Source organism: Sediminibacillus albus (assembly GCF_900101125.1).
Taxonomy (GTDB): Bacteria; Bacillota; Bacilli; order Bacillales; family Amphibacillaceae; genus Sediminibacillus; species Sediminibacillus albus.
The window spans coordinates 57,672-288,357 of sequence record NZ_FNFL01000002.1 but is presented as its reverse complement, the minus strand read 5'-3'; the positions used below and the strand labels follow the sequence as shown (position 1 = coordinate 288,357).

Here is a 230,686-nt window from a genome sequence, read left to right as displayed (position 1 = left end):
AATTTTTAATTTTGTCCGTCCTGCCCAGAGAATAGGAAAAGCTCTCTACACCAAAATGATTCATAAAAACATGGGCGCGGTCTTGAAGATAATCGCCCTTCTCAAACTTTTCCTTCATTAATGAATGAAATAAGGCGTAAGATTCGGCATACATCCCCTCTTGTTCAAAGCTGTAAAATGCGTGAACAGCCTTCTTGGCCTGATGGCCCGGAGAAAAAAATACAAACACTCCTATGATAACAATAATAAATACTGGCAGCGCTAAAATAATCACCGGGTTTATACCTCTCCGCACAAGAAACCCTTCTTCCCTAAACACCTATATATCCTATATTATTCGGAACCAATCCCAATTATTAATCAGATTTTAACTAGTATGTGTATTTTGCCTTTTCTATATTTGAGTAAGGAATGCCAGGGAAACATCTCATCATTTTGGAGGTTTTCTAGTAGTAAATCTATTAATAATTGCATAGTTAGGTTACAAACAGATTAAAGAAGGTTGGCATGAAACAATGGATAAAAACGGAAAAAACCGCTCCCGTCAATAGTTCGGGAGGTGAAACAAGCCAGCGCTTATTTAACAGCAATATTAAAATCATTTACAAATCTATTACATCCCTTCTCAACTGGAAAATCCGTGCTATACTGAACGCAGTTCTCCAAGAGAGACAAAAATTACTAAACGTTGAAACTTAGCTTTGTGATTTAATTATAGATATTTCTTTAGCAATAGCGGGGAATAAATTTTAAAATTATCAGGGAGTGGAAGAATTGAGAAAGTCTAATAAAACATTTTTATCTGTAGCGGCAACTGTGGTTATTGCATCTGCTTTTACAACGAGTGTAGAAGCTTCTTCTTATAAAGTACAAAGCGGAGATACTTTATGGAGCATTTCCCAAAAATATAATACTACTGTTCAAAACCTACAATCAGTTAATAATATATCAGGGAGCATCATTTATCCTAACCAGGTAATTGAAACAGGCAATGGCCAAAACAATGGTTCAAACGCTTCTTCATCCAATGCATCAACTTATAAAGTGAAGTCCGGAGACAGCTTGTGGAAAATCGGAAAAGATCACGGTGTATCTGTAAGCAATCTTAAAAGCTGGAATAATCTATCTTCAGATTTGATTATCACTGGACAAACCTTGAAGGTTAGCGGATCTTCAAATTCGACTAGTGCATCTTCAAGCGAAAAAGTAAGCTCAAACAACACAAAAGTTAAATCAGCCAGCGTTTCCAGCAATGGGTCAGCTATTGTCAATGAAGCGAAAAAACATATTGGTACTGCTTATGTATGGGGCGGAGCATCCCCAAGCGGATTTGACTGCAGCGGATTCATCCATTATGTAAGCAAGCAAGCCGGAAACAGCTTTGGCCGCACCTCTGCTGCCAATCTGTACAACCAGTCTGCAAAAATAAGCAGCCCACAGCCTGGTGACTTAGTATTCTTCCAAGGCACCTACAAGTCTGGTATTTCCCATGTCGGTTTTTATGCCGGAAATAACCAATTTGTCCACGCAAGCTCTAGCGGCGTGCAGATCACAAGCCTTAACAATTCTTACTGGAGCAGCCATTTCGCTGGATATGGCCGCATGTAATAACTATTTAAGCAAAACAGATCGGTTTTTCCGGTCTGTTTTTTTTATGCTGTTTTTCCATTAAGCTAGTCCTATTTTCTATTAATTATTATACATATACCCCCTTCTACAAAAAAATAAACACTTGCACCAAAAAAATAGGCAGACTGCCTAGCGGCGAGTCTACCTTTCTATCATTTCTAACCATGCTAAAAGTTTTTATGCAGCGTTTGCAAAATCTCCTCCATTGATTTTCCTATTCCAGCTTCCACAGCTGCAACATAAGCACCTTCTACGAGTGGAGCTTCTGCAATCTTTACTTGCTCATGTTCTGACATTTCCACTGCCATTTCTGCATTCATTTTGGCACTTCCTATATCGAAGAAAAGCAAAACGCCTTTACCACTATCCGCTTCCTCAATAGCCGTTATGATCTTATCAATATTTGTGCCAATTTCCCCTTCATCGGTTCCGCCTGCTAATGCGATTGGCACATCTTTATTTACTTGACGAATGATTTCTTTGATTCCTTCCACAATCTTTGGACTATGGGAAATCAAAACAACCCCAACATTTACCATATGATCACTTCCTTTCTTGTAACGTTTCTGCTAAGGCCGCAAATATATAATAAGACGAAACAGAACCAGGGTCTAAATGCCCGATAGACCTGTCCCCCAGATAGGCTGCCCTTCCTCTTTTAGCCGATATTTCTTTCGTAGCTTCCATTGCTGATTTGGCTTTGGTTTCTAGTTCATCTGGTTTAAATTCCTGTGCATTTTGTAAATACTCAGCCATCGGGACCCAAACATCAACCATTGTTTTTTCCCCTTGACCTGCTTTTCCTCTCTGTTTAATCCCTTCTGCTGCTGCTCCTACTGCTGTTGAAAAGGATGGATAATCAACCGGATCCTTTTCTTTCAGGCTCATGGAAAGTTTTAAAAAAGCTGTACCAAATAATGGTCCTGATGCACCGCCGACCTTGGACATTAAAGTCATGGCCGCATCTTTCAGTAAATCTGAGACATCGGCATAATCGTTCGCCTCCACCTTCTTCTCAACTTCCTGAAAACCACGTGCCATATTAATGCCATGGTCCCCGTCCCCAATTGCTTGATCAAGATCTGTTAGATAGTCCTTCTTCTCCTGGATTTTTTCATTTATCGTTTTCAGCCATGCCAATCCTTTGTTTACTGTGAGTTCCATCGTCCTATCCCCTTTCTTATATCTTGAAAGAAACAGCTTTTGACGGAGCGTCCAACAGCTCCTTAAGTTCATCATCCAATTTCAGGAGCGTTACCGAACAACCAGCCATTTCCAGTGATGTCATATATTCATCTACAAATGTTTTATAAACGTTAATGTTTTTTTCAGCTAACAGCTCCTGGACTTTAGCATTTAGTATGAACAGCTCCATCTCCGGGGTAGCTCCTAATCCATTTACCATGACGGCAGCTTCATCGCCATCGGAAAAATTCATATCTGCTAAAACTTTATTGATTAACTCTTCAGCAATCTCATCCGCAGAACCAATATCCTTTCTTTCTATTCCAGGCTCACCGTGAATACCTATGCCAATTTCCATTTCATTCTCAGCAAGCTGAAAGCCAGGTTTTCCTGCGGCAGGGACTGTACCGGAAGTTAAAGCCATTCCCATCGACCGGACGTTGGCAACGACTTTTTCTGCCACCTGTTTTACTTCTTCTAATGAAGCACCCTTCTCCGCTTTCGCTCCTGTAATTTTATGGACAAAAACAGTTCCAGCTATCCCGCGTCGTCCACTTGTAAATGAGCTGTCTTCTACAGCTACGTCATCGTTGACAATTACTTTTTCTACTTGAATTCCTTCTGCCTCTGCCAGTTCTGCTGCCATTTCAAAATTCAATACATCCCCAGTATAATTCTTGATAATAAGAAAAACACCGGCACCTCCATCGACCGCCTTGATTGCTTCCAATACTTGATCCGGTGTGGGAGAGGTAAATACTTCTCCAGCTACAGCGGCATCAAGCATTCCCTCACCGATATAGCCAGCGTGCGCGGGTTCATGTCCACTGCCTCCTCCGCTGACTAAGCCAACTTTATGGTGTATGGGAGCTTCTTTCCTGACGATTACTGTGGTTTCCGGCAAATGTTTTATACACTCTGGAAAAGCAGCTGCCATACCTTTGATCATGTCCTGTACTACTTGGTTTGGATCATTGATAATTTTTTTCACTGATAACCCACTCCTTTTTTATTGGACGGAAATTTTTTGATAAAAAGGGTTTCGCTGTCCATTGTCCTATACCCTTTCTACGAAAAAAAGAATACTCGTTTTTTATAAAAGAGAGAGACCATCTCGCTCTCCAAAATGGTGACAGCTGGTCTCTCGTTACTTTTTCATATGGATTTGTTTAAAAGCGGAAAGGCTGAGTCCACTTGCTTTATTTAAAAGTCCTGGTAGCTTTAACTGCTTTTTTCCAGCCTTCGTAAAGTGCATTGCTTTTTTCCGCCGGTAATTGGTGATGAAAAGTGTGTTCATTCTGCCACTGCTGGGCAATTTCCTGTTTGTCTTTCCAATACCCAACAGCTAATCCAGCTAGATATGCAGCTCCAAGTGCAGTCGTTTCTTGCACAACCGGACGTTCTACAGGCACACCTAGAATATCGCTTTGAAATTGCATTAAAAAGTTGTTTTTAACGGCTCCGCCATCGACACGCAATGTCGTTAATTCAATCCCGGAATCCTGGCTCATGACATCAGCGACATCCTTGGTTTGATAGGCAAGCGATTCCAAAGTTGCCCGGATAAAATGGTCTTTCGTAGTTCCGCGCGTCAACCCGAACACTGCCCCGCGTGCATCACTGTCCCAGTAGGGGGTGCCTAGACCGACAAACGCCGGAACGAAATAAACCCCGTCGGTTGAATCTACATTCTTTGCATAATTTTCACTTTGGGGCGCGGACTCAATGATTTTCAAACCATCGCGCAGCCATTGAATCGCCGATCCAGCGACAAAGATACTTCCTTCCAAGGCGTATTCTACCTTGCCATCTACTCCCCAAGCTAGCGTCGTTAGTAATCCATGTTCAGAAACTACTCCTTTTTCTCCTGTGTTCATCAGCATAAAACAGCCAGTTCCATATGTGTTTTTCGCCATGCCTTCTTCAAAACAAGCCTGCCCGAATAGCGCTGCCTGCTGGTCCCCGGCAATTCCGGCAATAGGGACTTCCTGACCGAAGAAATGATAGTCAACCGTTTGCGCGTACACTTCAGAGGATTGCCTAACCTCGGGAAGCATGCTTTTCGGAACGGTTAATATATCAAGCAATTCATCATCCCATTGAAGATCATAAATATTGAACATTAAGGTTCGAGACGCATTGGAATAATCGGTGATATGGGTTTTTCCGCCCGACAGCTTGTAAACGAGCCAGGAATCGATTGTTCCAAATAATAGATCCCCATTATCCGCTTTTTCCCTTGCTCCATCGACATTATCAAGTATCCACTTAACTTTGGTTCCTGAAAAATAAGGATCAATCAGCAAACCGGTCTTATCTCGGAATAAGTCATTGTAGCCTTGTTCTCTCAGCTCTCTGCAAATCCCCTCGGTCTGGCGTGATTGCCATACGATTGCTTTGTAAATTGGCTTTCCTGTATTTTTATCCCATACAACAGCTGTTTCACGCTGGTTGGTAATCCCAATACCGGCAATCTGATTTGGCTCTATATCGGCTTTTCTCAGCACTTCGGAAATACAAGCCAGTACAGATGTCCAGATTTCATTGGCGTCATGCTCGACAGATCCTGGATTGGGAAAAAATTGTTCAAACTCCTTTTGCGCAGTCTCTACGATTTCTCCCTGGTGGTTAAACAATATAGCTCTTGAACTCGTTGTCCCTTGATCCAATGATAAAATAAATGTTTCACTCATTAAAAATCCCCCTTTTAAACTATTTTTTCTTCTACCTTTTGGGCAGTGGACTTGCCTTTTTTAAGCTCAGCGTTAGCTGCACCAATAAGTATGATAGCCATCACTGCACTGAGCCCCCAGAATAATACCGAGAAGTCGTTTACAAAAATGGCGCGATAAAAGACAGCTCCATAAATTCCGCCAAGAACAGGTCCTACGATCGGTATCCATGCATACCCCCAATCAGAACCGCCTTTTCCTGGTATCGGCAGCAAAGCATGGGCGATACGCGGCCCCAGGTCTCTGGCTGGATTGATTGCGTAACCTGTAGTTCCGCCCAGTGACATTCCAATCGCAACAATTAAAGCACCGACGATTAATGGATTTAAACCTTCTGTAAATTGATTTGCACCAATGAACAAAAGCCCCATTACTAACACAAACGTTCCAATCACCTCACTGACCAAGTTGGAAAACGGACTCCGAATCGCCGGATCCGTCGAAAATACGGCTAATTTTGCCCCTGTATCTTTGGTAGCCTTCCAATGAGGAAGATAGTTTAGGAACACAATTATCCCGCCGATAAATGCGCCTAACAACTGAGCAGTTATATACATAGGAACCTTTTCCCATGGAAATTCGCCGACTGATGCAAATCCTAACGTTACTGCCGGGTTAATATGCGCACCAGAGACATTACCGACTGCGTAGACACCCATTGTTACGGCAAGTCCCCAGCCAAGTGTAATTACTACCCAGCCTGCGCCCTCCGCCTTTGTATTCTTTAGTACTACGCCGCCAACAACACCGCCGCCAAATATAATTAAAATCATTGTACCAATCAGTTCTGCCAAAAACTCCGACATTTCCCGCACCCCTTTTCGTTTATTAACTTAGCAAACGAGGCGATTTTTGAGCATAGAAAAACCCACACTCCAAATGGCGCACTTCCCCCTAAGGAAGTACCATTGTAGTGTGGGTCTCCGAATCTCCATCACATCGTTAACTTGTTATCTATTACATTAACTTATTCTGAAAACGCTGTCAACAAATTATAAAGATAAATTTATAAACCACTGTTCACTAAACCGAGAATCTAAGCAAGAACAGGCTTTAAGCTGTTCACTTATCATCGCCAGTTAGTTTCCAGTTAGTTTTTCTTCGACTTCCTCTGCTGGTGTTCTGCTTTTCGTTAACTCTGAATTGGCAGCAGCCATTAAAATGATAACCATTAAGGCACTCAACAGCCAAAAGCCGCTGGAGTAATTTCCTTGAAAGATTGCCTGGTAAAATAATGCCCCGTATATCCCGCCTATCACAGGCCCTGCTAACGGTACCCAGGAATACCCCCAGTCTGACCCGCCTTTTCCTGGTATCGGCAACAAAGCATGGGCGATACGGGGACCTAGGTCACGGGCTGGATTGATCGCATATCCTGTTGCACCGCCCAAAGACATACCGATTGCTATGATTAACAAGCCGACAATCATTGGATTTAATCCATCTGTAAACTGATTGGCACCGATGAACAGCAGCCCCATTACAAGGACAAAGGTACCAATTATCTCGCTGACAAGGTTGGAAAACGGACTTCTAATTGCCGGGTCTGTGGAAAAGACTCCTAGTTTTGCTCCAGGGTCATCTGTTGCACGCCAATGCGGCAAATAGTTTAAAAAGACAATAATCGCACCAATAAATGCACCAGTTACTTGAGCCGTAATATAGATGGGGACTTTGGCCCACGGAAATTCCCCGACGGCAGCAAAGCCTAGAGTGACTGCCGGATTGATGTGGGCTCCAGAAACATTGCCGACCGCGTAAACACCCATAGCAACCCCCAGTCCCCAGCCAATTGTAATCACTACCCAGCCAGCCCCCTCTGACTTGGTATCCTTGAGAACAACCCCGCCGACTACGCCGTTACCTAAAATGATCAAAACCATTGTCCCAATTACTTCAGCCAAGAACTCAGACACTTTACGCACCCCTTCCGACTTTTTAACCCTTATTAACATAAATCGAAAACTTCAAACCTGAAGCTTAAAATAGAGGGTTGGGGACTGACAGAGATGACAAGGGCTTAGTTCTTAATATCCCACAGTTCTGCCCGGGAAGTAGTAACCGCTTTTGCTCCTCCTTGATAAGCACTTTCGACGTCTTCATTGGTCCGGATCAACCCGCCGGCGATCACCGGGATGCTTGTACGTTCGAATATTTCCCCGATCACCTTTGGAATCAATCCTGGCAATACCTCAATATAATCAGGCTTTACCTTGTTAATTATTTTTATATTGTTCTCCAGTGCATGCGAATCGAGGGCAAACAACCGTTGAACCGCCAAAATCCGATGCTTTTTAGCTAAAGAAATGACATTCCCCCGTGTGGAGATAATTCCGTCCGGCTTTAGATTCCTAATTAAAAATTCAACTCCCGCATCATCTGTTTTTAACCCCTGGATCAAATCCGCATGAACAAAAACTTTCTTATTTTCCCGCTTGGCATACTTCATTAAGGAAACAAGCTGCGACAATCTAGTTTCCAGGAAAATAACATATTCATAATCACTTGCTAGCAGTTTTTCAAACTCTTTCATATCTCGTATGGCCGGCAGGATCCCTTGTAATTCCATTTTTTATCACCTTACTCCCGATTATTCACTAATAGTAATTCATTCTATCATATTGCTTGCCGGACAGTTAATATACAGACTTTTTCAAATGATAGCGACAGGCAGTATTCCTGATGCCGCCTGGTCAGCGACCCTGCTTTTATACCAAAAGCCCTCGCCGAGGGTTTGATTACAAACAAGACCACTCCTTTACCAGACACACAGGTTCTTTTATTATGGTTGTGTTAGCTAGGTGGTGAACGAAACGTCTAATAAGCCCTGCAGCATTGTGCACGAAATGTCGGACGGAAATAGTCAACGCTTGCTACTATATGGTTAGAGGAGGTCGCTTAATGGATTTGCTTAAAAATATGAATCAGGCGATAAAGTATATGGAAGAAAATCTTACTCATGAGATTGATTATAAGAAAGCAGCGAGACTTGCCTACTGCTCTGAATATCATTTTAAAAGGATGTTCTCCTTTCTTGCCGGGATTCCACTATCAGAATATATCCGCCGCCGGCGATTAACTCTAGCAGCGTTCGAACTTAAAGATAGTGAAACCAAGGTGATTGACACAGCGATAAAGTACGGCTATAGTTCTCCAGATTCATTTGCACGCGCATTTCAGAACTTGCACGGCCTCACACCGTCTGAAGCCAGAAACAATGGACATTCTCTAAAAGCATATCCACCAATGGCCTTCCAGTTATCCATCACAGGAGGAGAAGAAATGAATTATCGAATTGAAGAAAAACAGGCATTTCGTTTAGCAGGTATTAAGAAAAGAGTTCCGATAGTATTCAATGGGGTGAATCCAGCAATTGCCTCTATGTGGAAAACATTAAATAATGAGACGATACAAAAGTTCAAGGAACTTTCTAATGTCGAGCCTTTAGGATTGCTGCAAGCATCCACGAATTTTTCGGAAGGCCGTATGGAGGAAAAAGGGGAGCTTGATCATTATATAGGCGTGGCAACTACCAGAGAGTGCCCAGATAACATGGCACAACTTGAAGTTTCACCTATGACGTGGGCAGTATTTGAATCAGTTGGACCATTCCCTGATACGCTTCAGAATATCTGGGGACGCATCTATTCTGAATGGTTTCCGGCCTCAAACTATCAACAAGTGGAAGGTCCAGAAATTCTGTGGAATGAAACGAACGATGTAAACTCCCCTGCTTTCAAAAGTGAAATATGGATACCAATCTCGAAAAATCCGGCGAATGCGTGAGGGGGTAGTTTTCAATGAGCTGTTTCGGCAGCTCTTTTTTTCTTAACGCAGCAATGTTTTCCCCTCGTCTTTTCTGGGAAAAACAAGTTGAAAACTAGCGGAAAGTGTGAATTCCATGAAGCGGTTATTGATAACTATACTTCCCATCCTGTACGCCATATTGATCTGGGTTCAATCAAGCTATTCCCATGAGACGATCTCTCAATTCATCAAGGATCTGCTGTCCTATGTTTAGTTTTGTTTGGGAAGCCTTTCATTTTATCGAATTTGCCATTCTCTATCTTTTATTGGCAGCAGCTTTAATTGCTAATAAACGGTATCACTCGCTTACAGATTTGGCAGCAATGATAGCGACAATATTGTATGCATTCATTGATGAAATCCACCAATTTTACGTGCCGGGGAGATCGTTTTCACAGCTTGATTTGGTGAAGGATATGGCTGGTATCATAGTCGCCTGGACAGTACTGGGGAAATTTTATCTGGAGAAACAAGAGGAAAAAGATTAATCCAACATAAAAAAGCTGTCCAGTACAGCATCAATCTGATGCAGCGGACAGCTACCAATTAATCGTTGCTACTTCTTTTCAATAAACGAATGATCCCTAAAATAATGAGAGCAACGAGCGCATAGCCAATAAAAAAAACCAGAAACCCCCACAGTCCGATAGCAGCATCGGCAAATTCCATATTTCCGCGATTGGTTATCGCTTGTTGTAGTTCAATGGCAAAGACCAATACGACCATCACTGTGAATGTATAAATAAATGAAAAAATCGTGATACTCCATTTCATTTTCTCCAACAATTTAAAGAAAAAATAAACAATGAAAAAAGTAACCATCCCAAGAATACCGATAACCCAGAAATGCAGCTGTTTATCTGTCATGTTTAAACCGACTATTTCCAGCAGCACATCATGGATGTGATTAACGATTTCCGCCAGCAAAAGGATGACATCCTTCATGTAAATCCCCCACTACCCCTGTTTGTGGCGCGACTCTTCCAGGGCATGTTCAACCCCGGCAATTATGTCGGCAGCATCTTCTATTCCTACTGAAATTCGAATTAATCCTTCGGTGATTCCAAGCTTCTTCCTGGCCTGTTCCGGTACTGCACGGTGGGAAGTCCCTGCCGGGTAGGAAACCGATGTTTCAACGCCTGCCAGCGTCGGGACGATTTTTATCCAGTCCAACGATTGGAAGAATTTTTCAATACTGCATAGACCAGAAATATCAATCGAAACGATAGCGCCGTTCCCCTGTGGTGAAACATGCTCAGGGTAGTACACCTTTTGAATAGCTTTATTTTCTTTTAGGGCATCTGCCAGCTGTTGGGCGTTTTTAACATGCCGTTCCATTCGTACGCTTAGTGTCTTGAGTCCGCGGCAAGTCAGCCAGGCCTCAAAAGGACTTAAGTTACAGCCTAAATTCCCTATCTTTTGATTTGCTATGTCAATTAAGTCAGCTCGCCCGGCTAGTACTCCGGCTGTAACGTCGCTATGCCCGCCGATATATTTGGTTGCACTATGGACGACCAAGTCGGCTCCAGATTCATAGGGCCTGCACAGATATGGTGTTGCGAACGTGTTATCAATCATCAGTACAAGCTGATGCTGTTTGGCAATTTCCGCTAATGAAGCAATATCTTCGGTACGGAGTAATGGATTGGCGACAGATTCAGAATAAATCAGCTTTGTATTAGACTTAATATGATCGGCAACTTGCTCGCTGCCGACAAAATCAACAAATGAAACTTCAATGCCTAAATCCGCCAATTCACCAGCCAATAGTTGATATGTTCCGCCATAAATATCAGTTGCAGCAACAATATGGTCACCCTGTTTGGCGACAGCAAGGATGCCAGCTAAAATAGCAGACGTACCAGAGGAAGCAGCAACTCCCTTTGGCGCTCCTTCCAGCTGTGCTACAGCTTCACCCAATTCATCCGTATTCGGGTTGCCAACCCTCGTATATAAATAATCATTTTTCCCTTGATAAAAGTTTTCCATATCCTCCAAATCTCTGAACTTAAATGCCGAAGTTTGATAGATTGGCGTTGATTTACTATTAATTGTTTTGTCGTTTATTTTTGATAGATGTACAGATTTTGTGTCAAAACGCTTGCCCATTTGAATTCGCTCCTTTGCCAACTATTACATAATATTATCTACTTTAACCCAGAGATGAACAAAAGTGCAAGCACTCGCCTAGCAGAGGTAGCCGAATCGGCGTACGATCGGAAAGCAGCTGATAGTTGATCTACTTTCATAGATTTTCGCTCAACTTCCGAGCAAAGTTGCTCTGCTTTTACCGGTAATTGATCCACTTTTACCCAGCCGCTCTGCTTCCCAGTTAACTTTCCTAATAAGAAGAGGAGAGGCTAACAAAACCTCTCCCAGGAAAAACTAAACTGGTTGATAACCAAGGCGGTCCTGTCTTCCAGGATGGTTTTCCGGCAGCCTTGCTCCGTTACCGAATAAGTTGTCTCTCAAGGAGTCCCCTCGATACTCTTTCCGTACCAATCCTCTTTCCTGAAGAATTGGTACGACTAAATCAATAAAATCTTTGAAAGTGCCAGGGGTGATAGCATAAGCAATGTTGAAGCCATCGATCCCCGCCTCTTCTACCCATTGTTCCATGGTGTCAGCAACCTGCTCGGGAGATCCGGCTGTATATGCGCCCAACCCTCCTATCCCGATAAATTCCTTAATTTCTTTAACGGTCCATTGCTTGTCAGGATCTATTTTAGTGAAGTTTTCAACGGCTGATTGGATAGCATCATTTTCCACATAACGAAGGCTATCTTCCGGTCCGTATTCCGATAAATCTATTCCTGTCCAGCCTCCGAACAAGGCAAGTGCTCCTTCATGGCTGATATGCTGTTTGTAATCCTCCAATTTCTGATAAGCTTCCTGCTCTGTCCTGCCGACAATCGGCGTAAACATCGTAAGTATCTTCACATCTTCCGGCTTTCTGCCAGCCTGTTCTGCTTCTTCCCGTAGTTTAAGGACTGATTGCTTGGCAGCGTGGATGGTTGGCGCTCCAATGAATACACATTCTGCATTTTTAGCAGCAAAGGCACGACCTTTTTGGGAAGCGCCCGCCTGGTAAATGACAGGTGTCCGTTGTGGTGATGGTTCGCTTAGATGGGCGCCAGGCACTTTAAAATACTTGCCTGCGTGATTTATGTCATGCACTTTTGCAGGATCCGAATAAATGCCTCTTTCTTTATCAAGGAGCACTGCATCCTCTTCCCAACTTTCCTCCCATAATTTAAAACAGACATCAAGGTATTCTGCTGCTATATCATATCGTTCATCATGCCCGACCTGGTCTTCCAATCCCATGTTGACTGCGGCACTTTTTAAATAGGAAGTGACAATATTCCAGCCAACACGTCCCTTTGTTAAGTGATCGAGCGTAGACATCCTCCGGGCAAATGTATAAGGATGTTCATGGCTTACAGAAGCGGTCACGCCAAACCCAAGATGACTGGTTACGGCGGACATTAGCGGCACAACTAATAAAGGGTCGTTGACAGGCGATTGTGCCCCTTGACGGACCGCAGCATCTCTTGAGCCTTGATAGACATCATAAGTGCCTAATACGTCCGCCAGAAAAACGGCGTCAAAGTTTCCTCTTTCTAATAATTGGGCTAGTTCTATCCAGTAGTCACTGTCCTTGTACTTATGTGATTGATCTTCCGGGTGGGTCCATAACCCCGGTGACTGGTGTCCGGCACAATTCATATCAAACGCATTTAGGTAAATACGCTTATCAGCCATGAAATAATCGCCTCCTGCTTTCATTAGAATTATCTTACAATACAGCTTGTTTCTGTTTATTTACAGTTTGAACAAAATAATCAACCTGCTTTTCCAGGCGTTCTAAAATATCTAAATCAATGATTGGCTGCTGATAATCTTGCTTATCAATTTGGCCGTCAAGCAGATAAACACCTTTCAGGTTCTGTCCTTTTAAGGTAGCTAACAGAGGTTTTAAGCTGTATTCAAGCGCTAGCAGATGGGAAGGGCTGCCACCTGTCATCAGGGGCAGCACAGGTGTATCCTCTAATACATCCTGCGGCAGAATATCAAGCAGAGCTTTTAGAACACCGGAATAAGCGGCTTTATAGACAGGGGAGCCTACGATAACTCCTTTGGCAGCTTGTATTTGTTCTGTTATTCCAGTGATTACCGGACTATTATATTGACCGTCGAATAAAACGTCTTTTGCTACATCTCTTACCGATATATGCGATACGGAAAATCCTTTCGCATGCAATTGTCTTCCCAGAAATTTCAAAACCAGGTCAGACCTTGATTGCTCAGCCGGACTGCCCGATATTATTACAATTTCGCTCATGCTGCTCATCCTTTCCGATTAAAAATTCACTTGGAAAACCGACTGCCAAAGATCATTTGTTCATTTTCGCCATAAGAAAGCCCCCTTTTCTGCAGGATGAGAAAAGAGGGCTGAAATATCTGATTCCGCTCTTATCTCCCAAGAATAACTCTTGCTGGATTTAGCACCTTTCTGAACGAAGTCAGAGGTTGCTGAAGCTTCATAGGGCCAGTTCCCTCAGCTTCTCTGGATAAGATTTTTAATTTGAAACCTATCATAATACCAACAAATGAGAAAGTCAACCGTTTTTTAAATTATCTGAAATCATTTTATGGAGCATCGCCAATATTAATCCGGCTGGCAGGTTTAGTAAAGGAATATTTGAGAAACATATAGATATACTTAACGCAGGAGGCATCGGTGATGCATGAATTCAATGAGGTATTCATTCAGATTCTGATTTTGCTGGCAATATCGGTGACTGTCATTGGTATTGCCAAAAGAATTGATCAGCCCTATACGATTGCACTTGTTCTCGTTGGTCTGGTGCTGGGAATATTTGATATCCACATCCCATTAATTGATGAAGCGGAAGCATTCATTACCCAATCAGAGGTATTTCAAGCGATCATTATCTCCTTGTTTCTGCCGATTTTACTTGGGGATGCCACCTTGAAGCTCCCTTTTCACCATTTATACCATCATAAAAAAGCTGTTCTTGGTATGGCATTAGGGGGGACTTTTATATCCTTTATGGTGATCGGATTCTCTACCTATTACTTCATTGGCCTGCCAATAGAAGTAGCTTTCACATTTGCCGCTCTGATGAGTGCAACCGATCCAATAAGCGTAATTTCTATTTTCAAGTCCCTTGGAGTTTCCCAAAAATTGTCGACTATGATGGAGGGGGAATCTCTCTTTAATGATGGGATTGCTGTCGTCTTGTTTAAAATTTCGTCGATTTATTTGCTCACATACATGGAGATGGGCTGGGTAGGATTAGGCAGCGGTTTACTATTATTTTTAAAATTTAGTATCGGCGGTGTACTTCTCGGTGCAATATTAGGATTTATCTTCTCACAGATTATCCGGTTTTTCGATGACTATCCGTTTGAAATCAGCCTGTCGGCGTTATTGTTTTTCGGCAGTTACTTTATAGCAGAACATATCGGAGTTTCCGGGGTTATTGCCGTAGTAGCCGGAGGGTTTATGTTTGGAGACTATGGCGGAAAAGTAGGGATGTCAGCGGAAACTAAAAGAAATATTAATACATTTTGGGACGTTATTACCCTGATTGCCAACTCGATTATCTTTTTATTGATTGGCCTGGAAATCCGTAATATTGACTTTAATAATCAATGGCACATCATTTTATTTGCAGTCGGCCTAGTTCTGGTTGGAAGAATTATTGCTTTATATGTCAGCACCCTGCCAGTTAAATACTTAAACCGCAAGGAAAGAATATTGTTGAATTGGGGCGGATTAAAGGGAAGCTTATCGATTGCACTGGCATTAAGCCTGCCGCTTGAGTTTGAAGGCAGGGACACGGTTTTGCTTCTAACGTTTTCAGTCGTATTGTTCTCTCTGATTGTACAAGGACTATCAATCAAACCACTAATAAAAAAACTGGGGTTATCTGGTTAAAAAAACAAGCAGCAGGGAATTTCCTGCTGCTTGTCTTTGTTTGGTTATCATTCCCTTGTATTAGCATCAATAACTTTACTGATAAAAATGGCAAATAAATCATCAAATGCATAGTCGTCCAATTGGCTGCGGTAAATATGAATAGCTGCCGTATCATATCCTTTTTCGTTTTTTAATAAATCAAGGTGGGAGGTCCTTTGATGCGCTGCCTCAGATTTAAGCGGCAGTTTGATGTATTTCTGCAGATCCTCTGTAGAAAATAATTCTCTTGGAAAGTCTAAATCGATCCGCAGCCGCTTTTCACCTGCATGTATTCTGCCAAAACGTTTCGAGCGCCGTCTCCAATTCAGCTTGGTGAATTGTTCTATGCTATACGTATGTTTTTCCCGGTTAATTAGTTTCACTTCACATTTACCACTGTCCTCCAACATGGTAATCAACTCGTTCATCTTTTTATACATACAACCATTCCTTTCAACAAAAAGAAATTGCTTGTTTTTTAGATATTCCCCATCATGCTTCCTTTTAGCCATTGAGTTAAATTTCATTTCCCTTGAAATGAAGGAATAAAACAACGAGTAGCAAAAGCATTTCTACTAACAGAGCTTCGGTAAAAAGAGGGAATGTGCTGACTGTGGTCTGTGATAACCATCGAATTTATATTGCTTATAGCCACGGTTTTCCGCAAAGTTAAGATAAAGAAAGCCTGTCAGCTTTTTTAAAGCTTCCAGGCTTTCTTTATCTTATGATTTTGTTTTTTTAATCATATCGTGGACCTTTTGAATCTCTTCATCAGAAACTACCAGATAATAGATGTCCTTGCCGTTTTCATTAGTAATGAAAGTACCTTCACCTTGCATTTGATAGCTGACAAAATTTTTCCGTGTGTCCCGGTAGTTCATCATCAAGTTCTTCATATCACTAAAATCCATGTTTGTTTCCATATTATTGCCAAGTACGTCGATCATATTATCAACTTTATTCACAGAAGCAACACTCGCTCCTTTATCAACAATTGCCTGAATAACCTGGCGCTGTCTTGCTGTCCGGGCAAAATCGCCGTCGAAGTGGCGCATCCGCACATAACCCATGGTTTTCGGCCCGTCTAATTGGATTTCGCCTTTTTCATAGTGATAACCCTTCTTGTAGTAGCCTTCATCAATCCAGTCTGTCTGGTTGTCAACAGTAATACCGCCGACAGCATCCACCATCTCAGATAACCCTTCCATATTCATTTTCACATAATAATCAAGCTCGATATCAAGCAGATTTTCTACCGTGTTAATCGACATATCCGTTCCGCCGAATGCATAGGCATGATTGATTTTGTCGGCAAACCCTTTGCCTATTATTTCCGTTCTTGTATCCCTAGGGATACTAACCAACTGCATACTGTCATCAGCAGGATCAAGCGACAAAACCATTAAGGCATCGGAACGGCCGCTGTCGCCAGCACGTTCATCTACGCCTAGAAGCAGAACATTCAATGGTTCATTGTCTTTGACCTTTTTCTTTCCTACTGCCGTGTCGATCGACTGGACAGGCTGATGGATTTTATCTTCTACGGTCCGTTTCGCATTATTATATAAAGAAAAAGCGTAAACACCAATGCCTAATACCAGCACTAATACTACTGCCAACAATATTTTTAACCAACGTTTAGACTTCCCTCGTTTATTTCCCCTTCTGCTCTCTGTCAAAAAATACACCCCATATAAAATATTTTCTACTATTATTTTATTTTGCTTTTATTGAACTATTATACTATAAGCTTGTAAATTTTTGTCTATCATGGGCGAAAAAATTGTTGAAATTTTTTTCCATCCAAGCTGCTCCCTATCACTAGCAGCTTATAATAAGAAAACGAAAAAGCCGGCCTGCTGTAGCTGACAGCTGACCGACTTCCATTGCCCATTTTTTTGCAGCAGGTTTTGTTTTTTTCCAGTGCTCCATCCTGCTGACTATTGTATTTGAGATTTATCCCCATAACAGTCACTATCTTTCAGAACCTTGATTGCCTCTTCATAATCTTCCTCTTCCACCTGAAAATGAAGTAAATGTGTCAGCGTTTCCGATCCTTCATCCTTCGTCTGGCTATTGTTTACTAGCGGAGCTATCGGGGCAAAGCCACCACCGCTTCCTGTTCCAGTGTTCGCAGGAAAAAACGGTACAAGTACTTTCGTATCCGTTCCCTCCGGAACTTCCTCGACAGAGACATCACTCACCTTTAAGGTTTGCAGACGTGCATGAACCGCCTCTGCATCGTTCTCGCTTTTAAAATACGCATCAATCGTTTTAGCCATGACTGATACCTCCCGTCCATGTGATACCGTTATCATACCCGATGAAACGGTAAATAAAACGTTGCATCGACTCTAGCTTTCATGTTGCAACTTGATTTTTACAAACGTTCGGTCATCAAAGGATTTGTTCCCCTTGACCAGTCCCTTGGAAGATTTATAGCTGCGGAAACATAACGGGTCTTGTTCTAATAAGGCCGCTAGCGCTTCCTCTGATTTTTCCAGCGTTGGTTTTAAAAAAGGATAACCGTCAGAGGCAAGAACTATATACTCTGTATCTTCAGGCACTTCAGTCACTATTGTTTGCTGAATATCCACCGGAAATCCGTTGATGACATCATAACCATATTGATTGTCCGTATCGTTTTGCAAATAATACTGCTGTTTAATTAGCGGCTGAATAAACTCCCACCCTGTATCACGCTTTAACAAATCTTCGATTGACTTTCCTTTTTTCAACTCTGCCTCCAAATATAGAGATCTGGCTTCAGCTGTGATACTATCCAGATGTTTCTCATGCTTATATAAACTATCATTTATCATCATTTGGCAATCACCGATTTGCCAGATTTCCTGGTAAAAATTACTGTACACAACCAAGCTTGCAGAGGGAGCCATCCATCGATGTTCTTCCATTTCTTTAACGATTCCCTCTCGCTGATAGGCGGCCTGCATTCGTTTGTTGATGAATGTTAACATTTCGCTTAATGTACAGGCTGGTTCCAATTCCTCTATCGCTCGCTTAATTAGTTCAGCAGCTAACCTTCCTGGAGTAGTACCGTTTATTTTTCTCCCGCTAACATTAGTAGCACCATCGATGACCGCAACAAAATGATCGGTATATACATAAATATCTTCACAATCATTGCTATTGTCACGCTTTCCTTGCAAAAATTTTTCGACTACTATAAAATTCAAATTTCACCCCTCCATTTTTGCTGGGATTTTGCCATTCCATTCCGGAACTCAGCCTTGTCGCATCATCCCGGTCAGCTTAGTATTTTTTTATTATTTCCATGTTTGTCTTTTTACTATATAATTGATTAATTATCTTGGAAAGGGAAAGGAAGTTTTTTGTGAGAATAAAAATGAACCTGATAACGCAAATATTTATTGCGTTTCTACTAGCAATCATCCTGGGGATTATTTTTAATGAGTCTATCAGTGTGATAGCTCCGCTCGGAGATTTGTTTCTGCGTTTAATTAAATTCATCATAGCCCCGCTTATTCTCTCTACTCTGGTTGTAGGCGTGTCCAGCACGGGTGATCCGAAGCAGCTCGGCAGGATTGGCTTGAAGACGATTTCTTATTATTTATTAACTACCGCCGTTGCTATCATTATTGGCTTAGGTGTAGCATTTCTGCTTTCACCTGGAAAAGGTGTCGATGTCTCGGTTTCTGACGATACAGCGGAAGTAGCTGATCAACAGCAACAAAGCGTGGTCGATACGTTTTTGAACATCATTCCGGAAAACCCATTTGATGCTTTAGCAAGCGGCAATATTTTGCAAATTATCTTTTTTGCCTTATTCATCGGGCTTGCCATCACTTTTGTCGGAGAAAAAGCTCAGCCGGTTTACCGTTTTTTCGATGCTTTTGCTGAAGTAATGTATAAAATCACCGCCATTATTATGTATGTGGCGCCAATAGGTATTCTTGGCTTGGTGGCACCAGTAATCGGGGAGTATGGATTGTCCGTGCTGCTGCCTTTATTGAAAGTTATTTTAGCTGCAGTCATCGCCTGTATATTACATGCTGTCCTCGTCTATTCCTCTGCAGTGAAGATTTACGGGAAAATAAGTCCTTTATCCTTTTTTAAAGGAATATCTCCTGCAGCTCTAGTAGCATTCAGTACGGCAAGCAGCGCAGGGACATTACCAGTAACATTGAAAAATACACAGGAGAATCTTTGTGTACCTAACAAAATCAGCAGCTTCGTCCTTCCTTTGGGGGCAACCATTAACATGGATGGAACTGCCATTTATCAAGGGACCGCTGTTGTGTTTATTGCCCAGTTTTATGGATTGGACTTATCCTTCATCCAGTTACTTACGGTCGTCGTAACTACTGTACTTGCATCGATTGGCACTGCTGGCGTTCCTGGAGCTGGTTTGATTATGCTGACCATGGTGTTAAGCTCTGTGAATATGCCAGTGGAAGGAATTGCCTTAATCGCAGGTGTCGACCGGATTCTTGATATGTTCCGGACTACACTCAACGTAGTAGGAGATGCTTCAGCGACAGTGGTCGTGGCCGGTTCAGAAAAAGAGCTGCGGGTAGATGAACCCCTGAAAGATAGTTAATTAAAAACTTCCTAATGAAATTATATTACGCTCTTCGGCTTTGTCGTTAAATAGCAAACCAATTGAACGAAAAAACCCTTTGCTGTCTGTAAGGATGCAAAGGGTTTTTTGTAAACAATTATATTTTAAACTGACCGATGAGTCTGTTTAATTTTTCTGCCAATGATGCCAGTTGTTCGGAACTGGCGGATACTTCTTCCATCGCGCTGCTTGTCTGCTGCGAAGAAGCAGACGTTTGTTCCACACCTGCAGCTGATTCTTCTGATATGGATGCAATTTCTTCTATGGAAGCATTCATCTCCTGGCTGCTTGCTGCAATGGTTGCCAAATTATTAGAAACTGTCTGCACGTTGTTGGCCATGCTAGTCACAGAAGTATTGATTCCTTTAAAGGTTTCCCCAGTTGTTTTTATTTGGGCAGTGCCTTGCTCAACTTCTTTATAGCCAGACTGTAAAGATTCTGTTACGTTACCTGATTCTGTTTGGATACTGTTAACAATTCCAGTTATATCAGTTACGGAAACAGATACTTGTTCTGCAAGTTTCCTCACTTCATCAGCTACAACTGCAAAGCCTTTCCCATGTTCTCCAGCTCTAGCTGCTTCGATAGCTGCATTCAAAGCGAGCAAGTTGGTTTGTTCTGCAATGTCTTTAATTACCGAGACAAGCTTGGTAATCTCCTGGGATTGCGTATCCAAACCTTGAACCTTTTCCACTGCTTCTTTTACGATGCTATCTATCACAGCCATCTGCTTAATTGAGGAATCCATTAAACGGCTGCCTTCTTCTGTCATTTGAAGCACATCACCTGAAGCCCTTTTAATATCTTCCCCATTGGCATTGGCTTCTTGTACTTTTCCGGAAAAGTCCGACATGACAGATGCTAATTCAGTAGCACTATTCGCCTGTGATTCCGTACCTGAAGCTAGTTCATGCATGGTAGCCGCCACTTGTTGGGACCCTGCTTTTACTTCTGCCGCTGACTGAGTTAATTCTTCACTCTGGCCATTTACTGACTCAGAGATTTCTGAGATTTGCTGAATCATATTACTTAAGCTGTCCCTCATAGTGTTAACAGCTTGGGATAGTTGGCCGATTTCATCCGAACCTTTATAGTCCAGAGGTTCGACAGCTAAATCGCCTTCAGCAATTCTATTGCTGACTTCGGTCACCCTCTTAAGGTTTTTGGATACTAAACGGCTGATCAGCAGGAAGAAGCTGCCGCCTAGAATTACGGAAAGACCAATGGATAACAGCAGAACAATACTTACTGTTTGAGCACTATTCCCCGCATTGTCTACTGCTTTTCCCTGATCCTCAATGGCTATCGCACGCAAGCTTTCCAACAGTTCAACCGTAGTGGTTTGTAATTCGCTGGATTGGTTTTGCAGGTTGACGAGCAGCGACTCTTCCCCATCAGCAACTGCCGGGACCATCACTTCCAGAAACAAGTCATTGATTCTTTGATCATTTTCGATAATTTTATTGAATAATTCCTTTTGTTCACCTGTCACCATAGAACTTTTCAATTCGTTTTCCAAGGCGTTGAATTGATCCTGGCTTTCTTTAAACTTTTCAATATACTGTTCATCTGTGCTGTTTAAGTAACTTGCACTTTCCATTCCTTTTTCACGCAGCAATGACCCCATTTCGGTCACCTTCACTGCCCGCTCCCCCACATTCTCTACGGTGTCGATATTATTGGTGATATTGTTGATAAGGAAGCTGGTAACTCCTGTCGAAGCACCAAACAAAACAAATACCATAATCATCGTAAGCCCGAACTTCCAACCAATGCTTACATTTTTAAAATTTCCTTTTTTAAGCATTCCCATCCCCCTCTAAGCTGTGATTGATTTATATTTTTTAAATAATCTTAAAACTTAGCTTGAGTTGTCCCTAATGTTTTTAGGCAATAAAAAAGGCTATCCTAAAAATAGAATAGCCAAATCAGATTTATCCCCTAAATCAGTCAATTGGTAACCAGGCCATCGTAGCCCCTAGTCGTTAATGACTAGGAAGCCGTAGATCCTAGGCTTTGCGTCCTAACTTTTCAGTAAGTTTGCCTTTATTATCTATGTGAATGAGTCATATTATGTAGTTCTTAAGTAATAATATAGGATAAAAATTCATAATTCAACACAATTTCCAAAATTTGAACACATTTCGAAAATGTTTAAACATTTGAATTAGTTAGAATATTTACTCACTCATTTGATAGATCGTAATTTGGCAATATCAACACTTCTACACGGCGGTTTTTTGCCCTGTTGCCGGCACTGTCATTCGGGACAATCGGTTTATGCTCCCCAAACCCTTTTGCACTGAATAATTGAGCCTTAAGATCGTCATTATTCAACAATAAACGCATAAAGTTCACTGCCCGCATGACGCTCAATTCCCAGTTTGAAGTGAACTCGCTGCTGCTTGTAATTGGCTGATTGTCTGTATGTCCGCTAACCACGATTTGATGGGGCGGATTCGTATACAGGAAGTTGGAAACTTCTTCTACAATTTCAATACCCTCTCCTCTTACCTCTGCACTGCCGGAAGCAAAAGAAACATCATTTAGGATGGAAATCAATAAACCTTCTTCCGTTAATTTAGTGTCAAGGACATCATTTAAACTGTTTTCTTCAATATACCCATTGATTTTTTGCTGAATAGTAGCTAATTCTTTCAGTTCTTCTCTTTTCTTATCTTCTTCTTCCTCTTTATCTTCTTCTTTTTTTTCTTCCTTCTCTTCCTCTTCCGTGAATTCAGCCTCAGGAGTTATCGAAGTGTTATTTTCCATAATCCCTTTCCCGCCGGAAAACTCTCCATTAAGAACATTGGCAAGTTCTTCGTATTTTGCTTCATCTACCTTACTAATAGCAAATAATACAATGAACAAGGCGAGGAGAAGCGTTAATAAATCGGCATAGGGAATCAGCCAGGATTCATCTATGTGTTCTTCCTTATGTTTTTTTCTTCTCACTGTTCTTCTCCTTCCTCAAAGGCGGCGAACTCAGTCGGAGACAAATAGGAACTTAATTTGCCTTTGATCACCTGAGAGGAATCTCCAGTTGTCAGTGATAAGATCCCTTCGATCATCACCCGTTTAATATGGATTTCTTTTTTTGACTTTTCTTTTAGCTTGTTTGCAAAGGGATGCCATAACACATAGCCTGTGAAGATCCCAAACAGTGTAGCCACAAAGGCAGCGGCAATGGCATGACCCAATGCTTCGGTGTCTTCCATATTACCAAGCGCTGCTATTAGCCCGACAACCGCCCCCAAGACCCCCAATGTTGGTGCATATGTACCTGCCTGAGTAAAGATTGAGGCACCCTTGAGATGGCGTTCCTCCATGGCATCTATTTTCTCAAGCAACACATCACGGATAAATTCAGGTGTTTGGCCATCCACTGCTAATTCCAATCCAGAAGCTAAAAAGGCATCATCTATTTCATCAAGGTGGTTTTCTAATGATAAAATGCCTTCCCTTCTAGTTAAATCAGCCCAATTCGTGAACATAGGAATAATCTCTTTAACATCCTCGGTTTTTTGTTCTGTGAAAATGATTTTAAATAATGCTGGTACTTTCTTCAATGTTTCAAATGGAAAGGCAATGCATACTGCTGCAATGGTCCCCAAAAATATAATCAGCATGGCGGCCGGATTCAATAAGGCAAGCGGACTTACCCCTTTCAATACCATTCCGACTCCGATAGCAATAATTGCGAAAATAATTCCTGCAAATGACGTTTTATCCATATTTTCTCCCCCATATCACTTCTTGTTAATCGTGCAGTGTTGCTTTAAGATGCAAACGTTAAATAGTCTAAAAAGGCCATTCTAATAGATTAGAACAGCCATTATCATATCAAAATAAAAAATATGAATTATTGGCAGCCAGGCGATCATAGTATATAGCCCTTAGACCCTATGCTTTGCGTCCTACTCTTTCGAATAGTTTGCCTTTGTCTAATTATCGAATTCCAGGCATAGAGCACCCGATGAATCTCCAGCAAAAGCAAGACGATTCGACGAATTTCTCCATTCTTTATTATTATCGGATGATTTTAAGCTTTTTAAAGTGGGATAATAGAAGAAATAGGAACGGAAATATGGAAAAATGTCTTATGGAGTATGTGAACAACAAAAAAAACAATGCATGAGTTATCGTGAAATCGCCGGGGAGGCCATTTTTTCGGTACTCATGCATTGTTCGCTGATTCTTATGTTGACAAGCTCATTATGACACGGTTATTCCGTGCTGTCATACATCTAAAGATGGATATTTACTAATCTTTTCGTCTGAGAATGAAAAATACCGTATAAATCACCTTTAGAAGGTGCACCATAACAGGCATCGGCGTATCCATTTTTTACACAATCATCTTAGAAAAGAATATAATAAGAATGAACCTGGAATTCAGTAGTATATTTTTATGAAGCCTGTCTTTTAGCGTAGCAATAGAAAATTTTTTAACTTAACAGTGAATAATCTATGTAAGGGAGATGGATGATGTGAAGCATCATAGGCATTCCTCTTTAACCGGCAGAAAGTTCATGAACCTTTCAGAAAAGGATATGAGTTTTGACGAGGTCTTTCAAAGAATTATCCGTTTTATCGAAAAGGACCCAGCAGCCAATTACCGTTTAATGGTAGGGACCGACTCTCAAGTTCACAAACTTCATACCGTCTTTGTTACGGGAATTGTTATTCAAAGACAGGGTAAAGGTGCCTGGGCCTGCGTTATTCCAACTGTATTTCCACGCAAATACATGAACCTGCATGAAAAAATCTCCATGGAAACCTCTCTCACCGAACAAGTAGCTTTTTTATTTGATGATAAAAAGAAAAATCAATTGATTGATATGATCCTTCCCCATATTTATCAAGGCAGTTCTTTAACGCTGGAAGGCCATATTGATGTTGGCTTGGAAAAACGATCGCTTTCACGATTCCTGGCTGGCGAAATGATGGCAAGGATTGAATCATCTGGACTGGAACCCGTCGTCAAACCAGAATCATTTGTAGCCTCAGGCTATGCTAACAGATACACCAAGACTCCTAGTAAGTTCCTTTCTTAGCCCTAGCTCACCGGCCACTATAGGGAGCGGCCAATTCATACATACTACCAATCTATCTTTCTTCCCTTTTCGCTTCCTATCTGCCTCCTTTTATGACATGCTATTTTATAAGGGATATTTTCGAGAGAACTATTTAATGGAGAATAAAGCTGGCAAATCGGCACAGCAGTTGCCTGTTGTGATGGTTTCTCCATGGCCGGGAAAGCAGCAGCGATGCGACTAAAAGATACTGGACAGGTTAAACCTCGCCAAGCTGCCGACTAACCTGCAACAAGGTTTATAATACGAAAAGTAGTTTTAAACATAGCAAAATTACATTTAGTGAATGAATCGTTACGGTTGTTCAATGTGGAGGGTTTATTTATCAATGAAAATTTTAATTCTGGTCAACCATCCGAATTTTGAAGAGTCCATCGTTAATAAGCGATGGCTGGAAGAATTGGAGAAGTATCCTCGATTCACTGTTAGACATTTAGATGATGTCTATCCGGATGGTGAGATTGATATTGAACAGGAACAACGATTATGCGAGCAGCATGACCGGATTGTATTTCAATTTCCATTCTATTGGTTCAGTTCTCCAGCCCTATTAAAAAAATGGCAGGATGATGTACTGACAAGGGGCTGGGCACATGGATCTTCTGGAAATCGCTTAGTTGGCAAAGAACTGCTGATTGCCACTACGGTCGGAAGCCCCGACTATAAATATCAAGCCAGTCACATCCACGAGTTCTCTATGAATGAATTTTTAAAGCCATTTCAAGCGACAAGTAAGTTTGTCGGCATGACCTATTTACCTGCCTTCATCTTTTTTGGCACTTTTAAAGCCGGTGAAGAAGAAGTTGAACAAAGCGCCAGAGACTATGTGAACCATATTATCTCAGACTTTGAGTGACGCGTTTTTTTGCTTTTGGCTGGAAAAACTGTGATTTTCCTGTAGCAAGCCCTTGCCTCTTCTGGTGCTGACGACCTATATCTCTGCTTCATAACATGATCTTAAAGAACCCTTTTTATCTGCTTAACATTGTTTTGTTATATATCGGGTATAGTAAAGAAAATATTCAAAATAATGGGGAGAGACTATGTTCGAGAAAATTTTAAACGCCTTGGTAGATAATTATGAAGATAATGAATTTGATGAATTGGACGAAGCAGCTGAGGAAGATGAAGAGTTACTAGCATTCGATGAAGAAGACAACCTCGAACGAGATCAGTTTATTGAAGATCCAGGCATCGTCGGTATCATTAACGAAAATTCTAATTTATATGACAACCCGTAATGCGGCAGATAAACACTCCAGCAATGATTAAATGACCGGACCCTTTTTAGGAGTCTGGTTTTTTATTGCCCAGGAAACCCTCCCAATCCAGCATTAAGTAAATATTGATAGAGGTAAATCAGCCTGACGGTCTGAATTTTCTAAAAATAATAAATATTACCTAGGAGAATATACCTCTTAAACCTTTCCAATCTGAGGGAAACAGGACTTATTCGGTATAGACAACTATATCTATTCTAGATTACCATTTAAGAAAGGGAACCATCCAATCCCTGGAAAGGAGGAAATGCTAGATTCATAAAATAAAATAAATGATGTCTAAAGGAGGAAGTATGAAAAAGCACCTCTTACCGTTATTATCTGTCGTTTTATGTTCATCTCTTATTGTGCCAGCAAGTGTTATCGCAAATTCTCCATCCTCACAGAAGCCAACACCTACCATAGAAAACAAAAAAGTAAAAAAATCGTATCAGCATCCGCATTCCGTATTTTCCTGGGACTCCCCCGGAAAAATACCGCCCGTACTCCACCCCGGATCAGCTAAAGGAGCCGGCATGGTGGAAGAACCGCTAAAAAATATTGACCAAACCATTAATCGCTTTATCGAAGAAGAGGCGATGCCTGGCGCAGTTAGCTTGGTTGCCCGCCGCGGCCATATCGTACAGCACGAAGCTTACGGGTATGCCGCCCGTTATACAAATGGCAATAAATCAGAAATGGATAACCCTGTCCCAATGAACGAGGATACTATTTTTGATCTCGCCTCTATCAGCAAAATTTTCACTACTACAGCTGCTATGATCCTTTATGAGCAGGGCTTGTTTGACCTCGATGACCCTGTTGCCCATTACATCCCAGAATTCGCACAAAACGGAAAAGAAAACGTAACGATCCGCCAGCTAATGACGCATACATCCGGTTTCACCGCCTGGGTTCCGCTTTATACTCAAGGGAGCAGTCGGGAAGACCGTCTGGAATATGTTTACAGCTATGGATTAAGTACAAGCCCCGGAGAACAATATACGTACAGCGATTTAAATATGATTACTCTTGGCGGATTGGTAGAAGTGTTGTCCGGCCAGCGGCTTGATCAGTTTGTCCAAGAAAAAATCACGGAACCATTAAAAATGACCGATACCATGTACAACCCGCCAGCTTCTCTGAAAGACAGAATTGCTGCTACCGAGTTTCAAGCAGTACCGGACAGAGGCTTGGTATGGGGGGAAGTCCATGATGAAAACGCCTGGTCATTGGATGGTGTGGCTGGACATGCTGGTGTATTTTCTACTGCGGAAGACTTGGCTGTTTTCGCTCATATGATACTAAATGACGGCACCTATGGCGGAAAGAGAATTTTACAGCCTGACACCGTTCAACTGCTGACAGAAAATCAACTTCCCCAATTCCCTGATGACAGCCATGGCCTCGGATGGGAATTAGGACAAGGCTGGTATATGGATGCTCTTACTGACGGAACAACTCTTGGCCATACAGGATATACCGGTACATCCTTAGTCATAAATAGAAATAACAATACGATTGCTATCTTACTTACAAACCGTGTCCACCCTAGTCGGAACACTGTATCCACCAACCCTGTCAGACGGCAGTTTGTCAGACAGGTCGCTGATGCCATTCCTGTATCAGTTCCGGATAAAGACAGCGCTTGGTTTTCCGGGTATGGCAACCAGTTACACCGGACATTGGAAATAGCAATCAAGGACAGCCAAAAGCAAGCCTTATTATCCTTCAACACCTGGTATAAAATCGAACAAGATTATGATCACGGCTATGTGGAGACTTCCAGCAACGGCCAGGATTGGACGCAAGTCACCTCTCCTGTCAACGGAAGCAGCAAGAGCTGGGAGCGCCAGGAGTTCCAGCTGCCAGAAAACACAAAGTATGTCAGATTCCGTTATACGACCGATGGAAGTGTAAATGGAAGAGGCTGGTATCTTCATAATATTAATATAACTTCCAGTAATAAAGAACCTGTGGCATATGATTTATCAACCGGTGATTGGAGCGAACGAAGCTATTAACTAAGAAGGAGTATCACATATGAAAAAATTCAAGCAGCATATTTCCATAATTATATTAGCTTTAGTCCTATTTGCCTCACAGTTAGTCAGCGGAACAGCTGTTTCAGTTGATGCCGCTAGTCCAGAAGAACCAAAGAGTTTGGTCCTTTATCAAAACCTGCCGGAAGTCGAGCCGGAAATCAATAATAATGAAGTGGAATTGCAAGTGCTCCGTGTCTATGAAGACGGGCACTATGAAAAAATCACCGAGGAACTGGAATGGAAATCCACCAATAAAAACGTGGCTACCGTTAATCAGAAAGGTACCGCAACATTCACCGAAAAACCTGGACGAACCTTTATTGAGGTAACAGACGGGACTTATTCAGACCGTATAGCCCTCGACTTCAAGCCTGATAAACCGAAAGCTGCAAAAGGAAAGTCAAACTTTATACCTGCCATCGTAAAATCACAGGGCGAAAAGTATGAGTTAATCGATACTGCCATAGAAATGATGACGACAAAAGAGAAAATAGGACAAATGCTTATGCCAGATTTCCGTAACTGGGAAGGAGAAAATGTGACAGAAATGCTCCCGGAAATCGAGAACCTAGTGAAAGAGTACCATCTCGGTGGAGTGATTTTATTCCGGGAAAATGTTGTCACCACGGAACAAACAGCTAAACTCGTTTCCGATTATCAAGCGGCCTCTGACAAATACGGAATGTTATTAACGATTGATCAAGAAGGCGGAATCGTCACCCGGTTACAGTCCGGAACCGATATGCCCGGAAATATGGCTTTAGGTGCGACAAGGTCAACAGAGACAGCATTTAATGTGGGGCAGGCAATCGGCGAGGAATTGTCCGCTCTCGGCATCAATATGAATCTGGCGCCGGTAATGGATGTTAACAACAATCCTGATAACCCTGTCATCGGCGTTCGATCGTTTGGCAGTTCTCCGGACCTGGTTGCCGATTTAGGCATTGCTTATACGAAAGGCCTGCAAACAACCGGTGTAGCCGCCACAGCCAAACACTTCCCCGGTCATGGAGACACAGCTGTCGATTCCCATCTTGGCCTTCCGGAAGTACCGCATGATAAAGAACGGCTTAAAGAAGTCGAGCTTTACCCATTTCAACAAGCGATGGAAACTGGCCTCGATGCTATCATGACAGCACATGTCACTTTTCCAAAAATCGATGATACGAAGGTGATATCCCAGAAGGACGGAACCGAAATTGCCCTTCCTGCTACCTTGTCTAAAAAAGTGTTAACAGACTTAATGCGTGAAGAAATGGGGTATGAGGGTGTAATCATTACTGATGCTTTGAATATGAAAGCAATTGCTGACCATTTCGGACCGGTTGATGCTGCTATCCGCGCAGTGAAAGCTGGTACTGATATTGTGCTAATGCCGGTTGGATTGGAAGAAGTAGCAGAAGGGTTGCTGGCAGCAGTCGAATCCGGTGAAATTAACGAAGCAGCCGTCGAGGAATCTGTCAAACGAATCCTCACCCTAAAAGCCAAGCGCGGCATTTTCAAAGAAAGCACCCCTCAGCCATTGGATGAAAAAATAAGCAAAGCCAAAGAGATTGTAGGATCTGAAGAACATAAACAAGTAGAAAAGGATGCTGCTGAACAATCGATCACACTAGTCAAAAATGAGGCTGCACTGCCATTCGCTATCGACAATAATCAAAAGTTAGTCGTCATTGGCAGTACGTATATTGATCGTTTGTTCGAATCGATACAAGCATATCACGGCAATACAGAAATGATCCGTGCTTCTGGCCCGTTAACTGACAGCCAATTAGAAACCTTAGCTGATGCTGACTCAGTGGTCGTTGGGACCTATACGTATAACGTAGCTGGACGATCCCCAGACAGTTCGCAAATGCGTCTTGTCAATCAACTGATAACACACTTAGAGGCTCCAGTAATCGGAATAGGCATCCGCAATCCATATGACCTAATGGCTTATCCGGAAATTGATGCTTATTTGGCCCAATATGGATTTAACCCATCGAGCTTCACGGCTACCGCAGCTACCTTGTTTGGAGAAAACATCCCAACAGGAAAGCTGCCGATCGCAATCCCGGGAGAGGGCAGCCAGGAACTTTACGAGTTCGGACATGGACTAAGTTATTAAAAAGCATGACTCCGGGATAGAAGACAAACTATCCCGGCATATATTGCTTTCTCTAAAAAAAAACAAGGAGTGGTATGATGAAGAAAAGCATCGTATTCTTTTTATCCATTATTTTTATATTATCAACGCTCACGGTTGTTTTTGCAGACAACAACTCTAATAACGGCAATGCATACGGCAAGCAAAAAGGAAAAGGAAACCCCCATAAGTTCCAGCTGGGGGTAGAAGTACTGTTAAATGAGCAAAAGGATTTAATCGAAGGACAAAAGGTAGGATTAATTACCAATCCTACAGGAGTCGACCAGGAGTTAAACAGTATCGTAGATACGCTGCATAATGATCCGGATGTAGAACTAACCTCCCTGTATGGACCAGAACACGGAGTCCGAGGCAGCGCCCAAGCTGGTGAATACGTTGAGTACTATATTGACGAACAAACCGGCTTACCTGTATATAGTTTGTATGGACAAACAAGAAAGCCAACCCCGGAAATGCTGGAAAACATTGATGTCCTCTTGTTCGATATTCAAGATGTTGGTACACGTTTCTATACGTACATTTATACAATGGCCTATGCAATGGAAGCAGCTGCCGAAAATGACATACCTTTCATTGTTTTAGACCGTCCAAATCCAATCAGCGGAGAAAAGGTAGAAGGCCCTGTCCTTGATCCTGATTACGCATCCTTTGTAGGAAAATACCCAATCCCATTACGACATGGTATGACTGTCGGCGAATTAGCTGAATTTTTTAATGAAGAATATCAAATTGGTGCAGATTTAACAGTAGTGGAAATGAATGGCTGGAAGCGTGACATGTATTATGATGAGACACCACTTGAATTTGTACTCCCTTCACCTAATATGCCTACACTCGATACTGCTTTAGTTTATCCAGGAGCAGCCTTAATTGAGGGCACCAATATTTCGGAAGGCAGAGGTACAACAAAGCCATTTCAGTTAATTGGCGCACCCTTTATTAATAGTACCGAACTGGCGGCAGAGCTGAACAGCCTGAATCTGCCAGGCGTTGTCTTCCGGGCAGCATCGTTCACACCAAGCTTCTCCAAGCATAGCGGCAGCCTGGCAAACGGGGTGGAAATCCATGTAACCGACAAAGATGATTTTGTTCCAGTCGAGACTGGTCTCCATCTAGTCAAAACGATTCATGATATGTACCCTGATGATTTCCAGTTCCGTGCAGAAAACAGTGCCGGTGTCTCCTTTTTCGATAATCTAATCGGAAATGGCTGGATACGCGAGGCTATTGAAGAGGGACAATCCGTTGATGACATTCAAGCGCAATGGCAAGATGGATTGGAGGAATTCAAACAGCTTCGAGAACAATATTTATTATATAAATAAAAAGCAAAAGCACCAGACCATCGTTTCGTGATGATCTGGTGCTTTTATATTATAGATTACCTATCTTCTACTACTATATAAGTAGCTTTAATAGGTCCATGAACGCCAACAACTAGATTCATTTCAATATCGGCGCTGTTGCTTGGCCCAGTAATGAAGTTTACACACGAAGCAACCTTGTCTCCGCTTTCTATCTGTTGATGGATTTCTCTCGTTGCCTGGGACATCCTCGGTACCATCGTGCTTTTAGGAACAATAGCAATGTATGTTGCCGGCAGCAAACTGACAGAACGCCCTTTCCCTTTATCGCTAAACAGGACGACTGTACCAGATTCCGCCAGTGTCAAATCGCTAAAGGTGATACCCACATCTGCCTGTTCTGCCAAACGAATGCTTTCTTCCCCTTTATCCACGTCCCACTTGTGAATATTCATTCCCCTGCTTTCCTTCCAGGAAGCGAATGGTTCCAGAAGGCCAAAACTATCAAAACGGGGATCATCCCATCTTACCACGGACTTACCATTAGAGGCCTCAATTACCTGCAATAATGTATTGCTTAAATTATCTTGATTAGTCCGAACAAAATTCGTATGAATCGATTGGCATTGTCTTTCCAATACATCGACAAGCTGGTCTTCTGTATAGCCGGCAAGAACTTTCCATTGTACCTGGTGGCCCCATCTTGGCCGTTCAACCTCGGATTTCCTGCGCTCGCGTCCCAGATTATTCGCTATATTGTTTAAAAAAACTTCCCGGTTTTTAATATCACCTCTCGTCATGCTTGTAATCACCCCTTTCCCGGTTTTTATACCAATCTCTGAATCTTTCTTTCTTCGGCACCGGAAAATCTCGGACATCGGTCCACGGTTTCATTGGTCCCGGTCCCTTAGGGATCATTCCGTCCTTTACAAACGAAGTGACTAAAAATGGTGCCATTTTCGTAGCGATATTAAACAGATTCGATGATCCAGCAATTTTATTGAATCCTTGCATGGATATTCTTTCAGCCAAACCTGCCTTTTTTTCTTCTTCTACGATATTCCTCCGGTGCTCAATCAAGTGTTCATGCAGAGGAATTTTGACAGGACAGACCTCTGTACACGCTCCACACAAAGAAGAAGCATACGGTAGTTCTTTATAATCATCATAACCACCCAACAAGGGGGTAAGCACCGCTCCAATCGGACCTGGGTATATTGAACCGTAAGCGTGGCCGCCAACATGGCGATAGACAGGGCAAACATTAATACAGGCAGCACATCGAATACAGTGCAGGGCTTCCTGGAACTCTGTCCCTAATATTTTCGACCTGCCATTATCGACAATGACTAGATGGAATTCTTCAGGGCCATCTGCTTCTTCTAACTCCCTAGGTCCTGTCAAGGCTGTCACATAACTGGTTAACTTCTGTCCCACTGCAGCTCTTGTCAAAAGGCTGACCATGACATCAAGCTCTTCCCATGTCGGAACAATCCGTTCCATACCCATCACAGTAATTTGCGTTTTCGGGAGCGTGGAAACCATGCGGGCGTTTCCTTCATTGGTTACCAATGCAAACGTACCGGATTCAGCAACAGCAAAATTACAGCCAGTAATTCCTACATCGGCAGCAAGAAATTCTTTTCTCAGCTGTTCACGGGCAAACAATGTTAACTCCTCTGGCTTTTCTGTGTTCGTGTATCCTAACCTTTCTGTGAAAACATCCCGAATTTGTTCTTTATTTTTGTGCAGGGCAGGAGCCACAATATGAGACGGGGGATCATGGTCGTCAATTTGGAGAATGTATTCACCCAAATCTGTTTCTACTACTTCACAGCCCTGTTCCTCCAAAATATCATTGAGGGCGATTTCCTCTGTGACCATCGATTTAGACTTTGCTATTTTCTTAGCATTCTTCCTGGCAATTACTTCGCTGACATAATTATTGGCATCCTCGGCCGTTTCAGCAAAATAAACATGGCCACCCCTTTCAGCTACTTTTTCACTTAATTGCTGTAGATAAAAATCCAGATTTTCCATGGTATGCTGCCTAATTTCCTGTCCGAGGCTGCGCCACTCTTCCCAGTCTCCCAATTCTTCCGCCGCATTGGAACGGTTGGTTTGCAGCCTTCCCTGCGCAGACCGGACCGCCCCTCGCATGAAATCATCCCCAAGTCCCTTTTCCACCCGGTTTTTAAATTCTTTTTCTCCAATATGCATTGGCATTAACGTTCACCCCTGCTGTTCAAAATTTCTGCAATATGCATTACTTTGATTGGCTTCTTTTTACGATTAATTCGTCCACCGATATTCATCAGGCAGCCACCGTCCGCACCAATTAACACTTCGGCATTGGTTTTCTCTACATGCTCCACCTTTTCATCGACCATTTGTTCAGAAATCGTCGGCATTTTCACAGAAAAAGTCCCTCCAAATCCACAACAATCATGGCTGTTGGGAAGTTCTGTCATTTCCAGTCCTTTAACATTGCTTAATAGTTTTAGTGGGGCTTCTCTTACTCCAAGTAGTCGTGTCATGTGGCAGGAGGAATGGTATGTTGCTTTGGCATGATATTCGGATCCTGTATCCTCAATTTTTAAGACCTCGGTTAAAAATTGAGTGAGTTCATATGTTTTTTCTTTTAAGGCCTTCGCCTTTTCCTCCCATTCCGAATCATTGTCGAACAACGAGGCATACTCATGGAACATATAGGCGCATGAACCAGATGGACTGACCACATAATCGGCATGAGCAAAGGTGTTGATCATATTTTTTGCAGCTGCTTTAGTTTTCTCGTGGTAGCCACTATTATAAGCGGGCTGTCCGCAGCATGTCTGCGTTTCCGGAAAATCAACTTCGCAGCCAAAGCGCTCTAGCAATTCCACCGTCGCTTTACCGGCATTTACATAGAAAACATCCCCAAGACATGTAATAAACAACGATACTCTCATTTTCTCTCCTCCCGCCTTTCAAATGTTAACGCATTCATAAATGTCGTTAAGTGGTGATGCAGCCTTGCTGCAATGCTATCTTTAACTCTGGCAACACATATTCGCCAATAAGATGGCGTTATAGATCAAAATAATGGAAGCAAAGAACAGAAAGCCGCCAAGCTCATGATGATTCGGCGGCTAATTTTTCCCATTGCAGGAGGCTACACTTTTATCAGTTTTAACGATTTATCGGCTAGTTGTTGAACGCTAGACGGATCCACTTTACTATCGGTAATAATATGGTCGATATCTTCAAGGCCGTTCAGCCGGGAAAAAGCACGAACGCCGAATTTACTGTGATCTATCATAATAAACACCGTATCAGCATTATCCATCATTTTTTTCTTAATACGGGCCTGTTGTTCATCAGACTCACTAATTCCTTTTTCAAGATGAAGTCCTTTACAAGATATAAACGCTTTATTGACATGGTAAGTATCCAACGATGCCTCAGCTAATGGCCCAACATACGACAGGGACTTCGACATTAATGTACCACCTGTGGAAATTACTGTAACTTCTTTTCTGCCGCTAAGCTCCATAGCCACTTTAATGGAATTAGTTAGCACAGTAATAGCGATATCAGGCAAAGCTTTTGCCATGTACCAGGCCGTTGTACTGGCGTCCAGCATAATTTTATCCCCTACGACCACATGCTTTACCGCTTCACGAGCGATTTCCTTCTTTTCTCTCACGTTGGTTATTTCCCTTTCAGAAAAAGAAAGATCCAATGATTCGTCACTAGGTAAACTTACTGCTCCACCATGGCTTCTGGATAGTTTTTCCTCTGTTTCTAACCTTTCTAAGTCTTTACGAATGGTTTCTTCTGTAACAGAAAATATTCGGCTAAGCTCTGATACGCGAATACTCTTCCGTTCATTCACAAGCTCTACTATTTTTTGTTGTCTTTCAGCAACAAGCACTTGTTTCCCTACTTTCATTTTCCTTCATTTAAGTCGGTTTGTTGTACTCCTCATTTTAGTTAGGAACGAAACGTTTAGCAACATAAAGTGCAGTTAACTCGTTGGAATTGCCAACGAGTTAACAACCTTCTTTATCTCGTAAAGGCGGCTGCTACTCCTCCATCAACAGTCACCATACAGCCTGTCGTTTTGGCAGCTTTGGATGATGCCAGAAAAGCAATCGATTCTGCTATGTCCTGCGGTAAAATATTAACATTCAGGATAGTCCTTTTACGGTAATGTTCTTCTAAATCATCAGCCTCAATTCCATAAGAGGACGCCCGTTCCTCTTTCCATTCAGAGTCCCAGATTTTTGAACCGCGGATAACTGCGTCTGGAAGCACCGAATTGACACGAATCCCGTACTCTCCTCCATCTGCTGCAACCGTACGGGCAAGATGCACTTCCGCCGCCTTCGCTGTACTGTACGCTGCAGCATTTTTCCCTGCATAAATGGAATTCTTTGAGCCTACAAATACCATGCTGCCTCCGATTGCCTGGTCTTTCATCAGCTTGAATGCCTCTCTGGCAACGAGGAAGTAACCGGTAACCAATACGTTGATGTTAAGGTTCCACTTATCCATCGTTGTCTCTTCAAAAGGGCTTGAACTGGCCAATCCCGCATTATTAACGACAATATCCAAACCACCATATGTCAGGACAGCATCTCTAATTGCAGCCTCCACTTCTTCTTCTTTTGTTACATCCATTTTGACGGCTGCTGCACGATGGCCGCCGAATTTCCCGTTAATTTGATCTGCCAGCTCCTTGGCCCCTTCTAAATTAATGTCAGCTATGACTACATGGGCCCCTTCAGAGACGAGGCGGTAGCAAGTAGCACTTCCAATTCCGCCGGCTCCGCCAGTCACAAATGCAACTTGCCGGGAGAACTCCGCCTCTGGCGGTGCAAGGCTCAGTTTGTAAAGCTCGAGCGGCCAATATTCAATGGCGAACGACTCTTCTTCATTCAAAGACACAAAGCTTCCTAGAACCGTCGCCCCCTTCATGACCGCCACGGCCCGGTGATAAAGAGATCGACTGACACTTGCTGCCGTCCAGCTTTTCCCTGTGGTAATCATCCCAAGACCTGGAATAAGCACTACACGAGGAGCTGTTTCCACCATTGTATCCCCCTCTGACTTATTCCGGTTAAAGTATGCTGTGTAATTCTCCTGGAAAGACGCAATTCCTGCTTTTATATTTTCTATTAAGCGATCAACGTCTTTGCTGCTCGGATCCCATTCTACGAATAGCGGAGCACGCTTGGTATGCACCAAATGGTCTGGGCAGGCAGCACCGACTTGAGATAAGTCTTTTGCATTGCTGCTATTGACGAATTCCAAGATCTCTTCGCTGTCATCGTAAGTAACTAGCATTTTTTTATTATTGCTTACTTGGCCGCGGACTACGGGCAGAATCTTCGCAGCAATTTCTTTTCTTTCTTCGGCTGATATGGACTCGAATTGTGCGCCGCCGAACAGCGTTTGGTCTTTTGCTTTTGCTTCAATGTAATCCTCCGCCTCCTGGATAACAGAGATCGTCTTGTTATAGCTTTCTTTTGATGTTTCTCCCCAAGTAACCAAGCCGTGTTTTTCCATGATAACCAGTTCTGCATCGGGGTTGTTTTGTACTCCTTCAGCAATCATTTTAGATAGCTTGAATCCAGGACGGATATAAGGCACCCACACAAAACGGCTGCCATAAATTTCTTCGGCAATTTCTTTGCCATTATCAGCGCATGCAATACTGATTATCGCATCTGGATGGGTGTGGTCGACATGTTTGAATGGCAGAAATGCATGTAACAGCGTTTCGATGGAAGAACGAGGGTGTTTTGCATCAATCATGCAATGGGCCAAGTAATTTACCATGTCTTCATCTGTCATATCATCTTTTTCCATTAACGGGCGTATATCTTCCAAATTTAGACCAGTGAAATTTTTTGCGCCCATAGTTGCAAGGTCAGAACCACTTCCTTTTACCCACATCACTTCTATTTCATTGCCCCGGAAGTCTGTTTCTTTCGATTTAGTGGATGTGTTTCCGCCGCCCCAATTTGCAACAGACCGGTCAGAACCTAGCAAATTCGAACGATATACGAGTTCTTCTAAACCGCTTTCTATGTTTGCTTTACTATCATCCCATAGATTTTGTACCAAGTCGTTTCCTCCTCTATTCTGCTTGTTTCTTTTTCTGCATTTAGCATATCATGTTTTTGTTTATTTTTGAATACCTTGTTTTTGTTTTGTTTTTATTGTTTTTTTGGAAAAACACAATCATCTACTACGCATCTTTTTTTGAAAAAAGACCAGCATGAACAACTGCCGGTCCAAATCTTCTACACTATCTTTTCGACAATACTTCTTTTTCATATGCGTTTACTTCTTCCAGCCAGGTTTCTTGTACTGGTACACCCATTTTCTCGCAATAGTAATCCCAGATGGCGCCGAACGGATAGGTTTTAAACTCTTCCATAAGGGCCAGCCGCTCTGTGAAATTGCCTTCTTCCTGCAATTGTTTTAGATGCTGATTCGGTTGAAGCATCGCATATAACAAACTCTTAATCATATTTCGGGTTCCAATTGTCCATGCAGCAACACGGTTTATGCTTGCATCAAAAAAGTCGAGCCCGATTCTCACCTTATCAAGCGCCCCGTTCCGGACGATTTCCATTCCTATTTCTTTTAATTCGTCATCAAGGATAACGACATGGTCACTATCCCAGCGGACCGGTCTGGAAACGTGCAATGCCAGTTGATCACTGTAGAGGAGCATGGCTGATATTTTATTGGAAACAACTTCCGTCGGATGATAATGTCCTGTATCCAACAAGCATAGCTTGTTATTTTTAAGCGCATAGCCCAAATAAAATTCATGAGAACCGACTACATATGCCTCCGAGCCAATTCCAAACAGCTTGCTTTCCACGGCATCGATGTTGTACTTTTCATCTATTTCCACTTTAAAAATTTCATCCAGGGAGTCCTTTAACCGTTGTCTGGGAGTCAGCCGATCGCTGGGGATATCCTTATACCCATCAGGAATCCAAATGTTTGTTAGAGCAGGCGTGCCTAATTCTTTGCCAAAATAGGCTGCGATTTTACGGCTGGCAATACAGTGTCTGATCCAATAGTCTCTAACCTCTTTATTTGGATGGGACAAGGTTAAGCCATCGTCTGCTTTAGGGTGGGCAAACAACGTCGGATTGAAGTCCAAGCCAAGCCCGTTTTCTTTGGCCCAATTCACCCAGTTTTCGAAATGCTTAGGCTCCAGCTGGTCCCGCTCTACCACTTCGCCGTTGGTTTCCGCATAGATCATGTGCAGGTTTACCCGGTGTTTACCAGGGATAAGTGAAAGTGCCTTTTCCAAGTCGCTCCGCAGTTGTTCCGGTGTCTTCGCTTTACCAGGATAGTTTCCTGTTACATCGATTCCTCCGGATAATTCCTGCTGATTTACTTCAAACCCGCTAACATCATCCCCCTGCCAGCAATGGATCGATATCGGAACATTTTGCAGCTGCTCCAATGCTCCCTCTACATTTACTCCCCATTTCTCATAGACTTCTTTTGCATTTTCATAACGCTCTGTTACGCTCATTTCACATTCTCCTCCTCTCTATTGGCTGTGAATCTTGTCAGTTCAAACGACTGGCTTATAATGTTTCTCGCCTGTTTGATATCTTTCATTTCTCCTAGGGAGATCAATTGAGAAACAAGATTGCCAATCGCCGTTGCCTCTACCGGTCCCGCCAATACTTCTTTTTTCGTTTTATCGGCTATCAGCTGGTTTAACATTTTATTTTGGCAGCCTCCGCCAATGATATTGATTTTTTTAAATTCTTTTTCATATATTTCTTCAATTTGGTCTATAGCTTGCTGATAACTGACACCTAAACTATCAAATACACATTTGGCTACCTCGCCAGGTGTACTGGGTACCTCTTGATTTGTCTCCTGGCATAAGGATTGAATTTCTTCTACCATGTTTTCCGGCTTTAAAAAACGATCATCATCCACATTTATTTTTGATTGAAAGTTGGAAGCTTTGTTGGCCAACTCCACTAGTTCCGGAAAACTGTATTGATCGTTGTAGTTCCTCTTTACTTCCTGGATCATCCACAACCCCATAATGTTTTTTAAGAAGCGGAATTGGTAGTCAAAACCACCCTCATTCGTGAAATTATAGTCTAAAGCCTTCGTGATACAGACTGGGAACGGATTCTCCACTCCGATTAGCGACCAGGTTCCAGAACTTATATAAATTGTATCATCGACTTCAGGTACGGAAACGACAGCTGAGCCAGTGTCATGTGTGGCAGGAAGGATTACTTTCATATCTAATCCAAGTTCATCGACTAACGTTTGCCTCAAGCTCCCCAGTTGTGAGCCGGGTGGATTTATTTCTAAAAACATGTCTTTATTTATACCCAGCAGATCCAATAAGTCTTTATCCCATTTCTTTGTGAAAGCATTTACTAATTGAGTAGAAGTAGCATTTGTATATTCATTCGTTTTCTTTCCTGTCAATAGATAATTGAAGTAATCCGGCAGCATAAGAAATGATTTTGCCTTATCCAGAATTTCCGGATTGCTCTGTTTAAGCGAATATAGTTGATAAATTGTATTGAATTTCTGGAACTGAATGCCTGTTTCCAAATACAGGCGCTCTTTACTAATGAGGTTAAAAACTTCTTCCATCATTCCATCTGTCCTTGAGTCCCGATAAGCAACAGCGTCTGTCAGAAGTCGGTTTTTCTCATCCAATAAGACGAAATCAACTGCCCATGTATCAATCCCAATACTTTGTGGATGGAGGCCTCTCTCCTTGCACAAACGGATTCCTGTCTTGATTTCATTGAATAGACCATCAACATCCCAACAAAAGTGATGGCCCTTTCTAGTCAAATTATTATCAAACCGGTGTATCTCTTCCAGTTCCAGCCTGTTTTCCTTCAGACTGCCCGCAATCAATCTTCCGCTTGAAGCACCAATATCAACCGCTAAACTGCATTTGCTCATCACTACACCTCCTGATGAAAGCGTTTTACTAACTTTATAATATAAGTAAAATGCCAGTAGATAAATAACGTGGTTTACCTTTTTATTGTCCTTATTTGCGAAAGTGGCATTCAGAAAACCGTTAAAGAAACACATCGATTGACGAGCCTTTTGGCGACGTTAGAGACGGTTACACTTATGTAGATAGTTAAAAATTTTTATCCTTCTCACTGCAAAAAAAGAACAGCCGATGCATAATGATGGCTGTTCTCAGGGAATTAATGATTGCTTCGTAAGGTTCTCCCTATATTTCTTCGGTGTCACCCCATATTTATTTTTGAAAATACGGTAAAAGTAACTGATATTATCATAACCGACTTGTTCCACTATTGCGGCAATCGGTATCGAGGTACTCCCCAATAATCCTTTTGCTTCCCGCAGCCTCTTATCCTGTAACAGATCCTTGAATGTTCGCCCGGTTATTTTTTTTATGTTTTTACTTAACCGATAGTGCGGCTGATTTAATGTTTCCGCTAAATCATATAAGCTGGCATCCTTGAAATGGTCTTCGATATATCTCAAAGCTTCCATGATCGATTGATGTTCTATCAAACTTTCATTTTGTTTGGCAATTTTATCTGAGTGTTTCATTAATTCAATAACCAACAAGCCCATATATAACTTGACCGTCGATTCCGATAGCAAGGAAGGGGTCATTATTTCCTGAATGATTTTGTGGACTAATTCCTGAATGGAATTTACTTCAGCGACGGCAAAATACAAGAATTGACCGTTCTGCGTATGGTTGAACAAGCTGCTAACTAAAAAATCGCCAATATTATTGTCTAAATTGTCCGCTGTTAAATAAGAAAAAATATAATCAAAAAACTGGGGCTGGATAATAAAATTGATCACAATATCTTCCCGCCGGCAGGCTTTTATCTCATGGTCAATATATTGATTTAAAAGCAGTAATTCTCCCTGCTTTAAAGTGATATCCTCGTTTCCTGCCTTTTGTTCTAGCTTTCCGTTATATACGTAATTAATTTCTATGTAATCGTGTTTATGCCTGGGGAAATCGATAAACCTTGTATGCTTTCTGATCATAATCATTTTTTCTTTACTGAGAAACTTATCGCTTTCGATGATAAATTCAGCCTGGTCTGTGTACAATTCTTTCTCCACTTGATTGTTTCTTTGCAAGATCGCCTTCTCTTCATCGGTTTCCTTTAACAATTGTTCCATCAGAGCTTCCATATTATCCCCTCCTATATAAGGAGTTTTTTTCCAACCTTGTACTAATATTACTATCAATAAAAGAGGAATAAAACGTTCTTTTTGAAACGGCTATTCCTCTTATTGGTAAATTTATTTTTGGACATTCTTTCTTAAACTTTTCAGCTCTTTCATTACGTTGTTTTGCCCCCTGCCAAAATAGTCATGCAGCTTTTCATATTCCTTATAAAGTTTTTCGTAAATCTTTACATTTTCCGGATTAGGGGTGATTTTGTCTTCCTTTACTCTAGCCATTTTCCTGGTAGCTTCTACAATGTTGTCAAAACCGCCATTCTCTTTTCCGGCTGCTACAGCACCAAACATCGCTGCCCCTACCGCTGGGGTATGCTTAGAATCGGCCAACGTAATGGTTCGGTTTGCCACATCTGCGTAAATTTGCATCAATAACTTATTCTTTTGCGGTAAACCTCCGCATGCGTACAACTCCTCAACAGCGACACCATTATTGTGGAATGCCTCGATAATTTTTCTTGTTCCAAACGCTGTCGCTTCCAAAAGGGCCCGGTAAATCTCTTCCGGTTTTGTTTGCAGCGTTGCGCCTATCAACAATCCGCTTAATTCCGTATCTACTAATACAGACCTGTTGCCATTCCACCAATCAAGGGCAAGCAATCCTGTCTCACCTGGTTTGTATTTACCAGCTTCTTGTTCCAACCATTGATGAACGTCCATTCCTTCTTTTTCTGCAGTTTTCTCAACATAAGCAGGAACGCCTTCTTTTACATACCAGGCAAAGATATCTCCGACCGCTGACTGGCCTGCCTCATACCCGTAATAACCTGGAATGATTCCATCTTCCACAACTCCGCACATACCTTCGATGTCTTTTTCTTCGGTACCTAAGAGCATGTGGCAGATGGATGTGCCCATTGCCATAACCATTTTCCCCGGTGATACTACTCCCATGCCTGGCACAGATGCGTGGGCGTCCACATTGCCAACAGCTATGGAAGTGCCTGCTGTTAAGCCAGTAAGAGCAGCCATTTCTTCCGACAATACACCAGCTTTGGAGCCAAGCGGTTTGACCTCTCCTTTCAACTTGGTTTCTGTCAGATTCTCTAAACGAGGATCAAGCGCACGAAAAAATTCTTTGTCCGGATAACCTTCCTGTTTATGCCAGATCGCTTTATAGCCAGCTGTGCAGCTGTTACGAACAAATGTTTTAGTCATTTTTGAGACTACCCAATCTGCGGCTTCTACAAATCTATCTGTCTTTTCATAGATTTCCGGTGCTTCATTAAGTATTTGCCATGCTTTTGCAATCATCCATTCAGAGGATATTTTCCCTCCATACCTTGATAAAAATGCTTCATTTCTTTGTAATGCTATTTCGTTTAGTTGATTGGCTTCCTTTTGGGCGGCATGATGTTTCCATAATTTCACCCAGCTGTGTGGATTGTTTTCCAATTCTGGATGAAAGGAGAGGGGCTCTCCATCTTCATCTATGGGAAGCATCGTGCAAGCTGTAAAATCTATTCCCAATCCAATAATATCCTGGGGGGAAACTCCAGAGGTTTCGATGACCGCCGGAACAGACCTTTTTAAAACCTCCATATAATCATTGGGATGCTGAAGCGCCCATTCATAGCCAAGCTTTATTCCTGAATCAGGCAGCTTGTTATCAATCACACCATGGGGATATGGAGTTACATGTTCTTCTAACTCGCTCCCGTCAGATAAAGCAACAAGTACCGCGCGTCCCGATTCCGTTCCATAATCTACTCCAATTGCATACTTCTCTGTCATCACAATCAGCCTCCTTTACCTCTTCTGGCCATAATAAGCATGGACTCCATGTTTCCTTAAAAAATGTTTATTCAGCAGTGTTTCATCCATTGATTCCAATACACTATTTAACTGAAGGGAATGGAAAGCCATTTTGGAAACCTCTTCAAGGACGACGGCATTGTGCACAGCCTCTTGTGGGTCTTTCCCCCAATTGAACGGGGCATGGCTGTTAACGAGAACGCTCGGTATTTGCCGGTAGTCAATATCCTCAAACGTTTCTATAATTAGCTTTCCAGTTTCCCGCTCATAGTTACCGTTTATTTCTGCCGCTGTCATTGCTCTCGTACAAGGGATGGAACCATAAAAATAATCAGCATGCGTGGTTCCTAACGGGGGGATGGGTTTTCCGGCTTGTGCCCAAATAGTCGCCCAGGAAGAGTGGGTGTGGACAATCCCTCCCACTTCAGGAAAATGCTTGTATAATTCAATATGGGTAGGCATATCTGACGAGGGTTTTAAATCTCCTTCCACCACATTTCCATCCAAATCAAGTACCACGAGCTTTTCACTGGTCAATTCTTTGTAGGACACACCACTTGGTTTGATCACAACCAATCCACTGTCTCTATCAATCCCGCTTGCATTTCCCCAAGTAAAAGTTACCAGCTTAAAGTCTTCTAAGGCTGTATTTGCCTGCAGCACCTTTTCTTTTAATTTTTCCAGCAAACGAAACAACACCCTTCAACTATATTCATGAAAGATTATTGGCTAGAGCATCTCTGTTATCTGCTCAATAATTCCTGCTCTCGTTCTCTAAAATATGTTGCAGACTGGTTTACTAAAAAGTCCAACTTTTTCTTATCCGGCTTTGCATTCATCGCCGGATAAGGGTCTCCTCCGGGGCCGAGCGGCTCAGGAGTAACATACTTGCCTGCCTGGTTAAACCCGATTAAATATAAAGACATAATAATAGTATCAATATCGATGAAACCTTTTCCCAGTGCACCACGATTGCTATCAGCCAGGTGCAGGTTTACCAATTGGTCCCCTGCTTCTAAAATTGCTTCCCCTATGTGGGCCTCTTCCGATTGCATGTGGTATATATCACCATTTATATGCCTGATCCCTTTATGATTAACTGCCTCAATGTACGTTTTGGCCTCTCTGACGGTATGTACAAAACTTACTTCAGCTGCCCGGACTGGTTCAATGGCTGCTTTTATTCCTTTTTCGAGAAACAATTCGCCTAAACTGGCTAACGTTTCAACACTTCTTTCAAACTCGGTATCATCATAAGCATTTGGGCGCCCGACTGCTCCAGGGACAACTAACAAGTAATCGCCATTGACTGCTCTGGCAAAGTCTATTTCTCTCTTTATATAATCAATAGCTGCTTGTCTTTTTCCTGGAATGTTGCTAGAAAGATCGTTTTCAGCCGAAAACATGCCGCAAACACCTGAAACTTCTATTTCATACTTGTGGAGGATTTCAAGAGTCTTATCTGTTTGGTATCCTAAATCATCACCGTAATGATTTCCATGTAATTCAATATAGTTAATACCCGCATGTTTCAGCCTTTTTATTGACTCTTCAAGGGACTCCAAGCCAAACCCCCAGTTACTCCACGATAAATTAAGTCTGTTTTCCAGTCTTTCAGGGTGCTCATCTTTCATTTTTTGAAAGGCTTTTTTTATTCTTTCGTTTTTCAGCTCGTAGTTTTGTTTTTTCAAAATAATGCCTCCTTTACTACATTCGGTTAGATTCGATGTCCAGAAAGGAAAGAAAAAAGAGCACGGCCAAACTAACCCAGTGGCCGGCCCTTTTCCCATTAGAAGCATAATTAAAAATCAAAGTCAGCCGCGTTTTCTTTTGTGAAGTCTGCAGGAGGTCCCATGATTACCGTTTTTCCATCTTCTTTCACTGTGATTTCTCCAACACCTTCAATTTCCTGTCCATCTTCTGGCATTTCGCCTTCTGCCAACATTTTTCCTAAAGCAACGGTTAGATAACCCAATTTACCTGGATCCCAAAGCACTGCTGTATCAAGTGATCCATCCTCAAGGAATGGAGCAGAGTCTGTAGGAAGTGCAGATCCAACTACAGATACTTCATCTTGCAAGCCTTCTTCCTGAACTGCTTGTGCTGCACCAAGAGGAGCTGGTGTAGAAACAGCCAATACCCCTTTTAGATCAGGATAGGATTTCAGCAAGTCCAATGTTTTTTGATAAGCAACTTGCTGCTTTTCCTCTGTAGGAATTTTTTCTGAAACAATTTCTATCCCAGGATAATTTTCATCAAATTCTTTCTGAGCTGCTTCAATCCATAGATTTAAGTTGGCAGCAGAAAGTCCACCCGTCAAAATTGCGATCTCGCCTTCTTCTGTTCCCATCGCTTCTACTAGTTTTTTAGCCATGTGACGGCCAAACTCTTCATCATCTACTTGTTTTACAGAAAGGTCCACCAATTCTTTATCAGCTGGTGTATCCCAGTCCATCACATGGATACCTTGTTCTTTTGCTTTCTTAAGTACCGGTTCTACAGATGCAGGATCATTGGGTGCTACTGCTATGACATCGACATTCTTAGAGATAAGATCTTCGATAACTTTTACTTGTGCAGATGCGTCAGCTTGCGTCGGGCCAGTATAGTTAACATTAACTTCCAAATCCTCACCAGCTTCGATAGCGCCTGATTCAGATGCGTTGAAGTAAGGGATACCTACTAGCTTCGGCACAACAGCTATATCCAAGCCATCTTCTCCGCCAGCTTGCACAGATTCACCTTCTGATTCTCCTCCCGCTTCAGCATCTCCTCCACTATCTGAGCTGCCGCTGTTTTCAGCAACGCAGCCTGCCAGGATACCAACCAGCAACAGAGCAGCAAATAAAATCATTGTCAACTTCTTCATTATTCATTTCCCCCTTAGATAATAATAAATTTATATTACCTAGAACCATCTAGGATAATAACACACCCGGTAATCGCTTACATTTTGTTCACATAAACCGCTGCCGGTTTATGCTGCTTTTCCTGCGTTCTTTGTTTCAGCGATTTTCTTAAACTTGTCTGAAAAGAAATTCATAGCCAGTACTAAGATCAAAATCGCACCAATCACGACATCAACCAGCGACGAATGGAAACCTAATAGATTTAACCCATTTCGTATAAATTGAAAGATCATCACAGCATAGACTGTACCAATGACTTTTCCGTATCCTCCGTGGATATTCGTTCCGCCTAATACGGCAGCAGCAACAGATTGCAGTAAATAGGAGGAACCTAAATCTACTTTGACGGAATTGTACCTGGAAGTCATGATGATAGCGGAAATCGCAGCCAACAAGGAAGCGTATAAATAAACCTTCATGAGTACCCTGCTGTTTTTCACTCCGGAGAACAGTGTTGCAGTTTCATTGCTCCCATACATATAGACGCTTCTTCCCCAGCTTGTTTTGCTAAGTAAAATGGCGGTTATAATTGCAAATACGGCAAATATGACGATGGACAATGGAACAAGACCTAAATAATATCCATTGCCTATCAAGCTATAACCCTCGCTAAACCCGGAGATAGAGCTTCCTTTGGTTATTGCCAAAATAATACCTTCAAACAAGACCATGGTACCTAAAGTAACCAATATCGGAGAAACTCCTATTTTGGATACCACAAACCCGTTAAATGCTCCACATGCGAGAGCAAAAAGGATTGCTACAATGATAGCTGGCAATATCCCATATCCATTAGTCAGCATTAATGCGGCCCCTACGCCCGAGAGTGCAGCAATATATGTTATCGAGAGATCGATGCCGCCTGTTACGATTACTACCATCATTGCCAGGGCAATCAGCCCGAATTCTGGCAATTGGAACATCATGCTATTAATGTTGTTTGAAGACAGGAATCCAGGTGCTATCACTGCCAGTAATAAAAATGTCGCAAGAGCTATCAATCCCAAAACGCTTTCTTTTGAAAGTTTCATCCTTGGACCTCCTATGCCTCGACTTCTATTTTTGCTAGTTTATCTTGAGATCTCTTGTAGCTTAAGTGATCATAAGAAACAGCTATCACAATAATTGCACCCGTCACAACGTTTTGCCAGTAGGTGTCAATCCGGGCTAAAATCATGCCGTTTTGCATAATTGCCAGTAACAGCACTCCTAACAGAGTTCCATGGATGGATCCTCTGCCGCCATGAATATTCGCTCCGCCTAATACAACCGCTGCTATTACTGTCAATTCCAATCCCAGCATGCCGTTAGGATCAACTGCTTTTGTATAAGCTGTTTGGGCAATCGCTGCAATTCCTGCCAGGAAACCCATATAAGCAAAAACGAACAATTTTACTTTTTTGTAGTCGATCCCTACCCTAACAGAAGATTGCGTATTTCCTCCTATAGCTAAAACGGACCGGCCAATCAAAGTGTGTTTCAAGATAAACCACGTTCCAATTGCTACCACTGCCAGTAGGTAAATTAATATTGGCAGGCCTAATAACTCGTAGTTGGCAAATGCCATAAAAGACTGAGGGAAGTTTGTACTATTAACATAGTTACCGTTGGTAATGTACAGGACCAGACCTGCAATGATATTTAATGTTCCAAGTGTGACAACGATTGCCGGTATTTCGATGATAGATACGAGTAATCCATTGATAAGGCCCATGACCAGTCCGATTACTGGCGCTATCAGGAACAAAAGCAAAACAGAGATCCAGCTGTCCGGCAGAAATGTGAACAAATAGCCTATCGAAACTGCAACTGCTGTGGTCAAGGCTGCTACAGATACATCGATATCACTCGTAATAATGATTAATGTCATCCCGATTGCCAATATCCCAATCACTACATTCCCTTCAATGATATCCAGGAAATTTCCTATCGTTAAAAACACTGGGCTTACAAAGGATAAAACGGCTCCTATTAATAGGATTATCGCCAAGATACTTATTTCCTTCTGTTTTAGCAATGCTTTCATCGTTCTATACCCCCTGGCTTATCCGGCTTGTATCGTCTAATGCCTCTGACGGATTTTTCTTGCTTCCCGAATTCAAAGCATAATTCATGATCTTTTCCTGGGTTGCTTCTTGAATCCCCAATTCACCTGAGATCCTTCCATGTCGCATCACCAGCACCCTGTCGCTAACGGCCAGAATTTCCGGAAGCTCAGAGGAAATCATGATTACGCCAATTCCATCGTTGGCAAGCCTTCTAAGTAATTTATGGATTTCTGTTTTTGCTCCAATGTCGATTCCGTTTGTCGGCTCATCAATGATGAGAATCTTCGGTTGGGCGGAAAGCCACTTTCCAATAACAACCTTTTGCTGGTTACCGCCGGAAAGCTTGGAAGCTGGCAAGTTCGGTAAGGCGGGACGGACATCCAATGACTTAATGTATTGCTCAGCCAGTTGGACTTCCGATTTCCTGTCGAGCAACTTCAGCTTATTTCTCATTCGATTGAGGATGGGAAGCGAAATATTGTTAATAATCGATTGTTCTAACACCAATCCCTGTGTTTGCCGGGCTTCAGGTATATAAGCTACACCTTTCTTAACCGCATCGGCAGATGAGCGTATCCGGATTTCTTTTCCATAAATCTTCAGAGAACCGCTATCCGGTTTGTTTACTCCGAATATCGCTTGCGCCAATTCCGTTCGTCCGGAACCTACCAGCCCTGTGATCCCTAAAACTTCGCCTTTTTTCAGTGAGAAGGAAATGTCTTTAAAGTTGCCTTGTTTATAAAAGTCCTTTACCTGAAAGATTACTTCTCCTGTTTCTACTTGCTTCTCATTTTTCTCATAAGAAACTTCTCTCCCCACCATTAGATTGATCAGCTTAGCCTCGTCAATCTCTTCTGCTTGATAGGAACCTACATATTTTCCATCTCTTAAAACGGTAAATCGATCGGAAACCCTGAACAGTTCCTTCAGCTTATGGCTGATAAAGATAATTGAAATTCCTCTGCTGCTAAGTTTATCGACAACCTTGTATAACTTTTCTACTTCACTGGATGATAAAGCGGAAGTTGGTTCATCCATGACAATCAGCTTCGCTTCAAATGCCAGCGCTCTGGCAATCTCCACAAGCTGCTGCTGGGCAATACTTAATCGTTCAACGGTAGTATTCGGATCAATATCTACTTCCAACTCTTCAAGTGCTTTATCGGCAGTTTTTTTAATCGATTTCCAGTTTATTTTTTTCCAAGGTTTTTTATTGCTGTCCTGTCCAATATAAATATTTTCTGCTACCGATAGATTTGGAAAAAGGCTTAAATCCTGATAAATAATAGAAACGCCTTTTAATGTAGCGTCAATCGGCTTGTTAATCTTTGCTTCTTCCCCTTCGAAATAAAATTTTGCTCCTGGGTCAGGCTTATGAATACCAGCTAATATTTTGATTAAAGTCGATTTCCCAGCACCATTTTCCCCTATTAATGCATGGACTTCACCTTTTTTCACTTCCAGCTGCACGTTATCGAGAGCTTTTACTCCTGGAAACGTCTTACTGACATCCTTCATTTGTAAAATATATTCACTCAATGTTACTACCTCCTTTTAGAACGTTTTCTCTTCTAGCCCGTAATAGGTCAGGCCTCGCTCCTTACAAAAAGCCTCAACTTCTTCAAGGGTAGGGATTCCTGTTTGAGCACCTAGCTTAGTAACCTTCAGGGCCCCCACAATCGAAGCGAATTTAGCAGCAGTAATAAGATCGTATCCGTCAGAAATCGCACAAGCCAGAGCACCAGCAAACGAATCGCCTGCACCCACTGTATCCAGGGGAGTTACTGGAATAGAAGGAAGGTACTCCCATTCTCCGCTTTGGTAGACAATGCAACCTTTATCAGCCATTTTTATAATTGAATTTTTTACACCCATTTTGTCAAAGGCCCTTCCAGCTTCGATGGCAGTTTCCTTATCAATAACATCGATTCCTATCATATGCTTTGTTTCTTGCCTATTTGGCGTAATTACATCAGCATAATCCAAGGCTTTTACAGTTATTCCTTCAGCAGGTGCAGGATCCAGAACCACATACATCCCTTTTTTCTTAGCGAGTTCCATTGCTCTGATTACTGTTTCCTGCGGGACTTCCATTTGCACTAACAATACTTCACTTTGGTTAATCTCCGAGAATGCGCTTTCAATATCTTCAGGAAGTAAATCTTCATTCGCACTTTTCAGCACCAGCATGGTATTTTCTGCTGTCTGGTCAATCGTTATAATTGCTGTTCCAGTTGCAAGGAATTGTGACCGCTTTATAAAATCGGTATTTACTCTTGCCTTATTTAAGGTATCTACTAACTTGTCGCCGTGAAAATCATTGCCTACTGCACCTATCATGTTCACTTGTTTTCCTAATTTAGCAACGGCAGTAGCCTGATTTGCCCCTTTTCCACCCGAAAAATATTCTATCTTTTTTCCGAAGATCGTTTCCCCTCTTGATGGATACTGGTCTGTTAGGGCTACTATATCTATGTTGATGCTTCCGACAACAGTAATGCTCATCTGATATCATCTCTTTCTATGTTAGATTAGGAATTTGCCAGATTCTTTTCCTCCAGACCTTGCAAAAAATGTCGCAGGTTTGATGTTGCATGCTCCAGGGACTCCTCTTTTCTAAACAAACAGGATGTACCGCACACTAGCATCTCTGCTCCTCTTTCTAATACTTGGGGGATAACTTCATAACTTATATTTCCATCTACTTGAATATCGATATTTCTGCCGCTATCTTCGATGAGGTTTTTCAATAGTGTAATTTTTTTCAATGTCATCGGGATGAATTTTTGCCCGGCGAATCCAGGATTCACTGTCATTAGCACGATGTAATCAACGGTATCCCACACATATTCCAAGCAGTTCAACGGGGTAGCTGGATTTAAGGCCACTCCCGCCCTCAGGCCCCGATTTTTTATTTTTTGGAGCGTACGCTGTAAATGAGTAGCAGCTTCCGCGTGCACAGAAATCATATCGCAGCCAGCATCGGCAAATAAATCTATGTATCTTTCAGGTTCTTCTATCATTAAGTGGGCATCGAATAATTTGTTAGTGTGCGCCCGTAAGCTTTTAATCATATCCGGACCCATGGTGAAATTAGGAACAAATTTTCCATCCATGATATCAAAGTGAAAAAAATCTACATTTGCTTCATCAAGTCTTTTAACTGTATTTTGGAGTGTGCCCATATCCGCACACATCAACGAAGGCCCAATAGCCGTCATTGTTTTCCCTCCTAAGTCGCCACCGAAATGGTTTTTATTGAATTTTTAAATAATTGAAATCGCATTCATTTTTGTTTAAAAATTTTTTTAACCAGTTTTCGTTAGATAAGTAAACTGTTTTTGATTAAGATTGCATTTATTATAACAAGGGCGTTTTTGTTTTTCAACAGTTTTTTGTGGCTTTGTTTATTTTTGTGTTTGTTTTACAACAATTTTATTTGTAATTTGTTGGAATTACCACCTTTTTGCCATGACAGATAAATCTTCTAATCTTCTTGATTTAAAGCAAAAAAAAATGCGGAGAAAGCCTACTCGCTTTTCTCCGCTACTATTCCATTGATACCTAAATTATTTAGCTCCCTTATCGTATTGATCGATACTTTGTTATCCGTGATTAAATAGTCAGCCTGCGACACGTCACATAAACGAAACAATGACTTTTCGCCGAATTTACTATGGTCTGCCAACAAAAACAACTTCTCCGAGATGGAAATCAACTGTTTCTTTACAAGGGCCTGGTCTTCGTGAATTTCACTAACGCCTCTTTTAAAGTCCACTCCTAAGCATGAAAAAAAGAATTTGTCTACATGATAATCCTGAATGACTCTCTCAGCAAAGTTCCCTACCAGAGACATCGAACTTTCCGCAAGGTAGCCGCCAATTAGAATTACTCTTATATCACTTTCTTGGGCTAATTCCAGTGAAACACCGATCGAATTAGTAATAACTGTTAAGTTTTTTCCTTTAATATACTGAGTCATAATTAAAGTAGTTGTACTGGCATCCATGGCAATTATATCCCCGTCTTTCACATAAGAAGCCGCTGTCATTGCGATCATTTCTTTTTCTTTCATATTTTTGGCCTTTCGCTTCGGAATCGGTATTTCTGATTTTTGATCTTCTTTTCTTACCGCTCCACCATGAATTCGGTTTATCAATCCTTGCGCTTCTAATTTTTCAAAGTCTCGCCTGATCGTTTCTTCACTAACACTAAATTGTTTACTTAAGTCAGCCACTCTTACTGAGCCGCTTTTATCCACCATTTCGGTAATTTTTTGTTGTCTTTCATTAAAAAAAGCCATTTTGTCTTTCATTTCATCTGTATATTCCAACATTTTTATCCAACCTTTTTCTGTTTTTTTATCGTTATTCCCAACTAAATTATACCTTTAACAGACATAAAATCAACACAAATACGTCTGATTATGTGGTTTTTAATGTGCGTTTTCCCCTCCGGCCCTTCTCATAAGTACCTAAGTGAACTGCTTGGGACTAATTGGACCTGATCAAATCCGTCGGTGTACAGCCAGTTCTTTTCTTGAAAATTTGGCTGAAATATTGAGGATTATTGCCAAAACCAAGCCTTTCCGCCAGCTCAAATACCTTCACATCGCCTTCCTGCTCGATAATCTCGATAGCTTTGTCTATTCGTCTATTCATTACATACGCAGAAAATTTTTTTCCTACCTCTTTTTTAAAGGTTTTTCCTAAATAATCTGTATTCATATACAACGCTTTCTTCGCCATCCACTGTAGCGACAAATCTGGGTTCTCCAAATTATCATGAATGACATCGATCATCCTGGCAACGACGGCAGAATATCTTAGTTGCTGTGTGGCAGCCTCTAAAGAATTCCCTTTAACGAGGGCTTTCTCAAGAATAGCATGAAAGGAGGAAAGTGTCTCCAATCCTTCCAGTTTGCTTATTTCCCTCGTATGTTCCTCGCCGATTGATGGAGAAGTTACTTTTATTATCGATATATATAATTGAATCAAATAAGATTTAGCAATGGTCGGCTTTAGCTTCATTGCTTTTATTTTTTCGATTGTTTTAGATAACTCCTGCCGTGCTTCTCCTTGGCGACCTGCTTTTAATTGAAAAATTATGCGCTCCATATCATTTTCATATAATTCACTGTCGTTCCCGGCGTCCATAGCAGATTTGCTTTCGAAAATAATGCTTCCCTTGCCTTTGTAAAAGCGTTCTTCCAGGCTTTTTGCCACACGTTGGTAGTAGCTATGTATCTTCATCGCCTCAACACTGCCGCTGATAACAACAGTGAGCATTGATTGATAGCGGTCACCAAAACTATCCTGAACTTTTTTAATAAAAGATAGCAGCTCCTCCTGTCCATCAAAATCTTCACTTAACAATAAAAGCAAATCCTCCCCTAAAATTGTCCAAGCCATAACTGCCTTCTGCCCAAAGTGATTAACCGCCATTTTTTTTGCTAATGGCAGAATGGATAAATCACTGTTTTCAAGATGAAAGAGAATTAACCTGGCAGAAATTTGGTCAGCCGGGAGCCCAATCTGTTTTTCATAAAAGTCATTGCGCTGGTCTTCTTGAAGCGTGCTATTGGTTAACACTTCCTTGAACAGCATTTCCTTTGTTCCTTCTACTGTTATATTTGCCCTGTTTTCAATATTTTTCAAATAAATGCTTTCTTTCTGCTGATCGTTTAGTTCGTTAACTAGCTCGTTTAACGCTTCAGAAATAGCCGCTTCATCGCATGGTTTTAACAAATAATGCTTAACGCCAAAACGCATCGCTTTTTGAGCGTACTCAAACTCATTATATCCGGACAAAAGAATCCATTTAATCGCAGGGTAATCGTGACTGCTTTTTTCAATTAGCTCCATGCCGTCTAGCCCCGGCATAGTTATATCACTGACAACGATGTCTGGTCGGTTTCTCCGGATAAAATCAAGTCCTTCGATTCCATTCCTCGCAGTTCCTGCTAAGATGGTACCCTGTTTTTCCCAGTCTACAATGGAAGATATTCCTTCTAAAATCATACGCTCATCATCTACCAGCAGCACTTTGTACATGCTCATTTCCCCCTCTGCTAGGAATAGTGACTTCTACAGTCGTCCCTTTGTTCTTTTCACTTGCTACGTGAACGCCATAAACATCACCGAATAAAATTTTTAACCGCTCATCTATATTTTTTAAACCAATCCCTGTTCCTTTTGACTGATACTTACCGCTGGCAAGCCTTTCAAGGTATGGTTTATCCATCCCGGGGCCATCATCTTTTACAGAGATAATAATTTTATCTTTTTCTGTTCTGGCTTCCAAAACAATCGTACACGTACCTACCATTTGCTGAAGACCGTAGCGGATAGCATTTTCTACTAAGGGCTGCAGGCTGAACCTGGGCACCTGGCAATTAAGAAGGTTAGCTGGGATCTTCTCCCGAAATGCCAGCCGTTCTTCGAATCTGCAGGACTGAATGGTAATATAATGCCTAATGATTTTCAGCTCTTCCTCAAGACTGATAAGTGAATGGTTCGTATCCAATGAGGAACGGAGAATGAATCCCAATGATACAGCCATCCGGGAGGTTTCTTTGTTGCTGCCCATTTTTGCAGCCCAGTTAATCGACTCCAGTGTATTGTATAAAAAGTGAGGATTGATTTGTGCCTGTAATGTTTTATATTCGGAATCTTTGATCACCAATTGTTTTTTATAGTTTTCTTCGATAAGGAAATTGATTTGCTTCATCATTTTGTTGAAGTTATCGTGCATATTCCCTGCTTCATCCCTGGATAGCTGCACATCATTTTGTTCGTAGTAATGACTAATTTCTCCTGTCTGTACGCGTTTCATCTTTCTGTTGAGACTTTCAATCGGTCCGGTAATACCGCCAATGAATTGCATCCCTAAAAACACAAGCAAAAGAAATAATAACACGTAAGTTATCAACACTGCCTTTCTTACAGAAGAGACTGCCTGAAATAAATTACCATATGGGGAAATGATCATATATGTCCAGTTGCTATAGCTTGCAGGGGTATATGTAGCGAAATAACTATCTCCTTCGTACTCCAGCAGGCTGTATCCGTCTCGTCCGCCAATATGACCAACCATATACTGGTCTGCTTTTGAAGCATCCTGGGGATAGATAATCTCATTATTGGCATTAAAAACAAGTAGTTTTGCCTCTTTTCCAGCTAATTTACTTGAAAATGAGGATATTATTGCATCCATATTAAACCTGACAGCAATCATCCCCAGCCGCTCAAAGGTAAGATTCAAATAAGACCTAACCTCTCGGGCGGCGATGAAGGAGTCGTCTGTTTCACTCGGGAAAAACCACTCAATTCCGCCTTGTTTCAAATTTGTTCTGTCCTTAATCTCCTGCAGCCGCTCTTCTTCTATGGTGACAATCCTGTTGCCGGCTGCATAGTCTCGGTCCTCCACATCATACATCTGTAAGGAATCGACATATTTATTCAAAGCGCCTATTTCCAATAACCTTCTTCTCAGTTCCGTGCCAATGAAAAAAGACTGGTACTCGCTTTCGCTATTTTTCATATTAAATAAATAGGACTGAATATATTGATCTGTCGCTACTTGATAAGAGAGCCTTTCCATCTTCTCCAGTTCATTCTCAATGGATGTTGAAGAGACTTTTAACGATTGGGCAGATTGCCTGTGAATCTCATCATTATAGACGTGAAAAGCGTATTGCAAAATAAATAGGCCGCCAATGCTGAATAGTAATAGAATAAGAGAAATCAATAAAAACATTTTATATTTGATCCGCAAATTTAAATAAATCGCTTTGACTTTTTTCACATAAGACCCCTCCCAGGGTAACTTCTCACTTCCTTGGATTCGTTTTAGCAGATGCAGCAGTAAATAAACCTTACCATATACCCTATTAAATAGTAGTCTTTTAGTACCTTTTTATTCCAATAAGATTGACAGCTATATAATATCACTATACTATGGAAGCGATTACATAACAACGTTGTCTTTCCTTCAAATTCTTTTCTCTTCCATACATCTCCCCCTTTTAGCAATTCTTACGTATCACTAGAATTAGCACAGCCCATATCCATATGTGAGTAAGCAGTAGGTTAAATCCACACTGCTTTTTCAATAAAAAAGTTAGAGGAGGGTGATTCTATTGAAAATAACCATAGCTGCTAAAAAAGCATCTTATTTATTTTTAGCAATTTTTTTGGTTTTTTCAAGTTTGACAACCACGACTTTCGCCGAGAGCAGTCTTCAGTCACAAACCAGAGATAGTATTCAACTCGAATATTTGGACAGGGGGTTAGTTGTAGTCCCCGCCGAGGAGGGCATTTTTCTTAGCTGGAGACTATTGGCTACTGAAGTAACAGGCTATTCCGGGAAAGGTCTGACTGGGATGGATTTCAACGTTTACCGTGATGGTGAAAAAATCGCTACAGTGACAGAAAGCACCAATTACTTAGATCGATCCGGAGCCAAGGGGGCCAAATACCAGGTAAGGGCGGTCAAAAATGGACAGGAAGTAGAGCAAAGTGCTTCGGTAGGCTCCTGGGATTATTCTTTTCTTGATTTGCCGCTTCAAAAGCCTAAAGATGGCGTAACACCAGCTGGAGAAGCTTACTCTTATACCGCGAATGATATGAGTGTCGGCGACGTTGATGGCGACGGACAGTACGAGTATATTGTCCAATGGGAGCCGACAAATTCTAAAGACGTCTCACAAGTTGGCTATACTGGCAATACGTATATCGATACCTACAAGCTGGACGGCACTTTACTGTACCGGATTGATTTAGGCATTAATATTCGGGCCGGGGCCCATTATACACAATTTCAAGTTTATGACTTCGACGGCAATGGGAAAGCCGAATTGATGTTTAAAACGGCACCAGGAACGAAAGTGATCAAGTATGACGAAGCAGGCAATATGGTTTCTGAAGAATACATTACCTTGCCGCAGGAAGATATCGAAGCAGGCTACAGCAATCAAGATGACTACCGGATGAGCAGTGAGGATTACTATAATCACTTAGTAGAAATGTTCATGGGTTGGCATCAGCATGAAGAAGTAGTTAATGGCGACTGGCCATCAACTTTGGAAGAGTGCTTTGATATCGATCCGCAATTCGATTATCCATTGGCTAGAGAAGATGCCGAAAGTCTGGTTGATTACTCGCCCCTAGCAGAAGCTCTCGTAATCAATTAAGGAATTTCGAAGGTTTCATTTTAGAAGGCCCAGAATATTTGACGGTTTTTAACGGAAAAACGGGCGAAGAAATGGATACGGTCGATTACGATCCTGCCCGTTATGATGACGGATTAATGTGGGGCGATTATGCAATGGCACGAATTGAGCCCGGTAACAGGGTTGACCGGTTTCTGTCCGGCGTCGCTTATCTTGATGGCAAAAAACCTTACGCGGTCTTTGCACGCGGTTATTATACACGGGCTGTGATCGCGACATACAGCTGGGATGGAAAAAATATCCGCCAGCAATGGAAAGCAGATAGCGGCTGGACTCCGATGGACAATCCCTTCGATGCCGGCCCTCATGGTACACCAGGAGAGAATCAGGAGTATGCCTCCCTGACAACCCAGGGAGCCCATTCCTTGGCTGCCGCGGATGTGGATGGTGATGGAAAACACGAAATCGTTTACGGTTCTTCAACGCTTGACCACGATGGTTCTCTGCTCTACAGTTCCTCTGATGTCATGCCGCCTGAGAGTGCAGCTCCAGGGGACATAGCAGGTTTGGGACATGGAGATGCTCTGCATGTTACCGATATAGACCCAAACAGACCTGGGAAGGAAATATTTATGGTCCATGAAGGTGGCCCATGGGCACCGTATGGATATGCTCTTCGTGATGCTGCTACTGGAGAAGTCATTTTCGGAGAATATACTGGCAGAGATACTGGACGGGGCATGGTTGGTGATGTCGATCCTGAGTCTGAAGGATTAGAAACATGGGCAGCCGGACTGTACACTGCAGATGGAGAGCGAATAAGCGACGCGCAGCCAGGCACCAATATGAATATTAAATGGGCAGCAAATATGACGACACAAATCATCGATGGCTCTGGCAACGATACTCCAGAGATTCATGATTGGCAGCAAGGGCGTATCCTTACTGCGGAAGGAACCAGAACGAACAATGGAACGAAAGGAAATCCAAGTCTTGTTGCAGATATATTCGGGGACTGGAGAGAGGAGCTTCTGCTCCGCACTGCCGACAGTTCTTCAATTAGAATTTACATGAGTACAGAGGTTACTGACCACAAGCTTTATACCTTAATGCACGATGCTCAATACCGGACAGGTATCGCCTGGCAGAATACTGCCTACAATCAGCCAGCTTATACCAGCTTCTATCTAGGATCCGATATCGACTGGTCTACTGTTCCACAGCCTGATATTTCTATGCCAGGCCAGCTGTCTGTTTTACAGAATAAAACCGAAGCGTTTGTAACAAATGGCGAACTGACAAATCCATTAGCCAAACAGCTGGCAAATACATTGAACAAGGCAATCAACCACGCCGAAAAAGGCTCTGAGAAAAATACAGTGAAATTTTTGGAGAAATTCCAAACCCAATTAACGAAAGAGAATATGCAGGAATACATTTCCTCGCAGGCCAAGCGGGAGTTATTGTATCAAGTAGATTTACTGCTTCATTAAAAGGGAAATCATAAAGCCTCCGACCGCAATTTAACGTCAAAAAGCTGTCCGCCGCCACTTCTGGTTGGCTGGCAGACAGCTTTTTTGTTTACTTGGAAACAACTAGCGCTTGCTCCTGTGCTTTTAAGCAAAGTTCTGCTGCCTTGAAGACATGCTTTTGGGTCATCGCCTGTTCAGTTCTGTTAATACAATCGGAAATAAGCGCTCCAAAAAATGGATAGCCGATTTTCCCTGCCAACTCGAAGTGCTGCTCTCCCTCATGGTTGACCAAATAGAGGTGGTCCCCCGTTTCTTCTCTGGCAATATCAACATATTTGCGAATTTCGATTGTGCCCTCTGTCCCGACAATGAATGTGCGTCCATCTCCCCAAGTACTCAATCCATCTGGCGTGAACCAATCAACCCGGAAAAACTGGGTCGCCCCATTATCTCCAACAAGGGTCGCATCTCCATAATCATCCAGTTCCGGATAATCCGGGTGATTGTAATTGGCTATTTTGCTTTGTAAAACTTCTGCATCCTCACAGCCTGCGTAAAATAAAAACTGTTCGATTTGGTGGCTGCCGATGTCACATAATATTCCGCCATATTGCTCTTTATTGAAAAACCAATCAGGACGGCTCTGTGCATTTAAACGATGAGGCCCGAAGCCTGTTACCTGGATGACTCGGCCAATAGCCCCTTCCTTAATAAGATCGCCTGCAAAAACAGCACTTTCTACATGAAGCCTTTCACTGAAATAAACCATATATCTTTGGCCGGTACGTGCAGCCACATGCTTTGTTTCCTCTAATTGAGCCATGGTGGTGAACGGCGTTTTGTCAGTAAAATAGTCTTTACCAGCTTTCATTACCTTCATTCCCAGGGCACTCCGCTCTGATGGGATTGCAGCCGCAGCTACTAATTGGATTGTTTCGTCACCCAATACTTGTTCGAGTGAATTCGCCTTCTGAACTTGCGGAAATTGGTTTGCAAATTGCTCGACTTTGGTTGAATCGGGATCATATACCCATTTTAGCTCTGCGCCAGCTTCAATTAAACCGGCAACCATCCCGTAAATATGGCCATGATCAAGCCCGATAGCTGCAAACAAGAATCCTCCAGGACCAACTACAGGCAGATGATTTCCCTTCGGCATATGCTTCCTTCCATCCTTGCTCATGAAACATCCGCTCCTTTGTTCGTATTTTGACAATAACTTGAATACTTTTGAATATTCTAATAACATTAAACACATGTATTAAAAACGGCAATTTAATTCCTTCTTACTAGCAACTGTTTTCCAAAAATAAATTAGGCAGAGGTGCATGGACTATGGAAGAAAAAGTTTCGATTGTATTGATTGGCATCAACGGATATGGAAGCATTTATCTACAAGAATTGCTAAACAATAATGAAACCGCAGCCATAAAAGGTGTGGTCGAAATCCATCCAGAAAAGTCGGAATATTATCAGCAGTTGGCAGATTGGAATATCCCTGTTTATGGTGGACTAGACGAGTTTTACGAAGAGAACGATGCTGCCTTGGCGATCATCTCCACACCTATCCATTTACATAAACAACAAGCCATCTCTGCCATGCAGCATGGCAGCCATGTATTATGCGAAAAGCCTGCTAGCGGCAATCCTGAAGATATTGAGAAAATGATCAAAGTGCGGAATGAAACTGGCAAATTTCTTGCTATCGGCTTTAACTGGTCCTTTACAACAAGTGTTCAGGAGCTGAAGCAAGATATCATCCACGGTTTATTTGGGAAACCGAAACGGTTTAAAACTCTCGTCTCATGGCCTCGCGATCAAGACTATTATGCTAGGTCGAGCTGGGCCGGCAAAAAATACAGCCCGAACGGAGATATGATTTTCGACAGTGTTGCCAACAATGCCACTGCCCACTTTTTACATCATCTCTTTTATTTATTAGGGCCCGAGACAGACAAAAGTGCCGAGCTGCGTGAAGTAACTGCTGAATTATATCGTGCAAATGATATAGAAACATTTGACACGTGTGCCGTTCGTACAGTTACCAAAACAGGAACAGAAGTGTTGTACTACGCTTCCCATGCAGGAAAACAGAAAATCCAGCCAAGGTTCACATTAGAGTTCGACAATGCGGTAATATCGTACCAATCAGGCAGCAGTACAGGCGAAGCAGTCATCGCCCGTTTTAACGATGGGAAGACAAAAAAGTATGGTGCCTTGCAGCACGATTCGCTGGCTAAACTTGAAATCTGCATAGAAGCAGCAGCCCATCATAGGCAGGATATTTTGTGCGGAATCGAAGCCGCCTCCACCCATGTTTACTGTATAAACGCCATGCACCAGTCTGTTACTGATATCCCTTCTTTTCCGCAGGAGCTTGTTCACTATCAAGATGACCCAAAATTGTGCTGGGTGGAAAATCTAAGCGAAACCTTAGTTGACTGTTATGAAAAAAGCGTATTGCCTAATGAGGTAAACATCGGGTGGAGCCAACCGGGAAAAACCATTAAACTCCACGATAAGGACTAGGCCGAGGTGGAAGCGTTAATCATTAAGCACTCAAGTGAAAAAGACAAGCTTTGTTTTAAGTCTGTTCTTTCGCTTGAGTGCTTTTCATTCATCCATGGACCGGATAAGCCATGGTAGAAAGAAGCGCTAATGCTTCCTGGGTGGAATCAAGGCGGCTGTATTGAACAATCACTGGCAGGTCACTTGTAACTTCCAACGCGTAAGGTACTCCTGCCGGGATATTTTTACCGCTGCTTTCCAAACTGCTCGTTCGGATATGATTCGTCCGTTTAGCATCAACCTTTACGTTAATATTCTCGATTGGCTCCCGATCTTCAAAGTAAGCTGTTAATTTCAAATTGGCATTACTATCGTTACAGTTCAATATACATATGGATTCATGGCTTGTTAACTGCCCGGAGCTTTCCGGTGGAATATACCCATCTGGAATAAACCATTGTACATGCCCCTTTCCACTCATTTCAGACACCTCTTTCTTCTCATAGTCTCCCTTCCGATGGTATGCTTTAGAAGCGGAGGATTTTTACATCGACTGCCTTGATACACAGGCTTGATTCCAGCAGCTCGCCGGATAATAAATCTGTATAAGAAACACCCTGCTCGAGATCAAGCTCAATCTCATGATCGTTGTGGTTCACAATAATCAAATGCTTGTAGTCATCCGAATCCCTTCGTAAAATCTCCACATGCTGGGGAGCGTGTAACGGTGCTTTAAGATGTTTTCCGCTTGCCAATTCACCCAACAACCTCTCTAATAATACCGATTCCGGCTGTGTCCCTATATACACTGCCTTTCCTTTTCCATAGGTGTGTCTTGTAATAGCAGGCTTTCCCATATACCAGCCATCTTCATAATAGGCAGCTACTTCTGCCCCTTCCGGCATTATGATATCTGTCCATGTGAAGGCTTCTGCTTTCTGGCCATTGTATACAATGGTCTTTGATTCCTCCTCTGCATATGGTACAAACTCCTCCACGCGGAGACCCAGCAGTCTTCGGAGCGGGGCCGGGTAGCCTCCCAAGTGAATCCGATCGTTTTCATCGGCAATGCCGCTAAAAAAGGAAACCACCAAAGTCCCACCGTTAGCTGTGAATTGCTCCAAATTTTCTGCATCCCCTGGTTTAATCATGTACAGCATTGGGGCTGCCACCAATTCGTAACCGGACAAATCGTCCTGCGCCCGCACAAAGTCCACCGCAAGATTTTGATCATAAAAAACTTTATAGTACTGTTTTATTTGTTCCATGTACGCTAATTTATTATGGGGTTTTCCTTCTAATTCAACAGCCCACCAATTTTCCCAATCAAACACGATTGCCACTTTTGCAGTCGTTCTTGCCCCGACAAGAGAATTCAATTTCTTCAGCTCCTGCCCCAGCTGCTTTACTTCCTGATATACACGGCTTTCCTCACTATTCGAGTGGGGAATCATTGCACTATGGAATTTTTCCGCCCCCGCTTTCGCCTGTCTCCACTGAAAAAACATGATCCCATCTGCTCCGTGTCCGATAGCCGAATAGCTCCATAACCGCATAATACCTGGCTCTTTTGTAAGGTTGATATCCCGCCAGTTCACATGGGAAGCAGCCTGTTCCATCAATAAAAACGGCTGTCCCTGTTTCAAGCTTCTCATCAAATCGTGATGAAGGGCAGAGGAGTAAGGTATCCCTTCCCGAGGGTCAGGGTACGCATCCCAGGTGACGACATCCAGTTCTTCGGCCCATTCAAAATAATCAAGCGGCTTAAACTGATACATGAAATTAGTAAACACAGGGACATCAGGCGTCACTTCCCTTAGTATCTCTTTTTCTATTTTATAAAGCTGGAAGATTGCATGATTCATAAACCGTTTATAATCTAGCATTTGTCCTGGGTTATAAAATGTTGCTAAACGCACAGGCAGTTCAATTTCCTCCCAATCGTTGTATCGCTGGCTCCAAAAATTGGTTCCCCATCGTTCGTTTAATTCGTCCATCGACTGGTATCTATTTTCCAGCCATTCCCTAAACGCTGCTGTGGAATAACGGCTGTAACACTCAGAGACATGGCAGCCATATTCGTTGTTGATGTGCCACATTTTCAGCGCAGGATGGCCGCAGTAGCGCTCAGCCAGCTTACGGACGAGTTTTTTTACTGCTTTTTTATATGTCGGGCTATTCGGAGAGTAATGCTGTCTCGATCCAAAGTTATAGGGCTGGCCATTTTGATCGACGGCTGCGACGTCTGGATAGTTTGCGGACAGCCAAGCCGGGGTTGAGGCAGTAGCCGTGGCAAGACATACACCAACCCCATGCTCATGTAAAATGTCAAGGACCTTATCAAGCCAAGCGAAGTTAAAGACTCCTTCCTCCTTTTCCAGGACGGCCCAGCTAAATATAGCTACAGAGACAAGATTGACACCAGCTTTTTGCATTTTTTGAGCATCATCGATCCAGACCTCTTCTGACCATTGCTCTGGATTATAGTCCCCTCCGTAAGCAATAAACGGTACTGCTTCGGAAACTTGCTTCATAACAACCTCTCCTTTGCCAAAATTCAAATCCTGTCAACGGACGATAATTTACAGCCTTCCTTGTTCTGTCAGCCGCGCAGAAGGGATTCGGCTCCATCGATAAATATTTCTGTACCGGAAATGTGCTCGGACGCTTCAGACGCCAAAAAGTGTACAAGATCAGCTATCTGGCCGGGCTTTCCTGACCGTTTTTCCAACGGCTTATCCCCTTCTGGAAACGTGACAGGAATGCTGACTTTTTCCAAATCTGGAGCTCTTTTAATCGATTGGCCAAAATCAGTATTAATGCCTCCTGGACAAATGGCGTTTACGCGGATATTATATTTAGCAAGTTCTAAGGCTGCCATTTTAGCGAACGCTGCCTGTGCTGCTTTTGAACTGGAGTAGGCGGAAAACCCTGATTGCGAAAAAACCCTGTTTCCGCTGACCGAACTGGTGATAATAATGCTGCCGCCTTGTTTCTTTAAGTATGGAATGGCATATTTTACCGTCAAAAAAGTGCCTGTCAAATTGACGTTCATAACCTTTTCCCAGTTTTCCTCATCCATTGTTTCAATCGGAGCTAACACCCCAACAATCCCTGCATTAGCAAAGACAATATCTATCCGCCCCCACCCATTTGCAGCTTCTTCCACCGCCTGACGCACTTGTTTTGGCTGAGATATATCACAAACAAAACTCCACGCAATGCCATTATTTTTTTCAATTTCCATTTTAGCTTCAGTTAACTTTTCCTGATTGGTATCCAGCAGACAAACCCTCGCTCCCTCTGAGGCAAGCCGGAGAGCCGCAGCCCTCCCCATGCCTGAAGCACCGCCGGTAATAATTGCTGATTTTCCCTCTAACACAAACGTATCTCCCTTCATCTCCGGCTGTACCGGTGACTGGCGCCCAATTCTAAAATTTGATCAGGCTGTCTACCTTCACAGCATTGCCTGTTTTTAATGATTGATTCCCGGCTATTCCCGTTAAAATCGACATCGCTCCGTCGATATGCGAAGCTGCCCGGTTAAATTCATCATCTACCGGCGCACCAAATAAATCATTAAGCAGAGCAGGATCTCCTCCGCCATGCCCCCCGGCACCGCCTTCGACTTCTACGTGGTACGAATCAGCAAACATCGGAGAGACTATAATCGACATTTCTTCCAGCTGTCCTTCCTCGCTTTTTTTGCCGCCAGAGTTAACATACGACTTTTCAACAATTCGGACGTCTATTCTTCCTTTCGTTCCGTTGAATGAAACGACAAAACCCTCCCATGGCAAATAGGCATTTAGCGAATAGGTGAGAATGGATTTATTTTTGTATGTCACTAATACACCAAGCGTATCCTCAATACTGATGCCATCCCCAAACACACTTTGGTCCCGTTGGTAGCCATCTTCTTTTTCCGCATCAAGGTACATCGCCTGCAGATGGGGGTTGTCTTCTAGGTGTATAGCAAAAGGATCATTCTTGGCTTTTTCACTACCATAGGCACGTTGGTAGAATTCCGTCTCGCCTCTTGCCTCGGCATTTTCTCTTCCGTAGAAATGCAGCCCACCGGAAGCATAGACGGTATCTGGTGTGGTGCCTAGCCAAAAATTGACCAAGTCAAAATGATGGGTCGATTTATGCACAAGCAGCCCGCCACTGTTTCGTTTGTCCCTATGCCACCTGCGAAAATAGTCAGCACCATGCTGGGTATCAAGTGCCCATTCAAAATGAACCGAATTTACTTTTCCAATCCTATTATTTTTTATCAGTTCCCGGATTTTCGTATTATGGGGCGCATACCGATAGTTAAATGCAACCCGGACTTCTCTGCCTGTACGATGGATGGTATCGATGATTTGCTGGCATTTTTCTTCATCAATCGTCATTGGTTTTTCGGTAATGACATCACAGCCAAGCTCCAGGGACCTGATGATATACGTATGATGCGATCGATCTATTGAAGTAACAATGACAATATCGGGTTTCTCTGAAGCAATCATTTCTTCAAACCTGCTGGATAAGTATGTGGGAATTGCCGAGTGTTGGTATTTCTCCTCCAATAATGTATTAGCATAATTCATTCTTGTCTGATTAATATCACAGAAGGCAACCAGCTCACATGTCCCCCGGTAATCCCTGGCAATTGCTCCATAAAAAAATTCCGCTCTTCCGCCTGTCCCAATTAACACATATTTTTTCATATCCATAACTCCTGTTTAAAGATTTTTTTCATCTGCCAAAAGCTAAACAAGCAAAATCTCCCGCCTGGCTGAACTAAAGGGAGTGGGCAAAGTGTGCATTACTGTTTCGCCAGCAACATCTGCTGCTTTAGCTTCATCCTTTCAAATGCACGGTTAGCAGGCATCATAACGACAAGCGCCAGGATGCTGAAGCTGAAAAACAGTGCCAGCCCTTGGAAAGTCCACAAGATGTAACCAATCCCTAGTGTGCTGACCACCATGAGTATTGTCTGTACTGGATTTAGAAGCATCATGAAGAAAGACGTCTTTATGACTTGGAATGACGTCATCTGGTAATGGACAAAGATTGGAAAGGCATACAATCCAGTTAACAGAAAGATAGCAGTTACAACTAGATAAGGTACAGTTAGATATAAGAAAAAATCATCCGCTGCCGATATCAAGAACACAAAATCGAGATAAAGAATATAACCTGCGGCAGCAAGTAAATAACCTAGTTTGTTACTATTGAAAAACTCTTTCTTATAAGTGGTCCAGAAAGTACGGAATACAGCGATGTCCGTTTCACCCTTCAGCCACTTATGAATAATGGTCAACATCGCCGATGTCGCTGGAAAGATTCCAAAAACAACGAAACCCGGCAATAAAAAAAGCAGCCAAAGTATATTTAAAAAAGCCATTTTTGTAATCCAATCTAAGGCTTTGCTTACTGCTGTCATCATCCTGCCTCCTGCCTTTTAAAGAAATTTTGCAATAAAAACATTTGCCTGCCCCGCTTGCTACCGCTCTGAGAATGATAGTACGTCCTGGAAATGTCATCCTTTCAAACCGCTTGTGCTGATTCCTTCCACCACATAACGCTGAAAAATAAAGAAAATCACAAAAACAGGGACAAGGGTAACAATCGACATAGCGAACATCGCCCCCCAGTTGGAAACTGTTTCATTGCTCAAAAACATATTCAAGGCCATTGACACTGTGTATTTTTCCGGGCTGTTTAAGTAAAGCACAGGTCCCAGCAAGTTATCCCAAGTCCAATAGAACGTAAATATCGCAGTAGTCGCAAGCGCCGGAACAATTAGCGGAAGAATGACTTTGTAAAAGATTTGAAAGGTATTGGCGCCATCTATCGTAGCAGCTTCATCCAGCTCCCGCGGTATCGTCCGGATAAACTGGACGAGCAGGAAAATAAAAAATGGGTGTCCGAAAAACGCTGGTACTACCAATGGTTTCAAAGAGTTTAACCAACCGAGATGGGAAAAAATAATGTACTGCGGAATCATTACAACTTCGTAAGGAAGCATTAAGGTAACTAGCATGATAGCAAACCAAAAGCCTCTGCCGAAAAAATTCAATCTAGCAAAACCAAAAGCAATCAAGGAACAGGAAATCAAGTGGCCGGCCAGCATCCATACAACAAATATAACCGTATTTTTAATAAATATCCCAAAATTGTAGCCTCCAAATCCTTCCCAGCCCTGAGCATAGTTCAAAGTTGTAAACGGATTGGGAATCAGGGAACCGGCTGTCACAAAGATGTCCTCGCTCTCCTTAAACGAACTCACCAAAAGCCAAATAACTGGATAGAGCAGAAGGACTGCAAAGCCTCCGACTACTATGTGGTAAATGAAATACCGTGGTTTAGCTGATGACATTGTTTACCTCCCCTCCGATTCATAATGGACCCAGTATTTTGATGTTAAGAAGATTATACCTGTAAAGAATGCAACGATTAACAGCATAACCCATGCCATCGCCGATGCGTATCCCATATTAAAGTACTCAAAACCTTGCTTAAATAAATAGAGGGAATACAAAAGCGTTCCATCCAGGGGACCGCCAGTACCTTTGGAAATGATAAAAGCAGGAACAAACGTCATGAAAGCTGCTATCGTTTGCATAATAATGTTGAAAAGCAGAACAGGACTTAACATTGGCAGTGTAATATTAACGAATTTTTGAAAGTAGTTCCCTCCGTCAACACTTGCAGCCTCATAGTAACTTTGCGGAATCGATTTTAATCCGGCAAGAAATATCAGCATCGATGAGCCAAACTGCCATACCGATAAGAAAATGAGCATCCATAATGCTGCTCCCGGATCGCCAAACCATCTGATTCCATCCAAACCCAACGCTTGTAAAGCAAGGTTGACGATACCTTCATCTCCGAATATATTGCGCCACATGATGGCCACCGCTACACTTCCGCCAATTAAGGAAGGTAAGTAGTACATCGTCCGGTAAAGGCCGACGGCTCTCGATCCTGCGTTCAAGAGCATAGCAACCAGCAAAGCAAAGGATAAGCGTAAAGGGACTCCTCCTAATACATAAATAAATGTCACTTTCAATGATTGAAAATAACGCGGATCATCCGAAAACATTTTTTTGTAATTTTCAATCCCGATCCATTGCGGAGCAGTAAACAAATCATATTTTGTAAATGAAAAATAGAGGGAGGCTACCATCGGAATGATCGTAAACGACAAAAATCCAATAATAAACGGACCGATAAAAAAGTAGCCCCACATATTTTTTTGCAGTCGCGAATTCATTTACTTAATCCCCTTCCTAAAAGTCTGGCAATAAAGGGCGATAGCTGACCTTGAAAGACCAGCTACCGCTTTGTTCCTATGATTTTATTGGGCTAGCATGCTTTCTGCCTGGTTTCTGAAGTTTGAGGCAGCATCTTCAGGAGTGACCTGGCCATAACTGATTTGTTCAGCCAGGGTATCAAGCAATTCAATAACTTCTCCTGCTCCTGCCGGGTCAGGTGCTCCCATTGGTGAACTGTTCTGCTCCGCCCACTCAATGTATTCGAATACTTGCTGCTGAGCTTCCGAAATTTCAGACTTTAAAGCATCTTTAACTTCTGATGAGCCTGGAACGCCGCGGTCGCCTAGGATTAATTTGTTGGCTTCAACGTTGTTCACAAAGAAATCGAGAAATTCAGCTGCAGCTTGTTTATGCTCAGAATTTTTGGCAATTGAGAAAAACATGCTCGGTTTCAAATACAATCCGTCTGACGCATTCGGTCCCGGCATAGGAGATATTTCCAATGGTGCGTCTGCCACCTGCTGTAAACCAACGAATTGATTGGACCATTGCCAAATCCCGACAGCCTCCCCTTTTACTACTGGATCATCCTCAATACCTGTAACCTGGGATATCACATCCGGCGTTGGTGTTGCTCCTTTTTCAACTTGTTCAGCCATCATGGAGAAGAAATCGATAAACAACTGGTCATCCTCGTACCCAAGCCCGCTGCCATCCTCAGCGTATAAACGTTTTCCCTGTGTTCGAAGATAATAGTTAAAGAATACATCCGCCTTCATGGCAGTATCAAAATAGATTCCTTTTTCCGCCGCCTGATCAGCGAGGGATTTGTAATCATCCCATGTCCAAGCTTCCAATGCAGAACTATCAGCGCCAATTTCCTCGAGCAGTGCTGGGTTGTAGTGGAACCCTACTGCGTTTACCCCTAAGTTCATCCCATATATACCGTCCTCAATTTTGCCTCCGTCAACATAATCCTCCGTCATGTTGCTGACATCGATTTGTTCACCGAGAAATGGTTCCAAGTCGGCTAATTGATTACTTTGTGCATATTGCGCTAAGTATGAAACATCCATTTGGATTATATCCGGTAACTCGTTAGCGGCTGCTTGCGGCGATAACTTTTGCCAATAGTCATCCCAGTTGGCATATTCAGCTTCAATCTTCACGTTGGGGTTTTGTTCTTCATACATTTCAATAACTTTAGTAGTATAATCATTCCGAGGCTGGTCCCCCCACCATGCCATTCGCAGTGTGATTTCGCCATCACCTGAACTCTCTCCTGTCTCTCCGGAAGTCTCCTCGCTGTTACTGCACGCTGCAAGCCATAAAACCATTAGCATCCCCAAAAGCATAAGCACCGATTTCTTCATTACTTAACGTCCCCCTCATCCGCCTTATAGCGTAGTTTGTAAGCGATTTCATAATAAGCATAACAAATGTCATACTATTTAGAATATATAAAAAACAGGTGTGATTGTTCAAATATAAGAGGAGAAACATTACACTGGTGAACCCGGCTTGTCCTATCTGACGCCGTCAGAGAACAACAGACAGTCCGTTTCGCGAAGATTCCAATGCGGCACAAGTAGCTTTTTGGGTTTTCGCTGCATCAGCATATCCAGCCAATATTCCTGCTCTGTTCCCAGTTTGCACGGCCTGTAAAAATGTCTTACTTTGTTCTAAATAACCACTGTCATCGTAGTAGTGCGTTTTCTCCTCGCCAGCCGTTATGATTTTCAGTTGTTTGGGTGACCATTTAATGATCCCCTGGTCTGTATAAAATACCAATTCGATGTTCCCGACTCCCTCGGGGAGGATACATGTATTCGTTAAGTTGGCGACAATCCCATTTTCCATTTTCATGCTTACTGTGCCGATGTCAGCAACTGTCACACCTTCATATTTTTCCTTGATGATCTGCTCCCCGTAAACAGCGTGGACCTCTCTTATTTCACCAAGCAAGTAACGGAGTAAATCGACAAGGTGGGTCGTCTGCTCGATAAACTGTCCGCCCGATTGGGTTTGATCCCTCCACCAGTGAACTTGAGGCATGCTTCCTCCCCAATTGCCTGTCACTAAACCTACTTTATGGTCTTTAAGTAATTTTTTTAGCTGGTAAACAGATTGCATGTAACGAAATTGATAGCCTACCGAGGTTATTAACGATTTCTCCTCAATCATAGCCGCTAATTGTCGCGGAAGTTCATAATCGTTACCAAGCGGTTTCTCAACAAAAAAAGGAATATCCCATTGAATTAATTCCTTTTCTATATCTCCATGAGCCATCGGAGGGACACAAATATAAACAGCATCCAGCTTTACTGCTTCCAGCATTTTTTTGACATTTCCGAACGCTGCTGCTCCTTTGCAGCCAGCGGCCATATTTTCTGCTTTCGCAGATGAACTGCCGCAAATAGAGGCTATTTGGACTCCCTCTATCTGTTTGAGCAGCCCAGCATGCATCCGGCTGAATCCTCCTGTTCCAATCAACCCTATCTTCATCTCAACATCCCTTTCTATACTTTTTCTCTTGCTTTTTGACCAAAGCACGTTCATTCCAGCTCCAAGGAATACCGTGGCAATATATGAAAAAATTGTTGGACCATAACATAAATTCAGGGGCAAAAACCGAACAACCACAGAACTTGAATTTTTAAATTTGCCGTCTACAAGCATTCGACTGATTACGTAATGGATAAACTGCGCTGTAACAGTAGGTGGTTTTTATCGTATAAGCGCTAATACACCGCGATTTTAAGTAAATTATAAGCATTTGTGTACTGCTGAAAAAAGTACAATGACTTTCAGCGGAGGAAATCCACGGAGACTCCTGCGGGAGGAAAGGCCTCGGTGAGACCCCGCAGAGCGCAAGCTCGAGGAGGCTCACCAGCCGCCCGCGGAAAGCGTAGTGTATTTCCGCAGCGGTCGTCATGCAAGGTAGTAAGAACAGCCCAGCGCAGACAGAAAATGGCTCCTTTATTTTCAAGGAGGCTGAGGCCGTGCCCGCCAGTAGTCGGCGCAAGTTTAAGCAGCGGGTTATATGAAACAATAGAAAAGAAAAATCGAACGAGTTCGAATGTTAGAGATTTCGAATCATCGTTCGATTTTTGCTTTGGCCACTATATAAGTTTGTCCCAACCTCTTTGGCTAATAGTCGATCAACGCTGCTTCAGGAAATCCATAGCTGTACTGATTTCTTTGAAATAATCGGCTGCCTTGTCATACTGATCGGTAACAACGCTAACGAACAGGATATCAATCATATGAAGCTGAGCAAGTCGTGAGGAGGTGGCTCCGCTGCGAAACGGAGCAGGCACTTCCCTGGAAGCTGATATATATAAGTTAATATCTGATTTTTCTGCTACCGGGGAGGAACCATAACGGGTTAAGCTAATTGTCACTGCCCCTTTCTGCCTGGCAAGCTCCATTATTTTCGCTGTTTCCGACGTTTCACCGGAAAAAGAAATGCCAAATACCACATCATGCTTGTTTACGTTGGCAATATACATTGCAGCATTATGAATATCAGTAAAAGCTGATGTAGCTTTGTTCATTCTGTGAAACTTCTGCTGGGCGTCCTGGGCAATGATGCCGGAAGCACCAACTCCAAACAAGTGGATTTTCTCCGCATTCTTTAAGGCTGTTACGGCTTTTTCCAGCGTTTCGTAATTAACAAACTCCGTCGTTTCCTTGATAGCTTGCAAACTATTATTCGTTACTTTATCTACAATAGACTCGGGAGTTTCCCCAGGTTGAATATCCCTGTATTGAATATCAGGAGATTTTTGCAAATCCCCTGTAATTCGCAGCTTCAGTTCCTGAAAACCTTTTAAGCCTAACGATTTGCATAAACGGATAACCGCTGCGCTGCTGGTAGAGCTAAGTTCTCCCAATTCCGCCGCTGTACAATGAATTGCTTCATGGGGTTGTTCTAAAATAAAGTTCGCTATTTTCCTTTCAGAGGGCGGAAGTCTGTGACTGACTTCATTTAACATAGCAAGCCCGCCGGAAAGAGAGGTTTTCATTGTATGTTTTTCTCTCAACATTCTCATCCTTTTTAATAAACCTGAAAATTGACTTACCCTTTAATTGCCCCTTCTGTCATGCCTTTAGCAATCCGTCTTTGGAAGATTGCATACAGGATAATTACCGGAATAATAGCGATTGTGAGACTTGCAAACAAAGTCCCCCACGCATTCGTGTATTCTGCTTCATTACTGATGTAGTCGATTGCTAAAGCGAGTGTATAGTTTTCCTCGCTCTGTAAAAAGATCAACGCCATGAAATATTCATTCCAAAACTGGATGGCATTCATGATGGTCACTGTGATGATTCCAGTCATAGATAATGGAGTAATGATCTTCCATAATACACCATAAGGGGACAGCCCGTCGATTGCTGCAGATTCTTCTAATGCCCGCGGGATGGTTCCCATAAAGCTGGATAACACGAAAATGCTGAATGGCAGCTGGCTGACTGCGTAGACAATCGCCAAACCGAATATATTATCAAGCAAATTAAGCTGCATTAACAGAAAGAACAACGGAATCCAGCCTAATACCGTCGGAATCATCATAGCAGATACATATAAAGTAAACAAAAACCTGTTTCCGCGAAAAAACATTCTTTCTAAAGCATAAGATGTTGGAACAGCCAGTACCAGTGTCAGAACAGCACCTAACACGGTAACTATTAAACTATTAAACACACTTGTATCAATATTATATTCAGTCCATGCCTGGGAAAAGTTTTGGAAATTAAATATGCGTGGAAGTCCCCAGGGATTAGCGTATATTTCAGCATTTGATTTAAACGAGCCTATGAACATCCAAAAAATCGGATATAATACGGCAAGCGTCCATAGGATAAGTGGAATTCTAATGCCTATTCTAGATAAAAAGCTGCCTTTTCGTTTCACTGGACTCTCTCCTTTACTTGTAATTAACGAACAGGTTCCCTTTGCCTGTATGCACCCTTAATACTCGACTTTTTCTCTTCTCATAAAGAATTGCATAATCAGGACGGTAATCAAGGAAAGAATTAAAATCATGACCCCAATAGTGGCACCATACCCAAAGTTATATTGCTGAAAAGCCTGCTGGTAGAGGTAGGAACCCATTACATGGGTCGAGTTATTAGGGCCGCCCCCGGTCATTACTTGCACGATGATGAAAGACCCGTTTAAGGTAGTGATGACTATGTAGAGGATCGATATTTTTATTTGCGGCCATATCAGCGGCAGTGTCACCTTCCAAAATTGCTGCCATTCATTGGCTCCATCTATTTCTGCTGCTTCATAGTAGCTTTTGGATACATTGGATATCCCGCCCATAAGCATCAGCATAAACAAACCAATTCCAGCCCACACCGAGGGCAATACTAAACTTGGAAGGGCCCAATTTTCGTTCCCAAGCCAAGGCCTCGTCCAGCTATCTAAGCCAAGGAATTCCAAGCCTGAGTTAATCAGCCCTAAGCTCGGATTGTAAATAAACATCCACAGAATCCCGATAACCACCACAGACATGATGTTCGGAAAGAAGAACACAATCCGGTAAAACGGTGCTTCTTTAATACGAAGCTGGGTTAAAGCAACCGCGAAAAAGGTCGCTAAAATCATGATGCCAATAACTTTGGCTACAACAAGAAAATAATCATGATAAATCGTTTTTGGGATAATCTCGTCATTGAACAATTTCGTATAATTGCTCAGCCCGATGAATTCCGCAGCTGATGAGGAGCCAGACCAGGAAAATAGGGAATAATATAACCCATTAAATAATGGATATAACGTAAAAACAGAAAATATCGCCAAAGTCGGAACAAGGCAAAAAGCCAGAAATAAATACTTCTGTTTTTTGGACTGTACCATGTAACCACCCTTTCTTTCGTAATTCTTTATTTTTTTGGACGCACAATCATTGCCCTCAATCCAGATAATAGTAGTGCACGCTATTCGGCGGGAAATTGTCCCCATGATTGGCACTCGCTCGTTATATAACGAATACCTTAATTTTTGCAAATCATTCTTTTAGAGACCGACACACTTTATAAATGAAATTGGAATGCAAAGACGTCAACTTTGCCTTTACATTCCAACCATTAAATGCAACTCTATAAATTATTCACCGCGGTATTCTGCAGCCGCAGCTTCTGCTTCTTCCACAAATTCTTCTGCTGTTATATTGCCAAGCATCAATGAGGTCAATGAGTTGCCGATCGGCGTTTCCAAATCAGAGCTCATTGGATGCGGCTTGTTGTAGATTTGTACTTGTTCTGGATCGTTTATCATTTTGTTTGCCTCGTTTAAATACGGCGGGACATTTTCATTACTAGATAAATCAACCTCTGTAATGTTCATCATTGCTCCTGTATGTTCAGAGAATAATGTCGCATACTCTCTATTAAAAACAAATTCAACAAATGCTTTGGCTGCTTCCGGATTTTCTGCTTGTTCAGCTATAGCCAACGGACGCAAATCCGGAACAATTGCAAATGGGTCGCCTGCATCCTGCATAGGAGATGGAATAAATCCAAATTCAAAACCTTCCGGTACATCATTTGCCATTTCATTCGGCAGCCAGAAACCGACCGGAATAAAGGCATTCTCATGAAGCAGGAAGTTCATTTGAGACTGGGTATGATTCAACGCTCCAAAGCCTGGATCAATATGCCCTGCCTTCTGCATTTCTTCTACCTTTTTCATTACTTCAAGTACAGGCTCGCTTGTCCATGCGCCTTCTTCCCCATCAATTACGCTTGCCAGAAGCTCTTCGCCTCCTGCAGCTGAAAATGCCGGGTATAGAACACCTCTCAAGAAGTAATACGGGTGCTGACCAGTAGTAACAAATGGTGCAATATCTGCTTGTTCGCTAATTTGATCCATAGAACTCATGAAGCTTTCAAAATTCTCCGGTACTTCAAAGCCTTCTTCTTCAAACCAAGCTCTGTCGTACCAGGTGCCCCATGTATCGAATACAAGCGGCAGGCTGTAAATGTCCCCATCATATGTGGCTGGTTCCACAATGAAATTGTCCAACAGCGGAGAACCATCGACCTCTACATCCTTAACCCAGTCTGTCAGATTCATCAGCTGGCCGTCTTCTACCATCTGAGTTTCACTGGAACCAGCACCGTCGATATAAACAACATCAGGCGGATCATCTGATACCCAGCGCGATCTCATTTCTTCATTTATGTTAGGACCAGCATGTTCCGTAACAGTTACGTCAGGATACTCTTCTTTGAAATCACCGATAACTTCTTTCCACCAGGAATCTCCGTAGCCACCTACAAAGTACTGAATTTCAAGCTCACCGGATATCTCCCCTTCTCCACTGCTTTCATCACTGCCTGATGAACCTTCTTCACTTGTACCTTCTGACGGTTCTTCTTCAGCATCATCACCGCTGCTGGCTCCTGGTGCACAACCTGCCAGCATCAATCCTAATATCAGAATAGCTGCCGACAAAAACCAAATAGGACCTTTCATCAACTTTTCCAAACTAATTGCCCCCTTTGTATCATTAATTTATGTGAAACGCATGAACAGAGCTTGCTTCCGCTCATGCTGTTCCAAACCATCACTTATATTGCTTTTGGGCGTAGTCGATTGCTTTTCTGACATACCCCTTGCTCTCTTGAATCGCTGCCTTAGCTTCAGCTAATGACACGCCAGCTTCAATCATGACAATGGCCGGCTTGACTTCTTTATTCGCAGCCTCAAGCATTTGGTCCGCCTGCTCATAGGAAACATTGGTTATTTCCATAATAATCCGCCTGGCCCGATCCATTAACTTATAATTGCTGGCATGGACATCCACCATGAGATTTTCCTGAACTTTGCCGAGCTTAATCATTGCAGTCGTGCTAATCATGTTCAGGATCATTTTATGGGCCGTCCCTGCTTTCAGTCTGGTCGATCCTGTCAGGACCTCTGGACCGACAACAGCCTCGATTTGACAGTCAGCATATTGACTAATGACTGCATGTTCATTACAGGATAAAGCTACTGTAAATGCCCCGATTTGGCGGGCATATTTCAAAGCTCCAATCGGATATGGCGTCCGTCCACTGGCAGTGATGCCTATGACGACATCGTTTTCCGTAATATTTCGGCTTCGTAAATCTTCTGCACCCTGCTGCTCGTCATCTTCGGAGTTTTCCACCGCCCGGCTGACCGCTTTATCTCCCCCAGCCATCACCGTCTGGACCATATCCGGAGGGGTCATGAACGTTGGCGGGCATTCAGAAGCGTCAATGAATCCTAAACGCCCGCTAGTTCCTGCACCACAGTAAAAAAGGCGCCCGCCTTTCACAAATGCCTCATAAACATGTTCAATGGCTATTTCAATATCAGCGAGGGCTGCTTCAACGGCAAGCGCCACCTTTTTATCTTCATTATTGATCGTTCGTAAAATTTCCCCCGTAGACATTTCATCAAGGTTCATGCTGTTAATGTTTCGTTGTTCTGTCATTAAACTTGATAGCTCCATATGCTCAACACCTTACTTTCGAAATGGATGGATTAACTCTTCTGCAGTAATTGCAGCCCCGAATACTGGACTGCCGTAAGCTTCCTGATAGATTCCTAGTTTTCTTTGCTGCAAGCCTTCCCTAAAGCTGCTTGTCAACAGCTTAGAATATTTAAATATCGATCCTGTAGTGCAGATTGGTGTTTGTTGATTGAAATCTTGATTTTTCAGAAATAAGCTTTCCACATGGTTGGTTAGTTCGGCTGCTGCTTGACGAATTATTTCAAGGGAAATCTCATCTCCTTGTTCCGAGGCAGCAATCACCAGTTCTGCGAATGTGGCAATATCCTTCTTTTCCTGCTTGTTCCCATATATGTAACTGACCAGTTCTTCTACCTTTTGCAGCTGGAGTTTTTCTAAGATCAATCTGGTAAGCATCGTATCCTTGTCTCTTCCATCATATGCTCTTGTCACTTTATTTAATGCTTGTAAACCGATTTGATAACCGCTGCCTTCATCCCCCAAAATGTGACCCCAGCCGCCGCTTTTAAATATAGCTCCCGTCCTGGACATCCCTAAAGCATTCGAGCCTGTGCCTGAAATGACTAGAACCCCTTCTGTTTCACTTGGCTGCATGGCTCCCCGCAGCGCTATATAGGAATCAGAACAAACCCTGAATTTGCAAGATTCGGAAAATTGAAGAGAGGGAATAATATCTTTTAATACCTTTTCCGCCCGCTGTTCATCTTCTTTTCGCCCGACTCCGGCCAACCCGCAGCAAACAGCTTCTATCTCTCGAGGATTAACAGAAAACGCTTTCATCCCTTGCAACAAAAGTTGTTGTAATCTGTTTTTGACTTCGTCATATCCGATGATATGCGGATTTGTTCCTTGTCCTGTTACGGATTGGGTATTGCTGGCAGCTTTAAGAGAATTATTGCTTACCGGCTTAAACAAACAAGTTGTTTTTGTGCCTCCTCCATCTATTCCAACTACGTAAGGCATACGATTCCTCCATGCTTAAGTTACCTTCATTATAGTGACGCTGAATTATTTTGTCAATATTTTTTAAATAAAGTGTTATGTTATTTCAGTATTGTAATCTTATAGTCCCAAAGATAGTAATGAAACCGTGAAATAAGAAAGAGATTGGGACAAAAGTATAGAAGGCCAAAGCAAAAATCGAACGTGATTCGAATACCATTCGAACTCGTTCGATAATGCTTCATTTAAACAGCGGAGTAACAACTCTATTGGTAGGAGGGAATTGCACAGGCAGCATACTTCGCTTTCCGTGGGCACGCTTCTTCCCGTGGCTTCAGACTCGTGCTTTTCCCCCTGGAGTTCATGTATTCTGACAGCGCTGACGGGCTGTTCTTACTACCTTGAGTGATAACCGCTACGGAAATACACTGCGCTTTCCGCGGGCGGCTGGTGAGCCTCCTCGAGCTAGCGCTCTACGGGGTCTCACCGAGGCCTTTCCTCCCGTAGGAGTCCCCGTGGATTTCCTCCACTTAAAGTCTGCGACTGTTTTCAGCACAATCCTTATGATTCACTCGAGACGCGGTGTATTAGCGCTTATACGGTAAACGCTATTAAGGAATCACCCACTATTCCATTGCCATTTATATCCCATTTCGTCAACAACCGAATACTTGAAAAGGACCTTTTAAGACTTGATATGCTGTTATCGTTCGGCTTTTAAAAGTAGATTTATGGTATGCCCCAGGTCCTTCCGAATGCCAATTAACCATCTAGCCTTTCAATAACCATAGCTGCTGCCGGCCCGCCCCCTGCACACAGTGAGGCACAGCCATACCTGTCGCCGCGATATTCCATTTCCGTCAGCAGAGAAACTAAGAGACGTGCGCCTGTACAGCCAACAGGATGGCCAAGCGATATTCCAGATCCATTTGCGTTCACCCGCTCTAAATCAAGCTGAAGTTCTCGATTGACTGCCAAAAATTGGGCAGCAAATGCCTCATTGATTTCCCAATAATCAATAGCTTCCTTATCTAACTGTGCAAAATGCAAAGCTTTTTCCACGGCTGGAACAACCCCAATCCCCATCCGCTTAGGACTGACCGCAGCAGAAGCAGAAGCGACAATGCGGGCCAGTGGTTGTAAGCCAAGCTCCTCTGCTTTTGTTTTACTCATCAGAATGATGGCCGCAGCTCCGTCATTCAAGCTCGATGCGTTCCCGGCGGTAACTGTTCCCCCGTCCTTAAATGCCGGTTTTAAAGTGGATAAGACTTCCAGGTTCGTGTCCGAATTCGGATGTTCATCAGTCGAGAGCTTGGTAATGCCTTTTTTCGCTTTTACTTCGAGTGGGACGATTTCTTCGTTAAACTTTCCCTCATTTATGGCATGGCAGGCCCGCTGGTGGCTTTGCAGCGCAAATTCATCCTGCTCCTTCCGGCTAATCTGGTACTCCTCAGCAAGAGTCTCAGCTGTAATACCCATATGATAGCCATTAAACGCATCGATCAGTGCGTCATGAAACAAAGAATCGAGGATCTTTCCGCCTCCGAGTTTATGCCCTGACCGGACTCCTGGCAGGAGGTGGGGAACGTTAGTCATGCTTTCATACCCAGCCGCCGCACCAGCAGTTATTTTACCCAGTTTAATATTTTGCGCTATTATTTCGACTGCCCTTAAAGAGGAAGGACACTGCTGATTTATCGTCATAGCCACGGTTTCCTCCGAACAGCCAGAAGCCAGCGCTATTTGTCTGGCTGTATTCCCTTTACAGCCAGCCTGATAGACCTGTCCGCCGGCAACCTCGTCGATTAACAAAGGATCTATACCTGCGTCCTGGATAGCAGCCCGAAGAGCGGCTGTCCCCAAATCAACAGCACTATGCTTCCTTAGACTCCCTAAAAAATCACCAATCGGCGTCCGCTTTGCGCCAACAATCACTACTTCTTCCATTTTTCCCACCCCTTTTTGGTTAATGCCGTTTTAATCCCTTTATATCCATATTATAAGTAATCGCTTACACTTTGGCCAATCCTAATATCTTCCTGTTTTTTCAAGAAGGGAACAGGAACGACGAATATTCTAGAATGCGTTCAAGAAAGTGACCATTTTCAAGAGTGCTCCTCCTTTTTAAATACATCGTGATAATGGTTCCTCCAAGCCACTGTTCATAACACTGGTAAGGAGAAGACACTTCGGTATGAAAGGCATTGTCCCTATTACGAGGGACTTGAAGATCCTCCTTGCGACATAAAGCGATACTAAACAAATATATTTAACTTTGTTTAACAATTAGCATATAAATAAAATAAAAAGCCAGCACTGCCAAAGGCACAAGTAAATATACTTCAAAAAAAGGAATCACACATAAGATAAATACAAATGATATTAAAGAACAAATCCATGGCTTACTTTTTAATTTAAATAATTTAATACCAGAAAGCATTGTGAGAGCATATACAATTAATCCAAGTGACGTAGGAATAAAAAGTAAATCATTAAATGTTGTTGATAACGCAACCGTGATAATTATCCCGCTAATAGCAAATCCTACTGAAAAAATTACCATCCTTCTTGGCACACCAGAGGGATGTATTTTAGATAGTAACCGCGGAAAGGCTTTGTCTCTGCTCAAAGAATATCCCAACTGAGTAAGACTTGCGATAAAAGCGTTTGATGTCCCTATGCAAATTAAATAAGCTAATATTGCAGTAATAACCTTTGCTCCTATGCCAAGTGTATCTTGTATTATAATAGCCACAGGAGAAAAATCGCTTTCAGCATTTCCATAAGTTCCTGTACCAATTGTAACGAAACTAAGGAATAAAAATAAGATTCCAATGATAACTGCACTAATCATTGAACTTTTAACTATATTTTTGTGTGGCTCTGTAAAGCTAGATGAAAGATTACATATTGCCTCCCATCCAAAAAAAGCCCAAAATATGACGGTTATTGCAGACCCTATTGAATACCATCCTTCAGAAAAGAAAGGTTGAAAATTAAGTAATGAAACATTCGGAAGAGCTACAATTATAGTGATAATAAGCAAAATTAATAAACTTGTGCTAATAATCAAGGCGGCTTTTCCACTTACTTCCATCCCAAAATAATTAAAGCTTCCAGCTACTAATAGTAAAATGACTGCAGCCAAAACCTCACCAAATAATCCAAAATCAAAAGCTCTACTCAAATAAAATGCCCCTGTTAGTGCAACAATAGTTTGGCCAACCGCAGCAGTAACAAAATAAAACCAACCAACAATATTTCCTAAGTGATATCCAAATGACTTTCTAACAAAAGTTGCTGTACCACCTGCATCAGGAAAATCTCTTGCTAGACTCGCAAAACTATATGCTAATGGGAAACTAAATAATATTACAATAGCCCACGATACAATCGAAGCAGGGCCAGCCATTGAAGCGGTAATTCCTGAAACAAACAATACTCCAGAACCTAGTATTGCTGCGATATACAGGCTTATACCTTGAGATATTGTTATCGTTCTATTAGTCATTTTTACACCTTACTCCCACTTCTAATGAGGTTCCGTAGATTCCCAGATTTGGCGTGAAATTAGTTCTTTTTCGAGCGAAGTACTCCCATAAATGAACTTTGTCATTTTTTAATTTGGACTCATTTTGTATGCTTCTATATTGTGAGTTTACTGTCCATTTAGAGGTTTTTATATACATTTCATTTGATGATCCTACATATGAAATAATCGCCCATTTTTTGTTATGATTCCAATAGCTCCAGTATGAAGCATTCACACCATCAAATCCTTCCTTCATTTATAATTTATAACCCAGTTTATGTAAATATTTTTCATACTACAAGTTAATTAGGATATAAAAGCAAGATAACAACATTATTGTTAATTTAGATATGTTAAATTTATCTATAATTAGATTGGATAAAGGAGACATTATATGAAATCAAAACAGGTAATCATTGAGTGTCCTAACGATTTTTCTTTTTCAGTAAATCTAGAATATTTAAGAAACCAAGAAGATGCACTATATATTACTGATAAAAATAGTATAAAAAAGATATTAGTAATAGAGGGAGATAAGTTATTTATCAGAATATGGGAAGTAAAAAAAGGACAATTGTCCTTAGAAATTAAAGCTATAGATTTAGAAAACATTAATTTACACGTGGAAAAAGTTACAAATTATGTTAGGGACTGGTTTGATTTAGATACAAATGTAACACATTTTTATCATATGGCTAGAAAAGATAAGTTTTTAAAAGATTCTATAACAAAATTCTATGGCTTAAGAATTATAGGAATCCCTGACCTGTTCGAAACTTTTGTCTGGGCAGTATTGGGACAGCAAATTAATTTGGTGTTTGCTTCCAAATTGAAAGATAGATTTATTAAAAAGTATGGAGAGAGAACTGTTTATAACGGGGAAGAATACTGGAATTTTCCGTCACCAAAAGAGATAGCTTCTGAGGATGTAGACGAATTATTCAAAATAGGCATGTCCAGAAGAAAGTGTGAATATATTAAAGAAGTTGCTATGGCTGTTGTAAACAGAAAAATAACAAAAAACATGTTAAAAAGTTTTAGTGATATTGAGTCTGCTGTGAACAAACTGATTGAAATTAAAGGTATTGGTCCCTGGACTGCTCATTACGTTTTGTTAAGATGTGTTAGGTATTCTGATGCTTTTCCAATAAACGATGTGGGGTTGCACAATGCAATTAAATTAGCAGGTAATTTAGAAGAAAAACCACCAATAGATAAAATAAGGAAAATTGCAGCCCCTTGGAAGGGATATGAAGCATACGCAACCTTTTATCTTTGGAGGTTGATATATTAGTGTTTCTAAATAATAAAAAACAACTCAATGCCATAAGGATTGAGTTGTTAAATGTTAAATGAAATTATCGTGAAAATTTTTCAGACATTTAGTTGCATTTGTCTTTGGTAATACTAATTCAATCTTGTCCTGAAAAAATGATAAAGATTGAATATTCATATCATAATGCGATATATAGCTGTGAAGTTCTTTGTTTTGGTTTAAATCATTACCAATGATAGTGACTTTTTGTCTTTTTTCATCCATATCATAAGAAGTAACACAAACAATTTTACCAGGTGTTATACTGTGATCTCCATATTGACTTATGGTGGTCTCTGTTTTCCCTTTTAATGTTTTAATCTTTATTTTTATATTATTTTTTTCAGCCCATCTTATGGCTTCAGGGTGAATAACTTTTCCACCGTTATCTGCTATTTCTAAAGCCAAATGATAATTAAGATGTTTTAAAGTTTTAGCAGAGTTTAAAACTTTCGGATCTGTCGTCATAATCCCAGGAACATCCGTATATATATCTAGTTGATTTGCATGGAGAAAGCTAGATAATGCTGCAGCAGTAACGTCGCTCCCTCCCCTACTAAGAAGCGTTACATTACCTAGCTCTGTATTACCCTGAAAACCCGTTATTATTGGTATAAATCCTTCATTTATTGAACTTCGAATTCTTTCTCCATCAATATTTAAGATTGTTGAATCCAAGTAATTATTTGAAGTAATTATACCTGCTTCCCCACCTGTCAGAGCAATTGATTTGAAACCATTTTTATTTAAGTGAGAACTTAGAATTACACTAGATATGATTTCCCCGCAGGAAGAAATCAATGCAATTTCTCGAGACGAGACTTCACTATATTTTATGTGTCTTAGCAGGGTATCTGTAGAGTAAGGATCTCCTAATCTTCCTACTGCAGAAACCACAATAATGATATCGTTTCCGTTTTCTCGTTCTTTAGCTATCACTTCTATTATCTTTTTCTTATCAAACCTTGTACGTAATGAAGTTCCGCCAAACTTTAGCACTTTTAAATTTTTCATCTAGTGCTCCTATAAAGCACTGGTAAGAAAAATTGAGTCTCATTACCAATCTCTTGACAGGTGTGAACCTTCAATATATTTTCCCATGATAAATCAGAAGAACTTGCTCCTAAATTACGTATTAATTTTTTTGAGAAATTTGGCATTATGGGATAAACAAAAAATGCTAGAGATGTTAATAGGTAGCTAAAATCGGATAAATAATGCTTATATAAATCATAGTCTATTTTACTTGAAGGCAAAATTTTCTCTTTCCAAAAATTCATAAGTGAATCAATATAATCATTTAACTCGAATGCAGCTTTTCTTAAACTAAATTGATTTAAATCATAGTATTTCTCTAAGTTATTTTTAGTTCTGGCTACTATACAAGAAGCTTGATACTGTATTCGTTTATTTTTGGGTACTAAACCATTAAATTCGTTATTTATGGTGTCTATGAAATTATTGATTACCACTTCCCAGTCTTCCACCATTTTATTATTTATCTCATAGAATTTATTAAGAGAAAAATTTGTTTGCATATGCTCGGGATTTGTTAAAGATAAATAAAACCTTAAATTATCTGATGGTATATCCCTCAATATGTCTTCTCCCCACAAGGCATGGTTTTGACTAGTTGAAAATTTTTTTTCCTCAAGTAGATAAAAATAATTAGTAATTATATGTTCAGGTAGTATAGAGTCTTCGTCAAGTGCAAATGCACTCGCAAGATGCAAAAAGGAATTAAAGAAGCTGTTGTCAAAGCCAAGAAACTGAACTAAAGTGTGATCATCTTGTTGTTTATAGTACGAATCGTTGTAGATATTGGCCGATTCTATACTTTCTAAAATACCAGGATACATTTCGAACCACACATTAATAACTTGCCCCTGAAACTCTGGTACTGGAACTGGAATTCCCCAATTTGCAGGATAGGTAACCGGATAATCAGGGATATTTTTTGATGTAATGTATTTACAATATTCAATCAGCTGCTCCCTCCAAGTTTCTCTTGAAGTGAAGAATTCTAGTAGCTCTTTTTTGTAATCATTTATTGGAAAAAAGAGACCTGTATATTGAGTAGTATCAGGTGCCGAGTTACATATCGTGCATTTAGGGTTGATCAACTCAGTAGGATCATTTATTTGGCCACAAGCTTCACACAAATTCCCTGATGCTTTACTTTTACAATATGGACATAACCCTTTAACAAAAGATTCAAATAAATACATTTCACATAGATCGCAAAACAATATATCTTTAGTCTTTTTTCTTAGTTTTCCGTTATTATATAGTTTTAAGAAAAATGATTGTACGTATTTAATGTGCTTATCATTACCTAGTGGGGTTTTATACAAATCAATTTCAATATCAGCTGAACTTAAGGTGTTTTTAATAATTTTGTTATTTACCTCTACTAAATCTACTGGATCTACTTGCTTATTGTTAGCAGTGGTTGGTACATAACTTTGGTGGTCATCTCCATAAGTAATATAAGAAATATCATGTCCTTGCATTTTCTTAAACCTTGAATAAATGTCAGCAGCCAGGTAAGGTCCAGCTAAATGGCCGATATGAAGATCACCATTAGGTGTAGGCGGTGTGGCGGTAACATATATTTTATCCATGAAATTTCCTCCTTTTACTGCTTCCAGTGTTTGTTTTCAAGTGAGTATTGTTCAACTCCAACGGCGCCCCACCAAATGGCTAAGAATTTAAGGTCTTTACTTCCGCTATTATAAAGAGAATGAACTGAAAATGGTTCAAAATAAACTACGTCTTCTGAATATACTTTTTCCTTTTCATTATCCACATTTATTACACCTTCGCCTTCTAAAATAATAAAGGTCTCTTCCTCATCGTGACAGTGTGGTTCTGTTGACTCGCCTGGAGGCACAATAATAATTCCTGAACCGAAAGGTGAATTTAGGGTAGTTTCCCAGGGATAAATTCGCCTTAACAAGGACCCATATTCATTTTTATAACTTTTAGGATTGTATTTTTGTAAATTGATACCCGTTTTTTTAGTTCGCTTTAATGCTCTGTCTAGATACCTGCTTACGATCTCCTTAGGGTAATGCTGAGATAAGGCTGTTTTTACGCCTTCAAAGTACGATAGTGAAGGTTCTGATAATTCCTCGATAACCAATGGCTCCATAATATAAGCAGTGACTTTTTTATCGGCTATATAGATTTCTTTTTGTTTTAATTGATATCCGTAATCATTTTTCTTAATTATTTCAATTTGCTCTTCATTTATGTCAAATGCGATACCTAATACTTCTCCCCCGGCTTTTTCTATTACTGTCGAAGTCCCGCCATTAAAATCAGCGTGAAAGCCAGTAAAAGTATAAATATGATCTTTCAAGCTGGCTTTAGAATAACTATTCCAAGTAACTAAATCATTTTTGGCAGTTTTTAAATTGCATGTTAATCCAAAAGAAAATAAAATTGGCATATTATATCTCTCCTATCATAATTTATAAAATTTTCCGTTTTCTATTTTGTAAACGCCCCATGCGAAATCTAATACATCTCCATTTGGCGAAAACGAAATTGTTTCGAGATTATCAATTTTTATTCCGTTTTTCAGATGATCAATAAACTTTTTATATCCATATTTTTTTAGTACAGATATATTTGTAAGAAGCAACTTAGTGGCTAAATAACTTGTTATTGAATAGGCACCAGGATCCATTAATGCTATTTCTCTATATTTTTTAGCGAATTCAATATAGTCCACCCCAAATAGTCCTCGTTTTGTAGAAATGGTATATAACTGAATTCCCTTATCTTTTGAGACGAGAAAAGGAAAATCTGCTACAAACACATCATCCCCAAATATAACTTTCCCGCGGAAATTCAGTTTACTAAGTTTCTTTGTGAGTAAAAATGCTCCTTCATAAGTACCAGCATATAATATCGTTTGATTGGACTTTAGAGATAATGAAACATCGCTACTTAAGACTTCTTTTTCTATAAAGAGTCCTTTTTCATTTGATGTTTTCTCTAACAAACTGGACAGTTGTTTTCCATAATTATTTTCCTGAAATATTATTTTAAGAGACTTGCTTTTTGATAATGATGCAGCTAATTTAATCATCTCTTCTGCCATATCATCGTCTTTTCCACAAAATCTTAATAGATTGTCATACCCCTGTTTTGTAAGTTCAGGGTGTGTTGTCCCCGTTGCAAAAAAAGGTATACCTATATCCGAATAGATTGTAGCTGCTGCAAGTGATTGATTAGCGCTTAAATGACCTATTACCGCTTCTGCACCCCTATTAATTAACTGATTAGCTGCTTTTTTACTTGATTCATACGAAAATGAACTTTCTTTCCACAATAATTCAATATCATAATCTCTTTCTTTATTTTTCAAATATTCTTCCACAGCAAGATATAACCCTGAGTATAATTCTCTTGTATGTCCTCCATAATTAGCGCTGAATCCAATTCTGAAAACTTCTTTGTCGGTTTTCCTTTTTGATATTCGGTCAGATATAGACATTGGATTGATAGGTTCTACTACTAATTTATTCATACGCTTCACGAGCTTTCTTATACGGTGTTTGATCTCTGCGAATATGGTCAGGATTAAGCCCATTGTTTACAGAAATGTAATAACTCATTAACTGCAACGGAATCATGTACACTAAAGGCACTAATATTTCATGGCAGTATGGCAATTGGAACATATAATCTGAATTTTTAATATTGCTTTTTTCAGTCGTAACTAGCAGTGTTTTACAACCTATATTTTTTGTTGCCTTAAAAAGTTCATCTAGTCTCGCATCTAAATTATTATTGCTGTTAACCACGATAATTCCAGTGTGGTCATCACACATAACCAACGGACCATGAAATACTTGTTCTACGTCCATGAAAGTTGTTGGAGTATAATGAACTTCTCCAAACTTTAAAGCCGTTTCAGCTGCGGTACTTAGCGTGCTTTCACTACCACCTACAAGATAAAAGTTACTTTCCATTTTCTTTGCTATCTTTCTAATTTCATTTCTTTGTTTTAAAATACTGCCAACAAGTGAAGGTAACTCTATTGATGCTGAATGAATCATATCACTCGTTTCAATAAATCCCATTTTTCTTGCTAGTTTACCCATTATCGTTAACATCAAGAAAGAACTAAGCGAATAAGTAATAGTATGTGCCAGAGATTTATCTTCTTTGTAACCATAGGTTAGAACAAAATCAGATATTCCAGCACACTTACTAACAGTATCGCCTGTGATCAATATAGTATTACAGCTTTTATCATTAGCTAATTTCAAGCAGTCAAAAGTAGCTTTAGTGTCCCCTGAATGTGAAAATGCAATTATTGTGTCGTTACTATTTAAATCATAATTTGGAGACATTAACTCACGAGCCGGTATAGCATTAAACTTATTATCTCGTTTAAATATCATTTGACTAAAGCTAAAACTAGACAGAGCTGCATTGTAAGATGTACCACAACCAACAAGAAAGACCCTGCTGCTATTTTTTAAAACTGTTAAAATCTCACCATGATTTTTAAACTTAGATGATAAGAAAAGCCTCTTTAAATATTCTGGTTGTAACATGATTTCATCGTACATATGATATGGATGTTGTAATCTATCTTCCATCGTTAATCCCCTTTCATCACAAATTAATTACATAAAGTTATATAACGTGTCTGTATGAAAAAAACTCTTTTTACATTTTTTGAATCTATCATGTCTATAATATTGAAGCTCTTTTAACCGTATATCTTTGGAAATTTCCTCGGACACATACTTCCCAATTGCGGGTGCAATTTTATATCCTCCCCCACTAAAACCAACAACTAAATATAATCCTTCCATTTCTGGTGAACCAACAACAGGGTGTAAATCTGGTGTATAACTGTCAAAACCAATACGACCACCAAGAATATTTGCCCCTTCTAAGGCAGGGAATCTTTTAGCAGCTCTTTGAATAGCCTCTTTTGCTTCTTCTACATGAATTGATTTATTTAGGCTGTACTTATTGGAACCGCATACAAACGATTTTAATCCTATCAAAATCCTTCCATCATTAAATGGTCTCATATAGGTATCAGAAGTATCATCGATATACGAATGAGATAAAATTTTATTGTTGGATTTCGGCTTGACAAAAACAACTCCTAGTCGTTTGGTGTACAATGGGATATCTAAATTTAATTTTTTTAAGAGCTTTTTGCTCCAAAAGTTAGATGCAAGAATCACTTTATTTGCATAAATATCAGAAAACTTTGTTTTTACACCTACCACTTTATTATTTTTTAGAATTAATTCTTCAACTTCTGTTCCTTCCATCAAATCCAGGCCGTGATTTAAAGCACGATTAAGAAACGTAAGGCTAGATTGTGTTGGGTCCCCATAACCACCTAGTGGTTCATGGCAAACTGCCCCCACTTCTTTACCCGCAAAAAATTCTGTTTCTATTTTTCTATAATTCTGTGGTGAGAATAGTTCAATTGGTAATTTGAAATCTTTCATAGACTGTACATTTTTTTTAAGACTATCCAGATGTTCTTTACCGACAACTAAAGAAAAACCTATAGAGTCATAACCGAATTCCATCCCTTTGTTTAACATAAGATCTCTATAAATTTTTAGGCTTTCAGAAGCCAGATACTGGTTTGCTCTGTTTGTATGATGTACTCTTAGTAATCCCCCTGAAATACTTGTAGCGCCAATAGGTGGTTTGCCTTTGTCACATAATAATACATTTACATTCGAGTTTTCCGTGAGAAAATAAGCAATACTTGAACCGATTACTCCTCCACCAACAATTATTGCATCATATTTCATTTTATCTGCCTAAAGTTTGCTTTAATGCTTTTTCAAATATGGAAAGGCTTCTATCTACATCACTTTTTTTGGTGGTAAGAGGAGGTATCCATCTAATTACTTGGTTATAAGGTCCACAAGTTAAGAGGATTAATCCTTTTGAAAGACAATTTTCTCTGACTTTTTCAGCTATAAAAGTACCCGGCAGCCCGTCTTCTTCCACAAACTCACATCCAATCATGAGCCCCTTACCTCGAACATCTATAATGTCAGGATATTCATTTTTCATCTTCTGTAATCCGTTCAATAAATACTCACCTATTTCCTCGGAGTTACTAACTAAATTATCTTCTTCTAAAATTTTGATCGTTTCAATTGCCGCAGCAATAGATAAAGGATTAGGCGCATAGGTCCCACCATGAGAACCAGTAATCCACTTATCCATCATCTTTTTGTTTGCTACTATTCCACTAAGAGGTAACCCTGAAGCAATCCCTTTTGCGATCACTAAAATATCAGGTTTAATCTCAAAATGTTCAAATGCAAAGTACTTTCCTGTTCTTCCAAAACCAGTCTGAATCTCATCAAAAATTAAAAGTATATTGTGTTTGTCACATATATCTCTAACCCCTTGAATGAATGCTTTAGGAGGTGCTATATAGCCCCCTTCTCCAAGAATTGGTTCCATAATCATTGCAGCAGTTTCGTCAGGTGAAGTTTGAGTGTTTAGTATATGATCTAATTCATCTAAACACTGTTTAACCCTTTGTTCACTGTTTTCATCCGAATGTTGTTTAAAATACGGATGGGGACTAACAAATACACCTGACATTAACGGTTGATAGCCAGAACGGTATACAGACTTAGCAGTAGTTAATGATAACGCACCTATTGATCTACCGTGGTAACCTCCTTGAAAACAAATAATATTAGGTTTACCAGTTGCATGCCTGACTAATTTGATTGCACTTTCAACCGCTTCACTCCCACTGTTGGAAAAAAACACACAATTTAATTCATCTGGCAGTATTTTTATAATAGAATTAGCTAGTTCGTCTATCATAGAGTTATATAATATTGTTGTTTGACCGTGTAATAGTTTTTCTGATTGTTCTTTAATCGCATTAACTACTCTAGGGTGACAATGTCCTGTATTGGTAACACCTATGCCGGAAGTGAAATCGATGAATTTTTTTCCTTGTCGATCATATAAGAATATATCTTCACCGTAATCTACATCCACATTTGTAAAGAGTGGCCACACTTTCGAAACGCTATCTGAATAACTTTTTACACTCATAACACACCACCTTTTTCAACTAATTTACTTTTCTCCATAGAATCAAGTATTCTTTGAGCTTTTGTAGCCATCATAGTAAATGAAGCAGCATCACCTATTCCATGCGTTCTCTCTGTCAGGCCATTTAAATAGATATTTGCTTTTACATTAGCTTTTGTTTCCACTCTGTAATCTTGAGAGATCGATATACTGTTATCATTATTGAAGTTAATATATTCTTTCATAGGTTCAAGAACTTCTGGGTATGTCTCTTCATAGAAACCTGTGCATAAGATGATATAATCTGTATCTATAGAGCCTTCTTCCCCACTATAGATATCTTTGAAATTAACTGAATAATAATCAGGTTCTGTCGATACAGAGTTAATCTCTTTACAACGATATAACTTTATTTGCTCTTCTCCTCTGATTTTATCTTCATAAACCTTCCAATATAATGCTTCACTAACATCGTTATCCACGGCAGAGTAGTTTGTATGCTTTATCTGTTCGAATAAACTATTTCGCTTCTTTTGGCTTAAAGAATAAAAATAATTTGTAAAATCAGGAAAGAAAACCTCATTTGTGAAATGCCCTAACTCATACAGACGAAATCCTGTGTGTCTTATAACTGAGTTAATCTTAGAATTTGGAAACTTGTTAGCTAAATAAAGCATTATTTCTACAGAGTTTTGCCCCGAACCTACGACTGTAAAGGTAGGGTTATCATGTTTATCCATTTTTTTAACAGCGCTATTGAATTTACTTGCATGAATTACTTTATCACCAGTTTTATCCTTAAAAATAGCTGGAATAAATGGTTTTCTCCCTGAATTAAGGACGATGTTTTTCGTTTGATATACCATTTCTTTGTTATTAAGTTTATCTTTAGTATGAACCTTAAGTCCGTCAACTTGATTATTTACAAGTAAAGGCTCTATTAATTTAACCTCTTCATTATAATGTGCCTTTTCTTCTACTTGTTTAGCGACCCATTGTACATAATCAGACCATTCAGTTCGACTTGGAATGCCTAATAAACCAAACGAGAATACTCTTCCTTTCTCAAATAAATAATTAGAAAATGTGTACTTGCTACGAGGGTTTCGTGGTGTTGCAAAATCTCTTAAAAAATGATGTTGAATGTCTGTGCCCGGTAATAACATTTCCGGCATCCAAGCCGAGCTTTTATTTTGTTCTAAAAATAACCTTTTATAACTTTCTTCATCACCAGTCTCTTCGAAGTCTCTTATTGCCGTTTCTAATGCAATTCCTGCAGGTCCAAATCCCACACCTATAAGATCATAATATTTTTCGTACATTGTTATCCTCCTTATCGGTCATATGATAGCGCTTTCTATAACAGGATGGGCTAACTCCAACTTCTTTTTTAAAAACTTTAGAGAAATAGGATAAATTTGTGTAGCCTATCGCCATACATACATCGGTTACTAGATGTCCACTTTCTAACATTTGTTTAGCTTTGGAAATTCTTAGCTTAATGAGGTAGTCTTTAAAACCAATCCCCATTATTCCTCTAAAAAATCGTGAAAAATATGCAGTATTTAGAAATAAATGGTTAGATACATTTTTTAAACAGAGGTCTGAATTTTGCAGGTTTTTTTCGATATAAATTAAAGCTTCAATTATCTTTTCATTATTGAGGTGGGTTAATTCGTTAAAATCAATCTGAACATTAATTATGTTAAATACTAACTCGAAAACTTCTTCTTTTGGTACTTTATTAATACTTATTAATGGAATATGGCGCTTCTCAAACTCCTTTATGACTGACTTATCATAATTAGCAATATGGCTTCCTTCTAAGATGATTAGCATCTTATATCTCTCTAAGTTCTTGTTTTCTAGCACATGAAAATTATCAATTAGCACAACTTTGAGTTTTTTCAGCAGAAATTTTTCCTTATCACCAAAGGTATTTTTGGCATCATATAGTATTGTGTGTTTTACCCCCAAGTTTCCTCCTCCTTTAATCTATACACCCCCAATAATATATTAGATTTCTGATAGACATGTTGGAGAAACTACCCATGCTTTAATGGTAGAACAGCAAAAGGACTATTGCTTTGGTTTTATTTACCAAATTTTTGTTTTATTCTACATTTTGGAAATATTTGTAGAAATAAACCAGAATTTTAATTACTATAGGTTAATAATTAGGGAGGGGATATACATGGAGCCTTATAAGTATAGAATTAAAATTGCGGGGAATTTTGAAGAAAAGAAGTTGAAGTACTTATTAGAAAAAATGTCTATTACTGTGAATTCCAGCAAAACTATTCGACTAAAAGAGGAGAGCTTATTCCTTGGATGGATTGAATTGGAATCAGATCATAAGTTATTAGAAAATAGTATATTTCAACATGGTTTGAAGGAGTTCAAAGAAAAATTTTCAGTAGATATTGAAACGAAAAAAGTAAACAAAAAAAATATGGCTATATTTGTTTCTAACCAAGGGCATTGCTTAAAAGAAGTCCTAACTAGGTGGGAAAAAGGAGAGTTAGATTGTAACATTCCACTTGTTATCAGCGATCATGATACTTACAGAAAATATGTAGAGTCCTATGGAATAGAATTTTATAACCTGAAATTAACCAAACGTGATAAAAAGACGGAACAAAAAGCACTTCATATTTTAGACAGTGAAAATATAGATTTCATATCTTTAGCAAGGTATATGCAAGTTCTTCCATCAGAGTTTGTTAGTATTTATAGTAATAATATTATTAATATACATCACAGTTTATTGCCGGCATTTGTTGGAGCCAATACTTACCAGAGAGCATTTGATAGAGGTGTGAAAGTTATCGGTTCTACAGCTCACTATGTCACTGAAGAATTAGATGAAGGACCAATTTTGATACAAAAAGCTATCAATATAGACGAAGGTTTAGGGTTAAAAGATTATAAAAACTTCATTCGAATGACAGAAACTGAAACTTTAATAGATGCAATAAGGTATCATATAAATGATAAAGTATTGGTTTATAATAATAAGGCTGTACTATTAAAATAAGAAATCGATTAGTTGAGGGACGTTTAATTTCATACAAAACCGTCAGATTAAAATTATACAAAGCTGCCGTCTTATTCGGCAGTTTTATTTTTCATTCAAAAACTTGGCCCATCAACGGAAAACACCCTGGGATGATGAAGCAACCGGTCCAGTATGGGTGTCGCAATATTCTCCCGCTTCCTATTAATTCCCCCCACTGGCTGAATGTCTTGTTCGACTTTAAAATGATAGAACCCCTTCGGCTGATAGATTATCCGAAAAAACAAATAATGGCATCCATGGATTTTTTACAAATCCATGGATGCCATTTAACTGTAGAAGTACTATAGACCTCATTCTTCTTTGGAGTTTCATGCTAAAAGAGATTCTTGACTTTTATTGTCTTTGTCATCTGTTTTTTCATGTCTTAGGCTAATAGCAAGCAATATAGACATAATTATTGTAAGAAAGAATGGTGCTATCCAAGTATATTCAATTGAAAACATAATAACTGACAAGATTATTCCTAATATTGGCAGTGATAAAGCATTTGCTCTAGACACTAGTGTAGCAACTTCTTCTGTAGAATAGTTTCGAGCTAATAAATATCTAATCATAATTCTTAAACTACCAAAGCCAAAACCAAGTAATAGGATTGCAACGGAATTGAAGATGATAGAATACCCACTAATCCACCAAATTACAAAGCCAGCTATTATGGAACTAAATGCCATCATCACTCTAATCCGTAATGTAGTTACTTTTAATAGTGAAAAAACAATTCCTATTAAAGCCATACCGATACTAATAGAAGCATCCAATATGCCGACATTTATCATTTCTCCCCTATTTACCGTTACGTACACAGGTAACATAAAATTAACACTTCCTAATATTGGCCAAATTAAAGCTAACGAGAAGAACAAATATAAATTTGTTTTTTTTGAAGTGCGCACTTCTTCTCTGGATATACTTGTTTCAACCTTAGGCACTTTTTGGAAAAAGGAAAATAGAGAAATCGCAAAAAATGTGACAGCCATTAAATAGAAAAATGCTTCGTAAGAAAAATTGTCAATTATTATTGGGGCTGCTATTGGACCAGACATAAGGGCAACCTGGTTTATAGTCATCGATATTGAACTATATTTAGAAACATCTTGTTTATTGTAACTTTTTGATAGGCCGGCAAACCAGGTTTCCCATGTAGTTTCCATAACAAAAAAGAAGATCCAAATTAAGAAATTTATTACCACTAACATAGTATTAGAGGTGTACAATGCACTTAATAATGCACTACTAACAACTACACCAATTAATGCTAATGATGTTAAGAATGGTCCATGATATTTATTAAATAGTTTGCTGAATAGTACTGGGACAAACATAGCAGGGATAAACGAAATTAACACAGCTATTGCTAAGGAAAAGAAATTATCATTATCACTAGTTGCTAAATTCCAATTTATCGCTAAAATTATTGCTCCACAAAAAAATCTATAAACCCCTGAAAGTAAAATATACTTAAACATAGTCTTTTACAACTTCTTTAACACTAAATATTTGGTTCGACAGAAACTCAGATATAAGCAAAGGTTTTATCGTTTTACATTCAAATATCCTATCCCAATATAGTTCAATTACTCCTTCTCTATCCTTCCAACAGGTTGCTTCCTCTGAATAATCACCTATTTGCGCGTGGACCCAAAGTGACTCGACTTCCTTTGGAAGTTTCTCAGGAAGCTTTATATCACTTATGAGACCGGGATCTGATTTTAAAAAAGCCAGAGCTGCAGTTCCATATGGCTCCAACAGGGTTGGTATAAATTCAAAAGGATTAATATTTAAATAAGCTGCCGCATGTATTTTATATGGATTAATATTAAATACTCGTTCCACCAGATCCATTATTCCATCTCCACCTGGTCTAGCTCCAACTTCAATAACCCAAAATTTATTATCCTTAATTTTTATCTCTACATGAGCCAACCCCATTGAAATATTTAAAGATTTACAAGCATTTCGCGCAATCTCTTTTAACCTTTCATTACCTGACCTGTGGCTAGGAACTAAGTGTCCTATTTCTGCAAATCTCGGTTCTGGTGTAAGATACTTTTCCGTTACAGCAATAACTTTATAGTTACCTTTATAACATGCTACTTCAAGGGAAATCTCATCTTCACTTTTTATATATTTTTCTATAATAAATTTACTGCCATCTATTCCAAAATCATCACCATGTTTTCGTATAACGTCTTTGGACTTTCTATAATTTTCAACAGCCTCTTGTTTGTTTGAAACGAGATATACTCCTCCACTTCCTCCAAAATCATAAGGTTTAATTATGGCTGGATATCCAATCTCTTCAACAGACATGAGCAATTCTGCTTCATCTTCAATTAATCTGAAGTCTGGTGTTGGGACATTATGTTCTAAAAAATTACATTTCATTTTTGCCTTATCTCTACAAGAATCGATTACATCTTCTGGCATATAATTAAGTCCTAACTTATTGTTTAGGATATGAGCTACCTTTAAAGTCCAATCATTTAAAGGTATTATTGCCTCTGGATACCATCCATTTAATTTCTGGTTATTTATAGCATTCAGTAAACTCGCTTCGTCTTTAGGATCAGCTTCTAGATTGTAGTCAAAATATCTATTTTTGTTAAATTTAGCATTTTTAGAGGCTGTCCATATCGGGTTGTTACTTAATTGTCTTACTCCAGAAATAGCTCTTTCTCTCAAGTATTGATCTGCGCCTAAAAGCAGAATATATTTTTTAGATACCATAATTTATTGTCTCCTTTGAAAAAATGTTTATCTAAACTGTTTCCTGTAATTGTTTGGGGTTACTTGATAATATTTTTTAAAAACAGTACTGAAGTATGAATTATTCGGAAACCCTACTTCACTGGATATGAGCTGTATTGGATAGTTTGTATCTTTTAGTTTTTTTGCTGCAGTAGTTAATCGCTTTTTTTGTAGATAAGCTAAAGGGCTTTCTCCTTTTACCTTGTTAAAAGTTCTTTGTAAATGAAATGGACTAGAATGAAAAATTTCTGATAAGGAATTTAATGTTATATCATCTTGGAAATTTTTATCCATCCATTCACATATAATTTCAACCCATTCTTCATTTGGCAATAACAGATTATCTGGTTTACACCTTTTACATGGTCTAAAACCTAGTTCAAGAGCCGATTGTGCTTCTTTAAAAATATACACGTTATTTTTATTAGGTACTCTTGACTTACAAGAAGGTCTACAAAAAATTTTCGTTGTTTTAACACCATAATAAAATTCATTATCGAAATCGCTATCATTATTTGAGATTGCCTTCCAATACTTAGAGGGAATACTTGGGATTGGGTAGTTATCCATCAATATTAAACCTCCTTTTTGTTATTATAAGGTAATATTAGTATTATTTTCATATTTTGCTAATGAGAGAGCAAGATTTTAAAACAATGATTTAAAACATTTGTAGGTTTTTCAAAAAGTAAGCTATCTTAAAACAACAAGATTTTATTTTGGTTAAGCTTGTGCTTTCTCCCTAATACAATAAGCTATTTATGCTCAGTCAACATGGCTAGAGTTAATCTATCAATATTAGAAACTCCTCAGGTGGAGTGGCAAGAAACTGGCCTTTATCAGGTTGATGGAGGTATTATTCCACTAATGATATTTGTAGCCACGCTTTCGTATTCATGGATGAGTTATATTTGTTTTTGGGAAAAACAGGACAGGGATCATCTACTTCTTTTCCATTTGAAGAAGTTCTTAGCATGCTCATTTTAGGTGAATATTACCTAGTATTTAATGGTTATATTTACCATTCCCCTGGGCGATTACCTAAATTTTAGTATCTTGAATTAAAATATTTACCAACCGAACTACTTGATGTAGAGGGATTAGCCAACCAAATCCCTAGTAAAATGTCAAACAAAAATGACTACACTGCCCTGCCCAATCATATTCCTACCTTAACCAAGCAATAATAATAGGAGGAAGCGTTTACAATAGATGAAGGAGACAAATTCATTTCTTCCTCTCTTCATTCACGGTATACTATATTTCGAGTGTCGAAAGAAAGGAAGATCAGCATGCCCGAACAAACAATTACCAACGCCAAAGCAAGCGATAAGATATGGACACGTGATTTCACTCTTATTTGTATGGCCAACTTTTTTATTTTTTTAGGATTCCAAATGACTTTGCCGACGATTCCGCTATTTGTCCAGGAGTTAGGCGGCAGTGACAAATTGATTGGTGTCATCACTGGTATTTTTACATTTTCAGCTCTTGTATTCCGGCCATATGCCGGCCATGCATTGGAATCAAAAGGCAGGCAGTTTGTCTACATGCTCGGATTAGCTATATTTGTGTTATCTGTGGGCTCTTATGCATTTATTTTTAGTATTGTCTTTTTATTTATTATGCGGATGGTTCAGGGGATAGGCTGGGGTTTTTCCACCACCGCTACCGGAACAATTGCCACCGATTTAATTCCGCCGAAGCGGCGTGGCGAAGGGATGGGGTATTTCGGGCTTTCAGGAAACTTGGCGCTTGCCTTCGGACCAGCCCTTGGATTAACGCTGGCCGGCTATATATCATTCACCCAGTTGTTTTTGATTTGCTCAGCACTTGGCTTAGTCGCACTCGTTTTATCTTCTCAAATAAAATATAAAAAAGTGGAGCAATCCAGCAATAAATCGGTAACTGTGAAATTTGATATCTTTGAAAAAAGTGCTATCCAGCCTTCGCTGTTATTGTTTTTTATCACTGTAACGTTTGGAGGGATTGCTTCATTTCTACCGTTATACACTGCAAAGGCAGGCATCAGCGGCATTGAAGTGTACTTCTTGATTTATGCTGTATTTTTAATGGTTTCCAGAACATTCGCCGGCAGACTTTATGACGCTAAAGGCCATGTCGTTGTCTTTTTGCCGGGAACCCTGATGATACTTGCTGCTATGTTATTGTTAGTCTGGCTTCCGAATTCCCTAGTATTATTCATAGCTGCTGGATTGTACGGTCTCGGGTTCGGCAGTGTCCAGCCAGCATTGCAGGCATGGTCGGTCGATAAAGCTCCGGCCAACAGAAAAGGGATGGCGAATGCCACCTTCTTCTCATTCTTCGATCTTGGCGTCGGAATTGGGGCGATGACGTTCGGACAAATCGCCTTTTTGTTTGGCTACAGGTTTATTTATCTTACGGCTGCCGCTTCTGTTTTCCTCTCTATGCTATTGTATGTGATTCTGTTAATTAACAGCAGCCGAAAAACAGCATAACCACAGAAAAAACTCCTGATGAACAATCGCTCAGCGACTGTATCAGGAGCTTTTTCAAATTTATGTGTCCACAAAATTATTTACTGTCGTTAATTTGTTTAATTGCTTTTAAATCGCATTTTGGTTTTCTGTGGTAAGTTAACAGTCCGTTTATTTCCTGTTCTACGTCTGTTAATTGGGTATAACAGAACCCTTGTACAGCCGGGGAATCGAACAGTGCTTTTGTCATTCTGGAATATCCATCAATTAAGTCCTCTCCTGAATTGACAGCCGAATATCCCCATCCGTTCGGCTGGTCGCTTTCTTTTACATCATAAGCAATCCCGCCATATTCGGTAATCAATATCGGTTCACCCTGGTGGTTGAAGCCGCTAGCGTAAATTGGCCGGTTGGCAGGTGTTGTCGAAACGGCGCTTTCCACAGTCTGATACGCCTCAGCCATTTCCTCAGCTGAACGGTAGTTATGAATGCCGCAAATATCGGAAATGGTATGCTCCCAGCCCTCGTTTGATAAAACCGGTCGGGTTGTATCTAATGATTTCGTTAAATAGTACATAGCCAAGGAATGGTTCTGCTGCTGTTTTTCTCTGGCTACCCTGGAAATGCCCCAGCTCTCATTAAGCGGCACCCACACCACCAGGCTCGGATGGCTGTAATCACGCTTGACTGCCTGCGCCCACTCTGCAGAAATCCGTTCTACTGCATCTTCACTGTATTCTGAGCAATTGGCCATTTCGCCCCAAACAAGAAATCCTAACCGGTCGGCCCAGTATAGATAACGGGGGTCTTCCACCTTTTGGTGTTTCCTGGCACCGTTAAACCCCATTTCTTTTGCGAGTACAATGTCCTGCTTTAAGGAATCATCCGATTCAGCAGTTAACAGTCCTCCCGGAAAGTATCCTTGGTCAAGCACTAATTTTTGAAAATACGGCTTGTTGTTCAGCATGAATTTGCCATCTTCCACCGACACCTTCCGCATGCCAAAATAACTGGAAACCTTGTCAACGACTTCTCCGTCGCTTACCAATTGTAATTCTACGTCAAATAAATTGGGGTGTTCCGGCGTCCAATACCAGCCAGGGCCATGAATATTGCTCCGGTCTGTGAAACGCCCGCGTATATCAAAGCTGCGCTTCAAGTAATATTGATAAAGTCCAATCTGCTCTGAAATAATCTTCCTGCCTTGGAAGAAAACATTTACTAAAAGCTCCGTGTTGATAAGCTCTCCAGTAAATTCAGCCTCCAGCTTTATGTTTCCCTGGTCAATATCCGGCGTCCAACGCAATCGGTCGATCGAGGTAGCAGCTACTGGCTCCAACCATACGGTCTGCCAGATTCCGGTTGTTCTCGTGTAAAAAATAGAAGCGGACTGTTCATGCCAATACTGTTTCCCGCGGGGGATGGTGACATCTTCAGAAGGATCAACCACCCTGACGGTCAGCTGATTGTCACCCTCAGAAAGCAGGTGGGTAATATTCATGGAGAACGGCACATTGCCACCTTGATGAAAAGCTGCCTGCTCTCCATTCACATAAACCCATGCCTGGTAATCAACCGCTCCGAAATGAAGAATAATTTGCTGTCCTTTCCACTCCTCAGGAATGGAAAAAGTCCTGTGGTACCAGACAACATCATGAAAAGAAGGATCTCCGATGCCGCTGTTCGATGCTTGATAAGCAAACGGTACATTAATTGTTTTAGCCTTCGGAAAAGATTGGTACCACTTTTCCTTTAGTCCTGCTTGTTCATCATCGAAAGAAAAGTTCCATTCTCCGTTTAAATTTAACCATTTATCTCTTTGAAATTGAGGTCTGGGATATTCTGTTTGTAAGTTCGCCATAAGACTACCTCCGATGAATTATTTAATACCTGTTTGGGTTATTCCTTTAATTAATTGCTTCTGGCCGATCAAAAAGACAATCAGGATCGGTACCGTCGCAATGGTGGTTAATGCCATCAATTTTCCATAAGAGGAAACAAAGCTTCCTTGCTGCATAATGGCAATTCCTGTCGTGATTGTTCTCATATCAGGCGTATTAGTTGCGACCAATGGCCATAAAAAATCGTTATAAATCTGCATAAACGAGAAGATGGCCAGTGTCCATAATATCGGCCGTGCCGATGGAACAACGACTTTGGCAAAAATCTGCCACTTATTCGCCCCATCCAAATGCGCTGCCTCTTCCAATTCCTTAGGAAACGACTTAAAAAATTGATAGAGCAAAAATACACCGAATGCATTCGCCGTATAAGGAAAAATCAACACAGCATACGTGTTCAAAAGCCCCATATTACTGAACTGCATGTACATAGGCAGAAAAGTAATCACAAATGGGATCATTAACGTGCTGATAAATAAGGGGAACAAGTATTTTTTAAAAGGAACATCCAACCTGGCCAGACCGTATGCGGCCATAGCATCAATCGTAACAATGATTGCTGTACCAGCAATCCCTGCGAATAACGAGTTGAACATCCACCTGAATATAGGAACGTCCACCTCTTCTCCAAGCAAGGTGTACGTATAATTTTCAATGGTAAATTCTTCCGGAATCCAATTCAGCCCACCGGCAATAGCCTCAAAATCATTTTTAAATGAGGTGGAAATCATCCAGGCGAGTGGAATCAGAAACAAAAGCGCTATTATAGAAGCAAGAATGATCAGCCCTGTCTTTTTACCTGTCTGTTTCATCTGGCTTTTCTCCCTTCCTGGTTCCGGTTGGAAATTTTAAACTGAACAATCGAAACACCAATCATAATTAACGACATAAGCAAAGCCATTGCTGAAGCCATCCCTAATTCACGCTGTTCGAAAGCAAGATCAACAATTCCCATTAACAATACCTCTGTTGAATCGCCTGGTCCGCCGCGTGTCATTAAGTAAGGCTGTCCATAGACGTTAAAAGAAGCGATGGTCGAAGTAATCACCACAAACAACATAATCGGTCGAATCGACGGCAGCGTAATATGAATAAACTTCTGCCAGGCAGACGCTCCATCGATCGAGCTCGCTTCATAGAGATCCTCCGGCACTTCGTTTAACGCATTAATGAAAATAATCATGTTAAAACCAAGTGTCCACCATACCGTAGCACCGACAAGAGATATCCAGGCAAATGGCTGTCTCGTCAGCCACGGTACCGGATCAAATCCCAAACTCATCAAAAAATTATTCAACAGCCCTGAATTAGTATCCAATATCCAAAGAAAAATAATGGAAATTACCGATACAGAAATAGCGTAGGGAATAAAATAGATGGTCCGGAACAATCCTCTAATTCTGCCGGGCAGACTGTTTAACAACAGAGCCAGTGCCAGACCGATAATTACCAGCAGCGGCACGGAAAAAACAACGAACTTTATTGTATTCCACAGCCCTTCAAAGAACAGGGCATTCATCGCTGAATCCGGGTTGAAAATCCTGGTATAGTTCGCGAACCCAATAAAAGGATGCTCCTTGGACAATAAATTGTAATCGTTTAAACTAATATAAATTCCATAAACAAGAGGGAAAAATAAAAATGCCAAAAACATGGCGAGATAAGGTAAAACAAACAAAAAAGACGTTAACTTGGAGCGTCTATCCCTTTTTGCTTTGCTCATCGGCAGTCTTGCTTCTTCCATTGCTTCTTCACCTCATTTCAAAAACTATCTTACCGTTCTAGATTTAGTACAGAACAATTAGCCTTTTGCATGTAATTAATAGACTTATAGACTCCCGGCTCATAGAAACCTGTGTAACGAACCTTTTCTATGGTTCACCTAAAGCATCTACAGCTTTAAAGAAAATAAGCAGGCGCAGCAGCCGCCTGCTTATTTTCACTCTGCTGCTTACTCTTCTAAGGCTTGGGAAGCCTTTTGCTGTGCTTCTTCTAACGCTTCTTTTACATCCTTTTGTCCTAGAAGTGCTTCATTGACTGCTTCCATTAGCGGACTAGTTGCCTGTCCCCAGTTTTCTACATCAGGGGCAAATGTGACATAATCAAATTGTTTGGCCACTTGTGGCGATTGGTCATTGACTTCCTGGAACTCTTCACTTTCATAAACAGCTTTTGATGCCGGAGCCTGGCCAGATTCTGCCCAAGCTAACGCATTATCGCCGACATAGCTTAAGAAATTGGTAATTGCATCAAGCTTTTCTTCATTACCGCTTTTCGGAATAACAAAATTATGGGAGTTCGCATAAACTCCTTCTTGTTCTGTTCCAAGCTGCGGGACAGGGGCAACTCCATAGTTGATACCTGATTCTTCCCATTGTTCAAGCATCCATGGACCGTTCATGTGCATTCCGCTTTTCCCTTGCAAGAACAAAGTCACTTCTCCATCCTGTTGAACATCTTTAGGAGACACTTCATATTCTTCAATTAATGACTTTTCGAATTCCAATGCTTCTACAACCGCGTCTGATGTAAATTGAACTTCGCCATCTTTATAAAGCTCGCCGCCATTTTGGTTGACGATGGTCGGAAAAATGAACTCTTGCGGCCACAAGGTCGGCACTACATATCCATATTGATTGTTATCTTTATCAGTAAGCGCTTGAGCATATTCAATAAATTCTTCCCGGTTAGCCGGCGGCTGTTCCGGATTCAATCCTGCTTCCTTAAACATGTCTTTGTTCCAATAGAAAAGCAGTGGATGAATATCAAGCGGCACACCATAAATCTCACCATCTACTGAGGCTCCCTCGATACCATTGGGATGGTATTCATCTTCGGTTATTTCCTCACCCATAAGATCGTTCAAGCTCCTAAGCACATCTTTTTCGGCATAGGTAAAAATTTGATCACCGTGCATCACAAGTAAATCTGGCATGTTTGATTCACCATTGATAGCTAAGTCGACATTTTTGTAATACTCTGTCTGTGGCACAATCTGAAAGTTAACCGTGTATTCGTCCTGTGAATCATTATAGCCATCCACTATTTCTTTCATGTAGGGACCATCAGGGCCGGAAAATGGGGCCCACAGGGTGATTTCAGAGCTGTCACCAGACCCTTCCTTTTCCCCTGAATCACCACCTTCATTGTCTACCACCCCGCTATTTCCGTTACATGCTGCCAAAACGAAAGTTAATAAGCATGTGAAAAAGATTCCCAACCATGTTTTTGTACGTTTCATAATCCCACTCCCTTTTCAAAATATAAGCGCTTTCATAAACGTGTTAAAAAATAAACCCATCTTTGTTAGTTAGTCTCGGGTGCTGTTTGTGATTGCTCACTAGGTTTGCCGCCTTCCATTACCGGCCAGCCATTTTCCCAGCGAATTGGATCAATCAGTAACGGCCTTCGTGAAGCGCCTGACCATAGCAATGGATCGTTTTTTTCAATAGCATGGTAGACCATCCAGTCCTGCCCGGCTTCATCGGTTATTATGGCATTGTGGCCAGGTCCGGCAAACCTACCGTTTGCATCTGCTGATAAGATGGTTGTTCCGCCGTTGTCCAACAGCTTTTTACCTTCCTGGTCAACATAAGGGCCCTTAAAACTGTCTGCACGTCCAACCGCGACATGGTACGTACTGTCCGCCCCTTCACAACACGAACCTTTCGAACCGAAGAAGTAATAGCTCGACTCATGTTTAACGATATAAGGTGCCTCATATGCATCACCCGCTATCGGAAACGGCTCACCAATTCGGGACAAGCCATCCTCGGATAACTCGACACCATAGATACCATGAAAGCTTCCCCAGACAAGGTAGGGGGTCCCGTCTTCAACACGAAAGAACGGATCAATGGAATTAGCAACACCGACTTCTTCACTAGTGAACAATTTGCCTTGATCCTCAAAAGGCCCGCCAGGAAAATCAGAAACAGCTACACCAATTCCCGGATTGCTGTCTCCCCAAATGGATAAAGAATAATAAAGATAATACCGGTCGTTATAGTACTGGATATCGGGAGCCCAGATGCTTCCTGCGCCTTTCCAATCTGGTTTTTCGCTAAATGCTTCTCCAATAAATTCCCAATCCGCCATATTCTTTGACCGCACAATCGGAACAAGCTTTGTTTCAGAGTCATCTCCCCAGGCATCTTCGGTCCCATAGGCATAATAATAGCCATCATCTGCCTTAATGATCGAAGGATCAGCCAACACAGGCTCATACACGGGGTTTTGATATTGACTGGTCTCCTCTGATGGTCCATCAGCTGAACAGCCAATCACTACTGGGCAGATACACCCAATCCATAAAATGCACTTCAGCCAAGAGCTGATTTTGTCCCTCCTCCTTTCCGAAGAATCCATGAAATCCTTTAACGATTTTATTATAATATAATTATATGTTTTATTTCAACTATTATTGTAATGAAATATATTTTATTATAGCCTCCCGCAAGTTGTTATTTGAAAAGGACTTATTTCCACAGCATTTTGCAGAAAAAAAACACCCAGGCGTTTGAGCGCCAGCAGGTGTTTATCTTCTTTATCGTTTATTTTTTCTCTTCTACTTGCAGTTTCATCACAATTCCTTGTTCATAATTTCCAAATTTACTGCCGAACAGGTTAAGTCCGCCCATATTGACTGCGTCCTCTTTTACTCCAATTTTAAATGAAATAAATGGCTTCTCTGCTATTTTTAATGTGTCTATCGTGCATTGGCCATTCACCAATGTTCCATCTAAGAAACAGCCTTCCTCGGTAATGCGCCAATTTTTCAGCAAGCCATATTGGGTATGGTTGGTCATCCACCATTCCGGAGTCAAAAAGCCTCTTTCACCTCCGAAGTCGCCAGGTGAGGTCCAAGTGGTGATTTCATATCCATTAATCCAGACAGTAATATCAGACGGCCAATCGAGCTTGTATAATGGGGCCTCAGAGCATATCTCCGCACTGAATTCTAATTGGGTCGCCTTGTCGCCATAAGGCAGCCTGTTTGGAAACCGGTACTCGACAAAACCAGCTTTGAAAAACAACAGCTGTGCTTCTGTCCGGCCTGTTTCATAAAAGGACCGAGGATCATCCTGCATTCCAATGTAATCTTCCACTCCCACCAAGCCGCAGCTCGGTTCCACATAGCAGTCCGTGTACTCGCCGACAGGCATATCATAAACAACCGCATGCTCTGCTTTTTTTGTTTCCTGAGGCCCAATATCGATAACAATCTGGTCGTAATTCTTAGTATTGATTTTTTGTGTACCTCTGCCAGGCAGCAATTCAGTGATAATTAAATTGACATCCTCCAGCTTTTTCACATTAACAGCTGTCGTTGAAAATGGAAGCCCTAACCGTTCCGATAGTTCATTCACATTGTGCGGGCGCTCGCTCAACAGACGTAATATTGCCATTCTATGTTTATTTGATATCGCCTTACATACTTCAATTGCGTCTTCGAAAGTCAACTCCAGCGTTCTCATGTTATTTCCCCACTTTTATTCTAACAATAGTTGTAATAATAAAAGTATAAGCTATATCGCTTTCCTTTTAAAGCTTAAAATACTAAACATGTAAAAAAGTAGCAGATCCCATCTAGCACATCATTAAGAAGTGAGTAATCCCCCACGATTTCATGCTCGAGGGGTTATCTTCACATTAACTCTCCTGTTTAGTTTGCAGCTCCTCAATCGTATCTTTTATTTGGCCGGCGATTTGTTCTAAGACTTTATGGATGGTGATGCTACCTTGCTTTGTTTCCAAATTGATAGCTGCCAGCCCATTCTGGGCAATTATTTCACAGGAAATAATTGCTGAAATAGGAGCTTTGACATCATCCTTGCCATCAGAGGTTAACATATTGTAAAAACTAACGTTTTGGTTAGTCACGAATAACAGCTTCGTAGGTTTATCGTTAGGCGATGCAACGGCCAGTAGGGACTCGCCCTCTTCTAAATTATTGTCCGTAAATGTTTTAATATATCTTTTCATAATAGCCTTTCTGCCAAAACCTGCATTTTCTATCGTTTCCTTAATGCTATCAAACACTTCCAACACCTGCCTTTCCCCCCTAATTATACCGCAACTTACCAGAGACAACAAAAAGAGGTTAAATCCGCTTGCAAAAACCGGACATTAACAGCATAGGAAGTTTTAAAAGACCCTCTTCAAGCATTCGATTGATGACGTAATGGATAGAAATGGCGATATAACAGTAGGTAATTTCTTAATAGTATCGGATAAGCGCTAGGACTGAGCTACGGAAATCCACTACGCTTTCCGCGGGCGGCTGGTGAGCCTTCTCGAGCTTGCGCTCTGGGGTCTCACCGAGGTCTTCCCTCCCGCAGGAGTCTCCGTGGATTTCCTTCTCTGATAGTCTGCAAACTGTTTTCAACCAATGTTCTTGATGACATTCGCTCTTCCTTCCGCAATGGAAATGTTTTATGAAAGGGGGGTCCGATGGGCCGACTATTGTAAGGCAACAGAAAAGGGTTACTCCCCACAGTTTATTTTCCATCATATCCAAGCGATCTCAAAGAATTGCTGCACCCGTGGTTCTAATAATTTTATCAATTCCAGCGAACATGGTATGGTAGAAAGAAACGTCATTTATTCTTCCAATAAGCAGGCGTTTTGAATGAACTAACATGTTACATACTAACTATAAATATAAAGAGCAAAGTGAGGTCTTTAGAAACATGAACGTCGACAAACCAAAATCCATCCTTGTTATCTTTGGTGCTACTGGTGATTTAGCCAACAGAAAATTATTTCCGTCCATTTACAGATTGTACAAAAACGGCAAACTTTCCGAAGACTTTGCTGTCGTCGGTGTCGCCAGACGACCGCTCACTAACGAAGATTTTCGGAGCAATGTAGAGCATTCGGTTACTTCTTCACGGCCGGAAAATGAACAAATAAACGCTGATTTCTTTTCTCATTTTTATTATCAGCCATTTGATGTTACTGATTTAGCTTCTTATCAGAAATTAAAAAGCCTGCTTCATTCTCTTGATGAAAAACACCATACCGGTGAGAACCGTATTTTTTATCTGGCGATGGCACCCAACTTCTTTGGAACGATTGCTGAAAACCTGAAGAATGAAGGACTGACAGACACAAACGGCTGGTCCCGCCTGGTAATAGAAAAACCCTTCGGCCATGACTATCCATCGGCGAAAAAGTTGAATGAGCAAATTCGCCAGGCTTTTAACGAGGATCAAATTTATCGAATCGACCATTACCTTGGAAAAGAAATGGTGCAGAATATCGAAGTAATCCGATTTGCCAATGCCATGTTCGAGCCGTTATGGAACAATCAGTACATTGCCAATATCCAGATAACCTCCAGTGAGACATTAGGTGTCGGGGAGCGGGGGCGTTATTACGATAAATCCGGTGCATTGCGTGACATGGTGCAGAACCATATGCTGCAAATGCTCGCGTTACTTGCAATGGAGCCGCCGATCAAGCTTACACCGGATGAAATCCGCAGCGAAAAAGTAAAGGTGCTTCGCGCCCTTAGAGACATGACAGCGGAAAATGTCGATCATTACTTTGTCCGCGGCCAATACGGCCATGGAATATCGAATGGCGAAAAAGTAGACGGCTACCGTGATGAAACAGCAATAGAATCGGATTCAAATACGGAAACATTTGTGGCCGGCAAGCTAATGATTGACAACTTCCGCTGGGCCGGCGTTCCTTTCTACATACGTACCGGGAAACGGATGGAAATTAAAGCAACCGAAATCGTGATCCAATTTAAAGACTTGCCGATGAACCTATACTTTAATAAAGGAAAAGACATCCAGCCCAACTTGCTGGTCATCCATATCCATCCGGATGAAGGAGTCACCCTTCACCTCAACGCAGAAAAACGTGGAGTAGGAACTACCTCGACACCAGTGAAGCTTAATTACTATAGCCATAATGAGGATAAGATCAACACACCAGAGGCCTACGAGGTACTGCTGTATGACTGTATGCTTGGCGACTCGACAAACTTTACCCATTGGGATGAAGTAGCACTTTCCTGGAAATTTGTCGATGTTATCTCCCAAGCATGGCAAAACAAGAAGGCAAACTTTCCAAATTATGAATCTGGGTCCATGGGTCCTAAAGAATCCAATCAATTGCTGGATAAAGACGGCTTCCATTGGTGGTCAATATAAAAAACGCAACCCCAGCTTGCCAATTTTAATACAAGCTGGGGTTTTTGTAACCATATAACAACTCTCCGCCTTCATGGGAGGCCACTGAAAAAGTCCTTTTTAATCTAAAGGTGCTGCCAACGTTTGTTGTTGATTCCACGAACCGCTTGGCGGTGGTTGCTGGCCGCAGGCGTCACCCCCGGTCGCTCATCGTGGAATCAACAGAGGCCCATCTAAAAAGAGTGATGTTACATAGATACGGATATGTGAGTCATCTCATCTTCAGGTCTCGAAGGCATGCGTATTCAAGGTGGGATGGCGATTTTCCCGGAAAATGTGAAACGAATCGTTAAACGAATGAAGGAAGAGAGGGCACAAACCTCTTGAAATTAGACGAAAAGCAGTCTGTATGGAAATTAAATTCCACACAGACTGCTTTTTTAAAATTCTACCTATCATAGAGATTCGGTTTTCAGCGGTCTCCCTTCATGGCAGGGAGTTTTTTGTGTTTATGTTCTGAACGGCTCAGTCCACTGCTTGCAGCTAACCGGTCGTTTACGCTTTTCTTACTTCATCCATTCGGTGTGGTAGGTGCCTTCTTTGTCTAAGCGCTGGTAGGTGTGGGCGCCAAAGTAGTCACGTTGTGCCTGCAACAGGTTGGCTGGCAGCTTTTCGGTGCGATAGCTGTCATAATAAGCTAATGCACTAGAGAAGGCTGGTACCGGAATTCCTCTTTTGATAGCTACAGATAATACTTCTCTCAAGGCAGACTGATAATTTTCGACAATGTCTTTGAAATATGGATCAAGCAGCAGGTTCGTTAATCCTGGCTCGCGGTCATACGCTTCTTTGATCTTTTGCAGGAATTGCGCACGGATAATACAGCCGCCACGGAAAATCATGGCAATATCCCCGTAACGCAGGTTCCAATCGAATTCCTCGGAGGCTGCCCGCATTTGGGCAAATCCTTGGGCATAAGAACAAATCTTACTCATGTATAATGCTTTGCGCACTGCTTCAATTAGTTCTTTTTTATCTCCTTCGAAGGTTTCCTTCGCTTGCGCCGGTCCATTCAACACCTTGCTCGCTTTTACCCGTTCTTCCTTCATAGCTGAAATGAAGCGGGAAAAGACGCTTTCCGTGATAATTGGCAGCGGAACGCCCAGATCCAGGGAGCTTTGGCTTGTCCATTTCCCAGTACCTTTTTGGCCGGCTGTATCAAGAATGACGTCAACAAGCGGTTTGCCCGTTTCCTCGTCCGTCTTAGTGAAAATGTCAGCAGTAATTTCGATAAGATAGCTGTCTAGCTCACCTTTATTCCAATCAGCAAATACTTCGTGCAGTTCTCCCGCATCGAGCCCAAGTACATTTTTTAAAATAAAATAGGCTTCGGAAATTAACTGCATGTCGCCATACTCAATACCATTATGGACCATTTTCACATAGTGGCCGGCTCCATTGGGACCGATGTACGTCGTACAAGGCTCACCATCAACCCTGGCAGCAATCGACTCCAGGATTGGCTGTACCTTTTCGAATGCTTCTTTCTGTCCCCCCGGCATGATCGACGGACCTTTCAACGCGCCTTCTTCACCGCCGGATACACCAGTGCCAATAAAATGCAGCCCGGATTCTGCCAGTTCTTTGTTACGGCGCATGGTATCTTTAAAGAAGGTATTGCCGCCGTCAATTAAAATATCCCCTTCATCTAAATGAGGCTTTAATGACTCGATGGTCGCATCAGTAGCAGCACCTGCTTTTACCATTAACATAATTTTTCTCGGTTTTTCTAATGATGCTACAAATTCCTCAATTGTTTTTGAACCGACAAAGTTTTTTCCTTGCGCCTCGTTTTGCAGAAAATCCTCCGTTTTCTCATAAGAGCGATTAAATACGGAAACCGAGTTGCCACGGCTCTCTATGTTCAACGCAAGGTTCTTGCCCATTACAGCTAAACCTATTACTCCAATTTGTTGCTTTGCCATAAATATTCTTTCCTTTCTTCTGAAGGTTTATTTAGTCTCGCTAGTCAGCTATCCTAAATTCGCTTATGTAGAAAGCATGCTATTTCACTACTTAATACTTCTACTATACGTAATTCAAAAAAAGCATGCAAACAATCTCTTTCACGCCATCATTCGAGTAAGTACGATTTAGGGAATACAGATTAGATTTTAGTATACCATGGTTCCGTAGTTGCAGTGAATTGCAAAGAATTTTGTCGAAGATAGTGCTATCCTGAAAATTCCCAAATGCAAGGCAGTCCATTCCACCTACACAACCATCGATAGTCCCTTTACCACTAATGAGAAAATTGTTTCTTATTCCCCAGTTTACAAGGTTTAAAACAGGGAACTTCCAAAGTGCAAGTTAATTTCCAATAATTTTCAGGAGGGGAACGATGTTTAAAAACCGCATGAAAAAATTATTGTCGGCTGTCGCTCTGTCAACGCTTGCGTTCGGAACACTTACCAGTACCTCTACATACACCGTGAGCGCAGAAACGGGAAAAGACCCAGAAGTGGAAAATATCATTTTCTTGATTGGCGATGGAATGGGGCCTGCCTACCAGACTGCCTATCGTTATTTCAAGGATGATTTGGAAACAGAACAGATGGAAGACACCATTTTTGATCCCTACTTAGTGGGTATGCAGACGACCTATTCCGCTGATGCTTATTTTGATGGCGGAGAAGAGGATGAACAGGAAAACATCCCGGATTCCGCTGCTACGGCCACAGCAATGTCCTCCGGTGTCAAAACATATAATGGCGCTATTGCTGTTGACAGGAAAAAAGAAGACACCAAAACGGTACTGGAGACTGCCAAACAACAGGGGAAAGCAACAGGGCTTGTTGCTACTTCACAAATCAACCATGCCACACCTGCGGCATTTGGCACCCACGATGAATCGCGAAACAATTATGACCAAATTGCTGATGATTATTTTGATAATCTCGTAGACGGGGAACACGTCGTGGATGTACTGCTGGGCGGAGGAATAGATTTCTTTATCCGAGATGACCGCAATTTGGCCAAAGAATTCCAAAAGGATGGCTACAGCTATATCGAAACCCGCAAAAAACTGCTTCATGATAAAAATGAGCAAGTATTAGGCTTATTCGCCCCTATCGGGTTAGACAAAGCGATCGACCGTACTGAGGGCCAGCCGTCTCTGGCGGAAATGACCATGTCCGCCCTGGAACGCCTGAAAAAGGATGAGGATGGCTTTTTCCTTATGGTGGAAGGAAGCCAAATTGACTGGGCCGGCCACGACAATGATATTGTGGCGGCTATGAGTGAAATGGAGGATTTTGAACAGGCATTCGCCAAAGCAATCGAATTTGCCGAACAAGACGGTGAAACACTGGTAGTAGCTACTGCCGACCATTCAACAGGTGGTCTGTCCGTTGGACGGGACGGAGAGTATCAATGGAACCCTGAGATAATTCGTGCAGCTGAAAAGACCCCGGATTATATGGCGGCTCAAATTGCAGAAGGCGCAGATATTACAGCAATATTAGAGGAAAACATCGGGTTCCAATTGACAGAAGCAGAAATCGATACGGTGAAAAATGCCTATAAAGAAGCTGACAAACAGGATGAAGAAGCTTTAGTCTTAGCCATTGATGATGCTATTGAAAAAATCTTTGACATTCGTTCCGGTACTGGGTGGACTACAGAAGGGCATACTGGTGTGGATGTTCCTGTATATGCGTATGGACCGGGTGCCGATCATTTTACCGGTCACATCGATAACACAGATAATGCAGCAAATATTTTCCGCCTGTTAGGTGCCTCCTCTGATGAAGAGGCTGGCGATGAACTAGCAGAGACTGCAACAAATTATCCAAACGGAATCCTGGCGGGCGTAATGCTGGCGTTAGTCGGCGGACTACTTGTTTTCAAACGTAAAACCTCAACTAAAAAACAAGGCCAAACGCCCTAAATTGATCTTTATTCACGGAGGTTAGTTATGTGAGGGGAAAAATAGGTGTATTTTTACTTGCCGTCGGCTTTTTTCTTGCTGGATGGAACAGTTATAGCTGGTGGAAGCAAACAAATGTAGTCATTTCTAGCAAGGGAATGACCCAATCGATGGCTGCTAATTGGAGTGATATCGATGAAAAAGAAGCAGCCATCCAGCCAACGAAAAAAAGTTACTCTTTCACACATTCAGAATATCCAAAAGACCAGTTACAGGCTGGACAGAAAATCGGTTATCTGGACATCCCTAAATTGGAAAGCGTTTATCCGGCTTTCTGGGGAACGGATAAGCAAACGTTAAAACAAGGAGTCGGTATGTATAACTCTGCTGCTACTACACTGCCAACCGAAGCCGGCCACACCGCATTGGCCGGCCACCGTGATACGGTCTTCGCTGGTGTTGATAAACTGCAGCCAGGTGACAAGATTTATCTCAGGTTTGAAAACCACAAGTATGAATACGAAATCAAAAAAACTTCGGTTACCAACGCAGACGACCGAACTGTCTTAACTAAAAAAGAAAGTCCTACTTTAACATTGACGACTTGTTATCCGTTTGACTTTATTGGTTCAGCTCCTGAACGTTATATTGTACAGGCGAAACTAACCGGCACTAAAGCTGTTGAAAAGATACGGTTCTAGATACTGTCGATTTTCCCTGTGAAATCTAGGTGAAATAGAGAAAGGACTTAGTAAGAGAAATGGAGTGCTTCAAGGGATGGATGTTATGAGGAGATATTTTAGTTTAGTACCTGTTTCCTACACTTAAAAGGATTGCAGCGAATCGCTGCAATCCTTTTTTAAAATGCTATAGTTTAAACTGTCGTACTAACCCATTTAGTTCTTCGGCTAATTTGGAGAGTTCTTCTGAACTGTCGGCTACTTCTTCCATTGAACTGCTAGTTTGCTGGGAAGAAGCAGACGTTTGTTCCACTCCTGCTGCTGCCTCTTCGGAAATGGAAGCAATCTCTTCAATAGATGCGTTCATTTCCTGACTGTTTGCTGCAATCGAAGCCAGATTCTCTGAAACTGTCTGTACATTAAATGCCATTTCAGATACAGAATTATTTATATTTTTAAAGGTTTCGCCAGTCGTTTTAATTTGGTGTGTTCCTTGTTCAACCTCTTTATATCCGCCTTGCAGCGATTCTGCCACGATACCAGATTCTGTTTGGATACTGCCGACGATGCCAGTAATATCCGTAACCGACACACCCACTTGTTCCGCCAGTTTTCTTACTTCATCTGCGACGACAGCAAAGCCTTTGCCATGCTCCCCTGCCCGGGCTGCCTCAATAGCTGCGTTCAATGCCAGCAAATTCGTTTGCTCAGCAATATCTTTTATCACAGACACCAGCTTGGAAATTTCCTGTGACTGGGTATCCAATCCTTGGACTTTTTTCACTGCGTCTTGAACAATCGCATCAATTTTTGTCATTTGTTCAATTGATGAATCCATTAATCGGCTTCCATCCTCTGTCATGCCTAACACATGATCAGACGATTGCTGGATAAGTTCCCCATTTTCATTGGCTGTTTGGACTTTTTCTGAGAAGGTTCCCATCACTGCTGCTAATTCAGAGGCACTGTTTGCCTGCGATTCTGAACCAGAAGCCATCTCTTGCATGGTGGTCGCTATTTGCTGCGAACCAGCCTTTACTTCATTGGCCGATTGCGTCAATTCTTCACTTTGACCGCTGACAGTTTCGGAAATTCCGGAAATCTTCTGGACCATTTCTTTCAGGCTTTTGCCCATTGTATTCACGGATGATGCCAAACGACCGATTTCGTCGCTTCCTTTATAATGAACTGGTTCGACGGCTAAATTGCCTTCGGCTATCTGGTCGCTGACATGGATTACCTTGTTTAAATTGCGGGAAACCAACCGGCTGATTAGGAAGACAAGCACTCCACCGATAAGAATTGATGCAATGATAGCTATCAATAAGGTATTTCTTGCCAAGTCTGAACTCTTGTCAGCGGTATCAATGGCTTTCTGCCTATCTGCTATAACTGTTTCTCTTAAGCCATCCAGCAATTGCACTGTTTCTGCCCGTAATTGGCCGGCTTCCTTTTGCAGATTATATAGCAAGGAGTCCTCGCCAGCTTCAACCGCAGGTACAATTACTTCCAGAAATAAATCATTCATATGCTTGTCATTTTCCGATATCTGGGCAAACAAATCTTTCTGTACCTGTGTATCCATCCGCTCTTTTAAATCGGCTTCCAACGCATTAAACTCCTCTTGGCGAGCTTGATACTCCTCAACATACGTTTGGTCCGGATCATTTATGTAGCTTGCTATCCGTACCGACTTGGAACGAGTGATAGAGCCCATTTCAGTAACATTAATTGCACGTTCCCCTCGTCTGTCGACTGCGTCAATATCGTTTCCTATATTGTGGATAAGGCTGGTTACGATTCCAGCTGAAGTGCCAAATAACACAAAAACGAGAATTAACGTAAGCCCAAACTTCCAACCAATACTAATATTGCTGAATTTAAATTTATTTAACATTTTTTACTCTCCCTGACAGCCCTTTGTTGTAACGGTACGGAACTCTCTAAGCTGTTATTTTTTTGTGATTCATAATGGGTGCATGTATCCTGTTGTGGTTGCTGGTTTACAAATAAAACCATCGCTGTCGTAATGCATACAAAACTGCATTCGTCCGGTCGGAAACGTCCAGCTTTCGAAAAATAGAGCTTACATGGTTTTTGACTGTTTTTTCTGTTATAAACAAAAATTGTGCGATTTTATCATTGCTGAACCCTTTAGTCAGTAATTCCAAAACATTCCATTCTCTTTCCGTTAGAACACCTACAGGTTTTTCCGTAATTTTGTTGGAAAGTTTCTGATAGTCCCTCAACAAAATCTTAGATAACTTCGGATGGACATAGGAGTTATTCTCCAGTACCGAGTTAACGCCTGTAATAAGCTCTTCCGGCTGCATTCCGTTATAGAAATAGCCATCAAACCCTTTTTGGAACCAATCATTCAATCGCTTGATATCCGGGTTTGCAGTCCATACGATTACTTTTTTTCCATAATCCTTGTGAAGCTCGATCAAGGCGCTGACTTCTTTTTCAGCTGTATCAATATCCACTATTAAAAGGTTTGCTAATGTTTTTCGTTCTAACAATTCTCTGCAGTCTTTATACCGATAAGCTCGTACTGAAGAGTCTTTATATTCTCTCTCCAGGACATTTGTTATCCCATCTCTTAGTAAGCAACGATCCTTTATTACGATAATTTCCAATACAACTCACACCATTCTTTCTTCGTATTTCCCCATAATCTTTCTCTTACCTGCTTTTTTATAAATTCAAAGGATTTCCACCCTGTCCATATACTTATTGATTAACCTTTTCCCTATTTCATCCCTCCTGCTTTTGGCTCTTGTTCCTTGTGGTCAACCAAAAAAAGGCCACTCCTCAATGGAATAGCCAAAATACGGTCCCCAAAATCAGACCATCCTTTGGCAGCCAGGCGATCATAACCGAACTGAGAAAAAATACCCAGCAACAATCTTAGACCCTAGGCTTTGCGTCCTAGCTTTTCAGCTAGTTTGCCTTTATCAAGAGTTATTTTATGTAAATATGTAGTTCTTTTGTAAGTATAAGTTGAAAGCTTTTATTTTTCAACATAATTTGACAAAAAAAGCAAATATTTTAGACAATTGTCAAGTGAAACGCTTACAATAAAAAAATGAGTTGCATTTTGCAACTCATTTTTAAATATAACAATGGCTAACGCCCAAAGCTCATATACTCATATCTCCCACGAATAATTTGATAGAGGCCAAACAGGATAAACCCAACGGACACTATTCCGAGCATCCACTGGCCAAATGGCTGTTTAGCCAGCTCTGCCAACGCACCATCGAGTCCTTTTGCCTTGTCCGGATTAGTTGTCAAAGCTGTGCGGACAAAGAAAAAACCAACAAGTCCGAATATAATACCCCGTGAAATCATTCCGATTCTGCCTGCATTTCTGGCTGTCTTTTTTTCGTGGGCCTTCATTTCACTCTTTTTAAATTTTTTCATAAACGACCCTTTTATTCCGGAGAACAATTCGTACCCTCCAAAGATAAAAATGCCTGTTCCCAGCCCGGCTAAAACCCATGGTCCGAATGGCTGGGACAATAATTTTGCAGACATCGCCTGCTCTGATCCACTATTACTGCTGCCAGCATGAACAGCAATTTGAATGGCTTTCATCGAAATCGCCCCATAAATAACCGCACTGACAAAAAATCCTACTCTGATGACAATCCCTCTAAAGCCATTTCCATAATTGCCCGGGTCCTTAACAGCCCTGATCAGCTGCCAGACAATATAACCCAATAATCCTATCCCGATAATCCATATTAGTATTTCTCCAAGCGGCATATTCGCCAAAGACTGGAACATACCGCTGGTGCTTGCCGTTTTCCCTCCAACTCCTATGGCCGCCATAAAAGACAGAATCCCAATAAGAGCGAAAACAACTCCCTGCGCCATATAACCGAGACGGCCATACCAGCGGATCCAAGGTTTTATTTCCTGGTCAGCCCGCAATGTTGTTTGCTGTTTTGCTTTATATTTAGAGGTTGGAATATCCATTTCCGGTTTCCCTTCTTTCCACTTAGTTGCTCGTCTATTGTATTCATTCCCGCGGAAAGAAAAGCGAAACCCTGTCTTTGTACGCTTTTGCTTTAAAAGAAGTCTGACAAGAATGGCTGACGGTCCGGAATGACAGCTTCCAGCAGCTCAACCTCCCGCCTTTCACCAGTAATCAGGCCGGCATTATGCAATGCCAGCGGCCGCTTGTATCCCAGCAGCATAGATGTAAGCTGCTGTATAGAACAGAAAACTCCCGGCTGCTCTGGATTCAGGGGCTTTCTTACAAAGCCATTATCAGTTAATTGAAAAACGCCGCTGTTTTCTGGCAAAAAAGCATCCTCTACTTGTAAAAGAAGCTTGTTTTCGGTTTCCATAAATGGATATTCATTTAAAAAGCGTGGAAGATCGACGATCCTGGCCATAAAGTATGGTTTAATCTCCTGAAGGAATCTGGGTTCCTCTATGAACAACGGTAATTGATCATCTTCCGGCACAGCCATCTCCACCTTCTCAGCCATGGAATCGTGATTTGCAATAAACTGCATCAGTACCTTCCAACCATTCAAAGAATTGTACGCTAGCTCTTCCACAGTGAAAATATTGTTTTTTACATGGTAAATGACGTAGCCATCTGCCTGCTGAAGATGGTCATAAGCAATGGCTGTTTGCACTTTTCCTGTCAAAACTCGTTGCTGCCACCATTTTTCGTCGCGCACCAGCATCCCATTATATTGTTTAGCAAAACGGCTATATATGGAGTGGAGCAGCTGGACATCATTTTGTACTCTTTTTACATATCCCTGCCCTCCCCAATCAATGGACAATTTCTCTATTGGGATGGAATAATGCCGGTTAGCAAAACATAATTCCCACCCATATTTCCGGTAAAATGGAAAAGAAAATGGATGGAGAAACGAAAGGGTCTGGCCATGTTGCTTCATGTCGGAAAGAGCCTGTGACAGCAATTTTTTTACCAGTCCCTGCCGGCGGTACTCCGGCCAAGTCGCTACAGCTCCAATACCGCCCATTTCAAATGGTTTGCCACCAATGTAGCAAGCAAGAGGATGGATGTGCAGCTTGGCAGCCAATTGTTCCCCTTCCATCCACCCAAAAATTTTATGGCGCTTTGTTTCTTCAGTTCGGGCCGCTAACTCATCTGCTCCCATTTCAACTTGAAAAGCAAACTGCGAAAGAGCAAATACCTCTTCAAAATCCTCTTCCTTCAAGATTTTTATTTCTCCCATAAGGAAAACCTCCTCCTCTCCTCTTGAGCAAAAGAGCTTACAATAATACGGAATCCAGATAATCGATGAATACTTTTTCAATCCTCGCCTTATCCAGCCGTTCTGGTTCAAGCAGAGCATGCAAAGCCATACCGTCGACAAGAGCATATAATTTCTCACACTCGATATCGATATCGAGCGACGGTTGGAGAAGCCGCTGGTCAGCCAAACAACCTATTATCCGCTGCACCGCGGTATATATCCCATCATTTTCTTCCATGAAAAATTCCTTTTTATTCCTGGCATAAGCGACGAATGCAAACCACACCTCCATTTCTGCTCTTGTTTCCTTATTTGCCGGAACGATTTCCATTAAGATACGCAATACTTTATCTTTCGGCGGAAGCTCCTGATCAGCAATATGCACGATTCTGTCAGCAGCTCTTTCTTTGACAAGCCGCATGGCATATAAAATCAATTGCTCCTGCGTAGAAAAATAATAACGCAAAGCCCCTAAAGAGAGACCTGCTTCCTTTGCAATATTTCTGACAGTCGCCCCTTCCATTCCCTTTTTTAAAATTACTTGCCAGGTTGCTTTTGCTATTGTTTGTCTTCGCTGTTGATGATTAACTTTTTTTGGCATACCTTAACCTTAGCAAGAAGACGGTCAAGAAGCAATTTATTAATACAATTGTATTAAATAAATATCCATGCTATGCTGGTTTTAGTTATAAGAAACTGTTTTGCATCGGAGCAAAAGCAGTAATTAGGATACTTACGAAGGAGCGGTTGAATGAATTTTATTGCCTGGATGATTGTCGCTTGTGAGATTGCTTTTTGGGTAGTAATTTTGGGGGGATTAATCACTAGATACGTATTTAAGAAAGAGAAGGCTGGTTTAATTTTACTGGCCCTCACACCAGTAATCGATGTTATATTGATGTTTTTGGCAAGCTATGATTTGTATAACGGAGCCACAGCCACTACAGCCCATGGCATTGCAGCAGTTTATATCGGCATTTCCATCGCTTTTGGCAAAAACATGATCGAGTGGGCAGATCACCGCTTCCAATATTATATAATGAGGCAAGGCCCGAAGCCGATGAAAAAATACGGGTATGCCTATGCCAAACACTATGCCAAAGGATGGATCAGGCATGTAGTAGCTTATGTTATCGGTGCAGGCATTCTAGCAATTAGCATTTATATCATAAATGATTACCAACGTACTGAATCGTTTATTCAACTCATAAAATTGTGGGCAGTAGTAGTCGGTATCGATGCGTTAATTACCATCAGTTACTTTATTTGGCCAAAACCAGTCAAGCAACAAAACTAAATTAGGCGGCATATTCTCCTAATAAAATGGTACAAGGCTGGACAACACAAAAAAAACCTTTTGGCAGGTGCTTGACTACTAAGCATTTGCCAAAAGGTTTTCTATAGAATCGAGCAGCCGTTTTTTTCATGGGCTTACCCTGTTTGTTTCTGTGACTCTTTTGCGCTTTTTTCCTGTTTTTCAAGCAATACGAGCATTTCCGCAAAAACACTCCCTCTCTGGTGCACTATATCTTCCTGCAGCCTGGTTTTTAACACCATCTTAGTCGGATGGTCTAACTTGGTGATCAGCGCTTTCCACATATCAATAAATGTCATACCTGGTTCCATATGAATCTCATAAGCAAAACAGGTTTTCAACACATGGTAGTAAAGTTCCTTTAAAGCTACATCACTATTCATTTATCCGCCCGCCTTTGTGCTAAGATAATAGTTAGTATGGGCGGAAGTGCCGATATTTAAACGAAACATCAACGAAAAACACTAATTTTTCAGCGTTGTTTCCGTTTTCACTAGGAAAATCATCTGCTCCCTGATAATTGATTTCAACTTATATTGAGAGGAGAATTTCATGTATCTCACTCCTAAGCTCGGCAAAAAAATAGTCGCCGAAGTGAAAAACTTGATTGATGAGCATCTGATCATCGTCAATCCAGAAGGAACAATCATTGCCAGTACAGATAAAAGCAGAATAGGCGATTACCACCAGGGGGCGGAAATTGCCTGCAAAGAGAAAAAGGAAATAATCCTGTCTGCCGAGGATGAGTCCGCCTTACAAGGAGTAAAAGCCGGAATCAACCTGCCGATTTTGCTTAACGATCAGCCGTTAGGCGCCATCGGCATTACCGGAAACCCTGCCGAAGTCACGCGATTTGGTTCTCTGGTTAAAAAAATGACCGAATTGCTCATTCAGGAAAATGTTTATCTCCAACAAATGGAATGGGAAACCCGCACGTTAGAGGCTTATGTATTTGACTGGCTTCAACAAGACCAGGCGCCAGTAAGTTTTTTGCAAAATGGCACACTTCTGGGGATCAACATGAATCGAAGGAAAAGCTGTACGATTATCCATATAGAAGCGGAAGAGCAGCAGCACTTCCATGATTTATTCCACTATATCCGCACATGGTGGAACAATAAAGCAACAGCATTGGTGGCAAGGTGGGGAAACGACCGTTGTCTGTTGATTCAGGACGTAGAGGAGCAGGCAAATACGACGAAATTGGATGCCTACTTGCTAAATACATTCCAGACACATATCCTTCAACGATTTGGGATAGCAACGTCCATTGGGGCAGGACCGGATGTGCCAGCCGGTGAATTAAAGGTTTCTTTCCAGAAAGCAGAAAAAGCACTTACGATTGCCCGAAAAACGCAGACAATTGTTTTTTATGAAGACCTCCTATTGGAAATGTGCCTGCAGGAGATAACACCCCAGACAAAGCGAGAGTTTGTCGAAAAAAGCATAGGATCCTTACTGTCGGAACCAGATTTACTCACTACCTTGAAGTCCTATCTTTCCAACAATTTAAACTTGGTAAAAACAGCAGATGAATTAAGTGTGCACATCAATACGGTGCATTACCGATTAAAAAGGGTGAAGGAGATCACAGGTATTGATTCTAAAGAACTCTCTTCACTGGTATCTTATTATCTCGCTTTCGAATTTTTAGATGATAATACAATTTAACCCATTTATTTTCTTTTGTTTTTATGTAATCACACATATATTTTTCGGAATTTTCCCATTACAATAAAAGTAATATCTATTCCGAAGAAGGAGAAGTGTCCATGCTTACAAAAGAGATAAAGCAACAATTAACAGCTATTGTAGGTCCGGAAAATTTTGCAGACTCAAAGGCAAGCCAGCTAGTCTATTCCTTTGATGCTACTCCGCAGTTCCAGGCGATGCCGGATGCCATCGTTTCCCCCCGTAATAAAGTGGAAGTAGCCGAGGTAGTCAAATGCTGCAGCCAACATCGCATCCCACTTGTACCTAGAGGCTCGGGCACTAACTTAAGTGCCGGCACCACACCGCAGCAGGGTGGTATTGTCCTCTTGTTTAAGCACTTGGACCAAATAGTGGAGATTGACGAAGAGAATTTAACAATTACTACCCAGCCAGGCGTCAATACGCTCGAACTTATTGAAGCGGTTGAAGCTAAAGGGCTGTTCTATCCGCCAGATCCCAGTTCGATGAAGATCTCGCAAATCGGCGGGAACATCAATGAAAATTCTGGCGGGTTAAGAGGATTGAAATATGGCGTGACAAGAGACTATGTCATGGGCTTGGAAATAGTCCTTCCAAACGGAGAAATAATCCGAACAGGAGGAAAACTTGCTAAAGATGTAGCTGGCTATGATTTAACAAGGCTATTCGTCGGCTCGGAAGGAACACTTGGCATTATCACGGAAGCGACCTTGAAATTGATTCCGATGCCGGAAACTAAAAAGACCGTGCTGGCATTATATGAGGATATCGATGCTGCAGCCCGGACAGTTTCAAAGATTATCGCCAGCCGGATTATCCCGACCACCCTGGAATTCCTGGACCAGCCGACCATAAAGGTAGTAGAGGAATTTTCCAATATTGGGCTCCCCACCCACGTGAAAGCGATGCTGTTAATTGAACAGGATGGCAGCACACAAACGGTTGAAAAAGACATCGAAGACATTTCGGAAATATGCAGAGAAAATGAAGCTATTGAAATTAGCGTGGCTAAAACGGAGGCAGATGCGGAAGCGCTGCGGACAGCACGGAGATCAGCACTTTCAGCACTTGCCCGGTTAAAGCCGACCACGATACTGGAGGATGCAACCGTCCCGCGATCAGAAATAGCCAAAATGGTTAAAGCGATTAATCAGATTGCACGGAAATATGATGTGGAAATTTGTACTTTCGGCCATGCAGGCGACGGCAACCTGCACCCAACCTGTCTCACGGACGCTAGAAATAAACCGGAAATGGAGCGGGTGGAGCAAGCATTTGAAGAAATATTCCAGACAGCAGTAGATCTTGGGGGGACGATTACAGGAGAACATGGCGTCGGTGCCATGAAAGCTCCCTATTTACATTTAAAGCTGGGCGAAGCAGGCATTTCCGCCATGCAAGGCGTTAAACAAGCATTCGATCCATACAATATTATGAATCCTGGCAAGATGTTTGCAAAGTCAAGCCGTAAACGGGTGGTGGTGAGCCCATGAAAACAGCAGAAAAGCAACGAATTCAACAGCAATTTCAAGAAAAAATGGACTATGACGAGCTGTTAAACTGCATGCGGTGCGGCTTTTGTCTGCCTAGCTGCCCAACTTATATCGAATCCGGTAAGGATGAAGCCCATTCACCAAGAGGGCGGATTGCTTTGATGAAAGCAGTTGTCGACGGAGATATCGAGCCTGATGAAGAGGTCAAGCGGTCGCTCGATATGTGTCTGGGTTGCAGGGCCTGTGAACCAGTTTGTCCGTCAGGAGTCAATTACGGCCACTTACTTGAGCAAGCCCGCGATATTATTTACCAAAACCAGCAGCCTTCCCTGCCGGTAAAAGCACTCAGAAAAGCAGCATTTAAAGGGCTGTTCCCCCATCATAACCGGATGATCGCGCTGACAGGGATGCTAGGCTTTTATCAACGTTCAGGTCTTCAAACAATTGCACGGAAATCGGGAGTAATGAAAATGCTGCCGGAATCGATGCAGCTAATGGAAACCGTGCTGCCGTCCGTTCCGACTTCTAAATTGATGAAAAACAGGCCAAGGCATTTACAGCCCGCTGCCACAACGAAAAAAAAGGTGGCTTTTTTCTCTGGCTGTCTGATGGATACAGTCTTTTTGCCGACCAATGATGCCACCGCTAAGCTGCTGCAATACGCCGGCTGCGAAATTGTCATCCCTGAGACCCAGGCCTGCTGTGGTGCATTGCACGGACACAGCGGGGAAAAGCAGCAAGCAAAAGCCTTGGCAAAAAGAAATATCGAAGCATTTGAAGATACAGAGGTCGATTATATTATTACCAATGCCGGCGGCTGTGGCGCCTTCCTGGTTGACTATGGCCATCTATTAAAAGACGAGGAAGGCTGGCAAACCCGCGCTGAGAAATTTGCTTCCAAAATCAAGGATATATCCAGTGTGCTCATAGAACTAGAGTTTCATAAACAAAATCTCGTTTTAGAGAATGAAGTGATCACTTATCAGGATTCCTGCCATTTAAAAAATGTTCAAAAGACTTTCATGGAACCAAGGCAGCTGCTAGAATCAATCGAAGGAGCCGCCTATGTTGAAATGAAAGATGCCGGACGTTGCTGTGGGTCGGCGGGCATTTATAATCTCGTTGAATCAGAAATGTCGATGCAGATTCTCGACTACAAAATGAAACAGACGAAAGCCGCCAATGCCAAAACTGTCGTAACAGCCAATCCTGGCTGCTTGCTGCAAATGAAGCTTGGCATTGAAAAAGAGGGGCTGACAAAGCAGATAAGAGCCGTCCATATAGTCGATTTGTTATTGGAAGCATACGAAAATAGCAATAAGCAGTAACCTGGAGACCATCGCCGCGGCGATGGTTTTTTGTTCCTCTTAGCATGTTGATTTTTTCGCCGCTAAAAAAATGATACGATATCAAAAAAGGATGGTAATGTCACTGCTTTCCTAGTTTATACTTGAAAGGAGAACGGTTTTATGAGAATTGCCTTTTTATCCGATATTCATGGCAATGCCATTGCTCTTGAGGCAGTAATCGAAGATATCAACCGAAAAAATGTCGATAATATCATTGTCCTTGGCGACATTGCTTATCGCGGCCCAGAACCAAAACGTTCGATTGAGTTGGTCCGCGGCCTGGGAACTGATGTGGTCAAAGGCAATGCGGATGAGTGGGTCGTCCGCGGGATCGATAAGGGAGAAGTACCTGATCATGCTCACGAGTTAATGAACGAGGAACGCGATTGGACTGCAGCCCAATTAACACAAGAAGACATAAATTATTTGGCCAATCTTCCATCCGTCAAGCAATTCGAAGTGGAAGGAGTCACCTTTCACGCTTTCCACGCAACACCCGACAGCTTGTTTGAAGTTGTGCCGCCAAGCGCAGAGGACGATACGCTTGCATTAAAGTTAATGAAAGCAACGGCTGCTGATGTTTACTTGTATGGGCATATCCATCAATCCTATATTCGTACAATCAATGGTAAAACAGTCATCAATCTCGGAAGTGTCGGATTACCTTTTGACGGAGTAACGAAAGCTTCTTATGCTATTGTAGAGGCCGACAATGGAGCGGTTAGCATGTCGATTGAAAAAGTAGCCTATGACCGGGAAAAGACAATTGCTAAGTATCATGAAGTTGATTACCCGAACACCGACATGATGGAAAAAATCATCCGCACAGCCAGCAGCGTGCAGCCGCCTTCATAACACGGCTGTTTTACGAGTAGATTTCTCCACGAGGTAAGGACAAAGGTATAGCGGCTAAAGCAAAAATCGAACGATGATTCGAAAACCTTAGGATTCGAACTCGTTCGATTTTTTTCTCCTCTTTTAGATAACCTGCAGACCCAGGGACAGCTCTATTTTTTCCTTCTTACATTAAGCTGCAGGAAGCATACTTCAGCTTTCCGCGGCATGGCTTCAGCCTCCTTGAAAGTAAAGGAGCCATTTTCTGCGTGCGATGAATCGCTGCCGAAGCCTTCCCTCCCGCAGGAGTCTCCGTGAATTTCCTCCTCTGAAAGTCTGCGTCTACATGAAATCGCGATATATTAGCGCGCTTATCCGATACTATCACTTTTTTTGCTATGTATATCATCAATATTCCTCAAGCGGTTGGTCAAAACTTATACATTTCACGATCCTCTGTTTCAAATTCATCTACTTCCGTATTATTCGTAATGTACCATTGTTCATCCAATTCATCATAGGTTAATTCATAATCCCAAATATAACTGGTTAAAAATACCCCTGTAAAAAGTCCTGTCAAGATGGTTATCCCTTTAACTTGTATCGTTTTCTCGTTTTTGAGATAATAATAGACAAATCAACGCTTTTTAAATGATATACAAGTTCCCTGAAAAGCCATGTTGAATAAGGAGGAATCATGTGTGTCGAATGGGTATCAGGATTCAAAATTAAAAATCTTTTCACTGAGCTCCAATCGTCCATTGGCAGAGGAAATTGCGGCCAATATGGGAGTGGATTTAGGAAAAAGCACGGTTACCACCTTTAGTGACGGTGAAGTTCGCATCAGTATCGAGGAAAGTGTCAGAGGATATGATGTATTCGTTATCCAATCAACCAGCGAGCCCGTCAATCAACATATCTTAGAATTGTTAATCATGATTGATACGTTAAAACGGGCATCAGCAAAAACCATCAATATCGTTATCCCTTATTACGGTTATGCTCGACAGGATCGGAAAGCACGGGCTAGAGAACCAATTACTGCTAAACTTGTTGCGGACTTGCTGCAGGAATCCGGAGCATCGAGAATTATCTCATTAGACTTGCATGCCCCTCAAATTCAGGGCTTTTTTAATATACCAGTCGATCAATTAGCCGGCATTCCGATTTTGTCCAGATACCTTGAAGAAAAAAACCTGCAAGACGTCGTTGTCGTATCCCCAGACCACGGAAGTGTGTCACGGGCCCGACAATTGGCTGATCATCTAAAAGCGCCAATAGCCATCATAGACAAGCGCGGACCGCGGGAAACGGAAGTAGGTGAATCAAATATTGTAGGAAACATCGACGGCAAAACGGCAATATTGATTGATGACATCGTCGACACCGGGACAAGAATGACAAGCGGCACAAAAGCATTGATAGAAAAAGGCGCCAAGGAAGTTTATGCTTGTTGCACGCACCCTGTATTATCAGGAATCGCTATGGAAAAAATCGAAAACTCGCAGCTCAAGGAATTGATTGTAACGAACAGTATACCTATTGCCGATGAAAAAAAGCTGGACAGAATTACCCAGCTATCGGTTGCCCCCCTGTTAAGCGATGCAATCACACGCGTTTACGAAGAACGATCGGTCAGTCCGCTTTTTGATTGACTATCATAATAAATCTAGTGGTTGGGACATAACATACATCCACTTGCAATATGAAGTTTTAAAAGGCTATCTGCAAGCATTCGATTGATGCCGCAATGGGTATAAATGGCGGTGTAACAGTAGGTAATTAATTCCTTAATAGCATCGGATAAACGCTAGTACTGCGCTGCGGAAATACACTACGGCTTCGGCAGTTAGAAGGAAAAATAGAGTTGTCACTCTGTCCGAGGCTTATTTTAAACATGAGAAAAGCAAAAATCGAACGAGTTCGAATGTTAGAGATTTCGAATCATCGTTCGATTTTTGTTTTGGCACTATCCTTTTGTCCCAATCTCTTTTGTTATGCCTAGAGGCTTTTAATTTGATTCCTCCCCTCCACATTTGCCAGCCAACAAACAACGATGGCCCGCTCATTTACTCTTTCGTTCCTAAATGATTTTTAGCTCTCCTTATTCCTAACCCAATAAGGCCACCGATTAGACCAGCTACACTCATCGTGACAATATGTCCCCAATCCATGTGTTCATTTTTCCATAAACTCATTGCAAACATTGCTGCTATTACCCCGCCAACCCAAGACACCCAAAATTTCAATAACCTCTTAGCCAAACGATAGTCACCCCTGAAAATCAATTCTGCTTTCTTGTCCTGTTCAGCAATCAGTAGAGACAAAGCTTTTCTTCTGTATTCTTTCTATTTCTTTTTTTAGTATTACTGTGTAGGATAATAATGTCCTGCTATCCCTGTATATCTCTTTACCCAATTATCTCTGTCAGTTTCATATTTAATATATCTATCCACTCCACCTTCAAATTCCAGCTCAAGTTGATTTCAATAATAAAGGCACTAAATCCTTCCTGAGTATAAGCACCTTTACGAAATTACTAACCAACCGTTAGCAGAAAAGATTCCTGACAGGAATCCTGGGCTAGCCAGCCAATATGGCAGGTATGACAATGGATAATCCCAAACTAAGCAATAATGAAACACGCCAATCTTTCTTTGTAGTCATCTTAAAAAGTATATTCAGAATGGAACTAATCCCTATACATACGAAAAATATGAATAATATCATGATAAGTGAGTACAAATTTATCCTCCTCGCCACCGTTTTCCAGCGTCTAAATAACTATTTTTTATCGACTGTAATGCTACTGTAAGTTTCTATATCTAAGACTTATTTTATCAAAAGAAACATAACCTTACGGAAGAAAATAATAACAGCCCAAATCACTACATTTGAGCTGTTGTTATTTTTTATAAGATTTTTTGTAGGGCTTCGTCAATTCGTTCTGGTGTGAATGGCTTGACGATAAAATCCTTTGCGCCTGACTGGATTGCTTCCAATACCATTGCCTGCTGCCCCATAGCGGAGCACATGACGACTTTGGCACTACTATCCAGCTTTTTAATTTCCTTCAACGCTTCCACACCATTCATCTCCGGCATGGTAATATCCATTGTCACTAAATCTGGCTGAAGCTCTTTAAATTTTTCTACCGCCTCTTGCCCATTTGCGGCCTCACCAACGACTTCCATACCCAATTTTGTCAATATATCTTTCAGCTGCAATCTCATAAAAGCTGCATCATCTGTCACTAGCACTCTTGTCATATATCATCTACCTCCCTTTCTTAATCCTCGATTACTTCTTTAACCTCTTCCATTTCGTCCTGATCCAGAATTTTCTTAAAGTCCAACAATATAAGCAAGCCGGCTTCTAATTTTGCTACGCCTTTTATGTATTCCTGGTCAATTCCACTAACCATTTGCGGTGCCGGATCAATGATGGAAGGGTCAATATCGACCACATCTTTTGCTTCATCGACAATTAAGCCGGCAGTGACATTTTCAATGTCAATGATCAACACTCTCGTTTCTATGGTGTGGGCCTGGTTGCCAATATTCAAGCGTTCTTTTAAATCGATGATCGGAATTACCTCGCCTCGCAAGTTAATAATCCCTTTGATAAAATCGGAAGTGTTTGGGACCTCGGTTACATCCTGCAGACGTTCGATAGAGCGGACTTGTTGAATATCTACGCCATATTGCTGTTCTTTTAATTGAAAAATAATTGTTTTTGCTGTGTTTTCCATACGGAATCCCCCTATAATTTTGATCCTTATCATCTAATCAAGTGCCGCTAACTAAATAGCAGTTATTTATTCATAGATTTACAACTATTATATCGACTGATTTGTTCTACCTATTAATCTTCAAGTGAAAATTTGTTCAAACAAAAACGGCTATTCCAAAACAAGGAACAGCCGTTTTTCAGCCGAAAAACCTATACCTGATCTCATGCCCAGAATTATCTAAATGGATCTTGAGAAGAAATTCCCTTTATAACTAGCTACTATTGTTTCTTTTATATCTAGTAATATTAGACTATTCTCCTTACTATTTCAACAATAATCAACAATTCTTTAAGTATTCCTTAAGTTTTTAGCAGGAAATTCATCTCATACCTCTTAAGGATGAGCTGCGCTTCCCTGGAAAACATTCCTGGTTGGGCTTTCTGCTTCTCGTAAATACAAACAGGATTTGTTTTTTAACAGATTGAAGCCATTGATATACAATAAAGGACGTTATAAAAACAAACGGGACAAATAGAATTCCGTACAGAAAATGCTCCTTCCAGGTAAGAATATTGTAATGTTCCATTAATAAATGAGAAACGCTAATGATAAAAGGGTGAATGACAAATATTCCAATTGTCGATCTTCCAATTTTGTTGATCCATGTTCCTCTCCCTGTTTGGTTATATTTTAGTACGGCGAGAAAAAGCAGCAAGCTGAGAGGAATCGTTGACAGGAAGTATTCTTCATATCTTCCCTGCAGCTGTACCATTGTCCATGTTCGTTCAGCAAGCTGAAGCATGAATAGAGCAAAAACCGCCACTATATATACATGAATGCTGATTCGCCTGGCAAGCGCTTCTGCCTTGTCTGAGTGACGGGCGATAAAACTTCCCAGAGCAACATAAAACAAGCCAAAAAAGAAGGGATCTCTAGTTTCAAAATACATGTTATACAGCTGGGAATACCCCTGCCCAGTCAAGCCAGCCAAATGTAAGCCAAGACTGATAACTAATAGCAAGCCAATCAAGCTTTTCCTCTGGAACAAATAACTAATTGCCACCGCCCAAATTAATGCCGGCAAAAACCACAGGTGGTATTGAGTATTGCTTACCCCATAAATGAATAATTCCCTGGTAAACAGGCTTTGTAAATATGCGGTTATCTCCGGATTGCCGGTAATAGAACTACTTTCTGATTGATAGAGGATTTTCCCAAAATCATAGACAGCATAAAAAACAAACCAGCTGAGATATAATAAAAGAAGCTTTTTATTATAGGAAATAAAATATTGGAATGGCTTATGATGTGTTTTTATTTTCATACTGAATAAAAAACCGGAAGCAATAAAGAAAAACGGAACACTAAACCGCGCAAATACCTTTAATGCAGAATTTAGCTGCTCCCCGTCCAGCCATACGAGCTGGGTGCTCTCAAATGCTTGTGAGTGAATGAATACGATTGCGAACATGGCAAAAAACTTCCCAAAATCAATAGCATCATATTTTTTCATCAAAACCCGCACCCCCGGTCTCCATATAAGTAAAGGATTAGTTGGTTATTACCCTTATTTTTATATAATTAGCCAGATTTTTATAAAAAAATACCAGTACTGCCCTGATAAGGCGGTACTGGCTTACTAGTAATCCTGACTAAAGGAGGTTAAATTATTTGGAACGCCGTCTGGCGATTGTTTATCGTCAGCTTCCCCGTCGGCCCGTTCCCGTCAATCCAGCTGATAATATCCCGGGCCAATTTCATTGCAATAATCCGATCCTGGGCAGTTGGCTCCGGTCCCATACATAAAGCTTCATCAATCGGGTGGGTTTTCCAATTCATCGGAATGTCTGCCAAAAGGCTGTCCGGAATGCTCTCTGCTTCCATCCTTCCATCAAAAATCAAAAACGAATGTGTTAGCCCACTGGAAAATTCTTGCCGTAAAGCTGTTTTTAAGTGGTCGATATCCTGACTCGGGGCATCATGGTGGAGGGGATGCCCTTTGACAGCTAAAGCAAGCTCGTCAAGCATATGTTCAGGCGCTGCTCCTTCCAGCTGAACACCAACGAGACGAGGGTTGGGATATTTCAGGGAATCAATTGTATCCCTTATTTTCAGTATACTTTCAATCATATAATTGATCGCCGTATCATATCCTAAAGACTGATCTGTTCCTTCAATACTATTATAAATAGAAACAGGCACCATCAGAAATTTTGTCCCGCTGCCTTTTGTTTCCTGCGCTTGAATCCATTGTAATGCCTGCTCAGGGCCGACGACAATGACGGCATCAAACTCCGTTAATGATTGATAGGCATCGATTTCGGATTGCAGCAGGGAAAGCTGCAGCATATTTTTGAAATGAAACGGTGTACTAGCGAAGTTTTCTTTTTTAAAATTTACAAAAGAGGGACCGCTGTCATTTTGGTCCATCCTGACTCCTGTTACCGTATGGTTTTCCAAAAGTTCTGCCACGACCTTATGTAATAGCTGGTTGACTCCAGCAGGCGCTAATTCAAAATTGATGATTGCTATCTTCACGTTGTACCGCCTCACTTCCAAATAGTTTCATACAAAATATTATACCGTTTTTTTAAACAAATAAAAGAAATGAATAGCAAGGGGATATAAACGGAAAACACAGAGGAACTTTTTCAGGAAAGAATAAATGACGGAGAAGGTGGGATTCGAACCCACGCGGCAGTTGCCCGCCCTAATGCATTTCGAGTGCATCCCCTTCAGCCGGACTTGGGTACTTCTCCATGTTTGTGATTGGAATTCGATATACACCCATGGATGACTAGTCGAATCCATTGGCAACTATGAATATATAGAAAATAATAATAGATTTTGCCCCTTTGTTCAAGTCAGCTGCAATTCAGAGGGAGTAACTGGTTACATTTGGGATTTTCGTGCATTCAAGTGGATTTTAAACTTATGCCCAGATATTTTCCATCAAATCACCGCTATTTGATTGAGACACTCTTTTTTCACTATCTTTGCACAAAAATAGAATTTTTTAAAAATTTATCATTTTCTAAATGTTTGGGATAATGGAAAGGCACAGCGAAAACATAGGGGGTAAGCTAAAAGGATGAAAAAAACATTACTAGGACTTATTACATTGTTAATGATTTCACTGCTAGCCGCTTGCGGGAGCAATGAATCATCGGGAGAATCAGGCAGCGATTCAGCTGAAGGAGAAACATACACAGTTGCAACAGACGCCAACTTCCAGCCATTTGAATATAAAAACCCGGAAACAGGAGAGATGGAAGGCTTCGATATTGATTTAGTAAAAGCAGTCGCAAAGGAAGCCGGCTTTAATGTAGATTTTAAGACGATGGAATTTGACGGTCTGCTTGCATCCATGCAATCCGGAAAATTCCCAATCGGTGTCGCTGGTATCTCCATCACCGAAGACCGTAAAGAAACGATCTCCTTCTCTGATTCCTATTATGACTCGGGCTTGATACTGGCCGTGCCCGAGGAGTCGGATATCCAATCGATTGATGATGTGGATGGTTTGAAAGTAGGAGCTCGCCAAGGATCCACCAGTGAAGAGTACTTAAAAAATAATACGGATGCCGAAGTAGTCGCCTATCCAGAAATTGTGACAGCGTATATGAACCTTGAAAAGGACCGGCTGGATGCCGTGCTTTATGATTTACCGAATGTAAAGTATTACATTAAAGAAAATGCAGAAGGAAAGCTGAAAACGGTAGGCGACGTACTAGAAGGTCAGCCGTACGGCATTGCTTTCCCTAAAGATTCCGAGCTTGTCGATCCAGTAAATGAGGCATTGGAAACCATAAAGGAAAACGGTACCTATGACGAAATTTATAAAAAATGGTTTGGTACAGAGCCTCCGCAATAATCCGTAGAGGACGAAATAATGCTAAGCGTAACAAGTACCCATTCTTGTTGCGCTATTTTTTAGACAGAAGCTGAGGAAGATCTTTTGTTTATTGTTTACTTACTACTCACATATAAGCAGGCCGTAAAGCTTGCGCTAATCGAGGAGAGATTCAACAATGATAGATGCAATTTTGGAGTCACCTTATATTGATTCTTTGCCTACACTTTTCGAAGGATTAAAAATGACCCTTTTAATTACGATTTCCGGCCTCTTTTTAGGTTTTATTCTAGGCGGGATAGTCGGTTTAGGCAGATTGTCAAACAGCAAAATTTTACGCGGATTGTCTACCGTTTATGTAGAAATCGTTCGTGGTACCCCTATTCTGGCCCAGGTATTATTTATTTACTACGGACTGACAGAGGACTTAATCGGCATCAGCATTAATGCGCTGACCGCTGCAATTGTGGCCATTACTATTAACGCGGCAGCCTACATAGCAGAGATAGTCCGCGGTGCCGTTTATTCAATTGAAAAAGGGCAGCAGGAAGCCGGCCGTTCTCTTGGCCTTACCGAGAGACAAACAATGCGGTATATTATCTGGCCGCAAGCGTTTAAACGGATGATTCCTCCACTCGGCAACCAATTTGTCATCAGTCTGAAGGATACGTCACTGTTTTCCGTTATCGCTGTCGCCGAGGTGCTCTACATGGGAAAACAGTATTATAATGTTACCTTTGAGATTTTTGAAACGTTAGTGATGGTATGTGTGCTTTATTTAGTAATAACGATTCCCACGTCAGTATATTTACGCCATTTAGAAAGGAAGCTGGATGTATAAATGATCGAAATTAAAGATTTACATAAATCGTTCGGTGACTTGGAAGTCTTGTCAGGCATCAATGCAAAAATAAATCAAAAAGAAGTCGTCTGTGTGATAGGTCCTTCGGGTTCCGGAAAAAGCACCTTGCTCCGCTGCCTCAACTTGCTGGAAGACGTCACATCCGGTCAAGTGCTCATCGACGGTGTCGACTTGACGGACCCAGCCACGAACATTAATGAATTGCGGACAAACGTTGGAATGGTATTTCAACATTTCAATCTGTTTCCTCATAAAACGGTGTTGGAAAATATCACCTTAGCACCACAAAAGGTCAAAGGCTTATCCTTTAATGAAGCAAAAGAGTCTGCCCTGCCGCTCCTGGATAAGGTTGGACTCGCTGATAAAGCAAATGCCTATCCGGAAAGCTTATCCGGCGGGCAAAAACAACGGGTCGCGATAGCCCGCGCCCTGGCAATGAACCCGAATATCATGTTATTTGACGAACCTACCTCCGCTTTGGACCCAGAATTAGTTGGTGAAGTACTGCAGGTAATGAAAGACTTAGCCAAGGAAGGAATGACTATGGTCGTAGTTACCCATGAAATGGGGTTCGCCCGTGAGGTTGGTGACCGGGTCATCTTTATGGATGAAGGTATCATCCAGGAAGAAGGGAATCCAGAACAGATTTTCCAGGACCCGCAAAATTCAAGAACCCAGTCATTCTTAAGCAAAATCTTATAGCCACCAAGCCAAATAACCGTTTCTTGCTGAATTGCAGGGGGCGGTTATTTAAACCTTAATCATCAGCCGTTTTTTTCGCAACCCACTGCCCGGCCAAAATTGCTGTCGGTTGGTTTTTCTTCTGTCTTTTCGTTTGCTCTGTTAAATACCAAGCAAGTATGTTGAATTCAAGAAAAGATTTCCATATACTAACTCTACATTCTTATTGCTGATGAAGGAGGAACGAACGCATGAGCTCAACTAAAATCCAACCCGATATAGAAAAATTAAGAAAAGCACAGTATGACATTGACCCGCTATTTATTAATCGATGGTCCCCAAGATCATTCAAGGCAGATAAGGAAGTCCCGGAAGACGTTCTGTTAAGTATCTTTGAAGCCGCACGCTGGGCTCCCTCTGCTCTAAATATCCAGCCATGGAAATTCATCCTGGCGAGAACAAAAAAAGACCGGGAAAAATTCAATTCTTTTATCATGGAAGGGAATCGCATCTGGTGTGAAAAAGCACCTGTGTTAGCGTTGATCATTTCCAAAAAGACTAATGATAAAATCGGGGATAACGCTACACATGCCTTCGATACCGGGGCGGCCTGGGGCTACCTTTCTTTACAAGCTTCCCAAAAAGGACTAATCACCCATCCTATGGGTGGATTTGATCGAGAAAAGGCACGGGAAGTTTTAAATATTCCAGAGGACTACGCCATCCATGCAGTAGTAGCGATCGGCTATCAAGGCGAAAAAGAAGCATTGCCTGAAAAACTGCAAGAAAGAGAGCAGCCATCAGATCGTCGTCCGCTGCAAGAGTCCATCCATGAAGGAACCTTTCAACCCTAAACCGGCTATAAATCACAGCTGACATAAAGCCAAAATGTTTGGACAAAAGGATAGTGGCCAAAGCAAAAATCGAACGATAATTCGAAATCCTAAGCATTCGAACTCGTTCGATTTTTGCATTTCTTATGTTTCATATAACCTGCGAACAGCTCGGAGAGCGGAGTATCAGCCGCCCGCCGAAAGTGCAGTGTATTTCCGAAGCACAGTACTCGTGCTATCTCTGCGGCGATGGCAGATTAACGAACTGATGTTTCAACAAGTTTTTTTCTGCCATGTCCAAAAATGCTGCTTCCACTCCGTTTCTGATCAACTGGACTATCTCCGTAATTGTAAAATCAAGCTTCTCAGCCAGCATCATATATTCTTTGGTTAAATCTGTGTTCGAAACTGTTAAATTATCTGTATTGACCGTGACTGTCAGGCCTTGCTCAAAGTATTCCCGGATCGGGTATTCCTGCCAGCTGTCAGCCGCTTTTGTTTGAATATTACTGATCGGGCACATTTCCAGCGGGATTTTATTTGTACAGATTTCCTGCAATAGCACTGGATCTTGTTTAAGACTGATTCCATGACCGATTCTCCCTGCACCCAGTCTACTAACTGCTTCTCTTATATTTTCGGGACCGGCTGCTTCCCCGGCATGTATAGTAATCGGGAGCCCTTTTTTTTCGGCCAGAGCAAATACTTTTCTAAACAAAAAAGCAGGAAAGCCCGCTTCATCTCCAGCTAAATCAACCGCTGCTACCCCTTTTCCGAGAAACATAGCTGCTGCCTCTACCACTTTTAAATTCACAGAGGCAGGTTGGTGCCTGAGACAGCACACAATCGCCTGTGCCTTTATCCCAAATGCCTTTTCCCCTTTCTGTAATCCGTTAATTACCGCCTGGATAACTTGTTCCAGACCTAAACCACGCTGCCGATGGAGCTGGGGACCAAAGCGCACTTCTATATACCGGCAATTATGTTCGCTGGCTTGTTCTATTGTTTCAAAGGCAACCCGCTCCAGCGCTGCTTCTGTCTGGAGCAAGGAGGCGCCTAGTTGAAACTTACTCAGGTAATCGTTTAAACCCTTGCAGTTATCGGTGACTTGCAAATAAGGAAGCAGTCCGGAGCTGGTTATCGCAGGTAAATCCATGCCTTGCTGATTAGCAAGATCCAGCACTGTTTCCGGTTTTATGCTTCCATCAAGGTGGACATGAAGATCTACCTTAGGCAGCTGTTGGATGAGGCTGTACAAATCGCTGTTCACTTTCCATTCCCCATTTCTAAGTGAAAATATTGTTTTAATCATATAACAATGACAGCCGCCTAGCTACCACCATGTAAGCTATGTTTACAATACATTGATGGTTTAAGCTCTATTAAAAGCAAGCATCCTCGGAATTTAAGCAACTGCTGCAAACTTCACTCAGCTATTTTTTTAGTTAACTCTATTAACCAAAATGCTGATTCCCGATTAACCCGCCCTGCTCCTTCTGTAAAATTTCCAGCATTTGTTCAAAAACAGAGCCCTTCCGATCTGCTATATCTTCTGCCAATCCGAGTTGGAGCAGTCTGCTCGTTTCCGGGTCAAGCACCTGCGCTAATTTTGTCCATAATTCCAGATAATCCATAGAAGGGTTGATAGGGATTTCGTACATAGAGCATGTCTTGGCTACCTCTGTGTAAAGCTCCTCCAACACCGATTCATGATTCATTCCTCATCCTCCTCCACGATTAGGCTTTTCTTATTAACTATTACGTTGATAAGATGCAAAATAGAATCGCATCCTACCATTTTTTCAGAGGCTTCTTCTCTTAAATCGGGATGCCTTGATAGAAGGATAAATACACGTATATGTTAGCGAAGAAGTTAACGGTTATCCGGGAAGAATGATTCCATAGAACTATCAATTTCCATTATTAACAGGAAAATGCCTCTTTTCTTTCCAGCGAAGATATGATAAATTGCTTAATGTGTTTTAGTTATAATCCAGCAGTATACTCGACTTTTTTCAGAAAATTTAAAGATTTACCACAACGAGAAAGGGGAAGACAAATGGCCGAAACAAAGAGAAAAGGCTTATTCCAGCGTTTTTTAGATCGAGTGGAGTACGCCGGAAATAAATTACCACACCCGATAACCTTGTTTGCTTTATTGGCATTATTAGTAGTTATACTTTCAGGTATCCTTTCAGCAACAGGTCTGAGCGTGGAACACCCTGGACAAGATGGGGAAACGGTAGAAATAACCAATTTAATGAGCGGAGAAGGAATTCAATACATACTTGAAAGCATGGTAGACAACTTCATTGGTTTTGCTCCACTGGGAGTTGTACTGGCAACAATGCTTGGGATTGGTATTGCAGAAAGGACAGGCTTGATCAGTGCCTGCCTGCGAGGATTTGTGCTGGCAATTCCAAAAAGCCTTGTAACAGCAGGTTTAGTGTTTGCTGGTATTATGTCCAGTGTGGCATCTGATGCCGGATATGTTGTCCTGCCGCCGCTCGGCGCCGTAATTTTTGCTGCTTTGGGCAGACATCCGCTGGCAGGCTTAGCAGCTGCTTTTGCAGGTGTTTCTGCAGGATTCAGCGCCAACTTATTCCTGTCAGCAACAGATGCCATGCTTGGGGAATTGACCATTGACGCTGCTGCAATCATAGATCCTGCATATGCAGAAGGCATGAATATTGCCATGAACTATTACTTTATCATTGCATCCGTATTCTTTCTTACCTTTGTCGGTGCCTGGGTAACCGAAAAAATTGTCGAACCTCGTTTAGGTGCATACAAAGGGGAAGCGAAAGAGGATCTTAACGGACTTGAGCCTTTAGAGAAAAAAGGACTGATCTGGTCCGGCATTGCTTTCCTGATCGGAGCTATTCTGTTTGCCCTGTTAATCGTGCCTTCCAACGGCGCGTTGCGCGGAGATGAGGGAGAAATTATCCGGTCTCCATTTATGAGTTCGCTAGTGCCAATCATTACAATTTTATTCTTTATTCCCGGCGTCGTATTCGGCATCGTCACGAAAAATATTAAAAACGATAAAGATGTAGCAAATCAACTATCTGATACGATGGCTTCCATGGGAATGTTTATTGTGCTGGCTTTCACTGCTGGACAATTTGTAGCCTATTTCTCTGAAACAAATATGGGTCTGGTAATCGGCGTTTTAGGCGCCCAATTCCTCGACTCTATTAACCTTTCAGGCATACCGCTGCTTATTTTGTTCATTCTTGTTTCCAGTTTTATTAATCTATTTATCGGAAGTGCCTCAGCTAAATGGGCAATGATGGCACCTGTCTTCATTCCAATTATGATGCAGCTCGGTTATTCACCGGAATTGACGCAGATGGCCTACCGGGTAGCTGACTCATCGACCAATATTATTACACCATTAATGACTTATTTCGCAATCATCATCGCGTTCGCCCAGAAATACGACAAAAAGATGGGAATCGGTACATTGATCTCCGTTATGTTCCCATACTCCATGTTCTTCCTGGTATCATGGACTATATTCTTAATCGTCTGGATGCTGTTCGGAATCGACCTTGGACCAGGATCACCAATTCACTACTAAACGATTAAAAAACTCTCTTATCTTTTCGGTAAGAGAGTTTTTTTGCACTTTCCGAAATTCCTGCCACCGGGTTTTTTAGCTGGCAATGAACGTAGTGCACTATTTTTCAGCTAACTAGCAAATCAGGAGAAAACTGGCTGGGCAAACAACAACCTATCAGCCAGTTTAAATTGGCAGCGGCATAAAAGCTGTTTATTATTTTTTTCCATTTATAATTGACAGACAAGTATAAGGTTGATAATATTATGCCTAACAAATTTTCGAAAAATTTAATAAACGAAGTTGTCTCTTATCAAGAGCAGGTGGAGGGAAACGGCCCGATGAAGCCCGGCAACCGACTGTAATACCATTGTGAGATGGGGCGTGTTAATACGCCGCGGTTTAATCCGCTTTAAAGCACGGTGCTAATTCCTGCAGTAGCGATACTGTAAGATAAGAGGAAGGGCGATTACTTAGTGATTTAAACCTCTTTCTCTTTAGAAAGGGGTTTTTTTATTGGATAAAATCTATACCACACGAAGGGGAGAAGGATATGTTTCTTATGTATGGGTTATCTGCCATCGCTTTTGCTATAGTTGGCTGCATTGTCTGTTCTGTTCTTTATCCTAAGAACCGGGAGGCATCTAAATGAACACATTGCCTGCTTGGACAATCACACTAATTGTTGTTTTGCTGATCGTTTACTTTGTTTTTGTTGCCTATATCGGAAAAAGAGGAGCCCGTTATAGCAAGACGATGGCCGGCTTCGCAACAGCCCGGGGAAAGGTGAGTCCCTGGCTTGTCGGTGCAAGTTTTGCGGCAACCTTTGCTAGTGCCAATCTTTATTTAGGACTACCGGGGCTCGCCTATCAGTATGGCATCTCAGTGCTTTGGTACACACTTGGGAGCTTTGGAACGGCTTGGCTAGGTTTGTTGCTTTTTGCCAAGACATTTTGGAAATACCAAAAGAACAATGGAGGTGTTTCCACCCTGCCGGAATGGCTGGGAAAACGCTATAACAGTAACACTTTACAAATCATGGTTTCGGTTCTACTGCTGTTTAATATTTATTACATTGTCGGCCAAAATGTTGGGCTGGCTACAATTTTTGAAGCAGTCATCGGTATTCCTTATATTTGGGGAGTTGTTCTCGGTGTCTTGATTACGATTGTCTATATTGGATTGGGAGGCGCATACGCCCAAATTATTACAGATGCCTTCCAAGGTGTACTAATGTCGATCACTTCTGTGCTGATCCTTGTTTCATTGTTTTGGACGATCGGCGGCGGTATTAATGTATTTAACCGTGTATTTCAACAGCTGGAGGCAATCCATCCTCCGCTGGTATCGACATTTTCACAGGATGGACCATATGACAGCGTTCCGACGGTATTAGCTATTCAGTTTTTGATGATTAGTTTTGTGTTAATGCCCCATCTGCTGAATAAGATTTTGGCGATTGAAACAGAAAAGGAGCTGCGGCCGTTCGTAATTTCCAGTGGTGTCCATCTTTTCTTTATATCCTACCTGCCTGTTTTTGGCGGGTTTGCCGCCCGAATTCTCGTTCCAGGGCTACCTGAAGCAGATCAGGCACTGCCGGCATATTTAATCGAAGCCTTTCCGCCTGTTATAGTAGCTTTCATGATTGTTGGAGTCATATCCGCTGTTTTATCAAGTACAGATAGTCTTTATCTTTCTATCACGTCAAGTATCGGCAATGATATCTACCTGCCTCTGGCTCGAAGAACGCAAGCACATCTTCCGCACATCAATCATGACCAACGCTCGGTAGCTATTGCCAAAGCTTCCTTGTTATGTGTCGGTCTGGCATCGTTATACCTGTCGATAAATCGTCCGGAATCGCTGGCAATGTTAATCCAATTTAGTTTTTCCGCCATTATCAGCGGGGTCTTCGGGCCTGTGCTGCTTGGGTACTTCTGGAATAAAGGAAACCAAACTGGAGCAATTGCTTCGGTACTAACTGGTTCCCTTTCGTTTTTGGCATTCACCCAGTTTCATCTCCTGCCGAACTTATACATTGCTTTGTTTGTCAGTTCGACCCTCGGTTTAGCCGCAATGTATATAGCGAGCATCATTGCTGCCGCTATCGGTCCTAAAATACATTTGGCCAGTAAACACAGTGCCTAGCCTTAACAGTCATTAATAACCAAGACAAAGACTTTTCAAAGGGAGGAACCGCCATTGCCAAAACAAATCATTTTAAATGCTTTTGAGATGAATAGTTCGATGCACAACTCTCATGGACTTTGGAAACACCCAAAAAGTGAAAGGCACCGGAACTACAAGGATTTAGATTATTGGGTAAACCTAGCAAAGCTATTGGAAAAAGGAAAATTCGACGCAGTTTTTTTCGCCGATGTATTGGGAATTTATGATGTTTATCAAAACAGCAAAACTCCCTCGATTCGCGATGGACTCCAAGTGCCAGTCAATGACCCTGCCCTGGTTGTCTCTGCGATGGCCAACGCTACAAACCACCTATCGTTTGCCATTACTGTCAGTACTACTTACGAACCGCCGTTTGGTAATGCCAGACGCTTCTCTACGTTGGATCACTTAACCAAAGGCAGAGTCGCCTGGAACATTGTTACCTCTTATCTTCCAAACGCGGCCAGAAATTTTGGACTTGAGAATATGATTAAACATGATGAGCGGTACGAAATTGCGGATGAATACTTGGACGTATCCTATAAACTGTGGGAGGGCAGCTGGAAGGACGGCGCTGTGGTTGAGGATAAACAAAGCGGCACGTTAGTCGATCCCGCCAAAGTAAATGAAATTAACCATTCAGGAAAATACTTCAAGGTCGAGGGTCCGCATTTAAGCGAACCTTCCCTGCAGAGGACACCTGTATTATATCAGGCAGGCACATCAGAACGCGGCCGTGCTTTTGCCGCCAGGCATGCAGAGTGCATTTTTGTCGGCGGCCCGACCCCAGAGAGGATCCGTTACTACATCAATGATATTAAGGAACGCGCGGAAAAACATGGACGTAATCCTGATCAGATGAAGTTTTTCTCCTTTCTGAATGTTATTGTAGGAGAAACCACTGCAGAGGCAGAACAGAAATACGCGGAATATGCTGAACATTGGAGTGCTTCTGCAGCTAAAGCCCAATATGGTGCGAGCGGGTATGATATTGCAGAGTATGAACAAATCGATCGGTCACTGCCATTTGAATATAGCAAAAAAACTGAAGGTGGACATTACAAAGCCGCTACATTGACGAAGGATGCACCGAAGAAGCTGACCGTCGGCGAAGTACTTGACCGTTTTGAAACATTGGACCGCGATAGCATTATTGTCGGAAATCCAGAAGAAGTAGTCGATGCAATTCAGTTTCAGTTTGAACAATCGGGAGTAGATGGGTTTAATTTGAACCATTTCGTAACACCGGGAGACTTAGAAGCTTTTATCGACTTAGTGGTACCGCTTCTCCAAAGACGCGGCCTATATAAAAAAACATACAAGCCAGGTACATTAAGGGAAAAATTATTCTCCCAAAAGTCTCTTTTGCCGGAAGACCACCCCGGCAGTAAATACAGATGTTGAGAGAAGACAGACCGCTGCCGTCTGTCTTCATTTTTATGGTGCAAACGGAAAGTACAAAAAGGCAATTATAAACAGGAGGAAATATCCAAAAAATAAATAGGCAATAGAAAACAGCACATCAAGTGCGATAAATGTCCATTTTACGCCTGCAGTTTTAGTTAAAGCCAATCTGATCCACCGATAATTAATCGCTATCAATAAATAAACCCCTAGTAATACAGTTCCGGGAAGTACCCACTCCCCTACTGCTTCACTGCTTTCTGTGCTTTGACCAGTAAAAAAACCCGACTGCAGCTTCACTATCTGACTGCCAATGATAAAACCTACTCCCAACACGGCACTGATACCGCCCAACAGCCGCTTTTCCCGTTTAGTAGCTCTAAACAGCAACCCCCAGCTAATCAAGACAAATAAAACGAAAATGATATAATCCAAGCTAATCCCCCTCCTTGCCATTTCGTTTGATGCTGAATCTTCTGGTGTTTTTGGCCGAACTGTTTGTCGACGAATACACCCGTTTCCCTCTGAGTCCTGGAGAGGGTTGGTGCTGCTATGCTTCACGTTTGCCAACTGGGTTTCTTCGGTTATAGCAAATAATTCATATGCCTCGTTCTCACACAGTATGACCTAAAATGGATTCGTTGCCCAGAGCGAGGCCGACTTAATAAAGATACGCGGATGCAGCTTTAACTGTGCCACCATATATTCGGCCAGGTCTTCCGGCTGCATATATTTTTCCTTGTCGACTTCATCTACTTTATCTTTAAACACTAATTCAGTAGCAACAGTACTAGGTGTCAAGGCTGCCACACGGATGTTATGCTTACGGACCTCCTGTGCAAGCGATTCAGTGAGCCCGAGTAAACCGAATTTGGAAGCACTGTATGCGCTTGATCCAGGAGTCCCTCTCAGGCCTGAGGTTGAGGATATATTGATGATGTCCCCCTGGTTTTTCTTTATCAAATGCGGCAACACCGTGCGCGTTACATAATAAACGCCCATCAGGTTGACATCAATGACCTGCTTAAATTCTTCCGGATCAAAATCCAGGAAAGATTCATATTTACCGATTCCGGCATTGTTAATTAAAATATCTGCCGGTCCGATTTTTTGTTTTAATACATGTACGGCCTCTTCCACTTGGGCTAGTATAGATACGTCAGCCGTAACATAAGCAGCTTTCCCCCCTGCTTCGGCAATTTCGTCAGCAACAGCCTTCACATCGGCCAGTGTGCGTGCCAACAGACCAACAGCTGCTCCTTCCCTTGCCAATGCAATCGCAGTTGCCCGTCCAATGCCTTTTCCGGCCCCAGTGATGTAGGCAACTTTTCCTTCCAATGATTGTGCCATATAATCGATTCTCCTTTCATTATTAACTGCCATTCAAGTCAGCCTACTGTTATTCTAACAGGTCGACTGCATTGAATCTCCCCATAAACATTAGCTTGAATTTTTCTAGCAGAGAAGGATTTTCAATCAATGGCTGGAATAAAGTAAATTAGGAACATAAATAGGAGGGATATTTATGGTAAAGAAGGTATTGATCCTTGCAGGGGATGCTGTCGAGTCATTGGAAATTTATTATCCATATTTCCGTTGTTTGGAGGAAGGCTTTGATACGACTATCGCAGCGGCAAGTCCTAAAAAGCTGCATACGGTTGTCCACGACTTTGTTGGCTGGGAAACCTACACAGAAAAAGCCGGTTATTTAATCGAAGCAAACGTCGCCTTTGAAGAAGTCAAACCAGAGGCCTATGATGGACTGATTATTCCTGGCGGCAGAGCACCGGAGCATATCCGTTTAAACGAAAATGTGCCCAAAATTGTCAGCCATTTTTTTGAAGCGAACAAACCGATAGCTGCTGTCTGCCATGCCAGTCTTGTTTTGACAACCGTCAAGGAACATATCAAAAATCGGAAGATGACTGCCTACATTGCCTGCAAACCAGAGGTCGAAGCAGCCGGTTCGACTTATATCGATGAACCGCTGCATACCGATGGCAACTTAATTTCCGGCCATGCCTGGCCCGACCTGCCCGGATTAATGAAAGAATTCGTTAAGCAAATGAACAACTGATTTCGTTAGCTGTCACCCTTCAAGCGAACGTTGGTTTCTTTATAAAGCGATGTAGCAAACAATTTTCCTCAAGACGTTTCTCATGATTCTTAGTTAAATATGACTATCCTCTCTGCTTAATACACTAAAAATTAGTAGGATAACCCCATTGAGAATCAAGTTTTACAATGATTTAATATAATTAACTGACTATTTTAAATATTTTTTTATTATGTTCTTTTGAATTCACCATCCAAAAGAACATTTTTTTTAAACAGTTAGTTAATTAATTTAATAAAGGAGGAACTACTCTTGCAATCTCACTCGTTCATCAGACACCTTGGTTTTATCATCTTTCTCTTATTGTTTATCAGTATTTTTAAGTTGCCTGGATCTGTTTCTGCGGAAGAAGAAATTTCCAATTGGAATGGAACACCAGAATTATTCCAGGAAAATAGACTCCCAGGAAGTGTCACAACAATCCCGCATAATAATGAAAAGGCTTCCATAAAAGGGGCCATAGAAAAATCACGCTTTTATAAGTCACTTAATGGTAACTGGAAATTTCGTTGGTCTGAGAATCCAAATGAACGGCCAAAAGACTTCTATAAGCCGAATTTCCAGGATAGTGATTGGGATACAATTCCTGTCCCGGGAAATTGGCAGCTCCAAGGCTATGGAGATATTATTTATCTTAATCAGGAGCATCCCTGGCAAGGGTATGGAACGATCTCCCCCCCAGAGGTTCCCATCGAGCACAATGAAGTCGGCTCTTACAGGCACACTTTCCAAATACCCGGCAATTGGAAAAAAGGAGAGATTTTTCTTTCTTTTCAAGGCGTGAAATCGGCTTTTAATGTTTGGGTAAATGGCAAGAAGGTCGGATATAGCGAAGATAGTTTCACCCCGGCTGAATTCAATATTTCTGATTATGTTAAAAACGGTAAAAACACTCTTGCCGTTGAAGTATTCCGCTGGTCGGACGGTGCCTGGCTTGAGAATCAGGATATGGTAGATTTAAGCGGTATTTTTCGGGATGTTTACTTATATGCCACTCCAAAAGTCCATATTGAAGATTATAAACTGGAAACCGATCTAGATGCTGATTATGAAGACGCGGTTTTAGACATTGATGGCCAGCTAATGAACCAAGAAACCATTAATCCGAACAAGTACGCTATCGAAGCAAAATTATTTGATCAGGACAACAAGCAACTTGACCTTCAAGAGACCTTAATTATGGTCGATTCAGATGGAACCTTTCAATCGGAAATAACAGTGGAAAATCCATTGAAGTGGTCAGCTGAACAGCCAAATTTGTACACACTCGTATTGAATGTTAAGGATGCCAAGGACAAAACAGTGGAGACAATCAGCTCCAAAGTTGGCTTTAGAGAAATAGAAATTGAAGACAAGCAAGTGAAAATTAACGGTCAGCCGATTATGATAAAGGGTGTCAACCGCCATGAAGTTGACCCGGACACTGGCTATGTGATGTCAGAAGAACGGCTGCGCGAGGACATAGAAATTATGAAACAAAACAACATAAATGCTGTCCGTACCGGCCACTACCCTTTTCATCCGCGTTTTTATGAATTGGCCGATGAATACGGCATCTATATATTAGATGAAGCGAATAATGAGTCACATAACATGCGTCCATTCCCTGGTAACAATCCCGCATGGACTCCTGCTGTTAAGGATCGGATTCAGTCAATGGTAGAGAGAGATAAAAACCACCCTTCCGTCATTTTTTGGTCGATGGGAAACGAGGTGGGCTCTGGTGACGTATTCAGGGAGACTTCTCAGTGGATTAAAGACTATGACCCTACAAGACCGCTTCATTTTCAGCAGGATAACAGCCTGGCAGACTTTGATAGCTTTATGTATCCGAGTTTGTCAAAACTAGAAAGTTATGGCGAAAGAAACGAACGGCCACTGATAATGTGTGAATATGAGCACGCCATGGGCAACAGTCTTGGCAATATTAAAGAATATTGGGAGATTATAGACAAATATGACAACCTGCAGGGTGGCTTTATATGGGATTTTGTTGATCAATCCGTCCGATTACCAGTTGACGGGGGTGTCGATGGATTACCCATCAAAGATGATTATCAAGGAGAAACTTACTTTTCATATGGCGGGGATTGGGGAGACTACGCAAACGATGGAATCTTTCTGATGAATGGCCTCCTCAACCCGGACCGAACCGCGCAGCCTGAAATGTTTGCCTTAAAAGCTGTTTATCAGAATGTCGATGTCCACGCAGTCGACTTGGCAAAAAACAAGATCAGCATCCAAAACGAGAACCTCTTCACCAACCTAAAGACGTTTGCAGGCAAATGGCAATTAAAAGAGGACGACAAGGTGATTCAGGAAGGCACGATAAACCAAGACATAGCAGGCAATTCCAGCAAAGAAGTCACGCTGCCATTGGAACAGCCAGAAAACACAAAAGAAGGCGCAGAATACTGGTTGAATATCAGTTATACCCTTGCTGAAGATACTGCTTGGGCAGAAAAAGGGTATGAGGTTGCCAATGCCCAACTAAAGATTCCTTACGAGACACCTCCTTCTCCTGAATTTGCTGCAGAGAATATGCCTGAACTTGATGTCGAAGACGGGGAAGCACGGATTGAAGTCACTGGTGATCTATTCAGCCTGACTTTTAACAAAGCAGAAGGAACCATTACTTCTTTTAAGCAAAATGGACAGGAATTGGTTAAATCGGGGCCAAAGCCAAACTTCTGGCGTGCTCGTAATGACAACGATTTGATGAATGGGATGTTGGCCCGGAATGAATCATGGCAGCATGCCGGTGAAAACATGGACGTGACCGATGTCCAAGTAAGAGCGATAAGTGACAGTGTGGTCCATGTGCAAGTGACTGCATCCTTACCCACAACAGGCGAGTCATTTTATCGGGTGGGATACTTTATCTACGGAAGCGGCGAAGTCGTGGTCAGAAGTACAGTCAAACCTAGTACCGCAATGTCTGAAATACCGGCGGTGGGGATGGAATTAACGCTGCCAGGTCAATATGATAACATTCGCTATTACGGTCGGGGGCCCTTCGAAAATTATTGGGATCGAAAAGATGGAGCAAATGTTGGGGTTTATCAAAGTACAGTTGAAGAACAATTTTTCAACTACCCGCGCCCGCAGGAAACTGGTAATAAGACGGACGTTCGCTGGCTAACTCTAACTGGTGATGATGGGAATGGATTATTGGTCGGCGGGCTGCCGCAATTCGAGTTTTCTGCGCTACATTATACAGAAAATGACCTAGAACAAGCAGGACACCCGTTTGAGTTAAATAAACTCGAAGATATAGTATTAACCATTAACCATAAACAGATGGGAGTATGGAATAGCTGGGGTGGCACTGCCCTGCCGGAATATATGCTTTATACAGACCAATCCTATTCCTATACCTATATGCTGCGCCCTATTACCGACGGTGAGTCAGCGATGGAGTTGAGCAAACGGCAAATTGATCTCAACTTGCTGAAGGATATTAAGGTCGACGGTGAATCTCTTGAAGGCTTCCATACAGATGTCACGAAATACACTTATACTTTTTCGAATGCGCTCGATAATTCTATTCCATCAGTAGAAGTAATACCAGCAAGAGCAGATGTAGAAATTGAAGTTGAACAAACAGAAGAACTGCCTGGATCAACTATTATTCACGCTAGAACCGCGGATGGATTCTTAGAAGAAACCTACACGATTGATTTTAATCCGGTTTCTGATTTATATATCAGTGATATCCAATGGGAATCCGCAACTACTGGCTGGGGAACGATTCAAAAAGACCAATCAGTAGCCGGACCGCCAATTACACTCCTTGATGAAGATGGACCTGTTCTCTATGATAAAGGGATTGGAGTTCATGCCAATTCGGAGATTGTTTACGACTTATCCAAGTGGGAGTTTGATCGGTTTGAAACTTATGCAGGTGTTGAACAGCACGCTGACCGGGATGGTAACCGATTCATTTTTGAAGTTTGGCTGGATGGTGAACTGGCTTATCAAACAGAACCCATGCGTAAAAGTACTCCTCAGGAATTTATCAGTGTAGATATCAAAGATAGTCAACAGCTGAAACTCGTAATGCGAACCATCGAAGGAGGAAGTAACGGCCATGGCCATGGAGCTTGGGCTAATGCCAAATTAGTGACACAAGAGGAGGATGCTTTGGAAAGTGCCTCACTCACAGTTGATCCTCCATCTGTTTCACCAGGTGGACTTGCCCATTTGAATGTAACCGCAACTACAGCCAGCGGTAAAGCCATAAACTTGGATAACAGTCAAGTTGAATTCCACAGCAGCGAACCGAGCATTGTAACATTTGATACGCAATATGAAGATTTGCTTATGTATGTGGAAAGTAATACAGGGGAAATAGATGCTTTTAATCTATGGGCAACAGTGACTATCGAAGGTAAACACGTAGAAACAAATAAAGTAGAGGTTACCATCCAAAAGCAATAAAAAACGAAAGGAAAAAAGGAAATCCGCCAATCATGCATGATTGGCGGATTTTTTCATGCATTTCCATCAGGAAAGGTGCCGATTAAGATACCTTTTCCTCTGCTATCTTTCGTTTTACTGTTTTAACGGACCGTGCTGGAACCATGTTAAATAATATATTCAATACAATGGCAGTCATACTGCCGGCGACAATCCCGCTATCAGTTAGAATCCGAATGCTTTCCGGCAGATTTGCAAAGATTTCCGGGACCGCTGTAACGCCGAGTCCCATGCCAACCGCACAGGCAACGGTCAGTAGATTTCCCTGATTTTCGAAATCTACCTGGCTGAGCATTTTAATACCATAAGCAATAACCATACCAAACATCGCCAAAGACGCACCGCCAAGAACAGCTGTCGGAATCAAGGTCGTAATCGCTGCTATTTTCGGCAGGAATCCCAATACTACCAGGATGGAACCTGCAGCAAAAATCGCTTGCTTTGTTTTTACACCAGTCAGTTGTACCAAGCCGACATTCTGTGAATAGGCGGTGTAAGGAAACGCATTAAAGATTCCCCCTATTACGATTGCAATTCCTTCTGCACGATAACCTTTTTCCAAATCTTCGCCGCTGACTTTGCGGTCGGTTATATCGCCAAGTGCCAGATAAACACCGGTCGATTCAATTAGACTAACGATCGCGACCAAAATCATTGTCAAAATAGCAGACAGTTCAAAAGTGGGTGTGCCGAAGTAAAGCGGATGAATCGAATGAAACCAGGAAGCTTCCCCCACTTCAGAAAAATCAACCATACCCAAAAACGCTGCTGCAACTGTACCGGCGACTAATCCAATCAAAATCGATATCGTCCGTAAAAATCCCTTGGCAAACTTGTTGAGTAATAAAATAAAGAGTAAAACTCCAAATGCTAGTAAAAGATTCGCTGGTTTGCCAAAGTCCGCACTGCCTTCACCGCCTGCCATATCATTGAACGCCACCGGAATCAGAGTCAAGCCAATAATCATCACCACTGACCCAGTAACAACTGGCGGGAAGAAGCGTACCAGCTTACTGAAATATTTAGATATTGATACAACAAACAACCCGGAGACTATAATTGCTCCATAAATCGCCGAAATCCCGTGCTGGCTTCCAATAGCAATCATCGGTCCAACAGCAGTGAATGTACAGCCTAGCATAACAGGCAAGCCGATGCCGAAAAATTTGTTTTTCCAGACTTGCAGCAGCGTGGCCATCCCACAAGCCAGCAAGTCGATAGAAATCAAGTAGGTTAACTGCTCGAACGTTAAATTCAATGCTCCCCCTACAATTAAAGGGACAACAACCGCTCCGGCATACATCGCCAATACATGCTGGAATCCAATCGATAGTGTTTGAAGCTTTGCTTTGTTCATGTATTTTCTCCTCCTATCGTTTTCTATTGATGAATCGTTTCTTTAGCATCTGCGAACTGGACTTGCTTGTCTGCCAGTGACTTGATACGGGCAAGCGACTCTAAACGGTAGCCTTGCTTCCGAATTTCACCGGCTCCCGGCTGGAACGATTTTTCAATTAAAATGCCAATTCCTGATACGGTCCCCCCAGCCTGTCTGACCAACTGAGCCAGCCCGATGGCCGCTTGTCCATTTGCAAGAAAATCATCAATGATTAGTACGTTGTCCCCAGCGTCCATATACTTATTTGATACGGTGATTTCACTGCTTTCCTGCTTCGTAAAAGAGTAAACCTCAGCCGTGTATAAATCACTGGTCAATGTCAGTGACTTTCGTTTCCGGGCAAAAATCACCGGAACCTCGAGTTCCAAACCGGTCATGATCGCCGGTGCGATTCCTGATGATTCGATGGTCAGCACTTTCGTAATATGTTCTCCCTTAAAAAGCTTAGCAAATTCCTTGCCGATTTCTTTCATGAGAAAGGGGTCCATTTGATGATTGATAAACGAATCTACCTTCAGTATGTTTTCGTTGAGGACAATTCCTTCAGACTCGATTTTTTCCTTTAATAGTTTCATGTCTGCCCGTACTCCTTCCAGTATGAATATTTTCGTGTAAATAAAAAAACAGCAGCCTACTAGAGTAAGCTGCTGTTTTGAGCATCTTCAAAGCACGCCTATCAAAATAGATAGACATAGCGATTCCGCCCATATAAATGCTTACCCGTAGTCAGATAATTTACGGTTATCCGGTAGAGACTCGCAGGCCATATTCCTGCTATTATACGAGTGATATTTTTTTGATACTTTGAATTATAACGAATATTGTCGAATATGCAAATGTTTTTTTAAACTTGCCGCTTTCTATTTCACTAAACACCCCTGGTTTTCCTTGATTCATATTCTTGGAACATATGCTATAGGAAGGACTGCTTCTCTTTTATGCGATTCGCCTTTTTCTCAAGCGGTAAACAAACAAGGAAGCACCTGCGCCAAGCAGCAATATACCCGTCAATATCAAGGTAAACATATTGGTTGCTGTATCTGCTAGCTTCCCCCCCGTTATCTTATCCTGATCTCCGTCCTGGTCTTTGTTTTGTCCTGGTTGTTTGTTGGTTGGGTCGTTACCACCATTAAGATCCCCCGGCTGTTTGCCAGGCTGCTCTGGCTTGGTCGGTTTCTCTTCTCCGTCCAGGTCTCCTCCGCCACCTGAAGGAGGAGCAGGCTTCTCACCGCCAGGCTGATTCGGTTCGCCAGGCGGATCTTCCTCATCTTTCGGGGGTTCAGACTGATTCGGATCCTGGTCTTCCCCTTTCACAAATGTCCAGATATCTGACCTTGTTTCACCGGTGTACTGATCAGAAACAGTAGCATACCAGGAATAGATTTTCCCTTCTTCCAAGCCTGTCCAGACTATTTCGGCTGTTTCTCCGCTAGGTACGTCTTCCACTCTTCCTATTTCGTCATCCGTATAAACATTTACAGCAAAGTAATCAGTAGCTACCCTTTTTTCTTTTGCTGCCAAGTCTAAGTCTAACGTGAACTCATCCTTGCCTGGATAGGCATCCGTGTCATAGTAGTTATAATCATCTAAATACGGAGAATACGTATTGACGATTATTTTGTTATTATCTGAATCAAAATGCAGCAGGCGCATATAGCCTTGTCCGCCTTCAGGGCCTGCTTGATAATCTGCCAGCATTTGATAGACGGTGCGGTCGCTAGTCCCATCTCCGTCATCATCAAGCTCATCGACGAGCAGCTGTGCCTCGTGATAATGACCGGACAAGACGGCGATGACATTTTCATTCGGCACGACTACCTCATTATAGAGCTTTTCTCCCAGTGGATGGCGGGTTCCCGTTGCCTGCAGGTATTCATGAAAATTTAGGATCGCCTGCCGATCGGGATAAGCAGCCAGCACTTCATTCATCCAGGCAATTCCTTCCTCCTCCACTCCCCAGCCGAGGTAAACCATAATATAATCATTGCCATTGGCAGAAATTAAATCATAATGACCACGGTTATTTAAATAGGACCCGCCATAATACGGTTTTTCCTGGAAACGATCGGCCCCAAAGTACTTATAGTAATTCGTGTAATCATTGGTTTTCTGGGATACATCGTGGTTGCCGGCCAGCACACCATAAGGGACACCGGCGTCATCCAGGGTTTTCATGTAATTATCGGCATGGTCCCACTGATACGCTTTGTCCGATTCGTCCACAAGGTCGCCAGTATGCATGACATATTGGATATTCATCGCATCACGATTGTCGACGATCCATTGTGTCTGCCGATCATAAATATATGGATAGCTTTCCGAATAATATTGCGTATCAGACATCCAGACAAATGTATAATCATACTCTTCGGAACTGCTTGGTATTTCGTCCTGGACAATGACATTAACCTTGCTATTTTGAACATAATCACCTACCGGCACAGTACCCTTTAATTCAAAATCTTCTTGTCCTGCAATATGGGCATCAATGCTTTCCCATTTCGCTTCTGTATGGTTCCAGGCATACATGGTAACCTTTCTGCCTGCAAAAGAGTTTCCATTCCAGACAAGCTCAACCAGGTCGCTCTCATCCACCCCTTCATCAACTGTTACGTCAAAACGATGGTAAGGAAATTGCCCCGTCGAATCGGTGATCATGTATTTTCCATCTTTTTCAGAGGCAAGATCAATATCCTGTTTGCCGAAGCCTGTTTCGCCAGCGGGAGCAGGGCTTGCCGGCGGTTCCACATCCGCTGCATTGCTAAAGGAAGCGACATGGTCTAGGTTATCCGGCGTATATTGGTGCGCCTGATAAAAGCCTACGTCCATCGTGTCTCCCGTTGGGTCGTTCACTTCTACGCGTAAAACCGGATCGCCGCTGAGCGGCTGGGCCAGCTCTGACTGCGGGCTTTGATTGACTGGATTGTCCGGATGTTCGTCGACGACGGAAAACTCCACCAATTCTTCTGATTGATTACCAACGGTATCGACAGCTTCTATTCGTAATTCATGGCTGCCAGCCGTAAGTAATCCAGAAGAAGCAGCGTAAGGTACCTCGATTTTTTCCCCATCTAACCAGACCGTATGGGCCTCGGTACCGGCGATTTCATCTGAAACGGTAACGTCAATGTCGAATGCTCCTTTGTATTGCTTGCCTTCCTCTACGTTTGTCTGAATCACCGGGGCAGTATTATCGACGTAAACATCTGTTTCCAGCTCTTCATCACTATCCGACGCGCGTATGGTATGCAGCCCATCGAGTGTAGAGTCCGTCTGCCATACATATGCTTTTGATTGCGCAAGCCCGTCCTCAATCGTAAAGGTGAAGTCTTCGAATACGCGCACGGTGCCATCGTCACCCATATCAAATACCTCACTAGCATCACCATGGGATGGATCAGTTAAAATGGTGCCATCAGATAAGACTAGCCGGACATTGCGAAGATTGTAGTCATCCCGGTTTTCACCTGGATCGCCCTCCCATGGCGTCGCTTTATTGCCGGCACGAATGGTGATTGTGTTTTCGCCAACCTGTAATTGGTCAGCTGACACAGGTACCGTAATTGTCTGCCACTGGGCAATCCAGTCATCAAAAATATGGATAATTTCATCCCCAATGGTGACGCCGTTCTGAAAATACGTGTTCACCCCGCTAACCTCGAAAGCGAAGTAAGCGGTATGTTCTACCGCCCGTGGAGCCTCACCGGAAACCTCGGTGTCGTCAATCAACAGCTTCACCGCTTCAGGTCCCTCGTCTCTGGACGTTGCTTTAATAATTTTTTCACCACTAAGAATATCGCCCTCCTGCACATTCAACCGTAGACTCGAATCATCCAGCTCATTAGTTACTTGAACACGGTACGTTTCGCTAGTTACCTGATTGGTTCCATCGGAAGCCGTGAAATAATATTCAACATAGTCTTTGGCAATGATCTCCGGTGAATAAATCCGGTGGTGATACAGCATGTCGTCATAATCTTCTTGAAGCAGAGCTGATTGATAATCCTCCTGTCCATTGGCGCGATAATACACCTGGACGGTCTTCACCTCGATATTATCTTGGATGTCAGCGGTAAGGTTAATATCTTCTGTCTGGTTCACTTCTGCTGCTTCTGTCAGATTCTCAATGGTTGGTGGAATGTTATCTTCCGGAACGCTCACCTGGCTATCCGGAACCTGATACGCTTCTACTGAACCTGGTGTCGCGGCAATGCTCCCAGCACTCACCTTCTCCATTAAACTCGAACTGTCTGTTGGGTATTTATAGACAATTCCTTTGTCCGGCTGGGTATCATCGATTCCTTCCTGGTCATTGTAGTAAGCAATTGCTAATTCCTGTCCGGCATTGGTGGCTGCAATCAACCCCCTCATACTGCCATTAGCCATTCCTGCACTATAAATACGGACAATATCCTCATTTTCCACAAGATTGGTTCCATAGTTCTCATTGAAATCCGCTACGGTTTGCTCCCCGTTTTCCCCATTAATAATCCAAAAAACAAGCGTTTCCTGGGACGGGATGACAACATTATCCGGTACAGACGGCCAAATAATATCACTCTCCGGATCTGTTCCATAGCGGTATTGGAGTTTATAATCCTGGAAATTAATTGCTTGATTCGTATTATTATAGATTTCGATAAACTCGTACCCATCGGCAGAGCCTGTATTAGTAGAATCAGGAACAACCTCCGTTACTAGCAGAGAAGGGATTTTTTCCGGATCAACTTCCTGCTTGTCGACCTCAATGATTGCTTCCTCGGTACGGACGGTATGAACTCCGTCACTTGCTTCCACATAATAGCTGATATTGCTACTGACATAGACGCCGGGAATTTCGGCGGAATAGCTTGCTGGATTAGCTGCATCGGCAGTCATTGCCAACGTGGTATATGCACTGGCATCCTCTGCTTTCACAAAAACCGTTGCCGTCGGAACAGCCTTGTCATCGGTTATCGCCGCTTCAATCGTAATTGACGAAAAAGCTTTGGCTTGCGAAACTGGCGTATGGTCAATGACCGGTGCGGTAACGTCATCTTCTGGTTCCGGTAAATGGACAGGCTCTACCGGTACTTGTACCGCTTCAATTATGCCAGGAGTAGGATTCGCCATGGTAAGATACTTTTCCATGGTTGTCCCTTCTTTCGGGTACTGGTATTGGATGACAGCTCCCGTGTTATCGTTATCCTCGCCAAGATAGTCTGCATCAATTAATTGCTGTCCCTGGTTATCCGTTAATACCAGTGCGCGATTGCCACTATTGGCAAAGCCGGGAAAATTGGGATCAGTCACTTCGATTATTTGTTCCTCTGACAGCTGCACCCCAAAGTTTTCATTGAACGCATCCAATTGTTTATTCCCCTTGTTGTACCAAAACACGAGGGTTTCCTGCGGATTAATCACGGTGTTTTCCGGAACTTGAAACGGAACCTCGTTGCCGGAATCGGTGTAATAGTAGATAAATCGGTAGTTTGCCATCGATAGTGGCTGATCTGTATTATTGTACAGCTCAAAATATTCGTAATAGTCCGTGCCACCGCCCTGTGAATTAGGAGACAACTCCGTAATCAGCAAGTGTGGATAAGCATCAAAATCTTCTATTTCTGTTGACTGACTGGCTGCTAATACCCGCTTTTCCTTTTCCGGTTTTATTACAGCTGCCTCCAATGGTGTTTCTGCTGGATAGGTAATTCGATAATGGGCGGTAGCTGCTGTCATGTAATAAGTGATTTGTTCGCCTTTCAATTGTTGTGCAGGTATTTCTGCCAAAAAACTACCGTTTTTTGTCGGCTGCATCTCTATCACTTGATAGTCTTCCTGATCAGTTGTTTGATAGTAAAGCTCGGCAGAAACACTTTCCCCATCGGTCTCAATAGCAGCTTCTACCTGGACAGACTTCCCTGCTACTATTTCTTCAAGATGTTCATGGTTGATTGTGGGAGCTGTTGTGGGTGGGAGAGCTACTGGTTGCTCAGGGATCTGCACGTCTTCCAATTGAACTGGAGTTGTTCGGCTATCTGATCCATATCTTTCCATCTCCGTTCCGCTGGAAGGGTGTTGATAATGAATGGCTTGTCCTTGCAGTCGATCTTCCGCTGTATAAGCAGCCGAAACGATTTTCTCTCCATTTGGATTTTCGATACTGATTATATTGCCATCCGTAAATGCCGGACCAGTATATTCAACAACTGCTTCCTCAGGAACATTTACTTGATAGTGCTTGTTAAAATCCTTGAGATCATGCTTTTTATCGTTGCTCCAAAAAATAATTGTTTGGTCAGGCTTAATAATCGCAGGGGAAAACTGCAGATAAGCACTTTCCTGTTTTCCAGCATTCGAATGCAAACTGATTTTTAGATAGTCAAGGACAAACGGCTGATTTGAATTGTTATGTACTTCAAAATAATCATAGCCTTCATTACTAGGATTAATTTCTGTGATAAGAAGCGGTGGCAATGAATTAAAATCAATCGCCTTTCCTTCATTTTGAGGTGACTGGTTATCTTTTGTTTTTTCCTCGTTGGATGGATGTTTATCGGAGGGAGCTTCTTGTTGTTTGGTTGAGGTATCGTCTTGATTGCTGGTTGGTGAATCTTCTGGATTTTCAGTACTAACCGAAGCGGAGCTAGTTTCTTCATTGGCTGATTGCTCAGGAGAAGCAGTTGTCTCTTCTTGTACCTTCGAAGCTATTTCCCCTGAATCTGAATCCTTTATCTCTTGCTTTGCTTCCGGCTGGTCCTGTTGCTGGTCGAGCGTTCCCTCATCCAGTGACGCCTCTTCCTCTTTAGCTGCAGCAGGGCTGCCAGAAGCAGCGGAAACAGTCATTCTGCTTGGCGTGATTGCCGCCAAGTCCACAAATAAAACTGCCATGATGACAAAAATGGACACAAACTGGCGAATTCGCTTTTGGACCGTTCTTTTTCTCATATGGACCTCCTTAAGGATTTTCTCACTATTAGTGTACGGTCCATTTGTTAAGCAGGCGTGAACCATCTGTAAATCTATGTAAATTTCCCGGCGTTTTACTAGAGCGCGATTTGTCGTGCATATAAAATTTTCGCAGCCTATTGACTCCTCATTTGTACTAGTGTACTATTTAATTAATACAATAATACAATCTATTTTAGGAGGACGTTGTATGAGTGCATTTCTTAGTTTAACGAAGAAAGAATTACGGCTTGGTGTCCCAGTATTTTTGGTTCCCATCATTATCTTTATAGTAGCTGTGGGAGTCGCCGCATACTTTGGCGGGCGGTCAGGCGTCGCCTGGGAGGCGATAGCAGTTGTGTCTGTGTCGGCAACGGCTATCCAAATATTTTACTTGCTTTATTACTTGAGTTTCAGTCTTAAATCGGAAAGGAAGAAGCTGCACCTTTGGCTCCACAATCCATTGCCTGGATATTCCCTGTTACTAGCCAAACTCTGTGCCGGGCTTGTTTCCATGCTGGTTACATTCATTGTTACCGGAGGAACCTTGCTGGCTGCAGTTCAATCCTCAAGCTTTGCCAGCCAGCTGCAAGCCGAATTGAAGCTTGCCAACCTTAGCGTTTTCGGCGGGGCACATATATGGTTGTTTGCCATTGATTTTGCAATATACTTTATGTTTTTCTATATGATCTATTTATTGTTTAGCCGGTTTTTTGGCGGATTTCTCAGTTTTTCTTTCACTTTTATTCTGTTTGGCGGATTGACTTATTTATGGGGCTTATTTACTGAAACATCACTCCACCAGACTTTAACCGGATGGGGAGAAATCCAATTCAATGGTTTTGTCTTTAAACGCAGCTTTGATGCTAGCGGTATGGAGGTTTTCACTGAACTCGATATGGTTCATGTATTTCTCGGCTCTTATCTATTTGAAGCAGTCATTGTGGTACTGCTGTTTATCGCGGCCAGCTGGATGCTGGATAGAAAAGTTGAGGTGTAACTATGACAGATACCTTTCATTCTTCAACGCCGATATACAGTCAGCTTGCTGAACGTATCAATAAACAAATCCTAAGGGGAGAACTGAAACCGGGTGACAAGCTCCCTTCAGTCAGAGAGATGGGTATTCAAGTCAATGTCAACCCGAATACGGTTCAACGAACTTATCGAGAGTTGGAAGGAATGATGATAGTGGAATCCAGACGAGGGCAGGGGACCTTTGTTACAGAAAATCAAAGCATTCTCAACGATATGCGGGAACGGCTTAAACGGGAAGAAATCTCGCAATTTGTCGTCAGTATGCACGATATGGGATATGCCGATGAAGAAATTGAGGCCGGTTTACAGAAATTCCTGGCCAATCGTAAAGGAGATGATGACGAATGATCAACCTGGAACAGGTAACCAAACGGTATATGAATAAAATTGCCTTGCAGAATATTAATTTGGAATTAACCAAGGGGAAGATTATCGGGCTTGTCGGGGAAAACGGAAGCGGAAAGTCGACAACTCTTAAACTAATTGCAGGTCTCATCCATCCATCCAAAGGGACGATTACAGTGAATGGAGAAGCTGTAGACCGCCGCATCGCCAGCCAAGTTTCCTATTTATCGGAACTCGATGAGTATTACGGCTTTTATAATGTCAGGCAAACTATCAATTACTTTGCCGAGCAATTTTCTGATTTTAATTTACAAAAAGCAGATGAAATTCGTGCTTTCATGAATTTGGACCCTAATGCCAAGCTGAAACAACTTTCTAAAGGGAACCGCGGACGTCTTAAGATTGTGCTGACTCTCGCCCGGGAAGTTCCGATCATTTTAATGGATGAGCCACTTTCCGGATTAGACCCGATGGTACGCGATTCCATTGTCAAAGGCTTGATATCCTTTATTGACCTGGAAAACCAGGTAGTAGTGATTACAACCCATGAGATAAAAGAAATCGAAACCATCCTCGACGAAGTAATCGCGATTAAAGACGGCAGCATCATTGGCCATCATCATGTGGAGCAGCTCCGCATCGAACAAAATATGGGGATTGTCGAATGGATGACAAGTATGTATGAGAACAGCAGATAACCAATTGGAGAAAAACTAATTTCACAATAACTTTCTCACTAATATTAACCACATAAATACAAATAAAATAGCAATTCAATTAGCACATAAAAACGCTTGGATTAAAAATAAAATCCAAGCGTTTCTCTTGTTAAACTTTGATTGCGGCTTATTTTCCTATAGAGTAAACAGTAAGAAGTAAGCCATTCATTACGAATAAAGACAACGGAACTAACGAGGTAAATAAAGATATAATTATTTGACCTTTTTTACGTTCTACATTTGCTTTGAACAAGCAAAAAAGGGAAACTACTACTAAAGCAAAAGTAGATAAGATGCCACTTAATAAAACATTTCTATTTAACTCTTCAGTCAATCTCGCCCAACCTTCAATATTAAATACAACTATTATTCCTATAAGTGCCAATGATATTGAAGCTATAAGCCATTTGGTAAATTTATTCATTTTATTTTACATCCTCTTCTACCCTTTTTGGCAATAAAAGAGCTTTAATCTCTATATTTATTTTATCATAAAATTTCCTTTTTCATAAAATGGTTTATGCGAACTATCGTAAATATATGATACTTTTAAATCAAATGCTTTATCTCTGAAACCCATTCGTTGGGCAGGAGTAAGTTCTTTTCCATCAGCAGATTGTTTCTCCACGATAACTGAACTACTTACGCTAAAAGATGCCTTTGAAAACTGAAACTCTATGATATGTGGAATTTAATTCTCCATACAGACCGCTTTTCGTCTAATTTCAAGAGGTTTGTGCCCTCTCTTCCTTCATTCGTTTAACGATTCACATTTTCCGGGAAAATCGCCATCCCACCTTGAATACGCATGCCTTCGAGACCTGAAGATGAGGCGACCTCATATCCGTGTCTTATGTAAAATCACTCTTTTTAGATGGGCCTCTGTTTATTCCACGATGAGCGATCGGGGGTGACGCCTGCGGGAACAGCGCGAGCCGAAGATCCACTTGGTCAAGTGATTTTCTTGACCAAGTGAGCTGAGGCCGTGCCCGCGGCAAGCACCGAATAGCGGTTAGTGGAATCAACAACAAACGTTGACAGCAGACAGCACCTTTAGATTTTAAAAAGGACTTTTTCACTGACCTTACGCTAACGGGGGATTTTATCTTTTACAAGGGCCCCCCAGCCACCACCAATCTGCCCGAAAAACATGCTGACAAAGCGGCCATCAGCCTTCCAGGATACTATTTCACCACTCCAAAACACCTAATTATCCTACTAGGGCCAATTTTTTGACAAATATACATAGCTTGTTACAATTGGCAATATATTTTATTAACTTGAAAAGAAGGGGAGAACTTTGAAGGAAACTTGGTTTTTCGTTGATTCAGGCTACCATACACCAGCCTTTAACATGGCAATGGATGAAGCACTTTTGCAATGGCATAGTCAAGGTGACATACCGCCGGTCTTACGTTTTTATGGCTGGAAGCCAGCCGGGATTTCTGTAGGATATTTCCAAAAAGTCAATGGAAAAATCGATGTCGACGGAGCAAAAAAACACGGCATTGAACTCGTCCGCAGACAGACTGGCGGGAGAGCAGTCTTACACGATCAGGAACTTACATATAGTGTGCTCGTCTCCGAAGAACATCCTGCCATGCCAGCATCAGTAAAGGAAGCATATCTGAAGATTTCGCGCGGCCTGCTTGAAGGTTTCAAGGAGCTAGAAATCGATGCTGACTTCTCTATTCCTGAAGGAAAACAGCAAGCAGCAAATTCTGCGGTCTGTTTTGAAGAGCCCTCCTGGTATGAACTGATTGTAGAAGGAAAAAAAGCTGCCGGAAGTGCACAGACAAGAAAAAAGGGAGTCATTTTACAGCATGGTTCCATCCCTTTGGAAGTTGATGAGGAAAAGTTGTTTGATTTGTTCTTATATCCCAGTGAACGGGTGAAGGAACGGGCACGACGATCGTTTGGCGATAAAGCGATAGCAATCAATCAAATTTCAAAAAAGAACGTAAGCTTTGATGCCGCCAAATATGCTTTTAAAAAAGGCTTTGAGCGCGGGCTTGATATTGAGTTACAACCTTTCGAACTAAACGAAGAGCAGTTAGCTGAAGTCCTTAAACTGGAAAACAAGTATAAAAGTCATGAGTGGACCTATTCGAGGTAAAGGAGCGTTTTTGAAATGACCAAAAAGCAAGAACATGTTCGCAAACCTGAATGGCTGAAAGTGAAGTTAAATACTAACAAAACCTATAACAAACTGAAACGGTTAATGCGGGAAAAGAATTTAAACACTGTCTGTGAAGAAGCCAAATGCCCGAACATCCATGAGTGCTGGAGCGAGCGGGCAACAGCCACCTTTATGATCCTCGGAGATACGTGTACCAGAGGCTGCCGTTTTTGTGCAGTAAAAACCGGTCTTCCAAATGAACTTGATTGGGGAGAACCAGAGCGTGTCGCTGAATCGGTCGAAATCATGGGATTGAAGCACGCCGTTGTTACCGCTGTGGCACGTGATGATTTGCAGGATGGCGGAGCGGCTGTTTTTGCTGAAACCGTCCGGGCGATTCGCAGGAAAGTGCCCGGATGTACCGTGGAAATCCTGCCGTCCGATATGAAAGGCGACTATGAAAGCTTGCATACGTTAATGGATAGCGAACCGGATATTTTCAATCATAATATTGAAACTGTCCGCCGGTTGACTAAACGGGTGAGGGCTATTGCGATGTATGATCGTTCCCTGCAGCTTTTGGAACGGGTCAAAGAAATTGCGCCAAACACTCCAACAAAATCAAGTATTATGGTCGGCCTCGGTGAAACAAAAGAAGAGATTCTTGAAGCTATGGATGATTTACTTGCGCATAAGGTGGATATCATGGCAATCGGACAATACTTACAGCCGACAAAGAAGCATTTAAACGTGGAACGGTATTACCATCCGGACGAATTTGAAGAACTGAAGCAAATTGCACTAAAAAAAGGCTTCAAGCATTGTGAAGCTGGACCAATGGTACGCTCGTCCTACCATGCTGACGAACAGGTCAACGAAACCTCTGCCCAGCGGCGCATAAAGTATATGCAAGGCTATGAATCACAGGGAGAAACACTTGATCAGGTAAAGTTTTAACGCAGGATGAAAATGTTTATAATTGCTTAACTACCAACGGATTCAGTTTTGGAGGGTAGGCACCACCCAAACATATCTGCTAACAGATTCAAAAACGCTCAGATTACATTCTGAGCGTTTTTCCACATGATATTCGCCACCATTATTCAATCGCGCGTCAGCGAAGGAAAACAGCATAAACGATAAAACCTATTATCATCATAAGAATGAGTATGCCAGTACCTTTCCAACCTAAACTTCCAACTAAATCAGGCAATCCTCCACCGTGAACACTTCCAGAAGGGTTTCTCTTTAATTCTTGTTGTCTCATTCTTTCCCTTCTTCGTTCAGGAGTTTCTTTATCTTGATGCACACTAACACCCCGGTTATTATGTATTTTCTCTTTAACTCTCGCACGCATTAGTTCAATAAAAGCTTAGCTGGCAATCAAACTCTACTACTGCCATTTTAACTGGCTGTGAAAACTTCAGACCCTTAGCGAGCCACGGAAACCTCTGGCACCATAGTAGGATTCTGCTCCATTGTGGTACACAAAGACAGTATCGTAGCGACGATCACAAAAAATAGCCCCTCCAAGTTTTCTAATTTCAGCAGGTGTCTGCACCCAGCTCGACGTTTTCATATCGAAAGGTTCAAGTTTCTGCAGCTCACGGTATTGTGCTTCCGTTAAAAGTTCAATGCCCATGGCAGTTGCCATATCAACAGCATTATTTTCTGGTTTGTGTTTTTTCCTTGACTCCAGTGCTTCACGGTCATAACAAACACTTCTGCGGCCTTTAGGACTCTCTGCTGAACAATCATAAAAAATGTACTCGCCCGTCTTTTTATCATGACCCACAACATCCGGTTCGCCGCCAGTAGCTTCCATTTCATTAAGCGACCACATTTTTTCAGTATTAGCTTCCAGCTTTTCTTGTACTTTAGCCCATTCAAGCCCTTGATGGCGGTTCTTGTTTTTCTCAAAACGGGCTTTCAATGCTATAAGTAGTTCTTCACGTTGTTCTTGCGGCAAATCTTTTTTACTGCTGATTTTATTTCTTTGCGTCATATTCGTTTCCCCCTTATTAAGTTTTACTCCTAGTGGTTTAAGTATAGATAAGTAATATTTGTTTACTAAATCAATCGTTTTCTGAAGCTTAGCGGAAGAAATAACAATATTGAAATGCTTTCTTAGTGAAAGGATGTGTTAGACTTCTTGTCTAAACTACTTCGAGACTCTTCTTGTAAGTTCCTGCCCGAAAAACAAGTTTTGCCCCGCGGCACAACATTTTCTTATCGAATGGGGCATCTACTATGTTCAGAGGTTGCCATGGACCGCAAGCCCTTTTTTTAAAAAGTCCCGGTCATTTGAATAAGTGTCTATCAACTTAGTTGCCCACTAAAACAAAAACATTGCCATCTGGGGCTTTCATTACTGCTACGTGTCCCCCCACAAAGAATTAGGAAACGGAGTGCGAATCCACTCAACTTCAGGATTAGTTTTTAATGTTTCGTAAGATTCCTTAACATCTTCAACGACAATTTCGGTTTCAGCAAAATCTAAATTTGGATTGTTCTTTAATACTAACTCTGCATTGCCCTCAGGAAATCTCATTCCAACAAGACTCCATTGTTTTTCCTGATCTTGATAGGTTTCCCACGCCTTGGTTAAACCCAGTGATTGATAGAAATTCACTGACTTCTCCATATCATTTGTATAAATCGCAAGACATTCGATTCTTTTCCACACGACAGATCCCCCCCCCCGTATCATTTATAACCTATACCTCTTCATTTTTCTGCTCTTGACTTTGACAGCCTCTCCCATTCGGCAGATGAATAATTTATTTTCACCAGACTTTCACTATATCTCCCATTTAAAACAACCCAACTAATTATACCTAAGCTGTTCAATTAACTTGACCTTTACTTCTATATATCAAGTCTTCAATAAGAGTGTTAGAAAAATTGGATATGAAAAGGACAGAAGCTGAAAATAATATGTTGAAATGGCAATTGAATAAATAATTTATAATAAAACAAAATCAAAAAGACGTACAAATCGGTACGTCTTTTCGGTTCTAATTAAGGTTTAGTCTTAATTACGACCGATAATGAGAAAGCCTCGTCTTAATTAACTAAATTACTTTTGAAAAAACTTGTTAATGCCTCTAAATTGTTAACTCCATCCCGTCATACGCTACATCAATTCCAAATGGGACAAGCAATTTTTCTAAATCCTTATGCAACAATCCACAATTATGAGAAAAATGCGTCGCTACAACCTTTGAGTTCTCATGAATGACACCTATTTCAGCCAATTTCGCTTTTGTATCTTTAACCGCCTCAATGTTCATATGAATTGTTTTTCTATCAATTAAACCATTTGTACAATCAAGTATAGCAATATCTACTATACGATTAGCTAACCAATTAAAAGTCTCTGTCGGGAATACCCCTGTATCATGACCATATAGACAAGTCTTTCCATCTTTTTCTATAAAATAAATAAAACTATGCTCGTCCGGTTTATGATCTGCTTTTAAAGGGGTGATTAACTTGCCCCCGATTTCATATGTAGTAAAAGCTTGCAATGGAGCAATATTAAAACAATCCAATTCATTCGCAAGTGTTTCCCGACAACGCTCAACGACCTTCTCATTCCCATATATATTAAGAACATCGCCGTAATTCCTGGCAAACCCAGGAGTGCGCATTCTTATATCCTCCGGGTAAAAATGATCATGGTGGGTATGGGTGACGATTAAGTGTTCAAACTCTGAGATTTTATCTCCTTCACGCAAGACATGCATAAAGGTGTCTGGGGGGAAATCAATCTTCAAATTATCATCTACCAATGCTGATGTTCTCGTTCTAATGTCTTTGCCACCAAGATTCTTTGCCTTTTGACAAAGCTCACATCGGCAAAAAATTGCTGGAACACCTTCCGCAGCAGCACTGCCCAGCAAGTGAATTTTCATTTTATACACCTCCTATTGAAGTATGATCCATTTCTCGGTACGTTTGATTGGATAAGTCTATTGCCTGCTAAAATATATATTCGAATGGCAAGTTTCCATTGATCATGCACCTCCATTGTAAACTACATCCCCATTAATAATGGTCTTCTCCACGTCTAAATTGCTGCCTAAAATCATTAAATCAGCTTTATACCCCACGTCAATTCTTCCTCTATTCGCCCCTTGATCTATAGCATACAGTGGTTCCTGTGTTGCCATATAAATAGCTTTTTCTAATGGGATATTGCACTGCTCGACGACGTACTTTATACCTTTATCCAAGGTAATTGCACTTCCTGCTAATTGACCGTTATTTAAAGTTACTTTATCACCATTTTTTATAAGGTTCTTTTCCCGGAAAAAATATTCTCCATCATCTAATTCGTTATATCCAGTACAATCAGATACGAGAACAATTCTTTCATTGCCCTTCACCTTATATAAAAGCTCAATCATTTGGGGATGTATATGGATGCCATCCGCAATAATTTCGCACGTCAAGTTATCATAATACAAAGAAGCTGCGGCGGTCCCGGGTGTTCGATGATGTACCGGACTCATCGCATTGAACGTATGGGTAACCTGCGTCAATCCATACTCTATTGCTATTCCTATCTCCTCAATTGTTGCATTCGTATGCCCAGCTGAAATATGTACTTCTTTCGAATGTAATTGATTTAGTATCGCATAATCTTCTATTTCCTCAGGGGCCAATGTAATAATAGAAATGATATCTAAAAAAGGGTTCAAAACATTATCAACGTCTCCCCAGGTAAGCTGCCGTATATAAGACTTGCTTTGAGCTCCACTATACTTATGACTAATCCAAGGTCCTTCTATATGAACACCAAGAAAGTTTGCTCCCACAGCTGGACTATCTTTATAAGCTCTCGCACCCGCAAGGAAATGCTTCACATTTTTGAGCGAACCGGTCCTGGAAGTTGCTAGAAAAGATGTTACACCATAACGCGGCAAACATTTTGCTATTTCAGCAAATGACTCGTGATTGTCCATAAAATCAAACCCATTGACACCATGTATATGAATATCTGTTAATCCAGGACAAATGAAACCATCGTTCACCTCATATAGGGGATTGTGATTATTTGCCCTGTCACTTCCAACGTAGGTGATTTCACCATTCGTTATTTCAACTAGACAGTCCTTTATCATTCGCCCATCCGTGATAACATCACCTTTTAAATAGTACATATCAATCCCTCACTTACCTTGTTTCACTAATGAACTTGCTCCAATCATGCTCGCGTTGTTCTTCAAAAATGCTTGCTGTAAAGTTACTGGAATCGAGGCTGCAGCATCTATTTTTTCTTCCAACTCATCCCACCAATGTTCACTGGAGTCAATCAGGCCCCCGCCGATAACAATCATCTCCGGATCAAATATATATTGCAGGTTAATAAGTCCGATTGACAAGTATTCTAAGTATCGATCAACTATACGTTTACATGTTGCATCCATCGTATATTGGTTAAATACATCTTTTGGAAGATAGTTTTTCGAAGCCAAATCAGAATCACTCGCAATCACTCTTTCCAATGCTTTACCTGACGCGTATGCCTCCCAGCAGCCTTTACGTCCACATTCACAAGCTATTCCATTTGGAACAATTGTCATGTGACCAACCTCTCCGCCATACCCGTTATATCCGTGAACTAATTCATTATTATGGACAATTCCCCCACCAATGCCTGTTCCTAGGGTGATACAAATATAACTGCTGACAGCTCTTGCCGCCCCTGCAGTTCCCTCTGCCAAGGCAGCGCAATTAGCATCATTTCCTACCACAACGGAAACATTAAAGGTATTTTCCAGCATAACTTGAATCGGCACGTTCGCTAAGGCATGTAGATTAGGACAGCTTTTTATTATACCGTTTTGAAAATCAACTATCCCGGCTGAGGCAACCCCAATACCATGGATTTCCTCACCTTGGACCATTTTTTTTATCTCTTCAATCATATATTCCACGATTGCTCCTTTAGGTGTTTTTATTTGGTCTTCTCTTATAAGCTGTCCATTGCCATCAAACATGCCGAATTTGATTTTGGTACCTCCGATATCAATTCCAATCGTGGACATCTGCCTATTGCCTCCTTGTTATAAAAGTGGACACCTGATCAAGGTGTCCTTAATGTTTATAGTTTAACTGCTGATTTCATTTCACTTGATTTATAAGCTGCTAAAGCAACTTCCAGCGCCTTTAAACCGTCACTGCCAGTAATGGATGGTTTCCTTCCCTCTTCTACACAATTAACAAAATCCCGAATTAAGTCAAAATCCATATCATTACCATAGAAAACATGACTTAGCGATTTAGGCCCGCTCGTAAACATTCTAAAGTGCTCTTTAAACGCATCCGCTGTCACTGTTTGCTTTGTGCCGACGACTTCAATTGTTGCATCACCCCACGTTGGGTATTCTTTGAATCTTGACCAGCTCGCGTCATGTGTAGCGATTACACCATTTTCAAATTCCAACGTAAGGAGACCTGCGTCATCAATATCGATTCCATGAAAATAAGAGTCCACAATCGCATGTACTTCCATAATTTCCTTTCCTAAATACCAGCGCATAATGTCGACCATATGTACGGTATGATCTAATACAGCACCTCCGCCTGATTGCTCTTTATCGATAAACCAGCCACCAGGATTTTGGCCTCTGTTTGTAGTACGAAAAGCAACAATATCACCAAGTTCACCATTATCAATCATATTTTTCAGACGGCGCATTGAAGAGCTGAACCTTACGGGAAAGGCTATTTGTAATATTACGTTATTTTCATCACAAACATTGATCATCTCCTCAGCATCCTCAACTGTTGTAGCAATTGGCTTCTCACATAAAATGTGTTTGTTGGCTTTTGCAGCATTTATGACCATTTCTTTATGGCGGAAGTTTTCACTGCATATAATCACAGCATCCATATCCATCTCAAGAAAGGATTTTTGATTATTAAAATGCTTGGTACGATACTTTTCTGCCACTTCTTTTCCTCTATCTGAGTCATCATCAAAGATTCCTACTAATTCAACATTGGGCAGGTTCATCAAACCGTCCGCATAACTATATGCATGCATGTGAGCGAAACTCATCATTCCAATTTTCATTAATGAGCACCTCCGTTTACAAGCATACTGAAATTGTTCAAGCGGTTGACCAACCTCTGATCAACTCTATGAGCAGTAGCAATAATGGAATCTACTGAATAAGCTAATGCCAGAGCATTGTTTCCTTTTTGACCTAAGGTATGCATTGTTTCACTATCAAATTCAAGGATAGTTTTTATCCCGCTCCACTCAAGTTCGATCCGTTCATCTTGATAAGAAAATGTATATTCCATATGTGCCATTGTTCCACTGCCAAAATTGACAGTGACAATCACATGATAAGGAGCAACAGTATGATTTGTATGCTTCACTTGAATATTCTGCGTTTCACCTAATAGGGAGGACAGAACATATAAATCACCGGCAATTAGCTCCTTACTTTCATCCATGTTAATGATTCTTCTTAAACGAAAAACACCCTTAGGCTTATTTTCCCTTTCAATAACCTCAGTTATTTTTCGAAAAAATGGATAGTTTTCCAAATCGAAGTAAACATTTACTCCTTCTAAAGCTTGATCGAGTATCGTCGACGGAATAAATAGGCTATTATTTTCGTTTGAAAGAGTAGCGGGTTTAATTTCACTTGAAGATAACAATACCGTTTCATTTTGTTCTGTCTGTCGTTCAACGGAGTCTACGATGGTTCGTAATGTTGATTGATAATCAATTTTATCCAATCTGGCAAGTACAATATTCCCCATTCTTCTCCCTCCTACTGAAGTAAGTGCCTTAGCCGATAAACCGACTCTTCATTAGCTGCCTTTGCATCATCCTTACCTTCATATTCAATGGAAAGCCACCTTTGATAATCCATTTCTTTTAAGCCTTGAACAATATAAGATAAATCTACCTGCCCATCTCCGGGAACCGTTCCAATTAATTCCACACCTTGTGCTGAACGGAATCCTTTTATATCTTCATTAGCTTCTTTTTCCCGAAAGTCCTTAAAGTGGACATGGACAATTTTATCTTTCAATCGATCAAAGGCCCGTTGGGGTTCTTCATGTACTAACAAGAAATTACCTGTATCAAATGTAGATTTCACATAAGGGCTATTCACTTTTTCGATGATCTCTTCAACTTGCTCACTCTTCCCAGCTAATAGACCATGATTTTCAATTGCTAAATAAATTTTCTCTTTTTCCGCGGCTTCAGCACATTGCTTCAAACCGTCAACAATCCATCCCTGGCCATCCTCATAGGTTAAATCATCGTGTTTGTCCCCGCAGAACACGCGAATAATATTGGTATTTAACTGCTTAGCTACTTGAATAGCATCTATTATTTTAGCGATTTCCTCTGCACGATCTTCACTTGATTCTTTCACAAAGTTATTTGTAATGTCATAAGCGGAAACTTTTAAATTATGTTTCTTCAGTGCTTTTTTTACCTGCTCTAGCTCGTCACTAATATCATCTTTATTTTGCCAAAAGATATCGAGTAGCTCGACACCATCTAATGAAATTCTATCGGCATAGTCAATAAAATCGACAGTAGACCAATTTTCCTTTTTAACAGTTGAAGCTAAACTGTACATGCTCACACTAATATTCATAGAGATCCTCCTTATTTACTAATTGATTCCTCCGAAGTAAAACATTCACAGATGACATTCCCTTTATACTTTCGTTACCTCTGAAAGCGCATTTTCATTTTTTTGGTCAGACTATTTTCACTCAACGTTTTGTGGCCTTTTCCCAATGTTGGACGGTAATCACGTAGCTTTTTGAGTGGAAAGTCTGCGACATGCCTTCCATAACGGTTCATCTCGTTACTCCATATAAAATTCATCCGGCCATTCAAGTTCAACCCCGCTTTGCCTTAATTTATTCTGAAATGCTGTTAATAACGGTTCATTCTCTCTGACTGTCTTTGGATCTGTTTTATTATTAATACAAAATCCAACTAATGCACCGCAAGCCTCACCAATATTCCACTCTACTGGATGAAGACGATAGCAGCCGTTCGTAATATGAGTTGTACCGATGTTTTTACAGCCCGCCAAAATGTTGTCAGTATCTTTTGGAATAAGAGCCCCTAACGGTATGTGAAATGGGAGCGCTTCAATATCAAGATAGGTTTTCCCTGCCATACTTGGGTGTAAATCAATACTATATGACCCAATTCCGACTCTATCCTTGTATTTTTTACCAGCGTGCGCGGCATTAAAGTCTGGCGATACATCCTGTTCGGTAACGGTATACTCTGCCTTAATTCTTCTTGATTCTCTAATATATGCAGCTTTTGCCAAGCCATCTTCTGTCGCAAAGATGTCTTTTCGAAGCTTTAATCCTGGATAGCCCTTACCCCCATCAGGCCTTGGTGCTTCGGTTTGCAGCCAGTACAATAGAGAAAGACTCAGTTGCTTTGCCTGATATACATTCTTTTCTTTCTCTGTCTCTGAAACGTCATAAATATTCCCTAAAAAGTAGTCATTTTGCGGCCAATTCATTAATGAGACATCGCCTGGCTTATATAGACTTTGATATTGATTCTTGTCGAATATTCTACGATACTCCCATAAAGGAAATCCTGTTTTTTCCCGGAATAATGTATATTTACGCTTTTCTTTTGTAATAGGGTGTGGGGCGAAAAAGCTTAATAGTCTGTTAGGCCAAATGGCTGGATAGAAATTTTTCCAAAAGTCATACATCTGAGGTTCTGGGATGGTGTGGTCTTCTCCCTCTCGATACTCCATCCCTAAAACATAGGTGAACGCTTGAATATCATTAGGATCTGCAATATCCAATCCGTGCGGTTCACCAGTGTCCCCCTTTGATTCAGCACCCGTCACATATTCCATCCCAGCTAATGGCAGTACGTCTCCCGCTTCTGTTGCATCGATAAAATATGCTGCATTCACCTGGTCCTTCGCACCCGTTTGAACATGCTCCAAGGTCATTTCATGAACAGTCTTTTCGATCTTTTTTACCGAGATTACCTTTGTGTTTATTGCGATTGTTAGTTGATTCGTCAGTACATAAGGCATTAGCATTTCATTTAACACATGCAGCGTCACACGCGGATCATGACAAATGTTACTCACCAAACCGTTTCCAGGATTTAAGATAGCTTTATCTGACTTCACCGTCATATTACGTAAATAGGTCTCTCTCACTTTGTTACGGTAATAACGGTATCTCTTTGTTGAACCAAACTTCTCTATCCACTTATGTTCATCAGGGGGAACCCCTTGGGATGTCACCTGGCCGCCTATCCATTCTGTTTCTTCTGTTAACAGTACGTTCAGTCCGCTGTCACAGGCGGAGAGCGCTGCTGCACAGCCACCTATCCCTCCGCCAACGATTACAAGCTCGGCATTCCTAACTCCCATTTATAAATAAACTTCTTTATTATTTTTTGCGGACTCATAAACAGCATTGAGCATTTTCATTACCTGGACCCCATCTATGGCAGGTGCGATTGTTTCTTTATAACCTTTAGAGCACTCAACAAAATGATTAATTTCATTTGCGAAGGCTTTATGAACATCAAATTTAAGCGTATCCAGCTGTGGTGTAACATTCAAAATTGTATTATGCTTCTCAGTTACTAAAGCTAACTCCGGCTCGATTTCTGCCCCGCCCTTATCACCATATAACTTAACATTTACTTCGTCCTTTTTTGCCTGTAAGGTGAAACTTACGTCGACAAATAGAGAGGCATCATTTTCAAAACGGATTAATGCATTTGTTAAATCTTCTACATCATTCAACTTCGGATCGTAGTCAGCAGCCTGATAGAATGATAGATTCTCAATATGGCTGCGATTCCCTAATCTTGAATACGTATTGCCGCTAACTGATACAGGTCGCGGTTTCCCCATCATGTACCAGCAAATATCAATCATATGAACTCCTAAATCGATTAATGGACCACCACCAGATTTTGAAATGTCACTAAACCAGCCCCCGGGGTTGCCCAGTCTTCTTAAACACGAGGCTTTGGCATAATAAATTTCTCCCAACTCACCATTATCAATAAAAGTCTTTAATAGCCTTGCATTATCCCCATGCCGTCTTACAAAACCAACCTGTAATACCTTTCCAGACTTTTTGGCTGCAGCTTCGATTTCTAACGCTTCCTCTATTGTCATGCTTAACGGTTTTTCCACTAACACATGCTTCCCAGCTTCCAACGCTGCTATAGCAATTTCTGCATGAGTATTATTCCATGTACAAACACTGACAGCATCGATTTCATCGTTTTGCAATAACTGCTGATAATCTCTGTACAGTTGAGTCACCCCATACAATTCACCTTTTTCATTAAGGCGTTTTTGATTACAATCACATAGTGCAACTAAATCCGCTTCCCCGTTTTCAAGATACGGCTTAATATGAAATTCTGATATCGTACCTACTCCTATAACACCAACTTTCAACATTTTATAAGCTCCTTTCTTTTATTAAGGATCTTTTAGTAATGGTTATTGTTTTTTGATTTTTAAGGGCACAGTGGAAATATACTCGGCTTTCCGCGGGCAATCTGCAAGCCTCCTCAACTCGTTTGGGCAGCTAACAAAGAAAAATTTCTTAATGGATAAGAGAACTCTTACTAACTGACTAATCGAAACTGACTTCCTTATTCTGAGTTGACGAATCATAGATTCCGTGGATCATTTTTAAAACTTCATAACCATCACTGCCATCAATTAAAGGAGTTGTGTTTGTTCGCACACACTCAATAAAATGTTCAATTTCAGCTTTAAACGGTTCGGTTTTCTCGTATAATGGAGTTGTTTTGCTGAGTAAGCCATCCTCTTCCTTAAAGATAGTAAGTGGTGATAGCGTTGCACCACCTTTATTACCAAATAATTCAATATCGATGTTGCCGTCCTGCTCTCCATTCACAGCCCAAGCAATCTCAAGTGATAATACTGATCCGTTCTTAAAGCGTATCCAGGCAGAACTAAAATCCTCTACATCAAATACATGTTCCGCGTTTAATTGTTTATTCTTTGATTCCCAGCTTGAAGTATATTTCGTTTGATAATTACCTAACACATTGAGCGTTTTTCCTGTAATTGATTGCACTTGCGGATTTCCCAAAAGCCACCAGGCCAAATCAAGTACATGGACGCCGATATCCATCATAGCGCCACCACCGGATAACGCTTTATTTGTAAACCAGCCCTTTGGCGTACCACGGCGCCTGAAAAGTTTTGCTTTGGCATAATAGATATCTCCAAACGCTTTTTGCTCCGCAAATTTTTTTAAAATACCCGTATCATGACGAAATCGATGGGTCATTCCCACCATCGTTAACACTTTCTTTGCTTTAGCTAACTCCAAATAATCGTTCACATCTTGTAAATCAGTACCAATTGGTTTTTCCATTAAAACGTGTATTCCCTGATCGACAGCTAGTTTAGCAATCGGAATATGGGTTTGATTTGGTGTACAGATAATAACTGCATCGATTGTAACTTGCTTAAACATCGTTTCTGCTTCTTTAAAGTAATGGGGGATTTGATATTTTTCCGCTATAGACTCCGCTCTATTGATATCCAAATCCACAACAGCCGCTATCGTTACACTTTCCGAATCGTGCAAATGACATATATGGCCCGTTTCCGCAATTGCACCAAGTCCTATTATCCCTACGTAGACATTATCCACTTTTATCGCTCCTCATTTCGAGAAATTTATCACCTTTGTTAACGTGGTTGATTTTTTATTTACTAGTTCATCAAATGCAACAGATACATCGCTAAAATTGATCTCTTCTTTGATAAATGAGCTTACGTTAATTCGTTTTTCGCTTACTAGTCTGATATATTCTTTTATATTCCTGCCTTCTGTCCAGCGAACAAATCCATATGGATAGTCATTGGCTTGTGCTTCATAAGTCTTGTCATACCTGCCTGGACCTCCTGCTCTGGAAATAAGAATTTGTGCTTCTTTGCTAAACATTAGGTTTCTTGGGAAATCCGGTTCAATATCGCCGACAATAACAACTTTCCCTTTATTCTTAATCCATTCCAGGCTTTGTGCTGTGAGTGGAGAACGTTTCCCGCCTGCACATAAAAGTACAGCATCTGCACCGTTCCTGCTGGTATCTTTTTGTATTTCGTCTTCCATGGCGTTTACAGTTGAAAATGACTTTATATTTGTTTCTTCCTGCAGCATTGTTGCCCGTTCTTCATGAAAATCATAAGCAATAACATTATAGGCCGCAGCGTCTGCAATTTTAGCAATCATTTGTCCAAGTAGCCCTAACCCGACAATAGCAACTGTTTCTCCAAATTGGAGGTTTGCGATACGCAGTGCATGGATAGCGATTGCACCTATACCGGCAAGAGCCGCTTCCTTGGGTTCAACATTAGAAGGAACTTTAGCATAAAGGGTTTTCGGAACTAATAAGTACTCTGAATGCTGCACATACGGAGCACCATAAACAGCAACCAAATCACCAACTTTCACATCGGTGATATCACTCCCACACTCCTCGACAACTCCCATTGCACTGTAGCCTAAGGTGATTTTTTTATCAGTACTATTTTCGATGATTGTTAATTCGGTACCTGGAGAAATAATAGAGTACATAGTCTTTATTAATAAATGGGAAGGTTTTACTACAGGTGGATCAGCCTCAACTATCTCAACTTGTTTGTTTTTCGCAATAACTTTTTGCATATTCCTTTGCTCCTTCCATGACACTTCTAGCAGCTGCTAATTACTTTGCAAACCACTTCAGAAGATTCTCTGCCACAAATTCATCATCACGTAAATGCGGGTATGCTGCATATACACGGTCTATTTCATCCATTTGGTTAGGTCCTAATTCTTCTTTTTCCAATAAACACCATCGACCTTGCAGCAGACCTTGTCTAGCTAACACTTCATTAATCCCCGCAATACTTCCTTTAAAGTGATTGTTAGCATCAAAAAAGGCTGCATTTGCATCGGTAATTTCTTGTGCCAATGTTAAAAACTCACTTGGGATGTAGTCATTGGATTGCACCCTTTTAATTTCACTAAATAACTCTACTGCCTTCTTAGTCCAAACTGACCAGTGTCCTAATAAACCTCCGACAATCTTCTTTTCTACTATTTTCCCCTCTACATTTACTTTGTATGTGGTAAGTAAATCATTTACGATATTGTCATCATTTCCGGTATATAAAGCAATTTCCTTATTTCTTTGCGAATTGCATACTGCCCTTACCACATCATGAGAAAGGTATCGGTTAAACGGAGCAATCTTAATGGCATGCACATTAGTAATATCTGCAAATTTTCTCCAGAAATCATACGAAAAGACTCTTCCACCAACAGCTGGCTGCAGGTAAAAACCAAAAACAGGGATAATATCCGCTACCTTTTTAGTCCTATCAATTAATTCTTCCTCTGAAAGACCCTCCATCCCCCCCATACTTAGTAATCCAAGATGGTAACCTGTTTTTTTAGCAAATTCTGCTTCTTTAACTGCTTGATCTACAGGACCACAAATGCCAGCAATCTTAATAAATGAATCTTCTACCTGTGCTCTCTCCATTTCTTCATTCGCAAGCGCTAACACCTTTTCAAATAAATCAAACGCAGGATCACGAATCTCAAACTGGGTTGTATGTACCCCAACAGCAAGCCCCCCTACTCCCGCATCTATATAATACCTGGTCAGCGCTCGCTGGCTTTGCTCGTCAAGTTCCCTGTCTTCAGTTAAAGCTAATGGATGGGCTGGTATAAATGCACCTTCATGCAGATAATTTTTCACGGATGTTTTTAACATTAAAATGCCCCTTGTCGCTCTTGGAAATGAGTTGGTTTATCGTATGTAGAACCATCATTCATTAGCCAGTCTGCCGTCATATCAATCATTTGCTGGATAGTCACTTTTGGATATCCAAACAATTTATGTGCTTTAGAAGCGTTATTTAATAAAGCAGTGGGATTTTCCTCATTATAGAAGTTGGCATCTTTATCAAAACGTTTGGCAAATTCTTCAGCAAGCCAGCGAACGGATACTGTTTCCGGACCAGTGGCATTTAATATTTTCGGCGGGGCTTCCGTGTGTAATAATGATCGAACAGCATACTCATTTGCATCACCCTGCCAAATGACATTGACATTTCCCATTTCAAGATCAATGGACTGCTCATCATAAACTTGTTTCGCAATCTCAAGTAACACACCATATCGAAGGTCAATTGCATAATTTAATCTAAATAACAGCATCGGTGTTTTATTTTTGTGGGAAAAATGGGTGAGTACACGTTCCCTCCCTAAGCAAGATTGGGCATATTCCCCAACTGGATTAACAGGTGTATCCTCAGAGCAGTTACTGCTTAATACATTTACGAAGGGGTATACATTCCCAGTCGAAAATGCCACCATCCGTGAATCGGAAAACTTTTCAGCAAGCCTCCCAGGTAAGTATGCATTCATAGCCCAGGTGAAGTGTTCGTTTCCGACCGTTCCAAACTTATTCCCGGCCATATAGATAACATTTTTAACATTTGGAAGTGATCGGAGATCGGACTCATTTAACAAATCAGCCGAGATTGTTTCGATTCCAAAATCCTCCAGTTCTTTTTTTAATATTCCGGATGAAAACCTTGATACACCTATCACCTTTTTATTTAAGCCACCTTCATCTATGGCCCTTTTCGTTAATTTTGCTAAAGAAGGTCCCATTTTCCCGCCAATACCTAATATCATAATGTCACCTTCCAATTTTGAAAGGTCTTCAATTAATTCTTCAGACGGTGTTGTCATAAACTTTTCAAGATCTGAGATCGTTTTCATTTAACCACTCCAACTAATATAGTTTTTGTCTTTTTGATTGAAATTTCAGACAATATGTTTAATAACATTCTATGAACAGTATTATTAAAAGACAAGTCTTGAATGTGTCTTTATATAGCAGACTAAAACTTTAGCAGGCATAGAATTTTGACAATTCTGATAATAAAAAGTATTATAAATGCAGTGAGCACTAAAAGACATGTCCATATATGTGTCTATTTCAAGGAGATGATCTTATGCAAATTAATAAACGTGTTGAGGATAGTTCAGAAATTAATATTGGCATTATTGGATCAAAATCCCTCCTAGACCAAACAAAAGAAACGCTAAAATCTTTCCCAAACTTTAAACCCATCTTTGGTGTTATTAAACCTGGCACTGCCATTACAGACTTGGCAATAGAATTAATGCGCGATGTCGACGTTTTAGTGTTTACAGAGTATCATTTATACAATCTCGCCAAACAATCGTTAGATTTTACAATCCCTGTTCATCATGTTCCATTAATGGGTACCGGATTATATAAATCATTATTTCTTATTAAAAATAGTTACGGTTTAAAACGTTTATCCGTCGATACAATTGAAGAAAAATATGTTAAAAAAATACTCGTCGAATTAGATGAGGAAGACTATGAGTTTAAGGTTTTTCACAACCACTCCAAGCCTAAGTTGATTGAAGACATTATTACATTTCACATTGAAAATTATAATACTGACGGGTCAATTGCACTCACCGGAATACAGGAAGTTTCTATTAGATTGTCAGAAATGAATATACCAAACGAATGGGTAACACCAACACAACAAGACATGATTGTTTCTCTAGAACGTGCTTTACTCGCAACAAATACCCGCAGAAACAAAGAGTCACAAATTGTTTTTGGGTTAATAAATGTTGATGACTTTGAAAGAGTTACAGAAAAATATAAGTCAGAACATGATGTACAATTACTAAAATTAAACATTCAGCAAATTCTGCTTGATTACATAAGACAGCTTGATGGACATCTAACAATCCTTGGTGGAGAGGAATATTTATTCATCACTACACGCGGTATTTTTGAACGAGAAACTAGGGGATATAAATTTATACCCTTACTTCAAGATACAAATAATGCTATTGGAATAACGTTAAGTATTGGTGTTGGTTTCGGAAGTACCGCGGCTGAAGCAGGCAGTCACGCACGATTAGCATTACGTCAATCAAAAGAATTAGGCGGCAATGTCTGCTATATTGTCCGCGAAGATAAAAGTGTTTTAGGTCCAGTCGATATTACTACCCACACACAATACGAAAGGTATGATTTAGCTATTACAGATGCACAATTGTTGGAACGAGCTGAAAAAGCTGGTATGTCTGCATCTTATATGACAAAGCTAATGGCACGTGTTGCCCGCTATGGAATCATTGACTACACCGCCCAAGAATTGGCTTCAACTCTCAAGATAACGATTAGAAGTGCACACCGAATCTTATTAAAGTGGATGGATGCTGAACTAGTCGAGATCGTCGGTGAGGAAAAAGTAACGTATAAAGGCAGACCTCGCCGAATTTATCGCCTTAGTTTTATAATGGAAGAATAGTGAGACTCTTCCTCAACTCTCAGGCGCTGCTATACTGATAGCTCCCCTAGTCTTGCAGCATCAACTTGCTACCCTATGCCAAACTCGTTAGGCATTATAAATTCACTATTCTTGATAATTTCAACGGATTTTTTAGCCTCAATTCCAGGAATCATTGGTTGACGGTTCTCTAAAATAGCTGCAATTATATCAGCAATGTAATGCCCGGCATTAACCATTAAGGCAAATGTGGGCCCTCAATTGAGTTATCATGTTGATCAATATCCGATATCGCAACATTCTCAGCTTGTGGATTTGGTGCCCTTGCATTGAATGCCAAATCTAACTGACCTTATTTTCACAGACTTCATTAAATGCTTATCTTAAATTAAAACCTGTTTTCCTGTATTTCTACTTTCGTTCGCCGCTTCAATAAATCGAATAACCTCCCTGGTTTCATTTAACGATACTCTAGGGATACCATCTTTAAAGAAATCTATTATATGACCTAGTAAGCTAGCATAATAAGGCTTTTCAGAAGAATCTATATCAACATATTCGCTTCCCTTTTCAAAATGAATGACTGCTCCAAATTGCTTGTTACCTTCGCGGTTACCCCGAACAGTTCCAAAACGACCATCCTGCCACTGCCCCATAATGACATCATGTTTATCATTTGTTCGGGTAGTTACTGACTCGGATCCTTCACCCAAAATTGCAAACAGCATTTCTATCGAATGAATTCCATACCAAAAAAAGCCCGGTTGTTTCTCTTGTAGTTCCATCGGGCCAAAACAATCAGCACCTATTATCTCTCCTTTATCAGACTTTGATCGTACATCTACTAATGACTCTGCAAAGCGAAGAGCAGACGTACTCATGATTGTAGTTTGGCAGTCTGCAGCAAGTTCAACCATTTCATCAGCCTCTTCTGTCTGCAGGCTAAACGGTTTGTCGATAAAAACAGGCTTTTTATAGGAAATAATTTTACGCAATTGGTCTAAATGAACGCTTCCGTCTACTGATTCTAATAAGATTGCATCACTTTCCTCTGCTACAAGTCCAATAGAATCAGCAATTTTAACATCATAGTTACTTCGAAGTTCATTTGTAATGCCCTCAACCCGAGAGATACTAAGTTCAAAATCAGACGATCCTCCAGGAAATGCTATTACCACTTTCCCCCCTGGCACATGATATTTTTCAAAAGGGTCATTAAGTAATTTTGTAAATGCCACAGCATGCGAAGTATCCAAACCAATGATGCCAACCTTCAAGTCGTCTGACATGTTTTGCCGCCTTTCTGATTACAAACTATTCATTTATTTCAGCCCTGACATCTGAATCCCTTCTGTAAAATAACGCTGGAAGAACAAGAAAATAAGGAAAGTTGGCACAAATGAAAGTGTCGATCCAGCCATTTCCACACCGAAATCTCCTTCTTTACCGAGCAACGATGCTAAACCAACTGTTACAGGAAACATCTCTTCCTTCGTCATATAAATCAATGGTTGGAATAGGTCATTCCAGTTGGAAATAAACGAGAATGTCCCCACTGTTGCAACTACTGGGACCGACAAAGGCAAAATAACTTTAAAAAATACTTTAATATCATTAGCACCGTCAATACGTGCTGCCTCTTCCAAATCATTCGGAATATTTTGCAGGAATTGCCGTACTAGAAAGACTCCCATAATTCCCCAGAGTTCAGGGATAATTAAAGCCCAATAAGTATTGATCCAACCGAAATCTGCAAACATAATATATTTCGGGATGATTAATAGTTGCTGCGGAATCATTATTACGGCCATGAATACCCAAAATATTACTTCTCTGCCTGGAAAGTTTTTCTTGGCAAAGATATAACCCAATATGGCACAAAACAACATCTGACTAAAGACCGGAATAATGGTAATAACTAACGAGTTAAAAATCCACCTTGCAAAAATCCCGTCATTAAACAAATATATATAGTTACTAAGAGTAGGGTCCTCGGGTATCCAAAAAAGCGGATCCAGCAATGCATATTTCATATCTTTAAACGATCCCAGAGCCATAATGATAAACGGCAGGAGAAAACTAAAGGCTAATAGAAACAATGCTGTATATGTGATTGTTTTTTTCAATTTTCTAATCCCCCTTCCAGAAAGACCTGATGATTAATAGTAATTCGTCTCTTGTCCCAAATACTTTCTTTGGATAAGTGAAACAACCAAAATTATAAAGAATAATACATAGGACAGAACAGCAGCATAACTTAAGTTAAGCCCTGCGAACCCTTGTTGGTATAAGTAAAATACAATTGTCGTAGTTGAGTAGTTTGGTCCCCCACCTGTAAGTAAAAATGTTGAATCGAAAATTTGGAATGAACCGATAGTTGTAATAATTGCCACGTAAAAATGGATTGGCTTTAGCAGTGGAAAAGTTATTGTCCAAAATATTCGTAAAGGAGATGCTCCATCAATCCTTGCAGCTTCATATAATTGTTTGTCAACTGATTGAAGGCCTGCAAAATAATAGATCATTGTACTTCCGGCAACCTTAAAGATACTTAAACCTGCTAGTACCAACAGAGCTTGATCAGAATCTGCTAAAAATAATTGTGTATCTATACCAAAAAAACTTAACAGATAGTTAACCATACCTGATTCTGTACCTCGGAACAGCCAGCCCCAGATTCCGGCTATAATCACAAAGGATGTAACTACTGGTAAGAAAAAGATTCCTTTAAACACTCCTGATGCCTTAACACCTGAGTTAATGATTAATGCTAAAATCAGTCCTAGTGCCATGGTAGGCACAATATAATAAATGGAAAATAGAACTGTATTCCATATTGCTCTCCAAGCTAATCCATCATTCAAAAAGGCTATCCAATGTTTAAGCCCTACAAATTCCGGATCACCAATAACTTTCCAATCCAAAAAAGTAAGCACAAAACTGAATGCAAATGGGAATACCTGAAAAATTATAAAGTGAATTAATGCAGGTATAAGGAAAATATACACAATTGCATTCCTGTCCCATTGCCTTTTAACTCTTTCTTTAAATGGCAATTTTGGCTTTTTGGAAGATGAAGTATTATTTTTATTTTTCCTTTGATCCTTTAAAGGTGCTTTTCCGTTATTATGGGTTTCCCTTTCTTCAATGATCTTTTCTGCATTATTCAGCGTCATCACCTTATTTCATATTTAAGTTAGTAACAGAGAGTTTGACTGAAATATCGGGCAAACTCCCTGTTCCATCTAGACCTTATTATTTAGCAATTTCAGCCTCAATAGCTTCTGCTGCCGCATCTGCTGCTTCCTGAGGAGTTTTCTTTCCTTCCATCATCGTTTGAACTTCAGCCTGAATCATTGGCATTATATTACGGCCTTTTGGATGGATGACTCCAGGTAATGCATACTGGGTGTATTGCGCAAGCTGGCTCAAATACTTCTGGTCATCAAAAATATCCTTTGCAGATTCTCTTGTTGGAATATATTGAGTAACTGTATTAAATTTTCTTTGATTTTCTGCATTGGTTACTGTTTTCACAAATTCTACTGCTGCATTAGGATTGTCACTATTTGTTGGAACAACGAACATACCTGTTGTACCATATGTTACTTGCTCCTTGTTTTTAAGAGGTGGTGCAATTACGAAATTCAAATCACTTTCCTGTAAATTGGTTAATGAAATCCCTGAACCTTGTACAGCTAACATCTCTCCCGCATTCCATATTGCGTCATGATTCATAGCAGTAATTGAATCTTCAGGAATCCATTCTTTTTCATACATTTTATTGATAAACTCAAAAGCTTCTACTCCTGCAGCATTATTTATCATTATTTCATCATCCTGTGTTATAACTTTTCCACCCGCTTGCCAAAGGAAAGGATATAACGTTCCATTCATTGATCCTCCGCCTTGATAGCTATATGCATAGAATCCTTGTTCTTTAGCCGCTTTCGCCCACTCTTCAAATTCACTCCACGTTGACGGTAAATTCTCTGGATCTTTACCAATCGCTTCAATTACATCAACATTATAGAAAAGCGTATATGCTTCCTGCAGAATTGGAAGACCATATGTTTTATCTTGCCATTTTGTTGAAACAAGAGCAGTATCAACGAAGCCATCCATTTTATTGTCTTCCAAATATGGATCAAGTTCTACTAACATTCCCTCATCAGCATATTGGGGCATTTGATCCGGAATAGCATAAAATACATCTGGACCGTTATTAGCTGCTAATGCGGTAAGTATTTTTTGGTCTCGGTTACCCCATGGAATTGTTTCGATTGTTACAGTTGCATCATATTTCTCTTCATAAGACGCCACGATTTCATCCCACATAGCACCTTCTGCTTCAGCATCTCCCGTAAATGGGTGAACCCAAACCGTTATTTCACCAGATATTTCTCCATCAGTTGCTGTTGCATCTTCATCCGAATTACAAGCTGCTAATACAGTTCCCAAGATAATTATTAGTACTAAAATGCTAAATTTCTTCATGTTAATTAAACCCCTCTCTGCTAAATTAATTCCTTAAATAATAATTCTAGATACTTTAGCAAACTTGTCAGACACCCCCCTTAGAACTCCCTGCATAAATCATTTGAGTGTACTCAACCGCTTAGTCGATGAAAGCGCTGTCATATATGTATAATTAGAATGAAGTGAATGAATAGGGTGCAGGGGAAGGTTTTTGAAATTATCAGAATATTCATTGCCTTGCTTTAATTCTATGTTTATTTCCATCTAGAGACAAGTCTCTAAAGTGTCTTTAATAAAATACTAATTTCCTATTCAGAAGAAAAACCTATTTTAGAATTGTGTTGACATGATTTTTGGACACCAATATAATTGGTTGGAATATTAGAAATTTTTCGTAAAATAATATGATATACTTGCTTCTGGTATAACTGAAGGGGGAACAGGATGACATTCGGTGGTTGGGAAAAATTTAATACGGCTGCTTATTGGATGATCAAATTAGCTTACATTAACATACTTTGGATTTTATTTACGATAGGAGGACTGGTGATTTTCGGATTGTTTCCGGCTACCGTGGCAATGTTTACTATTGTTCGTAAATGGATACGCAAAGAAAATAACTTTAAGATCTTTCCTGCATTTTGGACAGTTTTTCGCACTGATTTTATAAAGACAAATGGTCTTGGTTTACTGTTTATTATTGTCGGTTACATCCTTTATTACGACTTTACTTTTCTGCAGCTAAACGATGGTAAACTATCCTATCTGCTTCCTGTATTAATTTTTATCCTTATTTCATATGCCTTGACCTTATTATTTTTCTTTCCTGTATTCGTGCATTTTGACTTGAAATTCTTTCAATATATTAAACAATCTTTTTTAATTGCCATAACCTCCCCACTCGAAACAATCCTTAGTGCTGTCTCAATTGTACTCCTATATTTTTTAATTACGCTGTTACCAGGAATTATTCCGTTATTTAGCAGTAGTCTACTGGCAATCGCGATGACATGGATTAGTTTCAGAGCTTTCAGGAAAATTGAGCGCAGGAAAGGATTAAGTTAAACAGTTTAGAACATTATTAACAGAAAGGTTTAACCCACCCATGGGGTTAAACCTTTTTTAGTGTTTCTGAAAACTTGCATTCGCCAAACTGTTGGGGCGAATACCTTAGTTGCACTTGTGCAGTAAAAATGTATATTTGCTTTCTTAACTGTTATAAACTATTCATAGGCCGTAAGTCCTGATTATCATAAGGACTCTTAAAAGACTTGTTATAGGTTGAAAATTGTCTGAAAATATGGACTATACAGATTTTGAAAGCGCTTAACAGAGAAGGCATCAGTTGTAATAGGTTAGTTAAAAGTACATTGGAGGTGAACCTGGCTGCAATCATATTTTTTAATAACTAAAAGAGAGGGTGAACGATTTGATGCGTAAATTAACTTGTTTTTTAGTATTTATGTTTTCTATTTATTTATGTTTTGCTGAAAATAATAATGTAGCAGCTGATGAAAGTAATGTCCGTGACCTTGGAACAGCTTTAAATGCTGTTTCTATTCCTGGAGGAGCCTATGGAAAGGGTCCAAATGGTGAAGATTGGATTTATGCCGTTGCCGGCGGGTCCCCCGCTGTTTTTAATGTAGTTGATGCTGAAACCGGTAAACTAGTTGATAGTTTTTCTTTGGAGGGTGCCAGTAATAGTTGGGCAGTTACAGTAGACCCCGATGGCAATGTCTATATGGGTACCTACACGAATGGAACATTGTACCGTTATGAACCAGGCAGTGACCATATTGAAAACCTCGGAACACCTCTGCCAGGGGAATCTTTTATTTGGCGGCTCAGTTCCGATAATGAGGGAAGAATTTATGGAGGAACATACCCAAGTGGAAAGGTATTCCAATATAATCCTGAAACGGGGGAGTTCCGGGATTATGGTCAAATGGTCGAAGGGCAGCAATATGTTAGAAGCATAGATATTTATAAAGACAAAGCATATGCCGGTGTTGGAACAAATGGGGCTAATCTCGTGGAGCTGGACATTAATACAGGAGAGACCAAAGAAATACCGTTACCTGACAAATATTCTGAAGCATCAAATGTTTACGATATTAGCATTGCTCGCAATAAAATGTTTGCTAGAGTCACTGGTGGAGTTAGCACTATTCTAGTATACGACTTGAAAACGATGGAAGTCATTGATGAGATTGAAGATGCGAATGGACTAGATGTCTCTTCAGCAGGACCACAAAACAATGTTTATCTAATTAGAAATGAACAACTCTTTTCTTATAATTTAAATACACTCGAGTTAAAAGCAACAGGATTTACCGATCTTTTTTCTGCTCGAGGATTCGGCTGGATTAACCTCGGCACGAAAGAATTTCCTGGTAAAACATTAGCAAGTATCGCGTGGAATGGAGACATTCGAAAATATAACCCAATTACCGGCAACACCGAAATTACACCTGGACAGATAGAAGGAGAGCCAGTAGAAATCCAATCACTTACCCAAGGCCCTAACGGAAATATATTTGTAGGGGGTTACTTTTCTGGTGGACTAGCAGAATATGATTATACTACAGACCAACTGACAGAATATAAAGGATTAGGACAAATCGAGGGTATGGTGGCACATCATGACCAACTATATATGGGAATATATACTGGTGCTCATCTTTATTCCTATAATCCTGATGAACCTTATGAACTTGGTGTTAATCCAGTAGAGCACTTCAGTTTAAAAGATAAAGAACAAGATCGGCCTTTTGCCATGGTTTCTGCTGGCGACAAACTTGCTATTGGTACTGTACCTGATTATGGAAAACTAGGCGGGGCATTGACCATCTTCGACCCAGCAACAAATAATTATTCTTTTCATCGAAACATCGTAGAAAACCAAAGTGTAATCTCGCTCGCATATAAAGACGGGTTAGTTTATGGAGGGACTTCCGTTTGGGGAGGTTTAGGCATCCAACCTACGGAAGAAGAAGCACAATTATTTATCTGGGATATGGAAAGCGGACAAAAAGTATCAGAGGCCGTCCCAGTACCTGGCGAAAAAGCAGTTTCAGCGCTAACATTTGATGATGAAGGTAATTTATGGGGATTAACGTCAGGTGTGCTATTTAAATATGACACACAAACCAATCAAGTAGTTCAAGTAAAAGAATTATATTCATTGAATTGGGATGCAGTTGGACATTTATGGCGCGGAGGATTCTTAACCTTCGATGCTGATGGCTACCTATATGGACAAACACATAACGAACTTTTCAAAGTAGATCCACAGACATTGGAAAAAGAAACGCTTGTAGATGATGCTTCATTGTTTGCACAAGATGCTGAAGGAAACTTCTACTTTGCCAGGGACCATAAACTTTATCAATATCAAAGATAATAAATGAGGAGAGATACTAAATGAAAGGAAAGTCTATTGTAAACAATTGGTTGTTAATATTGGCAGGTTTGTTAATACTTGTTTTAGCCGGAATCCCATCTCTTGTCCAAGCAAACTCGGGGCAGGAATCGTCAGAACTAGCTAACACCTCCTACGGAGAACCAGAAAAGTTAATAGCACCACTTACTGGAACTGTTAGTATCTTCGATGGCGCTGTTGGAAAAGAAGATGGTCATAACGTCATGTACACTACAGCAAAAGGGATACCTGCCAAGCTAAATGTGATAGATCTGGATAATTATAAACTGCTAAGGACAATCGCCCTTGAAGACGCAGAAAGTACATGGGCACATGAGGTGACAGTCGATGGTGATTTGTATGTAGCTACCATTGGCGGGGGGGCAAAGCTTTGGAAATATTCTCCTGAGACGAAGGATGCAGAGGTTGTCGCTACATTTCCAGGTCAAACTTTTCCATATTCAATAACATCTGACCCTGAAGGGAATGTCTATGTTGGTACCTACCCGAGTGGTAACGTTTATAAGTTTAATCCGAAAAACGAAGAAGTAACAAATTATGGAAAAATGATCAATGAGTCGTCAAAGCAATATATTCGCTCAATCGCTTATATAGACGGAAACATTTATGCCGGAACTGCGAAAGATAAGATAATTAAATATAATATTGCATCCGGAGAGAAAACTAACATTGCTGCTTCTTTAGATGAGACCGGTACTGTGTATGACATGGACAAGGTGGATAATCGCTATTTGTTTATAAGGTATAATGACACTAACAATGGCTACATTTACGACACGCAAACGCAAGAGTGGCTTGATGTTATCGTTCCAAACGTAAGAGGTTTACATGTTGAAGAAGAATCATACAATGGATCTGTGTATTACATGACACCTGATGACAAGTTCATGTCGATCAATTTGAGCACACTGGAGATAACTGACACAGGCATGAGATATGGCAGTGGCTTACGTGGCGCAGATTGGGTTGAGTTAAGTGATCCAGACCTGCCTGGTAAAAGTCTTGTTACGATTAACTGGAGTGGTAGTGTAACGATATTTAATATCGAGACAAACCAAGTGATCGAACGCCCTTCTTTAGTAGAAGGGGCGCCAGCGATTATGAATAAAGTAAAGAATGGTCCCGATGGGAACATATATATAAGTGGTACACAAGCTACAGAAGGAGCAATTTTTAATCCAATTGACAACTCCACTGTCTCTTTCAAATTGGGACAAGGAGATAGCATCCATTCTGTGGGGAATAAAATGCTATTTGGCGTTTACCCTGGGGCAAGAATTTTTGAATATGATACAAATAATGAACCTGCAGACAATAACCCAAAGCAACTGTTTCAAATTGGCGAGGACCAAGATAGAATCAGTGATATTATTAGCGCAGATGGAAAGACTTTTGTCGGAAGTATTCCTGATTATGGTAAATTAGGCGGGGCTTTGACTCTATATGATGCGACAGAACAAACAACTCCAATTGTCTACCGTAATATAGTAGAAAATCAAAGCGTGGTTAGTTTGGCCTATAAAGACGGTATTGTTTATGGTTCAACGACCATTAACGGAGGTCTGGGAATAGATCCAGTTGCTGAGGAGGCCAAAATTTTTAAGTGGGATGTAGAAAATGAACAAAAAATAGAAGAAATATCCCTCTCAATTGAGGGTATAAATAACCCTCAGACGATCGGCGATTTATCCTTTGGTAAAAATGGTTTATTATGGGGAGCTGTAGATAATATTATTTTTGCTTTGGACCCTGATACGTTAGACGTTGTAAAAAGCAAAAAGATTTACCCTGATGGAGCTCTTCATTATGCGGATTGGCAAACCGTTGACCTTGAATGGTCAAACGACATATTATATGCTAAATTTGATAACAATTTAACAGCCATTGATCCTGAAACACTTGTCAGTTATAAGATCACCGATGCAAAATCTTTTACGATTGGAGATGACGGAAACATATACTACTCACTTCCGTCTAACCGCACACTTCTTTACAAGGTTGAAGTAACCAGCGCAGGGCTTATACAGGAAATTCTTGACCGTTATCACTCCTCAGAAGACATCATGCAACCAGTTTATGCTGAATTGACTAATAAATTAGAACAAGCAGAACACCATTTAAATAAGGGTGATAAAAGTCAAGCTATCAAGCATTTGAACGACCTGCTTAAACATCTGAACAAGGAATCTATGTCAAAATTTATTTCAGATAAAGCAAAGAATATATTGAATACTAAAGTCGAAAATCTTATAAAAACCTTATCACCTGAAGATGAGTCGCCAGTGAATTCTATACCGCTAACGAACCCCGACTTTGAGGAACCTTTGACAGATGAATCAATACCTGGTTGGACATCTGCATTTCAAGAAGCGGAAGAACATTACCATGAAATTTCAGGTGAACGCAGTTTTAGTGGTGACAGTAGCCTAAAGATTGTTGACTCCGTCAGATCAGCGTCGGTTGCCCTATATAGCGACACTATAGATGTTGAACCTGGTGTCGAGTATATGGCATCAACTAGAGCTTTTACTGAAGAAGGTTCTGCAAGCTTTCTGTTACGCTTTTACGATAACGATGGTAACCAAGTCGCTAACTATGCTAACCATTTTGAAAGCATGCTCGGACAATGGGAGGAAGTTACCACTCAGGGTATAGCTCCTGAAAATGCGGTATATCTACGCATCTATGCATATACAACAAGCTATCAAATAGGGACTGTTTACTTTGATGATATCAACCTATGGACAAACCAAGAGTAACTTAGCCTAACTATAAAGAGGTTGGGACAAAAAGATAGTGGGCCAAAGCAAAAATCGAACGATGTTTCGCAATCCTTAGGATTCGAACTCGTTCGATTTTTCTTTTCATTGTTTAAGATAACCTGCGGACCCAGTGACAACTCTATTTCTTCCTTCTAACAAGGTTGGGTGCTTAAACTTGCGCCGACAGAATACTCCGCTTTCCATGGACACGACTTCAGCCTAAAGGATCCATCTTCTGCGTGCGATGAGTCGCTACCGAAGCGTTCCTTCTCCTCAGAAGCAAAAAACGGCTTCCTTCGGGGTCTTCGGACTCGTGCTCCCCCCTTTACCTGCGCTGATAGGGCTGTTGTTACTACCTTGCATGACGACCACTGCGGAAATACACTACGCTTTCCGCAGGCGGCTGGTGAGCCTCCTAGAGCTTGCACTCTGCGGGTCTCACCGAGGCCTTTCCTCACGCAGGAGTCTCCGTGGATTTCCTTCTCTGAAAATCTGCAAACTGTTTTCAGCAGTACACAAATGAAGATGGCCTTTTTAAGATTTCCTATGCTGTTATCGTTCGGTTTTTGCAAGTGAATGTATGTTATGTTCCAACCTCTTTTTTTCGTCTCTCCATTAAAGCGCCTTGATTATTAAAACCAAAATTTAACTTACATACAATGAATCATAATTATCGTCCACTGGGTTCTCATTAAAAGTGCTTGTTTCAACTTAACTTATTCAATATTCTCTCCATTGGATTCAATAACTTGTCGATACCAGTCAAAGCTTTTCTTTTTCATTCTTCTTAGGGAACCCTTTCCCTGATTATTTCGATCGACGTAAATGTAGCCATAACGCTTTTTCATTTCACCAGTAGAAGCGCTGACAATGTCAATTGGCCCCCAGCTTGTATAACCGATAAGTTCCACACCATCTTGGATTGCTTCACGCATTTCACTTATGTGTAATTTTAAATACTCGACACGATAATCATCTATAACTTCACCGTCGGAGTTCACTTCATCTACAGCGCCTAAGCCGTTCTCTACAATGAACAATGGTTTTTGGTAACGGTCATACAACTGGTTAGCTGTAATACGCAACCCCTTCGGATCGATGGTCCATCCCCACTCCGATGTTGTTAAATATGGATTGGAAACAGAATCAAATACATTTCCACCTGTAGAATTTTTCAAGACTTCCGGATCGGTGCTTGTTACTCGACTAGAATAATAACTGAATCCAATATAGTCTACAGTATGTTTCTTAAGAATTTCTTCGTCCTCCTTTTCCATCACCAGGTCAATATTGTTATCCCGGAAAAATCGTTTTGCAAACCCCGGATATTCTCCGCGAGATTGCACATCGATAAAGAAGAACGATTCACGATCCTTATTCATTGCATCAAATACATCATCAGGATTACTGGAATACGGATAGACCATACCAGCAGCTAGCATACAACCGATTTTTGCATCAGGTATGATTTCATGTCCTGCTTTAACGGCTAAAGCACTTGCAACCAATTGGTGATGTGCCGCTTGGTATTTCACTTGCTGTATATTTTCTCCTTCTTTAAAAACAAGTCCTGCTCCTATAAAAGGTAAATGCAATAGCATATTGATTTCATTAAAGGTTAACCAATATTTCACTTTATCTTTGTAGCGAGTAAATACAGTTTTTGCGTACTTCTCAAAAAGAGAAACAAGCTCACGGTTTTTCCAGCTCCCATACTTTTCTACCAAATGAACAGGTACATCAAAATGAGCTAGTGTAACAACAGGTTCGATGCCATATTTTTGTAATTCATCAAACAAATCATCATAAAACCTTAATCCAGCTTCATTCGGTTCAGCATCGTCGCCATTTGGGAAAATACGAGCCCAGGAAATGGAAAGACGTAACGACTTAAAGCCCATTTCTGCAAAAAGAGCAATATCTTCCTTATAACGATGATAAAAATCAATCGCCTTATGGGATGGATAAAATTCTCCTTCTAATGGAGAAAAGGAAGAGAGGTTTCCTTTCATAATGGGAAACCTCTTTTCCCCTGTTGGCAGAAGATCAACGGTTGTTAATCCTTTCCCATCCTTTAAATAGGCACCTTCTGTTTGGTTTGCTGCAATGGCTCCTCCCCATAAAAATTCTTCGGGGAAACCGTTTGTATTCTTCGACATTTCCATTCACCTCTCTATTTCAAATAATATTAGTGAGGGGTGCCCCCTGCTTTATAAGTTTTCTCCATTTGAATAGATTACATCTTTATACCAGAAAAACGATTTTTTGCGTTTGCGTTCTAATGTACCACTTCCGTCATCGTGCTTGTCGACATAAATAAAGCCGTATCGTTTAGAATATTCACCAGAAGATGCACTTACCAGATCAATACATCCCCAGCTGGTGTAACCTCTTAAGTCCACACCATCTTCAATTGCTTCGCCCATTTGTTTAATGTGTTCACGAAGGTAATCAATTCGGTAATCATCATTAATAGATCCGTCTTCTTCCACTTTGTCGTAAGCTCCCAATCCGTTTTCAACGACCATTAGAGGTTTTTGGTAACGGCCATAAAGTTCATTTAAAGCAACCCTTAATCCTACAGGGTCTATTTCCCATCCCCAATCACTTGACTTTAAGAATGGATTTTTAACTCCCCCGACTAAATTCCCTTCACCAAGCTCTTCGGGTGTTTTTACTTTTTTATCCGTGCGTGACATATAGTAACTAAATGAAATGAAGTCTACTGTTCCTTCTTTAATTGTTTCAAGATCTCCCTCTTGGATATCAAGCTCAACATTATGATTCTTAAAGTATCTTTTAGCAAAGTAAGGGTATTCCCCTCGTACTTGTACATCCCCGCAAAGGAAATTAAACACATCTGCTTCCTGTTTAGCATGCATGACGTTGTCTGGGTTCGAGTCATATGAATAAACTGGTGCATAAATCAACATACAGCCAATTTGTGAGTCAGGGATAATCTCATGCCCTAGCTTAACCGCTTGTGCGCTGGCTACGAATTGGTGGTGTAAGCCCTGAAAGCTGTCTTGCAAACGTGTTTCTTCACTTTCAGGTGAAAAACCAAGTCCTAACAGTGGCATGTGCGTTGCACCATTTATCTCATTAAAAGTCAGCCAGTATTTAACCTTATCTTGATAACGCTTAAAAATAGTTCTTACATACCGTTCAAAGAAACCAACCAATTTACGATTTCTCCAGCCACCATATTCTTTTATGAGGTGTAATGGCGTTTCGTAATGCGCTATAGTTACCAACGGTTCAATTCCATATTTTTCAAGTTCATCAAACACACGGTCATAAAAAGCCAAACCTTCTTCACTAGGTTCTAGTTCATCTCCATTAGGGAAGATGCGACTCCACGCAATGCTCATACGGAATACTTTAAAGCCCATTTCCGCAAATAGAGCAATATCTTCTTTGTAACGATGATAGAAGTCAATACCTTCATGATTAGGATACGTATACTTCGATTTATCAATCTCGAAATCAAAACCAGTTTGTGATAGTAGTTTGAGTCTCCCTTTGCCACCAGGTAAAACATCTGCTAGATTCAGACCTTTTCCGCCTTCTAGATATCCACCTTCTAATTGGTTTGCCGCAGTTGCACCGCCCCATAAGAATCCTTCTGGAAATTGTTTTGCCATTGTTATTCCTCCTATTAATCTTCTGTTTTAAGCAGCATTTGCTTATTTAAAAAGGAAAGGCGTTTCTGTATGTTATGGAAACGCATTCCTGTTCAAGTTTCCTTTATTAATTTGCTTTTAATTCAATTAATAAATCTTCAGGTTTAACCTCTTGTTCATTTACGGCAGTTATTTCAAATTGATTATGGTTAGTAACAACTACCGGTGTAGTCAACACAAAGCCTTCTTCCTTAATAGCATCTACATCAAATTCAATCATTAATTGCCCTCTCTCCACACGACTTCCTTGTGCAGTATGAGCAGTAAAGTGTTTACCGTCTAGTTGTACTGTATCCATACCAACGTGAATTAAAATTTCAGCACCCTCATCAGATGTAAATCCAATTGCATGGTTGCTTGGGAATAAAGCTGAAACCGTACCAGATACAGGGGCAAATAATTTACCTTCAGCAGGTTCAATTGCAACACCTTTCCCTAATGCACCTGATGCAAAAGCCGTATCTTCAATCTCAGCTAACTTTTTAATTTGTCCTTTCATAGGACTGACAATTACTTCGTTTTTCACGTTTTGTTCTGCAGTAGCTGCTATTGGTTGAGCCGTTCCCTCTCCAGTGTTTGTGTTGTTTTTGTTAATGTCTCCGAAGAAGTATGTTAAAACGAAAGCCAATACCATACCAACCGCAGCAGCGATAATAGCTCCGATTACGGACATATTTATACCTTCTGGCGGGATGAAACTTGGGAGTTGAAATACACCGAGTCCACCCATGACATATCCAATGGTACCGAAGTATCCGATCATTGCACCACCGATCGCCGAAGAAATAATAGTGAAAATAAACGGCTTCTTAAGCGGTAGAGCAATACCATACATACCTGGTTCTGTGACACCAAAGATAGAAGAAATAAAGGCCGGTGCACTAAGTGTTTTTGTTTTTTGATTTTTTGATTTAATCCATACTGCCAAAATTGCTCCTGCCAAAGCAAAGGAATGAGCGAATACTACTGCCAATATTGGGTCAAAACCTTGACTTGAGAAGTTATTGATTGCGATAGGAACAAGTCCCCAATGTAACCCGAACATAACAAACACTAACCATAAACCGCCAACAAACATACCTGCAATAACAGGGCTTAATCCATATACTGAAACAGTTGCTTGACCTAGTAGCTGACTTGCCCAAGTGGCAATGGGACCGATTACAATAAATGTTAATGGAATAGTAATTAACAAAGTAAACATTGGAACTAAGAACATTTTAACAACGGATGGAATCACTTTTGCTAAGAATTTTTCAAGTTTTGTTGCGAAAAATGCAGATACAATGATTGGTATAACGGACATAGAATAGGTCATTAAAATAACCGGAATGCCGAAAAATTCGATATAGACAGGTGATTCAAAAACGGATCCTGCAAATAGTGTATATAAAGGATCTCCTGCTGCAGGTATTCCTTCAAGTGCTGGATAAACCAAAGCCATGGCAATAACCATACCTAAGAATGGTGTTCCACCGAACTTTTTCATAGCTGTATATCCTAAAAGGATTGGTAAGAAATAGAACAGCGCATCCCCTATTGCATGTAATATTTGATAGGTGCCACCTTTGTCATCAAGCCACCCAAGTGAAACAAATAAAGCATTAAAACCTTTGATCATACCAGAAGCTGCCAACACCCCAAGTATTGGAGTAAAGATACCAGAAATCATATCAATAAAACGGTTAAATAAGTTACCTTTTTCGGCATCATCAGCATCTACTGGTTGTGCAGATTGGAAACCGCCTTCTTCTACTACGGCTTTATATACATCCGGCACATGGTTACCAATAACCACTTGATACTGGCCGCCACTTTTCATCACTGTCACGATACCATCCATATTTTTTAATACTTCTGTATTCGCTTTACTTTCATCCTTCAATTTAAAGCGAAGGCGTGTAATACAGTGTACAACGCTGTTAACGTTTTCTTTTCCGCCGACATTGTTAATAATGTCTTTAGCTAATTGACTGTAATTCATGATTAGCTCTCCCCCGTTATATCGTTTGATTTGTGCAAATAAAAAACCTGAATCAACTTGAATACAGGCACAGAGATAGTGCCATTCAAACTGATTCAGGTTATGCCCAAAATAGGTAACATTCCTAAATTTGATTATATAATTGTGCGTTAATTAATTAACAACTTAAATCTAACATGGCCTTTTTATTAAGTCAATAAGTTTTTAAACCGTTTTCATTATTTATTCATTTTAGGACGTATTTTGCTGGCGATAGGTTACTCGGTGAATATGAACCGTTAAATACACCTGTTCATCTCTTGATAGAGACCAATTAAAATTCTTATTCAAGTAGATGTTTATTTTTTCAGTACAAGCATAAGCTTTTTCATATTTTCTTTGCACCTGTTCAAACATAAAATCATCCACCGTATCTTCCATTTTCTCTTTTCTAATAAAGCGAATAGAAAAATAACGCAGATGGGTTATGAAACGTTCATAATTAATCGAGGCATCATCCAATTTCATTTGATAATGGTATTTCACTATATTTAAAATATTATTAACCATGCCGGTTACTTGAACCGCAGTTTCCATGTTATCTCCAGAAATTTGGCTATTTACCAGATGCAATGCTATAGAGCCTGCTTCATCTTCATCCAAACGAATGCCTGTGTGCTCTTCAATTATACCTAAAGACTTCACACCAATTTCGTACTCCCTGTTATAATATTTTCGAATTTCGTATAAAAGATTATTTTTTAATTGAATGCCTTGTTTTTGTCTGGATAATGCAAAACTAATGTGGTCCGTTAACGCAACATACAAATATTCATCTAATTTATATGGCAGCTCTGCTTGAGCATATTCTAGAATTTCCGAAGCTATGTCTAAATATTTCTCTGAAGTGTACTTCAATAATTGAACTAGTTTTTCTGAAGTACCTGTATTTTGCAGCACAAACGTTTTCTCTATTTTTGATTCATCTACTGATTGCCCTACCTTTTTTTGGAAGGACAGCCCTCTCCCCATCACAACCAGCTCTTGTTGCTGTTCATTTTCTGTGATGACTACATTGTTGTTTAAAACTTTCTTTATCTTCATTTAAACACTACCTCAGCATCATATTTTTATCCATTGAACGTAACTGTTTTTTAACACATTTTGTCGGTCCTAGTCAAAGTTAATTGATTTTTAAAAAAAGTGCCTTAAGCTATATAAATTTAAAATACGTTCGGTAAACCATTACTGTAACAAGGGGTTTTGCCATTTCAATCAATATTGACCGGGCGTCTACCCACTGGCCGATAAATTGTTGTGTAAATTAATCCATGGTCCATCCCCCCCCAATAAATAGTGATTTTGTTTAAGAATTTTAACGTTTTAAACTTAATAAATGCACTAGACGCATTTTTTGTCAAAGCGAATGATGAATTTTAACGGGGCCAAGGACCCGCATTATGGAACGTACAATAATTTATTTTTTTGTTATCGATTTGACATTTCATTGAAAGTCGTTAACACGAAGTTTGTAAAGGATGTATTTAACAAACCTAATATTTTAAACAAAGGGCAGGTGAAGCAATGGACCATGTGCTTGTTAAACAAGTCCCAAAAAAAGATCGAAAATGCAAGACTTATTTCCACTAACTATGCGGAAGACTATCCGAAAGTCGACGAATGGTTGAAAAATTGGAAGATGGATGATGATGCCATCGGTGAACTGATGGTAGCCGTAAACGAAGCTGAAGAGCCTATAAACGGAGCCGAAAAATAGGTAAAAGAAAACGAGGATATCATTAATGAATGGATAGAATAACATGGAGGACCGCCTGCTAAAGGTGGTCCTTTCTTTTTGTAGGCTGTTTTCTAAGAGTTTTTCATTCGCTAAATCCTGCCCTAATTCGAGCCAACGAAAGCAATGAACTTCCTTCCAAGTTACCAGAAATAATTGTCCGTGGGAAAAAACAGGTAAATAGACTCATGGTTGTTTCTTCCTTTTTCTGAATATTGGTACTATTATGGTATAGACAACTATAATGGAAGCAGGTACGCTTATCATGAAACCTATTCTAGTGTTAGAAAGGAGGCCGGAGAACTACAACTGAAAACGTATTCCCTCACTCTTGAACGGCAGGAGCCCATCAAGATTTACTTACCCCCAACAGGATTTCTCAGACCAATAACAAATTGGGAGGAATTAAAAATGAAGAAAAAATTGCTTTTTTGTCTAGTAGCTTTACTGGCATTCACAATCACACCCACCTCCATTGCTGCCGCCCAATCGGATTTATCTACTCCCGCAAAAGACGTCACGATCAAAGTAATGACCTATAACATCCATACAGGAATTGGCACCGATGGCAACTATGATTTGGACCGGATAGCTGAAACCATTCAAGAATCAGATGCAGAAGTTGTCGCCCTGCAGGAAGTCGATGTCCATTGGGCCTGGCGAAGCAACTTTGATAATCAATTGGCGTACCTTGCCGAAAAATTAGATATGCATGCATTTTTTGCCCCTATATACGATCAGGATCCCCTCAACGTAGGTGAACCAAGAAGGCAATTCGGTGTGGCCGTGTTAAGCAAACATCCAATCCTTGAAGCTGAAAACCGGGAGATAACAAGGCTGTCTACACAAGACAGCAATCCAGACCCAGCGTTAGCACCTGGCTTTGCTGACGTCCGGATTAATGCCAAAGGAGCCAAATTCTCCTTTTACGTCACCCATTTGGATTACCGGGCAGATCCTTTGGTAAGGGAAATGCAGGTCGAAGATATGCTGAATATCATGCCTGAAACAGAGAGTGTCATTTTAGCCGGGGATATGAATGCAGCGCCTGATGCGCCCGAGTTACAGCCCTTATTTCAAAGGCTGCAGGATGTGTGGACAGGCGAAGGCGGATGGACATATCCGGCTGTTTCTCCCCAAAAACGGATTGATTACATTCTCGCTTCTTCAAACTTGACTGTTTCCAATACAGAAGTTATTCAGACCAACGTCTCCGACCATTTACCAGTGATTAGCAAGATCACATTACCGAGAGGAAGATAATTAAAAAGGAGTGAAAATTATATGATAAAACAACGATTTGTCTCTTTTCTGTCAATTTTACTGATTGCCTTTTTAGCTTTTCCTGCCGCCGGTTTTGCCAATGGGTGGGACGCTCCTGTCAAGCCCGGTTGGGGGGACGGCGATAAAGCCAAGCACGGCTGGATTGTCAATAAAATGAACCATATGACCTTGGAAGAAAAGATCGGCCAGTTATTCATCATTCATATGTACGGACAAACACCGACAGACCCTGCTTATGAGGATACCAACCTTCGCATGAACCGAGGCGCGAAGAATTTCCAGGAAGCAATTGAAAAATACCATATTGGCGGTGTCATTTATTTTAATTGGACCGGTAATATCGGAACGCCTGCTAATCCAGCCCAGGTAAATACGTTATCCAATGGACTTCAGGAAATCGCTATGAACCAGCGCATGCCAATCCCGCTGTTTATATCGACAGACCAGGAAGGCGGCATTGTCCAGCGCCTGACGAGTCCAGGTACCGTCTTCCCTGGGAATATGGCTTTGGGCGCCACAAGGTCAACGGATTTAGCAGCCGACTCTGCGGCAATCATGGGTACCGAGCTTAAAAGCCTAGGAATAAATATGAATTTTGCACCGGTATTTGATGTCAATGTCAATCCAGCAAATCCAGTTATCGGTGTCCGCTCTTTTGCCGAGAACCCGGACCTTGTCTCTGAATTGGGCGTCGCCCAAGCGGAAGCTTATGAAGCACAAAAGGTTATTCCAACGGCCAAGCATTTCCCTGGCCACGGCGATACCGATGTTGATTCCCATTATGGTCTGCCAATCATCAACCATGATTTGGAAACCTTGCATGAAGTAGACTTAAAGCCATTCCAAGCTGGCATTGATGCAGGTATTGATGCCATCATGACTGCCCACATTGTTGTTCCTGCTCTAGATGATTCCGGTTTACCCGCGACCTTGTCCAAACCGATTTTAACAGATCTGCTTCGCGACCAGATGGGCTTCGAAGGGCTGATTGTCACCGACAGCCTGGGAATGTCCGGAGCGAATGTAGTAGAACCAGAGCGAGTTCCAGTGGAAGCTTTTAAAGCCGGCAATGACATATTGCTCAACCCGCCGAATGTAGAACAAGCATATAACGCGATGCTGGGAGCAGTCGAGAGCGGCGAGATTAGCGAACAGCGTGTTGATGAATCGGTCTACCGCATCCTTAAAGCAAAAATGGAAAAAGGCTTGTTCGGTGATCCGTTTACCGACGAAGATGCTATTGCTGACATCGGCACAGAAACCAGCCTGCAGAAGGCAGATGAGATTGCCGATAAGAGCATTACACTGGTCAAGAATGAACAAGATATCCTGCCGTTAGCTGAGGAACAAAGCATCTTTATCACCGGTCCGTCGGCAGCCGAACCTGAATACTTAGCCGAGCAATTAAGGGACAAAGGCTACAACGTTAACTCATATGCTACCAGTACCAGCCCGACAGCAGCACAAATTGCTTCCTCCAGTGAACAGGCTGCGGAAGCTGACACCATTATAGCAGCAACCTATACAGCCAATACCAATGCAGCACAGCAGCGGTTAGTCGATGCGTTGCTCGATACCGGTAAACCAGTTGTTGCCACAGCTATCCGCAATCCGTATGACCTAATGGCGTTTCCTGAAGTATCCGGCTACCTGGCAACATACGGAAACAGGGACGTTTCCGTCGAAGCACTGGCTAGGGTGATGAGCGGTGAAGTTAACCCAGAAGGCAAACTGCCGGTTACCATTCCAGACTTGTATGATTATGGCTATTCCCTAAGTTATTGACCTCTCTTTGAAAAGTGAAGGAAAAAATATACCTAGCCACAGCCCAAATCAATGATGATTTGGGCTGCTTACTGTACCCCCTATTATTTAATAGATTGCTATCTATCCCGTTATGGCGACTGCGGAAACAATAAAATATGTTAAAATAAGTATCATTAAGAACCTTGACGTTACGCCTGTTTGTAGAGGGAAAATTCATTATTCATTGAAGGAAATGGAAGGAGTGGCTGTATGGAGATTACGAATCCAGCAGGTTTCCAGAATAGATTCTTAGCGAGAATCTTAGATTTAATTATTATTTATGCGGTGTCAGGATTTCTTTCCATGCTTTTATACGGTGATTTTTATAATACAGGTAATTTTCGGCCTGTGAATCTATTAGGACTCCTATACGCCTCGTTATTACCTGTCGTCTGGTATGGGTACACTTTGGGAAGAAGAATGGCAGGAAATCGAATTGTCAGAGTAGACGGGGAAAAGGTCGGGCTCGGAACGATGCTCTTAAGGATTATAGGAGCAGGAATCGCTTATACTATCACATTAGGAATCGGAGTAATCATAAGCGCCTTTATGATAGGTATCAGGGAAGATAAACGCGCTATTCATGATTTTCTCGCAGGAACGTACGTGACATACGACCCTCCCGAAAAACAATAATTACATAGGCAGAAATAAACGGACAGCTGATGTTGTCCTTTTTTATTTCATTTAAGCTGACGGCTTAATAATTTTTCATCTAAGAAGTCTTACCTATTTTGCTCCACGCAGCAGTCCACGGTGCTTCGGCACTATTTTACATTTTCGCTTTTTTAGAAAAAGAAGTTTGAAGGCTGCAAAAATGAAGAATCTTCCGGAAGTAGAGCTGCTTCGGAGCAAAGTAGAGCGACTTTCCGATTAAGTGGAGCGGCTTCGGACCAAAGTAGAGCGACTTTACGATTAAGTGGAGCGACTTCGGACCAAAGTAGAGCGATTTTCCGATTAAGTGGAGCGACTCGCCCAAAGTAGAGCGATTTCCCGATTAAGTGGAGCGACTCGCCCAAAGTAGAGCGATTTCCCGATTAAGTGGAGCGACTCTGGCCCAAAGTAGAGCGATTTCCCGATTAAGTGGAGCGACTCCGGCCCAAAGTAGAGCGACTTACAAACCAAGTAGATCAATCAAAAAAGCGTCCCCGCCGAGAGACGCTTTTTCATTGGAATCGAACATCCGTAACAGGAAAATACGGAAAGTGAATCGCCAGTAAATAGGAGGCAGGGATAACGACTGCAAAATACATTACAAACAATATATCAAATTTTGAAAACCCGATTTGATAATAAAATGTCCGTTTGGTCGTAGCGGAAAAATGTTTGGCCTCCATAGCCACAGCAATCCGGTGGGCTCTCCGGATACTTTGCGACAACAAAGGAATGGAATAGGATTGCAGCTTTTTAAAGAAACCAGCCACCCCTTTTTGGTGCTGTACACCACGAACCTTCAATGCATAACTTAATATTTGAAGCTCTTCAATCATAATAGGGATGAGCCGGAAAGCAGCCATAAAGCTGTATGCGTATTTTGGTTTTAGTTTTAACTGCTGCATGAAAGAATAAAACAGATAAACCGGTCTCGTTGTTAATGAAAAGACAACCCCCAATGTGGCAAAAATAATACCGCGGAAGCCCAGATGCAATCCACGCAGAAAGCTTTCTTCGGTAATGTGGACAAGTCCCCATTTAAGCCAGGTGTTCTCCCCCTGCCCAAAGAAGATCATCGACGCCGAAGAAGTTACAAATAAGAGCACGAACGGAATTGAAATAATCAACAGTCGTTTCCAGGGATGACCTGTGAAGGCTACATATAAAATAAAGGCCGCCGCCATATAGTTGATCATCACATTGATATTATGAATAAACAATATGTGGATAAACAGTATGACGATTAAGATAAATTTAAAACTGGGGTTAATCTGGTGAAGCCATGTTTGTTTATAAGAAAAATCCAGGCGCATCCTATACCCTCCTAATCAACAGCTGTCAACAGTGCTTCCTTCTCTATATACTCAGCTGGTGAACCATCTTCCGCCAGCTTTCCATTTTCAATGTGCCAATACCTTGTTGCAAAATGCTTGACGATGTTGGAGTCGTGGGTAACCATGACAATCGTTGTGCCGAGCAATCTTAAGGATTCTAACTGTTCCAGGATGGAGAACGTGTTTTTGGCATCCTGCCCAAAGGTTGGTTCATCCAATAATAAGATAGGCTGTTGTTTGACAATAGCGGATGCCACACTCAGTCTGCGCTTTTGTCCCATCGAAAGCTGATACGGATGGTCATTTCGGCGGTTTTCCAGTTTATAAGAGCGTAACAGTTTTTCAACCCGGCATTCGATCTTTTCCTGAGGCCATTTCTCCAGCTGCAGGCTATATGCCGCTTCCTCGTAAACGGAATTTGTGACAAATTGAAATTCCGGATTCTGAAACACAAAAGCGGCATAATCAGAGATTGTTTTAAGCTTTTTAAAATCATTTCCAAAAATTTGATAAGTCCCTTTTACCTTGATGAGATGCATTAATGCATGGAGCAGTGTGCTTTTTCCCGCTCCATTCTTCCCCACCACAGTGATCCATTCACCAGGATAAGCATTGGCTCGATTAACTTCGATTTTTTTTGCCTTGCCCCGATATCCTGAGAAATTGTCAAGAGAAATCATCGGCATTGCTTTGTCGATTGCCGGCTTGGCTCTGCTTTGATTTTGAGCGAGCAGATATTCCTCCCATACACCCGGGTACCAAATCCCCTGTTCAGCAAGGACATGCTTATACCCGCTAAAAACCTGCTGTTTCGACCCGTCGGCAATGATCTCCCCCTGATCGCTTAATAAAAGGACACGATCGACAAAATCGATAACTTCTTCAATTTTATGTTCGACGATAATTACTGTTTTATTTTTCGCTACTTTTTTCATTGTTTGCCATACATCCCTTGTCCCTTCCGGATCAAGCATGGCCGTAGGTTCGTCTAAGAATAGCACATCAGGCTCTAGGGCAAGAACCGAGGCAATCGCCAGCCGTTGTTTCATCCCGCCTGACAGGGTTTGGATACTAGTATGGGTGTCATCGAGATCAAGTCCGACTTGCTCCAAATAGTGCCTGATGAGGCTTTCCATTTGTGTCTTCGGTATTTGCAGGTTTTCCAGAACGAAAGCAATTTCTTCATCGGCATAGGGCATGCAAAATTGCGTATCAGGGTCCTGGAACAAAAAACCCCAGGAATCAGGCGTACACACTTCTTCTGCTTTCATCGGCACTTCCACCGATTTAGGAATGATGCCAGTCAACACCTGTAAAAGCGTGGATTTACCTGAACCTGAAGGCCCTAATATAAGAACCTTTTCACCTTTTTTAAAAGCAAGGGAGAAGTCCTTGAACAGCAAGGACTCCACTCCCGGGAATTTTAACCTCAAATTTTTTATGCTTGTAATGGCTGCCATCTAAATCCTCCTATCATTCCAGGGCCTTAAAATCCTGATTAGAGGCCGGGCGGACAAGGCTGGTGACTCCTGTCTTCTCCAATGTCCTGACAATAAGATAAGCAAAAATCCCAGCAATCATTACCGAACCTGCCAGCCGAAATCCTACCAATAAGAGTAAATTCCAGACAGCCAAATCGCCTATATAGCCATAATAAAAATCGATGCCAATGGAAGCCAATCCAGAAGCAATACCTGCCAATGATACAACGAGGACGTTATACCGCTTGTAGCCAAACGCAGCGAAGACAATTTCTGCCGCTATCCCTTGCCCTAAACCAAAGATAAGCGTAGTGACTCCCCACTCTCCTCCGAAAATAAATTCTCCATGGGCAGCAGCAACCTCTGCCAAAACGGCTACGCCTGGCTTGCGAATGATCAAAAAGGCAACAGTGGCTGCGATGAACCACATCCCGTAAATGAGCTGTTCAGCTTGCAGCCCGAAAGTGGAAATAAGTCCATAAAGTGGTCCCCATATTTTATAAATCACACCGAAAATTAAGGCAATGATAATTGTTACAAGAATATCGGTTAACTTTAACCCTTTTTGCATACGATTTCTCTCCCTTTCTATTTGCTTTCTTTTTTTAGCGCTGGCCACCTCTCTAATTGGTAAGCCATCTCCCAAAAGGAATATTCATATTGACTGCTTATGATAAAATGCTGTTTCATTCGCAGCCGGTCAGCCTCGGTGACTGTTTCTGCAACTTGGTCCAGCCGGTCAATCTGCTCTTCCACCAATGCTCTGAACCATTCCCCGCCATAAGCGCCGATCCATTCCTGGTAAACTGGCTCCTTCGGCGTTCGGTCCTGGAGCCTTTCGCCAATTTCATAGTAAACCCAGTAGCAAGGCAGAATCGCAGCAAGGATATCACCCAGATGACCTTGGAATGCTGCCCTGTACATATGTGATGTGTATGCATAAGCGGTTGGAGATGGCTCGAAATTGGCTTGTTCCTCTTCGGTAATATCCAACAGTTCAGTAAATTGTTTGTGCAACGCTAATTCTGCTTCATAGGTTCCCTGGGCATGTGCTGCCATTCTGCTCGTTGTATATAAATCGCCAGCCTTCGTACCACCGAATGCCTGTACTCTGGCAAAGTGGGATAAATAATAAGCATCCTGCATGACGTAGTAACGGAAACATTCTAATGGCAAAGTCCCTTCCCCAAGCTCTCTGATAAAAGGGTGGCGAAAACTTGCTTCCCAAATAGGATCCGCTTCTTTCCGCAACTGTTTAGTAAATTTCATTTAAACAACCTCCTAAAGAAATTAATATTTAACAACAAAAAACCACTTTCTTTACCAACGTAAAGAAAGTGGTTGTATTGGATATATATAGACATACCTATGTAATCCGCTACTCCACTTCCCTACGCTGGTATCAACCAGATCAGGTTCTAAGGGTCTTAAAGTTTTACTTTAATCTCAACCTTTGGTCAATAGATGATGTGCTCACCTATATCAAGGTACCCCTAGTGGAAAAATTCAGTTAATTCATTTGTTAATCCATATCATAACATGGAATAGACAATTGTCAATCAGCCCGTGTCTCATAATCTCTTATTCAACGAGCTTTCGGCAGCTAAAGCCCTGATTGCTGAACGTCTAGTTTGCCGCATTCCCCTGTGCAGATCTCTGGCTTATAACGAATTTACCAAATAAATAACGAACAGCCGGCCCCATGATGATCAGCTGTAGAGGGAGAGCAAAAATGAAATTTTTTAAGACTATGGAATAGTAACTTCTGAGGATTGATTCTTCACCCAGGCCGTTGAACAAGTAAGAAACCACCATGCCATAAATAGACATAAGATGCACCATTCCGACAACCATGAAAAATGAAATGGAGAGAATCCGATAAATATCTTTAGATTTGGTAAATGGCAAAGCAATAGCAAGCTTATGTGCCGCTGGACCAACAAGGAATAACTCCAATAGGAAAGCAATCATAAAACCGATAATTAATTGGATAAGGATAGCTCTGAATGATATAGTGCCTAGCAATCCATTTACAAATAAATTATAAAATGTCATAAATATAACCATTCCAATACACATTGTCATTCCAAAGTAAAAATTTTCTTTTCTAGTAGTTGGCAATTTCCATCATCCCTTCTTTTTGCTGCCTTGTTATTATATCGATAACGGAAATCTCTCATAAGTGAACATTTTGTGAACAATGTTATTCACAAAATGTTCCGTTTGCTTAGCACCTAAAAATCTACTAAACTAAAATTACACTAAAAAAAGACCGCCCGCATTGACGATCCTCTTCCATATTTCATACTGTTAAATTTTCATCATCCTGCCCTTGTTCAATCTGCAGTCCGGACTAGTCCCGATTGTCCAGGTCATCATCAAAAAACGACTCCTTTGTATCCTCGGGCTCCTCGAGACTTCCCGCTTGGTAATACTCGCCAATCCGTGATTTATTTATCCCGTTTTTTACCGCTGTCTCGATCACTATATAAAATACGACTATAGAGACTATAAATAAAATAACATTAATCAATCTAACCACCCCTTCGTTAAACTTTACTGTTTTAGCCTGTTAACTCGTTATGGAAAACATGAAGCGACCCCTGACGACAAGACATACCGCCAAAACGACAGCATAAGCGAAAACCCAATAACGAATAGTTGTCGCCCCAAGGTAATGGCGCCATTGGATCTACATCAGTGCTTTTTAACTGCCGACGCTCTTCATAACTCACGGTAAGGTTGGTCAGGAATAATTTCTTTTCTGGACTTTCATCGATTGCCATCACCTTCTTCACATAACGATACTTTAACTTTAACATATTTTTCCTTAACGGATGGATTTTAATGCGAAGAAGAAGAGCACCCCTTCAAAATAAAGAGATGCCCAGTCCTTTTATCGATTATAATTTCACTCTGTCTGCGTACTTTTCAATTAGCTGTTTGTTATGTGCATCTGCACCTTCAATGTTGCCGCTTAAAAATACCGGCGGCTGAAAACCGTTTTCTGCCATGATTGCTATTGATCTTGCAAACATGCCGTTAATAATAGCAGCTCCGATCACAGTTGAGCTTGGAGTAAAGTTGACCTCCACTTTTTCATGGGTCAGTAAAGCATCTCCAATCGGTGAATGATTATCTATCACCAGATCGACAGCATCAAATAGATGGTTTCCGCTCCTATGCCTGGAAGGCTGGCTCTTTGAGTACTTAATAGAAGTAATCCCGATCACAAAGGCTCCTTTTTCTTTTGCAATCTTGGCAGCGTCTACCGGTACTGGATTTCTCCCTGAAGTGGAAAGAACCAACATCACGTCCCCTGGGCGGATATCCTGGTCATTCATAAACTGTCCGGCATAATCATTTTTTCTTTCTAAAGTCGATGATCTGACTGCTCCTTCATGCAGCATCAACGGCTCATGTAAAATAGGGTGAATGGGAACAAGACCGCCCGCTCTGTAATAGACTTCTTCCGTCAAAATGTGCGAGTGACCACAGCCAAAAAGATGAATGACCCCATCGTTTTGCAGTGATTCGGCTACCTTTTCTGCCGCTTGTTCAATGGCAGGAAATTCTTCTTTTTCAACTACCTGTAATAACGTTTTAATTTTATCAAAGTATTTAGCTAACATGTTCATCCTCCATTTAAGTCAGAGTTTTGTGATCGCTTTTTGGCACCTTCAATTAATTGAACCATATTCTTCATAACTGTATCAATAATGTAGATCCCCTTATCCTCCGTCGCCAGGGTAGCGTCTCCTAATACAGCAGATTCGGTAAATTCTTCCCATGGAGTCGGGGTAGCATCAGCACTCAGCGGAATATCCGGGATATCGTTTATCGCTTTGTCCATCTCGACGAACTCTGGAGCCAAATAAAGCATATAAGAAGTTTCAATTTCACAGGCATGAAAATAGGTTCCATGCGAAGCTGGTGTTTCTCTTACTTCTTCCACAGCACTGTTCATCCCTGGGTAAAATAAGTAAAGCACTTTTAAATCGGGGCAAGTTTCATATAACTCACGTGCAGCATCCTTTAATGCTGCTCCGTTTCCTAAGTGGCCGTTAACCATGACAAATATTTCAAAACCTTGCTGATATAGGCTTTGACCAATATCTACAATAAAGTTAATCAGGGATTTATTGCTGACGGTGATACTTCCAGGAAAGTTCCGCAGGCTCCAGACCTGGCCATAGGGAAGCGTTGGCAGAACGAGCCCCTTCACTACTTCTGCAAGTTTAACGGATAGTCTCTCTGCCAATATGTTATCCGTTCCTAGCGGGAGATGCGGGCCGTGTGCCTCTACTGCTCCAACAGGTAGAATCGCAACCTTGGAGGTATCAATTTTCTCCTTGATTTGATAGGAGGTTTGATCTTGAAAATTCATGCAGATTCTCCTTTTTTATTTTTTAAAGGTAAAACAACGAGCAGGATTTTCAACAAAAAACTTATGGACCAACGCTTCCCCGTCAAACCCAAGCTGGTTTGCCTCTGCGATAAAACGAGGCACCCATTTGGCAATAATGTTTTCCAGGCCCAGCCCATAGTCATAGTGTTTGTAATAAGACTTTCTTGCTGTGTCACCGCTGACTAAAATTTGATCGGTATACCCTTTACGGACTAATTCCAGAATGCAATGAATGCGAGTGCTCTCTGGTGCATATTTAATTTTGGAAATACCGTCAAAAGAGAGAAATGCACCCGTTTTCGCCACTTGTTCGTGATAATAAGGATCAGGATTGCGATCCATATGGCCAAAGCTGACATGCTCTAGGTCTATTCCTTCTTTTCTAAGCAGTTCGATTTGTTCGAGTACCATTGTACCTGCTTCTGTGTGCGTGTGAATCGGAGCTTTTGTTTCATGGTGTGCCCTCGCAACGGCACGCAATGTTTTTTCTTCCAGTGGAGTAATCCGGTTATAACCTGTTCCGAACTTCACCTGCCCGCCTTTCCACTTTGTTCCTTCCAATCCGTCTTCAATCTCACGGATGACAAAGTCAGCGAGCTCATTAACGCTTTTATCTTCAATCCATTGGTAATATGTGCCGTAATCCCCAATCAGTTTCTTAATATTTTCATGGATGGGAGCATCCCACAGAAAGCTTTTATTAAAGCCAGCGGTTCCAATGATCGTAATTCCGGTCTCTTCAGATATTTCTTTTACTGCCTGTACATCTCTTCCATAGTCGATAGCCGTCGCATCGACGATTGCTTGCCCGCCATGCTTTTGGAAATCGAGCACGTCCAACTTGGATTTATTTTTGTCATCCAGCAGCAAATCATCCGCACCTTTTTCCACCCAGTAGGAAGGACGGCAAACAATGTGTTCGTGTGAGTAGGTAAAACCTAAGTTTTCTGGATTAATATCACCGGCAAATGTTCGAATAAAACTCATGGTAAAAACTCCTTATTGAATTAGAAAAAAGGGCAGTACCCGCCCCTTTCTCCGTTTTTTTAGTATGGTTGCACAGGTTAGAAGAATAACTGCGCTAAGAATCTGATGATTGGTCCTAATATGAACATATCCGAGTCTGCTGCCCACATCGCTGTATCTGGAATGGTGTCGGCAAGCAGCATTTTCACCGTTATATACTGTCCCCAGGCCACTACGGTTGAGGTAATGAAACCAGCAATTAACGCGCCCCTCACTCCGCCGGTGACATTTCCAAACACACCGGCCGTAGCTGAATGGAAGAAGAGGACAATCATTGTTGGTACAAAGATATATCCTACAGTATTGCCTAATAAAACCAGCCATAGCAGCGCACCTGCAAACGAGCCTAGAAAACCTAAAATAACTGCGTTTGGAGCGTACGGGAAAACAACCGGGCTGTCGAGCGCTGGCTTAGCACCAGGGACAATCTTTGTGGCTATCCCTTTAAATGCTGGTACCATTTCGCCAATAAACATACGGACACCCATTAGTACTACCGCAATACCAGCAGTAAAGGTAAAGGATTGAATGATAGCATAGATGACAAAGTTCTGGCTGCCGGAGCTGGCAATCAGTTCTTCAGCGCCGGGAGTATCTCTAAAGGAAATAATAATAGCACCGATTAAGAATAATAACCCCATCGTTAATGCTGTAATGACATTAGAATCCCTTAAAAATTCCAGCCCTTTCGGCAGTTTGATTTTCTCAGAGTCATTTTCTTTGTTGCCAAGCACTTTGCCTGCCAGCGCACCTAGCAGCGCCACAGAAGCTGATGTATGGCCTAAAGCGATATTGTCATTGCCCATGATTTTTCTCATGAATGGTTGAGTCAAGGCTGGTTGTATGGTCCAATATATCCCCATGATGACCGCTAGGAAAATAACTAGCTTGCCAAAGGAAACATCTCCGACCGTATGAACGACAATCCCGGCAAAGATGGTAGTCGTCCAGAACATCATATGGCCAGTTAAATAAATATATTTGAACCTTGTAAACCGTGCCAATAAAACGTTAATCAGAAAACCGATAGTCATTGCTAAAGTAACCGCACTTCCATATTCCGCATTAAAGGCATTCTGTCCCATAAATTCGCCTAGCGGCTGTTCTGATAGATTAAAAACTTCTTTCCAAAGCGGTTCAAATACAGTTAACGCACCAACGATAATATCTGCTCCGGCACTAATGATCAAAAATCCGATGATTGCTTTAAACGTACCACTAACCCGTTGGCTTGCTGTTTTCTTTTGCAGCAAAAGACCGATTAATACGATAGTGCCTAACAAAATCGCCGGTGTTCCAAACACGTTATCTGCTAACCAATAAATGGCTTCCATCTTTCTTTCCCCCTTTGATTCTCTAAAATACTTTTATTGCCTTTCTAATTCTATCCCCTTAATTTTCTACGATATGGTTATCAATCGCCTGGTTTATTTCATCCAGATCGAAGTAGTTATTGACGATTATCAGTTTGGCGCTGTGACCTTCAAGACCTTCTGCTAATTCATTGCTGGTAATAATATAGTCGGCGCTCATACTTGAGGCTGTCGAGACATCCATGTGTTCAACATCAGCCTGGATTCCCTTCTCTGTTAACGCTTGCTCGACATTCATTTTTAAAATTAAACTGGTACCTTGTCCCAAACCGCACACCGATAGTACTTTAATCATTTGTTTTCCTCCATTTCAATAATCGTTTTGATATCGTGATAACTGGCTGCTGTTCTTAATTGGTTAACGTTTTCTTCCTTATTGAGAAGCTGTGTCAGTTTTTTTAATAAATCGATATGTTCTTCGCTGGATGATGCCCCAAGACCGAATATCAATTGAACTGGATCATTGGATGAATGCCCGAATGTGATTGGTTCTTTCAGCTGCAATAGCGAGACAGATGCTTCCTTCACTCCATCTTCCGGTCTGGCATGGGGGATGGCTATGTGCGGTGCAAGGACAAAATACGGTCCGTTTTCTTGAAAAGACTGCACCATTGCATCGATATACACATCCTCCACTGTCTTTGCATCCGCCAATAAAACGCCCGCCTGTTTAATGGCATCTTCAGCATCTGCAGCTTTTGCTCCGACTTTGACTAATCCCTTTTCTAAAAATCTCATGATCAAACTCCTTATCTTGATGAATAGGTTGTAATGATTTTACAAATTTGCTCGATATTCGTTGCATCCAATAATGCGCGTTTGTCATGGTTGAACATACTGGTAAGCTGCGCCAATGCTTTTAGATGTTTTTCGTTATGTTCCGGAGCCAAAACTATGAAGATTCTGACTTTTTTGCCCATCATTTCAACTGGTTCCTGTAAATGCAATAAACTAATTCCCAGCTGCTTCACACCGTCTTCCGCCCGTCCATGCGGCATAGCTATGAAAGGAGAAAGCACCACGTAAGGGCCGTGTTTCTCGATATTATCGATTAACACATCTACATATCCGTCCGTGATCAAATCCTTTTCCAAAAGGGGATTCGCCGCCTTCTTAACTGCTTGCTGCCAGCTTGGACAGGAGTTTTTCATAACAATGTTATCCTCGTTCAATAATTCCTTCAAAGAAGGCTTCCATCTAGCTTCTGAAGCCACTGTAGGCTGGTATAAATACTTCCGTAATTCCTGCCTCAGCTGTCCTTCTTCGTCGATGGGCGCATAACGCTTCACAATATCCACAAGGGTATCGACCGAATAATGATGATACCCATTTCCATCCGCGAACAAGGCATTGACTTGCTTTAATAGTTTTTCCTTGTCATGGTTATCAAGCAACGGGTTTACTAAACAGACAGGGACCCCCCGATCCTGTAAAGGTACAGTCGAAACGATAAAATCAACTGCTAATTCTGTTTGCTGGTATTCACGCAAGGAGGCAATTCCGGTGATATCCACTTCGGAAAACAACCCTTCCAGCTGGCTTTGTAATAACCGGGAAGTTCCTAATCCATTGGTACATACAATCAGCATTTTTTTCCGATGCTGAATTGACAATCCTTCTTTATGCAGCCATCCGCTAAAATGGATGGCGATATAAGCGATTTCCCTTTGATCGATTTCTTTCCCGACAAAACGTTCAAAAGAAGGAATGACTCTTTTCGTTAATTGATAAATTTCCGGAAAATTGTCTTCCACCGATTCATATGGCTGCTCCCCCATATCGATGCCATATTTTATTCGGTAGTAAGCCGGCTTTAAATGTAAGAGTAAGTTAGTTTCCATTCCTGGAATATCAGAAAAAGAAACAACTGCCACCAGTTGAAAATCCTCGATCATTTTCCGTACTACTTCGCGCAAACCCGTAATTTCTTCGGCTTCATCCTGAAAACTGAGATTATAATTTACTTTCGAACCTAACAGATGCTTAGCAAAATAAAACCCTTCCGCCTCTGGCACGTTGATATGCCAAACAGATTCCAAACCGCGGATAATGTCATTTGCTGCTTCAAATTCCTGGGTTTGTTCGATGACTGTTTGTTCAACCGGGTCGATTTCCACGTATTGTTGTTGCTTGATTCGCTGCAAAAACAAGTAAAATCGAATAACCAGGGTGTTGAGTACTTCATCCGTAAATTGGATGCCCAACCGTTGTTCACACCGGCTCAATGCCCGGTAGATCCTACTTAGCTCCGACTGGTTGAAAATTGCATAGTTACTGTCTTTTTCTATTTGTTTGACAGCTTCAGAAGTTGACCCATTGATCAATGGATACCAACCATGCTGAGGTTTAATCATGGCAATATAATTGACCAGCGCTCCCCGTTTATCGGCTTCCATGCCAACGACCTGATAGCCTAGCTTTCTCCGGGAAGTAAGCTCCAGATGGTAACGCTCGAGCTCTTCCCGTAAACCTTTCAAGTCCTCCAGCACGGTATTCCTGCTTACCCTGGTGATTGTTATTAAATCTTTCAAAAACAAAGGAGTTTCACTGGCCAGAAAGTAAATGACAAGCCATGCCTTTCTTTCTTCAGGGGACAGCTCGTAATAATAAACCGGGAACACGAGCAACTTGCTCATGATTTCCTGTTTCGCCTGCTTTTCCAAGTATAAGCCGGCAGCTCTTATTTGCTGGATTTCACTTATTTTGTTTTCATTCAACCAAAAGTTGATTTTATCCAAGTCGTTATAGACCGTTCTTCGCGAAATGTTAAACTGTTCGGCAAGTTTTTCGACTGGAATATACAGGTCACTATGGACAATTTGGGTTAATATAGCAGTACTGCGCTTATCCAAATTCATTGTTTTCCCCCTTGGAGCAAAACTTTTTATCGGCCTTAACTTAACTATATGCCAACCATACCCTATTCAAAAGACCAAATCACTCACAGACTTTTGTGCAAAAACAAATGGTTGGAATTACCATCAGAAAGGAAACCCGCCGGGTGGTGAGCCTTGGTAAAGGCAGAGGCGTAGTTGCACACTGCCTCGGGGTTCAAAAAACCCCTCCTATCATATAGGAGGGGATCAACTGGTTATGAAACTGGCATAATGGTATGAAGGCAGACGATAGTTTTTCATCCACCTCCTCAAACCCATCCTTGGACGGTCATCAAGCCTGGCTAATCAGCAACTTCTTTTCTTTTGCCGGAAACACAAGCCTCCAACTGATAAATACGGCAATTAGTACGATTCCCAGATAACCAAGCACTCCGTATGGCACAAGAGTTGCCAGGTAATGCAATACCGCAAATCCGCCAATAATCGCTATTAAGATAATGTTCTTGGCCGTATCCACCTCGGAAGCGAATTCGAACGAACGGGAAAAAGGATGGGTCTGATTGTTTAATAGTTTATAAGACAACAAGGCATGCAGTACGCCAGCCAGTAACACCACAATCACATCCGGTACTATCCGAAACGAAAACATGGATACAAAGATAATGCTAAGCAAAACCATAAGGGGCAAATACAGCTTAGTTAAAAAGGCCTTTAAAGCTGACTGGTAAAAAATAGCTTCATTCCTTATTGGAGCCGCCCGAAATATCCATGCCCCCTTATAGTTACTGGAAAACTTGAGCATATGAACGACGGCAGGAATCATGATATTGCCAAAATAAATGGTCAAGAAATACTTGCTTCCAGGTAAACTGCCGAATCCATTCCTGCTAATTTCATTAAATAAAAAAATGAACGGAAACACAAAGGCAAATCCAAGCGATGGATAAACCTTAAGCTTAAACTGTCGCTCCTGTTTCATCATCAGAGCGGAAAAACGGTAGAATGTCCGTTCTTCTTTTGTTTTACAAACGATTTTTGCCAGTAATTGATCAAGCCGATAAGCTTTCCGCTTGTTTACTCCACTATATTGCAGCAGCTTCTGCAAATTACGTTCGAAGGAAGGAAGCAGTCTGCTATAAAGAACGATTGCTGCAATCGGAACTACTACAGACATAATCGAGTAGCCAATAATATAGCTGGCAGAGTTTCCATTCAGTAACCATTCAAATGGAGCACTATACCATATCGGGGGGAGCAGTAAATGCCACCATTGAAACGTAAAATCGACGTTCAAATCGGAAAAGTCGAATACTCGGGCCATTACCTGGAATCCGACGACAATACCGACCGATAGCAGGATTTGCACGTAATTGATGACGTCTTTTAATCGTTCCCCATCAAAAAACTGCAAAATAAATATGTAGATGAGTGCTGTCAATACAACAATCAACATCCCAACCAATAAAAGCTCGAACAGAAATATAACCGTAAACAGTACACCCTTGACAAACAAACCGACTAGCAGTGGAACTGCCGCAAAGGCGCCGGTTAGCTGGATCATGTAAATACAGACGTGAACCGCCTTCGCTGTACTGACTGTCCGCTGATTGACAGGTTTTGTGTTGAGAATGTTTTTATCTCTTACATCCAGCAGGACAGCAGAAAAATCAGCAATCATGGTGGTCATGAGGATAAACATCATCATGGCGAATACGAGGGTCATCTGAAACAGATAGTAATCACCAAAAATAATGAAAGGAACGAGAATCAATCCATAAAAAGCATAAAGTCCGAGTGATTTGATAAATTGATTTCCCTCTTTGGTCTTCGACTGTTCAAAAATTGTCGGGACTCGCCGCTGGTCCATCGTCAATTTCACCTGCAAAATCCGCCGCATGACCGGATAATCGACTCCCAGCATGGTAAACAAGCGGCTGCAAAAATCCAGCATTCGCAAAGATAGGAAGTTCTTCATCATCAGCTTCCACCCTCTCGGACGATGGAAACGAACGATTTGGCAATCTCGCGATGCTCATTAAATCCGGTCAGCTGATTAAAAATCTCTTCCAATGTCCCTTCTTCATTCTTGGCTTGCAATTCAGCGAAAGTCCCGTCAGCGACGATCTTACCGTCTGCCAGTAGTACGATCCTGCTGCTTATTTTTTCAACCACTTCCATGATGTGAGAGGAGTAAAAAATCGTTTTTCCCTCTGCAGCAAGCTGCGCAAGAATTTCTTTGATAATCATCACGCTGTTCGCATCAAGTCCGCTTAGCGGTTCATCGAGGAATAGTAAATCAGGGTCGTGCAGCAGACTGGATATGATTAGTACTTTTTGCTTCATTCCTTTGGAAAAAGAGGAGATCTTCGTATGAAATACGCCGCGCATGTCAAATTTGTCGAGTAAAAGCAGGGCCTTCCGTTCTGCTTTTTCGGCATCCATTCCGTACATCTCTCCGGTAAACGTAAGATATTCGCAAGCAGTCAAGTTGTCATAAACCTCCGCATTTTCCGGAACGTAGCCGATTTTCCGTTTATACGAAGGATCTCCATTGCCAATGTCCTGTCCGAAGATCTCGACCGTTCCGTTATACCCTTCCACAAGTCCGAGCATGATTTTCACAGTGGTGCTTTTTCCAGCACCATTAGGTCCTATGTATCCGATGATTTGGCCGCGGTACACGTCCAAATCAATCCATCTCAATACCAGGTCCCCGCCATAGCTCATCGATAAGTTGGTCAGGGAAAGAATTTTTTCTTCCTGATTAGCCACGTTCACCATCACCTTCTTAACAAATATGTACTTTTACCTTAACATAATTTTCCTTTCTGTGAGAAAGCAATTTCAACATAAAAAAGACACACTCGAAACAGTGCGTCGTTGAGCTTCCTAACGATCTAAGTTACTCTTTTTTCTTAATTAGTGCTTTGGTTCGCTTCGGTACCATAGTTCGCTTTCCGTGGGCACGGCTTCAGGCACCTGCTGTTCCTACTAGAGTTTCGTAGGTTGCCTATGCTAGCTGGATTGTTCTACTATCGAGCTCACATACCACCTGTCGCTACTGTCTTCTTGGATATAATTCAACGCAATTTCAGGCAGAAATAATGAGATAGTTGCAGAATGAACAATCAGAAAAAAACGATAGCAGACTAAAAATGCCTGTCGAAACGGAAAATCCCCATCTCTTTATTAACAAAGGCTGCCCCATGACTAATGGGACAGCCCCTTTTCAAGTAATATTCGTTAAAGCTCTCTAAGCAATCTATGAAGTGGTTTTAAAAGATTAGTTTATCGTATTGTTCTGATACAGTTGTTTCACTTCCTCCCCGCTCAGTACCTCCTTATACATTTTTACTTCGTCGATGCTGCCTTTCATTTGTAAAGAGTTTGGATTCCATGGCGCACCGCCGATAATCAGTTCATTTTCATTATCAGCGATGGGACTGGATCCTGCTGGAGATTCCGTCACTTTTTCTCCATTCATATAGGCAGTAAACTGCTCACCTTGTTTCCAAGTCAAAACAAGATGGGTCCACTCATGGGATGGAATTGTCCCTTCTTTAAAGGAGAGTCTTCCTGTCTCCGTCCACAGCTCTGGATAGATTCCTTCTTCGACGCCGACCACATAGCCGTCGCCGATTGATGTTTTCCCGATGATTTTCTGGTCCATGCCAGCATCATCAAGATTTACCCAAAAACTGAGCGACAACTGTTTACCTCCATTCAGTAATGCCGAATGGGGAATTTCAGCCCAACCGCCGTCCAGGCGTAGAGCTTTACCAAACTTCCCTTCTGCTCCAGAAGCATTACCGCTCACGGACACGTCGTGGCCATAGGCCGAGCTGTCAATGATATCGCCGATATTCTCCTCGTTGAATCCTAGTTCCAACACAGGCTGACCAGCATAAAGAGCATGGAGGACAGTAGACAAGTCGTTGACCTGAACCTGGTGTATACCTGCTGGTACATTCGGGATGGTAAAGGTGACCCTTTCGGTTTCATCTGGCTCCAAGGCCACTGTCTTTGATTCCAACAGTTCGCCATCAAGGGAAATATCAATCTGTTTTTCCCCTTCCATTAAACCGATATTTTTCACTTTAACGGATACCGTCGCATCTTCTTCTGGTTCGACGGCATTCGCTTCCAGACTGGCAAACTCGAAGATAGGTGTTTGGGCAACTTCATCGCGATATTTCCATTTCCCCTTTCCAGAAGCGGGTTCTCGGCCAACAAAGTTTGAGACCATTTCTCTCAATACGTTAGCATCCGCTTTTAGCTGGCGCTTTGCTTCCTCCGAAATATCGGACGATTTTTCATTCAATTTATCGATAAAATCATCCAACTTCTTAAGCGACTGTTTCATGTGATATTTATCAAACTGGCTGCGGGACTGGTCGAGCTTTTTCTGCAGTTGTTTTTCCAGCTGTTTCGCAAGATCGCCTGAAGCGGCAAAGTCGCTTACTTCCTTGGCTGCATCAGCAAATCGTTCTCCTGTATCGCCGTAACCAAGCAGTTCTAACTCGCCAATCGTCGTCTGATCTGCTCCTGCATTATCTTTTATGATAAGGCGATAAAACTGATATTTCCCGGGATTTTCTATCGAGAACGGACGGGTAAAGTTACGCCATTGAAATTTCTCTTCTTCCCGACGATCAAGCACGGTCCATTCTTCCCCGTCATTCGAACCGATTAATAACCACTTCTTAGGATCCTGTTGCTGCTCTTGACCGGAAGTAACAGTGTACATCAGCGCATGTTGAGCATCGCCGGCAAAGTTGTATTGCACCCATGGCTCCTCGCTCTCAAGAGATAGCATTGTATTGGAAGTATTGTCAAACAACCTATCTGCAGTACCTTGATCCGAATAATACGTGGTTCCTTCGTTGTTATCCGTTAAATCGTGAAGCGGATCAACAGACAGCACGGAGCCGTCGGTTTTCGCATCAGTAATCGAATCTGGAAGTGCCTCTTCCCCTTTTCCCCAATTTGATGGAGAATCACCCATTTCAAAGTCAAGGACCGCCCCATCAGCTATTGTCTCATGGTTGAGTGTGAGCTGTTCATGCGATTCTCCGTTTACTTTCAGACTTTGCACGTACTTGTTTTTGTCACTTACCTCAGGAGCGTTGATGACGATGTCCTTGCCGTTTTCTAGATGAATGGTCATCTTTTCGAAATACGGTGCTCCAATCGCATATTCCGGTGATCCCATTTGCAATGGATAGAAACCGGCAGCACTGAATAAGTACCATGCAGACATTTCACCATTATCCTCATCGCCTGGATATCCCTGTCCGATTTCACTGCCCAAGTACAGGCGCGATAATACTTCGCGGACCTTTTCCTGTGTTTTTTCCGGCTGGCCAGCATAGTTATACATATATGGAATATGATGTGCCGGCTGATTGCTGTGACCATACATTCCCATGCGGACATCTCTCGCCTCGCGCATTTCGTGAATCACCCCGCCATAATGCCCCGGGTGCGCTGCTGTTTCTTTAGTAGAGAAAAACTGGTCCAGCTTGTCAGCCAGTCCTGCTCTCCCACCATATAAATTGGCAAGGCCTTGTCCATCCTGCGGCACGTGAAAAGCCATATTCCAGGCATTTGTTTCTGTGTAGTCACCGCCCCACTCTGCCGGATTGAACGATTCAGCATCGGCCCGCCATGCTCCCGAAGGATTGCGGCCCATAAAGAAGCCTGCCTCTTGATTGAACATTTCCTCGTAATTGCCCGCCCGCTCTTTATAGTAGGCGGCATCTGTTTCATAGTTATCCTTTCCAGTTTTTTCTGCCAGATTTTCGGCAATATTGGCGATCGCAAAATCGTTGATATACCCATCCATTGCCCACGACATGCCTTCCCCGGTAGCCGTATTGGTATAACGGTCGAAAATCGACGAGGCGAGCCCTTTACGGCCAACGCTGTCATCGTCGCTTCGGACGGCAGCATTTTTAATCGCTGACTCATAGAAGGCATCGACATCAAAATTGGTTACCCCTTTAAGATAGGCATCGGCAAATGCCACGTCTGAGCTGGTGCCGACCATCAAGTTCGCATAGCCTGGAGACGACCAACGCGATATCCATCCGCCATCTTTATACTGCTGGACGAAACCGTCTATCATTTCTCCAGCCTGGGTAGGTGTCAACAAGGAGTATGCGGGCCAAGATGTCCGGTACGTGTCCCAAAAACCATTGTTGACATATACCTTGCCATTGACCACTTTTGCTCCTGTTTCCGTTGCTGTATTGTCTCCGGTTGGCTCGGAAAAGGAACTGGCATATTGATATGTCGGATCTTCTGTTGTGCCAGTGTTTTCGTAGCCGACATTTGGATACAGGAACAGGCGGTACATATTGGAGTACAACGTAGTCAACTCATCCTTGCTAGCTCCTTCCACCTCGATGATATTCAGCTTTTCCTCCCATGCTCGTTTTGCCTGTTCTTTTAAACGATCAAAGGTGTCTTCTTGCTTAATATCCTGTGCCAGATTTTTTTCTGCTTGTTCTAAGCTAAGCAAAGAGGTGGCAATTTTCATCGTCACCGTTTTATCTTCAGAAACATTAAAACCATAATAACCGGAAACATTGTCTCTATTTTCACCGGTTAATTTCCCGCTTGCGGTCACTTCTTTATCAAAGGTCGCATAAACAAACATCCGGGTTGCACCTGTGGAAAGACCGCTTTTTACATCGGTATAACCGCTGATTGTCCGGTTATCCGGGTCAAGCGTTAAACCGCCGTTGTTATTGACATTGTCAAAAATAAGATTGGCATTATCGCCAGTGAACGTGAAACGGAACATGGCCGCCCGGTTTGTCGGAGTCATTTCCGTTTGAATGCCATTCTCAAATTCGACACTGTAATAGTGCGGTTTAGCTATCTCGTTTTCATGCTTAAACGCTAGTGCCCGCTCGTCACGATCCGCACTAGGTTGTTCATCGGCGGAAGGCATGACTTGGAATGTCTGCCGGTCCCCCATCCACGGGCTTGTCTCATGGCTCAGAGAAAATGCCTCCAATTCTGGCAGATTATCCGAGTTGTTCGCCTGTTGATAGGAATACAGCCAGCTTGTCGAACCGGCATCGGTTACCGGCGCCCAAAAGTTAAATCCATGTGGGACAGCGACAGCCGGAAAGTTATTTCCCCGGGAAAAAGTAGAATTGGAATTGGTTCCTCGTAATATATTCACATAATCTACCGGACTCTCATATGTGGCTTCCTCCGGGTTTCCTTCAATTTTAATGTCATCAATACTTCCTGCAAACACACCCGGGCCCTCCGGATTATCATAGGCAACTAGAATACGGTCTACTGTTTTCCCTTCTGCAACAGTACCAATTTCAGCAGATTTATAGTTCCATTGATTTGCATAAACTGTTTTCGAATTACCTTGAGCCTGCGGAGTCAATTCAATGCCATGCTGATCCGTTGCTCCGAGTTCACTAAGATATGTCCCATCCGTGAACGCCAGATCAACCGCCACATAGGTGCTTGAATAATCCAGTTGTGCATCATCCATAAATTGAGGGTGTAAATAATAGGAGAGTTTTGACTGAGAAGTAATATCTATATTTACATCAAGCACTTTATTGTAAGAAAAAGCTCTATCTTCCGGGTTATGTGTGCCTTCGTACGCCAAAGCATTACCACCCGACCAGCCGGCATTCGTTTTCCCTGTATAGCTTCTGTTTGGTCCATCACCCAAATACGATTTCATACCTGAGGATAACTCCGGCTGTTCAACATCTTGCCCGTTTGACAGAGCAATCTCTGCTAATTGCGTCAGTCCGTCACCTGCATTTTTTGTTATATCAAAACGATAAAGTGTATAGGCTTCATCATTTTCAAATTCAAAAACTTTCCTTTGAAAGCGATCTTCAAACTCCTGATCGGTGCGAACATCCAGTTCTGTCCAATCCTCCCCATCATTGGAACCGTAAACTGTCCAGTTTTGCGGATCCCTTCCAGGAGCGTCATTAGCAGAAGTGAACGCATATTTTATGACTTTTTGCGGGTCAGCGAACCTCATTTCAATCCAGGCTGTTGGTTCGAATGCCAGCCATTTGGACTGGCTGCTGCGATCAATTAAATGAGCAGCTGTTTCATTGGGCTCGTTTTCCGCACTGGCGGCCACCTCTTCTACTAGCGGGGTAATATCTCCTTGAATACCGTCATAGGGCACCTCCCCTGTTACACCCGAAACCTTTTCTTCCCCATCGACAACCTCTAAGGCATTTTCCCAGTCCAGCTGTGGTTCATCCTCTTCAAAAGACGTATAGAAATCTGTTTGTCCGGCTTCTTCTGCCTTCACTTTATTTACTGCTGGAACAGAGGCCATTTGTACGATTAAAACAAAAATTAATAATGCTGAAAAATTCCTCGAAAAATAAATTCGTTTCATATACTCACCCTCCCCTAATTATTGCTTTTAATAGTTTTTCAGTTATTCCAGTGTTACTAAACCATGCTGACGATCACCTCCCCGGCCGCCATTTAAAGCGCTTACATTTATTGAGTTCATTATATAGGAGGCAACAAAAATCTCTCAACTTTTCCCCCACGATTCGTCAAAAAACAGTTATATAGTTGGATTCAATTGATTTGTGTGCGCGGGAAACGGGACTTACAGACTAGCATTAAAAAACGTCATATAAAGACCCTATAGGGCGGCCTATTTAGGGCTGCCTTTATAGAGCCTTTTTCAACACGACTAGAACCTTATACATGCTGCTGGTAACGTTCTTTTATTTCGTGCAAAACCTCATTCCCTTTTCGATCCCAAATCGCCTGATTGATTATTTCCACTTCGATTGGACCATGGTATCCGGCCGTTTGTACAGCTTGTCGAATCCGGTTGATTTCTATCACACCGTCCCCCATCATTCCCCTGCCTTTGAACATATCCGGAACCGGAACGACCCAATCGGAAACATGGAAACCAACGATTCTGCTGCTTGCCCGTTCGATTTGTTGGTATAACTCCGGATCCCACCAGACATGAAAGACATCGACAACAACCCCAACCTGGCCAGGATGGTATTGTTCGGCAATCGTATTTGCCTGACCTAAGGTGGAGATGACGGAACGGTCAGCTGCATACATCGGGTGCAGCGGCTCAATTCCCAGCTTTACACCATAAGACTGGGCAAACGGCACAAGCTTGTCAATTCCATCTGCCACCCATTTTCTTGATGTATCAATATCCCGGTCAGGACCAGGCCCGCAAACGAGTACAAGTGTATCTGTCCCAAGCTCGGCTGCTTCTTCAACCGCCCGCCGGTTATCCTCAAGGCGCTCTTCCCTTTCCCTGGCAGTCGCTGCCGGGAACATGCCGCCCCGGCATAGACTCGACACCTTCATCCCAGAAGCCTGGAGGATTCGTTTACTTTCCTGTAAGCCGATTTCTGCTACTTTGTGCCTCCACACCGATATCCAGGGGATTTCTGCACGGACACAGCCATCGACAGCCTCCTGCACTCCCCACTGTTCGGTTGTAATCTGGTTTAAACTTAGTTTCTCCATTAAGCCTTTATCATCCATTGCTTATCCCCCTGTTCAATCCCTGCTTGTGCCAGGACAATCTTCATCCGTTCTGCCGCCAGCTCCGGTTCTTCCAATAATCCTGCCTGATCTGCCAGCACAAATAAGTCAGCAAGATGTGTAATGGAGCGCGCGCTCTCCATCCCGCCAATCATCCGGAAATGAGGCTGATGGTTATTTAAATAAGCCATGAACACAACTCCTGTTTTATAGGAAAAGGTAGGTTTTTGGAAAATATGCCTGGCAAGCGGAACCGTTTTATCAAGAATCGAATCATAGGCTGTTAGGTTTCCTTCCTCCAAAGCATGAAGAGCAGATGCCGCTGCCGGAGCTATTGCGTCAAAAATACCAAGCAGCGCATGGCTATATCCTTGCTCGTCTCCCTTGATTAATGCCGGATAATTAAAATCGTCGCCTGTATACATACGGACACTTCCAGGAAGCAGGCGCCGCATCTTAATTTCTTTGTCTGCATCCAGCAAGGATATTTTTATTCCATCCACTTTCGTTTCATTCTCTCGAATAATACCCAGGCAGACATCCATCGCTTCATCCAAATTCCGGTGTCCCCAGTATCCTTGTAAGGATGGGTCAAACATATCACCAAGCCAGTGGAGAATAACCGGCTGGGAAACATTGCTTAACACCCTGTTATATACACAAACATAATCGTCCGGCCCTTTGGCACAAGCAGCTAACGCTCTGCTGGCCATTAGGATAACCTGGCTGCCCTCCTTTTCGACAAACCCGCACTGCTCTTCGTAAGCAGCTTCGACATCCTCCAGAGTTACTTCAGGTACTGGAGCTAACTGATCTGTTCCGGCACCGCTGGCAATCCTGCCGCCGACTGCTTTTGCTTCCTTGACCGAACGGTGGATAAGCTCTTTCGCCCTGCTCCAACTCAGCCCCATCCCACGCTGGGCGGTATCCATCGCTTCCGCTACCGACAGCCCTAACGACCATAAGTGGTGTCTGTATGCCATAGTTGTGTCCCAATCGATTTGCCCGTCTGACAGCGGGTCTGTGTCCGCTAAAGGGTCCGCCACGACATGGGCGGCAGAAAACGCCGTACGGCTATTAAGGGTTTTTCCATTCGGGATATGAAAAGGGGCGGCATCTCTCGGCTGATAGCTGTAAAGCGTCCGGCCCTCACCAGGTAATATTAATTTGCCAACCATTCGTAGCCCCTCCTATACATGCAAGTCTGGTACATCGACCCAGCATCTTTCTTTCCAGGATTTCAAACCTAGATCAGATAATTGCGTACCTTTAGCGCCTTCCAATAAGTCCCAAGGAAAAGGTTCATCAGCGAACACATGCTTCAGGAACAACTCCCACTGTACTTTAAAGCCATTATCAAATACTTGGTTATCAGGAACCTCTTCCCACTGGGCAAGAAAATCATGCGGATTTTGAATATCTGGGTTCCAGACCGGCTTCGGAGTGTTCACGCGATGCTGGGTTTTGCAATCACGAAGCCCAGCCACAGCGCTTCCCTCTGTACCATCAACTTGAATCGTTAATAGATCATCCCGGTTGACTCTTACGGCCCATGAAGAGTTTGCCTGAACAATAATGCCGTCCTCTAATTCAAATGTGCCATATGCAGCGTCATCCGCTGTACACGTATACGGTTTGCCCTTTTCATCGATACGTTCCGGAATATGGGTGGCACCCAGACATGAAACGGAACGGATCGGTCCGAATAAGTTATCAATTACATAACGCCAGTGGGCGAACATATCGACAATAATTCCACCGCCATCTTCTTCACGGTAGTTCCAGGAAGGACGCTGCCCCTCCTGCCAGTCGCCTTCAAACACCCAGTAGCCAAACTCCATCCGCACGGATAAAATTTTTCCGAAAAAGCCTGCATCAATCAGTCTTTGTAATTTTAATAAACCAGGCAGGAACAGTTTGTCCTGGACAACGCCATTTTTCACGCCCGCCTCTTTGGCCAGCTTAGCCAGTTCCAGAGATTCTTCCACACTAGTTGCCGTTGGTTTCTCACAATAAATATGCTTCCCTTCCTTTACTGCCCGGCGGATATCGTCTGCCCGTCTTACTGTTGTCTGGGAATCAAAGTAGATTTCATTATAGTCATCCGCAAGCGCCTCTTCCAGATTCGTACTCCAGCGGTCTATTCCATATTCAGTGGACAGTTTTTTCAATTTCGCTTCGTTTCTTCCTACAAGAATCGGATCCGGCATCAGAGTGTCGCCATTACTTAATGCCACCCCGCCTTGTTCTCTGATAGCTACAATGGAACGAACCAGGTGCTGGTTCGTTCCCATCCGGCCCGTTACACCATTCATAATGATTCCAAGTTTTTGGTTTGCCATATATGTATCCCCTTTCATTCCTGATACTCTTATCATAATGGCAACAAAAAAATCCGTCTTATTAATCTAAGAACGGATTTCTTAATATCGGAAATAAATTATATAATTTTTTTGTAGGCGGTACGATATTTATTCGGTGAAACCTCGGTTGTATTTTTAAAGGTCCGGTAAAAGGTAGAAAGCGACTCAAAACCAACTTCAAAGCAAATCGATGCGATGTCTTTGCTGGTTTCCGTTAATAGCTGCTTCGCTAAATCGACCCGAACTTCTGTTAAATACTGCATCGGAGTCACCTGGTACCTATCCTTGAAAATATTGTTCAGGTGACGTGTACTTATGCCTAACTTAGAGGATAAATCAGTTGAACTGATCACTTCAAAATAATGGGTATCTATATAATTGCGCAATCGCTCCGCACGTAGGACGTTCGCGTCGAACATTTCTGACTCGTTTGACGATCTGGCAAACTTTAATAACAATTCGGACAAAAAAATCTTCATTGCCACATAATTGATGGCTTCACCCTGGGACTGCTCATATAACATTTTGCGCAGCAGCTGTCTGACATTGCTGCCGTCAAACGGATGGAGCTTCACCAATTGCGTGGCTGAAAAGAAAGATTGAAGTAAATCTCTGCTGACGGATGGCTGCAAAATAGAGTGCTCAAAGGCAAGAACAAGCACTGTCAATTTCGAATCGGAGACGATCGAGTGGACAGAGTATGGAACAATAACGGCCACGTTATCCTGTTTAAACGAAAAACTCTCCCCATTAAGGACAGCTTTTCCCTCTCCTTCCAAGGCATACAAAATTTGATGGACCTGGTGATGGTGCTCGCTGACCAAGTCCCCAGCCAAATGGTTGCTTTCATAGAGCCGAATGCCTTTATTCGATAAATCCAGGTTAATGCTATCGATATTTACCAGCTCCCTGATTCTTTTCTCCAATCATAATGGGTATCTCTATTATTTTATATATTACCATAGACAACGTTTCATGACTTAAACTAGTGAAATTGTATAGATTTACATGCAGGTTTCCGATGTTAAAATACGGTGAAGGGAGCGATTTCTGTGAAAGTAGATCAATCCCAGGACAAAGTGGAGCGACTTTCTGCCAAAGTAGAGCAATCCCGGCGAAGTAGAGCGACTTCCTGTGAAAGTAGAGCAATCCCAGGGCAAAGTAGAGCGACTTTCTGCCAAAGTAGAACAATCCCGGCGAAGTAGAGCGACTTCCCGTGAAAGTAGATCAATCCCAGGGCAAAGTAGAGCGACTTCCCGCGAAAGTAGAGCGACTCCTGCATAAAGTCGAGCGATTTCACGGGAAAGTAGAGCGACTCCGCCACTAAGTCGAGCGATTTCCCCTCAAACGAGATTAACCTGTCTCTAGTTCTATATAAAAAAGAACACGCTTATCGACAAGCGTGTTCTTTTTTATATATACATTTTATACAATTGCCAGGCTTCTGTCGTGTTCCTCGCTGTCGGTGCTGATTTTTATTTCTTCTCCGGTTTGAAGGGTGATGGCCTGATCAAAATGACGGAAGGTCAGCGCCTCTCCTGCTTTCAGCCAATAAGAAATGGCGTCCTTTTCCATGGTTACCGAAAGCAGCCTGTTTTGGAATTGCACATTAAAGGAAGCAGTTTCCCACTTCTTCGGCGGTAAAAATGGCGCAAAAGACAAACCGGTTTCTTTCAACCGCAATCCGGCAAATCCATAAACAATCGCCATCCAGGTGCCGCCCATATTAGCCATATGAAGGCCATCCTTGGTATTGCCGTGCGTATTATCCAAATCCAAACGAGCAGTTTTCATGAAATAATCATAAGCCTTTTCCGTATAGCCAAGCTTGGAGGCCATAATGCTGAAAATACAATAAGAGAGCGATGAATCGTGTGTTGTCACCTGTTCATAATAATCATAGGACTTTTTAATAGTTTCCAAGTTTTGTTCATCTTCAAGCAGGAAGTGGCCGAGTACTGTGTCCGCTTGTTTGCATACTTGATAACGGTACAGTGTTAATGGATGATAATTGAGCAGCAGCGGGAATTTTTCTTTCGGTGTGGCTTGCAGGTCCCACCGGTTTTTCTGTAAAAACGTATCATCTTGTGCATTGATGCCTAATTTTTCATCATACGGCAAATACATGTTTTCTGCTGCTTCTGTCCACTCTCTTACTTCCTCTTCATTCAAAGATAGTTCAGCCTTCATACGATCCAACAGAGTGCTGTCCACCTCTTCCAGCAGCTTATAAACTTTGGCTGCCCAGTTTAAATTATTCTTAGCCATGATGTTTGTATAATAATTATTGTTAACAATACACGTATATTCATCCGGTCCGGTGACGTTATCGATACGGAACTGGCCATTATACATATGGCCGGTGTCCATCCACAGCCGGGCCGTTTCAAACAGCACTTCCGCCATATAATCCTTTAAAAAGGAAACATCGGTAGTTGCCAGGAAATATTGGACATAGCTGTACGCGATATCGGCGCTAATATGGTACTGCGCCGTCCCCGCTGGGAAAAAACCAGACGATTCTGTTCCGGTAATTGTCCGCCACGGAAATAACGCTCCCTTGCTGTGACCCATCTCTTTGGCCCGCAGTCTGGCACTGTCTAGCGTAGAATAACGCTGGACCAGCAGATTTTTGGCCAGATCAGGATTAGTCATCAAAAAGACAGGGAACATATAAATTTCTGTATCCCAAAAATAATGCCCTTCATACCCTTCGCCTGACAGCCCTTTTGCAGCTATGTTACTGACAGGATCCTTTCCGACCGATTGCAGTAAATGGAATAGGTTAAACCGAATTCCTTCCTGCAGAGCCTGGTCTCCGGAAATAGTAACATCAGAATTATTCCAAAAATTGGTGAGGTAAGCTGTCTGTTCGACGATAAAATCTTCAAAAACAGCCCCTTTAATTTTTTGGAGAATGCCAAGACCGGTTTCTACCAGCTTTTCTTGATGCCGAAGCGTGTCGGTATAAACGTTAAACTTTGTGAACTGAACAGGTTTGTTTCCATTACAGGTGTATATCTCCTTCACACCTGATTCACTCGTTTCACTGTTGTATTGATAATCGCTGGCAGCTACAGTTGAGTCTGTTACACAAGCAACCTCCAGATTGGTAACCATCGTCTGATTACGAACGATGCTGTATTCAGCTTGCATGCCAGCTTCCTTAACAAATAAGCGTTTCGCGTGGCCAGAAGCAACACGCGGATCGTTTTTATCTATATAATTAGACACGTCTCCATTTACTGAGGAGACAATCTTTATTTCATTGACTGGAGTGACAGGTTCCACTTTGATATCGATCAAGAACAGTTCTTTGAGAACAAAAGAAACCATTCGCCTAAAATGCAATTTCACTTCTTTTCCATTTGGAGACAGCCAACGTATGATCCGTTCGGAATAGCCACCGTCAAAATGGAGATTTTGTTCATATTCCATGACCTTACCTGAAAATAAAGAAAATAACTCCCCATCAATAAATATAGTGACATCCTGTGAATCAATAATATTCACCAGTTTCTGCTGGGTATCAGGAAAGGCATGTAATTTTTCTCCATAGCTTATTTCCGTTTCATCGTGAAAAGCATTTATATAAGTGCCGCGAATCGAATTGTTCCCCTGCTGATAGCCCTCTTCAAAGTTCCCTCTTACTCCGAGATAACCATTGCCGAGAGCAAACAGGCTCTCATTTAACAACAGACTTTTTTCGTCTAACGAACCTTTTGATATTTTCCAAGTCATATATCTTACTCCCTGTATCAGATTGCCTTAGCTAATGAAAAATAAATGGTGCTGCTAATTCAATTAATTTCTCTTCTAATACTAGCTTATGGGGATTTGCGGAAGATTGTCCCTTCGTTTATCCCAATCATCATTAAAAGATATCACAGAGACATAGTAACAGTTTACACGAAAGGTTTATTATACTTCACTGCCGGGGTGGATTCCAATACCATTTTGAAATTAATTTAGCAAAAAACCAATATTTTTCCGGCAGGCTGGTAAATAGGAGATCTAAACGATTTACAGGGATTTCGGGCGGGTTCCTTTTAAATCAAAAGAATGGCGACCATATTCACTCGTACAGAAAGTTAGTGTCTATTTATAACTGCTGCAAGCAGAAAATGCAGCTTATTGGCAGAGTCGATTATTTCTGTTAAAATGCTATCTTGTGGCTCTCTTGTTTTTTTGCAGGACGAGCGGGTAGGGAGAGGGCTAATTTAATAGGATAGACCGCCATGAAAAATAATAGGTTTAACCAACTCTTTAAGCTTGACCAGAATGAGACGACGGTAAAACGTGAAATACTGGCAGGATTTATTGGCTTTTTTGCAATTGTTTATATCATTGCCGTAAATTCACTTATATTATCG

Annotated in this window: 188 protein-coding genes, 1 tRNA gene, 3 pseudogenes and 7 riboswitches (2 of these 199 only partly in view); of the genes and pseudogenes, 48 read left to right on the top strand and 144 right to left on the bottom strand. The window is 41.5% G+C overall.

The annotated features are described in order from the left end of the window. Positions 1 to 295: the 5' portion of a hypothetical protein gene (locus BLR93_RS07480; protein WP_245690087.1), read on the bottom strand. 158 nt of this gene lie to the left of the window's left edge; 295 of the gene's 453 nt are visible here — the first part of the coding sequence; its start codon is at positions 293 to 295; the stop codon falls past the left edge of the window. A 479-nt stretch (positions 296 to 774) separates the two neighbouring features. Between BLR93_RS07480 and BLR93_RS07470 the strand changes: the two genes are divergently transcribed. Further along, a complete protein-coding gene (locus BLR93_RS07470) occupies positions 775 to 1,608 on the top strand; it encodes a LysM peptidoglycan-binding domain-containing protein (protein ID WP_093212857.1) in 834 nt (277 codons plus the stop codon). A 188-nt stretch (positions 1,609 to 1,796) separates the two neighbouring features. Here BLR93_RS07470 and dhaM read toward each other — a convergent pair whose 3' ends face one another. The 7 genes from dhaM to BLR93_RS07435 form a co-directional block, all read right to left on the bottom strand. Continuing rightward, positions 1,797 to 2,168 (bottom strand): dihydroxyacetone kinase phosphoryl donor subunit DhaM, encoded by a 372-nt coding sequence (gene dhaM / locus BLR93_RS07465; RefSeq protein ID WP_093212855.1) that lies wholly within the window; start codon positions 2,166 to 2,168, stop codon positions 1,797 to 1,799. 4 nt (positions 2,169 to 2,172) lie between these two features. Next, positions 2,173 to 2,793 (bottom strand): dihydroxyacetone kinase subunit DhaL, encoded by a 621-nt coding sequence (dhaL, locus tag BLR93_RS07460; RefSeq protein ID WP_093212853.1) that lies wholly within the window; start codon positions 2,791 to 2,793, stop codon positions 2,173 to 2,175. A gap of 16 nt (positions 2,794 to 2,809) precedes the next feature. After that, positions 2,810 to 3,805 (bottom strand): dihydroxyacetone kinase subunit DhaK, encoded by a 996-nt coding sequence (gene dhaK / locus BLR93_RS07455; RefSeq protein ID WP_093212851.1) that lies wholly within the window; start codon positions 3,803 to 3,805, stop codon positions 2,810 to 2,812. A 208-nt stretch (positions 3,806 to 4,013) separates the two neighbouring features. Then, on the bottom strand, positions 4,014 to 5,507 hold the full coding sequence (glpK, locus tag BLR93_RS07450) for a glycerol kinase GlpK (RefSeq protein WP_093212849.1): 1,494 nt from the start codon (positions 5,505 to 5,507) through the stop codon (positions 4,014 to 4,016). Between the two features lie 14 nt (positions 5,508 to 5,521). Next, on the bottom strand, positions 5,522 to 6,352 hold the full coding sequence (locus BLR93_RS07445; protein ID WP_093212847.1) for an MIP/aquaporin family protein: 831 nt from the start codon (positions 6,350 to 6,352) through the stop codon (positions 5,522 to 5,524). A gap of 273 nt (positions 6,353 to 6,625) precedes the next feature. Next, the gene (locus BLR93_RS07440) at positions 6,626 to 7,462 is read right to left on the bottom strand and encodes an MIP/aquaporin family protein (RefSeq protein ID WP_093212845.1); all 837 of its coding nucleotides are present in this window, start codon (positions 7,460 to 7,462) and stop codon (positions 6,626 to 6,628) included. Positions 7,463 to 7,566: 104 nt separating this feature from the next. Further along, entirely contained in the window at positions 7,567 to 8,115 is a 549-nt protein-coding gene (locus BLR93_RS07435; protein ID WP_093212843.1) for a glycerol-3-phosphate responsive antiterminator, read from the bottom strand. Between the two features lie 332 nt (positions 8,116 to 8,447). Here BLR93_RS07435 and BLR93_RS07430 point away from each other — a divergent pair, with 332 nt between their 5' ends. Both BLR93_RS07430 and BLR93_RS07425 read left to right on the top strand, forming a co-directional pair. Further along, positions 8,448 to 9,332 carry an AraC family transcriptional regulator gene (locus BLR93_RS07430; RefSeq protein WP_093212841.1) on the top strand — a complete coding sequence of 295 codons (885 nt, stop codon included), beginning with the start codon at positions 8,448 to 8,450 and terminating at the stop codon, positions 9,330 to 9,332. Positions 9,333 to 9,559: 227 nt separating this feature from the next. After that, entirely contained in the window at positions 9,560 to 9,841 is a 282-nt protein-coding gene (locus tag BLR93_RS07425; RefSeq protein ID WP_175559288.1) for a VanZ family protein, read from the top strand. 58 nt (positions 9,842 to 9,899) lie between these two features. Here the strand turns inward: BLR93_RS07425 and BLR93_RS07420 are convergent, their stop codons facing one another. The 4 genes from BLR93_RS07420 to ssuE all read right to left on the bottom strand — a co-directional run bounded on the left by BLR93_RS07420 (position 9,900) and on the right by ssuE (position 13,698). After that, positions 9,900 to 10,298, bottom strand: coding sequence for a hypothetical protein (locus tag BLR93_RS07420; RefSeq protein ID WP_093212836.1), 399 nt, complete (start codon positions 10,296 to 10,298; stop codon positions 9,900 to 9,902). 12 nt (positions 10,299 to 10,310) lie between these two features. Then, positions 10,311 to 11,462, bottom strand: a complete 1,152-nt coding sequence (locus tag BLR93_RS07415; RefSeq protein ID WP_093212833.1) for a trans-sulfuration enzyme family protein — start codon at positions 11,460 to 11,462, stop codon at positions 10,311 to 10,313. Positions 11,463 to 11,738: 276 nt separating this feature from the next. Further along, positions 11,739 to 13,118, bottom strand: coding sequence for an LLM class flavin-dependent oxidoreductase (locus BLR93_RS07410; protein WP_093212831.1), 1,380 nt, complete (start codon positions 13,116 to 13,118; stop codon positions 11,739 to 11,741). Between the two features lie 34 nt (positions 13,119 to 13,152). Continuing rightward, positions 13,153 to 13,698: an NADPH-dependent FMN reductase gene (gene ssuE / locus BLR93_RS07405; RefSeq protein WP_093212829.1), complete on the bottom strand. Its 546-nt coding sequence runs from the start codon at positions 13,696 to 13,698 to the stop codon at positions 13,153 to 13,155. Positions 13,699 to 13,826: 128 nt separating this feature from the next. Then, positions 13,827 to 13,934, bottom strand: a riboswitch (SAM riboswitch). 166 nt (positions 13,935 to 14,100) lie between these two features. Here ssuE and BLR93_RS07400 point away from each other — a divergent pair. Then, a complete protein-coding gene (locus tag BLR93_RS07400; protein WP_093212827.1) occupies positions 14,101 to 15,321 on the top strand; it encodes a cation:proton antiporter in 1,221 nt (406 codons plus the stop codon). 47 nt (positions 15,322 to 15,368) lie between these two features. Here BLR93_RS07400 and BLR93_RS07395 read toward each other — a convergent pair whose 3' ends face one another. From BLR93_RS07395 to BLR93_RS07375, 4 genes are all read right to left on the bottom strand, one after another. Further along, the gene (locus tag BLR93_RS07395) at positions 15,369 to 15,782 is read right to left on the bottom strand and encodes a hypothetical protein (RefSeq protein ID WP_093212825.1); all 414 of its coding nucleotides are present in this window, start codon (positions 15,780 to 15,782) and stop codon (positions 15,369 to 15,371) included. A 282-nt stretch (positions 15,783 to 16,064) separates the two neighbouring features. Further along, positions 16,065 to 17,021, bottom strand: coding sequence for an LCP family glycopolymer transferase (locus tag BLR93_RS07390; protein ID WP_093212822.1), 957 nt, complete (start codon positions 17,019 to 17,021; stop codon positions 16,065 to 16,067). Between the two features lie 261 nt (positions 17,022 to 17,282). Next, positions 17,283 to 17,624 carry a hypothetical protein gene (locus BLR93_RS07380; protein WP_093212818.1) on the bottom strand — a complete coding sequence of 114 codons (342 nt, stop codon included), beginning with the start codon at positions 17,622 to 17,624 and terminating at the stop codon, positions 17,283 to 17,285. A 72-nt stretch (positions 17,625 to 17,696) separates the two neighbouring features. Then, on the bottom strand, positions 17,697 to 18,539 hold the full coding sequence (locus BLR93_RS07375; RefSeq protein WP_093212816.1) for a hypothetical protein: 843 nt from the start codon (positions 18,537 to 18,539) through the stop codon (positions 17,697 to 17,699). Between the two features lie 164 nt (positions 18,540 to 18,703). On the opposite strand from BLR93_RS07375, the gene BLR93_RS07370 reads away from it, so the two are divergent. Further along, a complete protein-coding gene (locus BLR93_RS07370) occupies positions 18,704 to 19,924 on the top strand; it encodes a dicarboxylate/amino acid:cation symporter (protein ID WP_093213465.1) in 1,221 nt (406 codons plus the stop codon). Between the two features lie 118 nt (positions 19,925 to 20,042). On the opposite strand, the gene BLR93_RS07365 is transcribed toward BLR93_RS07370, so the two are convergent. The 3 genes from BLR93_RS07365 to motA all read right to left on the bottom strand — a co-directional run bounded on the left by BLR93_RS07365 (position 20,043) and on the right by motA (position 23,679). After that, a complete protein-coding gene (locus tag BLR93_RS07365; protein ID WP_093212814.1) occupies positions 20,043 to 21,752 on the bottom strand; it encodes a methyl-accepting chemotaxis protein in 1,710 nt (569 codons plus the stop codon). Positions 21,753 to 21,898: 146 nt separating this feature from the next. Then, positions 21,899 to 22,000: riboswitch (cyclic di-GMP riboswitch) on the bottom strand. A gap of 129 nt (positions 22,001 to 22,129) precedes the next feature. Further along, the gene (motB, locus tag BLR93_RS07360) at positions 22,130 to 22,900 is read right to left on the bottom strand and encodes a flagellar motor protein MotB (RefSeq protein ID WP_093212812.1); all 771 of its coding nucleotides are present in this window, start codon (positions 22,898 to 22,900) and stop codon (positions 22,130 to 22,132) included. Further along, on the bottom strand, positions 22,897 to 23,679 hold the full coding sequence (motA, locus tag BLR93_RS07355) for a flagellar motor stator protein MotA (protein ID WP_093212811.1): 783 nt from the start codon (positions 23,677 to 23,679) through the stop codon (positions 22,897 to 22,899). The genes motB and motA overlap by 4 nt, the downstream gene beginning before the upstream one ends. Positions 23,680 to 23,809: 130 nt before the next feature. After that, a riboswitch (cyclic di-GMP riboswitch) is annotated at positions 23,810 to 23,894 on the bottom strand. A 541-nt stretch (positions 23,895 to 24,435) separates the two neighbouring features. On the opposite strand from motA, the gene BLR93_RS07350 reads away from it, so the two are divergent. The 6 genes from BLR93_RS07350 to BLR93_RS07325 all read left to right on the top strand — a co-directional run bounded on the left by BLR93_RS07350 (position 24,436) and on the right by BLR93_RS07325 (position 31,819). After that, the gene (locus BLR93_RS07350) at positions 24,436 to 25,002 is read left to right on the top strand and encodes a ribonuclease H-like YkuK family protein (RefSeq protein WP_342720320.1); all 567 of its coding nucleotides are present in this window, start codon (positions 24,436 to 24,438) and stop codon (positions 25,000 to 25,002) included. 367 nt (positions 25,003 to 25,369) lie between these two features. Continuing rightward, positions 25,370 to 25,897, top strand: a complete 528-nt coding sequence (locus BLR93_RS07345) for an NAD(P)H-dependent oxidoreductase (RefSeq protein WP_093212807.1) — start codon at positions 25,370 to 25,372, stop codon at positions 25,895 to 25,897. Positions 25,898 to 26,084: 187 nt separating this feature from the next. Next, positions 26,085 to 26,282 (top strand): hypothetical protein, encoded by a 198-nt coding sequence (locus BLR93_RS07340; protein ID WP_093212804.1) that lies wholly within the window; start codon positions 26,085 to 26,087, stop codon positions 26,280 to 26,282. A gap of 332 nt (positions 26,283 to 26,614) precedes the next feature. Next, the gene (locus BLR93_RS07335) at positions 26,615 to 28,324 is read left to right on the top strand and encodes a serine hydrolase domain-containing protein (protein WP_093212802.1); all 1,710 of its coding nucleotides are present in this window, start codon (positions 26,615 to 26,617) and stop codon (positions 28,322 to 28,324) included. Positions 28,325 to 28,343: 19 nt separating this feature from the next. Continuing rightward, positions 28,344 to 30,455 (top strand): glycoside hydrolase family 3 N-terminal domain-containing protein, encoded by a 2,112-nt coding sequence (locus tag BLR93_RS07330; RefSeq protein ID WP_093212800.1) that lies wholly within the window; start codon positions 28,344 to 28,346, stop codon positions 30,453 to 30,455. Between the two features lie 77 nt (positions 30,456 to 30,532). Continuing rightward, a complete protein-coding gene (locus BLR93_RS07325; protein WP_093212798.1) occupies positions 30,533 to 31,819 on the top strand; it encodes an exo-beta-N-acetylmuramidase NamZ family protein in 1,287 nt (428 codons plus the stop codon). 56 nt (positions 31,820 to 31,875) lie between these two features. Here the strand turns inward: BLR93_RS07325 and BLR93_RS07320 are convergent, their stop codons facing one another. From BLR93_RS07320 to BLR93_RS07225, 20 genes are all read right to left on the bottom strand, one after another. Next, positions 31,876 to 32,598, bottom strand: a complete 723-nt coding sequence (locus BLR93_RS07320) for a LutC/YkgG family protein (protein WP_093212796.1) — start codon at positions 32,596 to 32,598, stop codon at positions 31,876 to 31,878. Continuing rightward, a complete protein-coding gene (locus BLR93_RS07315; RefSeq protein ID WP_093212794.1) occupies positions 32,585 to 34,024 on the bottom strand; it encodes a LutB/LldF family L-lactate oxidation iron-sulfur protein in 1,440 nt (479 codons plus the stop codon). Before BLR93_RS07315 ends, BLR93_RS07320 begins: the two co-directional genes overlap by 14 nt. After that, entirely contained in the window at positions 34,024 to 34,749 is a 726-nt protein-coding gene (locus tag BLR93_RS07310; protein ID WP_093212792.1) for a (Fe-S)-binding protein, read from the bottom strand. The genes BLR93_RS07315 and BLR93_RS07310 overlap by 1 nt, the downstream gene beginning before the upstream one ends. A gap of 203 nt (positions 34,750 to 34,952) precedes the next feature. Beyond that, positions 34,953 to 35,714 carry a DeoR/GlpR family DNA-binding transcription regulator gene (locus BLR93_RS07305; RefSeq protein ID WP_093213463.1) on the bottom strand — a complete coding sequence of 254 codons (762 nt, stop codon included), beginning with the start codon at positions 35,712 to 35,714 and terminating at the stop codon, positions 34,953 to 34,955. Between the two features lie 131 nt (positions 35,715 to 35,845). Further along, the gene (locus BLR93_RS07300) at positions 35,846 to 37,912 is read right to left on the bottom strand and encodes a bifunctional aldolase/short-chain dehydrogenase (protein WP_093212790.1); all 2,067 of its coding nucleotides are present in this window, start codon (positions 37,910 to 37,912) and stop codon (positions 35,846 to 35,848) included. A 184-nt stretch (positions 37,913 to 38,096) separates the two neighbouring features. Continuing rightward, positions 38,097 to 39,350 (bottom strand): L-rhamnose isomerase, encoded by a 1,254-nt coding sequence (gene rhaA, locus BLR93_RS07295; protein ID WP_093212788.1) that lies wholly within the window; start codon positions 39,348 to 39,350, stop codon positions 38,097 to 38,099. Beyond that, positions 39,347 to 40,771 carry a rhamnulokinase gene (gene rhaB / locus BLR93_RS07290; protein WP_093212786.1) on the bottom strand — a complete coding sequence of 475 codons (1,425 nt, stop codon included), beginning with the start codon at positions 40,769 to 40,771 and terminating at the stop codon, positions 39,347 to 39,349. Before rhaB ends, rhaA begins: the two co-directional genes overlap by 4 nt. Before the next feature lie 249 nt (positions 40,772 to 41,020). Next, entirely contained in the window at positions 41,021 to 42,007 is a 987-nt protein-coding gene (locus tag BLR93_RS07285; RefSeq protein WP_093212784.1) for an AraC family transcriptional regulator, read from the bottom strand. 111 nt (positions 42,008 to 42,118) lie between these two features. Next, positions 42,119 to 43,792, bottom strand: a complete 1,674-nt coding sequence (locus BLR93_RS07280) for a ribulokinase (protein ID WP_093212782.1) — start codon at positions 43,790 to 43,792, stop codon at positions 42,119 to 42,121. A gap of 15 nt (positions 43,793 to 43,807) precedes the next feature. Beyond that, on the bottom strand, positions 43,808 to 44,500 hold the full coding sequence (gene araD / locus BLR93_RS07275) for an L-ribulose-5-phosphate 4-epimerase (RefSeq protein ID WP_093212780.1): 693 nt from the start codon (positions 44,498 to 44,500) through the stop codon (positions 43,808 to 43,810). Between the two features lie 56 nt (positions 44,501 to 44,556). Beyond that, a complete protein-coding gene (locus BLR93_RS07270; RefSeq protein WP_217629278.1) occupies positions 44,557 to 45,504 on the bottom strand; it encodes a sugar phosphate isomerase/epimerase family protein in 948 nt (315 codons plus the stop codon). Positions 45,505 to 45,614: 110 nt separating this feature from the next. Beyond that, a complete protein-coding gene (locus BLR93_RS07265; protein ID WP_093212778.1) occupies positions 45,615 to 46,682 on the bottom strand; it encodes an autoinducer 2 ABC transporter substrate-binding protein in 1,068 nt (355 codons plus the stop codon). Positions 46,683 to 46,790: 108 nt separating this feature from the next. Continuing rightward, complete coding sequence (locus BLR93_RS07260; RefSeq protein WP_093212776.1) at positions 46,791 to 47,753, bottom strand: ABC transporter permease; 963 nt, start codon at positions 47,751 to 47,753, stop codon at positions 46,791 to 46,793. A gap of 11 nt (positions 47,754 to 47,764) precedes the next feature. Next, the gene (locus tag BLR93_RS07255) at positions 47,765 to 48,748 is read right to left on the bottom strand and encodes an ABC transporter permease (RefSeq protein WP_093212774.1); all 984 of its coding nucleotides are present in this window, start codon (positions 48,746 to 48,748) and stop codon (positions 47,765 to 47,767) included. Positions 48,749 to 48,752: 4 nt separating this feature from the next. Then, positions 48,753 to 50,309: a sugar ABC transporter ATP-binding protein gene (locus BLR93_RS07250; protein ID WP_093212772.1), complete on the bottom strand. Its 1,557-nt coding sequence runs from the start codon at positions 50,307 to 50,309 to the stop codon at positions 48,753 to 48,755. Between the two features lie 15 nt (positions 50,310 to 50,324). Beyond that, positions 50,325 to 51,275 (bottom strand): ribokinase, encoded by a 951-nt coding sequence (gene rbsK / locus BLR93_RS07245; protein WP_093212770.1) that lies wholly within the window; start codon positions 51,273 to 51,275, stop codon positions 50,325 to 50,327. Positions 51,276 to 51,301: 26 nt separating this feature from the next. Beyond that, positions 51,302 to 51,991: a ribulose-phosphate 3-epimerase gene (gene rpe / locus BLR93_RS07240; RefSeq protein ID WP_093212768.1), complete on the bottom strand. Its 690-nt coding sequence runs from the start codon at positions 51,989 to 51,991 to the stop codon at positions 51,302 to 51,304. A 308-nt stretch (positions 51,992 to 52,299) separates the two neighbouring features. Beyond that, complete coding sequence (locus tag BLR93_RS07235; protein ID WP_093212766.1) at positions 52,300 to 53,106, bottom strand: DeoR/GlpR family DNA-binding transcription regulator; 807 nt, start codon at positions 53,104 to 53,106, stop codon at positions 52,300 to 52,302. Between the two features lie 157 nt (positions 53,107 to 53,263). Then, positions 53,264 to 54,823 carry a response regulator transcription factor gene (locus tag BLR93_RS07230; protein ID WP_175559287.1) on the bottom strand — a complete coding sequence of 520 codons (1,560 nt, stop codon included), beginning with the start codon at positions 54,821 to 54,823 and terminating at the stop codon, positions 53,264 to 53,266. After that, positions 54,798 to 56,576 (bottom strand): sensor histidine kinase, encoded by a 1,779-nt coding sequence (locus tag BLR93_RS07225; RefSeq protein ID WP_245690086.1) that lies wholly within the window; start codon positions 56,574 to 56,576, stop codon positions 54,798 to 54,800. Before BLR93_RS07225 ends, BLR93_RS07230 begins: the two co-directional genes overlap by 26 nt. Positions 56,577 to 56,979: 403 nt before the next feature. Here BLR93_RS07225 and BLR93_RS18360 point away from each other — a divergent pair. After that, a pseudogene (locus tag BLR93_RS18360) lies at positions 56,980 to 59,435 on the top strand (rhamnogalacturonan lyase). 88 nt (positions 59,436 to 59,523) lie between these two features. On the opposite strand, the gene BLR93_RS07215 reads toward BLR93_RS18360, so the two are convergent. Then, positions 59,524 to 60,597, bottom strand: a complete 1,074-nt coding sequence (locus BLR93_RS07215) for a Gfo/Idh/MocA family protein (RefSeq protein ID WP_093212762.1) — start codon at positions 60,595 to 60,597, stop codon at positions 59,524 to 59,526. 152 nt (positions 60,598 to 60,749) lie between these two features. Between BLR93_RS07215 and BLR93_RS07210 the strand changes: the two genes are divergently transcribed. Beyond that, positions 60,750 to 61,943, top strand: a complete 1,194-nt coding sequence (locus BLR93_RS07210) for a Gfo/Idh/MocA family protein (RefSeq protein WP_093212760.1) — start codon at positions 60,750 to 60,752, stop codon at positions 61,941 to 61,943. A gap of 88 nt (positions 61,944 to 62,031) precedes the next feature. Here the strand turns inward: BLR93_RS07210 and BLR93_RS07205 are convergent, their stop codons facing one another. The 18 genes and pseudogenes from BLR93_RS07205 to BLR93_RS07125 form a co-directional block, all read right to left on the bottom strand. Beyond that, a complete protein-coding gene (locus BLR93_RS07205; protein ID WP_093212758.1) occupies positions 62,032 to 62,403 on the bottom strand; it encodes a sensory rhodopsin transducer in 372 nt (123 codons plus the stop codon). 46 nt (positions 62,404 to 62,449) lie between these two features. Beyond that, a complete protein-coding gene (locus BLR93_RS07200; protein ID WP_093212756.1) occupies positions 62,450 to 64,456 on the bottom strand; it encodes a beta-galactosidase in 2,007 nt (668 codons plus the stop codon). A 68-nt stretch (positions 64,457 to 64,524) separates the two neighbouring features. Continuing rightward, positions 64,525 to 65,322 (bottom strand): SDR family oxidoreductase, encoded by a 798-nt coding sequence (locus BLR93_RS07195; protein ID WP_093212754.1) that lies wholly within the window; start codon positions 65,320 to 65,322, stop codon positions 64,525 to 64,527. Positions 65,323 to 65,353: 31 nt separating this feature from the next. Further along, positions 65,354 to 66,640, bottom strand: coding sequence for a Gfo/Idh/MocA family protein (locus tag BLR93_RS07190; protein ID WP_093212752.1), 1,287 nt, complete (start codon positions 66,638 to 66,640; stop codon positions 65,354 to 65,356). A gap of 92 nt (positions 66,641 to 66,732) precedes the next feature. After that, positions 66,733 to 67,353 carry a YesL family protein gene (locus BLR93_RS07185; protein WP_093212750.1) on the bottom strand — a complete coding sequence of 207 codons (621 nt, stop codon included), beginning with the start codon at positions 67,351 to 67,353 and terminating at the stop codon, positions 66,733 to 66,735. A gap of 96 nt (positions 67,354 to 67,449) precedes the next feature. Continuing rightward, positions 67,450 to 68,289: a carbohydrate ABC transporter permease gene (locus BLR93_RS07180; protein WP_093212748.1), complete on the bottom strand. Its 840-nt coding sequence runs from the start codon at positions 68,287 to 68,289 to the stop codon at positions 67,450 to 67,452. 3 nt (positions 68,290 to 68,292) lie between these two features. Further along, positions 68,293 to 69,186, bottom strand: coding sequence for a carbohydrate ABC transporter permease (locus BLR93_RS07175; RefSeq protein ID WP_093212746.1), 894 nt, complete (start codon positions 69,184 to 69,186; stop codon positions 68,293 to 68,295). 84 nt (positions 69,187 to 69,270) lie between these two features. Beyond that, positions 69,271 to 70,560 carry an ABC transporter substrate-binding protein gene (locus BLR93_RS07170; protein WP_093212744.1) on the bottom strand — a complete coding sequence of 430 codons (1,290 nt, stop codon included), beginning with the start codon at positions 70,558 to 70,560 and terminating at the stop codon, positions 69,271 to 69,273. A gap of 166 nt (positions 70,561 to 70,726) precedes the next feature. Continuing rightward, positions 70,727 to 71,692, bottom strand: a complete 966-nt coding sequence (locus tag BLR93_RS07165) for a Gfo/Idh/MocA family protein (protein ID WP_093212742.1) — start codon at positions 71,690 to 71,692, stop codon at positions 70,727 to 70,729. Between the two features lie 656 nt (positions 71,693 to 72,348). Further along, positions 72,349 to 73,215: a MurR/RpiR family transcriptional regulator gene (locus BLR93_RS07160; RefSeq protein WP_093213457.1), complete on the bottom strand. Its 867-nt coding sequence runs from the start codon at positions 73,213 to 73,215 to the stop codon at positions 72,349 to 72,351. A gap of 53 nt (positions 73,216 to 73,268) precedes the next feature. Then, complete coding sequence (locus tag BLR93_RS07155; protein ID WP_093212740.1) at positions 73,269 to 74,108, bottom strand: carbohydrate ABC transporter permease; 840 nt, start codon at positions 74,106 to 74,108, stop codon at positions 73,269 to 73,271. A gap of 57 nt (positions 74,109 to 74,165) precedes the next feature. After that, a complete protein-coding gene (locus tag BLR93_RS07150) occupies positions 74,166 to 75,059 on the bottom strand; it encodes a carbohydrate ABC transporter permease (protein ID WP_093212738.1) in 894 nt (297 codons plus the stop codon). 249 nt (positions 75,060 to 75,308) lie between these two features. Then, positions 75,309 to 76,628, bottom strand: coding sequence for an ABC transporter substrate-binding protein (locus BLR93_RS07145; RefSeq protein WP_425440929.1), 1,320 nt, complete (start codon positions 76,626 to 76,628; stop codon positions 75,309 to 75,311). Between the two features lie 142 nt (positions 76,629 to 76,770). Next, positions 76,771 to 77,682 (bottom strand): N-acetylmuramic acid 6-phosphate etherase, encoded by a 912-nt coding sequence (gene murQ, locus BLR93_RS07140; RefSeq protein ID WP_093212736.1) that lies wholly within the window; start codon positions 77,680 to 77,682, stop codon positions 76,771 to 76,773. Positions 77,683 to 77,694: 12 nt separating this feature from the next. Next, positions 77,695 to 78,666 (bottom strand): N-acetylglucosamine kinase, encoded by a 972-nt coding sequence (locus BLR93_RS07135; RefSeq protein WP_093212734.1) that lies wholly within the window; start codon positions 78,664 to 78,666, stop codon positions 77,695 to 77,697. A gap of 741 nt (positions 78,667 to 79,407) precedes the next feature. Then, entirely contained in the window at positions 79,408 to 80,592 is a 1,185-nt protein-coding gene (locus BLR93_RS07130; protein WP_093212732.1) for a thiolase family protein, read from the bottom strand. A gap of 121 nt (positions 80,593 to 80,713) precedes the next feature. Then, a pseudogene (locus BLR93_RS18255) lies at positions 80,714 to 80,887 on the bottom strand (IS256 family transposase); the annotation flags it as partial. Between the two features lie 27 nt (positions 80,888 to 80,914). Next, the gene (locus BLR93_RS07125; RefSeq protein ID WP_093212731.1) at positions 80,915 to 82,156 is read right to left on the bottom strand and encodes an APC family permease; all 1,242 of its coding nucleotides are present in this window, start codon (positions 82,154 to 82,156) and stop codon (positions 80,915 to 80,917) included. 415 nt (positions 82,157 to 82,571) lie between these two features. Here BLR93_RS07125 and BLR93_RS07115 point away from each other — a divergent pair, with 415 nt between their 5' ends. Continuing rightward, positions 82,572 to 83,471, top strand: coding sequence for a DNA-3-methyladenine glycosylase family protein (locus tag BLR93_RS07115; protein ID WP_093212727.1), 900 nt, complete (start codon positions 82,572 to 82,574; stop codon positions 83,469 to 83,471). A 54-nt stretch (positions 83,472 to 83,525) separates the two neighbouring features. On the opposite strand, the gene BLR93_RS07110 is transcribed toward BLR93_RS07115, so the two are convergent. Genes BLR93_RS07110 through BLR93_RS07070 form a run of 9 tightly spaced genes read right to left on the bottom strand, consistent with a single transcriptional unit; the run spans position 83,526 to position 93,539 of the window. Then, complete coding sequence (locus BLR93_RS07110; RefSeq protein WP_093212725.1) at positions 83,526 to 84,506, bottom strand: amino acid kinase family protein; 981 nt, start codon at positions 84,504 to 84,506, stop codon at positions 83,526 to 83,528. After that, positions 84,503 to 86,116: a class I tRNA ligase family protein gene (locus BLR93_RS07105; RefSeq protein ID WP_093212723.1), complete on the bottom strand. Its 1,614-nt coding sequence runs from the start codon at positions 86,114 to 86,116 to the stop codon at positions 84,503 to 84,505. The genes BLR93_RS07110 and BLR93_RS07105 overlap by 4 nt, the downstream gene beginning before the upstream one ends. Positions 86,117 to 86,130: 14 nt before the next feature. Further along, on the bottom strand, positions 86,131 to 86,946 hold the full coding sequence (locus BLR93_RS07100; RefSeq protein WP_093212721.1) for a cupin domain-containing protein: 816 nt from the start codon (positions 86,944 to 86,946) through the stop codon (positions 86,131 to 86,133). A gap of 15 nt (positions 86,947 to 86,961) precedes the next feature. After that, complete coding sequence (locus BLR93_RS07095) at positions 86,962 to 88,032, bottom strand: ABC transporter substrate-binding protein (protein ID WP_175559286.1); 1,071 nt, start codon at positions 88,030 to 88,032, stop codon at positions 86,962 to 86,964. Further along, on the bottom strand, positions 88,025 to 89,113 hold the full coding sequence (locus BLR93_RS07090; protein ID WP_093212717.1) for an SIS domain-containing protein: 1,089 nt from the start codon (positions 89,111 to 89,113) through the stop codon (positions 88,025 to 88,027). Before BLR93_RS07090 ends, BLR93_RS07095 begins: the two co-directional genes overlap by 8 nt. Before the next feature lie 27 nt (positions 89,114 to 89,140). Beyond that, positions 89,141 to 90,304 (bottom strand): NAD(P)/FAD-dependent oxidoreductase, encoded by a 1,164-nt coding sequence (locus tag BLR93_RS07085; protein WP_093212715.1) that lies wholly within the window; start codon positions 90,302 to 90,304, stop codon positions 89,141 to 89,143. A gap of 1 nt (position 90,305) precedes the next feature. Then, entirely contained in the window at positions 90,306 to 91,583 is a 1,278-nt protein-coding gene (locus BLR93_RS07080) for an aspartate aminotransferase family protein (protein WP_093212713.1), read from the bottom strand. Then, the gene (locus BLR93_RS07075; RefSeq protein WP_093212711.1) at positions 91,580 to 92,884 is read right to left on the bottom strand and encodes a SidA/IucD/PvdA family monooxygenase; all 1,305 of its coding nucleotides are present in this window, start codon (positions 92,882 to 92,884) and stop codon (positions 91,580 to 91,582) included. Before BLR93_RS07075 ends, BLR93_RS07080 begins: the two co-directional genes overlap by 4 nt. Next, entirely contained in the window at positions 92,865 to 93,539 is a 675-nt protein-coding gene (locus BLR93_RS07070; protein WP_093212709.1) for a helix-turn-helix transcriptional regulator, read from the bottom strand. Before BLR93_RS07070 ends, BLR93_RS07075 begins: the two co-directional genes overlap by 20 nt. A 217-nt stretch (positions 93,540 to 93,756) precedes the next feature. Between BLR93_RS07070 and BLR93_RS07065 the strand changes: the two genes are divergently transcribed. Beyond that, complete coding sequence (locus tag BLR93_RS07065; protein WP_175559285.1) at positions 93,757 to 94,599, top strand: formyltetrahydrofolate deformylase; 843 nt, start codon at positions 93,757 to 93,759, stop codon at positions 94,597 to 94,599. A gap of 350 nt (positions 94,600 to 94,949) precedes the next feature. On the opposite strand, the gene BLR93_RS07060 is transcribed toward BLR93_RS07065, so the two are convergent. Genes BLR93_RS07060 through BLR93_RS07050 form a run of 3 tightly spaced genes read right to left on the bottom strand, consistent with a single transcriptional unit; the run spans position 94,950 to position 97,959 of the window. Next, on the bottom strand, positions 94,950 to 96,107 hold the full coding sequence (locus tag BLR93_RS07060; RefSeq protein WP_093212704.1) for an MFS transporter: 1,158 nt from the start codon (positions 96,105 to 96,107) through the stop codon (positions 94,950 to 94,952). Beyond that, positions 96,100 to 97,368, bottom strand: a complete 1,269-nt coding sequence (locus BLR93_RS07055; RefSeq protein ID WP_093212702.1) for an ATP-grasp domain-containing protein — start codon at positions 97,366 to 97,368, stop codon at positions 96,100 to 96,102. Before BLR93_RS07055 ends, BLR93_RS07060 begins: the two co-directional genes overlap by 8 nt. A gap of 27 nt (positions 97,369 to 97,395) precedes the next feature. Beyond that, positions 97,396 to 97,959 carry a bifunctional transcriptional activator/DNA repair enzyme AdaA gene (locus tag BLR93_RS07050; RefSeq protein ID WP_093212700.1) on the bottom strand — a complete coding sequence of 188 codons (564 nt, stop codon included), beginning with the start codon at positions 97,957 to 97,959 and terminating at the stop codon, positions 97,396 to 97,398. 722 nt (positions 97,960 to 98,681) lie between these two features. On the opposite strand from BLR93_RS07050, the gene BLR93_RS07045 reads away from it, so the two are divergent. Continuing rightward, positions 98,682 to 99,869, top strand: coding sequence for an MFS transporter (locus tag BLR93_RS07045; RefSeq protein WP_093212698.1), 1,188 nt, complete (start codon positions 98,682 to 98,684; stop codon positions 99,867 to 99,869). A gap of 76 nt (positions 99,870 to 99,945) precedes the next feature. On the opposite strand, the gene BLR93_RS07040 is transcribed toward BLR93_RS07045, so the two are convergent. The 7 genes from BLR93_RS07040 to BLR93_RS07010 all read right to left on the bottom strand — a co-directional run bounded on the left by BLR93_RS07040 (position 99,946) and on the right by BLR93_RS07010 (position 107,800). Beyond that, positions 99,946 to 101,709, bottom strand: a complete 1,764-nt coding sequence (locus BLR93_RS07040; protein ID WP_093212696.1) for a glycoside hydrolase family 2 protein — start codon at positions 101,707 to 101,709, stop codon at positions 99,946 to 99,948. 18 nt (positions 101,710 to 101,727) lie between these two features. Next, positions 101,728 to 102,561 carry a carbohydrate ABC transporter permease gene (locus BLR93_RS07035; protein WP_093212694.1) on the bottom strand — a complete coding sequence of 278 codons (834 nt, stop codon included), beginning with the start codon at positions 102,559 to 102,561 and terminating at the stop codon, positions 101,728 to 101,730. Continuing rightward, positions 102,558 to 103,493 (bottom strand): carbohydrate ABC transporter permease, encoded by a 936-nt coding sequence (locus tag BLR93_RS07030; RefSeq protein ID WP_245690085.1) that lies wholly within the window; start codon positions 103,491 to 103,493, stop codon positions 102,558 to 102,560. The genes BLR93_RS07035 and BLR93_RS07030 overlap by 4 nt, the downstream gene beginning before the upstream one ends. 207 nt (positions 103,494 to 103,700) lie before the next feature. Further along, positions 103,701 to 104,990, bottom strand: a complete 1,290-nt coding sequence (locus BLR93_RS07025; RefSeq protein ID WP_093212692.1) for an ABC transporter substrate-binding protein — start codon at positions 104,988 to 104,990, stop codon at positions 103,701 to 103,703. 65 nt (positions 104,991 to 105,055) lie between these two features. Beyond that, positions 105,056 to 106,036 (bottom strand): family 43 glycosylhydrolase, encoded by a 981-nt coding sequence (locus BLR93_RS07020; protein ID WP_245690084.1) that lies wholly within the window; start codon positions 106,034 to 106,036, stop codon positions 105,056 to 105,058. Between the two features lie 266 nt (positions 106,037 to 106,302). Next, complete coding sequence (locus BLR93_RS07015) at positions 106,303 to 107,226, bottom strand: ArsR/SmtB family transcription factor (protein WP_093212688.1); 924 nt, start codon at positions 107,224 to 107,226, stop codon at positions 106,303 to 106,305. Between the two features lie 175 nt (positions 107,227 to 107,401). Next, the gene (locus tag BLR93_RS07010) at positions 107,402 to 107,800 is read right to left on the bottom strand and encodes a hypothetical protein (RefSeq protein ID WP_093212686.1); all 399 of its coding nucleotides are present in this window, start codon (positions 107,798 to 107,800) and stop codon (positions 107,402 to 107,404) included. 641 nt (positions 107,801 to 108,441) lie between these two features. Between BLR93_RS07010 and zwf the strand changes: the two genes are divergently transcribed. Further along, the gene (zwf, locus tag BLR93_RS07005) at positions 108,442 to 109,917 is read left to right on the top strand and encodes a glucose-6-phosphate dehydrogenase (RefSeq protein WP_093212684.1); all 1,476 of its coding nucleotides are present in this window, start codon (positions 108,442 to 108,444) and stop codon (positions 109,915 to 109,917) included. 545 nt (positions 109,918 to 110,462) lie between these two features. Here the strand turns inward: zwf and gndA are convergent. Beyond that, the gene (gene gndA / locus BLR93_RS07000) at positions 110,463 to 111,881 is read right to left on the bottom strand and encodes an NADP-dependent phosphogluconate dehydrogenase (protein ID WP_093212682.1); all 1,419 of its coding nucleotides are present in this window, start codon (positions 111,879 to 111,881) and stop codon (positions 110,463 to 110,465) included. A 416-nt stretch (positions 111,882 to 112,297) separates the two neighbouring features. Between gndA and BLR93_RS06995 the strand changes: the two genes are divergently transcribed. Together BLR93_RS06995 and BLR93_RS06990 are read left to right on the top strand one after the other, a co-directional pair. Next, complete coding sequence (locus BLR93_RS06995) at positions 112,298 to 113,845, top strand: alkaline phosphatase (protein WP_093212680.1); 1,548 nt, start codon at positions 112,298 to 112,300, stop codon at positions 113,843 to 113,845. Positions 113,846 to 113,874: 29 nt separating this feature from the next. After that, the gene (locus tag BLR93_RS06990; protein WP_093212678.1) at positions 113,875 to 114,525 is read left to right on the top strand and encodes a class D sortase; all 651 of its coding nucleotides are present in this window, start codon (positions 113,875 to 113,877) and stop codon (positions 114,523 to 114,525) included. A gap of 166 nt (positions 114,526 to 114,691) precedes the next feature. Here the strand turns inward: BLR93_RS06990 and BLR93_RS06985 are convergent, their stop codons facing one another. From BLR93_RS06985 to BLR93_RS06965, 5 genes are all read right to left on the bottom strand, one after another. Next, complete coding sequence (locus tag BLR93_RS06985) at positions 114,692 to 116,401, bottom strand: methyl-accepting chemotaxis protein (protein WP_093212676.1); 1,710 nt, start codon at positions 116,399 to 116,401, stop codon at positions 114,692 to 114,694. Between the two features lie 106 nt (positions 116,402 to 116,507). Further along, positions 116,508 to 117,143, bottom strand: coding sequence for a response regulator transcription factor (locus BLR93_RS06980; RefSeq protein WP_093212674.1), 636 nt, complete (start codon positions 117,141 to 117,143; stop codon positions 116,508 to 116,510). A gap of 218 nt (positions 117,144 to 117,361) precedes the next feature. After that, positions 117,362 to 117,467, bottom strand: a riboswitch (cyclic di-GMP riboswitch). Positions 117,468 to 117,633: 166 nt separating this feature from the next. Next, the gene (locus BLR93_RS06975; RefSeq protein WP_093212672.1) at positions 117,634 to 118,488 is read right to left on the bottom strand and encodes a DUF1206 domain-containing protein; all 855 of its coding nucleotides are present in this window, start codon (positions 118,486 to 118,488) and stop codon (positions 117,634 to 117,636) included. A gap of 92 nt (positions 118,489 to 118,580) precedes the next feature. Beyond that, positions 118,581 to 119,732 (bottom strand): GNAT family N-acetyltransferase, encoded by a 1,152-nt coding sequence (locus BLR93_RS06970; protein WP_093212670.1) that lies wholly within the window; start codon positions 119,730 to 119,732, stop codon positions 118,581 to 118,583. A gap of 37 nt (positions 119,733 to 119,769) precedes the next feature. Further along, positions 119,770 to 120,354: a TetR/AcrR family transcriptional regulator gene (locus tag BLR93_RS06965; RefSeq protein ID WP_093212668.1), complete on the bottom strand. Its 585-nt coding sequence runs from the start codon at positions 120,352 to 120,354 to the stop codon at positions 119,770 to 119,772. 150 nt (positions 120,355 to 120,504) lie between these two features. Here BLR93_RS06965 and BLR93_RS06960 point away from each other — a divergent pair, with 150 nt between their 5' ends. Continuing rightward, positions 120,505 to 121,050 (top strand): hypothetical protein, encoded by a 546-nt coding sequence (locus BLR93_RS06960; protein WP_093212666.1) that lies wholly within the window; start codon positions 120,505 to 120,507, stop codon positions 121,048 to 121,050. A 134-nt stretch (positions 121,051 to 121,184) separates the two neighbouring features. Here the strand turns inward: BLR93_RS06960 and BLR93_RS06955 are convergent, their stop codons facing one another. Further along, a complete protein-coding gene (locus tag BLR93_RS06955; protein WP_093212664.1) occupies positions 121,185 to 121,451 on the bottom strand; it encodes a hypothetical protein in 267 nt (88 codons plus the stop codon). Positions 121,452 to 121,620: 169 nt separating this feature from the next. Here BLR93_RS06955 and BLR93_RS06950 point away from each other — a divergent pair, with 169 nt between their 5' ends. The 4 genes from BLR93_RS06950 to BLR93_RS06935 all read left to right on the top strand — a co-directional run bounded on the left by BLR93_RS06950 (position 121,621) and on the right by BLR93_RS06935 (position 126,457). After that, a complete protein-coding gene (locus BLR93_RS06950; protein ID WP_093212662.1) occupies positions 121,621 to 122,739 on the top strand; it encodes a CdaR family transcriptional regulator in 1,119 nt (372 codons plus the stop codon). A gap of 101 nt (positions 122,740 to 122,840) precedes the next feature. Continuing rightward, positions 122,841 to 124,253, top strand: coding sequence for a glycolate oxidase subunit GlcD (gene glcD, locus BLR93_RS06945; protein WP_093212660.1), 1,413 nt, complete (start codon positions 122,841 to 122,843; stop codon positions 124,251 to 124,253). Further along, a complete protein-coding gene (locus BLR93_RS06940; RefSeq protein WP_093212658.1) occupies positions 124,250 to 125,581 on the top strand; it encodes a (Fe-S)-binding protein in 1,332 nt (443 codons plus the stop codon). Before glcD ends, BLR93_RS06940 begins: the two co-directional genes overlap by 4 nt. A 141-nt stretch (positions 125,582 to 125,722) precedes the next feature. Then, positions 125,723 to 126,457: a metallophosphoesterase family protein gene (locus BLR93_RS06935; protein WP_093212656.1), complete on the top strand. Its 735-nt coding sequence runs from the start codon at positions 125,723 to 125,725 to the stop codon at positions 126,455 to 126,457. Positions 126,458 to 126,866: 409 nt separating this feature from the next. Here BLR93_RS06935 and BLR93_RS17990 read toward each other — a convergent pair whose 3' ends face one another. Then, positions 126,867 to 127,016 carry a hypothetical protein gene (locus BLR93_RS17990; RefSeq protein WP_175559284.1) on the bottom strand — a complete coding sequence of 50 codons (150 nt, stop codon included), beginning with the start codon at positions 127,014 to 127,016 and terminating at the stop codon, positions 126,867 to 126,869. A 121-nt stretch (positions 127,017 to 127,137) separates the two neighbouring features. On the opposite strand from BLR93_RS17990, the gene BLR93_RS06930 reads away from it, so the two are divergent. Beyond that, on the top strand, positions 127,138 to 128,091 hold the full coding sequence (locus BLR93_RS06930) for a ribose-phosphate diphosphokinase (protein WP_093212654.1): 954 nt from the start codon (positions 127,138 to 127,140) through the stop codon (positions 128,089 to 128,091). 414 nt (positions 128,092 to 128,505) lie between these two features. Here the strand turns inward: BLR93_RS06930 and BLR93_RS06920 are convergent, their stop codons facing one another. From BLR93_RS06920 to BLR93_RS06895, 6 genes are all read right to left on the bottom strand, one after another. Next, complete coding sequence (locus BLR93_RS06920) at positions 128,506 to 128,763, bottom strand: hypothetical protein (protein WP_093212650.1); 258 nt, start codon at positions 128,761 to 128,763, stop codon at positions 128,506 to 128,508. 585 nt (positions 128,764 to 129,348) lie between these two features. Further along, entirely contained in the window at positions 129,349 to 129,705 is a 357-nt protein-coding gene (locus BLR93_RS06915) for a response regulator (RefSeq protein WP_093212648.1), read from the bottom strand. Between the two features lie 20 nt (positions 129,706 to 129,725). Next, positions 129,726 to 130,187 carry a chemotaxis protein CheW gene (locus BLR93_RS06910; protein ID WP_093212646.1) on the bottom strand — a complete coding sequence of 154 codons (462 nt, stop codon included), beginning with the start codon at positions 130,185 to 130,187 and terminating at the stop codon, positions 129,726 to 129,728. A gap of 361 nt (positions 130,188 to 130,548) precedes the next feature. Continuing rightward, positions 130,549 to 131,682 (bottom strand): acyltransferase family protein, encoded by a 1,134-nt coding sequence (locus BLR93_RS06905; protein WP_093212644.1) that lies wholly within the window; start codon positions 131,680 to 131,682, stop codon positions 130,549 to 130,551. A gap of 149 nt (positions 131,683 to 131,831) precedes the next feature. Continuing rightward, on the bottom strand, positions 131,832 to 132,707 hold the full coding sequence (locus BLR93_RS06900; RefSeq protein ID WP_093212642.1) for a 6-phosphofructokinase: 876 nt from the start codon (positions 132,705 to 132,707) through the stop codon (positions 131,832 to 131,834). Positions 132,708 to 132,838: 131 nt separating this feature from the next. After that, positions 132,839 to 132,928, bottom strand: a tRNA-Ser gene (locus BLR93_RS06895). A gap of 332 nt (positions 132,929 to 133,260) precedes the next feature. Here BLR93_RS06895 and BLR93_RS06890 point away from each other — a divergent pair. The 4 genes from BLR93_RS06890 to BLR93_RS06880 all read left to right on the top strand — a co-directional run bounded on the left by BLR93_RS06890 (position 133,261) and on the right by BLR93_RS06880 (position 136,419). Beyond that, positions 133,261 to 134,043 (top strand): transporter substrate-binding domain-containing protein, encoded by a 783-nt coding sequence (locus BLR93_RS06890; RefSeq protein ID WP_093212640.1) that lies wholly within the window; start codon positions 133,261 to 133,263, stop codon positions 134,041 to 134,043. A 157-nt stretch (positions 134,044 to 134,200) separates the two neighbouring features. Beyond that, positions 134,201 to 134,863, top strand: a complete 663-nt coding sequence (locus tag BLR93_RS17985; protein WP_175559283.1) for an amino acid ABC transporter permease — start codon at positions 134,201 to 134,203, stop codon at positions 134,861 to 134,863. Beyond that, a complete protein-coding gene (locus BLR93_RS17980) occupies positions 134,864 to 135,586 on the top strand; it encodes an amino acid ABC transporter ATP-binding protein (protein ID WP_175559282.1) in 723 nt (240 codons plus the stop codon). A 230-nt stretch (positions 135,587 to 135,816) separates the two neighbouring features. Continuing rightward, positions 135,817 to 136,419 carry a nitroreductase family protein gene (locus tag BLR93_RS06880; RefSeq protein WP_093212638.1) on the top strand — a complete coding sequence of 201 codons (603 nt, stop codon included), beginning with the start codon at positions 135,817 to 135,819 and terminating at the stop codon, positions 136,417 to 136,419. 214 nt (positions 136,420 to 136,633) lie between these two features. On the opposite strand, the gene add is transcribed toward BLR93_RS06880, so the two are convergent. Both add and BLR93_RS06870 read right to left on the bottom strand, forming a co-directional pair. Then, positions 136,634 to 137,710 carry an adenosine deaminase gene (add, locus tag BLR93_RS06875; protein ID WP_093212636.1) on the bottom strand — a complete coding sequence of 359 codons (1,077 nt, stop codon included), beginning with the start codon at positions 137,708 to 137,710 and terminating at the stop codon, positions 136,634 to 136,636. Between the two features lie 142 nt (positions 137,711 to 137,852). Then, positions 137,853 to 138,116 (bottom strand): hypothetical protein, encoded by a 264-nt coding sequence (locus BLR93_RS06870; RefSeq protein WP_093212634.1) that lies wholly within the window; start codon positions 138,114 to 138,116, stop codon positions 137,853 to 137,855. Positions 138,117 to 138,457: 341 nt separating this feature from the next. Here BLR93_RS06870 and BLR93_RS06865 point away from each other — a divergent pair, with 341 nt between their 5' ends. The 3 genes from BLR93_RS06865 (at position 138,458) to BLR93_RS06855 (ending at position 143,533) form a co-directional block, all read left to right on the top strand. Further along, positions 138,458 to 139,981, top strand: a complete 1,524-nt coding sequence (locus BLR93_RS06865; RefSeq protein ID WP_093212632.1) for an AbgT family transporter — start codon at positions 138,458 to 138,460, stop codon at positions 139,979 to 139,981. Between the two features lie 286 nt (positions 139,982 to 140,267). Next, a riboswitch (SAM riboswitch) is annotated at positions 140,268 to 140,420 on the top strand. 188 nt (positions 140,421 to 140,608) lie between these two features. Next, a complete protein-coding gene (locus BLR93_RS06860) occupies positions 140,609 to 142,108 on the top strand; it encodes a sodium:solute symporter family protein (protein WP_093212630.1) in 1,500 nt (499 codons plus the stop codon). 54 nt (positions 142,109 to 142,162) lie between these two features. Next, a complete protein-coding gene (locus BLR93_RS06855) occupies positions 142,163 to 143,533 on the top strand; it encodes an LLM class flavin-dependent oxidoreductase (RefSeq protein WP_093212628.1) in 1,371 nt (456 codons plus the stop codon). A gap of 33 nt (positions 143,534 to 143,566) precedes the next feature. Here the strand turns inward: BLR93_RS06855 and BLR93_RS06850 are convergent, their stop codons facing one another. Further along, positions 143,567 to 143,968 carry a hypothetical protein gene (locus BLR93_RS06850; protein WP_093212626.1) on the bottom strand — a complete coding sequence of 134 codons (402 nt, stop codon included), beginning with the start codon at positions 143,966 to 143,968 and terminating at the stop codon, positions 143,567 to 143,569. Between the two features lie 192 nt (positions 143,969 to 144,160). Continuing rightward, the gene (locus BLR93_RS06845; RefSeq protein WP_093212624.1) at positions 144,161 to 144,883 is read right to left on the bottom strand and encodes a 3-ketoacyl-ACP reductase; all 723 of its coding nucleotides are present in this window, start codon (positions 144,881 to 144,883) and stop codon (positions 144,161 to 144,163) included. A gap of 175 nt (positions 144,884 to 145,058) precedes the next feature. Between BLR93_RS06845 and BLR93_RS06840 the strand changes: the two genes are divergently transcribed. Next, the gene (locus BLR93_RS06840) at positions 145,059 to 145,610 is read left to right on the top strand and encodes a DJ-1/PfpI family protein (protein WP_093212622.1); all 552 of its coding nucleotides are present in this window, start codon (positions 145,059 to 145,061) and stop codon (positions 145,608 to 145,610) included. A 291-nt stretch (positions 145,611 to 145,901) separates the two neighbouring features. After that, positions 145,902 to 150,089: a beta-galactosidase, LacZ type gene (lacZ, locus tag BLR93_RS06835; protein WP_093212620.1), complete on the top strand. Its 4,188-nt coding sequence runs from the start codon at positions 145,902 to 145,904 to the stop codon at positions 150,087 to 150,089. Positions 150,090 to 150,171: 82 nt separating this feature from the next. On the opposite strand, the gene BLR93_RS06830 is transcribed toward lacZ, so the two are convergent. The 3 genes from BLR93_RS06830 to BLR93_RS06820 form a co-directional block, all read right to left on the bottom strand. Further along, a complete protein-coding gene (locus tag BLR93_RS06830) occupies positions 150,172 to 151,485 on the bottom strand; it encodes a nucleobase:cation symporter-2 family protein (RefSeq protein ID WP_093212618.1) in 1,314 nt (437 codons plus the stop codon). 23 nt (positions 151,486 to 151,508) lie between these two features. Next, complete coding sequence (locus tag BLR93_RS06825; RefSeq protein WP_093212616.1) at positions 151,509 to 152,102, bottom strand: xanthine phosphoribosyltransferase; 594 nt, start codon at positions 152,100 to 152,102, stop codon at positions 151,509 to 151,511. A gap of 128 nt (positions 152,103 to 152,230) precedes the next feature. Further along, a riboswitch (purine riboswitch) is annotated at positions 152,231 to 152,332 on the bottom strand. A 131-nt stretch (positions 152,333 to 152,463) separates the two neighbouring features. After that, positions 152,464 to 158,454 carry a lamin tail domain-containing protein gene (locus BLR93_RS06820; protein WP_093212614.1) on the bottom strand — a complete coding sequence of 1,997 codons (5,991 nt, stop codon included), beginning with the start codon at positions 158,452 to 158,454 and terminating at the stop codon, positions 152,464 to 152,466. Between the two features lie 211 nt (positions 158,455 to 158,665). On the opposite strand from BLR93_RS06820, the gene BLR93_RS06815 reads away from it, so the two are divergent. From BLR93_RS06815 to BLR93_RS06805, 3 genes are read left to right on the top strand one after another with little or no spacing between them, the layout of a single operon-like run. Then, positions 158,666 to 159,454 carry a hypothetical protein gene (locus BLR93_RS06815; protein WP_093212613.1) on the top strand — a complete coding sequence of 263 codons (789 nt, stop codon included), beginning with the start codon at positions 158,666 to 158,668 and terminating at the stop codon, positions 159,452 to 159,454. A 2-nt stretch (positions 159,455 to 159,456) separates the two neighbouring features. Further along, on the top strand, positions 159,457 to 159,840 hold the full coding sequence (locus BLR93_RS06810; protein WP_093212611.1) for a GntR family transcriptional regulator: 384 nt from the start codon (positions 159,457 to 159,459) through the stop codon (positions 159,838 to 159,840). After that, a complete protein-coding gene (locus BLR93_RS06805) occupies positions 159,837 to 160,535 on the top strand; it encodes an ATP-binding cassette domain-containing protein (protein WP_093212609.1) in 699 nt (232 codons plus the stop codon). Before BLR93_RS06810 ends, BLR93_RS06805 begins: the two co-directional genes overlap by 4 nt. A gap of 148 nt (positions 160,536 to 160,683) precedes the next feature. On the opposite strand, the gene BLR93_RS06800 is transcribed toward BLR93_RS06805, so the two are convergent. Then, positions 160,684 to 160,980, bottom strand: a complete 297-nt coding sequence (locus BLR93_RS06800; protein ID WP_093212607.1) for a hypothetical protein — start codon at positions 160,978 to 160,980, stop codon at positions 160,684 to 160,686. Between the two features lie 930 nt (positions 160,981 to 161,910). Here BLR93_RS06800 and BLR93_RS06795 point away from each other — a divergent pair. Together BLR93_RS06795 and lipA are read left to right on the top strand one after the other, a co-directional pair. Further along, positions 161,911 to 162,672, top strand: coding sequence for a lipoate--protein ligase family protein (locus BLR93_RS06795; protein ID WP_093213451.1), 762 nt, complete (start codon positions 161,911 to 161,913; stop codon positions 162,670 to 162,672). A gap of 15 nt (positions 162,673 to 162,687) precedes the next feature. Then, on the top strand, positions 162,688 to 163,632 hold the full coding sequence (gene lipA / locus BLR93_RS06790; RefSeq protein WP_093212605.1) for a lipoyl synthase: 945 nt from the start codon (positions 162,688 to 162,690) through the stop codon (positions 163,630 to 163,632). Between the two features lie 157 nt (positions 163,633 to 163,789). Here lipA and BLR93_RS06785 read toward each other — a convergent pair whose 3' ends face one another. The 15 genes and pseudogenes from BLR93_RS06785 to BLR93_RS06715 form a co-directional block, all read right to left on the bottom strand. Continuing rightward, positions 163,790 to 163,984, bottom strand: coding sequence for a DUF6366 family protein (locus BLR93_RS06785; protein ID WP_093212603.1), 195 nt, complete (start codon positions 163,982 to 163,984; stop codon positions 163,790 to 163,792). A 114-nt stretch (positions 163,985 to 164,098) separates the two neighbouring features. Further along, positions 164,099 to 164,680, bottom strand: coding sequence for a DUF4256 domain-containing protein (locus tag BLR93_RS06780; protein WP_093212601.1), 582 nt, complete (start codon positions 164,678 to 164,680; stop codon positions 164,099 to 164,101). Positions 164,681 to 164,999: 319 nt separating this feature from the next. Next, positions 165,000 to 165,361 (bottom strand): annotated as a pseudogene (locus BLR93_RS06775) (VOC family protein). 421 nt (positions 165,362 to 165,782) lie between these two features. After that, positions 165,783 to 166,592 carry an MBL fold metallo-hydrolase gene (locus tag BLR93_RS06770; protein ID WP_093212599.1) on the bottom strand — a complete coding sequence of 270 codons (810 nt, stop codon included), beginning with the start codon at positions 166,590 to 166,592 and terminating at the stop codon, positions 165,783 to 165,785. A 102-nt stretch (positions 166,593 to 166,694) separates the two neighbouring features. Beyond that, positions 166,695 to 167,843, bottom strand: a complete 1,149-nt coding sequence (nagA, locus tag BLR93_RS06765) for an N-acetylglucosamine-6-phosphate deacetylase (RefSeq protein WP_093212597.1) — start codon at positions 167,841 to 167,843, stop codon at positions 166,695 to 166,697. A gap of 9 nt (positions 167,844 to 167,852) precedes the next feature. Continuing rightward, the gene (locus BLR93_RS06760) at positions 167,853 to 168,731 is read right to left on the bottom strand and encodes an ROK family protein (RefSeq protein ID WP_093212595.1); all 879 of its coding nucleotides are present in this window, start codon (positions 168,729 to 168,731) and stop codon (positions 167,853 to 167,855) included. A 56-nt stretch (positions 168,732 to 168,787) separates the two neighbouring features. Then, complete coding sequence (locus tag BLR93_RS06755) at positions 168,788 to 169,762, bottom strand: Gfo/Idh/MocA family protein (RefSeq protein WP_093212593.1); 975 nt, start codon at positions 169,760 to 169,762, stop codon at positions 168,788 to 168,790. Continuing rightward, positions 169,762 to 170,463, bottom strand: a complete 702-nt coding sequence (locus BLR93_RS06750) for a hypothetical protein (RefSeq protein ID WP_093212591.1) — start codon at positions 170,461 to 170,463, stop codon at positions 169,762 to 169,764. The genes BLR93_RS06755 and BLR93_RS06750 overlap by 1 nt, the downstream gene beginning before the upstream one ends. An 11-nt stretch (positions 170,464 to 170,474) precedes the next feature. Next, on the bottom strand, positions 170,475 to 171,317 hold the full coding sequence (locus BLR93_RS06745; RefSeq protein WP_093212589.1) for a sugar phosphate isomerase/epimerase family protein: 843 nt from the start codon (positions 171,315 to 171,317) through the stop codon (positions 170,475 to 170,477). Positions 171,318 to 171,533: 216 nt separating this feature from the next. Continuing rightward, positions 171,534 to 173,096 (bottom strand): FAD-dependent oxidoreductase, encoded by a 1,563-nt coding sequence (locus tag BLR93_RS06740; RefSeq protein WP_093212587.1) that lies wholly within the window; start codon positions 173,094 to 173,096, stop codon positions 171,534 to 171,536. Next, positions 173,097 to 174,149 (bottom strand): Gfo/Idh/MocA family protein, encoded by a 1,053-nt coding sequence (locus tag BLR93_RS06735; RefSeq protein WP_093212585.1) that lies wholly within the window; start codon positions 174,147 to 174,149, stop codon positions 173,097 to 173,099. 178 nt (positions 174,150 to 174,327) lie between these two features. Then, the gene (locus BLR93_RS06730; protein WP_093212583.1) at positions 174,328 to 175,383 is read right to left on the bottom strand and encodes a Gfo/Idh/MocA family protein; all 1,056 of its coding nucleotides are present in this window, start codon (positions 175,381 to 175,383) and stop codon (positions 174,328 to 174,330) included. A gap of 12 nt (positions 175,384 to 175,395) precedes the next feature. Continuing rightward, complete coding sequence (locus BLR93_RS06725) at positions 175,396 to 176,400, bottom strand: zinc-dependent alcohol dehydrogenase (protein ID WP_093212581.1); 1,005 nt, start codon at positions 176,398 to 176,400, stop codon at positions 175,396 to 175,398. Positions 176,401 to 176,440: 40 nt separating this feature from the next. Beyond that, the gene (locus BLR93_RS06720) at positions 176,441 to 177,496 is read right to left on the bottom strand and encodes a dihydrodipicolinate synthase family protein (RefSeq protein WP_093212579.1); all 1,056 of its coding nucleotides are present in this window, start codon (positions 177,494 to 177,496) and stop codon (positions 176,441 to 176,443) included. Further along, positions 177,496 to 178,512: an NAD-dependent epimerase/dehydratase family protein gene (locus BLR93_RS06715; protein ID WP_093212577.1), complete on the bottom strand. Its 1,017-nt coding sequence runs from the start codon at positions 178,510 to 178,512 to the stop codon at positions 177,496 to 177,498. Before BLR93_RS06715 ends, BLR93_RS06720 begins: the two co-directional genes overlap by 1 nt. A 236-nt stretch (positions 178,513 to 178,748) precedes the next feature. Here BLR93_RS06715 and BLR93_RS06710 point away from each other — a divergent pair, with 236 nt between their 5' ends. Continuing rightward, a complete protein-coding gene (locus BLR93_RS06710; RefSeq protein ID WP_093212575.1) occupies positions 178,749 to 180,098 on the top strand; it encodes a GGDEF domain-containing protein in 1,350 nt (449 codons plus the stop codon). 362 nt (positions 180,099 to 180,460) lie between these two features. Here the strand turns inward: BLR93_RS06710 and BLR93_RS06705 are convergent, their stop codons facing one another. From BLR93_RS06705 to BLR93_RS06690, 4 genes are all read right to left on the bottom strand, one after another. After that, complete coding sequence (locus tag BLR93_RS06705; protein WP_093212573.1) at positions 180,461 to 181,366, bottom strand: Gfo/Idh/MocA family protein; 906 nt, start codon at positions 181,364 to 181,366, stop codon at positions 180,461 to 180,463. A gap of 33 nt (positions 181,367 to 181,399) precedes the next feature. Then, positions 181,400 to 182,203 (bottom strand): carbohydrate ABC transporter permease, encoded by an 804-nt coding sequence (locus BLR93_RS06700; RefSeq protein WP_093212571.1) that lies wholly within the window; start codon positions 182,201 to 182,203, stop codon positions 181,400 to 181,402. A 33-nt stretch (positions 182,204 to 182,236) separates the two neighbouring features. Next, positions 182,237 to 183,253: a carbohydrate ABC transporter permease gene (locus BLR93_RS06695; protein ID WP_093212569.1), complete on the bottom strand. Its 1,017-nt coding sequence runs from the start codon at positions 183,251 to 183,253 to the stop codon at positions 182,237 to 182,239. Between the two features lie 79 nt (positions 183,254 to 183,332). Next, positions 183,333 to 184,574: a sugar ABC transporter substrate-binding protein gene (locus tag BLR93_RS06690; RefSeq protein WP_093212567.1), complete on the bottom strand. Its 1,242-nt coding sequence runs from the start codon at positions 184,572 to 184,574 to the stop codon at positions 183,333 to 183,335. 426 nt (positions 184,575 to 185,000) lie between these two features. Here BLR93_RS06690 and BLR93_RS06685 point away from each other — a divergent pair, with 426 nt between their 5' ends. The 3 genes from BLR93_RS06685 to BLR93_RS06675 all read left to right on the top strand — a co-directional run bounded on the left by BLR93_RS06685 (position 185,001) and on the right by BLR93_RS06675 (position 190,757). Next, entirely contained in the window at positions 185,001 to 185,621 is a 621-nt protein-coding gene (locus BLR93_RS06685) for a YesL family protein (protein WP_093212565.1), read from the top strand. 367 nt (positions 185,622 to 185,988) lie between these two features. Next, positions 185,989 to 187,959, top strand: a complete 1,971-nt coding sequence (locus BLR93_RS06680) for a hypothetical protein (protein WP_093212563.1) — start codon at positions 185,989 to 185,991, stop codon at positions 187,957 to 187,959. Between the two features lie 20 nt (positions 187,960 to 187,979). Beyond that, positions 187,980 to 190,757, top strand: a complete 2,778-nt coding sequence (locus tag BLR93_RS06675) for an FIMAH domain-containing protein (RefSeq protein ID WP_093212561.1) — start codon at positions 187,980 to 187,982, stop codon at positions 190,755 to 190,757. Between the two features lie 719 nt (positions 190,758 to 191,476). Here the strand turns inward: BLR93_RS06675 and BLR93_RS06670 are convergent. From BLR93_RS06670 to licT, 4 genes are all read right to left on the bottom strand, one after another. Continuing rightward, a complete protein-coding gene (locus tag BLR93_RS06670; protein WP_093212559.1) occupies positions 191,477 to 192,919 on the bottom strand; it encodes a 6-phospho-beta-glucosidase in 1,443 nt (480 codons plus the stop codon). A 51-nt stretch (positions 192,920 to 192,970) separates the two neighbouring features. Beyond that, positions 192,971 to 194,404, bottom strand: coding sequence for a glycoside hydrolase family 1 protein (locus BLR93_RS06665; protein WP_093212557.1), 1,434 nt, complete (start codon positions 194,402 to 194,404; stop codon positions 192,971 to 192,973). Between the two features lie 106 nt (positions 194,405 to 194,510). Then, on the bottom strand, positions 194,511 to 196,427 hold the full coding sequence (locus tag BLR93_RS06660; RefSeq protein WP_093212555.1) for a beta-glucoside-specific PTS transporter subunit IIABC: 1,917 nt from the start codon (positions 196,425 to 196,427) through the stop codon (positions 194,511 to 194,513). Positions 196,428 to 196,658: 231 nt separating this feature from the next. After that, positions 196,659 to 197,510 carry a BglG family transcription antiterminator LicT gene (gene licT / locus BLR93_RS06655; protein ID WP_093212553.1) on the bottom strand — a complete coding sequence of 284 codons (852 nt, stop codon included), beginning with the start codon at positions 197,508 to 197,510 and terminating at the stop codon, positions 196,659 to 196,661. 310 nt (positions 197,511 to 197,820) lie between these two features. On the opposite strand from licT, the gene BLR93_RS17975 reads away from it, so the two are divergent. From BLR93_RS17975 to BLR93_RS06635, 4 genes are all read left to right on the top strand, one after another. Next, positions 197,821 to 198,183 (top strand): hypothetical protein, encoded by a 363-nt coding sequence (locus BLR93_RS17975; protein WP_217629276.1) that lies wholly within the window; start codon positions 197,821 to 197,823, stop codon positions 198,181 to 198,183. Between the two features lie 429 nt (positions 198,184 to 198,612). Further along, on the top strand, positions 198,613 to 199,464 hold the full coding sequence (locus BLR93_RS06645) for an endonuclease/exonuclease/phosphatase family protein (protein WP_093212549.1): 852 nt from the start codon (positions 198,613 to 198,615) through the stop codon (positions 199,462 to 199,464). Positions 199,465 to 199,485: 21 nt separating this feature from the next. Further along, positions 199,486 to 201,270, top strand: coding sequence for a glycoside hydrolase family 3 protein (locus BLR93_RS06640; protein WP_093212547.1), 1,785 nt, complete (start codon positions 199,486 to 199,488; stop codon positions 201,268 to 201,270). A gap of 231 nt (positions 201,271 to 201,501) precedes the next feature. Beyond that, the gene (locus BLR93_RS06635) at positions 201,502 to 201,927 is read left to right on the top strand and encodes an RDD family protein (protein WP_093212545.1); all 426 of its coding nucleotides are present in this window, start codon (positions 201,502 to 201,504) and stop codon (positions 201,925 to 201,927) included. A 530-nt stretch (positions 201,928 to 202,457) separates the two neighbouring features. On the opposite strand, the gene BLR93_RS06630 is transcribed toward BLR93_RS06635, so the two are convergent. From BLR93_RS06630 to BLR93_RS06530, 22 genes are all read right to left on the bottom strand, one after another. Next, positions 202,458 to 203,258 carry an energy-coupling factor transporter transmembrane component T family protein gene (locus BLR93_RS06630; RefSeq protein WP_093212543.1) on the bottom strand — a complete coding sequence of 267 codons (801 nt, stop codon included), beginning with the start codon at positions 203,256 to 203,258 and terminating at the stop codon, positions 202,458 to 202,460. 11 nt (positions 203,259 to 203,269) lie between these two features. Then, positions 203,270 to 204,739, bottom strand: coding sequence for an ABC transporter ATP-binding protein (locus BLR93_RS06625; protein WP_093212541.1), 1,470 nt, complete (start codon positions 204,737 to 204,739; stop codon positions 203,270 to 203,272). A 13-nt stretch (positions 204,740 to 204,752) separates the two neighbouring features. Beyond that, on the bottom strand, positions 204,753 to 205,331 hold the full coding sequence (locus BLR93_RS06620; protein ID WP_093212539.1) for an ECF transporter S component: 579 nt from the start codon (positions 205,329 to 205,331) through the stop codon (positions 204,753 to 204,755). A 17-nt stretch (positions 205,332 to 205,348) separates the two neighbouring features. Continuing rightward, positions 205,349 to 206,029: a thiaminase II gene (gene tenA, locus BLR93_RS06615; protein WP_093212537.1), complete on the bottom strand. Its 681-nt coding sequence runs from the start codon at positions 206,027 to 206,029 to the stop codon at positions 205,349 to 205,351. 102 nt (positions 206,030 to 206,131) lie between these two features. Continuing rightward, a riboswitch (TPP riboswitch) is annotated at positions 206,132 to 206,265 on the bottom strand. 121 nt (positions 206,266 to 206,386) lie between these two features. Beyond that, a complete protein-coding gene (locus tag BLR93_RS06610) occupies positions 206,387 to 206,881 on the bottom strand; it encodes a DUF2798 domain-containing protein (protein ID WP_093212534.1) in 495 nt (164 codons plus the stop codon). Between the two features lie 232 nt (positions 206,882 to 207,113). Beyond that, positions 207,114 to 207,293 carry a hypothetical protein gene (locus BLR93_RS06605; protein WP_093212532.1) on the bottom strand — a complete coding sequence of 60 codons (180 nt, stop codon included), beginning with the start codon at positions 207,291 to 207,293 and terminating at the stop codon, positions 207,114 to 207,116. 31 nt (positions 207,294 to 207,324) lie between these two features. Further along, complete coding sequence (locus BLR93_RS17735; protein WP_139184401.1) at positions 207,325 to 207,546, bottom strand: hypothetical protein; 222 nt, start codon at positions 207,544 to 207,546, stop codon at positions 207,325 to 207,327. A gap of 117 nt (positions 207,547 to 207,663) precedes the next feature. Next, positions 207,664 to 208,392, bottom strand: a complete 729-nt coding sequence (locus BLR93_RS06600) for an SIS domain-containing protein (RefSeq protein ID WP_093212530.1) — start codon at positions 208,390 to 208,392, stop codon at positions 207,664 to 207,666. A 2-nt stretch (positions 208,393 to 208,394) separates the two neighbouring features. Next, positions 208,395 to 209,147 (bottom strand): creatininase family protein, encoded by a 753-nt coding sequence (locus BLR93_RS06595; protein ID WP_093212528.1) that lies wholly within the window; start codon positions 209,145 to 209,147, stop codon positions 208,395 to 208,397. A gap of 15 nt (positions 209,148 to 209,162) precedes the next feature. Beyond that, positions 209,163 to 210,155, bottom strand: coding sequence for a phosphotriesterase family protein (locus tag BLR93_RS06590; protein ID WP_093212526.1), 993 nt, complete (start codon positions 210,153 to 210,155; stop codon positions 209,163 to 209,165). A gap of 77 nt (positions 210,156 to 210,232) precedes the next feature. Next, the gene (locus tag BLR93_RS06585) at positions 210,233 to 211,528 is read right to left on the bottom strand and encodes a PTS ascorbate transporter subunit IIC (RefSeq protein WP_093212523.1); all 1,296 of its coding nucleotides are present in this window, start codon (positions 211,526 to 211,528) and stop codon (positions 210,233 to 210,235) included. Positions 211,529 to 211,586: 58 nt separating this feature from the next. Continuing rightward, positions 211,587 to 211,859: a PTS sugar transporter subunit IIB gene (locus BLR93_RS06580; protein ID WP_093213449.1), complete on the bottom strand. Its 273-nt coding sequence runs from the start codon at positions 211,857 to 211,859 to the stop codon at positions 211,587 to 211,589. After that, positions 211,859 to 212,305 (bottom strand): PTS sugar transporter subunit IIA, encoded by a 447-nt coding sequence (locus tag BLR93_RS06575; RefSeq protein ID WP_093212521.1) that lies wholly within the window; start codon positions 212,303 to 212,305, stop codon positions 211,859 to 211,861. The genes BLR93_RS06580 and BLR93_RS06575 overlap by 1 nt, the downstream gene beginning before the upstream one ends. An 11-nt stretch (positions 212,306 to 212,316) precedes the next feature. Next, positions 212,317 to 214,425, bottom strand: coding sequence for a BglG family transcription antiterminator (locus BLR93_RS06570; RefSeq protein ID WP_093212519.1), 2,109 nt, complete (start codon positions 214,423 to 214,425; stop codon positions 212,317 to 212,319). Between the two features lie 310 nt (positions 214,426 to 214,735). Beyond that, entirely contained in the window at positions 214,736 to 216,382 is a 1,647-nt protein-coding gene (locus BLR93_RS06565; protein ID WP_245690083.1) for a hypothetical protein, read from the bottom strand. Further along, a complete protein-coding gene (locus BLR93_RS06560; RefSeq protein ID WP_245690101.1) occupies positions 216,382 to 217,131 on the bottom strand; it encodes an ABC transporter ATP-binding protein in 750 nt (249 codons plus the stop codon). The genes BLR93_RS06565 and BLR93_RS06560 overlap by 1 nt, the downstream gene beginning before the upstream one ends. 556 nt (positions 217,132 to 217,687) lie before the next feature. Further along, positions 217,688 to 222,811, bottom strand: a complete 5,124-nt coding sequence (locus BLR93_RS06555) for a GH92 family glycosyl hydrolase (protein ID WP_175559280.1) — start codon at positions 222,809 to 222,811, stop codon at positions 217,688 to 217,690. Positions 222,812 to 223,128: 317 nt separating this feature from the next. Next, on the bottom strand, positions 223,129 to 223,950 hold the full coding sequence (locus BLR93_RS06550) for a sugar phosphate isomerase/epimerase family protein (RefSeq protein WP_093212515.1): 822 nt from the start codon (positions 223,948 to 223,950) through the stop codon (positions 223,129 to 223,131). Next, on the bottom strand, positions 223,932 to 225,128 hold the full coding sequence (locus BLR93_RS06545) for a dihydrodipicolinate synthase family protein (protein WP_093212513.1): 1,197 nt from the start codon (positions 225,126 to 225,128) through the stop codon (positions 223,932 to 223,934). Before BLR93_RS06545 ends, BLR93_RS06550 begins: the two co-directional genes overlap by 19 nt. Before the next feature lie 12 nt (positions 225,129 to 225,140). Beyond that, positions 225,141 to 226,292 (bottom strand): Gfo/Idh/MocA family protein, encoded by a 1,152-nt coding sequence (locus tag BLR93_RS06540; RefSeq protein ID WP_093212511.1) that lies wholly within the window; start codon positions 226,290 to 226,292, stop codon positions 225,141 to 225,143. A gap of 98 nt (positions 226,293 to 226,390) precedes the next feature. Beyond that, complete coding sequence (locus tag BLR93_RS06535; RefSeq protein WP_245690082.1) at positions 226,391 to 227,239, bottom strand: AraC family transcriptional regulator; 849 nt, start codon at positions 227,237 to 227,239, stop codon at positions 226,391 to 226,393. Positions 227,240 to 227,738: 499 nt separating this feature from the next. Beyond that, positions 227,739 to 230,054 (bottom strand): glycoside hydrolase family 65 protein, encoded by a 2,316-nt coding sequence (locus BLR93_RS06530; protein ID WP_093212509.1) that lies wholly within the window; start codon positions 230,052 to 230,054, stop codon positions 227,739 to 227,741. A gap of 497 nt (positions 230,055 to 230,551) precedes the next feature. Here BLR93_RS06530 and BLR93_RS06525 point away from each other — a divergent pair, with 497 nt between their 5' ends. Next, a protein-coding gene (locus BLR93_RS06525) for an NCS2 family permease (RefSeq protein WP_093212507.1) crosses the window boundary here: on the top strand, positions 230,552 to 230,686 show its beginning. The gene runs 1,167 nt beyond the window's last position; 135 of the gene's 1,302 nt are visible here — the first part of the coding sequence; the start codon lies at positions 230,552 to 230,554; its stop codon lies beyond the right edge, outside the window.

Coding starts and splice junctions, on each gene's coding strand:
- dhaM (WP_093212855.1), bottom strand. CDS start 2,168: ATGGTAAATGTTGGGGTTGTTTTGATTTCCCATAGTCCAAAGATTGTG.
- dhaL (WP_093212853.1), bottom strand. CDS start 2,793: ATGGAACTCACAGTAAACAAAGGATTGGCATGGCTGAAAACGATAAAT.
- glpK (WP_093212849.1), bottom strand. CDS start 5,507: ATGAGTGAAACATTTATTTTATCATTGGATCAAGGGACAACGAGTTCA.
- BLR93_RS07445 (WP_093212847.1), bottom strand. CDS start 6,352: ATGTCGGAGTTTTTGGCAGAACTGATTGGTACAATGATTTTAATTATA.
- BLR93_RS07435 (WP_093212843.1), bottom strand. CDS start 8,115: ATGGAATTACAAGGGATCCTGCCGGCCATACGAGATATGAAAGAGTTT.
- BLR93_RS07430 (WP_093212841.1), top strand. CDS start 8,448: ATGGATTTGCTTAAAAATATGAATCAGGCGATAAAGTATATGGAAGAA.
- BLR93_RS07425 (WP_175559288.1), top strand. CDS start 9,560: ATGTTTAGTTTTGTTTGGGAAGCCTTTCATTTTATCGAATTTGCCATT.
- BLR93_RS07420 (WP_093212836.1), bottom strand. CDS start 10,298: ATGAAGGATGTCATCCTTTTGCTGGCGGAAATCGTTAATCACATCCAT.
- BLR93_RS07415 (WP_093212833.1), bottom strand. CDS start 11,462: ATGGGCAAGCGTTTTGACACAAAATCTGTACATCTATCAAAAATAAAC.
- BLR93_RS07410 (WP_093212831.1), bottom strand. CDS start 13,118: ATGGCTGATAAGCGTATTTACCTAAATGCGTTTGATATGAATTGTGCC.
- ssuE (WP_093212829.1), bottom strand. CDS start 13,698: ATGAGCGAAATTGTAATAATATCGGGCAGTCCGGCTGAGCAATCAAGG.
- BLR93_RS07400 (WP_093212827.1), top strand. CDS start 14,101: ATGCATGAATTCAATGAGGTATTCATTCAGATTCTGATTTTGCTGGCA.
- BLR93_RS07395 (WP_093212825.1), bottom strand. CDS start 15,782: ATGTATAAAAAGATGAACGAGTTGATTACCATGTTGGAGGACAGTGGT.
- BLR93_RS07380 (WP_093212818.1), bottom strand. CDS start 17,624: ATGGCTAAAACGATTGATGCGTATTTTAAAAGCGAGAACGATGCAGAG.
- BLR93_RS07365 (WP_093212814.1), bottom strand. CDS start 21,752: ATGCTTAAAAAAGGAAATTTTAAAAATGTAAGCATTGGTTGGAAGTTC.
- motA (WP_093212811.1), bottom strand. CDS start 23,679: ATGGATAAAACGTCATTTGCAGGAATTATTTTCGCAATTATTGCTATC.
- BLR93_RS07345 (WP_093212807.1), top strand. CDS start 25,370: ATGAAAATTTTAATTCTGGTCAACCATCCGAATTTTGAAGAGTCCATC.
- BLR93_RS07340 (WP_093212804.1), top strand. CDS start 26,085: ATGTTCGAGAAAATTTTAAACGCCTTGGTAGATAATTATGAAGATAAT.
- BLR93_RS07335 (WP_093212802.1), top strand. CDS start 26,615: ATGAAAAAGCACCTCTTACCGTTATTATCTGTCGTTTTATGTTCATCT.
- BLR93_RS07330 (WP_093212800.1), top strand. CDS start 28,344: ATGAAAAAATTCAAGCAGCATATTTCCATAATTATATTAGCTTTAGTC.
- BLR93_RS07325 (WP_093212798.1), top strand. CDS start 30,533: ATGAAGAAAAGCATCGTATTCTTTTTATCCATTATTTTTATATTATCA.
- BLR93_RS07320 (WP_093212796.1), bottom strand. CDS start 32,598: ATGACGAGAGGTGATATTAAAAACCGGGAAGTTTTTTTAAACAATATA.
- BLR93_RS07315 (WP_093212794.1), bottom strand. CDS start 34,024: ATGCCAATGCATATTGGAGAAAAAGAATTTAAAAACCGGGTGGAAAAG.
- BLR93_RS07310 (WP_093212792.1), bottom strand. CDS start 34,749: ATGAGAGTATCGTTGTTTATTACATGTCTTGGGGATGTTTTCTATGTA.
- rhaA (WP_093212788.1), bottom strand. CDS start 39,350: ATGAGCGTAACAGAGCGTTATGAAAATGCAAAAGAAGTCTATGAGAAA.
- rhaB (WP_093212786.1), bottom strand. CDS start 40,771: ATGAGCAAATGCAGTTTAGCGGTTGATATTGGTGCTTCAAGCGGAAGA.
- BLR93_RS07285 (WP_093212784.1), bottom strand. CDS start 42,007: ATGGAAGCTCTGATGGAACAATTGTTAAAGGAAACCGATGAAGAGAAG.
- BLR93_RS07280 (WP_093212782.1), bottom strand. CDS start 43,792: ATGACAGAGAAGTATGCAATTGGAGTAGATTATGGAACGGAATCGGGA.
- BLR93_RS07265 (WP_093212778.1), bottom strand. CDS start 46,682: ATGAAGAAGTTGACAATGATTTTATTTGCTGCTCTGTTGCTGGTTGGT.
- BLR93_RS07260 (WP_093212776.1), bottom strand. CDS start 47,753: ATGAAACTTTCAAAAGAAAGCGTTTTGGGATTGATAGCTCTTGCGACA.
- BLR93_RS07255 (WP_093212774.1), bottom strand. CDS start 48,748: ATGAAAGCATTGCTAAAACAGAAGGAAATAAGTATCTTGGCGATAATC.
- rbsK (WP_093212770.1), bottom strand. CDS start 51,275: ATGAGCATTACTGTTGTCGGAAGCATCAACATAGATATAGTAGCCCTA.
- rpe (WP_093212768.1), bottom strand. CDS start 51,991: ATGACGGCTATTGGGCCTTCGTTGATGTGTGCGGATATGGGCACACTC.
- BLR93_RS07235 (WP_093212766.1), bottom strand. CDS start 53,106: ATGTTGGAATATACAGATGAAATGAAAGACAAAATGGCTTTTTTTAAT.
- BLR93_RS07230 (WP_175559287.1), bottom strand. CDS start 54,823: ATGTACAAAGTGCTGCTGGTAGATGATGAGCGTATGATTTTAGAAGGA.
- BLR93_RS07215 (WP_093212762.1), bottom strand. CDS start 60,597: ATGAGCAAGGATGGAAGGAAGCATATGCCGAAGGGAAATCATCTGCCT.
- BLR93_RS07210 (WP_093212760.1), top strand. CDS start 60,750: ATGGAAGAAAAAGTTTCGATTGTATTGATTGGCATCAACGGATATGGA.
- BLR93_RS07205 (WP_093212758.1), bottom strand. CDS start 62,403: ATGAGTGGAAAGGGGCATGTACAATGGTTTATTCCAGATGGGTATATT.
- BLR93_RS07200 (WP_093212756.1), bottom strand. CDS start 64,456: ATGAAGCAAGTTTCCGAAGCAGTACCGTTTATTGCTTACGGAGGGGAC.
- BLR93_RS07195 (WP_093212754.1), bottom strand. CDS start 65,322: ATGAAGGGAGATACGTTTGTGTTAGAGGGAAAATCAGCAATTATTACC.
- BLR93_RS07190 (WP_093212752.1), bottom strand. CDS start 66,640: ATGGATATGAAAAAATATGTGTTAATTGGGACAGGCGGAAGAGCGGAA.
- BLR93_RS07185 (WP_093212750.1), bottom strand. CDS start 67,353: ATGACAGCAGTAAGCAAAGCCTTAGATTGGATTACAAAAATGGCTTTT.
- BLR93_RS07180 (WP_093212748.1), bottom strand. CDS start 68,289: ATGTCATCAGCTAAACCACGGTATTTCATTTACCACATAGTAGTCGGA.
- BLR93_RS07175 (WP_093212746.1), bottom strand. CDS start 69,186: ATGAATTCGCGACTGCAAAAAAATATGTGGGGCTACTTTTTTATCGGT.
- BLR93_RS07170 (WP_093212744.1), bottom strand. CDS start 70,560: ATGAAGAAATCGGTGCTTATGCTTTTGGGGATGCTAATGGTTTTATGG.
- BLR93_RS07165 (WP_093212742.1), bottom strand. CDS start 71,692: ATGAAGATAGGGTTGATTGGAACAGGAGGATTCAGCCGGATGCATGCT.
- BLR93_RS07160 (WP_093213457.1), bottom strand. CDS start 73,215: ATGAAAACCTCTCTTTCCGGCGGGCTTGCTATGTTAAATGAAGTCAGT.
- BLR93_RS07150 (WP_093212738.1), bottom strand. CDS start 75,059: ATGGTACAGTCCAAAAAACAGAAGTATTTATTTCTGGCTTTTTGCCTT.
- BLR93_RS07145 (WP_425440929.1), bottom strand. CDS start 76,628: ATGCTGGCAGGTTGTGCACCAGGAGCCAGCAGCGGTGATGATGCTGAA.
- murQ (WP_093212736.1), bottom strand. CDS start 77,682: ATGGAGCTATCAAGTTTAATGACAGAACAACGAAACATTAACAGCATG.
- BLR93_RS07135 (WP_093212734.1), bottom strand. CDS start 78,666: ATGCCTTACGTAGTTGGAATAGATGGAGGAGGCACAAAAACAACTTGT.
- BLR93_RS07130 (WP_093212732.1), bottom strand. CDS start 80,592: ATGGAAGAAGTAGTGATTGTTGGCGCAAAGCGGACGCCGATTGGTGAT.
- BLR93_RS07125 (WP_093212731.1), bottom strand. CDS start 82,156: ATGACTAATAGAACGATAACAATATCTCAAGGTATAAGCCTGTATATC.
- BLR93_RS07115 (WP_093212727.1), top strand. CDS start 82,572: ATGAAATCAAAACAGGTAATCATTGAGTGTCCTAACGATTTTTCTTTT.
- BLR93_RS07110 (WP_093212725.1), bottom strand. CDS start 84,506: ATGAAAAATTTAAAAGTGCTAAAGTTTGGCGGAACTTCATTACGTACA.
- BLR93_RS07105 (WP_093212723.1), bottom strand. CDS start 86,116: ATGGATAAAATATATGTTACCGCCACACCGCCTACACCTAATGGTGAT.
- BLR93_RS07100 (WP_093212721.1), bottom strand. CDS start 86,946: ATGCCAATTTTATTTTCTTTTGGATTAACATGCAATTTAAAAACTGCC.
- BLR93_RS07095 (WP_175559286.1), bottom strand. CDS start 88,032: ATGAATAAATTAGTAGTAGAACCTATCAATCCAATGTCTATATCTGAC.
- BLR93_RS07090 (WP_093212717.1), bottom strand. CDS start 89,113: ATGGAAGATAGATTACAACATCCATATCATATGTACGATGAAATCATG.
- BLR93_RS07085 (WP_093212715.1), bottom strand. CDS start 90,304: ATGAAATATGATGCAATAATTGTTGGTGGAGGAGTAATCGGTTCAAGT.
- BLR93_RS07080 (WP_093212713.1), bottom strand. CDS start 91,583: ATGAGTGTAAAAAGTTATTCAGATAGCGTTTCGAAAGTGTGGCCACTC.
- BLR93_RS07075 (WP_093212711.1), bottom strand. CDS start 92,884: ATGTACGAAAAATATTATGATCTTATAGGTGTGGGATTTGGACCTGCA.
- BLR93_RS07065 (WP_175559285.1), top strand. CDS start 93,757: ATGGAGCCTTATAAGTATAGAATTAAAATTGCGGGGAATTTTGAAGAA.
- BLR93_RS07060 (WP_093212704.1), bottom strand. CDS start 96,107: ATGTTTAAGTATATTTTACTTTCAGGGGTTTATAGATTTTTTTGTGGA.
- BLR93_RS07055 (WP_093212702.1), bottom strand. CDS start 97,368: ATGGTATCTAAAAAATATATTCTGCTTTTAGGCGCAGATCAATACTTG.
- BLR93_RS07050 (WP_093212700.1), bottom strand. CDS start 97,959: ATGGATAACTACCCAATCCCAAGTATTCCCTCTAAGTATTGGAAGGCA.
- BLR93_RS07045 (WP_093212698.1), top strand. CDS start 98,682: ATGCCCGAACAAACAATTACCAACGCCAAAGCAAGCGATAAGATATGG.
- BLR93_RS07040 (WP_093212696.1), bottom strand. CDS start 101,709: ATGGCGAACTTACAAACAGAATATCCCAGACCTCAATTTCAAAGAGAT.
- BLR93_RS07035 (WP_093212694.1), bottom strand. CDS start 102,561: ATGAAACAGACAGGTAAAAAGACAGGGCTGATCATTCTTGCTTCTATA.
- BLR93_RS07030 (WP_245690085.1), bottom strand. CDS start 103,493: ATGGAAGAAGCAAGACTGCCGATGAGCAAAGCAAAAAGGGATAGACGC.
- BLR93_RS07025 (WP_093212692.1), bottom strand. CDS start 104,990: ATGAAACGTACAAAAACATGGTTGGGAATCTTTTTCACATGCTTATTA.
- BLR93_RS07015 (WP_093212688.1), bottom strand. CDS start 107,226: ATGAGAACGCTGGAGTTGACTTTCGAAGACGCAATTGAAGTATGTAAG.
- zwf (WP_093212684.1), top strand. CDS start 108,442: ATGAACGTCGACAAACCAAAATCCATCCTTGTTATCTTTGGTGCTACT.
- gndA (WP_093212682.1), bottom strand. CDS start 111,881: ATGGCAAAGCAACAAATTGGAGTAATAGGTTTAGCTGTAATGGGCAAG.
- BLR93_RS06995 (WP_093212680.1), top strand. CDS start 112,298: ATGTTTAAAAACCGCATGAAAAAATTATTGTCGGCTGTCGCTCTGTCA.
- BLR93_RS06985 (WP_093212676.1), bottom strand. CDS start 116,401: ATGTTAAATAAATTTAAATTCAGCAATATTAGTATTGGTTGGAAGTTT.
- BLR93_RS06975 (WP_093212672.1), bottom strand. CDS start 118,488: ATGGATATTCCAACCTCTAAATATAAAGCAAAACAGCAAACAACATTG.
- BLR93_RS06970 (WP_093212670.1), bottom strand. CDS start 119,732: ATGGGAGAAATAAAAATCTTGAAGGAAGAGGATTTTGAAGAGGTATTT.
- BLR93_RS06965 (WP_093212668.1), bottom strand. CDS start 120,354: ATGCCAAAAAAAGTTAATCATCAACAGCGAAGACAAACAATAGCAAAA.
- BLR93_RS06960 (WP_093212666.1), top strand. CDS start 120,505: ATGAATTTTATTGCCTGGATGATTGTCGCTTGTGAGATTGCTTTTTGG.
- BLR93_RS06955 (WP_093212664.1), bottom strand. CDS start 121,451: ATGAATAGTGATGTAGCTTTAAAGGAACTTTACTACCATGTGTTGAAA.
- BLR93_RS06950 (WP_093212662.1), top strand. CDS start 121,621: ATGTATCTCACTCCTAAGCTCGGCAAAAAAATAGTCGCCGAAGTGAAA.
- glcD (WP_093212660.1), top strand. CDS start 122,841: ATGCTTACAAAAGAGATAAAGCAACAATTAACAGCTATTGTAGGTCCG.
- BLR93_RS06940 (WP_093212658.1), top strand. CDS start 124,250: ATGAAAACAGCAGAAAAGCAACGAATTCAACAGCAATTTCAAGAAAAA.
- BLR93_RS06935 (WP_093212656.1), top strand. CDS start 125,723: ATGAGAATTGCCTTTTTATCCGATATTCATGGCAATGCCATTGCTCTT.
- BLR93_RS06915 (WP_093212648.1), bottom strand. CDS start 129,705: ATGACAAGAGTGCTAGTGACAGATGATGCAGCTTTTATGAGATTGCAG.
- BLR93_RS06910 (WP_093212646.1), bottom strand. CDS start 130,187: ATGGAAAACACAGCAAAAACAATTATTTTTCAATTAAAAGAACAGCAA.
- BLR93_RS06905 (WP_093212644.1), bottom strand. CDS start 131,682: ATGAAAAAATATGATGCTATTGATTTTGGGAAGTTTTTTGCCATGTTC.
- BLR93_RS06890 (WP_093212640.1), top strand. CDS start 133,261: ATGAAAAAAACATTACTAGGACTTATTACATTGTTAATGATTTCACTG.
- BLR93_RS17985 (WP_175559283.1), top strand. CDS start 134,201: ATGATAGATGCAATTTTGGAGTCACCTTATATTGATTCTTTGCCTACA.
- BLR93_RS17980 (WP_175559282.1), top strand. CDS start 134,864: ATGATCGAAATTAAAGATTTACATAAATCGTTCGGTGACTTGGAAGTC.
- BLR93_RS06880 (WP_093212638.1), top strand. CDS start 135,817: ATGAGCTCAACTAAAATCCAACCCGATATAGAAAAATTAAGAAAAGCA.
- add (WP_093212636.1), bottom strand. CDS start 137,710: ATGATTAAAACAATATTTTCACTTAGAAATGGGGAATGGAAAGTGAAC.
- BLR93_RS06870 (WP_093212634.1), bottom strand. CDS start 138,116: ATGAATCATGAATCGGTGTTGGAGGAGCTTTACACAGAGGTAGCCAAG.
- BLR93_RS06865 (WP_093212632.1), top strand. CDS start 138,458: ATGGCCGAAACAAAGAGAAAAGGCTTATTCCAGCGTTTTTTAGATCGA.
- BLR93_RS06860 (WP_093212630.1), top strand. CDS start 140,609: ATGAACACATTGCCTGCTTGGACAATCACACTAATTGTTGTTTTGCTG.
- BLR93_RS06845 (WP_093212624.1), bottom strand. CDS start 144,883: ATGGCACAATCATTGGAAGGAAAAGTTGCCTACATCACTGGGGCCGGA.
- BLR93_RS06840 (WP_093212622.1), top strand. CDS start 145,059: ATGGTAAAGAAGGTATTGATCCTTGCAGGGGATGCTGTCGAGTCATTG.
- BLR93_RS06830 (WP_093212618.1), bottom strand. CDS start 151,485: ATGAACAAAGCAAAGCTTCAAACACTATCGATTGGATTCCAGCATGTA.
- BLR93_RS06825 (WP_093212616.1), bottom strand. CDS start 152,102: ATGAAACTATTAAAGGAAAAAATCGAGTCTGAAGGAATTGTCCTCAAC.
- BLR93_RS06820 (WP_093212614.1), bottom strand. CDS start 158,454: ATGAGAAAAAGAACGGTCCAAAAGCGAATTCGCCAGTTTGTGTCCATT.
- BLR93_RS06815 (WP_093212613.1), top strand. CDS start 158,666: ATGAGTGCATTTCTTAGTTTAACGAAGAAAGAATTACGGCTTGGTGTC.
- BLR93_RS06810 (WP_093212611.1), top strand. CDS start 159,457: ATGACAGATACCTTTCATTCTTCAACGCCGATATACAGTCAGCTTGCT.
- BLR93_RS06805 (WP_093212609.1), top strand. CDS start 159,837: ATGATCAACCTGGAACAGGTAACCAAACGGTATATGAATAAAATTGCC.
- BLR93_RS06800 (WP_093212607.1), bottom strand. CDS start 160,980: ATGAATAAATTTACCAAATGGCTTATAGCTTCAATATCATTGGCACTT.
- BLR93_RS06795 (WP_093213451.1), top strand. CDS start 161,911: ATGGCAATGGATGAAGCACTTTTGCAATGGCATAGTCAAGGTGACATA.
- lipA (WP_093212605.1), top strand. CDS start 162,688: ATGACCAAAAAGCAAGAACATGTTCGCAAACCTGAATGGCTGAAAGTG.
- BLR93_RS06780 (WP_093212601.1), bottom strand. CDS start 164,680: ATGACGCAAAGAAATAAAATCAGCAGTAAAAAAGATTTGCCGCAAGAA.
- BLR93_RS06770 (WP_093212599.1), bottom strand. CDS start 166,592: ATGAAAATTCACTTGCTGGGCAGTGCTGCTGCGGAAGGTGTTCCAGCA.
- nagA (WP_093212597.1), bottom strand. CDS start 167,843: ATGTACTATTTAAAAGGTGATGTTATCACGGATGGGCGAATGATAAAG.
- BLR93_RS06760 (WP_093212595.1), bottom strand. CDS start 168,731: ATGTCCACGATTGGAATTGATATCGGAGGTACCAAAATCAAATTCGGC.
- BLR93_RS06755 (WP_093212593.1), bottom strand. CDS start 169,762: ATGAAAATTGGAATGATGAGTTTCGCTCACATGCATGCATATAGTTAT.
- BLR93_RS06750 (WP_093212591.1), bottom strand. CDS start 170,463: ATGGGGAATATTGTACTTGCCAGATTGGATAAAATTGATTATCAATCA.
- BLR93_RS06745 (WP_093212589.1), bottom strand. CDS start 171,317: ATGAATATTAGTGTGAGCATGTACAGTTTAGCTTCAACTGTTAAAAAG.
- BLR93_RS06740 (WP_093212587.1), bottom strand. CDS start 173,096: ATGGGAGTTAGGAATGCCGAGCTTGTAATCGTTGGCGGAGGGATAGGT.
- BLR93_RS06735 (WP_093212585.1), bottom strand. CDS start 174,149: ATGTTGAAAGTTGGTGTTATAGGAGTAGGTACGATATCAGAATTTCAT.
- BLR93_RS06725 (WP_093212581.1), bottom strand. CDS start 176,400: ATGCAAAAAGTTATTGCGAAAAACAAACAAGTTGAGATAGTTGAGGCT.
- BLR93_RS06720 (WP_093212579.1), bottom strand. CDS start 177,496: ATGTTAAAAACATCCGTGAAAAATTATCTGCATGAAGGTGCATTTATA.
- BLR93_RS06715 (WP_093212577.1), bottom strand. CDS start 178,512: ATGAAAACGATCTCAGATCTTGAAAAGTTTATGACAACACCGTCTGAA.
- BLR93_RS06710 (WP_093212575.1), top strand. CDS start 178,749: ATGCAAATTAATAAACGTGTTGAGGATAGTTCAGAAATTAATATTGGC.
- BLR93_RS06705 (WP_093212573.1), bottom strand. CDS start 181,366: ATGTCAGACGACTTGAAGGTTGGCATCATTGGTTTGGATACTTCGCAT.
- BLR93_RS06695 (WP_093212569.1), bottom strand. CDS start 183,253: ATGACGCTGAATAATGCAGAAAAGATCATTGAAGAAAGGGAAACCCAT.
- BLR93_RS06690 (WP_093212567.1), bottom strand. CDS start 184,574: ATGAAGAAATTTAGCATTTTAGTACTAATAATTATCTTGGGAACTGTA.
- BLR93_RS06685 (WP_093212565.1), top strand. CDS start 185,001: ATGACATTCGGTGGTTGGGAAAAATTTAATACGGCTGCTTATTGGATG.
- BLR93_RS06680 (WP_093212563.1), top strand. CDS start 185,989: ATGCGTAAATTAACTTGTTTTTTAGTATTTATGTTTTCTATTTATTTA.
- BLR93_RS06675 (WP_093212561.1), top strand. CDS start 187,980: ATGAAAGGAAAGTCTATTGTAAACAATTGGTTGTTAATATTGGCAGGT.
- BLR93_RS06670 (WP_093212559.1), bottom strand. CDS start 192,919: ATGTCGAAGAATACAAACGGTTTCCCCGAAGAATTTTTATGGGGAGGA.
- BLR93_RS06665 (WP_093212557.1), bottom strand. CDS start 194,404: ATGGCAAAACAATTTCCAGAAGGATTCTTATGGGGCGGTGCAACTGCG.
- BLR93_RS06660 (WP_093212555.1), bottom strand. CDS start 196,427: ATGAATTACAGTCAATTAGCTAAAGACATTATTAACAATGTCGGCGGA.
- licT (WP_093212553.1), bottom strand. CDS start 197,510: ATGAAGATAAAGAAAGTTTTAAACAACAATGTAGTCATCACAGAAAAT.
- BLR93_RS06645 (WP_093212549.1), top strand. CDS start 198,613: ATGAAGAAAAAATTGCTTTTTTGTCTAGTAGCTTTACTGGCATTCACA.
- BLR93_RS06640 (WP_093212547.1), top strand. CDS start 199,486: ATGATAAAACAACGATTTGTCTCTTTTCTGTCAATTTTACTGATTGCC.
- BLR93_RS06635 (WP_093212545.1), top strand. CDS start 201,502: ATGGAGATTACGAATCCAGCAGGTTTCCAGAATAGATTCTTAGCGAGA.
- BLR93_RS06630 (WP_093212543.1), bottom strand. CDS start 203,258: ATGCGCCTGGATTTTTCTTATAAACAAACATGGCTTCACCAGATTAAC.
- BLR93_RS06625 (WP_093212541.1), bottom strand. CDS start 204,739: ATGGCAGCCATTACAAGCATAAAAAATTTGAGGTTAAAATTCCCGGGA.
- BLR93_RS06620 (WP_093212539.1), bottom strand. CDS start 205,331: ATGCAAAAAGGGTTAAAGTTAACCGATATTCTTGTAACAATTATCATT.
- tenA (WP_093212537.1), bottom strand. CDS start 206,029: ATGAAATTTACTAAACAGTTGCGGAAAGAAGCGGATCCTATTTGGGAA.
- BLR93_RS17735 (WP_139184401.1), bottom strand. CDS start 207,546: ATGGCAATCGATGAAAGTCCAGAAAAGAAATTATTCCTGACCAACCTT.
- BLR93_RS06600 (WP_093212530.1), bottom strand. CDS start 208,392: ATGTTAGCTAAATACTTTGATAAAATTAAAACGTTATTACAGGTAGTT.
- BLR93_RS06595 (WP_093212528.1), bottom strand. CDS start 209,147: ATGAATTTTCAAGATCAAACCTCCTATCAAATCAAGGAGAAAATTGAT.
- BLR93_RS06590 (WP_093212526.1), bottom strand. CDS start 210,155: ATGAGTTTTATTCGAACATTTGCCGGTGATATTAATCCAGAAAACTTA.
- BLR93_RS06585 (WP_093212523.1), bottom strand. CDS start 211,528: ATGGAAGCCATTTATTGGTTAGCAGATAACGTGTTTGGAACACCGGCG.
- BLR93_RS06575 (WP_093212521.1), bottom strand. CDS start 212,305: ATGAGATTTTTAGAAAAGGGATTAGTCAAAGTCGGAGCAAAAGCTGCA.
- BLR93_RS06570 (WP_093212519.1), bottom strand. CDS start 214,425: ATGAATTTGGATAAGCGCAGTACTGCTATATTAACCCAAATTGTCCAT.
- BLR93_RS06565 (WP_245690083.1), bottom strand. CDS start 216,382: ATGATGAAGAACTTCCTATCTTTGCGAATGCTGGATTTTTGCAGCCGC.
- BLR93_RS06560 (WP_245690101.1), bottom strand. CDS start 217,131: ATGAGCTATGGCGGGGACCTGGTATTGAGATGGATTGATTTGGACGTG.
- BLR93_RS06555 (WP_175559280.1), bottom strand. CDS start 222,811: ATGAAACGAATTTATTTTTCGAGGAATTTTTCAGCATTATTAATTTTT.
- BLR93_RS06550 (WP_093212515.1), bottom strand. CDS start 223,950: ATGGATGATAAAGGCTTAATGGAGAAACTAAGTTTAAACCAGATTACA.
- BLR93_RS06545 (WP_093212513.1), bottom strand. CDS start 225,128: ATGGTTGGCAAATTAATATTACCTGGTGAGGGCCGGACGCTTTACAGC.
- BLR93_RS06540 (WP_093212511.1), bottom strand. CDS start 226,292: ATGGCAAACCAAAAACTTGGAATCATTATGAATGGTGTAACGGGCCGG.
- BLR93_RS06530 (WP_093212509.1), bottom strand. CDS start 230,054: ATGACTTGGAAAATATCAAAAGGTTCGTTAGACGAAAAAAGTCTGTTG.